The following is a 230,686-nucleotide window of genomic DNA, read 5'->3' as shown; positions in this document are numbered from 1 at the left end:
CGATATGCGGGGTCTGATTATTCGCTTCCGACAGGATGTGTCGCACGGCGCGCAGCCGCTCTTCACTCATGCCGCCGCCATTGTCCGTGACTTCAATCAGCACATCCGTTCCCACCCTGTAACCGTTAACGGCGATATAAAGCGTCTCTTTTTGCTGGTAGCCGTATTTAATCGAATTCTCGATGACCGCCTGTAACATCAGCCGCGGCACGCGGGCATTCATCGCCTCTTTATTGACGTCGATCGCGTAGCCCAGGCGATCGCGGAAACGCATATGTTGCAGCTTTAAGTAGTCCTCAACGTAATTCAGATCGTCTTTCAGGATCACCGTGTCGCTTTCCGTACTGATGCTGTAGCGCAACAGCCTGGACATCAGCAACACCATTTGCTGCGCCAGATCGCGATCGATGACGATGGCATAACGCAGCATTTCCAGTACGTTGAAGATAAAGTGCGGATGAAACTGAGACTGAAGATGTTTCACCTCCGTCATTCGGCGCAGTCTGGACAGCTCCTCGTTGCGCGTCAGCAAGTCATTGAGCCGGGTGAGCATGGCGTTGTACTGGTCGGCCAGCAGTTCAAATTCATCGCCGGTATCGAGATGAACATAAGAGTGCATATTGCCGGCCTGTAATTCGCCGACCGCATAAATCAGTTTATCGATAGCCTGGGTGTGGCGCGCCGCAATCGCCCGCGCCAGAAATTGAATCAGCAACAGCAGCAGCAGGCTGGCGACGATGAAAAATACGATCAGCGACAGGTAGGTGGAGTTCATCAACTGGATGGCATTCAGCGTATAAATATGCCAGTTCGCCGCCGGGACAACCGCCTCGCTGCTGCGATAGCGTCCGTTATCGATGACGATATCGCCGTTTTCCCGCTCCAGCGTCAGCTTGTTGAGCGGCCCGCGCACGATGTTATTGGTGGTGGCGATAATGGTGTTATGCCGATCGGCGACGATTGCGATTTCATTATTGCGGACAAAAATCTGTTTCTGCATATCCGCCTCGTACAACTGGTAGAGCAAATAACCGATGACCTGCCCATTCTCACGGATGTCGTGGGCGAAGGTATATACGGTGTAGCGGTCATGAGAAAAGCGAATATGGTTGGTCTCGGTCAGCGTCGATTGCCCGTTTCTGTCCATGCGTTGCGCAATGGCTTTCAGCGCATTGTCCGCCGATTCAGGGCTGAGATTGGCGGAGGAGGCGAGAATATCGCCCTGGGCGTTCAACAGATGCATGACGCTCCTGATGGTCTGGCGATTGTTGAAATTGTAGAACTGCTCGAATACGCGCGGGCCGTCGCGCCGGGAACGGGTAAATTCGATCACTTCGGGAAGGGCGCTCATCCGCGTCATCTCCCATTCATAGGCCCGGTATGTGTCGTCAAGCGCGGCGCGGATCGAACGGGCGGCTTCCCGTGTCTGCTGGCTTAACGTAAAGCGCGCATTCACAACGGTGAAAGCCAAAAACAGGATAAACAACAGTAAGATAGGAACAAAAGCATACAGTAGAAACATCCGTCGGATCGAATCTTTGAAATTATGCTTGGGGGATATCGCCACTGTTTCGTCTCCTGCATGCCGTTCGTCATTGTACACCATGATACGGAGGCAGTCCGGCCGGCCGGCACGCCGCGCCGGCCGGACTGGCTGCCTACAGCGTGATCTCTTTTTTGCCCGTTAGCCTGAAGAAGATCAGCAGCGATATGACCGTGGTCACCGTCAGCAGCGTCGATAGCGCCGCCGCCACCCCGTAATTGCCTCTAACCACTTCAGTGTAGATCGCCACCGTCATGGTTTTCGTCTGGCCGGTATAGAGAATAATCGAGGTGCTTAACTCGGTAATGATGCTGATCCAGCTTAATATGGCGCCGGCAATCACCCCCGACATCATCATCGGCACCGTAATGCGAAAGAAGGTCTTCATGGGGGAGGCGCCAAGACTGATGGCCGCTTCCTCTATGCTGTCATTGACCTGATGCAGAACGGCCGCGCTGGAGCGGATGGTATACGGCAGGCGCCGAATGACGAATGCCGCGATCATGATGGCGGCCGTGCCGCTGAGCAACAGCGGGGGCTGATTAAACGTCGACAGCAGGGCGATACCCAAAATAGAGCCCGGTACGATGTAGGGCATCATGGTGAAGGTATCCAGCAGGTTCGCCACCATACCTTTGCGTTTTACCGTGGCATAGGCGATCAGCACGGCGATGAACGTAATCAGGATGATGGTCACGATCGCCAGTAAAAACGTATTGGCGATCGCGTCGCCCACCCGGGTGAAGGCAAGGCGGTAGCTGTCCAGCGAATAGCCGTCGACAAAAATCTTGCCTGAGGTTTTCAGAAACGAGGTATAGGCGACATAGAGCTGCGGCATCATCGCCACCGCCGTAAACAAATAAACATAGAGATGCGCGGCGATATTGCCCAATCCGCGTTTATCCTCCGGCACGATGGGGTTCAGCGCGCTCATGCTATACGATTTGCGGTTGGCGATATATTTCTGCAACAGAAATACCGCCATGGTGAACAGCACCACCACGACGCTGATGGCCGCGGCAAAGCCGTCGTCGCCGCCGACTTCGCTGATAAACTCATTAAAGATCAAAACCGGCACGGTGCGGTAACCTTCACCAATCAGCATCGGCGTGCCGAAATCGGCAAACGCGCGCATAAACACCAGCAGACCGCCCGCCAGCAGGGTCGGCGTGATCAGCGGCATCAGGACGATCCACATTTTACGCAGGCCCGTGCAGTTCATGCTTTCCGCCGCTTCCAGCAGAGAATGGTCGACGTTCTTCAGCGCCCCCGCGACATACATGAATATCAACGGCGATAGTTGCAGGGTGAGCACCAGCAAAATGCCGGAAAAGCCGTAAATATCCGGCAGCTCGACGCCCAGATGTTGCTGAAAGAAGCGGGTAACGACGCCGCTTCTGCCCAGCAGCAGGATCCACGCATAGGCGCCGATAAAGGGCGCGGACATGGATGAGATTAAAATCAGAACCTGAATCGCGCCGCGGCCTTTGATGTTAATCGTGGACATGATCCAGGCCAGCGGGCCGGCCACCAGTACAGACAGCAGCGTGACGCAGACCGTCACCTTCAGGCTGTTCCACACGGCGTTCATATAATAGGCTTTGCCGAAGAATTTGCTGAAATAGGCCAGCGAGAATTCACCGCTGCCGCTGTCGAAAAAACTTTTGACCAGAATGGTAAACAGCGGCAGGGCAAGGAAAATAATATAGCCGAGAAAAATAAACAGAGTGATATAGGTCCAGATATCCCGGCGCGGCGTATTCGCATTCATAAGCGTGTTTCCCCGGTGTAATTCACTTCACCGGCGGCGTCGTAGATGTTGATCGCCGCGGTATTCACTTTCAGACGCACCTTTTCTCCCGGCGCCATATCGCCTTTGCCGCCGGACTGTTGAATAATCTCGACCTGTTGGCCGTTTTCCAGCGCGATATTCAGATGGGTATTCAAGCCAAGAAAAATAGCGCTTACCACCGTGCCGCTTAATCCGCTTTCATCCGTAGAGAAGATAAACTCTTCCGGGCGTACGGACAGTTTGACCTCGACGCTGCGGTCCGGCGGTATGTCCAGGCGCAGCGCGGCAATGGGCTCGGCGTAATCGCCGATGCGCAGCAGCGCGCCGCCATTTTCCCCGACGTTCAGTTTCGCCTCGACAATATTGGTGCGGCCGATAAAGGTGGCGACGAACAGGTTCGCCGGACGCCGGTAAATCTCACGCGGCGAACCCACCTGTTGAATCACGCCGGATTTCATGACCGCGATGCGATCGGACACCGCCATCGCCTCTTCCTGATCGTGGGTGACGTAGACCGTGGTGATCCCCACTTCATGCTGGATGGCCTTGATGGCGTTGCGCATATCAACGCGCAGCTGCGCATCCAGATTGGATAAGGGTTCATCCATCAACAGCACGTCCGGGCGAATAACGATGGCGCGCGCCAGCGCCACACGCTGTTGTTGTCCGCCGGATAGGTTTTTCGGCATGCGATCTCTGAAGGATTCGATTTGCACGACCTCCAATATTTCCTGCACCCGCCGCTCTCTTTCCGCTTTATCGACGGGGCGGTTGCGCAAGCCGAACTCCACATTTTGCGCCACATTCAGATGGGGAAATATCGCGTAATTCTGGAATACCATGCCGATATTACGTTTGCCCGGCGCGACCTGATTCATGACGCGTTCATTAAACGCCAACTGACCCTCTTCAATACTGTTAAATCCGGCAATCATACGCAGCAGGGTGGTTTTGCCGCAGCCCGACGGCCCTAATAAGGTAAAGAATTCGCCTTCTTGAATGTTGAGAGATAATTTTGGAATGATCGTGGTGTCGCCATATTTTTTGACGATATTACGAAAAGAAATTGCAACGCTCATATAAATACCCGCTTTACAGATTATACGCGTCATATTTCAGGCCGCACGCACCCTGGCCGAATTGCTGCAACCTGAATATATTTATCGTATATTTAAATGTCGGAGAATATTCCCGACTTGCCGGCGCGTTTATTCCCAGCCGGCGAGTCGGGTTATTTCATTAATAATGTCTGACTACCGGGTAATACTGGTGAACAGTTCGGTATATTTTTCGATAATCTCTTTCTTATGTTCGCTGACATAAGAGATATCTTCTTCAATGGTTTTAATTTGCGTCATCGGCGTCATATATTTGCCGGGCTGTACATCGGCGCGCAGCGGTCGGTTGGTTGTCTGCGAGCCAAGCGCTTCCTGGGCTTCTTTGGAGATAATGAAATCGATAAATTTCCTGGCGTTCTCCTCATGCCGGGCGCCTTTGACGATCCCCGCCACGCCATCCAGAAAGACCGCGCCCTCAGTCGGATAAACCACGCGCACCGGCGCGCCGTCCTTCACGTAGCTGACCGCCGGATCTTCATAGGTCAGCGCGACGATATATTCGCCGTCGGCCACGCTTTTATGCGCTTTGCTGGAACTGCCGGCGATTTTACCGTCCAGATTTTTGATCAAGCCGCCCACATAGTTCCAACCGGCATCGGAGGTATAATCGTTTCCTTTGGCTTTCAGCATGTTGGTCAACTGATGGAAAGCGGAACTGGAGTTGGTGGGGTCCGCCATCGCAATTTTACCTTTAAGTTGCGGGTTGAGCAGATCCTGATAACTGTTGATTTTGATATCGCCGGCCAGATTGGTATTCACCAGCATGACGCTGCCGTCAGAGACATAAGCGGTCATAATGCCGCTGGTGTTGCGATGGCCTTCGAACAGATATTGATCGTTGGGCGAGACATATTTTTCGAACAGGTCGGCATTGGCGGTGAACAGTTCAAAAGCGCCGCCGAACATCACATCCGCATAGGCTTTGCCCTTCTCTGAACGGATACGTTTCACCAGTTCGCCGCTGCCGGCTGAAACCAGTTCGACCGTAATACCGGTTTGTTTTTCAAATAACGGCACCAGCGCATTAATCATTGACTCGCTGTTGGGCGTATAGACCACCAGTTTATTCGACCCCGTCGTTGCGTTTTTATCAGAATTTTCGTCTCCGCAGGCAACCAGCATGCCGGCTAATAACGAGACAATGACTGACCATCTTAACCATTTCATCATTTAATTTTCCCCTGCCTATTTGGATGACAATTCGATTCTATCAGCCGGTCATTCTTTTAATATCCTAAAATCCGATAACATCGTCCAAAATACGCAACCGATTTCGCCATTAATCATAGCATCAACTTATATTACTGAGAGATTCGTGTTTTATGCCATTTTCAGGGGGGCGAAAATAGTACTCGGATTTACTTTTACCTGTGTGATTAAATTAATTTAACCTGATTGCAGGGTGATATAATAAATACCTATGGAATTATCCGGTAACGGTGATGTTTTCATTCCCAGGAGATAACGTTATTAAATAGAGCGCCGCCGGTTGTCGGTCATCGATATTTATCGTCGGTATTGCGTGTTCCCTTGTTATGCATTTCTTCGCGTTGATAAATGTCTGACGCCGCCTGCTGATCGCGGCGCATTTTCCTGCTTTTTTACCAATAACACTGAATTAACAAAAGGATAGCGCTAAGCTAACGGGTGTTTGGCTGATTTTTCCGTCTCGGTTATTATTACGCCGGTATGATGCGCGACAGGCAGAAAGGCAGTGTCGCACCGTTCAGGCGTGACGACGCACCTCATCCCGCGCTGATTTGAGCGGATGGCTATCGATGTCGCCGGCGAGGTTCGTCATGGGACGACTGGGTGTGCAGGCGGCGGGTGCGGGTCACGATTTTACGTGTCGACATCTTTCGGACAAAGCGTGTTGCTATGTTGAGCTGAGCGTCCCATAGTGCTTACAGATAGTCCTGTAAGGAGAAAAGAGCATGGTTGAACATTTCACAGGGAAATATGAAGTTGAACTCAAATTTCGTATCCAGGATATCGCAATATTTCGCGATACGCTTTTCGGCCACCATCCCGAGGCCTTTATTTTCGAAAATAAAGAACATGATGTTTATTACGACGATGCGAACGATGGACTGCAAAAACAAAATATCAGTATGGTGTTGCGGCGTATGGAGCCGTCAGGCATTAAGCTTTGGATCGTCAAAGGACCCGGCGCGGAGCGTTGTGAGGCGGTAAACATTGAATCGTTCGAGAAGGCCGACAGCATGCTGCAAACGCTGGGATATAAAGCGATTCATGAAGTCGGTAAAACGCGCAGCGTCTATTTCCTGGATATTTTCCATATTACGCTGGATTATATCGAATCCCTCGGTCACTTTGTTGAAATATCCGTCATGACGGATGATGAAGCGCAATTGAGTCCGCTGAGAGAACAATGCATCGAATGTGCGATTCGCCTCGGGTTGTTAATGGATAATATTGAAACCCATTCCTATCGCCAATTGCTGGGTTTTTAAGCGCGGGATTTTACGCTTTATCTTTCAGATGCAGGTATGTCCGTTTTCCCCATTCCTGCATCTTGCGTCGCCTTTGCCGTGAATATGTCCATCCTGTGTTTTTTATGTTATTTCGTTGTTAAATTCAGATTATCCGCCGCTATTTCAGCGCGTTCGGAACGCGTGTTTATTTCCCTATTCGCCCGGCAGGGTAGCTTGTCGGAGAAATTGTCCGCCGTTTTTCATTCGATGGATAAAATCATGCCGATTTATAATTAAAAAAATTTCTAAATATATGATCGAGTTAAAATTTTTGCATAAAAATCAGAGTAGGATTTAAATCAACCCCGTAGGTGCATGTTAACGGAATGATTAATTTTCTGTCTGCATCAAACCGTGGCTGATAAAGAGTGAATCGTAAATAGAAATCGTCGTTTGGAATTCCTTAGGGATAAGCCTGCTTTTCGTCAACGAAAATCGGTTGCCGCATAGCATAAGGAACCTCTGCGGTATGTTCTGCGGTAAACAGATAATCAGACTTGTTCCGATAGGGAATCCCTTCCTGGAAATAACAAATATAGGTTCATATTATGAAGAAAAAAGTCCTGCTATTGAGCGCGCTGGCGTTGGTCTTATCCTCAGCAGTTCACAGTGAAACGACTGATTTGGTTATTATAGGCGCGGGTGGGGCTGGTATGTCGGCCGCCATTGAAGCGCATAATCAGGGCGCAAAAGTGATATTGCTGGAGAAAATGCCTTTTGCCGGCGGGAATACCGCTCGGGCGGAGGCCGGATTGAATGCCGCCGGCACGGAACTGCAAAAATCCAGAGGTATCAAGGATAGCCCGGAACTCTTCTATGAAGACACCATGAAAGGAGGACGAAATCTTAATAATCCGGAAGTGGTGAAAACGTTGACGGAACATGCCAAAGACTCGGTTATCTTCCTGAAAGAGAACGGCGCCGATCTGGCTGACCTGACGCGAACCGGCGGCGCTAGCGTCGACCGTACCCACCGCCCCGCCGGCGGGGTGCCTGCGGGCAGCTTTATTGCCACCGCATTGCTCAAAAAGGTCAAGGCGCTGGACATCGATTTGCGCACCCATACCTCAGCGACCGATATCGTCCAGAACGACAAGGGTGAAGTCACCGGCGTGAAAGCCAAAGGCAAGGATGGGAAAGAATTCACCATTGACGCCAAGAAAGTGATGATCACGTCAGGCGGCTTTGGGGCTAACTTCGACATGATCAAACAGTACGATCCCAAACTGGTCGGCTTTAAAACCACCAACGCGCCTGGCAGCCAGGGCGACGGCATCAAGATGGCCACCAAGCTGAATGCCAAACTGGTGGATATGGAATATATCCAGATTCACCCTTCAACCGTTCCCGGTAAAGGGATCTTGATTACGGAGGCGGTACGCGGCGACGGCGCCATTATGGTGAATGAAAGCGGCAAACGTTTTGTGAACGAACTGCTGACCCGCGATGTGGTGTCGCAGAGTATCCTCAAACAACCCGGCGCGCATGCCTATCTGATTTTTAATGACGATCTGGTTAAGCAGAATCAGGCGACCCAGTCTTACTTCAAGCAAAAACTGGTTGCCGAAGGCAATACGGTAGAGGAACTGGCCAAAGCCATCAACGTCGACGGCAAGCAATTGGCGCAGACCGTCAGCGCCTATAGCAACTATGCCAAAGCCGCCAAAGATGATGAGTTCGGCCGTGAAAGCATGAAGCTGGCTCTGGATAGCGGCAAGTATTACGCCATTGAAATCACCCCCGGCATTCACCACACCATGGGCGGGATTGCGATTAACAACAAAGCGCAGGTGCTGGATGTGAACGGCAAGGTGATACCGAACCTGTTTGCCGCCGGGGAAGCGGCCGGCGGGGTGCATGGCGCCAACCGTTTAGGCGGCAACTCGCTGGCGGATATCGTCACCTATGGCCGCATCGGCGCCGATGAAGCGGTAAAAGAGATAAAAGCCGGTAAATAATCAGCGGCATTGATCTCAAAAACCATCCTGGCTCATTGTCCAGGATGGTTGAGTGGTTATATTGGTCCTGGTGACAGGTTCACTACTTGTGGTGGATTTTTGATGGGCGTTTTTATGTGTAATTAACTTATGGGAAAGTTATGAAAAAATTCATTCCGGCCGTGTTGGCCACATTGGCTCTTTCGTTCTCTTTTGCCGCTGCCGCCGAGTATAAAGATGGTACTTATACCGGCAAAGCCGCAGGCAAAGAAGGGGAAGTTGAAGTTTCTGTGACGGTTGAAGGAGGGAAAATCACCAACGCCGAAGTCGTCAAACATGAAGATACCGAAGCACTGATGATGGGCGTCATTGATAACGTGGTGCCAGAGTTGATTGAAACTCAGGATCCTGACCAGGTGGATGCGGTAACGGGCGCCACCCTGTCAAGTAACGGGGTGATTAACGCCGTGAAGCAGGCTCTGGAGCAGGCAAAATAATCATCGATCGGCAAGCCATTCTCCTCACCAGTCTGTGATGGGGTACTATCGCAGACTGGTTGTTACATAATTCCTCGTCGCATGTTCATCGTCTGAGTTTTTGTCGTATCAACGGCGCCAAGACTATAGGATTACTGCATATCCGGCCTGCCTGGCTTATGTCCTGTTCTTCCTTTTTATCAGCCAATCATCAGTTTAACGCGATCGTTAAAAAACGTTTATTCGCCGCACGCCTTCTTTTTCACCTTGAATATTGCAGATGCTTGTTGTTTTTTGTGACGTAGTCTTAATTCTATTTAATTAAATTGTGAGTCAGTGCAAGTTTTCTCTGTTTTTATTTCGCAATGGTTTTTGAGTGGTCAATGACGGTGGGCCATTGTGGCCACTATTTAATATTTACAACCAAAGAAATCATTGCCTATATTAGATGTTATGAGCGGGAGGCCAGATGTTACGTTTGGAGAACGCGAATGAAAAATATTCTAACAGAGAGACAATTGAAAATAATGCGCTGCCTGTTTACCCATAATGTTTATGTAAGTTTAGAGAGCATATCAAACCAGATCGCTATCTCAAAAAGAACATTACGGCGCGATATTGAAGATATTAACGACAAGCTTTCTGCTGACGGAATTCGTATTGTCAGTAAGCGTGGCAGCGGCGTAAAAACGAAATTCAGCGATGCCAATGCCGAAATCGCTTCAGGGAAGATATTCATTAACGAAATTGATTCTTTTAACAATAATGTGCGTTTGTTAAAAATAGCGTCTGAGTTGCTGATGAATTCGCCACGTTCGACATCTGTCAGTGAATTAGCGAAAAAATATTTTATCAGCCGGGCATCGATTGTGAATGATTTAAAGAAAATTGAGCTATGGCTAAGTGATTTTTCATTAACGTTAACCAAAGATCTCTCTGGTACGCGTATCGAGGGTAGCGATCAGGATATTCGCGTGGCCATGAAGGCGTTAGTGTTAAAATCGATTTATCGCCAGCAGAATTTGATGGAAAGCCGTATTGATGATTCCATCATACTTGAACTTTCGGAAAGATTTGGCGAGCAGCATGTATTATTTACGGTTGGTTTGATTAGCTATATAGAAAAACAACTAACTTATAGCATTGGCGATCCTTATTATATTAATTTGTTTACGCATGTTTTAGTGCTTATACATAGAATCAATACCAGGGAACAAACTTACCTTGACGCTAATTCGGATTTTAGCGCGATGGAAAGCCGTATCTATCAAATCTCGCGTGCGGCGGTAGAACGGATTGAATATTATTATCAGGTCAAATTGGGAACGGTTGAATTACAATATATTTATCAATATCTGGTGTCCTCAGGTAAAACAGGTATTGATTCACTTGTAAAAATGCAAAGCAATGATTCTCAGCGAGCCTCTGCGTTTACGAAGATGCTTATCGATAAGGTATCCGCCAGGATAAAAGTCGATATCACGATGGACACGCATCTGCTGGAGTCGCTGCTATCGCATGTAAAACCGATGCTTAATCGCCTGGAGTATCGTATCAGGATTAAGAATCCGTTGCTGCATGATATCAAGAATGAACTGGGCAGCATTTTTTTAGCCGTGAAATCTTCTATGGCCGTTATGACGCATGAATATGGTTTTGGCGAAATCAATGATGATGAAATCGGCTACTTGACCGTGCATATTCAGGCGGCGATAGAGAGTAATATCAAAAAAAATCGAGTGCTTCTGGTTTGCTCCAGCGGTCTGGGTACCTCCCAGTTATTATATGGCCGAGTCATTCGGGCATTTCCGGACTGGGAGGTCGTGGATATTGTTCCCGGAAAAGAAATTGCAGAATACATCAAACGCCAGGATGTTGATATTATTATTTCAACGGTGAAGCTTGAACCGGTTGAAAAACCGGTGGTATATGTTTCGGCGCTGTTTTCCGCCAAAGATATTACCCGAGTGACAGAGTGCCTGGTATCTAATTATATGAAATAGTTAAATAGGGAAGAGACGATGGCTATGAATATCTCTATTAATGATGTCCTTCAACAAGAGTGTATTGTTTTAGATTCTCAGGCAAAAACAAAAGAGCAAATTATTGATGAGTTGACCGAGGTGCTTTATGCCAGCGGGGCGCTGGCGAATAAAGAGGTTTTTTTACGCGATGTCTATTTGCGTGAAGAGATGGGGTCGACAGGTTTTGAAAATCATATCGCCATTCCGCACGGGAAATCGACAGCGGTTCTTAAAACCAGAATTGCAATCGGCCGGGTTAAAGACGATATTTCCTGGGAAACTATCGACGGCACAAGGGTAAAATTGGTGATTTTGTTTGCCGTTAAAGATACCGACAGCGACTCCCGGCATATTAAAATTCTGGCTAAAATATCCATTGCCCTGGGGGATGATTCCGTCGTTGATGATTTGCTTAATTTAAAAACACGTAGCGAAATGTATCAATTGTTATTGTCAACATCTGAAAGTCAATAATTATAAAAATGTTGTATTTCCTGTCATTGGAGAATGCATATGAACATTATTGCGATAACCGCTTGTCCTACTGGCGTGGCTCATACTTATCTGGCTGAAGCTAATCTGAAAAAATCGGCGAAAAAACTGGACATTCCTTTATTGGTGGAAACACAGGGCGCCGTTGAAAGTGATTATATTCTTACTGACGAAGATATAAAAAATGCCGATATCGTATTGATCGCGGCAGATAAAAAAATTGAACTCTCACGCTTTATTAATAAGAAGGTGATTGAAGTTTCGGTTACTCGCGCCGCTAAGGATGCAGAAGGTTTGCTTAAGGCTATCGCCAGCGGCGAGCTGGTGCCGCATTTCGTCTCTGCGGATAAGGAAGACCGCACGCTGACGGATGGCGCGTCAAGTGCTGAAAAACGTTCAGCGATCGCCGAGATTTACGTTCATCTGATTACCGGCGTCAACTATATGATCCCCTTTGTTGTGGCGGGGGGAATATTGATTGCGCTGAGTTTCGCTTTTGGCATCCATGCTGCGACGCCCGGCGATCCCAGTTTTAATCCTATCGCCAAGATGCTTGCCGACATCGGCGGCGGCTCGGCTTTCGCCTTGATGCTTCCGGTACTGTCGCTGGGCATCAGCCAATCGATTAGCGGAAAGCTGGGGATTGTGGCGGGCGCTGTCGGCGGCATGATGGCGATTCATACCGGCTCCGGGTTTCTGGGGGCGCTGCTGGCCGGATTCCTGGCAGGCTACGCGACCTTGTTGATCAATAACTACATCAAGCTGCCGAAGTCGGTCTCTAGTCTGAAGCCCATCCTTATTGTTCCGCTGCTGAGCGTGTTCATTACCGGTGCGTTGATGGCGCTGTTGATTGGCGAACCGATCAAAATGTTGCTGGGCTTATTGACCGATTTCCTCAATTCGCTGGGCCATACCAACTCGGCGATACTCGGTTTGCTATTCGGCATGATGGTGGCGTTCGATATGGGCGGTCCGTTGAATAAAACCGTCTGCATGTTTGCCATCGGCTTGATGTCTTCGGGTATCTACGGCCCTATCGCCGCCTGTATGGCCGCGGGGATGGTGCCTCCGTTAGGTATCGCGCTGGCGACGACCCTGTTCAAAAGGAAGTTTACCCATCAGGAAGTTGAGACCGGCAAAGTCACCTATGTCCTCGGTCTGTCGTTCATTACCGAAGGCGCCATTCCTTACGCTGTCGCCGATCCGCTGCGAGTGATCCCGGCCATCGTCTGTGGGTCCGGTCTGGCCGGCGCGTTGTCCATGGTATTGGGCTGCGCCTCACGCGCCCCCCACGGCGGCGTGTTCGTTATGTTCATTCCCAACGTAATCACCAACGTTTTGGCCTATCTGTTCGCTATCGCAGCCGGGACTCTATTAACCGCGCTGATCCTGTTCTTTATCAAAAAAGACGTTCATCAACCTGCCCATGAGGGATAATTCTTATGCTTTACAATATGAAAGACCTGCTCCTCGTCGCCCGGCAACATCAGTTCGGTGTCGGTGCGTTCAATATCGCCAGCGCCGAGTTTGCGCGTGCGGTAATTGAAACAGCGGAAAAACATGCGTCGCCCGTTATTTTGGAAATTCATCCGGATGAAATGAGTTTCACCGGCAGCGATTTTATTATTTACCTGAGAGCGCTGGCGACAAAAGCCGCCGTACCCGTGGTTATCCACCTGGATCACGGACGCAATCTGCAAGAGGTGATGCAGGCGATTTATGCCGGATTTACCTCAGTGATGATTGATGCCTCTGCCCATCCTTTTGAAGAAAATATTCGGCTGACTAAAAAAATCGTTGAATTAGCGCATACGGTGAATATTTCGGTAGAAGCGGAATTAGGAACCATTGGCGTTGCCGAAGGCAGCGCGGAAGGCGGCAGCAGTGAGATCTTGTATACCGATCCGCAACAAGCGAAAACCTTCGTGGAGGAAACCGGCGTCGATACGCTGGCCGTCGCGATCGGAACGTCCCACGGCCTCTATCCCAAGGGAAAACAGCCAAAATTGGATATTGAGCGCTTGCAGCAGATACGGCAGGTGGTGACGATTCCTTTGGTGCTGCATGGCGGATCCGGCAACAAAGACAGTGAAGTGGCGGAAGCGATCCGCTTCGGCGTGGGGAAGGTCAATATCTCCAGTGAGATGAAAAAAGCGTTCTTTGTCGCGCTGGAAGAAGAACTGAAACAGGGGGGGCATGAACCGAACGCGTTGTATCTGGCGCCGATGGAGGCGGCTCGCAAAGTTATCGCCGGTAAGATGGCGCTGTTTAATTCGATTGATAAAGCCGCTTTGTATCTGAATTGATTGCGATGCTGACAACGACGGCTGTAAATCGTTTAAGGCTCGGGAGTCTGGTGCGGGGCGCCCATCACTGAATTCCCCTGATAAGGGTAAAACCGTTTTAAACTCCGATCGCGGCGGTGTAGGGGAATGCGTCATCAAGCCTGAATTCCCATGGCATGACATGCCGCCGCCGCCATTTCCGCACTCAGCCAGCGGCGGAAGGTTTGACACGACCGCCGTTTTTGATGGTGTATGCTGGTGGAAGAAGATACGGCCTTCCATCCGGTTGACAGGGCGTCAATATCGCCAATCGGCTAACCGTCCATTTTTGTTCGGTCATAAATCCATAAATAAGATGATGGCGACGCCCAATCCCGCTTTTGCCCGGATTAACCGGGTAGGGCTGCTGCATTGGCCTGATTGCCGGGGAGGGTGGCGGGGAGTATGATCCCGGCAGTGTTTTTTACGCAGGACGATGAACCTTATGGAAGATTTTCTCATTATCATTCGCCATACCCCTACCTGGGTATGGGTTCTGCTGGCCTATTTAATCTATGCCGGCATAAAAGCCCGTCAGCCGAGACAGCAATCTCTACTGCGTCTGTTGATATTGCCGATCGTTTTTCTCTACTGGGGGGCGTCCTCGATTTTACATACGCTGGCGATACGGGAAGCGGCTATTGCCGGCTTTTTACTGGCTTTGGTCGTCGGGGTGATTCTGGGCTGGATGTTGGGGAAAAACGCCGGCGTTTATCGCGCCGATATCCAGCGTTTTGAGCGCAGCGGTTCGTCTGTGCCGCTGGTATTGATGCTGTTGACCTTTTGCCTGCGCTTCTACTTTTCCGTTCAACTGGCATGGTTTCCCGGCTTGGCCGACAACCTTGTGTTCTGTGCGCTATCCGGCGCCGTTGGCGGCTTTACCGGCGGAATATTCAGCGGCATCACCCTCCGCTTGTTAAATCAGATGCGCGCGCCTCATACCGCTTCCCGTTAAGCACGCCGCGTCACAGGCGTTCGGCGCTTTGCGCTGCTCGCCGCCCGTGGCGTGTCTTCCGGCAACAATATCCTCCCTCAGACACCACCAGTAGATGGCCGCTGACGCGGTTTGTCTGATTGCCTTTTCCTTTATGCCCTGTTTGTTAAATTTTGTCACAAAGCTTTTTCTGCTATGCCGATGCGCTGCGATTGCCGGTAAATTATAATGCGTCGGCCGTTCTCTCTTATTTGACAGGATACTGTTTAAGTATTTGAATAATGAATAAAAAACACAAGATTTCTTTGCTTGGTATGCTGTTGCTGTCAACTGCGATGTTGTCTGCTCCATTGGTCATGGCGAAAACGCCGGTCAAATCAACGACTGCCGCTCATCAGGAAATCGCCTCCGGCAGCGCGATGGTGGTGGATTTACGCGATGATCACATTCTTTATTCCAGTAATCCGGATGTCGTGGTGCCGATTGCCTCCGTGACCAAGCTGATGACGGCGCTGGTGGTGCTGGATGCCAACCTGCCTTTGGATGAAGTTATCTCCGTCGATATCAGTCAGACGCAAGAAATGCAGGGCGTTTATTCGCGGGTGCGGCTGAATAGCGAGATCAGCCGCCGCGATATGCTGTTGCTGGCGCTGATGTCGTCGGAAAACCGCGCCGCGGCCAGCCTTGCCCACCATTATCCCGGCGGTTATCAGGCGTTTATCGCCGCCATGAACGCCAAGGCCCGCGCATTGGGAATGCGGCATACGCGCTACGTCGAGCCTACCGGACTTTCCATTCATAACGTATCGACCGCGCGCGATCTCACCAGGTTGCTCATCGCCAGCAAGCAGTATCCTTTGCTCAGCCAGCTCAGCACCACGCAGGAGAAAACGGTGACGTTTTCCCATCCGGTTTACAGTTTGCCGTTCCGTAACACCAACCATTTGGTCGGCAAATCCGACTGGAATATTCAATTAACCAAAACGGGTTTTACCAATCAGGCCGGCCACTGCCTGGTCATGCGCACAGTGATTAATCAACGTCCGGTCGCGCTGGTGGTGCTGGACGCGTTTGGCAAATACACGCATTTCGCCGATGCCAACCGCCTGAGAAAATGGCTGGAAAGCGGTAAGATCAGCGATGTGCCGGCCGTGGCGTTAAACTATAAAAAACAGAAGGCGCTGGCCTCGCGTCAGCCGCAGACGCTGGCGAGCGCGGATACGGAGTAATCAGGGCTTTCCGCCGGCCTATATGCTTCAGCGTTATCCGCAGTTTTACCATTACCGGCATAACCAGGGGGGCGCAGGGCGGCGATAACGATATCCGCGCCCTGCGCAGGCATGAGGGTTAAGCGCGGACTCTCAGGTCTTCAATGACCGCGCCGGCCTGGAACACATCCTCTTCATGTTCCTGTTCAATCCAGGGTTCCGCCAGCGCCTGTTCCAGCCAGCTTTGCATGGCCGGCAGGGACAGCAGATGCCGGCAATAGGCCGCGGCCGCCGGCGAGACGGGCAACTGATAGGTGCGGATACGGAACACCACCGGCGCAAAGAACGCATCCGCCGCTGAAAACGCGTCGCCGGCCAGAAAAGGGCCGCCGAAACGGGTTAACCCCTCCTGCCACAGTTCGTTGAGACGCGTTAAATCGTGGTTCAATGACGGCGAAATCGCATTCATCTTGACCTTCACGCCGCAGCTCATAGGGCAATCGTTACGCAGCGCGTTAAAGCCGGAATGCATTTCTGCCGCGGCGCAACGCGCCCAGGCGCGAGCCCTGGCATCGGCGGGCCATACCGCCTTGTGTCGTTCGGCAAGGTATTCGGTTATCGCCAGCGAGTCCCAGACGGTGATATCGCCGTCAATCAGGCAGGGAACCTTGGCTGAGGGCGAGAACGTCTTGAACGCCGGATTCGCCCCGGCGGAGACGAACGTCACCTGCTTTTCCTCGAACGGTATAGACAGCGCGTTTAACAATACCCACGGACGCAGCGACCAGGATGAATAGTTTTTGTTGGCGATGTATAGCTGATACATTTTTGATGCTCCATGTGCGAACGGAACAATACCATTAGCATGGAAAGCGCCGTCGATCATCTTTAAACGTCGCGCATGGCTGGGGCGCCTGATGGGGCGGGAGGAATGCTATCAGGCGAGGATCGTCTGCTGACATTGCGCCCGGAGCGATGCCAGATCGGGACTATCGGCAGCGGCGGCATCGGTAATAATGATATCGATCTCCGCCAGGGTGGCGTAAATAATTCGGCTGGTCAGCCCGATCTTGCTGTGATCCGCCAGAATAATGCGGGTATCGGCGTGCTGCGCCATCGAACCGGCCACGGCGGCTTCATGGTGAGCAAAACTGCTGGCGCCTGACTGGCTGGCGATACCCACAGGGGATAAAAGGGCGACATCGGCGCGATAACGCCGGAGCTCGCCGAGGGTGACGTCGCCGCAGGTCGCCTGCGCCGACGGCGTGATACTTCCGCCCAGCAAAATCACTTCATGATGCAGCGTGGCTTCGCTTGCCGTCAGCTTAAACGCGACATGCAGACTATTGGTGATGATGGTCATCCCCGGCATCGACAAAAGTTCGTCGGCCAGCTGCGCGGTGGTGCTGCCCGCATCGATAAACAACGTTTGGCCCGCTTTTAATTGCTGAACCGCCGCGCGGGCGATGGCTTGCTTCTCTTTTTCCCGTACCGTATTACGCACGGATAATGGCGTTTCAGGCGACGGCGCGATCGCCACTATCCCGCCATGGACGCGACGCAAGGCGCCCATCGCTTCCAGCTTCAAAATATCCCGCCGCACCGTTTCCCTTGATACGCCAAGGTGCTGAATAATTTTCTCGGTGCTGACCCGGTTGAGTACGGACAAAAGGGCGCGAATGCGGTGTAAGCGAGTTTCTTCTAGCATGGATCTCGGTTCTCAGGATTAACGGACCAGACGAAGAGGCATCCCGCGTTCCTGTCAGGGTATTAAATTGAAATCATTGCGCCATTATAGCCGCAATCGCCATGATGCAAGTAGAAAAGGCCGTTTGGTTTTGCACGGGCGGCGTAGTGTCCGTTTTCCTGTTTGCATGCGCAGTAGGGCCAAAGCGCGGCGTTATGTTAGGGCCAAGGCGGAAGAATGTTCATTCTGCGCAATGTATCGCATTATTCTTACAGTTTTTATTCAATGAAATGTAAATAAATACACTATGATTACGCGCTGTGTTTCGAGTATGTTGGCGCTGTAGGTGAATGGGTTTCTTCACCATGCCTGGCTGACTTATTTTTTCAAACCTGTCTTGTGCTTCAGTGACCTGTCCTGGCGCCTGGATTGATAGGGTCTGTATAAAAGAATGAAATGGCTTACTTCACTGACGATGGCGATTGGGCTTGCCGTTAATCCGGTCATGGCTCAGGAAATCACATCCATTCCCACTTCCGTTACGGCGTCACATCAACAGCGGGATGCGTTTGTCTCTGATTTAATGAGAAAAATGACGCTGAATGAAAAAATCGGCCAGCTCAGGTTAATCAGCGTCGGGGCGGATAATCCGAAGGAAGCCATTCGCGAAATGATCAGACATGGTCAGGTCGGCGCGATCTTTAACACCGTCACGCGGCCTGATATCCGGGCGATGCAGGATCAGGTCATGCAGCTTAGCCGCCTGAAAATTCCGCTGTTTTTTGCTTACGATGTGGTGCATGGCCAGCGCACCATTTTCCCGATCGCGCTGGGACTGGCATCCAGTTGGGATATGGACGCCATCGCGCTGAGCGGCCGGATTTCCGCCTACGAGGCCACGGAAGACGGTTTAAACATGACCTGGGCGCCGATGGTCGATATCACCCGCGATCCACGCTGGGGCCGGGTATCGGAAGGTTTCGGCGAAGATACCTGGTTGACCAGTAAAATAGCCGGGGTGATGGTAAAGGCGTTCCAGGGAGAGGACGTGACGGCGCGTCATTCATTGATGACCAGCGTGAAGCACTACGCGCTGTATGGCGCGGTGGAAGGCGGCCGGGATTACAATACGGTGGATATGAGCCCTCAGCGTATGTTTCAGGATTATTTGCCGCCGTATAAAGCCGCTGTTGATGCGGGCAGCGGCGGGGTGATGGTGGCGCTGAATTCGATTAACGGTACGCCGGCCACGGCCAACAGTTGGCTACTGAAAGATATCCTGCGCGACCAGTGGAAATTCACCGGTATCACGATTACCGATCACGGCGCGATTAAAGAGCTGATTAAACACGGCGTGGCCGGCGATCCGCGTGATGCCTCGCGTTTGGCGTTAAAATCCGGTATCGGCATGAGCATGAGCGATGAATATTTCATGCGTTATCTGCCCGATTTGGTCAAAAGCGGCGCGGTCAGTGAACGGGAAGTTGATGAAGCCTGCCGTCAGGTGTTGAACGTTAAATATGATATGGGCCTGTTCCAGGATCCCTACCGTCATCTGGGGCCGGCGGATTCCGACCCCGTCGATACCAATGCGGAAAGTCGTTTACACCGTCTGGAAGCGCGCGACGTTGCGCGCAGAAGTCTGGTCTTGCTGAAAAATCGTTTGCAAACGTTGCCGCTGAAGAAGCAGGGGACGATTGCCGTTGTCGGGCCGCTGGCCGACAGCAAACGCGATACCATGGGCAGTTGGTCTGCGGCGGGGGTCGTCAGACAGACGATCACCGTTTATCAGGGCATCAAAAATGCGGCGGGCGACAAGGCCCATATCCTGTATGCCAAAGGCGCGAACGTCAGTAATCATCAGGGGATTATTGATTTCCTGAATCTGTATGAAGAGGCGGTGCAGGTAGATAAACGTTCGCCGCAGGCGATGATTGACGAAGCGGTGCAGGCGGCGAAACAGGCGGACGTCGTCGTGGCGGTGGTGGGCGAAGCGGCGGGGATGGCGCATGAAGCCTCCAGCCGCGCCGACATCGATCTGCCGCAAAGCCAGAAAGACCTGATTGCCGCGTTGAAAGCCACCGGCAAACCGCTGGTGCTGGTCTTGATGAACGGCCGGCCGCTGGCGCTGGTGCGGGAAGATCAACAGGCGGACGCCCTGCTGGAAACCTGGTTCAGCGGAACCGAAGGCGGCAATGCGATCGCCGATGTGCTGTTCGGCGACTATAATCCTTCGGGCAAACTGCCGATGTCCTTCCCGCGTTCCGTCGGTCAAATTCCTATTTATTATAACCACTTGCCATCAGGCCGGCCTTATACGCCGGAAAACCCGGGCAAGTATACCTCGCATTATTATGATGAAGCGAACGGCCCGCTCTATCCGTTCGGCTACGGCCTGAGCTATACCACTTTCAGCGTATCGGATGTGCGCATGTCCAGCCCGACGATGAAGCGCGACGGAACCGTGACGGCCAGCGTCACGGTTAAAAATACCGGCAAGCGGCCGGGCGAAACCGTCGTACAGCTCTATTTGCACGATGTCGTGGCATCCATCAGCCGCCCGGTGAAAGAACTGCGCGGTTTCCACAAAGTGATGCTGCAACCTGGCGAATCGCGTACCGTCAGTTTCCCCATCGATCGGGATGCGCTGAAATTCTATAACGCCCGTATGCAGCAGGTGGCGGAACCCGGTAAATTCGAGGTGTTCATCGGCCTGGATTCGCAGCGTGTGCAAAGTAGCAGTTTCACTTTGTTATAATATCGCCGTCATGCTTTTAGTCGCGGAAGCGTTCGCTTCCCGCAAGGTTCGGCCCTTCGGGGCCGCAGCCTGTACGCTCAGTCTGGTTTGCCGCGGCATTTTATGCTCATCGCCGGCTTAACCTGAGCCAAATTACCCCCATAGCAACAGGAGATGCCATGACGGAAGTGATTCTGGTTGATGAAAACGACAAGCCGACAGGCGTTATGGAAAAGCTGGAAGCGCACGAGAAGGGCGTATTGCATCGCGCCATTACCGTTTATATCTTCAACTCCCGGCAGCAGCTGTTGCTGCAAAAACGGGCCGGCGGCAAATATCACAGCGGGGGCTTATGGAGCAATACCTGTTGCAGCCACCCAACGCCCGGAGAGGAAACGCGCCAGGCCGCGCACCGCCGTTTGGATCAGGAAATGGGGCTGCGCTGTTCGCTCACGCCGATGTTTACGCTGACCTATTGCCTGCCGCTGGATAACGGCCTGACCGAGCATGAATTCGGGCATGTTTATTTCGGCCTTACCGACGATCTTCCCCAGCCGGATCCCGACGAGGCCGAAGCATTTCAGTATCTGTCGCTAGAGCAGATCAGCCGGCAGATGGCCGCGACGCCGGAAGCGTTCACCGCCTGGTTCAGGCTGACGTTTTCGCGCATTCCGGCCTACTGGGCGCAATTTTATGCGCGTCATAATGGCGGCAATGCGCCGCTGGGCAAGGGTTAGCCGCCGTGTACAATGATGATGTAACCCACCAGCATCACGCCGCCGATCCCGCCAAGGGCGCATAGGGCAAACAGCCCGATAATCCCCGCTTTGCTTAAGTTCATCAGGTTATCCTTTTGTTAATCGTCCCGAATTATAAAGCCTTCAGCGGTGAAACAGGAGTATTAAACCAAAGAATATTAAAATGGCCCCGGCCGCGCGTTCGATCGGGTTCAGATAGCGCTGAAGCCGCCGCTGGATGCGCGGCCGCGCGATCAGCATGGCAACCAGCAAATCCCAGATCAGGACGATGGAAAACATCCAGACGCCGCAGACAATTTGCTGACCGACGGTGACATGCTGACCGAGAATGCTGGTCATCAGGCTGATGTAAAACAGGATGTTTTTGGGATTCAGCAGGGCGGAAGCCAGCCCCAGCAGTATTTGCCGGATAAAACCGGGGCGGCCGGCGGCCTGCTGCGCCGGCGTCAGCGCGTGTGATGCGCGGCTTTTTAGCAGTTGATAGCCAATCCACAACAGATAAGCGGCGCCGCTTAGTTCAATAACGGTAAATATGCGCGGCGAATGCTGGATGCCGGCCCAACCGATTATCGCCAGAAAAATATAGATGCCGTTTCCCAGGGCGATGCCCAGACAAATCCCGGCGCTGCCGCGTAAACGGTAGCGGATTGCATAAGCGGCGAGTAAGAAAAAATCCGGGCCGGGACTGAGTAAGGCAACGAAGTGAGCCAGCGCCAGCGCGGGAAAATTATCGGGAAAGAGCGAACTGATAAACATGATGTCGATGACCTCTGAGAATAATCGAGGTCAGTCTAGGCATTTGATATCGCTATTTATTGTCAAATATTGATCGCGCCTGGCGATACTGTCCCCTGCTGGCGCTTTCAATATGAACGTTGCGTCATTAGCCGGTCATCGGCTGTCGACGCTGCTGACTCAGCTTGCGATATAGATGCGGCGGCATTCCGACATATTTATTAAAGGTGCTGTAGAAGCGACTGCTGGAGCGGAAGCCAGCGGTAAAGGCGATATCAGTAATGGTTTTATCGGTGTCGCTCAGTAGTGCGCGTACGTGATTAATGCGCATCGCGGTAATGTACTGTTTCATGGTGAGCTGCATCACGCGCTGGAAGATGCCCATTGCATAGTTGGGATTGAGCTTCACATGTTCCGCTACGTCGTTAATGGTCAGCGCCTGATCGTAGTTGTCGGCAATAAACGCCAGCATCTGACTGACGTAAAACTGAGCGTGACGCGATACGCTGTTCTTGTGAGTACGCGAAGTCTTGTTCCCCAGAATCGGTTGCCATCCCGAAAGACTAAACCGCTTAAGCATCAGGCCGATTTCATCAATGGCGAGTTGACGAATTTGTTCATCCCTGCTGCTCAGCTCTTGCTGCCAGCGTCGGACTTCAAAGACGCTTAACTGCTGGGTCGCCAGCGACTTGATGATCATGCCGTGGGTGACGTGGTTAATCAGTTCGCGGTCAAGCGGCCAGGAGAGAAACAGATGCATCGGCAGGTTGAAAATCGCCATGCGTCGACATGCGCCGGTGCGGGTGAGCTGGTGCGGCGTACAGGCCCAAAATAGTGTGATATGTCCTTGTTTTATCTGTACGACTTCATTGTTGATCAGATACTCCACATCGCCGTCGAACGGCACATTGACCTCAACCTGACCGTGCCAGTGGCTGTTGGTCATGACATACGGCGGCCGCAGTTCAATGTCCATTCGCTGATACTCGGAATAGAGAGACAGCGGGCTGCGTGTCTGTTTTTCGTCGCTACTGCACATGTGCGGATCGGGCGGTAAATGCGATATCGGCAGCATAGTCATCGACACTCCATTTCCTGAATTATCAGCATGATGCCTTCTTGCGCCGGCCAAGACCGTGAATCGGGACACAAAACGCGCGGTGTGTGTAGCCGCACGGTGCCGTTATTGAACCAGATACTCTGCTTTTTTGCGGATTTTGTCCCATAAACTCAGATCTTACGTCGAGCGATGGCAGATCTGAGTTTTCGGGAATGCTTATCGGGCAAGACGGAGGCTTTCGGTGATGCCGCGTGCCAGCATGGTGTTAGCCAACAATGCCATGGAGAATTATGATGTCTACACCCAAAATTACGTTTATCGGCGCCGGCTCCACGATTTTTGTGAAAAATATTCTCGGCGATGTTTTTCACCGCGACGCCTTGAAATCCGCACATATCGCATTAATGGATATCGACGTCAGCCGCCTCGAAGAGTCGCACATTGTCGTACGTAAGCTGATGGATTCGGCAAACGCTTCCGGCCATATCACCTGCCATACCGATCAAAAAGCCGCATTGAAGGATGCGGATTTTGTGGTCGTCGCCTTCCAGATCGGCGGCTATGAACCCTGTACCGTGATCGACTTTGACGTCTGTAAACGCCACGGCCTGGAGCAGACTATCGCGGATACGCTTGGGCCGGGAGGCATTATGCGCGCGCTGCGCACCATCCCGCATTTATGGCGGATTTGCGAAGATATGAGTGAAGTCTGTCCGAACGCCACCATGCTGAACTACGTCAACCCGATGGCGATGAATACCTGGGCGATGTACGCCCGCTATCCGCATATTAAACAGGTCGGTTTGTGCCACTCGGTGCAAGGGACGGCGGAAGAGCTGGCGCGCGATCTGAACGTCAATCCGGCAGATTTGCGCTACCGTTGCGCCGGGATCAACCACATGGCGTTTTATCTGGCGCTGGAACGTAAAACGGCGGAAGGCGCTTATGTCAATCTGTATCCGGAATTGCTGGCGGCGTACGCGTCAGGACAAGCGCCAAAACCTAATATCCACGGCAATGAACGCTGTCAGAATATTGTGCGCTATGAAATGTTCAAAAAACTCGGCTATTTCGTGACCGAATCTTCCGAACACTTTGCTGAATATACCCCATGGTTCATTAAACCTGGTCGCGAGGATCTGATTGCGCGTTACCGCGTCCCGTTGGATGAGTATCCGAAGCGTTGCGTGGAGCAACTGGCTAACTGGCATAAAGAGCTGGAGGAGTACAAAACGGCGGAGCGGATTGAGATCAAACCGTCGCGGGAATATGCCAGCACAATCATGAATGCTATCTGGACCGGCGAACCGAGCGTTATTTACGGCAATGTGCGCAACGACGGCCTGATTGATAATCTTCCGCAGGGATGCTGCGTTGAAGTCGCCTGTCTGGTTGATGCGAACGGCATTCAGCCGACGAAAGTCGGGACGCTGCCGTCACATCTGGCGGCGATGATGCAAACCAACATCAACGTACAAACGCTCCTGACGGAAGCTGTCCTGACGGAAAATCGCGATCGCGTGTATCACGCCGCAATGATGGATCCGCACACCGCGGCTGTGCTGGGAATTGACGAAATATATGCACTGATGGACGACCTGATCGCTGAGCATGGCAATTGGCTGCCGGCCTGGTTACACCGCTAACAACAGGCTACGCCGGGCGGCGGTAGCCCGGCGTCCGACGACTAACGTATCCATATACATTATAGAAGGCGGGCGCTGCCAACAGCGACCCGGTACGCTATGAGCATCTCTCTGACAACAAAACTCAGCTACGGATTCGGGGCGTTTGGTAAAGATTTCGCGATCGGTATTGTTTATATGTATCTCATGTATTACTACACCGATGTGGTCGGTTTATCGATGGGGGTAGTGGGAACATTATTTCTGGTCGCAAAAATATGGAATGCATTCAACGATCCCATCATGGGGTGGATCGTGAACGCCACGCGCTCGCGATGGGGAAAATTTAAACCCTGGATCTTGCTGGGAACGTTATTGAACTCGGTCGTGCTGTTTTTACTTTTCAGCGCCCATCTTTTTGAAGGTACGACGCAAATCGTTTTCGTGTGGGTGACCTACATTTTGTGGGGCATGACGTACACGATTATGGATATTCCATTCTGGTCTCTGGTACCCACCATCACGTTGGATAAACGCGAGCGTGAGCAACTGGTGCCGTTTCCGCGTTTTTTCGCCAGTCTGGCGGGATTTGTGACCGCGGGTGTGACGCTGCCTTTTGTCAATTATGTCGGGGGAGAGGATCGCGGATTTGGTTTCCAGATGTTTACGCTGGTGCTGATTGTTTTTTTCATCGCCTCAATGATTGTCACGTTACGTAATGTGCATCAGGTATTTTCCTCCGACCATGAGGCGAGCGCCGGCAGCGGTCGCCAGACGTTAAAATCGATAATCGAGCTTATCTACAAAAACGATCAACTCTCATGTCTGTTGGGGATGGCGCTGGCTTACAACATCGCCGCCAATATTATTTCTGGTTTTGCCATCTACTACTTTACTTACGTTATCGGTGATGCCGATCTTTTCCCGTACTACATGTCTTATGCCGGGGCGGCTAACCTGTTGACCCTGGTCTTTTTTCCACGTCTGGCCAAGGCGCTTTCCCGCCGGATTTTATGGGCAGGGGCGTCCGTTATGCCGGTTCTCAGCGGCGTTGTATTGCTGGCGATGGCGCTGGTGGGTTATCACAACATCTTCCTCATTTCACTTGCCGGCGTGTTTTTCAACATTGGCACCGCGCTGTTCTGGGTATTGCAGGTGATCATGGTGGCGGACACGGTGGACTATGGCGAATATCGGCTCAATGTGCGCTGCGAGAGCATCGCGTATTCAGTGCAGACCATGGTGGTAAAAGGCGGTTCGGCGTTTTCCGCGTTCTTTATCGCCATGGTGCTAGGTCTGATTGGATACGTTCCCAACGCCGTTCAATCTGCTGAGACGCTCCTGGGAATGCAGTGCATTATGATTGCGTTGCCTACCATTTTTTTCGTGGTGACGCTGATTCTCTATTTCCGTTTCTACAGACTGAATGGCGATTTACTGCGTAAAATTCAGATCCATCTGCTGGATAAATACCGCAAGGTTGCGCAACCCGACGTTCAGGAGATGCCTGCGGCAATATCTGACGAACTAAAGGTGTAATCATGGAATGGGTTTCGGCTATTGGGTATCTGACGCCGGGAAAGTCATCAGTGCCTGCTGCTCCCATCGCCGTCCCCGCTATTTATTGTCAAATATTGATCGCGCCTGGCGATACTGTCCCGGCGTCGCCGCCGTATACTGCACGAAGATTTTATGGAAGTGGCTTTGATCGCAAAAGCCGCTTTGGTAGCTCACATCGACCAGCGGCACGCCCTGTTTCAGCAAGGTTTTGGCGTATTCCACCCGCGCATTGTTGAGAAACGCCATCGGGGTGAGGCCGGTATGGCGACGAAAATGCCGCACGATGGTTTCTCGCCGCAGATTCAACTCTTCGGCCAGCGTCGCCAGCGACGGCGCTTCCTGCAACTGGGTAAGCAAACGCCGGCGAACATGGCGCGTCGTCAATTGGGCCGACGCTGGAAACGCCGTCGTTCGTTCGATCTGCGCAACCGGAACGCAGTATTGCCGGAGTATCGGCGCGATCAGTTCATTCAGCGTTTGCCGGGCGGCGGCGATCTCGCCTTGATGCAACAGGCCGATCAGGCGCCGATAATCGGCAAACAGCGCCGGGCTGCGCAGGGTGACGCAGCGGCAGCGCAGCGAGGCGACGGGCGAACCGGACAGTTCGGCGAGTTTTTTCAAACACCAGTCCGTATCCAGATACAGCATATGATAGCTGCGGGTCTGTCCGGGGAAAGGGTTACAGCTGTGGGGCTGCTGCGGATCGATAAAAATCAGATCGCCGCTCTGTAACCGATGTTTTTCGCCGCGGTAATGGCAGATCGTCGCGCCCTGTTCGATAGCGCCGATGGAGAATTGCGCATGGCTATGCGTTTTGTAGCCCTGGGCGCTGTGCCAGGTCGAGCGAAGCTCCACGTAGGGAAGCTGCGCGGAAAACCAGTAGGATTGTTTGACCGTATGAACGGATGACATATGTCCTTTATCTCTCAGCGTGCGGATGGGATGGCCGCATTAAACGCCCGGCGGCTGGATCACCCTAACCGGCGGTTTCGACTTTGTCGAGTAGGAAAGGCGCGCTGATATCGGCTGACGTTGCCGCCAGTCTGTGGGACAATACCCGCCAGATTGACTGAATACAGAGAATGCATGACGCTGTCCCCCGCAATAAAACAGCAGATTGGCCAATGGTATAAGGCCCTGCAACAACAGATCCCGGATTTTATTCCTCGCACACCTCAACGACAGATGATAGCCGAAGTGGCGAAAACGCTGGCGGGCGATTATCCGCGTCATTTAGCCATCGAAGCGCCGACCGGGGTAGGGAAAACGCTCTCCTATTTAATTCCCGGCATCGCGGTGGGGCGGGCGCAAGAAAAAACGCTGGTGGTCAGCACGGCGAATGTGGCGTTGCAAGATCAGATTTTCAGCAAGGATCTCCCCCTGTTGCAGAAGTTTATTCCCGAATTGAAATTCACCGCGGCATTCGGTCGCGGGCGTTATGTCTGTCCGCGCAATCTGGCGATGCTGGCGACGGATGTCGACGCGCAAGGGGATTTAACCCTGTTTCTGGATGATGAGCGGGTTCCCTCCAGCCGGGAGGAGCAGGGGAAATGCGCGAAGATAGAAAAAGCCTTGCAAAGCTATGCCTGGGACGGCCTGCGCGACCATTATCAGGAGTCGATTGACGATAGCCTGTGGCGCAAACTCAGCACCGATAAAGCGAATTGTCTGGGGCATAATTGTCACTATTTCCGCGCATGTCCGTTTTTTATCGCCCGCCGTGAAATCGAAAATGCCGATGTGGTGGTCACCAATCATGCGCTGGTGATGGCGGCGATGGAAAGCGAGTCGGTGTTGCCGAATCCCAAAGATCTGCTGCTGGTGCTGGACGAAGGCCACCATATACCCGACGTCGCCCGCGACACGCTGGAAATGTCCGGCGATATCACGCCGGATGCCATTACGCTGCAACTGGAACAGGTGGTGCAGCAAATCGGGCTATGCATGGCGCAGTTCGCGCCGAAATCACCGCCGCGGCTGGCGCACGGCGAACGGTTAACCCGTCATTGCGAAGAGATGCGTGAGCTGGCGTTGTCGTTTGCGCAGCTATGCGGATGTTTTTTACCGCCAGACGGCAGCGAAGGCGAATATCGTTTCCCGATGGGGAAATTGTCGGATGAAATGCGCGAAAGCTGTACCCGGTTATTTAAGCTGACCGATAGCCTGCGCGGGTTAACGGAGTTCATGCTCAACGATCTGAGCGAAAAAACCGGTAAGCACGATGTGGTGCGCTTGCACCATGCGCTGTTGAAAATGAGCCGGCTGCTGGGCTATCTGGAGGCGTTGAGCAAACTATGGCGGCTGGCGGCGATGGAGAAATCATCCAATGCGCCGGTATCTAAATGGCTTACCCGCTATGTGCGCGACGGGCAAGCGCATTTGTCGCTGCACTGCGCCGGTATCCGCGTGAGCGATCAGCTTGAAAAGCTGCTGTGGAATAATGTGTCGCACGTGGTGGTGACCTCGGCGACGCTGCGTTCGTTAAACAGTTTCTCTCGTTTACAGGAACTGTCCGGCCTGAATGAACGCGACGGGGATCGCTTTCTGGCGCTGAGTTCGCCGTTTAACCACCGCGAGCAAGGGCGGCTGGTGATCCCGAAAATGCGTTATGAACCGTTGATGGCGAATGAGGCGCAGCATATTGCCGAAATGGCCCGTTTTTTCCGCGCCGAGCTGCAACAGGAGAAACATCGCGGGTTGTTGATGCTGTTCGCCAGCCAGCGGGCGATGCAGCTGTTTCTGACGCAGGTCGCCGATCTGCGGCTGATGCTGCTGGTACAGGGGGATAAACCGCGTTATCGGTTGGTGGAACTGCACCGCCAACGGGTGGAAGAAGGGCGGACCAGCGTACTGATCGGTTTGCAATCCTTTGCCGAAGGGTTGGATTTAAAAGGCGATCTGTTGTCGCAGGTGCATATCCACAAAATCGCCTTCCCGCCGATCGACAGCCCGGTGATCCTGACGGAAAGCGAGTGGTTGAAAAGCCTGAAGCGTCACCCGTTTGTGGTGCAGAGCTTGCCGAGCGCGTCATTCAACCTCATTCAGCAGGTCGGGCGCCTGATCCGCAGCCATGAATGTTTCGGTGAAATCATTATTTACGATCGCCGTCTGCTGACCAAAGGCTATGGCGCCCAGTTGCTCGCCGCCTTGCCGGTGTTTCCGATTGAAGAAAGGGGAATGCCATGATGACTGATGGGATGTCGCGGGGGAAACGGCTTGTCCGGGCCAGCGCCATCGCGGGGGCGACAGCCAACCGATCGATTTTTAGCACGATATCGACAAGATTGGGCGGTTCTTTTTGTGATGCCGACTACACTTTGTTTTCATCAGGATAGTGACGCGGCCAGGAGAATATGACCCAAAACCCCCGGCATTTTTCGTTGAAAGTGCTCACCATCAACACACATAAAGGCTTCGCGGCGTTTAATCGCCGCTTCATTTTGCCGGAGCTGCGTGACGCGATACGTACCGTCCGCGCGGATATCGTCTGTTTGCAGGAAGTGATGGGCGCCCATCAAGTTCATTCCTTGCACATAGAAAACTGGCCGAACACCACGCACTACGAATTCCTTGCCGACACCCTATGGCGCGACTATGCCTACGGGCGCAACGCGGTCTATCCCGAAGGCCACCACGGTAATGCGGTGTTGTCGCGTTTTCCCATTGAGCATGATGAAAATCACGATGTCTCGGTGGGCGAAAGCGAGAAACGCGGGCTGCTGTATTGCCGGATTGCGCCGCCGGCGCTGGCTTTTCCCATTCATGTCGCCTCGGTGCATCTTGGCTTGTGGGAATCGCATCGCCGGGCGCAGCTTATGATGATGGCGAAATGGGTCAATTCACTGCCCGCAGGCGAACCGGTGGTGGTGGCGGGCGATTTCAACGACTGGCGCCAGCGCGCCAACCCTCTTTTGCAGGCCGAGGCCGGACTTGAGGAGATCTTCACCCGCACGCGCGGCAGACCCGCGCGCACTTTCCCGGCGGGCTTTCCCCTGTTGCGCCTCGATCGGATTTATGTGAAAAATGCGCATGCCAGCAGGCCGAGCGCGCTGGCTTTGCGCCACTGGCGTCATCTGTCCGACCATGCCCCTTTAAGTGCGGAAATACACTTATGAAATGTTCATGGCGCGAAGGAAACCGGATCACGCTATTGGAAAATGGCGATCGTTATTACCCGGCGGTGTTTAACGCCATCGGTAATGCGCAGACTAAAGTCATCCTTGAAACCTTTATCTGGTTTGAAGATAACGTGGGCCGTCAACTGCACGAGGTGGTGTTGCGAGCCGCGCGCCGCGGCGTGAAGGTGGAGGTTTTACTCGACGGCTACGGTTCGGCGGACTTGAGCAAAACATTCATCAATGAACTCACCTCGGCCGGCGTGGTATTTCGTTACTACGATCCGCGTCCTCGCCTGTTTGGCATGCGCACCAATGTGTTCCGGCGGCTGCACCGTAAAATTGTGGTGGTGGATGAGACGGTGGCGTTTGTCGGCGGGATTAACTATTCCGACGAGCATATGTCCGATTACGGCCCGCAGGCCAAGCAGGATTACGCCGTACAGGTTGAAGGACCGGTAGTGCGCGATATTTTACTGTTTGAGTTGGAAAATCTGTCCGGCCAGGCCGCCGCGCGCCGCTGGTGGGCGCGTCATCATCGCCCGCAAGAGAACCTGAAGCCCGGCGACGCGCAGGCGTTGTTCGTCTGGCGCGATAATGAAGCGCATCGCGATGATATCGAGCGCCACTATCTGAAGATGCTGGCGAATGCCAGACGCGAGGTGATTGTCGCCAACGCCTATTTCTTCCCCGGCTATCGCTTTTTGCATGCCCTGCGCAAGGCGGCGCGCCGCGGCGTGCAGGTGAAGCTCATCGTGCAGGGCGAGCCGGATATGCCGATCGTCAAAGTCGGCGCGAGCCTGCTTTACCGCTATCTGGTGAACGGCGGCGTGCAGATTTATGAATATCGCCGCCGCCCGCTGCACGGCAAAGTGGCGCTGATGGATACGCACTGGGCGACGGTCGGCTCCAGCAATCTCGATCCTCTCAGTCTGTCGCTCAATCTGGAAGCTAACCTGATCATTCACGATCGCGCCTTTAACCAGACGCTGCGCGACAATCTCCAGCATATTATCGCCAATGACTGCCTGCGCGTGGATGAATCGATGGTGCCGAAACGCACCTGGTGGAACCTGACGAAAAGCGTGGTGGTGTTCCACTTTCTGCGCTATTTCCCGGCATTGCTCGGCTGGCTGCCCGCCCATACGCCGAAGCTGGCGCAGGTGCCGCCCCCGGCGCAGCCGGAAATTGAAACCCAGGATCGCGTTAAAGCGGAAACCCAGGAGTGAAACCCTGATGTCCAAATCCCATCCGCGCCGGCGTCTGGCAAAAAAAATCCTTACCTGGCTTTTCCTGATGGTCGTCGCCGCGCTGCTGGTCTTTTATGCGCAAAAAGTCGATTGGCAAGCGGTGTGGACGGTCATTCGCAATTATAACCGTATGGCGCTTTTGAGCGCCGTCGCGCTGGTGGCGCTGAGCTATTTGATTTACGGCTGCTATGACCTGCTCGGTCGCGACTATTGCGGACATAAGCTGGCGAAGCGCCAGGTGATGCTGGTGTCATTTATTTGTTATGCCTTTAACCTGACGCTCAGCACCTGGATTGGCGGCATCGGCATGCGTTATCGCCTCTATTCCCGTCTGGGGCTGTCCGGCGGCACCATCACACGGATTTTCTCGCTAAGCATTAGCACCAACTGGCTGGGTTATATCCTGCTCGGCGGGGTGATTTTTACCCTGGACATCGTGCGGTTGCCCAATCATTGGTATATCGATCAGAACGCGTTGCGCGTTTCAGGTATCGCGCTGCTGCTGATCATTGCGGCCTACTTGTGGGCCTGCGCCTGCGCCAAACGACGCCATATCACAATAAAAGGACAACGGCTGGTGTTGCCGTCATGGAAATTCGCGCTGGCGCAATTGGCGATTTCCAGCGCCAACTGGATGGTGATGGGCGCGATTATCTGGCTGCTGATGAGCGGAGAGGTCGATTACTTCTTGGTGCTCGGCGTGCTGCTGATAAGCAGTATCGCCGGGGTTATCGCCCATATTCCCGCCGGGTTCGGCGTGCTGGAGGTGGTGTTTATCGCGCTGCTGGCCGGCCAGCCGATTTCTCACGGCGCGATTATCGCCGCGCTGCTGGTTTATCGCGCGCTTTATTTCTTCCTGCCGCTCTTTCTGGCGACGATCGGCTATCTGATACTGGAGAGCCGGGCCGCAACATTGCGGGCGAATAATGATCAAGGCTCCATCCGTGGATAGCCGGCGCCTGTTTTGTCCGGCATGGTCAGGCGCTATCTCTGTATTTACATTATTAATAACAAAGCGAAACATGCTATTTTCGGGAGATAAGCTACCAATGATTTCGCCGTTAACGAGAGGCCAGCATGGATTACACTAAGGTTATTAAAGAGGTCGGACGCGGTAAGAACCATGCCCGTGATTTGGATCAGGCAACCGCCCATGAACTCTACCGCCGTGTGCTGGATGGGGACGTGCCGGAGCTTGAGCTGGGCGGACTGCTGATAGCCTTTCGCATCAAAGGCGAGTCTGAATCCGAGATGCGCGGTTTTTATCAGGCCATGAGCGATCGGGTTCTGCGCCTGCGGCCGCCGGAACAAGGGCCGATGCCGGTGGTGATCCCCAGTTACAATGGCGCGAGGAAACAAGCCAATCTGACGCCGTTGCTGGCGCTTTTGCTGGCGAAACTGGGGTATCCGGTGGTGGTCCACGGCGTGAGCGACGATCCCACCCGCGTGACCAGCGCCGAGATATTGCATAATCTGGGGATCCCCGCGGTGGAAAGCGCCGAACAGGCGCAACGGCTGCTGGATAAGGGCGAGCCGCTGTTTATTCCCATTTCGCTGTTGTGTCCGCCAATCGACCGGCAATTACAGTTGCGCTGGCGCATGGGCGTGCGTAACAGCAGCCATACCCTGGCCAAACTGGTTACGCCCTTCGCCGAGAGCGGCGCGCTGCGGCTGGCCAGCGTATCGCACCCGGAATATATTGCCCGCGTCGGCACTTTTTTCAAGGATATCCATGGGAGGGCGCTGCTGATGCAGGGTACCGAAGGGGAAGTGTACGCCAATCCCCAGCGCTGTCCTGAAATTCATTTTATTCATCAGCAGGATACGCAGATTCTGCAACTGCGCCAGGATATCGCGCCGGCGCCGGATGGGTTGCCGATAGCCAAAGATGCGGCGACGACGGCGCGCTGGACGGCGCAATGTCTGGCGGGGGAGATTGCGTTGCCGCAGGCGATCCGTCTGCAATTGGCGTGCTGTCTGGTTGCGACGGGCGAGGCGGCGACCATGGAGCAGGCCGCGGCGACGATTAGAAAACGATTGGGCTGATAAACCTGCCGGACACAATCCGGCCCCGGTGTGTTGCGACCCCAGACAAGGCCGGTGAAGGCAATCAGTACCGCTGATGAGAGGTAGAGAAGGAATATGATGCAACCGAGTGTGGATTATTTTAATGCGCTGAACCGCGACTATCTGGCCGTTCACCAAAGCAAAGAAGATCTGTTCTGGCAGCTTTATATGGGAACCGGGGACGAGGAGATAGCGGCCCGGTTTTCTCGCGCGGAAAATGCATATAAGCGTTTTATTTCCCAGCCGCAGCGGCTGGTTGAATTGCGGCGGCACATCGCCGCGCTGGAAAAGAGTCCGGTTGATGACGCTCAGCAGGCGTTATTGCACGGCCTGAAGGGCTGGTATCGGTTTTTTGACTGCAATGTGATTGAAGATCCTGAAGCACAGGCGCTGATGGAGGCGATCGTTGCAGCGGAAAGCGCGCTATTCGAGAAGCGTAAAACCTATGAAATGACGCATCTGGATGCAAAAGGCCAACGGGTTAGCGCGTCGTTAGGCGAACTGCTGACCAATCAGGCAACCAATGATACCGAAGCCTATCGACAGAGTTCGCAACAGGCGTTGTGCGATCTGGAACAGTGGCTGCTGCATAACGGTTTTCCCGAGTTGGTGAGCCTGCGCAATCGCTTTGCCCGTCAGATGGGATACCGTAACTATTTTGATTACAAGGTGAATAAAACCGAGCGGATGACTCCCGAGCAGTTGTTCGCCATTCTCGATCCGTTTGAAGCGCAAACGCGGGAAGCCAACGCGCGCAGTCTGCAAGCGCTGGCCGCGGAGAAAGGCGCGCAGGCGCTGGCGCCGTGGAACGTTCGCTACGCCAGCGCCGGCGACGTCACTCGTCAGCTCGATCCCTATTTCCCTTTCGCCGCCTCGCTGGCGCGTTGGGTAAACAGTTTCAAACGTCTGCATATCGGTTTTAACGGCGCGGAAATGCAGCTCGACCTGCTGGTGCGCAAGGGTAAGTACGAGAATGGCTTTATGCACGGCCCGGTGCCGCCATTTTTCCAGCAAGGGGAATGGATCCCGGCACGAATCAACTTCACCAGCCTGGCGAAACCGGATCAGATCGGCAGCGGCGCGACGGGCATTAAAACCTTGTTTCATGAAGGCGGACATGCCGCGCACTTTGCCAATATTCGTCAGAATGCGCCGTGTTTTTCACAGGAATTTCCGCCGACATCCATGGCTTATGCGGAAACGCAATCCATGTTCTGCGATAGCCTGTTGTCGGATGCCGACTGGCTGAAGCGTTATGCGAAAAACGCGCAGGGGGAGGCGATTCCCGATGCGCTGATTCAGGCCAGTATTCGTACGCGTCAGCCGATGCGCGCGTTCAACGAGCGACATATTTTGCTGGTGCCATATTTTGAATGGCAGCTCTATTCCTGGGACGATGCGCAGCGTACGCCGGAGGCGATAACCAGACTGGCGCGCGATACCGAGCAACGTATTCTGGGCATCAGCGGCAGCCCCCGACCGACGATGGCGATCCCGCATTTATTATCCATGGATTCCGCCTGTTCTTATCAGGGCTATTTGCTGGCGCTAATGGCGGTAGAGCAGACCCGGCATTTCTTCCTGCGACGCGACGGTTATCTGACGGATAATGCGGCGATAGGCCCCGATCTGGCGCGGCATTATTGGTTGCCGGGCAATAGCGTCAGCCATGATGATACGCTGCGCAGTCTGACGGGCGAGGGGTTTAATCCCGCTTATCTGGCGCAGGCCTGTAATCTGACGGTGGACGAAGCCTGGCAACAGGCCGAGGCTTCGATTGCTCAGGCGTTACGGCGTCCTCAGCCCGCGGCCGATTTCGATTTGTCCGCGCGTATACGCGTGGTCGACGGCAGCCGGGTGCTGGCCGATAATGAACAAGGCGATGATGTGATGTGTCGGGACTTTGCCGCGTTCATCGAACGGGAATATCCACGCTAAGTGCTAAATGAAAGGGGGCTTTTGCCCCCTTGAGGTATTGCTCAGGAGACGTGTTGCAGGAACTCGCGTAAACGATCGCTCGGCGGGTTGTTTATCAGCGTTTCCGGGTCGCCATCTTCAGCGATGCGGCCTTTATCGATAAAAATCAGCCGCGAAGCCACCTGATGCGCAAAGCCCACTTCGTGCGTCACGATAACCATGGTCATCCCTTCTTCCGCCAAATCTTTCATCACCGTCAGCACTTCGTGACGTAATTCAGGATCCAGCGCCGAGGTCGGTTCATCAAACAACATCAGCTTGGGTTTTACCGCTAACGCGCGCGCAATCGCCACACGCTGCTGCTGACCGCCGGAAAGCTCGGAAGGATAATGATGCGCGCGCTCGGACAATCCGACTTTGCCCAGCAGCGCTTTCGCCAGTTTTTCCGCTTCCGACTTACTGGCGCCGCGAACCCGGATGGGGCCGAACGCCACGTTTTCCAGCGCGGTCAAATGCGGAAACAGGTAAAACTGCTGAAATACCATCCCGGCTTCCTGACGGATCAGACGCTCATCAACCTGCCGATCGTTAACCTTCAGACCATCCACGATCAGCTCGCCGCTGGTGATTTCTTCCAGCTTATTGATACAGCGCAGCAGTGTGGATTTACCGGATCCGGAAGGGCCGATAATCACCACCACTTCACCCTGATTAATTTTCAGATCGATGTCATGTAAAACTTTCGTCTGACCAAAGTGTTTGGAAACATTCTTAAATTCAATCATATAATCTTAAGTCTTCTTTCCAGTCGACGCAGGATGAAGCTGAGAATCAGTGTGATACACAGATAAATCACCGCTACCGCACTCCAGATTTCCAGCGCGCGGAAGTTACCGGCGATGATTTCCTGACCGGAGCGGGTCAGTTCCGCCACCCCAATGACAATAAACAATGACGTGTCTTTGATGCTGATGATCCACTGATTACCCAACGGCGGCAGCATCCGGCGCAGCGCCAGCGGCGCGATGACATAACGCAGCGTATCCCGCCGTGATAATCCCAGCGCCAAACCGGCCTCACGGAAGCCATTATGGATAGACAGCACCGATCCGCGCGTAATCTCCGCGATATAGGCGCCGGAGTTGATCATGATAGTGACCACCGCGGCGGTAAAGGGATCGATGCGTACCGAGGTAAAAATCATCGGTAGGGCGAAATAAATAAACATCACCTGTACGACAATCGGCGTACCACGGATGATTTCAATAAACACCAGTGCGATGCGGCTGGAAAACCAGCCGCCGTAAGCGCGGGCAAAGCCCGCGAGAACACCGATAACCAAACCGCCGAGCAGACCCAATACCGAGATCAGCAAGGTCATTTTCGCCCCTTCTAACAAAAGGGGCAGAGAAGGCCAAATGGCGCTCCAATCAAACTGCATGGAATATCTCCAGATAAAATCGGCAATTACTTAGGTTCTACACCAAACCACTTTTTGTAGATCTCAGCATAGGTGCCGTTTTCTTGCAGTGTTTTCAGCGCGCCATTCACTTTATCGCGCAGGTCGCTGCCTTTCGGGAAAGCGATGCCGTATTGCTGTGCTTTGATTGAATCGCCTACCGCTTTGAACTGACCATTGCCGGCGGTTTTGATGAAGTACAGGATATTCGGCGTATCGTGCAGCACGGCGTCGGCGCGGTTGGTGCCTAACTCCATGTAAGCGTTATCGATGTTGGGGAACTGGCGTAGATCTTTGGTTTTAATATTGGCTTTGGCGTAATCAACGGAACCGGTGCCGCTTTTCACCGCGACCACTTTTCCATTCAAATCCTGCTCGCCCTTGATTTCATTATTGTCGGCTTTCACCATCACCAGCAGACCGCTGTTGTAATAACCGTCAGAGAAATCGATTGCTTTTTTGCGCTCTTCAGTGATGGTGATGCCGGCCAGCGCGACATCCACGTTGCGGGTTTGCAGTGCGGGAATGATGCCGCCGAAATCCATCGGCTTCAGGCTATAGGTCACATTGAGTTGTTTGGCGATGGCATCCCAAAGATCGATGTCAAAACCAACGTACTTATCGCCTTGCTTAAATTCAAAGGGGACAAAGGCGGTGTCAGTCGCAACAAGGAGTTCTTTTTCGGCTGCGTGGCTGGAAATACTCATGGCCAGCGTCAATGCCGCCAAAGAAGCTTTCAATAGTGATTTCATTCAATCCTTCCTAATTTTACCGGTTATGAGAAGCTTTTGATTTTGCGGGCGATGTTAATATCAGTACCAACCCTAAAAGCTTTTAAAACAATATGTTGTTTGCAATTAATTAAACTGTATCTAGCGTTATTATTAACCGCCTTATCATTAACATGGTTGTACTGCCAATGTTATTGAACAAGGCGATAACTATGATTAACGAATTTATGCGGGGGAAACAACCATTGATTCTCGTTATGTACGATTATCGAGTACAACCGCTAATTTTTTGAGCGCTAATTCTGGCAGGATAGGGGGTTTATGCGTTGCAGGGATTTTATTTAGCCTCGCGCGGGACAATAAAAAAGGGCCGCCGAAGCAGCCCTGATAGCGTCATTATTGTTGTTGCCGAGCGCCTTCCCATCCCCGAAAGCGCGTTTTCTCGCTTATCGGGGACGCTCCAATGACGATGCTACAGCCATCAATGATAACGTAGCCTATTATTCGATGTTGGATTCGATGAACCACAGGAATTTATCCAGATCGCGTGACGCGGCGGTCAGGATATCGGCGGTATCTTCATCTTCCACGGTGGAGATGCCTTTACGTGTTTCATTAGCCACGGCGGCATAACGATCCGCCAAGGCTTTCAGGTGATCCTGCACGTTGTGGATATCAACCGGGTAGCTTTTCAGCGAAGTCGCTTCATTGACAATCTGCACTGTACCCAGCGCCACGCCGCCTAACTGAACAATGCGTTCTGCAATGGTGTCCTGATGGTCGTTGATTGCGGTACGAAAGCCATCCAGCATTTCATGTACGGCGATGAAGTTGGCGCCGCGCATGTTCCAGTGCGCCTGTTTAGTGAGCAGCGATAGATCGATGTAATCGGCTACCAGTTGATTTAACTGCTTGATGGTAGAGGTTTTGACTTCTTCCTCTACATTGTTACGGGTATAAATAAGCTCTGAAGACGCGGTTTTTACCAATTTAGCGGTACGCATAATAATGTCCTCTTTATTTAATTTTTCATAGTCGTACTGTTCAACGGGATCAATTATAGCAGTAACCAAACAGAATATCGGAAAGAATTACCTATCGAATACATAGGTATAGAATATTTGAAAGTAACTTATTATATTTTATCGTTTTTCCGGACATTGCTTTTTATCGGTCTAATTCGCCATGCCGCTAAGGTTAACGCGCGGGCGCGCAGCATGGATGATTGAATATCATTTGTAGCTGGATATAAATACCGCGATCGTTGATTTACGTCAATAGTAATGTAAATGATAATTATTCTATATATAAACTGCCCGCGCTAATGGAAAACGACGCCTTTGCGCATCGCTTTCCGACGCGTATGCAATTATGCCGCCGAGTGATGATTATCCTGCTTAATTGATTCTGTTGGTTTTATGGTGATGGTCGCGCCGGTAGAGGCGGTAATAATAAGTATGAGCGCAATCCACTGGATGAAAGATAAATGTTCATTGAGAAATAACATGCCGGAAATAGCCGCGACGGCAGGCTCCAGGCTCATTAATGTGCTGAATGTTTTGGCCGGTAGTCGGGTTAATGCGATCATTTCAAGAGAATAAGGCAGTGCGGTGGAAAAAATGGCGACGGCGATACCAATGGGTAATATTTCGAGTGAAAATAATGTCATATCGGAATAAATCAAACCGATAGGGCAAAATATTACTGCGGCAATAAAGGAACCAATGGCCACGGTCTCGGGGCCGTGATTCGCGCCGGCCTTGCGGCCAAAAAGGATATATAACGCCCAGCAGCACCCGGCGGCAAGAGCGCAAAAGGCGCCGGGCAAATCAATATTACCGATATTGCGGCCAAGCGGTAATAAGAACCACAATCCCAATATCGCCAGAATAACCCATAAAAAATCAATCACTCGCCGTGATGATAACATGGCGACGGCAAGTGGGCCGGTGAACTCCAGCGCGACGGCAATACCGAGCGGAACCGTGCGCAGCGAGAGATAAAATAAAAAATTCATTGCTCCCAGCGTAACGCCATAAACCAGTAACGGCCAGCGGTTGCCGATGAAGCGCGTGCGCCAAGGCTTGAAAATGATGCAAAGGATCAGCGTACCGATGCTCAGGCGCAGAACCGTTACTCCGGCGGCGCCAATCAGCGGGAACAAGGTTTTGGCCAGGGCGGCGCCGCCCTGGATAGAGGCCATTGATATGATAATGAGGATAACGGGAAGTAACACTGACAAACGGGGAGAAGATAAGGTCATGCTTTCGGCCTTAATATAATGTAATAAACACCTGATATCAAAAAACCAGTGCCGCCAGATTGACCAATTGTAAATGATTTGTCCGAGAAACGCTTACGTTTTTTGACTTTTATTTACGTAATATCTAATTGATTTATTTTTTAGAATTAATCAGTGTGAAAATCGAGCAGGAATTTAAGAATTTTCTGTTTTAAATATTTTATTTTAATTAAATTCGATTCTTGGTGTCTTGGGATAAAAATCAATGTAATTAACGTGATAGCACGCTCTGACAATATTAGTTACATCTAAAGCACAATTGAAAAATATTTATCAGGCGGTAAGTCTATCCTTTCTTTGTTATATTTAGATTGTAAGGTGTTCTCTCATTAAGTTGAATTCGAGGCTGTATAATGAAGAAAATTGTGTGTCTTTCAGCATTGGCTTGTTTATTTAGTATTGGCGCAGGCTCAGCATTTGCTGGCCAAAGTACTGTTTCTGCTGGTTATGCTCAGGGCGATGCTCAGGGCGTAGTTAACAAGGCCAAAGGTTTTAACCTGAAATATCGTTACGAGTGGGATAATAACCCGCTGGGCGTTATTGGCTCTTTCAGTTACCTGGAAGATAGCAGCAGCACAAATGCTGGTTACTATAATAAAGGTCAATATATCGGCGTTACCGCAGGTCCTGCTTATCGTTTGAATGATTGGGCCAGCATCTACGGCGTTATCGGTTTGGGTCACGGTAAATATACCCATAATGCAACTAACGGGACTGATAACAACAAAAATGACGACTATGGCTTCAGCTATGGCGCCGGTCTGCAATTTAACCCCATCCAGGATGTCGCGCTCGATGTCGGTTACGAACAAAGTCGTATCCGTAGCGTTGATGTCGGTACCTGGGCTGTTGGCGTAGGTTACCGTTTCTAATCAGAACTGAAGGTATTTTTCCTCAATTCTGGTTATTGACGTGTTGATAAATCCGCTCTTAGGGGCGGATTTTTTACGGCCGTCTATTTCTCAAACCGTTCGCGAGTTTCACCAGCAGAGTATCCAACTGCCGTTGCTCGGCGTCGGACAGCGTCGATAAAAGCTGACGTTCGTTATCGACATGCTGCACAATGAGCGTTTCGATTAACTCCAGACCTGTTTTTGTCAGGGCGACCAGCGTACCGCGGCGATCCGCCGGATTACTTTGACGTTGTACCAGGCCCGCGGCTTCCAGTCGGTCAATACGGTTCGTCATACCGCCAGAGGATGTCATCAAGGCGTCGTAAAGCTGGGTGGGGGTTAATGCGTAGGGCGTTCCCGAGCGCCGCAAGGTAGCCAGTACGTCAAACTCGCCGGGGCGTAATCCGAAACGTGAAAACAAAGGGTTAAGATAATCGCGTTCAACTCTCTGTACGACTTCACCTAAATGACCCATTAATTTCATCGGGAATGGATCGAGATCCGGTCGCTCCTTTTTCCACTCTTCAAAGCACTGTTGCGCGCGGTCAGTCATAAGATTTTATCTTGACGTTAAGATTCTTTGTGTGAAGATATTGTAGTTTATCATTATTCACCGCTCAAGTTATTGAGGTTTGTATGGTTGTGGCATCCACGGTCCGAACCCGTGTGTTTATATTTATAACCGTCATCTTGCTGGGGCTTAACCTACGGCCGGTATTGGCGGCAATCGGACCGCTATTGGCTCAGATCCAGGCGGTTACCGGGTTAAGCGACACGACGGCCGGGTTGTTGACGACCTTGCCGATATTCGCGATGGGCTGGTGCGCGTTATATGGCGGCCAGATACAGTCGCGCCTCGGCGAGTATCGTGGCATCGCGCTGGGGATTGTGATTATAGCCGTCGCGTGCGGCGCACGCTGGTGGATCCATGGCGGTATGGCGCTATTGTTGACCGCGGCGTTAGCGGGGGGGGGGATCGCCTTGATTCAGGCGTTAGTGCCTTCTTTTATCAAACTGCATTTTAATAAGCACAGCAGCTTACTGATGGGGCTTTATACCACGGCAATCATGGGTGGCGCCGCCATAGCCGCTTCTTCCGTATCCCCGCTGGCGCACGTGCTGGGCTGGGAAAGCGCGCTGGCCTTGTGGGGGATGATGGCCCTGGTTGCCGCCATTGCCTGGAAAACCATTCCCCGTGCATATAAGGCGCAGAGTAAAGCCGCTTCGGTAACAACGACGCGGCGAACCTTAACGGACTGGTTGTTAATGGTGTTCTTTGGTATCGGCACCGGCGCTTATACGCTGATGCTGGCATGGTTGCCGCCTTATTACATCCAACTGGGGTGGAGCCCGACGCAAAGCGGCTTTATGATGGGCGGACTGACGCTGACGGAGGTTTTTTCAGGGTTGATGGTATCCGCCTTTATCAATTATTTTCCCGATCGCCGCCGGCTATTGCTGCCCGTGCTGATAATCCTGCTGGTGGGAATGATTGGCTTGATCGTCGCGCCGTTGCTATTGCCATATGCCATTACGCTGATGTTGGGCATCGGTCTCGGAGCCCTGTTCCCTTTGTCATTGATCGTGACATTGGATCAGGCGACGGATTCGCATAAAGCTGGCTCGCTGATGGGGTTTGTGCAGGGCGGGGGATACATTCTTGCCAGTCTGATGCCGCTGCTCGCCGGATTTATTCGTCAACATACCGCCGGGTTGCAGCAGGCCTGGATGATTATGACCGTGGGCGTGGTGATATTGATTATCATGGCGACACGCTTTGCGCCGAAAAAACAGCCGAGTATCCATGTCAGTGAGCGCGTAACGTAAAATCGTCATGGCAAGAGCGGGGAAACCCGCTTTTTTGGCCTGCGGTTTATCGCGCCATAGCCAGCGCCGCTAGCATCTTGCGGTAAAAGCTCACGCCGCGACGACCCCGTCCAGGAGTATGCCCATCGGCACGTCGATCGCGTTAGGCTTACTTTTGTGAAGTCATATTGTTCACCATTTTGATGGTAAACGCTTGTGCGTATGAAAGACGCGCAGAATCTGGAGCATATTGTCTTTCACGCGGTAGGGGATGATGTAGGGATAGTGAGTTAACACCAATTCACGCGTTCCTGGCACTCGGCCAGGTCTTCCGATTGCTGGCTGTTGCGGTAGTAATTCCGTTAACCGTTGGACTTCATTTACGAACTGGCTGGCAGCTTGTGGATCATCTTGCGCGATATAGAGGTACTCGGCTTCCAAATTGGCTGCGGCTTTACGCAGCCATTTAATTTCCATGTCTTGCCGTACCTAACTTTTTAAACAGATTGTTCATCTCATCTGATGAGACAAAATCGCCCGCATCGGCCTCTTTAATGGCTTGCTCGATCTCTGCTATCTGCCAGGCTTCCCGCGCAAGATAGTCTTCAATAGCTTGTCCAGCCAGAAAAGAGCGGGTACGTCCTGTGGCTTTAGCCAACGCATCAAGCTGTGCGGTTGTTTCATCATTTAATCGAACGGACATGACACCCATACGCCACCTCACTACATTGTGTGTTTTGTATACATTGTAGTTATCGCGAGCAAGAGAGGCAAGCGGCTACTAAATGGTATTTGGGATGTTGCTCTCTATACAGGTATGGATTAGCCGCTGGCGTCTGTTAAGAGCGAAGGGTAGACATTTTGCATCTGTTGACGAAGTAATCATCATGAGTTGAATATACCATCCCAGTTACACAATTCTTGAAAGGGGGCCGATGGTGCTTATCTACAACGTTTTTGGACGACATATTGGGGTCAAGCGTGAAGGTGGTCGCTGGCTGGTATTCCGCGCAGACCTGACGGAACGAAAATTCTCCCGGCTTTACGACGTTGCTATTCCGGACAATATGACAGAAGACGAGATACTGGGCTGGCTGGGCGACATTTTCCATGAAGCAGCAACAGAGCGTCATCCTGATGTGAAACGTATCGAATAGGAATCTGTCAGATACACGCTCCTCACTACAATGGGGTTTACCACTAGTCCATCAATGTCCGAATTTGGCACAGGCTGTGTAAAAACTCGTTTTTTTGCAGTATCTGAGTACTATCCCGCGGCCAGGGACGCAACATATCCCTGCTGTTGACTGTATTTGCTGTGATTTGTATGCAGAGACTGCTCGGGCTTTAATGACGTTGCATTGAGTGCTGTTGGTTTGTTATCAGGGGCTAAAGCGGTTTTGCTAGCTGTATTGCTCCCGCAGCTTACTGGCCAGCCCTTCAGTACCCCAGATAGACATCATCCTTTTCAAGTTATAAGCCAGCACATGCAGACTGATTTCTGTGCTGACGTTTTTAAATCGTCGCATCAGGAAGTGGGTCGCCCCCATCCACATCTTAATGGTCCCGAACGGGTGCTCTACCGTTTTGCTTTCGCGTTACAGTTGTTTGTGGCGATGCGTCAAGCCCTGCCCCGATTTACCGTTGAACAAAAAGGGAATTGTCGGTGTGCCGATAACTGAACCGTCCGGCATCAGGTAAGCCCCATGCTGCCAGCCGGTGGCGCTGGCGATTGCCCAGCGGCAACCCGCATGACTACGACACAAGTGATCGGCCAGTATCGCCCGTAACCCGCCTTTGGCCGTGACTCTGCAGTGACAATTCTTTGTCTATTGCTTTAGTGGCTTTGACTTCCGTATTGGTGAGGGGCTTTGCCTGGTTTGCCATGATCGTTACCTTTGGGACTATGTTTTTAAGGGACTATAGCGGCATAGTCCCAAATGTCGTCCCAAGCTTTCCGGCTGTAAACGGGGGATACCGGTGGATAACAGGCAACAAAAAACCCGCAAACTCAGTGCACGAGAGAATCTGAATTTTTATAATAGTTAATTGTTTTTATTTATCTATTTGTTTTGTTATTTTGGTTGGTATGCCTAAAAATATGCCTAAAACGAAAAGTCACTTTGATAGGGGCTGTTTTCCTGATTGATATCCAGACAGGCCATGACTTTATGGGCTGCTTCCGGTATGGCGATACCGCATTCCAGACTCAGCCCCTGATCTGATTAATAAGCGCAGTTCTGTTTTTCATCAGCCGCTGGCGAACCCGGTGCAGACACTGAATATCCTGCTACTCAATTCTTTTTCCCAGTACGTAGCGCATACCTGGACGACTATCAGCCTCAACAATATCGGAAGTGTCATTTTTGTCGTTTTTACTTCCCATTTGGAAAGGCGACACGTACTGCGGGCTGATTTGTCTGACGTCATGGTCGAATGTCTTAAACTGGCGGGACCAGTAATTTGCACTACCACACGCTTCCATCACAATTCTGGATGAGGGTTACCCCTGAACAGGTATCTCTAGCTCAAAGCCTCCCTGAATGATGAAGTCGCGAAGCAATTCAGCCGTCTTGATATTCACCTTAAAAGGGGGAATGGCTTGCCCTTCGAGTGCTTCAAAGTAAGCCTTAGCTTTTTGCTTATCGATCGTTGCTTTCAACTCATCAAAGCGACCATATTCATTCAGGTTTGCTTCGGTGGTTCTTGTGTTCATCAACGCAACCAGTTTGTCAGCATCAATACCCAGGTATTTGACGATGGCCTCGATTTCTGCATTCTTTGCCTGGGCCTGATAGTCAGTCAGGTAATCGCGGAAGCTACGGCTGGGGTCGATCTCTACATCGCCGCGTTGCATATCCCGCAAAAATATCTCGGCGATTTTTTGTTCGTCTTGAGAAAGTGAAGAAAAAGATCGTTGTAACTCGCTGAGCGTTGCTTCCCGTATCTCATGGTCACCGTCCTGCAAGACTTTGAGATATTTTTTAAAGCGTGAGTTCATGTAGTCAGCATCGATCTTGCCAGTATCTATCTCTGAAATATGGCTGTCGATATCGAAAGGAATCGCATCATTGGTATCGCCACCACTACTTCTGCCCAGTTCTTTGTAGCGCTGTAGCAGAGTGAGATATTGTTGGTGAGAAATATCGACGGTGACCGTGTGGCTTGGGTCATCTTCATCCTTATATTCGGTTTGTTCCCAAGTGAAACTTTGTATTCTGGCCGCCTCAAGAATGCCGCTGAATTCTTGAAAATATTTGGCAAAAGTGGCTCGCTCACTTAAATCATCTGGTAATTTTTTGAAATCATCGATCCCTGCGTCGTCAAAAATGGCAGTGATTTCGGCGAAGCTTGCATTCATTCTCTCGATATTACTTGTCAGTCGATTAGCGAAGAGACCAATGGGCTTATCACCAGAATACAGCTTCACTGCGGCATCGATATTTCTCTTCATCGTATGCGGTTTGCGATAGTAGCGGATGGTGCCAAACGGTTTATCTGGCCCAAATAAACGGTTGGTGCGAGAAAATGCCTGAATGATGTTCTCGTATTGCAGCACTTTGTCCAGGTAAAGCGTGTTCACCCATTTAGAGTCGTAGCCAGTCAGCATCTGATCCACGACAATTAGCAGATCAAGTTGCTTATCGGGTTCAGCCGCAAGTCGGGCATAGGGTTTTTTGTGAGCCAACCTGGCGGCGATGTCTTTCTTGAATTTCCCATGACTACCAAGGTCGAAGTTTTGCCCATACGTCAGGTTGTAATCTTCCAGTAGCTCGACGAGGCCGTTGGTTTTAAACGTAACGTCACCGGCGCTGTCATCATCGTTATCGATATTCGGATCAAAAAGAGCGGTGATCTTTAATGCTGGCAGTTGCTTCTTAATCAATCGGTAGTAGGTGATTGCCTCTCGGATATTATGGGTGGCAAATATTGCATGGAATTTCCCATTCTGGCTGAGGGTAACCCAGTTGTTTGCAAGATCCTGAACAACGGCGTTTTGGTGCTCTTCACGGCTGTATTGGCTAGTGGGCAAATAATCTTCGATACCATATTGGTAAACGCCTGAATCATCCCGATGGCCCGCCATCGGTACATCATTCATGTAGCGGTTGAAGACTTTCTTTTTTTTAGGATCAGCAAAAGCCTCTGAAGGCGTGACGGCTTTGGCTTTTTCCAGCGCAACAGCCTGGCGTAAGTCCCGATCGCGGTATGTTTTTACTTGATACGGATCAAAGCCAAGAACGTTTTTATCACGGATGCCATCAGCGATGCTGTAGCGGTGCAACTCGGAGCCAAAAACATCCGTAGTGGTATTGTCCTTACGCGTGTTCTCTTTGTGAATTGGCGTACCGCTAAAGCCAAAGAACACGGCGCCTTTAAAGCTTTCCTTAATATCGATAAGCATATCGCCAAACGTCGAGCGGTGGCATTCGTCGATGATAAAAACGATGCGCTTGGCTCGCATTTTTTCCAGATCGTGCGCCCTAAGCCCATCTTCTTCATCCTTGAGGCGGCTCATCTTCTGGATGGACGTCACGATTAGCGTGTCCGCCGGATCGTTGCTTTTAAGTTTATTGATAAGAACGCCGGAGTCTTCTGTGGCCTGTACCGTATTTCCATCACCCGCGAAGTCTCGGTAAGCCAGCAGCGTCTGGTTGCTGAGCTCGATACGATCGAGGAGGAAGACCACCTTGTCCGCATCCTTAGAGTTTGCAATCAACTGGGCAGACTTGAAGCTGGTCATGGTTTTGCCCGCTCCCGTGGTATGCCAGATAAAGCCGCCAAGGCGATTGGGGTTCTTCCAATCGGTTTTTGCGACTTTGTCGGAAATGGCATGGGCGGCATAGTATTGATAGCTTCGCATTACTTTGAGTACACCATCGGACTCGTCAGCGACGGTATAAAAACCGATCAGTTGGTGTGCCATGGGAATTGAGATCAGTCCAGAGATGAAGGCTTTCCACTCATTAATAGGCTCGTTATTAAAGTCAGCCCAGTGGAAAGCGTAGTCTTTGTTAAACGTGCCGTCTGGCCCCGGGTTGGCAAAAAACAGCGCCTCTTTTGGCTCCATCGCCACAAAAATCTGAACCAGAGAAAAAATGCCCGTGAAAATACCTTCACGGGAATACTTTTGAATCTGGTTATAGGCCTGGCTTGCCGCTACGCCGTTTTTCTTCATCTCCAGATGGATGACAGGCATGCCATTGATCAGTAATAGCAGGTCGCCACGCCGGTCATTAAGAACTGGTGAACCACGAGCAAATCGGGGTTGTTGCACAATCTGGTAGCGGCTCTGGCCTGCGGCGATTTCGTGGCGGTCGTAAATTTTGAGGCTTACTTCCTTGCCGAAGTGCAGCTTATCTTCCGGGTTGTCACGGGTGATAGCAACGGTCTTGCCATTGATAAAGCCATTTAACTTAAGCGGAGTGCGCAGTTCGGTGATCTGCTCGATGATCTGTTGCATCTCTCCTTCTGTGAGAGGGGTGTCGTTAAGCCGATCAATACCACGATTATTTTCAAAGAGAATATTGGCCCAGTTGGCCAGCAAATCCTTCTCACTCGGATTCTTAAGTACAGTTGACTCCCAACCGCGCTGGGTGAGTTCACGGATTACGGCACGCTCAAAGTCGGCTTCTGTGGAAAACGTTGTCATAGCAGCTGTCCTTAGGTTTCTTTTATCGGTCTCGAGTTAAACAAACATTTTCGCCAGACAAGCGGATTTGATCTGTTTGAGTTTTTCAAGCTGGGTGGCGTGTTGGGATATCAGCTCGTCCAGCTTGCGGAAGTAGGAGCCTATTTTTTGTTGCTCGCTGTGTTTGGGAAGACGTATTTCCATCTTTTTGAGTTGCTTGCTTGAAATCTCCAGGAAGGTAGAGCCAGAAGCATGTTTTAGTGCGTAATTTTTCAACATATATCCCATGGAATAAATGAAGTAGGTATCAATATCATCATTTAAAACCAATGATTGAAAACCTTGGTTTGTACATCCCGGTTTTTTCAAAATTGCCATGTCGCCAATTCCCGCACGGCTAGTAAACAATACGGTTTTCCGTGCTGGAAGAATTTTAGCAGAACACTTATCTAAACCTAGTTGAGTTATTTTTTTCACGCTTTCACTAGCATAGACATTTGAGCCAATTTCAGTTGGAGAATACCAGTCAATATTGCCACCCCAATATTCTGGGATTGATGTGCTTGGAGTACCACCTCCAACAATTTCACAAATATCACCCAATTTTTTTTCTTCCCAATCGTCAGGGAAATCTTTGAAACGGATTTCGGGTCTGGTGGCTCCACCTTGAGGGAACATCTTTTGCAGCATCGCCTGTTTTAGCGTGACTAGTTTTTCATGCTTGCGTTGATGAAGCTCAATCAATCGATCTAGTCCTTTGAAATACTGACCTATTTTTATTTGTTCTTTCTTTTCCCCGATGAAGGCTGACAACTCCACTAGTTTATTGACTGCTAAACCTGGTTGGGCTGATTGGCTGGAATATTGCCCCAGATTCATTATGTCCAAAAGGTAATAAAGGAATAAAGTATCGTTCTGGTCATCTGCTTGGACAGCAACAGCATGTTCAGTAAAAAATGCTTTACCCGAAGATAAATTCATATTTCCACAAAGCGCACCTTGCCTTCCGATCAACGCATATAAGCCATCATGGTTATATGACGCTGAGTACCCTCGACGTCCATTTCCACCATATACTGGATAATCTCCGAAGATTTTTATATCGGCCGCTTTAATAAATGTTCCACTATGAAATGTTTTACAAATCGTACCTAATTTTCTATTTTCCCAATGCTCATTAAATCCTCTAAATCGAATCTGCGGATTCTTACTGTCAGTCTGTCTTGTCATTTTAATTGTCCTTCAGCAAGGTTTTCAGTTCAGCAAGGCCTTTAAGATCAAACTCATTACCATCCAGTTCGTCAAGCATGTCAGCCAACTCATTCTCAGTCTGCTGAATATCACGGGCATTATCGGCATAGGTGATTTGATATTTTTCGACTAATGCTTGCAGCTTGCTCGCCAGAATATCGATCTGCTTCGCTGGTAGCTGATGGAGTGCGTCATTAAGTGGCGTAATCCACTTGCGTTCCAGCAGTTCGTTTACCTGTACATCGTTCAGGCTTTCAATTGTCTGTTTGGTCAATTGGTGAAGTTCGGCTGCCTCTTTTTTAATCTCAGCCTTGAGCGAACTCTCTTCTGTTATTAAATCGGCGGCTTGCATGATTTTTGCTTCATAAGAGTCGGTATCGAAACTGCTAGATTTTTTCATATCGGCTTTAAATTGCCTCGCTTCTTTGGTCACGATGGCATTGACAAATTTATCACCCGAATCATGCACAACTTCTCTGTCTTTTTCCTCTTCACTGAAGCTTTCCAGAATTTCATTAATAGAAGCGCTGATTTCGCTCATTCTGGCTTCTTTTCTACGCAACGCAGCCAACTGCTCATCAAGGTAGGTCGTTTGCACCAGCTCAAAGGGCATGATGTGGCCTTTCCAGCCATCCTGTACTTCAACGTCTTTGCCGTTTTTCTTTTTGATGACAAAGTTCGGATCGACCTGGCGGGTAGCCTCAAAACCTTCGGTCTGAATAATTTCAAGGTCGATAGCAATTTGCTGCCACTGGTCTGCCAGTAATTGATAGGCCTGGTATTTATCAATCAGCGTCAGAGGAGCGAGGCGCGTGAAAATGTCCTCACCAATAATGGACTTTTGCTGTGGTACTCGGAGCGTCATCACACTATCGATCAGCTCGCTCTTTAGATAATTGGGGAAATCAGCAAAAGCGGCGACAAACCGGGCTTCAAATTGTTGCACCTGGGTATTGTTGCGGATCGCTTGTGTAAGGTTATCGACCTTTGGGGCTACATAGGGTGTCTCGTTGTCCGTAAATAATTCGGCACGAAGACCGGGAAAAGCCTGCCAATAGTCATCCAGATCATCAAGTTCAGCATGCGGAACACCACCGAACATGGAAGCGTAGAGATCCCAGCTCTCAGTCGGTTCAGAGGAATCAACATAGCGTGGGATATTCAGATCGTAGCCATTTTTACGGATTTTTTCTTTGGTCACTATCTGGCTGAAGCCTGGCACGTTCTGGCGGCCGATAACTGTGTCGCAGATTTTTTTGATGTCGCATGAGCGCAGCTTATTGTTCTTGCCTTCTTTGGCAAAGCCTTTAGAAGCATCAACGATTAGCACATCGCTGTTTTTACGTTTCTGTTTGAGCACCAAGATGATGGTGGGAATACCGGTGCCAAAGAAAATGTTAGATGGGAGGCCAATGACAGTATCAAGATGGTCATTTTCGATAAGGTTCTTACGGATCTCACCTTCTTCTCCACCTCTGAAGAGTACGCCATGGGGCAGTACTATCGCCATGATGCCATCGGGCTTCAGATGATAGAGATCATGCAGCAGAAAGGCGTAGTCAGCCTTGGATTTTGGTGCGAGGCCGAAACGAGAATAGCGCGGATCAGTGTCCTTATGCTCGGGATCCCACTTTTGTGAATAAGGTGGGTTTGAAACTACCGCATCAAGGTAGAGCGGGCTGTAAGAGTTTATTGGGTCTTTGTCATCGAAAAACGGCCAGTCGTCCTCTAGGGTGTCTCCATTTCGGGTGACAATATTAGAGGGGAGAATGCCGCGCATGATGAGGTTCATACGAGTAAGGTTATAGGTGTTTTCTTTCAGCTCTTGAGCGAAGTATTTAATAGTACCTTCAATACCCATGTGCTTGGCGATGGACTTACCGATGTTGAGCAGCAGCGAGCCGGAACCACTGGTTGAGTCATAAATATCGATTTTTTTCTTGCCCTTCACGTGGTCTGCAATGATCTCAGACATAAGTACAGAGACTTCGTGTGGGGTGTAAAACTCGCCCGCTTTTTTTCCGGCGTTAGCGGCGAACATGCTGATGAGATACTCATAGATAAAGCCGAGGACATCATAGTCCTGACGCCCATCCATAGGGATATCTTTGATTAGCTGAATGAGTTCACTGATGGCTTTAGTCTGTTTCTGAGCCGTGTCACCGAGCTTGCTCAATCCAGTTTCAAGGGTCTTAAAAATGCCCTCGAAGAGACGCTTGTGATCCGGGTGAATAAGACGGCTGAAAGCAGACAGCGCCTCTCGTACATCAGAGACCTGAAAGTCGCCACCTAAATCTAGCCAGGTAGAAAATAAGTGATCATGAATGATAAAGTAACCAAGATTGTCCTTGAAAAAGTTTACCGTTTGCTCATCGCGCTCTGAAAGATTCTGGATATCCTCTTTGCTAAATTCTTGGCTGATTGCGAAGTGTTCAAGCTTATCCGAAAGGTACTTATAAAAGATGAAGCCGAGAATGTAGTCTTTGTATTCATTAGCATCGATTTTAGACCGCATCTGGTTGGCGGATTCCCAGATTTTTGCCGCAAGCTGCTGTTTATTCACTATCAGTCCTGTTAAGAGAAATTTTTTCGATAAGGGCTATTTTAGGTTTTCGATTGTACGTGTGATAAGAGCTTCTTGCCAGTTTGGACTGACCCTAACTGATCTGTCCCTGAAATTATTCCCACCTAATTATGCCGCCATTTCATAACCCACTGGCGTTTGATAACCCAGCGTCGAATGTTTGCGACGACGATTGTAAAACACCTCAATATAATCGAATATCGCGTTCATCGCCTGTTCCCTGCTGACAAACGCCTTTCCCCGTATCAACTCCGTTTTCAGCGTGTGATAGAAGCTTTCCATTACCGCATTATCGTAGCAGCAACCCTTTCCGCTCATTGAGCAGCGTAAATCGTTATCTTTCAGTACATCCCGATATCGATGGCTTGCATATTGACTCCCTCTGTCCGAATGCGCTATCACCTGCCTTGTCGGCTTTCGCTGTTTTATCGCCATCTCTAGGGCGTCAATCACTACCTGCGTTTTCAGTCTGTTACTCAGACTCCAGCCGATTATTCGTCTGGAATACAGGTCTATGACTGTCGCCAGATATAGCCAGCCTTCTTCCGTGCGGATATACGTGATATCCGTAGCCCACGCCACATCTGCTTCTGCCGGATTAAATTCCCGGTTCAGCAGGTTGGGCGCTATCGGATAATCGTGCTGACTATTCGTCGTCACTTTATAGCGCGTCTGATTCGCGGCTTTCAGACCGGACTGTTTCATCAGACGGCTGATGCGGCTTTTACCATGAAAACGCTGTTCATCCTGTAAATCACTTTGCAGACGCCGGATACCGTAAGTTCCCCGGCTGTCGTGATGCAACTGAATCAGCCTCTGGCTCAGGATGTCGTCAGCCAACTGTCGCTGGCTGGGTGTTCGGTTCCAGCCAGTGCTTCACCACTGCTATGAATGCCTCATGCAGCAGGATGGACTGCGCACATTCGTTGGGGATGCAGTTCAGCAGGTTGATGGTGCTCTTGTTGTGGAGTTGGATAGTGGCAACTTCGATCAGGCGCTGGATAGGTTCGCGCCAACAGGCCGGAAGTTAGTGTGCTACGGCTGCTTCTCTGAACTTGCGCAGGATCGCTTTGATGTATTCGCTGGCTTCTTTAGATTCCTGCCGCATCGATTCGATCTCGGACGGCATGAGGCGGTCGAAAATTCGAGAGGTATCGGGCTTCGGATTCGGTAAGTGCATCGAAGGCGGTGTCGGCGGATACGGGCCTTGTTACAGGAGTTTAGAACCTGATGGATCCATACAGCATCAAGCGAACAAGAAAACGCATCAAGCTCAGAGGAGACAACATCAACGACGAATCCAGATCGTATTCAGAGATAAAAAATCCGGAGTCAAGGGGCTGACTCCGGATTGTCTCTCACTGGCTGGATCGTTCAAGTACTCTTAAACGATCAGCATTAATAGCCAGGCATGGCGTTTCCAGGGGATAAAAACTCGATAAAACCAGACGGAGCGCGGTTTGCCACGTGATTTTAAGCGTAAATCCATGGAAATATCCATAAACCGACAGACCGAGCCACATCTGGTATGAACACCTCTTCAGGCTGAACGTAAAAACGTACATTTTTCGCGTTTTGGGCACATTTTCACGGTTGACTGTGGAGTGACTGGTCACCAGTCCTTGCGGGGGGCCAGGCAACGCTACCGTCAACTAGCCGAGAAGTGCCAGAATGCACAGAATACGCCATCTTACACACCAGAATACACATCACTGGCGTTCCCACGTCCCGCCGCCTCGTCGGCCCTGTCCACTCAAGCCGATTACTTGATTATCGGAACGCCGGGGCGGCCGCAGGTTGGGGCTGTCGGCAGTTCCGGCATCGACGAGGGGATATCGACACTCTGCTCCACCTGCACCACCCGGTATTGGACCCTGTAGCACATGGCATGCAGTTCCTTTTTTGCAAGTTTGGATTCATTGAGTTTGTATGAATTTGCATAAGATTAGATCAGGCAAAGCTGAAAGTAGCACCAGGACGGATGCTGCCATTGCTACGTTTGTGGATGGCTCGACTGGCCGAAGAACCAGCGCGAAAGTTTATATATCCCCCCGTTGTTAACAGCAGTGGCATCAGGTCGATGATTCGCGATTCAGGTGGCGCTATGTGCGAAACAGAACCCAAACGCCATGTAGACCTGGCGTATCCCACGGATTGCTAAGTTTGGCTAAGATCTCTGAGCAAAACGACAGAACCCTGAATGTATATACGGCTGATATCTAGGCATGGTGACAGATTCACCACCAGCATTGGCGACTGTTCCCCGTTGTGCTTACTATCGCCTATGGCGTGTGCTAGGGATAACGTTGCCGCCAATACTATCGCCTGCCACTAGTTGCCTCCCTTCATTACGTCATCTAGAACAAGAAGACTGTGACTAAGCCGCAATACGCCGAACTACGGGACACCTTGGTGTCGGCTTCCTGTGCAATAGCCGCTTCGGATGTTTATTGATGGCTGAATTTGAATCACTGCGGCACGTGGAACACAAGCACCGTCAAGATCAGCTCGCGGTTCTTGTCACCGTTAATATGCAAGACATACCGGAAGCCGCTTTCATGAGGCCAGTCGATGGCGCGCTTGAAGTGGGTATGCACCTTGGCAGCGCTGTCAATGCCGGTTAGGACTGTTGAAGTCTCGGTGCCCCGGTTGAAGACGAGGATTATACAAACGTGTGCAAACACGAGAGGTTTGTAGTGGCTATTTCCTGGTTTTCTTGTCTGGAGTGTCATCGGGGATTGCCGCTTCTACCAGTGCGACAATCTGAGATGGAACAGTTTTCAGTGGTGATGAAAGTTTGAATATCGTTACTAGGGTTGGTTGACGTTGTCCTAGTTCGAGCATGCTGATGTAGTTGCGTTCCAGCTCGGCCTCAAAACCTAATTGTTCTTGTGTCAGTCCTGCGTCTTTACGCAGCTGGCGCAATACATGTCCGAACGTTGTTGCGATATCCAATGAACTCTCCAACCAACTCTAACTATTGTTGGAAATTTCATCGTTCAGTGCTATCTTTGTCTTCCAACTATAGTATGAATTTTGGAGTGTATGGCAATAGTTCAAATGTCCGCCATGATTACGTTACAGGTAAACCCTTTGCCTTTGTATCCAGCGATGTTGATATCGGTGGTTTGGGCGGTAGCTTGTACCAATGGAATGAATGGGGTTACCAGAAAGAACAGCCCGCAATATGTGCGGTTTATTGAATAATAAGTATTGAGAATCAATAAAATATTTGAAATTTAACTATGTTGGAACCTTAGTCAAAAATTAGTTTTGCGCCATAGCCAGGGTAACTCACCGCTTTATCAGAATCGTTTTAGAGGGGAATATCGTGATTGAGCTTCACCATAACCAACTGGTTATTTCGTTTCCTGAAGTACACCCGGATGCTTTTGGGTCTGTTTCATTTCATCGAACGCTACGCATGCCGGATGATGGCCGAATTTATCCGCTACCGGCGGGGCTGGGGAAATTTCAACTGATCCATATCGATAATCTGGCTAAAAGGCTGCCTGCTGACATGGTTAAAAAAGGTGGTGTCCTGATGCCGATTTATAACGCTGAAGCAATGTGGATTGGCTTTAGTGGTGACTATCCTATAGCAATAAAAATTGCGACAGGAAAAATCAATGCGATAACGGGTAAGTCATGGAAAAACGAATTAAGCCACCACCCTCAGGATTTTATCGATATTTCGCGGCAGCCTTGGCTGGATGGCTTTAACACTGAGAAGGGAATAGTAAGACAATTCACTGCGGTTCCAATGGGGCAGGGTTACACGGTAGAAGAACAAATTACCGGAGAGGCTGAGATCGGAGGGATACAGGTTATCGCATGGCCGATGAAAGCATCAGTATATGTAGCAATGCAGGAAATTCGGCGTAAACGGGAAGAGAGAGAAGCTAAGCGCAGGCGGAGACATGGTGTATCTCAAGAACCTGTTTTTTATGATCTCCCTGCTTTCCTGCGAAAGGAAAGTGGCAGGACTATGGGGGTAGGTGCTGGTGGTCGTATTACTCAAAAAATTGCGGAAGATGTATATGGTGCGGATGCCTGGGATACAAAATATAGTTCACGTTGTTTTATTCACATGATTAATGCTCCCGATTGGCGTTTGCTAACAGGTTTACCGATGCCTCGCCCTCCGATAACCAGTAGGGAGTATAAAAAGATGGGATTGCCCTGGTTTAAATATTACGGAGAGAACACATATGGATTACCAGGGGCATCAATATTAAATAGAATAAAAAGTTTGGGTTTTTTATCCGATCGAAAAGAGAAAAACACTCATTATTTTAATGAGCATGAGGTTATTACTATTTGCCGAAATAATGGAAATGTTCGTGACGGTGATTTTTAATAAGAATATCGTTACGCGAAGAATTATTAATTTTATGACAAATATAAATACAGATAATGCCGTTTATCGAAGAATTGATGTCTTAGATACTTTTACCGCTGAGTTTATGACGGAACTGGCCGCTGTGGATGATCTGTTCCAACATCCGAAGACTAAAGGATTGCGTACCTTACAAGGAATTTTTGACGTGATATGGCCGTGGGCGACAGTTAATTCCATTGAAGGGCGATTAGATGATAACTGTAATCCTGACGGCGTTGAGTTTATCCGCATGACTGCGCCAACGGGGGCTGACATTTATGTTTATCAGACGCCAGAGGAAGTCTGGTTTGATGTTAGCCGATTGCTTGAAGGAGAGTTTGGTTCGGCAATTTATCAGGCGGTAGCCGACTATGCGGTGAATACCCGGCGAATATTTATCGGTGATCCGGCCGGTCTATCTGATATCGCTATTCGCCGTAGAACCGAAGCTATGCTGTCATCCGCCCTGAAGCATGGCTCGACAGAATACCTTGAGCCCCATGCTCGTCAGAGATGTGGTGAGTGTGCTTTGGGGATCCCCCCACTCAAATGGCGTTCAGGGAATGATATTTATAACATCAGTTCTATGATCGAAACCTCACTGACGTCTATCAAGAGCCAGCTACCGGAGATTGAAAATGCCCGATACGATTTCGCAATCCGAGCCTTCCGAACTGGTGAAGGCCAGCCCCTTACTAATGGAATGCTACGCGCTTGGAGTACCCGTCCACGAATTAGAGCGGCAGGCGCAGGGGGCGCAACGCTTAAAAGAGCGATATTCCTCAATACCCTTTTACGCATGGAAAGCAGCGAAAGATCCGGACTTCTGGAACAAGTTCTACGGCAGCGGAATCAATTCGTAAGTTCCGCGCTGGAAGGGCTTTTTTACTGAGATTAACTTGTTGAGTTTGGTCAAGGTATTTAGCGCGGTACAAGTCAAATATTGTTGCTATATGCAAGATTTTTATAAACGTAGTGTCAGTAAGTATGTGATTGAAATGTAGTGCAGTCTGTTGTTTCTACGAATGTTCGCCTCTGTACGGTGTGGTTACTGAGGGGCAAGATGGGCACTAAAAAAATCGCTTTAACGGAGCCCGTCTGATTTTTTTTATACTTTTTTGAAAGGGATATCCGATGAAAGGTTTGTTAGCGTGTATGGCATTTTTGCTGGTTGGGTGCGCAAGTGTCAGTGAAACACGGGCACCTGATGGTTCAGTAATGAAGAATGTTAAATGTAGTAGTAATTCGGCGAAATGCTTTAAGGATGCTTCAGAGAGTTGCGAAAATACTAATGGCTCTTATCGTGTAGTGGCGAGCCACAGTAATGCTGGAGGGCTCTTTGCAGATATTTTTCCCGGGCCAGTGACTTGGTACAACATGACATATATTTGTGGTCCGTCTGATGGCGCAATGCCTACATTCCCGCTAATAGGTTCAGTTCCTGCAATGCCTGTTATTCCGCAGTCATCAAAACCAGAAAGAACTAACTGTTATATGATAGGTAATTCCATAAACTGTACCAGTTATTAAAATGCATAATGTACAGTGAAGAAAACATCAAGGATGACGATACGTCCGATGTCGAGGCAAATCAGACTTCCGCGCTACGACCGGATACGGTTTCGCACGCTTGATTCACCGAAGAATGCTGCTGTGTTTGGGTTTATCGAACCTTCCATTGCCGCATTTCCGCAGGTTCGAATGGTTGGGCTGATGGCAACCCATTCCCCTATGTTGCTGGATGAGGCATCTGGCGCGGTCGCAGAGGGAGAGCTGACGCTGGCTCATCGTCTGATTTCTTCTGCCCCGGATCATACACTGACGCTGTTTGAACGCTGCTATTTCAGTGCTGCTTTTTTCCTTGAGTGGCAGTAGGCCGGACGCAGACACACTGGCTGACACCGGTAAAAAGTAAGCTTCGTCATCAGTGAACGGCATTAATGTCTGGCTATGCTGTTTTTTTGCCGGGAACTGCGGGAACGCCGGGAACCGTCAGGTGTGGCGCGGCTTGGCAGGGTATCCCACCGGGAACTGCGGTTCCCAGTGGGAGTTTTATCGGGAACTATCAGGATAAAAAACGAGCAATAACGGTTCCCGGTAGTTCCCGATGGGTTCCCAGTGAAAGCGGGATGAAAAGAATGAAAGAAAAAACATTATCTACTGATTTATATGATTTTATTCTTTTCGGTTCCCGGCGTTCCCGGCGTTCCCGCAGTTCCCGGCAGTTTTTGCGATTGCGTAGGCGAACATATGCATAATTATTCATCATTAACGAATGATAATGCAATCTGATCAATAACATAGACGCGGTGCTTTTCACCCCCGATGCTTACGCGCTTGGTGTGGCGCGTATCACAGTCCCGCTCAGCTAGCACGCCGGCGGCACCAAGACACGATGCCACGCGCCTCGTGTCGTAGCCGGGGGTCGCCTCATCCAGCGCTTGCCCTGTCAGTAGGTATTGATTTTTACCGTTCGCCACGCGAAACCATCCAGCGCGGTTGGCTATCGTGTTGCATTGGCTCGCAAACGGCTCGAACCGGGCGGAGTGGCGGGTGATGAAGTCCGACACGGCGCGGAGAATCTTTCTGTCTTCGGACTGCCCGCGCCCGCGATAGTCCGCCCATGCCACGAACATGGCCTTGACCGCCTCCAGCGCCGCCCCCTGTTTCCACGGCAGGATACCCGCCGTGATTGCCAACTCGCCCGCCAGCGCGCACAGGGCAAACCGGGCAGCTACGCGGGATTCCTGTCCGGTGCTGACCGGGAACTGTTCACGCAGTTGGCGGAAGCGCTCCATCAGCTGCGCGCTGTCAGCGTCCTGCTGATGGAGCGCTATTAGAAACGCCACAAATGTCGGCCCGGCGTGGCCGTAGTAGGCGTAAGCGTTGGTGCGCAGCGCTTCAACGAATGCGCGCCCGGCTCCCCGGCATTCGGCGGCGTTATCCGGGTTGTGGGGCCGCGCCATGCCGTGCAGGTCGTCAAAGACGCCGTAGCGCCGTTGGGCGGGCACATCTGACAGGCGCATTTCCTGTCCGGCCTTGGCCGGTTGCCCGCCGCTTTCCATGTACTTGCCCACCGTCAGCTCACCGGTGGAAATCAGCATGGTGCGCCAGGTATTGACCGGCCGCGCCATGCCGTTCACCTTGCCGCGCTGGCGGCCGGTACCGTTACCCAACTGGTAAATCAGCCCGCCGATTTCCCGCGCCGGGGCCTCGCCGATTTCATCCAGTATCAGCACGGTGTCGTTGCGCATGGTCGCCAGCCCTTCAAGGCCAGTACTGGTGGCGTTCCAGTTGCGCTTGAAACTGCGCGGCTCACCCCACACGCTGCATGCCACCAGCGCCGCCACGCTCTTGCCGCTGGAACTGTCGCCCATGAAGTGAAACCCGCCGCTATCCACGTCCAGCAGGTGCAGCAGCGGTCCGGCCAGCGCCGCGCATACCGCCATCATGGGAACCGGGTTGCCGGCGCACCGGGCGGCCACGTCGCCTTGCCACTGTGTCAGCGTCCCCGCCGTGGCGTATTCGCGTGAGCTGGCTTCTGTGGACTGAAATACCACGTCGCCATCGCCGATGATGCGCCCCGGCATCACGAACAGCGCCGGTGAATGCCAGCCAGTGGCCGTGGCAGCCAGCACCCGGCGCGGCGGGCGGGAGTCCATGATGTAATCTGTGAGCGCTTGCCGCTGGCGGTGGGGGATGGTCACGCCCATACGCAGCAGCTCCGCGCGCAGGTCGCTGCCGTCGCCGGACAACATCTCCATGGGAGCGGCCCACTCGCGCCACTCGCCGTCCAGCGTCATGAAGCGCAGTAGGCGGCCATAGTTCTCGCCGTGTTCGTCGCGGGTAATCGCCACCACTTCCAGAGGAGAACAGATGAAGGTGTCGGTGCTGGTGGCATCCCGCACGCCATGCCAGTACAGGCCCTCCTTCAGTATCTGACCGCCGTCAATCTGTACCGGGTGCGGGTAGCAGGCATAGCCCGGCCGCACCGGGGTGACTTTCGGGTGTTTGGGGCGCGGTGTCTTGCGCCGCTTGTCAGCCGGCGGGCGGCTGTTATCGGTCTTTTGGGTCATGCTCCCATTTCCCATTGCATCAGGTCATTGAAATCGGACAGGTCAGCGGGCGCACCGGGCGGCCATTCGGGGAAGATGACCATCCCGCCGGCCAGCAACGCAGCCTCGTTGGCGGCCCGCTGGCCGGGGTTGCCCGGCGTGTTACGGTCGTCATCGCCGGCAATCACCAGCGCCAGCCCGTGCCCATAACGTTCGCGCAGCACCCGCGCCACATGTTTGAGGTTGCCGGCATTCATGGCGCAGGCCACGGCATGCACGTCCCAGCACTGAAACAGCGCCGCGCCGGTGGCCCAGCCTTCGCAGATGTACACCTCATGCGGCGGCGCGTCCGGGGCCGTAAAATCTAGCGCGCCAATCAGGTGGAACGCCCCCTGCATCTGCCCGTCGCGCAGAAACAGTTTGCGTCCGTCTGGGTCGATGGTCTGGACATTCACCAATTTGCCGCACACGGTGTGCAGAGGCACCAGCAGATCGTCGCAGTGCTGATACAGGCCGTAGGGGGGCACTTGTTTGGCAGTCAGGTAGGGGTGATACGGGTCCGGCGCGGTGGCGTCATGCAGTAGGTCGAACGCCCGGCAGGCGGCGCGTTGGCGCAACATGGCTCGCTGTTCCTGTTCGGCCGCCTTCCTCAGCGCCAGCTCACGCCGGGCAGCGTCAGCGCGTGCTTGTTGCGCCGCCCGTGTCCCGATGGGTAGTGCGTCCGGCTTGCCCGGCAGGACCAGCCCCAGCCGATCGGCCATCAGCCGCGCGGCGTCGGACTGGCGCACGTTCCACAGATAGGCCGCCAGCGCCACCAAATCCCCGCCGCCATCGCCGGTGGCAAAGTCATGCCAGCGGCCGCTGTTCAGCGATACCGAAAAGCTCCCGGCGTGGCGGTCAGCGCGGGTAGGGTTGCGGCTCACCCATTCGCTACCGCGCCGCCGGCCCTCGGGCAGCCATTCCGGTACCAGAATATCGGCGCTTTGCACGGCGACGGCGGCCACGCTGCGGATAGCGTCAATCAAGGTGGTGTCAGTCATAGGTCGCCACCGTTGCCCGCCGTGCTGGCTGCTGTTTAAGGTAGTTGCCCCACCACTCCATCAAGGCGCGGTGCCGTCCCGTTGGCAGGACGAAGTAGCGGCATTGCGTCGCCGGGTCGGTAGAAGACAGCGTGTAGGCTATGGTGTCTGCGCTGAACCCCTGATACTCGGCCAACACGCTGAACAGCAGTCGGACGCGCAGCGGCAGGTAGGCGGATTGCGGGCCGAATACCTGAGCATGCGCCAAGAGAATAGAGCGAGCGTCCACAGGCTGATTATTGTCATCGAGACCAGCGAACAACCACATGCTGGGCCGTGACTGAGCGGATTGGAGGGTGTGGTTTTCCAGCCCGGTCAGTAGCGCCAACACGGGCGGCGTCAACGTGATAACGTGGCCCGCGCCGCCTCCCCGCCGACGCCCGGAGGGTATCGTCCACGTTCCTGCGTCCCGGTCAATTTCGCCCCAGCGCGCCCCAGCAAGCATAATGTCAGCTCTTTCTTTCATGTAATTTCCTGGTAACGCGGGTGTTTTTCTTTTCCATTACGCCATCTCTCTGATAGCTTTCAGCTTCAGCAATACGTTTTTCCAGCCATGTATTAACAACGTCCTCGAACCAGCCCACCCGGCGCAAGCCGATGCGGAAACCTCTTGGGAACTCACCGCTGTGAATCATGCTTTGAAGGGAGCTATCGGATTTCAGGCGCAGAATGGCCTTTACTTCGTGTTTGGTGAGGATCTTTCGTTTGATTGGTGTCATTGGCTCAACTCCACTTAATGTCGGGCAATACAGGTGATGAGTGAATGGTGGCGTAGTTGGCTGAAAAGGGTAAGACAGAGTAAAAATACTCTACCGGTAGGATATTTTACTCTATCGGAATGTGGTTGTTATTTGACCGTATTGCTTAAGTATTCGCGCAAACGTCTGGTGATCGTCTGTTCGTTGGTGATGGTGAAAACCGGAACATCCGGATCCTTACCATGTGCAAGCAGTGCTTTGGCCCATTCAAGCGGACTGGGATCCTTTTTTTTCCCTCGGCACTCTTGTGGATATTTGTTTAAGATGAACAGCGCTGCCTTAAGTAGATCCTCTCGATTTTTTTCGTACCGTATTTTATTTCCGTGTGCCTTCTTAGGTTCATCGGGTACTTTTTGATTTTCAATCATTCCGCTTTTGGGTATTGATTGACCTAATTTCCCATAATCATAAATTTTCTCTACATCCATCCTTGTAATTATCAATTCATCAATGGAAATGGTTTTAACATCACCAAAAGTAATGATTACGCTTTTTATCTTTTCATTGCTTGCCTGAATGGGTGAGAACACACCGGTATAGAATCCATCGATATCGCATAGGTCATGGTATATGTCTCGCTCATCACAAAGCCCCCATATACCGCTGATGAAACATCCAAAAATTTCATTGTAAAATGTCGCATTGTCTTTTTTTATGACATTTGCTCTTACGTAACCTAACGGCATGTTGACTTTAGATATTCCGAAACAAGATCCTGCGATCAAGCATTTCAGGGTATCTTTGTTCGTGTTCAAGCGTTGTATAGCTTTTTCTTTATCATTGTTTGTAATGGAAATCACTTTTTTGACAGACGTTGTTTTTTCTCCTTTATCATCTGTTGTATTGATGGTTAATTTTTCTGTTCCATCTTCGTCTTTGATATGCTCTATTTCTTCTTCATAGCCAACCTTAATGAAAAATACTTTTTCCCTTCCATCGCTGTCTTTAATGGGAAATACTCTTTCTTTTCCATGATTGTTTTCGGCAATAACTATTCTATCAATTATATGATTGTTGTCAGAAAATAATTTGGTATCGCTGTAAAAAGAAATGACAGCTGGAATTTCTTCGTTCAACTCAACAGCAAGTGTTATCTCTTCATTATCATGCCGACGTAAAAGTTCTTCCTCTTCACAGTCCAACAATTTGGCCGCACTCTTGATGGAATAGTATTCACGCGGAGATCTTTCTTTTTCTTCCCAGATAGTTTTGGTCAATTTTTTGTTTTCCATCTGCTCTCATCGCATAACCCCAATTGGTGAGGCCAGCGTCAGCCTGTAGGGGGCAGGTGCTCGGGAGTGACCCCTAGTTTCTGCCGGTAATGCCTCATTGTAGAGGCAGTTCTATACCGCTATCAGACGCAACTTATGCACGCTATCGGCCGCCAGCACTTTCCCGGTAGCGGCGGTCTCGACGAACTCACCCCACCAGCGCATCAACACCCGGCGCTGTTCAAGATAGGTGGATCGGTTATAGGCGCGGCGCACTTCGTTGGTGTCAACGTGGGCTAGAGCGGCTTCGATCACGTCTGGCGAGAAGCCTTCCTCGTTGGCGGCGGTGCTGAATATGGCGCGTAGGCCGTGGGACACCAGCACACCTTTGTAACCCATACGACGCAATGCGGCGTTAGCGGTCTGGCTGTTCATCGGTTGTTTGGGGTCTTTGGCGGACGGGAAGATGTACTCGCGGTGGCCGCTGATGGGCATCATCGCATCCAGAATAGCTAACGCCTGCGGGGGCAGGGGGATGACGTGATCACGGCGCATCTTCATTCGGCCCGCTGGTATTGTCCACATTCCGGCATTCAGATCTATTTCCGGCCAGCGGGCTGCGGCGGCTTCCGCCGGGCGGGTGACTGTCAGCAACTGCCACTCAATAAGAAACCGGGTCTGTAGCTCGATACTGGCAACAGATAGTGTTTTCATCAGGCCGGGTAATTCTTCTGGCCGGATAGTGGGCATGTGCTTTTTAACCGGAGTCTGGAATGCCTTGCGGATCTTGGCCGCCGGATTGGCGGGTATCAGTCCGGCATTAACGGCGTAGTCCATCACTTCGTTGATGCGTTGTATCACTCTCTTCAACGCTTCCAGCTTACCGCTGGCCTTGATAGGTTCCAGCGCGGCTATGAAGTCGCGGGCGGTCAGGTTGGCGATAGGGTGATTGCCTATCCATGGGAGAACATGCTTTTCCAGTGAGCGCCAAATGTCCTTGATGGTGTTGGTCGCCAACTGTTCGGCCTTTTTCAGTTCGTACCAGTCGGCGGCCACTTTAGCAAAGGTGTTCTGGTTGGCGGCCAGCTCTTGGGCGCGGAGTTGTTGCTGGTGGGCTTGCGGATCCGTCCCGCGTTCCAGCAAGGTGCGGGCGTCCTCCCTCATGCGCCGGGCGTCGGCGAGCGAGATAGCGGGGAATGCTCCGAACGATATCATGGCCCGTTTCTTTGAGATGGGGCGGTAGTATCGGAACCGCCACAGCTTGGCGTTATTGCCAGGCTTAACCAGTAACTCCAATCCCTCTCCGTCATAAAGCGTAACGGGTTTATCGTTTGCCTTTGCGGCTCTCACTTCGCTGTTGGTTAATGGTCTTGTTTGCCTAGCCACGTCTAGCCCTCCGCATGAGTTTAGGCATACACGATTTAGGCATTTGGTGGGTGTATGCCTAAACATATGCCTAAAGATTCCGGGTAAAACCGTAGCAAACCGGTAGATAACAGGCAACAAAAAACCCGCAAACTCAGAGAGAATGCGGGTTTTTGTGGGGTTTCCGTTAATAACTGGTACTAACGGAATATGTATTTGGTCGGCACGAGAGGATTTGAACCTCCGACCCCCGACACCCCATGACGGTGCGCTACCAGGCTGCGCTACGTGCCGATGCTATGGGCGCTTATACTACCTTTTATTGTCATGATTGCAATAGCTAAACCGAACGACTGCTTTAGATTTAGGCAGTTAGTTGGCAATAAAGCGTCTTTCATTGGTCAGAACCTGCAAAAGCAGGGCAAGCTGCGGTTTTTCATCACTTAACCGACGGCCGTCCCGATCGTAGGCGCGATAGCTACCGTTGCTTTCCAGCATAATAATATTCTCAGGAGTGGTGATCATTAAGTCTCCGCTGTTGCCATTCGCCAGCCAGTTATTGCGTCGCTGGGCAGAAAACAGGTCTTCTCCCTGAGAGTAATCCTCGGTCGTATTCTTAACGTGTAGCAAGCGCTGCATCAGCGTGGCCATCACGTCTTTGTTGTCCGTCATTTTAGTAATAACCTGCGCCGGCGTGTCCGGCCAGTGAATGATGAGCGGCGTTTGCCACAGTGAACGACGGAAAACTTGCGCCTGACCGCTGAGGCTGTTGGGCATGGCGCTGATGACCACGACGGTTTTATCCAGTACCTGTTTTTCCCGCAGCGTACTGATAATCCGATTAACCTGCCGATCGACGTTTGGGATGTTCACCTTGGCGTTCGGTGTGGCGTTTGAACCATTCAGCTCAATATAAGAGAACCAGGGCGCGCTGTTATTGTCGTTATCCAGCCATTGCTGCCATTGTGAGGTAATCGCCTCGTCACTCTGCTCCTGCGGCGCCGGGAGTGAGATATCGGACAATAACGCCTGACGATAAAGCGCATTATCAAAACCATTGGTGGAAAACAGACCGAACTGATAACCCTGCTGGCCCAGCGCGCTTATCAATGCCGAAGGTTTGCGCGCGCTGAGAATGCCATCCATGTACGTTGTCGATATTCCGTAGAAAAGATTGAATAACCCGGCATTGGGCTGCGTGCCTGAGTCATAGTGATCGTCAAAGCGAATATTTTGCTCGGCAAATTGCGTCAGGTTCGGCATGTCGTTCCGGACGCTATCGAGCGGGGCATCGTTGATCATAACTACCAGCAGATTATATCCGCTGCCGCTATCACGGAATGTAATGTCGTTGAGCGGATATTCCACCGTCATCGCTTCAGGATTTCCCTGTTGTTCCAGACGGCGCTGATATTCCTGCGCGTCAAGCAGACCGTGTTTTTCCAGAAAACGGCGCGCAGTCATGGGATAAGACAGCGGCAGGTTGGCGCGCTGCATGGTGATCGGACGATAGAAATTCGCATCCGCCCAGATGTACATCAGGTGCGACGCGACAAACGCCGAGATAAAAACACCGGCCAGAGGTTTGCCAAAGCGTTGACGATTCAGGCTGCGCAGCTTTTGCCAGCACCAGGTGCCGAACAGCATTTCCACCATAAAGATCAGCGGAATGCCGATGAACATCAGTTGCCAGTCACGGGCGAGTTCGCTTTGGTCCGGGTTTATGACTAACTCCCAGACGGTGGTGTTGAGGTGAAGGTGGAAACGAGTGAAAACCTCAATGTCGACCAACAGCAGAGTCAGCCCGGCCGTTGCCAGCGCTGCGGAAAGGAAACGCAGCAATCGCTGCGACATGACGATAAATGTCAGCGGGAAAATGATCAGCAGGTAAGCGGCGAATCCGATAAAGCTGAAATGCCCAAGCCAACTGACCAACGCATAAATGCGGCCAAAGAGTGAAGAAGGCCAGTCGACGACAAACAGATAGCGGCTACCCAGCCCCAGACTGAGCAAAATATTAAACAATGCGAACCAGTGTCCCCAACTGATCATCTGGGAAACTTTTTCACGGTAGCGCTGGCTGTTGGTTACCATAAAGTTGGTCAAAAATTAGTGAACTTTATCTGCTTTTTTAATTGAAGCCTGCAATGCTTCGGCAAAAGAACGCGCCAGAACCTGACGTTGAGCCGGCGCGACGCTGGTATTAATCAGGTTGGTCACCATATTACCCAGCACCATTAAAGCAAGGTCGGTTGGGGCATGATGCTTTTCCAGAACACTGACCAGTTCGGATAGCAGTTGTTCAACGTGTTCGTCGCTGTAACGGGATGATTGTGGCATAAAATGGCGTTTCTCAAGCTGTTAAAGTCAGATATCTTACCGTATAGGCCGATCCTTTTCCGCACTTTTATCATTTTATACCGGTTGTGTATTGGCAAACGATGAAGCGCGGCTTTTTGGTTGCAGCTCTATCTGTTCGGTGTTTGAATACGTTCCTTGCTAAAAGGAGAGTTTATCATGAGTCTGGATATCGACCAGATTGCCCTGCATCAGCTAATTAAACGTGACGAACAGACGCTGGAAATGGTGTTGCGTGATTCATTGTTGTCGACCAATGCGACAGTGGAAGAGATGATGGCTGAATTGCATCGTATCTATAGTGCGAAAAGTAAGGCTTACGGCCTGTTTAATGAGCAAAGCGAACTTGCGGATGCGCTCCGGGCCTGTCGTAAAGGTGATGAGGACTTTCTGGCGTTCACGCGCGCGGCCACCGGGCGCCTGCGAGATGAACTGGCCAAATACCCCTTCGCCGAGGGCGGTATCGTTTTGTTTTGCCAGTATCGTTATCTGGCCGTGGAATATTTACTCATCGCGGTGCTCAATAGCTGCAACAGTATGCGGGTTAATGAACAGCTCGATATCAGTAGCACGCACTATCTGGATATCAATCATGCGGATATCGTTGCGCGCATTGACCTGACCGAGTGGGAAACCAATCCCGAGTCAACTCGTTACCTGACCTTTCTGAAAGGCCGGGTGGGGCGTAAAGTCGCTGACTTTTTCATGGATTTCCTGGCTGCTGCGGAAGGATTGGATACCAAGGCACAAAACCGCGGTCTGCTGAAAGCCGTTGATGAATACTGTGATGATGCGCAGTTGGACAAAAATGAGCGTCAGAATTACCGCCAGCAGGTCTACAGCTACTGCAATGAGCAGTTGCAATCAGGCGAGGAAATTGAGCTGTCGGCGCTGTCTGAGGAACTGCCGCCACTTGGCGAGAAAACATTCCAGCAATTTTCAACCGAGCAAGGGTATGACCTGGAAGAAAGTTTTCCCGCCGATCGCGGTACATTGCGACAGTTAACCAAGTTTGCCGGCAGTGGCGGCGGCATTAGTCTGAATTTTGACGCGCTATTGCTGGGCGAGCGGATTTTCTGGGATCCGGCGACCGATACGTTAACCATTAAAGGCACGCCGCCGAATCTGCGCGACCAATTGCAGCGTCGTTTAACGGGCGGTAAAGGGTAAGACTCCTGCTGTGGGCCGCCGTTGGCGGTCCAAAACGGCATTCCTGCCGTTTTGTCGAACCCTGGCGAGGCTTCTTATCAGTCCCATCAATATATAAAAGAAAACGCCCCTGACTTGCGTCGGGATTGACTCGCGCCTTCCGTGGCGCTCGCCCTGCGGGCCGCCGTTGGCGGTCCAAAACGGCGTTCCTGCCGTTTTGTCGAACCCTGACGAGGCTTCTTATCAGTCCCATCAACATATAAAAGAAAACGCCCCTGACTTGCGGCGGGATTGACTCGCGCCTTCCGTGGCGCTCGCCCAGCGGGCCGCCGTTGGCGGTCCAAAACGGCGTTCCTGCCGTTTTGTCGAACCCTGGCGAGGTTTCTTATCAGTCCCATCAACATATAAAAGAAAACGCCCCTGACTTGCGTCAGGGGCGTTTTCTTTTATATGGCGGTGAGGGAGGGATTCGAACCCTCGATACGTTTTCACGTATACACACTTTCCAGGCGTGCTCCTTCAGCCTCTCGGACACCTCACCGGGGGTTGTCGCGTAAGTGACAACGGGGCGCTACTATAGGCAGTCGCCTTACTTCGGTCAAGCAGTATTTAATGCTTTCAGCGCGTCTGGTTAAGCATTGAACGCTAATGACCAAGAACGTCTGGTAAAAGGAGATTCACCTTTGTTCGTCAGGTAAATAGCCTGCCGCTGACATAAAAAAGCCGCAGGTTGCTTCGCGACCTGCGGCATGCGTTGATTTCGTCTTTTTAGGCCAGCAGGCTTTTAATATAACTGCTCAGCGCTTCGTCCTTGCTGTTGGCGAAGAAGTACTCCTGGAATTTAGGGCCGCTGATAGCCCCTTTCAGCAGATCCTGATCGATCTCTTTCAGAATTGTGATCAGATCCTTATAGGCAACCGCTTTGACCGCATCCAGAATCTTCTTGTTGCGCTGCTCTGGAATCACGCGATCGCGCGGGTAACCCTGGCCGCTTTCACCTTCGAACAGCTTTTCGAATATGTATTGCAGATTTAACTCCGCGCCCCAGCCAAAGCCTTTGGCGAATGGCAGAGAAATGGCGTTGCCGTCGTTAATCTGGGCAAACATGTAGCCATCTGAAGGATCAACCACCAGGCCGCAGATGACGCCCGGGAAAGAGTTACAGGCCAACATCGCGCCAGCGCCGGTGCCACATCCGGTGACGACGTAATCAGCGGCGCCGGAATTCAGCAGAATAGCCGCCAAAATGCCATTCTGTACATAAGTCAGCGACGCGCTATCTTCAGCGGAATACTGACCATAGTTGAAAACAGTATGGCCCAGAGGCTCGACTGCTTTGGTCAAAGTCGCAGCAATGAGTTCGTTTTTAGCAGCCTGGCTGTTTTCGTTAATCAAAGCAATTTTCATGATCGTTCCTTTTTTGTGACGAACAATATAATTTTTTAAAACCGCATTTCAATTTATTGGGTTCAGTATACCGTTTCCAGAATAAAGCGCAAATCGTCAGATTAAAGAATGCGGCATAATGTCCGGAACCTGCTGAAAAGTCGCTTGCGGGCTTTTCATTGATATACATAACCTGACAAAAAAACGCCTCCCAGGTCTTACTATGAAGAGGTATCACGCTACCTATAACGCTATTTCCTCGAGGTGAAGAATGAATAACTGGATACAACAGATTCAGGGTCTATTGAACTCTGGCAAACCCAGGCAGGGTAGCCATCAAGGCGGTAGTAACGGCAATTTGGGGGATATGTTGAAACCGGCCGCGCTCGGCGGGCTTGCCGGTGTGCTATTGTCGAATAAATCCGCTAGAAAAATCGTGGGATCGCTGGGTAAGAATGCATTGATTATCGGCGGGAGTGCCGCTGCCGGCGTCGTGCTGTGGAATCAGTATAAGAAACGCGTGCGGGATACTCATCAGGACGATCCTCAGTTTGGCGTGCAATCTTCTTCCGATACTACCCGCGCGCAGCGTCTGATTCAGGCGCTGGTCTTTGCGGCTAAAAGCGATGGTCATATCGATGCTTCAGAGAAGCAGCGGATTGATGAAAATATTCAGCAACTGCAATTGGGTGATGAGGCCCAACGTTGGGTACAGGAAGCTATTGCGCAACCGTTGGATCCGGAACTGCTGGCCAGGGATGTGAAAAACGAGGAGGAGGCGCTGGAAGTTTATTTTCTGAGTTGTGCGGTGATTGACGTTGATCATTTCATGGAGAAAAGCTACCTGGATGCCTTGGCGACATCATTGAAAATTCCGCAGGACGTACGTCAGTCAATAGCGAACGAAATGAATAATCAGAAATAAACCGCGTCGTTGTTCGTCGATCGGCGATGAGTCGTGATTACTGCGGGCGAAAGCGGTCAACGCGTTTCGCCCGCTGATGAAATCAGAAGGCGCTTGTATCTTTGAATAAACCGACTTTCAACTCATCGGCGGTATAGATTAAATGCCCGTCCACCAACACTTCACCATCGGCAATACCCATGACTAAGCGGCGGTTGATAACGCGTTTGAAATGGATGCGGTAGGTGATTTTTTTGGCGGTAGGTAAAACCTGTCCGGTGAACTTAACTTCACCTACGCCCAGCGCGCGGCCTTTGCCTTCACCGCCTAACCAGCCCAGATAGAAGCCGACCAGTTGCCACATGGCATCCAGACCAAGACAGCCAGGCATTACCGGATCGCCGATAAAATGGCAACCAAAGAACCATAGGTCGGGGTTGATATCCAGTTCCGCTTCCACATATCCTTTTCCATGATTACCACCGTCTTCGGTCATTTTCACGACCCGGTCCATCATCAGCATATTAGGAGCTGGTAACTGTGGTCCTTGCGGGCCAAACAGTTCGCCGCGGCTGGAGGCAAGAAGGTCTTCTTTTGTATAGGATTCGCGTTTATCTACCATGTTCTCTGTAAGCCTTGTTTTAGTGAAGCACGCAGGTTAGCGTACAGATGTACGCTGAGCAAGCCCGTTACGTCTGGTTAAACCAGTTTACTTAACGGAAAAACCACGGAAAGCGGCGGCGTTCCTGCGGGATTAATTGTCCGATTCTTTCACGAATCGCAGCCAGCAAATTAGGCTGATGCGCATCGTTGTAAGCCAGGTTTGTCAGCAATGATATTGCTTCCGGGGCGGTTTCCACCGGGAAAAGATGAAATTGTCCTTCGCGAACGGCAGCAATGACCTCTTCATGCAGGCACAGATGGCGGAGGTTCGCCGCCGGCAGAACCACGCCCTGTTGGCCGGTCAGTCCCCGACGTTGGCATACTTCAAAGAAGCCTTCAATCTTCTCATTTACCCCGCCGATGGGTTGAACGTGGCCGAATTGATCGACAGAACCCGTTACGGCAATCTGCTGATTAATGGGTTGTAAGGCGAGGGCGCTGATCAAGGCGCTTAGCTCAGCCAATGACGCACTGTCCCCGTCCACTTCACCGTAAGATTGTTCAAACACGATTGAAGCGGAGAAGGGGAGCTGTTGGTCAAGCTCCAACTCTGAAATCAGGAATGCCTGCATGATCATCATGCCTTTGGCATGCAGATTCCCGCCAAGTTCCGCTTTGCGTTCAACATCGGTAAATTCGCCATCACCGGGATGAACGACACAACTGATGCGCGTAGGTTCCCCAAATGTAATCGGGTAGCCGGGATACTCCAGCACGGAAAGGCCGTTAACCTGTCCAATGACATAGCCATCCGTTTCAATCAGTATTTGACCCAGTTCGATTTCATCCTGCATACGTTCGCGCAGATAGCCTTCCCGCCAACGACGGGCGGCGGATGCGTCAATCAATGTCTGAGCCGTGACTTCCTGGCTTTGCGCATAGAGCGCGGCATATTTAAGCTGCTGGGTCAGCCACAGCGGACACAGCGGCAGGCAGCCTTGATCGCCGCTATAACGTACCGCCTGTTTGAAGAGTTCAGGCCAGGCATCGGCAGCCAGGCGCGGCAGATGATTTTCCTGACATAGCGCATTGATATAGGCGCACCACCGTGACATATCTTCAGTTTCAATCAGCTGTAGCTGCGCTTCAAATTCGCCGTACACGGATCGTTCGCTCAAGTCCGGCTCTATATCATGAATGTCCCCTAAACTTTCCCGATCCCCGAGGATGATTAAGCGGATATCCAGCGGCATTGGCGGAATATCGATCGGTAAGGGTTTGCGTTCATTGGGAGACAGCCAGCGATATACCCCTTCCGTAATGGTTTGCTTTAAACGCAGCCACATGAGTGGTTGAGCCAATAATGTTCTGGCAGTGAGAATCAGTGTTCCGCCATTTACCTTATGAATTAACCCAGGCGTGAGAGTTACTTCACCCTGAAAATGACGGACACTGCCAAACAGTTGCTCCGGTTCAATCCATTCTTGATAACGACAAGTGTCCTGGGATGCAAAATTGTCAGTGGACTGCGTTGCAGGTTGAACCCGAACAACAGCGCCCTCAACCGTATATTTGCTGCCGAACAGTGCGTTTGCTTGAGGTTTTATGGCATTTACGGCACGCTCAATCAGTGCCATGTATTCGCTATCCTCCAATGCCTTCAATAACATAAAACGTGAAGGTGAACGAGGATGGCAAAAAAGAGTCAGGCTATCGGCCAAACGCGGCTGAATAACAGAAAACTCAGCAGGAGAAAGCTGTGCAGCCTGGGCGAAGAGGGTTTGATATGGCGTATGGTTGGGCAGTAAGTGCTGCCACGCAAGTCGGTTACTGGTCAAAGTATCAAATGTAGTCGTCTAAAGGAAAAGCGTGATTATACAAGAATAATGCGGGCTGCACATGCGGCGTGTCCATATGATGTAAATGCGCCGTGCTCAATTCGCTTGTTTTGTGCAAAAAATAGCCTTAAAAATAGTCTTAAAAACAAGCTGAGAACAGTGAAAGTCAGAGAAAAGCTGTTATCCTAAGATCAACGTTACGCGGTCACTGAAGAATTAGTATGAAATATCAACAATTAGAAAATCTTGAGTGCGGATGGAAATGGAAGTATCTGGTGAAAAAACACCGTGAAGGCGAAGCCATTACTCGCTTCCTTGAGCTGAGTGCGGCAGAAGAGGCGGTGAATTCGCTACTGCAAATGGAAAACCAGCCGGTGAAGGTTTTGGAATGGATCGACCAATGCATGAATCCTGCGTTGGAAAATCGCATGAAGCAAACGATCCGTGCGCGGCGCAAACGTCATTTTAATGCAGAGCATCAGCATACCCGGAAAAAATCTATCGACCTTGAGTTTCTGGTCTGGCAGCGTCTGGCCGGGTTAGCGCAGCGACGTGGAAGTACGTTATCGGACACCATTGTGCAACTGATTGAAGATGCGGAGCATAAAGAAAAATATGCCAGTCAGATGTCATTGCTCAAGCAGGATCTTAAAGCGATTTTGAATAAAGGCAGCGGTAATTAAGGCGTTACGAAGTCGGTAAGTAGATGGATAGGAATGAATGAATAAAAAAACCTCGCCGAAGCGAGGTTTTTCTTTGTGGATAAAACTTAAGCCTGAGGCTGAGTTACCACGTCTTTGATGCCTTTAACTTCGATCTCTACGCGACGATCCGGTGCCAGGCAGTTGATCAGCGCAGCACGAGGTTTCACGTTGTCACAGGTAGAACCGGTAACAGGGTTGGATTCGCCTTGGCCGCGAGCAGAAATCTTGTCTGCCGGGATGCCTTTGGAAACCAGGTAATCAACAACGGTCTGAGCACGTTTTTCAGACAGCGCCTGGTTGTACTGCTCGGAACCCAAACGGTCGGTGAAGCCCAGAACAACAACGGAACCATCTTTCGGATCCAGAGAGCTCAACTGAGAATACAGCTGATCCAGCGATTGCTGACCTTCTGATTTCAGCGTGGCCTTGTTGAAGTTGAACAGTACGTCGGACTTCAGAGTGAAACGTTTGGTTTCAACAACTGGAGCCGGAGCCGGAGCCGGAGCGGCCGGCGCAACGTAGTCATCCTGACCGAAACGGTAAGACAAACCAACGCTCATCAGCAGGTTATCAGGACGTGCGCCAACGGTAGCGGCGTCGCCAATGTTGCTAACCCACTGGTAGTCTACGCGGGTAGCCCAGTTTTTGTTGATGGCGTATTCAACGCCCAGAGCCGCCAGCGGGGAGACGCCGGTGTCATCGTTGTCCAGGTTACGAGTGCCGCCGGCATTGCTATCCGCACGCCAGATCAGACCGCCTAAACGTGTATAAACGTCCAGGTCCGGCAGTACCGGGTAGCTGAGTTTGGCAGCAACCTGAACGCCCTGAGCCTTGAAGCTGGCGCTATCGTTTCTGTCTGCTGAAGAGCCAGCGTATTTAATACGGCCCAACCAGTCATAACCCAGTTCAAAACCCAGATAAGGGTTGGCCTGGTAACCCAGGAAAGCACCTGCGCCTAACTTGCTTTTGATTGGGTTGTTGTTGATATTTTCATAACCGTTCCCGTAGAAACCGGTGTCATGAAATTGAGATACACCCAGCTTACCACCGACGTACCAGGTGTCATCTTTAGGTGCGGCTTGGGCTACGGTAGCGAAGCCAGCCAGTGCCACTGCAATTGCGATAGCTGTTTTTTTCATTTTACGCCTCATTATCATCCAAATCGGCAATTAACGCGGAAGGTTAATAGACCTTTGGTTAAAATCCTTTAACGGGAGACTTTGCTCTTATTTATTACTCACTGCCAAGTGTATTGGCGTTATAAAAGAGCAACTCCAGCGAGTCAAAGTCTACAACGTGATTGGAAAGTTACAAGTATGATGTGATTCGTATTCTAGATAAATTAACGATTCATACACACTTACTAACAAATAGTAGATGCTTTTGACAGATATCGCCGGTTTTCTACTGTCGGGAAACACACCAGAAAGCCTTGATAAGGCTTATGCCGCCGGGAAATATTCTGGTTATCCCGTTAATCGGGTGAGATAATTCTGAATTTACTCAATGATACAATGTTGAGTGAATTTTTAGGCTGGGAAACAGTCTATGCGCGCCGATATTCGTATTTTCTGGTCTCATAATAAAACCATAGGTATTTCCTGATTGGGCCGCCCGACGCAATCTTACCTTCTCTTCCTCAGTCAAATCGTCCGATAACCAGCATAGCACCGCGCTATAGTTTCCGGATAGAAGTGCTTTCTCCATGGCGTCTACCGTGAATAGGGGATTGATGTGATTTAACTGAACGCTTTTATCTAACGGCAGACCGGATTGCTGCAACCAGGGACGGCTGAGTTTCTGCTGGGGGGATAACCAAAGCAGCCAGCGTGACTGCGCACCCAGTTGTTGTAAAAGCGGCAGCAGCAAATGCGCAACTATGGGTTGGTCCGCGCTATAAGCAATTTCACTGATAACGCCGCCGCAACCTGTTGCAGGCGTCGTCGATAATGGGCTACCCGAAAAGGCTGTCTGCTGAGCAGTGTAAAAACGGTGTGGTTGAGTGCGCATAATGAGTTCTCCCCATAGTTTTGCTGTATGCATATACAGTATATCTGGCGCGGGTGAAAATCAACCTGATTTTTTCAAAGCGCTTCGCATATTCGGTATGCAACGCTCAACAAGCTCATTTTGTGTTTGAAGAGGTCTTTGCCCTGTGATTAATTACTTGTTCTTGTTACGGGTGTTCCAATCTGACAGGGACAGTTTATTTCAATACTAAGGGTCACAGTAATGAAACATTTATGCGAAAAAAGGATTTTGCAGTCTAAGCATTGTTTTGCCTCTTTAGGGGACATAACGTCACGTTCCCAATTTGGCGGTTACAGTATCGCCGCAAATAAAATTGTTTTTGCCCTGGTTTCCGGAGGCGAACTCTACCTGCGCGCCAGCAAGAAAGATGAACGACACTTCCACGATCGTAATATGCCCCATCTTATTTATACCAAGCGAGGGATGCCGGTTCCGTTAAATTATTATCTTGTCGATGAGTCGCTATGGGAAAACCACGGGCAATTATTGCACTTCGCCGCAATGTCTCTGTCGGGCGCGCAGCAGGATAAGGCGGCCAAGAGCAAAGCAGGGCGCCTGAAGGATTTACCTAACCTCAATCATGATCTGGAGCGCTTATTATGGAAGGTCGGCATAAAGAATGTTGACGAATTACAGCAATATGGCGCCAAAAAAAGCTATCTGAAACTAAGGGCTATTAGCGCGAATCTGAGCGTGAATATATTACTGGCGCTTGCCGGCGCGATATGCGGCATGCATCAGGCGGCCTTGCCCAATGGCATGCGTAATGAGTTGCTGGAATGGTATGAAAGCAATGCCGTGTCTTCGTTTAAAAGACACAAGCATTGATGCGGACTGGTTGACTGGCTGAATAGTTTCAATAAATTAATCAATACTGTTTTTTAATTGCGTCAGTTCGGGCAATAGTTCGATGAGTAGGCCAATCTGTTGAAGAACCAATAGTTCTTTGCTATCCGGTTCCGCCGATAGGGATTGAATGCGGCTGGTTATCGCGTTCAATTCCTGATTTATTTTCAGATCGTCTTTCTCATGAGGATGCAGCGCATCTTCAACGTAGCGAACCGCGTCATCCAGCAATTGCAGGATTTGCGAAGATGAAATTTTTTCGCGATGAGCGCCTAATGTGGAGATGTAACTGAGCAAAGTATGATTGAGACACATCAGGCGAAAGGCATTGTCCATTTTATTCCGGGTAGCATGCGGCTCCGAGGACATATTAGAAACCACTGACGCCAATTCCGCATCGCAGTTATGGGCATCGCGTCGGGCAATACGGTATGTCAGGCTATTGTCTTTCCCCTGATGGTATTGCGCCATAATCGCATTCAGGTAGCGGCAATTCGCACTCAAGGTTTTATCAATAACCGCCGGCAGTTCCCGAAAACGCCAGTCCGGCCAGATAAAACTGACCGCCGCCCAGGCGATGGCGCAGCCGATTAAGGTATCGACTACCCGCGGCATGGCGACTTCAAAGCCCTCACCCAGTAGGTTGAAGCACAATAGCACCAGCAACGTAATGAACATGGTGGCGTGCGCGTACTGCACATGCCGAAAAGCAAAAAACAGCACGCCGCTAATCACGATGAGCGTCAGTTGCCCTTCGATCGACGGCACAAAATACAAAATGGGCAATCCCAGCAAAATCCCCGTCAATGTGCCGATGATGCGCAAAGCCAGGCGACGCCGCGTGGCGTTATAGTTAGGCTGGCAGACGAATAAACTGGTTAGCAGTATCCAATATCCATGCTGCATGCCTGTCAGTTGGATAATGGCATAACCGCTGCAAAGCAATACCGACATCCGGACGGCATGGCGAAACAGGGCGGATTGAGGCGTCAGATGGCGGCTCAATCGCAGACGGATATCGCTCCAGCCGGTGATTTTGTCATCGGCCAGGGTATTTTCCGGATTGTTCTCCTGTTCGATGGTTTGCTCCGATTCAATGGTCGAGAGCTGTGCGTCAATCGCCCGCAGATTGTTCAGCAGGTATTGCAGCGGTTTGATTTGCGAGGCTGCGGCGCTATTGCTTTCAGCAATGCGCGTAATTGCCCGTTCAAGATGGACGAATGCACGATCGATATGGCTATCGTGCTGATATTTTTGATGAAATAAAATTGACTGCGCAAGCTGTTGACAAGCGCGGGCCTGCATGGAGAGCAAGCGCTGAAAACGAAACAGCACATCGCTATAGCGGAGTTTTTCACGCAACTGAGCGTAATTCATATGAGAGGAACTGGCTCGTTCATGGATATCCTGCGCGACAAAGTAGTAATGCAGCGTCCGGCGCGTGCCTCTCTGACCGCGATCGCCCCGCAAGCGCGTCAGTAATGAAGATTTAGCTTGATTCAGCGTGGCCACCAGTTGACTGTTGACCATCGTCACTTCAATCAGCGGTTTGTCTGACTCTTCTTCAAGATCGGGATCGAAGAGATTGGCTTTGGCATCAAGGTAGCGAGCCAACTGCTGATAACACTGCGCCAGATTGTCTTGCAACGGACGAATAGGGAAGAGCAGGTGTCCGAGCAGCGTGAGCAGGTTGTACCATAATGCGCCAATCAGCAGCAGGACGGGCTGCTGGTACCAGGTGTCGTATAGCGAAACCCCCAGCATGGTGTAAACCGCGATTAACAATGCGCCGAAGGCGATGGTGGCATAACGCTGACCCAGCGCGCCGAGCAAGATAAATCCCCAGGTAGATAACGCCAGCCCGATGCCGAATAGCCAGGGATAGGGAAATAGCAGCTCGATTGAAACGGAGGCAATCAGAAAACAGATCAACGTAATGAACAGATTACGCAAACGTCCGGTCAGCCGATCGTCAAGGTCGGTCAACGCCGCGGCAACCACGCCGAGCGTAAGCGGTATGGTTGACGTCGACTGACCCAGCCACAAGGGGACGGCTGCCGCGCCGGCAAGAGCAATAAAGATGCGGGTGTTGTACAGCCAACTGCTGTTATAAAGATACCGACGGATCCCTGGGATGAATGCGGACAACGCGATTTCCTCTGACTCAGTTAACGATAGTGGCGGCGGGCGTTTTCTTCTCTGGCTGCCTGAGCCATCTCAACCGATACGACGCGGCGGCCGACCGGCCACAGTGCGATGGCGGCGATTTTAAAGTTGGCGATGCCGACGGGAATACCAATGATGGTGATACATTGCGCAATACCGGTGAGAATATGTGACAGGCATAACCACCAGCCGAAGAAAACGAACCAGAATATATTCAGTACGGCGCCGCCGGCATTTAAAATGGCATTCTTTCCATCCGGACGCAGTTCATCAACGTGAATCGCTTCGTTGCCATAAGGCAGGAACGATAACTTGGTGATTTCCCAACATGATCGGGTCAGCGGCAGCGTGAATATCAGCAAGGCGCTCACCACCGTGGCGAGCAGCCAGGATAATGTGGTGAAAAAACCACCTAACACGAAATTAAGGATATTCAATACGGTGCGCATAATTTCTCCAGTGTTCTCAGGATGACCAAACTCTATGATGATAAACGAATTATTACATTAACTATCAAGATATCCTAACCTGTTTTTAAGGCTAGGGCCTGTAGGCGGATAACAGGTAAACTACGATGACGGCGATCCAAATCTCACAATATTCATGGCGCAAATATAATGGAGCTTAAATCAACATCTTTAGGTAAGCATTTGGCGCAGCATCCGTATAACCGGGTGAGGCTGCTCAACGCGGGCGTCGAAGTGAGTGGCGATAATCACGAATATATTATCCCGTTCAACCAGCTTTTAAATATTCATTGCAAAAGAGGGCTGGTGTGGGGAGAACTGGAGTTTGAACTCCCGGCTGACAAAGTTGTGCGTTTACATGGCACCGAGTGGCAGGAAACGCAGGCGTTTTACCGTTATTTGCTCAAGTCCTGGCAATCATGGAGCGAGGAAATGAGCCTGGTGAGCGCGGAAGTGCTGCAAAAACAGGCTGACGAAATTCATGCTCTGGAACAGCAGGACGGCTGGTTTGACCGCAAGGCGCTGCTGCAATTACAGGAAAATATCGGCAATACGTTGGCATCGCTGCCGCTGCCTGTGACGCGACTGGACGAATTCGCTATTTGCCGGGATAACTATCAGCTTTGCCGAGAGTGGCTCGATCGCGGCGGCAAACGGCGGGTGGAATGCAACCAGAGCTGGATGGCGCGCACGTTGACGGCGGAACAGAGCTTTTTCCAGTCGGTGGAATCGACGGCGTTGAATGTCGCGCAATGTAAAGCAGTGATGAATGGTGAGGATGCGGTATTGGTGCTGGCCGGGGCCGGCAGCGGTAAAACCTCCGTGCTGGTGGCTCGCGCCGCCTGGTTAATGCACCGCGGGGAGGCTGTCCCGGAACAGATTCTGCTGTTGGCGTTTGGCCGAAAAGCCGCAGAAGAAATGAATGAACGCATTCAGGCTCGATTACACACGAAAGACATTCAGGCGAAAACGTTCCATGCGCTGGCATTGCATATTATTGAACAGGCAAGCCGTAAAGCGCCCATGATAAGCCAGTTGGAAAGCGATGGTAAGAAACGACGCGACTTGCTGATCCGAAATTGGCAACAACAGTGCTCAGAGAAAAAAACGCAGGCCAAAGGCTGGCGTCAATGGTTGACTGACGAACTGGCGTGGTCTCTGCCGGAAGGCGATTTCTGGCACGACAAGGTACTCGCCGAACGTCTGGCGGGGCGACTGGAGCGTTGGGTTGGTCTGATGCGCATGCACGGCGGCAGCCAGAGTGAAATGATTGAGCAGGCGCCAGAGGCGATCAGACCGCTATTCCAGCAGAAAGTCCGTTTGATGGCGCCGTTGTTGAAAGCCTGGAAAAAAGCCCTGAAAGATGAGGGCGCGGTGGATTTTTCCGGTCTGATCCACCAGGCGGTCAATATATTGGATAAAGGGCGTTTTATCAGTCCGTGGAAGCATATTTTAGTCGATGAGTTTCAGGATATTTCGCCCCAGCGTGCGGCGCTGTTGTCCGCATTACGCAGGCAAAACAGCAGAACATGTCTGTTTGCGGTCGGCGATGACTGGCAGGCCATCTATCGCTTCAGTGGAGCGGAACTGTCGCTGACAACGGCGTTTGAGCATAGCTTCGGGGTAAGCGAACAATGCGAGTTGGATACAACCTATCGCTTTAATCAACGCATCGGCGAGATTGCCAATCAATTTATCCAGCAGAATCCGTATCAACTGAAAAAACCGCTTAATAGCCTGAACAAAGGGGATAAGAAAGCAGTAACGATCCTCCCTCAGGAGCAATTAGAGCCTTTGCTGGATAAACTCAGCGGTTTCGTTAAGCCCGATGAGCGGATTCTGGTGCTGTCCCGCTATCATCATTTACGTCCTCAGGTATTACAGAAGGCGGGAACCAGATGGCCGAAATTACATATCGACTTTATGACGGTTCATGCCAGCAAAGGTCAGCAGGCCGAATATGTGATTATCGTCGGTCTGCATGACGGCAAAGATGGTTTCCCCGCGCCGCCGCGCGAATCCATTCTTGAACAGGTGCTTTTACCTGAACCTGAAGATTTCCCCGATGCGGAAGAGCGGCGGTTACTGTATGTCGCATTGACCAGAGCCAGGCACCGCGTGTGGCTATTGCAGGACAGTAAAAATCCGTCCGTCTTTATCGAACAATTGCGCAAGCTGGGCGTGCCGGCGCAACGCAAACCTTGATGGATAAAGGGGAATAAATCGTTTTCAATGCGGTCGAAGGTCGCCGTAAAAAAGCCGACGGCGGCGCGTCGGCTTGTTATTAAAGAGGTGAATTACTTCAGGCGATCTTGAAGATATCGCTGATAATCCGGGATGGCGATTTCGACCGGCTGTCGAAACAGTTCCGAGTTAATCAGAAAATCCGCCGTTGAGCGGTTTGTTGCGACCGGTATATTCCACACCGTGGCCAACCGCAGCAGCGCCTTGACATCGGGGTCATGCGGCACGGCGTTAAGCGGATCCCAAAAGAAAATCATCAAATCTATTTTCCCCTCTGAGATTAACGCACCAACCTGTTGGTCGCCGCCCATTGGCCCGCTCAGCATGCTTTTGACAGGCAGACCGGTGTTCAACTGAATCAGATTACCTGTCGTCCCCGTGGCATAAAGTTGATGTTCAGCAAGCGCCGCTTTATTGGTTCCGACCCAATCCAGTAGGGATTGTTTGCAGTGATCGTGCGCGACCAGGGCGATATGCTTATGCGCGGCGATGGTGCGGGTGGTGTACTCCATGGTTCGTCCTTCATCGGTATGGTAGGGCTATCGGTGTGAGGAAAACAGATTACGGAAACCCTGTTTCACTGCAAAGAGGTAAAAAGAAAAAATGCGGGTATCCCGCCAAAAATCGGTTGTAACTGTGCGTAAAATAGCCGCTCTGGCGGGTTAATGGGTATCTTTTTCGTGTACCCAGCGCAGGAAGCGTTGTTGAGTTTCTTTATCCGCCTTCTGGAACCAATACTGCATGATTGAAAATAACGTGCTGGAGGCGGTTGGCGCGTCAAGCTTGTCTGTTACCGGCCCATCTTCCAACAGATCGTCGTTGGTTGACGTCATGATGGCAGCAAATTGCGCCACCGAGGCACGATGTTTTGCCGAGTTATATTCAGACATCTTCTCTTCTATTTTCTGAGTCAACTCATCATCGGTGACGTTCAGTATATCGACCCGAGTAGGGATGATTTGTTGTCTTTCATCTATCAGCTGGTAATGAGCCTGTTGATCAAAGTTTTTGCGTTCCTGGCTTGTTTCCAGCGAGGGTAATTTAAACGAGACAGACGCCAGATTCTGGGCATTGAACGCCGCAATTAAAGCGGGAGAGGTATACGTCGTCCGGACGTTGTTTATGGTGCGAATGTCTTTTACCACTTTAAAAAGAAGTTGATGTTGCCCGTTGTCTAGCTCGAGGCTATCAGCGCCTTTCAAAATCGTACTGGATACCTTTTGCCCATCCACCACGATAAGATCAATGTTCTGATCCAACTTCAGCGTGATTGCGATGGCTGGCGCGCTTATAACCGAAATGAAAAGGCACGCAGTGATAAGGCCTGCTTTCATTCATATCCCCAAGAGTTCAATTAATCCGAATATTGTTAAGCAATTGTCGGAATGTGTCAAAGATTTCAATTTGCAACATCATGTTATTATTTATGATGTTATTCTGCGGCTATTTCCCGTGTTATGCGCATGCAACCGTCAGGAAAGATTTTTTAGATTATCCGGCAATGCCGCCCTTCATCGAAAAATGTACGATACTCTGTATGACATCTCATAAAAGGTACTCTGAGCATGATGAATGACAGTGATATTGAATCTGTGCTTAAAACAGTAAAAACCATTGCTCTGGTCGGCGCCAGTGATAAAGCGACGCGGCCAAGCTACGGCGTCATGGCCTATCTGCTTGACCAAGGCTATGAGGTCGTCCCCGTGAGTCCGAAATTGGCGGGACAAACGTTGCAAGGGCAGAAGGTTTACGCCAGTTTGGATAAAATCCCACAGCATGTTGATATGGTTGATGTATTCCGCCAACCGGAAGCCGCCTATGAGATTGCTCAAGAGGCGATCGATATCGGCGCTAATGTATTGTGGCTACAGCTTGGCGTTATTAATGAGCAGGCTGCCAGTCTGGCGAGCGCCGCGGGACTGCGCGTTGTTATGGATCGCTGTCCTAAAATTGAAATTCCACGCCTGGGATTGGAAAAATAACATGTCGACCACATTTACCGGTTTTCGCGCCGTAACCGGTAAATGTTAATAGAGTCGCATACCATTGCTATCAATGGCGCAATTGCGGCGCACGGCGTTGGATGACTTTGGCCAATTCCTCTAACGAGGGATGTTCATCCTGGTAAGGTTCTTCTTTTATCAGTTGGGCTTCGGCCAGATAAGTATGAATAGGCTGCCCTTCATCATCTTCCATTACCACATGATACCAGGGCGCAGCCCGCAACGTATCGTTGGCGTTTAACTCTTCCCACTTGGGGACTTCTAATGAATATTCGGGGTCGATATCAATGACGACGCCCGGATACCCCAGTAGTTTATGACGAATCTGCTGCCCGATTCCAAATTTACAGATGATCATATAATCTCCTGAGAAATCTATAACACTTTCTAAATGGGGGAGCCTTGAGCTTTTTCAAGTAGAGCGAACAGTTCGTAAGCTTATTTTTTGCACAGATCTCTTCGGTTGAATACTATGATATTAGTATGATTCATTTTTCGTCGGATATCGCCAGATCGCGGGAAAGTGGTTATCTATTAATAACAATGGGAGGGAGAATCGTGTCGACCTTATCTATCGCGGCTTACGTTTATGGGAGAGTTCAGGGCGTCGGCTTTCGTTACAGCACTCAATACCGGGCCACACAGTTGGGTCTCAATGGTTATGTACGCAACAGCGACGATGGCAGCGTAGAAGTTGTTGCCTGTGGCGAACATCAGGCGATCGAACAATTAGTCCAGTGGTTGAAACAAGGCGGCCCGCGTAGCGCCGGGGTTGAAAAGGTGATTACCGAGCCACATGCTAACGTTGATTACAACGGGTTCAACATTCGCTATTAGCGCTATATACATTTGACCGGCTTGGGTAAACCGGCAATTTTTGTCGCCTGTTTGGCTGGTCCTTTGGGGAATAAGCGATACAGATAGCGACTGTTGCCTTTTTCTTCGCCGTATTTTTGCGCCATCGCTTTAACCAACATGCGAATGGCGGGGGAGGTGTTAAATTCCAGATAGAACGCGCGAACAAACCGGACGACCTCCCAGTGAGCCTCCGTCAGCGCAATATCTTCCTGTTCCGCTAATACCGGCGCCAAATCTTCGCTCCAGTCAGCGCTGTTCATGAGATAACCTTGCGCATCCGTTTCAATGATGCGGCCTTCAAACTCCAACATACTTCCTCTGACGTAATATGACATCGCGGCAGTTTAACAAAAATTTCTTTTCCCCAGAACAAAACAAAAAGCCCCGCACAAAGCAGGGCTTTATTAAACCGTGTCGGCAATCAATCGTTACGCATAATGCCCAGGATGCTCAACAGGCTGACGAACAGGTTGTATATCGAGACATAGAGGCTGACCGTGGCTCGAATGTAATTGGTTTCGCCACCGTGGATGATATTACTGGTTTCCCAGAGAATCGCACCGGCGGAGAACAGAATAAACAGTGCGCTGATCGCCAGGTGCAGCGCAGGAATTTGCAGGAACAGATTAGCGATAACGGCGACCACCAGCACAACAAAGCCCGCCATCAGCATTCCGGACAGGAAGGACATATCCTTCCGGGTAGTCAATACATAGGCGGAGCAGCAGAAGAACACCAGCGCAGTACCACCCAGAGCGAGCATGATAATGTCGCCCGAGCCGGCGGAAATCAGCGTACTTAACAATGGGCCCAGCGTATATCCCATGAATCCCGTCAGCGCAAAGGCCGCCAGAATACCGGCCGGACTATTTGCCAGCTTGTGAGTCAGGAACATCAGACCATAAAAACCAACCAGCATTAATATCAAGCCAGGCGCAGGCAGGTTAAATACCGTACTGGCAGTCGCGGTAACGGCAGAAAAGCCTAATGTCAGCGATAGCAGGAAATAGGTATTACGCAATACCCTATGGGTGCTAAGCAATGAGCTTTCGCGGGTTGATGAAGCAACAATACGATCCATATAACGACTCTCTCTTTCAGGGGGCCATATTCAACCTCAAAGAGTAAATAGTTTCTTAACGTTATTAAAGCCGTTTTACCCTTCTTTACGCTTAAAATTGATATGTTTATGAGCGTTGTGGCGATTTTGCGTTCACTTGAAGCGCAAGAGACTATTTTTCAGGCAATTAAACACAATGATGCTTTACAAGGCTCAGCTCTCTGTTTATAGTGCGCGTCATTGCGGAGGAGTGGCCGAGTGGTTGAAGGCACCGGTCTTGAAAACCGGCGACGCGAAAGCGTTCTAGAGTTCGAATCTCTACTCCTCCGCCAACCAATTCAACGGGCTAGCTTCGGCTGGCCCGTTTTTCTTTTGTGCTGATAGAATATTTTTCCTGATTAGCAAACGCTCACCGCTGGTACGCCTTTGTTGTCCTGTCATAAATCAGCGTCAGGTTTTATGACGACTAAAAGCTGCTTGTCTCTGCTGTTGCTTTCTTCTTTAAGCAGAAAATTAATTTTCTTTATATTAATGAGATTGCTGAACCGGATGCCCCATACCTGTTCACGAGGAGGGGAGAGCAAATGGCGACATACTTACGGAGTAGACTTTCCACCGGCTAAATCAAGGATCCTGAATGATTGAGGGTATAAAACGATTATCTTGAATATATTGATTTTAATATGAGCATTAATTAATATATCATTTTTTATCAATGAAGATATATTTAATTGTGAGGGGAAAATTTTGACTAATCAACCAATGAGTTTTCAACAGCTAAGTGAATACTTGAGTCGTATCCCAGAGGAGATTTCTTTTACGGGTTCTAGTAAAGCTAAGTTTAAATCGCTAACGATTGCATTACTGTCGTTATGTTTTGCTGTTGTCCTATTGTTTAAATACTTAGAAGCTTCATCAGGTAAAGGTGCGCTCATTCTTTTTAGCGTTATTACCGTGTTTTTCTTTATATTAACGTTTAAACAATGGGGCGATGGAAAAATTTCCATTGTAAAATTAACGCATACAGATGTGACAGTTAAAGATCTCAATAAAAAGATCCCTTTAGAGTGCATTGAAAACATTTCATATACATATGATAGTAATGACACGTTGAAAATATTTTTGAAAGAAAAAATTAAAGATCTCGCTTTAACAAGTAAGTTTAATTCTTTACGTGGCGCTTCAGTAAGTATTCAAAATAAAAAAGATAAGCAAGTGATAGTGATTATTGTTCCCTATAGCTTCAATGTTGATGGTAAGCGTCTTTATCCGGAAGAGATACAAAATATTTTTGAGCAATACTTGAGCATTCCTGCAATTAAAAAGGAAATGATAATTTCACCGGCTCAATAATTTCAATATACAAGCTGGAACGCTTGGAAATCGGCGACCAAAGCGTCTGATTAGACGTGCATAGACAGGCGAGCGCTGGCATGAGTTCTTATCTGCCGGCGCTGCTTTGGTCTTAGCTCTTATTTATGCAACAACGCCGACAGCGCCTGAAAGGCGGGCTGACGCGGATTACTTCCGGCGCGCAAGCAGACCGATCAAAAGACCAATCGTTCCGGCTGCCAGGAGGCTCGCAATTGGCGACGCTTTTACTTTACTCGCCACAGTATCCGTCGCATCGCAGAGCGTGTCGCATGCTTGTGCGGCGTATTTGCGGGTTGCGCCCTTTATTTTATGCTTCGGCGAATCGACAGCGTCGCCGAATGCTTCCTGAGCGGCGCCCGCAGCCTCATCGGCCTTGTTTGTGACCTTATCAACGATATTTTCGGCTTCGTTATCAAAATTTTGTGTTGGCATCTTTGCCTCCGTTTTACTCATAAGCGACACTGAAAGGATAGTCCGTAATACGGCGCGATCCACTTGGCACGCAAACTTTTACATATTCGCCAGCCCATTTACCTGTCTGGCTCAGGCAATTTGGTTGCGCTTTTTGTCAAACAGACAGCATGAAAATATGCTCTGGTATCAGCGGACGATAAGACGAAAACCGAGAAGACCCATGACGCATCCACTCATCCGATCCAGCGATGCTTTATAGCTCAGGTAAACTTGACGCGGCCTGCTGGCTGACAGCACATACGCAACAAACCCGTACCATAGAAGATCAATAAGGAATGCGATAGCGGGCAATGCGAGGTACATGAATAGCGTAATTTTATGACTCAGTATCGCCGCAAAAATACTGCCGAAGACTATCGCCGTGTTCGGGTTACTCAACTGAGTGAGTAGTCCGGTGATAAATGCTTGGCGGAAATTCATTTCCGTTGAGTCTGAGGCATCAACGGCTAGCGGCGTCCCCGCCTTGCGGAACATCTTGATTGCCAGCCAAATCAGATAAAGTCCCCCAGCCGTTTTCAATAGGCTGTAAAGCCACGGAACCCATGTGAGAATGGAATGAAAGCCCAGTAAAGCAAGGGCGGCAAAAATCAGGCATCCCACTCCCATGCCGAGCGCCGTTCCCATTGCTGCTTTACGTGACGAGGCCACTGCCGTTCTTGCCACCAAAATGAAACTTTGACCAGGGCTCATCGCGCCCAAAAGAATAGCGCCTGAGAGGGTTAATATTGTCAGCGTTGTGCTTTCCACACCAATTCACCTTGTTTATCCATGTAAAGAATGAGGTTAATGTACAGGATTTACAGGCTTATCATCAAAGTATGGCGTTCGTCGCCCTCTGCATGCCCGTCGGGGATTGCGTAGGGAAGTGGCCGTAATGGGAAGATAAACGCATGGCGCTCAGGTTGTGCCATGTCAGGCATGGATCACGTTTACCCAAGAAAAGTGAAGGCGATCATGGTACTGAACGGCAAGGGCGACTAGGCTTTTTCTAAACGGTTAACCAAGAAAGAGGCGGTCATGTATAAAACCATTTTAGTACCGGTTGATATCGAAGAAGATGAATTAACCAGGAATGCGCTTGCCCATGTGGTAACGCTGGCAAAACTGTCTGATGCGACGGTGCATCTTTTTCATGCATTGCCCGATGCTTCGGCATTTTTATCCGCGTACTCTTTTGGCATCAAAGAGTTCAAGAATGAGGCGGTCGTCAAGGCTGATGAAAAACTGGAATCCCTTATCAAGACTATCGACCTTCCGGCCTCCCGTTTATCGTTCAGCGTGAGTTTCGGGACGCCCAGAGATGAAGTGTTGCAACTGGCCGAGGAGATTGATGCCGACCTGATCGTTGTTGGTTCGCGTCGGCCTGATGTAAAAACCTACCTGCTGGGATCGAACGCCGCCGCGATTGTACGCCATGCCAAAACATCGGTATTGGTCGTGCGCTAGGCGGATTAGCCGGCTTATTCCGGTCGTGCGTGATAAGCCGGTGATTTATCTTAGCTGACTGTCTTTACTGCCGCGACGGTTATAGCCGCTGCTGAGCGTTCTTTTCTTATCGAGTTTTTCCTGACAGTCTATGCAATAGCGCACGCCGGGCAAAGCCTTTCGGCGGGCATCCGGAATTTCATCACCGCACTCATCGCAGTAATGCGCGCTTTCCCCGCTACTTAGCTGACTACGGGCATGTGCAATGGCATCATCTACTGTCGCATCAATTTGATCCTGAACCGCCCCGTCATTCGACCAGCCACTAGCCATAATCACCTCCACAGAATAGTGAACCTTGTTTTAGTATTGGGGAGATTTTGCACGATTCAAGAGTAATAACGGTAATCGTGTCGGTCAAAGTGAACGCCAACGTTGTCAATGAGAGCCTGGCGCGGCGGAATGGTCGGCATCAGGTACGCTGATTTTCATGACGATCGGTATATTCGACGCGAGCAATCAACTGGTCGATATTGCTGTCGGAAAATACCTCTATGCCATGCGCTTTCAGCAGTTCCGCCGTCACGCCATTTCCCGCTATCTGTTGGCCATCAAACCGGCCGCTGTATATCACGTTGCTGCCGCAAGATGGGCTTCCTTCGGTGAGTAATGCAAAGCGACATCCGTGTTGTTCCGCCATTTGCAAGGTTAGCCAGGCGCCTAAGATATAGCGTTCTGTTACATCGGCGCCGGTGGCTTCCATAACGCTGGCCCCTTGTGCGATCACGGCATTTCCATTTTGGGAAGGAATAATTTCTGCCGCGGGGCGAGGGGTGGCGAATCCAGCGGCCAGCTCAGGGCAAAAGGCCACCAGTCGGGATTGTTGTCGCCATTGATCAAGGTATGACGCAACCGATTTCTTATCAGAACCGTTATAACGTACCGGGAAACCAGACAGACAAGCACTAATCAGGATTTTACTCATGGGGCGAATATTGCGTAAAGACAGCTATCATAACCGGGTTGATGTCAGGCGCAAGCGCTCTTCGCAGAAGAGCGTGCCGTCAGAAAATAGAGAAGAGTAAAACGACAGGGAAACTTAACGGCCATGTGACGCCTATAAGCAAAGAGGTGAGAAACCGAATAGTCAGCGAGTTATCTCTGCTCAGCAGAAAAGTGACGACGAGTGAAATAACGAAACCGATAACGTAAATGAGTTTAATTGATTCCCACAAAGTCTGATGTGGCACGTTTGCTTCCTTTTATGCTTGATGCGCCTGCATTCTAAGCTGTTAATATTTTATGATCAATTTTTTAACTCATTGATTCCATGTACAGCTGCTCATACTATGGCGCAGTGACACAAAATTTCTGACGAGCAGGTCAAAGAACGCATTATTCAATAATCAATTTCTGCCTCTCCGGGAAACTCCCTCTATCTTTATCATTTCGCGCGTAACGGCAGCCAGCGCGGTAAAAGGAGCGCCCGGCGCCGGCGCTGCGGATATGCCCCATTTGGGAAAAATATGAGATATCAACGCAAAGTGTTGCAGAATAGCGATCACTTAAAGGCAGTGAATGATGCGGATTACGCGAATAGATAAGTGATTATCTTGTTGGAAAATACGGTAATTTCTCCCTGAGAATAATATCTGAAACGGGGCCGAAAAAATGATGCGCTATAATCAGATGAGGTAGCGTGAATACGTGGCGAATGACAAACCCAATGTGACAATAATATTAAATTTTTGTTTCCATCTGGACATTATCTCAGTACTGTCATAGCTTGTTGTTTTATTCCATCAGAAAGGTAATAAAATGAGTGAGATATCTAGCCTGTCGCTGAAGATCCCAGTTGATCTGAAAGAGAAAATTAAAGCTGCCGCACTGGAAAAAGGTGTTTCAATCAGCGCTGAGGTAAGCGCAAGATTATTACAAAGCTTCGGTGATGATGGAAAAGCTAACTCATCCTCAGCCGAGGCCGTGGATAATCAGGACATAAAAGAGGGAGAGGATGTCCCATTAACACCTAAAGAAATCAAGAAAATCAGAGCATTACTTAAAGATAAAACGAAAAACGCTTCAAAGAAAAAATAATTTCCCCGTCCTCTGGCATGCTATACCACACGCTTATGACGCTATGCGTGATGATATAGCATTGCTTCCTGCTGCTGGCTAACATCCAGATATGTGATACAAATCAGTAAGGTTTCTCTATTTTTTGCCGATAAATGCTATTCACATCATTCGTGGAGGCAATTATGTTAATGGGAACTCTTAAAGAAACACTGATTTTTGTACAAGATGATGGCACGGGACGCCATCGGTACGAGATCTACAAGAGTGACCATCAAGGTGGATATTTCGCTGTTATATATATCCAGAAAACCGTGTTATTAAATGATACGGCTGTTGTCACCTGGGTCATTGATAATCCGTACTGGCGTATGAAATCACATTATATTCCGAATGCCCGTATGGAATGCGAAGCTCACTGGAAAGAAACATACCGCGTTTTGGTCGCTTGATGTAAATATAAATTCGATAAAGGATAATTTATTACATCCTTTATCGCACCCCGGGTTAATAATGTCGCAATTATTTCACTTATATTTTGTGTGGTTATTTTTGTGGTTGAGTTTATTATTTGTTTTATTAGTTGTGGTTTTTAAAATAATTATTATTTTCATTTTTTTAAATTAACGATTTTACTTATCGGTGAAAATAATAAATTATGAAAAACTGATCGATTAAATAGATATATAAAACATTAAATATATCCATGAGGAGATATAAAGATTATCGCCAATACGCCGATACCACTTTGGACATTGGGATGAGTATACAAATTTGGTTGTTTTTACCGCATTGAAGCGCCCTTAATCATTATCTCGGGTGCGTTTTTTTGGACTACAACAGGCCGGCATAGCGACATTCTGTATGGTCTGGAATTGGCTCAATGTCAGTACCCATGCGTATGCAATCTGCTTTGGCGTAGGCCTCTGCGCCCTGGCACGTATCATTTTTCAAGTATAAAAAACAAGATGTAAGGATAATATTTGAGGAACGCCATATTTAACCTGGTCTTTTTCGACGGAGGTGGCGGTTATTTTCTCGGATGAAGATCGAATGGATAAACAAAGGAGATTTCAATGAACTTGTCCAACTGGCGTATAGGAACTCGATTAGGCGCAGGTTTTGCTTTCCTGGTGCTAATGCTTTTGATTGTCGGCAGCGTCGCGGTAACAAAATTGACTGATTTTAATAAAAAAATGGATGACATTGTTTCGCAGGATTACCCATTGACGGTAAAAAGCAATCAGTTAATCGATGAGCTGAACGCCTTTCTCAATAATCAGCAAGTGTTGTTTTTATTAACGACGCAGGCTGAAATCAATCATCAATTGGAGCTTGGTAAGGAAAACTCAGTAAAGATCTCTCAGCTAATGGATTATCTGCAAAAACATGTGGTGGATGAAAGGTCGATGGCGGTTCTGAGTTCAATTGGCGATATCCGCAGAGATTTCCTTGCTTCGGCAAACAAACTGTCAGGTTTTATTGTTGCCGGAGATGTGGAAAGCGCGACCAAAGAGTATTTCAACGTAACGCATGTCGCTCAGCAGAAGTATAAGGATAAAGTCACTGAGCTGATTGATTCTCAAGATGCGAAAATGTCTGAATCGGCGCAGGATGTCGCGGAAAGCTACAGAGAGACGCTAATCGTCATGGCCGGCGTTATTATCGCCAGCATCATCGCGGGGTTGGTTATTGCTTTGTCGATCACGCGTAGCGTGACGCGTCCGATACAGGATGCGCTGGTGGTGGCGGAGAACGTCGCCAAAGGGGACTTAACGTCGGAAATCAAGACTGACCGCAAAGATGAAACCGGGATGTTGCTGGCGGCATTGCAGAATATGAATACCAGCCTGAGGCAAATTGTTACCCAGGTTCGGGATGGCGCAGAAACCATTTCAAGCGCGGCATCTCAGATTGCGGCGGGTAACCAGGACCTGTCTGCCAGAACGGAAGAGCAGGCCAGCTCTCTGGAAGAAACGGCATCGTCAATGGAACAACTGACATCGACGATAAAGAACACGGCTGATAACACCCTCCAGGCGACGGAACTTGCCGCGAATACCTCGGACACCGTGGAAAAAAGCGGCAAGATGATGACCATGGTGACGCAAGAAATGCGCGGTATCAGGGATTCCTCACAGCGTATGGCTGAAATTATCGGCGTGATTGACGGCATTGCCTTCCAGACCAATATCCTGGCGCTGAATGCCGCCGTAGAGGCGGCTCGTGCGGGTGAACAAGGCCGGGGATTCGCTGTTGTCGCCAGTGAAGTTCGCGCTTTGGCGCAAAGAAGCGCTACCGCGGCCAAAGAGATTAAAGAATTGATTGATGATTCATTCAATAAGGTTCAGGACGGTATGGGGCTGGTGGAGGAAACCGGCGTTACGATGAATTCTCTGGTAACGAATGTGCAGGGCGTTAACAGCATTATCAGTGAAATCGCTCAGGCAAGCCGTGAACAGAGTGATGGCATCAACCAAATCAATCTGGCGGTCGGACAAATCGACACCACGACGCAACAAAATGCGGCATTGGTTGAAGAGTCGGCCGCCGCAGCGCTCTCTCTACAGGATCAGGCGCATAACCTTACTCAGACGGTCAGCGTATTTAAACTGGGTTCGGCGCATACCGGCTCAACCGTGAGCAAGAAAGCGAAAGACCCGGTATTGTTGCCGACAAAAAGCGCGGGAACGACGAGCGAGAAGACCTCGGGCGGACTAGCGGACTGGACCACGTTTTAAATCGTTCTGCCGTATCGCTTGACGCTGATGGCCGCCAGTGAAGCATTCAATGGCGGTTTTTTTCTGGATAGGATAACGCTATTCCCGCAACGTTTGGGGAATAGCGGTTCGATGCAAACGCCAGCGCATGACATCGATCAGGATAAACAGCAGTAAGCTTACGCCCATAACGGGCAGACAGACGGCAACCAGAGCGCTAACGGCGATGAATAGCATCCTGGGAACGCGGCCGATCTGTAATAGCGCCCCGGTCAGCGTTTTAACCGGATTTCCCTCGCCGCGATGCCTGGGACGTCGAATCCACCACATGCGATATCCCCAGACGATGGTCGTGCAGAGTCCAAGACCAAAAACGGCTAACACGAGCTGATTGGCTAAGCCAAACAAAACGCCCATATGCGCATCAACGCCCCAGCGGGTTAATTTGGCCGCCAGTGGAAAAGTGCTGAAATCCGTTTTGTCGACGATCTCGAGTGTCTTGGGATTGACCGCAACGGCATCGACCTGAGTCGGCCAGGCGCGATCGATTTCCGCGACGGTCCAGGCCTGATTGGCCTGCCGTGCCGGTTTTATCTCGATCTTCCTGGCATCAATGCCTGCATTTCTGGCGGCGGTTAATACGCGATCGAATGTTTCCGGCGGGGCTTCCACTCCGTGAGCAGGGGAGTGGGTTTCGTGATGCGCCGCGTGTTCATCCGCATGCCTATGTTCATGCTCAGCCGTCGTATCGCGGGTAAGCTGTGTTTTCACCGCAGGGGTTTGCCAGCCCAATAGGTTTCTGACCACTGAAATGTTGTTGCCGGCCCACTGTGACCAGGTCAGACCGGTCGCGGAAAAGAACAGCATTCCCGCCATCAGGCACAATCCCATGGTCGTATGCCGACGGCGCAGACGTCGCGTTTGTGCCGCCGGCGTTCGGGAAGGTTTATTTTTACGTCGCCTGCCGGGAGCGGTAGAACGACGAGTCGCCCCCCAGATGAGCAATCCGCCCAGCGCGGCTACCCACAACCAGGATGCGGCGAGTTCGCTATAATTGCGCCCGAAATCACCGAGCAATAATCCCCGATGCAGATAATCAATCCAGGTGCGAAAAGGGAGAATGCCGCTGGTGCCATAGACGGTTTCATCGCCACGGATCGCCAGCGTGACAGGGTCAATAAAGATGGCTCGATTCTCCGATGGCGCCAATTCGGGCGAGGCAAACATCACTCTTGTCGTTTCACCCTGTCTGGCGGCGGGTCGGATGGCGGCCAATCGAGCGTCATGATGATGCCCGAGCTCGGTTTGCGCGGCGACGATTTGCGCTTCCAGCGAGTGGGGGACGCCGTGACTTTCGGTAAAAAGCTGATGAGCGTAGAGCCGGTTTTCAATTTGCGGCGTCAGCACATACAGCGTCCCGGTAAGCGCGGCGACGAAAATGAAGGGGCCGACAAAAATACCGATATAAAAATGAAGACGAATCAATAAGGCGATCATCGCGGCTCGCGTCGATACGGCGTCTGCTGATATCACGCCTTGAGATAACGATGGCTCGGACGCTAGCGTCTCCTGAGGCGAAGTCGGCGCTGCCCGGTTTTTAAGATGCGGCATAAAACCTTCTGAAATCAGTTGGTAAAAATGACCAGACCAGAAACGATATTCGGCAAGAATATCGCAGTCAGATTTTCTTTATAAATAGCCGAAGGCATTTCGGCGCAGTTTCAGAGAGGCGGCGCGCGCGGAATGGGAGAGGCGAATCTCTCGATCAGAATGACGCTGGATTGGGCGGCGGCGACGCGCAGTGGGGATAGATAGCGCTTCACCGTAATGACGATACCGGCTATATCGGATAATGCGGGCGTGTAGAAGAACAGGACGCAGTAACCGCAGGCTTCGTGATTCGCCATCAGGGCCGACTGGGGAGGCGAACGATCGTGAGCGCCGGCCATGTCGTATCCGGCGTGATGGTGATGCCCGGTTGAAATCGTTGCTGCGTTTAACGCCTGGGGCCGGGCGTTGCCATGATCGCGATGAGCCAGCATTTGCGAGAGCGCTGGCGCAATGAAGATGGTCAACACGGCGAAGATACCGAGCCAGACCGGGAAACTTCGCGGCCGCAGCGAAAGTAAAAGCATAAACGTGGCGCCAAAACCGTATCGGATTCAGTGGCGGACACTGTACCCTATTTATGTTGGTTTTGTTACGTAAATGTTTGCATGCCGGTTTGGGAGGGTGAAATAGCATCCGGTATTCGCGTTATCTTTTGCCATAGCAGGCGATCAGTAAACGGAATATTCCTGAAGCCAGAGCGCGTAGGTATCCGATATAGTGGAGTAGACGTGGCCCAAATAGCCATTTGGGAAAGCAGGTTTTTCCTGGCCGCGCATGAGGAAATGGCGTTTTAATGGCTTCGGGCAGCCAAAAAACGTGTCAAAGTAGGGAGAGGAGGTCGTTTTTTATGTCAATGCAAACCGATTTCGATGTAAGCGAGGTGGCAAAGGGATTGCGTGCGGAAAGTGAAAATGCCCTCTGTTTTCCTTTTTTCATCAGGACTATCATTTATCGGCGTACCGATTGTCTAAACGCTGACCTATTATGATGAATCATCTGGTTATCGAGTTGTCGTAAAGCTAACTTATCCATTAATATGGATTTTAATTGATTGAAGCACACGAACACAGGGGGAGTTGTGCTGGTTAATAAACTTGGGTCTAAACAGCGGGCTGCTGGCCTTTGCTGGCTTTCAGCGGTAGCCGTGCTGTCTTTGAGTACAGCGCCGGCTTGGGCATTTTCTATCGATGACGTTGCTCGACAGGCAGAGGCGTTGGCGGCAAAAGGTTTTGATGCGCAGAAAAGCAATCTTCCAGCACAATTTCGTGATATGAAATTTGCCGATTACCAGCAAATCCAATTCAATCAGGAAAAATCATACTGGAACACGCTACAGACGCCTTTCAAACTTCAGTTCTACCATCAGGGTATGTATTTCGATACGCCGGTGAAAATTAATGAAGTGACTGCCACGACGGTAAGCGAGATTAAATATTCAGCGGATTACTTTAATTTCGGCTCCGTTAATCATGATCCTGAAACGCTGAAGAACCTGGGTTTTGCCGGTTTTAAAATTCTCTATCCAATTAATAAAGCGGATAAGAATGATGAAATCGTCAGTATGTTGGGCGCCAGTTATTTTCGTGTGGTAGGCAAGGGACAGATATATGGGCTGTCTGCCCGCGGTTTGGCTATCGACACCGCGTTGCCTTCCGGCGAGGAGTTTCCGCGTTTTCGTGAATTCTGGATTGAACGTCCTAAACCGGCCGATAAACATCTGGTGATTTATGCCTTGCTGGATTCGCCGCGTGCGGCCGGGGCATACCGCTTCGTGGTTTATCCGGGCAGCGACAGCGTTGTTGACGTTCAGGCTAAAGTATACCTGCGGGATAAAGTCGGTAAGCTGGGCGTCGCACCGTTGACCAGCATGTTCCTGTTTGGACCCAATCAGCCGTCTCCAACGCTGAACTATCGTCCTGCGTTGCATGACTCTAATGGGTTGTCGATTCATGCCGGTAACGGCGAGTGGATTTGGCGTCCGTTGAATAATCCTCGACACCTGTCCGTCAGTACTTATGCGATAGAAAACCCGAAAGGATTTGGTTTGCTGCAGCGCGGCCGCGATTTCTCCGCTTATCAAGATCTTGACGATCGTTATGATCTGCGCCCAAGCGGCTGGGTCGAGCCGAAAGGCGACTGGGGCAAAGGTAAGGTGGAGCTGGTTGAAATTCCCACCGCGGATGAAACCAACGATAACATCGTTGCGTTCTGGACGCCGGATGCTTTACCTGAAACCGGCAAGCCTTTGGAGATAAAGTACCGTCTGCGCTTCACCAACGATGAAGAGCAGTTGCATTCACCCGATATTGCCTATGTTCAGCAGACCCGCCGCTCCACCGGCGATGTCAAACAGTCGAACCTGATTCGTCAGCCTGACGGTTCCGTCGCTTTCCTCGTGGATTTCGTCGGACCATCGTTAAAAGAGATGGACGAAGCAACGCCGGTCACATCTCAGGCCAGTATTGGCGACAATGGCGAGATTGTTGAAAATAGCGTCCGCTATAACCCGGTAACTCATGGTTGGCGTCTGACACTGCGTTTACGCGTCAAAGATAACAAACAGCCGACAGAAATGCGGGCTGCGTTGGTCAATGGTGAAACCACATTGACTGAAACCTGGAGCTATCAGCTACCTGCCAATGAATAAGTCAACTTCTTCTCTCGATTATATCGAGAAATTACCCTTGTCTGCCGAGCAGGCAAGGGCGCTGCGTGAAAAGCTACCGGAATCAGAGTCTATCGATCAGTCTGCATTGCATCAGATATTGTCGGATGGCAGCCAGATCAAGATTCATTCAGAAGACGATGTCGCGTTGAAGTCGGTTAGGTCTCGTCTGGAGATGGCCTGGTCTGATGGCCTGGACAACGATAAGCAATTGGGCGAAGACACCGAAGGCCGGACGGCATTGCAGGCTATGCCCAAGATCACCCGATCTTCCATGTTTCCTGATGTCTGGCGGACGAATCCGCTGGTGCGCTGGTGGGAAAGTCTGTTGGGCCGCACGGCGATGCCTCGTCATCATTATCATGATGCCAGCCCGGAAGAGACCATCGCTGAAAACAGGTGGCGCATGGTGGGTACGATGCGGCGCTACATCCTGCTGGTGCTGACGCTTTTTCAGACAGCGGTCGCCACGTGGTATATGAAAACCATTCTGCCTTATCAAGGTTGGGCGCTGGTCGATCCGTTTGAAATGGCGGATCAGCCTTTGATGCGCTCGTTCCTGCAACTGCTGCCGTATGTATTGCAAAGCGGTATTCTCGTTTTGTTTGCGGTTCTGTTTTGCTGGGTTTCGGCCGGTTTCTGGACGGCGCTGATGGGATTCCTGCAACTCCTGATTGGACGGGATAAGTACAGTATTTCTTCCACGCTGGTGGGGAATGAACCGCTTAATCCGGATCATCGTACCGCGCTGATCATGCCTATCTGTAATGAAGATGTAGAGCGCGTTTTCGCTGGTTTGCGGGCTACGTATGAATCCGTGGCAGCGACCGGAGCGCTCGACCACTTTGACATTTATGTGCTGAGCGACAGTAACGATCCGGATACCTGCGTCGCAGAGCAAAAAGCCTGGATGGAGCTTTGTCGCGATGTGGGCGGGGAAGGGCGAATTTTCTACCGTCGCCGTCGCCGTCGCGTGAAGCGTAAGAGCGGCAACATTGACGACTTCTGCCGTCGCTGGGGCAGTCAATACAGCTACATGGTGATTCTGGACGCGGACAGCGTGATGAGCGGCGAATGTTTAACGTCGCTGGTCCGGCTGATGGATGCGAATCCCAATGCGGGTATTATCCAGTCTTCGCCGAAAGCCTCTGGCATGGATACGCTATATGCGCGCTGCCAGCAGTTCGCCACGCGCGTTTATGGTCCGCTGTTTACCGCCGGTTTACACTTCTGGCAGTTAGGCGAATCCCATTACTGGGGGCATAACGCCATTATCCGCGTGAAACCCTTTATTGAACACTGCGCCCTGGCGCCATTGCCGGGCGAGGGATCGTTTGCCGGGGCCATTTTGTCCCATGACTTCGTCGAAGCGGCATTGATGCGTCGTGCGGGCTGGGGCGTTTGGATCGCCTATGACCTGCCGGGCAGCTATGAGGAGTTGCCGCCCAACCTGCTGGATGAATTGAAACGCGATCGCCGCTGGTGTCATGGCAACCTCATGAATTTCCGCCTGTTCCTGGTTAAAGGGATGCATCCGGTTCACCGTGCCGTATTTCTTACCGGCGTGATGTCTTATCTGTCCGCGCCGCTGTGGTTTATGTTCCTGATGCTATCAACGGCGTTGCAGGTCGTGCATACCTTGATGGAGCCTCAGTACTTCCTGCAACCCCGGCAGCTATTTCCCGTCTGGCCGCAATGGCGCCCGGAGTTGGCGATCGCTTTATTCTCAACGACGCTGGTATTACTGTTCTTGCCAAAATTGTTGAGTGTGATCCTGATTTGCGCCAAAGGCGCGAAGGCATATGGCGGGGCGTTCCGGGTAGTGATTTCATTACTGGTGGAAATGGTGTTTTCCGTCCTGCTGGCGCCGGTCAGAATGCTATTCCATACCGTCTTCGTCGTCAGCGCGTTTCTGGGCTGGTCGGTACAATGGAATTCGCCTCAACGCGACGATGACGCCACGCCTTGGGGAGAGGCCTTTATTCGCCATGGTTCTCAATTAGTGTTGGGGCTGGTTTGGGCGATTGGTATGGCGTGGCTGGATCTGCGTTTCCTGTGGTGGCTGTCGCCGATCGTGTTCTCGTTGATTCTGTCGCCGTTTGTCTCGGTTTATTCCAGCCGCGCCTCACTGGGGCTGGGCTGTAAACGCGCCAAACTGTTATTGATCCCTGAAGAGTACGATCCGCCGCGAGAACTGGTGGCGACCGATAATTACTGGCAGTTGAATCGTCAGCGTAAGCTGGAGAACGGCTTCATCCAGGCGGTATTCGATCCTTCGATTAACGCTCTCGCCAGCGCCATGGCGACGGCCCGCCATCGTTTCAGTCAGGCGATAGAGGATGTTCGTGAGCAGAACGTTAATGATGCCCTGGGTCGCAAACCGGAAGAGGTGAGTGATAATCAGCGCCTGGCGCTGCTCAGCGATCCGGTGACGATATCCCGCCTGCATTACCGGGTCTGGCAACGGCCTGAACAATATGCGTCATGGGCCGATTATTACCGGAAATTATCCTCGCCGTATATTAAGGGATAACATCCCGGTACGCCGAATGGATAGGATAAAAAGCAACGGTTTGCGCCGTTGCTTTTTTTTTAACCGCAATTTACCGCCATGCTTTTGGGCGATAGCGAGAGCTAATCCCCCGGCAGTTCAAGTTTGGAGGTGCGTAGCTGTAAACAGCGCCAGGAGTAGATCACATTCGCCAGGACAACCAATGCGGTTGCAATGAATACGGCGCGGAAGCCGTAAGTCGCCGAAATGGATGCGCCGATTATCGGCCCCGTCACATTACCGATATCGCGAAACGACTGGTTATAACTGAAAATCCGTCCGGCGACCTGATTGGATGAATGGTAAATCAGCAATGTTTGTACGGCGGGCAGTAACGCGCCGTCGGCCGCGCCTAACAGGAAACGAAGCACGCCAAGTTGCCAGGGAGTCTGAACAAATGCCATGGGAATTAACAGTAAAACAGACACTATCAGCATGGCGATCAGAATACGTTCCGGGCCGATTCTGTCTCCCAGTTTGCCAAGCCGCGGTGCGCTGAACAACGCGGAAACGCCGGGAATGGCGGCGATCATTCCACTGATAAAAGCCAAATTCTGCGTGTGTCCGGCCAGGTCCCGCACGAATAAGGTGAGTATTGGGGAGATGGAGCCGGTCGCGACCTGGATAATTAACGTAGTGACAAACAGGCTTAAAACCAGTTTGGGGTTTTTCAACGATATCATCACCTGCCGGCCGCTCAGCATGTCCTTTTTACGAATAGCGGTAAAACGCTCCCGCACATAAAACAGCGTGATCAGAAAACAGAGGAGCAATACGGCGGCAGTAACGAAAAACACCGGACGCAATCCATAGGTATCCGCCAGATAGCCGCCGATTAACGGGCCGATAAGCGCGCCGCTGACTGCGCCGGTAGAGAGGGTTCCCAGCGCCCATCCACTTTTATTGCGTGGCACCTGAGTGGCGATCAAGGCATTGGCATTAGGTACAAAACCGCCTAGCACGCCGAGCGCGGCGCGCAGAAACAGGAATTGCCATATATTCTGCGCCAGCCCCATGAGCACCATGACAATGCACATCCCCAGCGCTGAGCGCAGCAGCATCAATTTCCGGCCTTTACGGTCGGCCAGACGTCCCCAAAAGGGGGAAGCGATAGCGGAAAAAAGAAACGTGATGCTGAAAACCACACCGGACCACAGGTTCAACGCTTGATGACCGGTGACGCCCAATAGCTCGACATATAGCGGAAGAAACGGCATGACCAGGCTGAATGCAGCGCCAGTAAAGAAGCAACCTACCCATGCAACATAAAGATTACGTTTCCAATCAATAGGCTCCACTTCTGGTGTCATAAATTTCCGATAACAGGGTTAGTGTTTTCCACTCTTACGTCGCCATGTCTTGAGCCAAGTCGTGAGGGGAAATCAAATAGATAGCAGGCTATTAGTATGTGCCGCTAAATGGTTATCAGCAAGACGTTCATCGCTAATCTGTAAGCATTAATTGGTTTGGCGGGGGAGAGGTGAAACCCTTATCCACACCTATTTGATGTGAATAAGGTCTTCGGCGTTAATAGAGCGAGGGTTCGCCTTCCGGACGGGTTTTAAATCGACGGTGGAGCCACATATATTGGTCGGGCGCCAGAAGGATATTGTGTTCAATGATTTTATTCATCCATGCAGCCGTCGCTTCCTCGCTTTCCAGGGGGACGTCTAATTCCGCCGGCTGAATCAGCAGCTCGTATCCTTTTCCCTTCGGTAAACGGCGAGGCACGAATGGAACGATAGCGGGCTTGGCGGTTTTTGCCAGGATGTAGCTTCCCACCGTGGTGGCGGCCTTGTTCACCGCAAAAAGAGGGACGAACACGCTGCTGCGGGGGCCGTAATCATGGTCGGGGGCATACCAGATTATTTCACCCTGTTTAAGCGCCCGGATCATACCTTTAAGATCCTTGCGATCGAGCATGGATTTGTTCGAGCGCATTCTTCCCCAGGTTTGCAACCAGTCAATCAGTTTATTATCGTTGGGACGATAGACGCCAATCCCTGCATTGTTTATCCCAAAAATGCGGGCGCCAAGCTCCAGGGTCAGAAAATGCAGTCCAATCAGCAGGACGCCGCGTTTTTGCGCCCGCAGCGGCCGTATGTTTTCCAGCCCTTTGACGGTGAACCAGCGTTCTATACGCCAGTCGGGCCAAAACCACGCCATGCCGGTCTCGATGATGCCCATTCCGACGGCTTCAAAGTTTTTTCTCACCAGCTCATCTCGTTTTGCCGTTGGCATATCGGGAAAGCATAATTCAAGATTTCGGGTGGTGATTTCAACTCGACGAGGAAGCAACCGCACGGAGAGATGACCCAGTCCGGTGCCGATACGATAAAGCCAAGGGTAGGGCAGCAATACAATAAGGTAGAGCGCGCCGATACCCAGCCAGGTTAACCAATAACGCGGGTGCAGTAATGAACGATTAAAAGTGGGGAGTTGTGTCATGGCCTCAGTGTCGAATTCTGGTGCTTGTAGGCACACATACCGTTAAAAAATAAGTGAGATACTCACTCAACAGGATAGATGATAGCGGCACTTTTATTAGCAAAAATTTTGCGGCGCGCTATAGCCTGATTTTTATACAAAAAATGAGTCGTGTTGCTAATGATAGCATTTGGCGCCAGCAGAGTGTAAGCGTTGATGCCATCGTTAAACGTTCGTTTGATTATCTAATGAGTTGAATTTTCGCCGCGCTCTGGCAGGCGCTTATTTTATATTCATGCCCTGACATCAATCCTGCTATCGGGTATGATGCCGGGCGATTCAGCGCCGGCAAAAATCTGGCGCAAAATCGCCATGATTAACCTCAATGAAGACAGGAACGTACACCATGCCAGTGTTACATAACCGGGTTTCCAATGAGGAACTGAAAGCGCGTATGCTTGCTGAAACCGAGCCGCGAACCACAGTTTCTTTCTATAAGTATTTTACGCTTGATGAACCGCAGGCGTTCCGCGATCGTTTGTATATCCAATTTGAGCAACTGAAGGTCTTTGGCCGGGTCTATATTGCGACGGAAGGGATCAATGCGCAAATCAGCGTGCCGAATAATCAGTTTGCAGCGTTTAAAGCAGTATTATTCAGCGCGCATCCCGCTCTCGATCGGGTTCGGCTGAACGTCGCGCTCGATGATGATGGAAAATCTTTCTGGGTGCTGCGGATGAAAGTCCGCGATCGGATAGTGGCCGATGGTATTGATGACCCGACGTTTAATCCGGCGAATGTCGGCCAGTATCTACAGGCCGAACAGGTCAACGCCATGGCTGACGATCCCAATACGCTTTTTGTTGATATGCGTAATCACTATGAATACGAAGTCGGCCACTTTGAAAATGCGTTGGAAGTGCCTTCGGACACGTTCCGCGAGCAACTGCCAATGGCGGTAGAGATGCTCAGGCATGAGCAGGATAAAAATATCGTCATGTATTGCACCGGCGGGATCCGCTGCGAGAAAGCAAGCGCGTATATGCTTCATCACGGATTTAAGCACGTCTATCATGTGGAAGGCGGGATCATTGAATATGCGCGTCAGGCAAAAGCCAAAGGCCTGCCGCTAAAGTTCATCGGGAAAAACTTTGTCTTTGACGAGCGGATGGGCGAGCGGATTACTGATGAAGTGATCGCGCACTGTCATCAGTGCGGCGCGCCGTGCGACAGCCATACCAACTGCCGTAATGAAGGTTGTCACCTGTTGTTCATTCAGTGTCCGGCATGTGCGGAAAAATATCAGGGATGCTGTAGCGAAAGCTGTCAGGAAGAGCGACGCCTGCCATTGGCGGAGCAACGCGCCCGGCGCAGCGGCCGTGAAAACGGCATGAAAATCTTTAATAAATCGAGAGAAGTGTTGCAATCCGCATTGCATATCCCTGCGCCTGCCGCCAGGGATGAAGAGAAATAAGCGATTAAAAAGCCCTTTCATCAACTGAAAGGGCTCATTTACCGCCGAGAGTTTATTTTTGCCGCACGCCTTCAACAGAAATGATCAGTTGAACTTCCTGCGAAGCCGGCCCCAGATCCTGGGTAATATTAAAATCTTTCAGCTTGATGGTGCCTTCGGCTTCAAATCCGGCGCGATAGTTACCCCACGGATCATTACCCTGACCGATCAGTTTTGCCTCTAACGTCACAGGTTTGGTTACGCCGTTTAAGGTCAGATTACCGCTGATATCGTATTCATCGCCGTCTTTTTTCACTTCCGTGGACGTGAATGTCGCCTGAGGATATTTGGATACGTTCAGGAAATCCGCACTGCGGATATGCTTGTCACGTTCCGCATGATTGGTGTCGACACTGTTGGTATTAATGGTGACATTCACTTTATCGCCGGCCGGGTTGGCTGGATCAAAAGTGAAGGCGCCATCAAAATCGTTAAAGCCGCCATAAATCCAGCTATAGCCCAGATGGTTAATGCGAAACTGGATAAACGCGTGCTGGCCTTCCTTATCAAACTTGTAATCGGCGGCCAAAGCCGATCCGGCAGAGGCTAGCAAGGATGCGGCAGTCAGGCCCAGTAGTGTTTTCTTCAGCATCGGTATTTCTCCATTAATTCGTAAGGTTAAGAGATGTTGCGACCCAACATCCGTTTCAACGTCGTATCACCATCTATAAAGTGGTGCTTTAATGCGGCTAAACCGTGCAGAGCTGACAACGCTACCACCACCCAGGCAAGATAGAGATGCACGGTACCGGCAACATCGGCTTGGTCCGTCAAACCGCTTAAGGTGGCTGGAATAGAAAACCAGCCAAAAACTGAAATAGGTTGCCCCTCGGCAGTGGAAATCAGATAGCCGCTGATCAATATTGCAAACAGCACCACGTAAAGCGAGATGTGCGCCAGGGTGGCGCTAATGCGAGTCAGCGTTGAATAACTTTTTAATGGCGGAGGCGGAGGGGAAAGAAAACGCCAGATCACGCGAAAAACCATAATGGCGAAAAGCAATACGCCGATGCTTTTGTGGATCTCGGGCGCGCGGTGATACCACACATCGTAGTATCCCAACGTTACCATCCAGAGTCCCAGGGCAAACATACCGTATACGGTTAACGCGCCTATCCAGTGGAGAAGAATACTGACATGACCATAACGAGATGAGGTATTACGCCAAAGCATAGTTATGACTCCTTATCAGGTAACCTGTACAATTTTGCAAACTTAAACATGTCCAAACACAAAAGCAATATAAAGTCACAACTTTTAACAAATAGGCGAATTTGAACAATTTTTTTGAATTGAAATTCATATTTTGTTCAATCCGATGCAGATGGCGGATAAAAAGAATCAATCCCTGCCGGGCGCTTTCTTTCGCGTACGGTTGATCGTGATGAACAAAAAAAGAAGGTGGTCTGGCGGTTAAAATGACAACACCGTCAGCGAGACGGTGTTGTCATTGGGAGAGTGAATCAAGAATCAATAAATCTGGTAGCAAAATAATAATAAACGTTATCAATGGTTAATGCTTTCTATAATCCAGGGATTGACAATCTGTTGATTCGATTTTTGCAATGCCTGCTTCAAGTATGTATATCAGCTTCCTGGCTACATCTGTCGTTAACCATAACGTACGGTCAACCTGTGCTTCATCTGGAGCCTGATCCGAAGTGGCTAAATAGTGTAAACGGATCATCATGGCATCATAACTGTCAACGGTGCTGATGTCCCAACCTACAAGAGGATGTGTCTGAATAACTTCATTTTCTCTATCCATAAATACCCCTTATTGACTAGTTACTAACATGAGTGACTAACGAGGTTTAAGGTGGCCCCTTATTTAGAAGAGCACTAACAGTATATCGTCGCTTATTTAATTTATGGGAAATATTTTTAAAAAATCTGCAAAAAAAGTTTTTGGACGCTAATTAAACAATCCGGAGCGAAAAAACATTCATCCCGGACTGTTGCGGTGAATGGAATAAATGAAAATGCTATTCGGTATTTAAACCGGCATTTTTCTCCAGGGTGGCGACAAAACGAGCAAGATGTTTTTTCAGCGAAGGATCCCGATTCTCATTTTGAGATTCCAACTTCAGATTGTGGATCAAAAGCTGGTTTGCTTTTTCATCAAGACAGAAAACCAGAGACGAAAATGCAAGCTCTAACGCGTCAATCTTGCGCTGCTGTGCGCCGATTAGCTCCAGCAGTTCACCGAATGTCATTGCTTCTTCCGGTTTTTCTACTGTCATAATAGGTATCCTCGGTTATAACAGGATGGCAAGATGCCCGGTACATGAATCATTACAGCCTATAATTTATCATTGAGCCAAGCCTTTCTACAGCCAAAATTTCTTCGCCCGTCCATGGGCGCGCTTTTCAGAACGCCGTCAGCGGGGTTAAAGACGCCGTCGGTTTTTTATGGCGGCTATTCCTGACCGCTCCTTTTCAAGCCGTCGCAAGCGACGCTAAAAAATTTCCCCGGCATTTTTTATTCGGGTATAAACCAGTCGTCCGCGCTTTCCCAGGTTTCTTGCAGCATTTCGGAGATACGTTCCTTATCCTCTTTATTGCCGCCCAACACGGTCAGATTATTGGCCGCCGCATAGCGGATCTGGATAGGCGTATCCGGATAGTGTTGGTGAATTCGGTTACCCAACTCCTGGGTCAGTGCTTCCAGTGCGCCCGCGGGGAGAGGGGATGACTTTGCTATGGTAATTTCGACACGCATAATTGCCTCCATTGATAACTGTTTATTTATACAGTTATCAATGAAAAAGAACAAGCGCTGAAGAAAAAATCGCAGCCTGAAGCCACGGTGTAAAAACTTCCGTCCGGGGGATCAGCGATGAACGGTTTGCCGCTGAGCGGCGGCCATCACAAAGAGAGGCTATGATGGGCCGATATGTTATCGAACGGACCAGTTAAGACGTTGTCCCGCCAGGAAGGGGATTACTGACTCATCACCCATTGAAATTTGTTGCGGGAACGTCACCGGTGTACGATGCAGTTCAATCAGGCCTTCATTAACCGGCAAGCCATAAAAACGCGGACCGTTTAATGAACAGAATGCTTCAAGTTTATCCAGCGCGTCCAACTCCTCAAATACCGTCGCGTAGGCGCTCAAGGCCGCCTGGGCATTAAATACCCCCGCGCAGCCGCAGTCGGATTCTTTTCTGTGCTTAACGTGCGGTGCTGAGTCGGTACCGAGGAAAAGCCGGTTACAGCCGCTGGCAACCGCCTCGCGCAGCGCCTGCTGATGAATATTCCTTTTGAGGATAGGCAGGCAGTACAAATGCGGACGAATGCCGCCGACCAGCATATGATTGCGATTAAACATTAAATGTTGTGGGGTAATAGTCGCAGCAAGATACTCATTACCTGATACAATATAGTCCGCCGCCTCTTTGGTGGTGATGTGCTCGAATACCACTTTCAGTTCGGGGAACCGTTGACGCAAGGGTTCCATAACCGACTCAATGAACCGGGCTTCCCGATCGAAAATATCGATTTCTGGGCTGGTCACTTCGCCATGCACTAACAGCGGCATCCCAATTTCCTGCATTTTTTCCAGTACCGGATAGATGTTGGCGATGTCTGTGACGCCATGGCTGGAGTTGGTCGTCGCATTCGCCGGGTATAACTTGGCGGCCGTGAAGACGCCTTGCTCAAAGCCGCTGACAATCTCCGCGGCGTCCAGCGTGTCGGTCAGATAGCAGGTCATCAACGGTTGAAAATCATCCCCTGCGGGGATCGCGGCCAGAATGCGCTGACGATAAGCCTTCGCGCTTGTCACGCTGGTGATCGGCGGCGTCAGATTCGGCATGATGATCGCCCGACCAAAAAAACGGCTGGTGTACGGCAGGACGGTTTCAAGCATCTGATCGTCACGTAAATGGATGTGCCAATCGTCAGGGCGGCGGATAGTTAGAATGTCTGGCAATGCGGTCATTGAATGTGCTCCAGCGGTCAGTAGAAAAACATCATCTGTCTGTTGGTTGGGACTAATACGGCGGGGAATAAGAATAAGTGCAAAGCCTTGTGAATGCATCCGTTAGTTGATGAATGCGTCAAATTAACTAGTATAGCTACTACGATTATTGGCATCCCATGCCTTATCTTTTGATCTTTAACTGTAAATTATAGAAGGACTAAAATGGAAATTCGTATCGTTGCCAGCTTACAGGCAAAAGCTGAATTTATTGACGACGTGACTGCTGCGGTGAAGGCTGCGGTGGCGCCAAGCCGTCAGGAAGCGGGAAATTTGCAGTACGATCTGCACCAAGAAATCGATAAGCCCGGCGCTTTTGTTTTTTTCGAGCGTTGGAAAAATCAGGCTGCCGTGACGGAACATGAGCAGTCAGCGCACTTCAAGCGTTTGATCTCCAGCCTTGAAGGCAAGACCGACGCGTCGACGATCAAATTGCTGAATTATCTGGACTGATAAAAAATCGCCGGGAGCGATTTTCAACGTCGCTAGCGACGGCTTGGAAAGGGGCGGGCATGGATAGCCCGCCATAAAAAATCGCCGGGAGCGATTTTCAACGTCGCTAGCGACGGCTTGAAAAGGGGCGGGCATGGATAGCCCGCCATAAAAAATCGCCGGGAGCGATTTTCAACGTCGCTAGCGACGGCTTGAAAAGGGGCGGGCATGGATAGCCCGCCATAAAAAAACACCCGCCAACTGGCGGGTGTTTTTGTTGCAGACGGCGCTGAGATTATTCGCTGATCTGCGTCGGTCTGGTGGCCGGCGCCGTCGCCTGATTAACGGCTGCGTGGCCGCCGGCGGATCCTTTGCCGTCGAACTGATAGGCAGGACGCTTCCAGTCGCTTTGACGTACCGGCTCTGGTTGGTAATCCGGCGCTGGCGCTTTCGTCATCGGCGCTGTGGCGTGGAACTTATAGCGCGTCGGTGCCGCCGCTTCCGTTGCTGTCGGTTGAACCGGCGTTGCCGGTTTTTGCACTGGCGCGCTCGGCGAGGCGTTTACCGGTTGAGGGGCGATTTCTTCAACTGCCTTCTCGCTTTCCTCGACAACCGCCTCGTTTTCTTCAACAGGTTCGCTTTCTGCAACGGCCCTGTTTTCTTCAACGGGTTGGCTTTCTGCAACCGCCTCGTTTTCTTCAACGGGTTGGCTTTCTGCAACGACCTCGTTTTCTTCAACGGGTTGGCTTGCTGCAACGACCTCGTTTTCTTTAACAGGTTCGTGTTCTTCAATGACCGGGTTTTCATTAGCAGGCTCATTTGCTTCAACGAACTGCTTTTCTTCAACTACGTCATTGTTTTCTTCGGCAACCTCATCATCCTCGCCATAGGCTCTTTCCTCTACGAGGATCGGCGGAATGGCGTCAGCATCGGTTTTCGTCTCGATAATCTCGTCAGACGCCGCCGGGGTAACTTCCTCTGCAACAATGGTCGCATTGGCCGCTGGTGCCTGCTGTACGGGTTCGGCAACGCTGGTCGCTGCATTATCCTGAGCTGCGGCTGCGATAACCGGCGCGGCTTCCACTACGGCTGGCAGACTCGGTGTTGCCATCGCCGCGTTGTTTTCCGCCTGCTGCTGCTCTTCAAGCTGCTCCAGCGATTGGTATTGAGCGACAGGGTAGTTTATCCAAACTTTACCTGACGCCATTTCCGGCGCGGCAGCGGCATATTCCACCGGCATTGGCGACTGAGACGGATAACGTTCGTCACGATAGCGGCGACGGCGCTGACCGCTAACGCGCAGATGGCGAGGTGAACGACGGGAACGACGCGGCATACCGGCATTTTCGCCATTCGCCCCCTTGTTTGCATCGGCAGCTTGCGCATTTTCCGTTTCGCTATTGTCAACCGGCGCAAGGGCAACCTCGTCCACCGGTTTAACCCGCGCAGGCGTCGTTTCCGTTACCGCTGCCTGTGCGTCAACGGCGTCCTGCTGGGCGCTTTCAGACTGTACGCGAACTTTCTGCGTCAGTTGGCGACGCTGACGACGCTGGGTTACCGGAGTCGGTTTCTCCTGTTCGGCAACGTTGTCTTCCGCTTCGGCCACCACGGTGTTTTGTGCTTTCGGCTCTTGCGCAGGCTGGCGTTTATCGTCCTGACGACGACGCTGACGCTCTGCGCGCGGTTCGCGACGCGGTTGGTCGTCGACAGCGGTTTTTTCGCTATCCTCGACTACGCGGATTTCAGGCGCGACTTCCGTATTCTGACGTTTGTTGCGACGCTGATCTTCACGCGCTTCCCGATTGTCGCGTGAATTACGATCGCGGCGGTTGTTATTCTGGCGACGAGTATTACGGCGCTCTTGACGCTGCGCTTCACCTTCACTGGCATTGTCAGGCTCGGCTTGCTTTTCCGCTATCGTTTCTGCCGTCGCGGTAGACGGCTCAGAAGCGAAAATACCTTTCAGCGCGCCCAGGAAACGGCTGACGAGGCCTGGCTGCGCCGCTATCGCCGCGGCGACCGGCGCCGCTTTTTCCGCTGCCGGCGCTTTGTCTTCCGTCGGCATGGTCGGCATGCTGAACGTGGCTAACGCGGGCTGTTCCGGCTGCTTACGTTCGGCAACCTGCTCTTCCTGCAATTGCTGCGCTTCGGTTTCCAGCATCTGCGGCAACAGATAGCTGAGCGTCGGTTTTTCTTCGCCCTTGCGCACGCGCACGACGGAGTAGTGCGGCGTCTGCATTCCGTCGTGAGGGACGATGATGGCGCGAACGCCGCCCTGACGCGTCTCGATGGCATTGACCGAGTCGCGTTTTTCGTTCAGCAAATAAGAGGCGATCTGAACAGGAACGATGGCATGAACTTCTTTGGTGTTCTCTTTCAGCGCTTCTTCTTCGATGAGGCGCAGAATAGACAGCGAAAGCGATTCATTGTCGCGTACGGTGCCGGTGCCGCCGCAGCGAGGGCAAACATGGTGGCTTGACTCGCCCAGCGACGGGCTCAGGCGCTGGCGGGACATTTCCAGCAGGCCGAAACGAGAAATCCGACCAATCTGAATGCGGGCGCGATCCTGACGAACGGAATCACGCAGTCGGTTTTCCACCTCGCGCTGGTGGCGCACCGGCGTCATGTCGATAAAATCGATTACGATCAGGCCGCCCAGATCGCGCAGCCGCAGCTGGCGGGCTATTTCGTCGGCCGCTTCCAGGTTGGTATTGAACGCGGTTTCTTCAATATCGCCGCCGCGGGTCGCGCGCGCCGAGTTGATATCAATCGCCGTCAGGGCTTCCGTGGTATCAATCACGATAGAACCGCCGGAAGGCAGGCGCACTTCGCGTTGGAAGGCGGATTCAATCTGCGATTCAATCTGATAATGACTGAACAGGGGAATTTCGCCGCTGTAAAGTTTGATTTTGCTGTTGAAATCCGGGCGGCCGAGCGCGGAGATGTGCTCTTTCGCCAGATCGAGGATCTTGGGGTTGTCGATCAGGATTTCACCGATATCCGGCCGTAAATAATCACGGAAAGCGCGAACAATGACGTTGCTTTCCTGATGGATCAGGAAAGGCGCCGGGCGACCTTCAGCCGCTTTCTTGATGGCTTCCCAGTGTTTCAGGCGAAAAGCCAAATCCCACTGCAATGCTTCGGCGGATTTGCCGACGCCCGCAGTGCGGACAATAAGGCCCATGCCGTCGGGCAACTGTAAAGAGGCTAACGCTTCTTTCAGTTCGGTTCGATCATCACCTTCGATACGGCGTGAAATACCGCCGGCGCGGGGATTGTTCGGCATGAGAACCAGATAACTGCCGGCCAGACTGATAAACGTTGTCAGCGCTGCGCCTTTATTGCCACGTTCTTCCTTATCAACCTGAACAATGACTTCCTGGCCTTCGCGCAACACATCTTTGATGTTGGGACGGCCATGGGAGGAATAGTTGCTGGGGAAGTATTCGCGAGCGATTTCTTTGAGAGGGAGAAAACCATGTCTTTCAGCGCCATAATCAACAAAAGCGGCTTCCAGACTGGGTTCAATGCGAGTGATTTTACCTTTGTAGATATTTGCTTTCTTCTGCTCATGGCCCGGACTTTCGATATCCAGATCATACAGCCGTTGACCATCGACCAAGGCAACACGCAACTCTTCCTGTTGAGTCGCGTTAATCAACATTCTCTTCATCTTTAACTTACTCGTTATTTTTACTTACATTATTGATAGAGCTGCGGACAAAAGAACCGCATGACCGGAGTGAACCGATGGCCTCGTGGCTTATCGCAGGGACGTCAACCTCCCGGTTGTCGCCTGCATAGAGACGCATGTTTCGGTAGCCTGTGTTTCCTGATGGAAAACAGCGCATTTACTGAGGGAACAGCTTCTGAATAATGTTGCCAGATCTGATTCCATTTGCCGGCCAAGCTGCAATCCGCAGCCCGCTAACTGCTTGATATCACATTACGTCTTACGCCATTGCTGCGTTTGTGTGTCATCAGGCAAACTTAATAATTCCGCAATTTCCCTTGTTTTAACGGAAATCAGCGCGGAAAACACGAAAAGCATTATTCCATTGCTGACACTGTTATAGCAAGGTTACTTTGCCTGTCATCTAAAGATAGTTGTGCTGCCGTTCACCAAACTGTCGGTGATTGAGGCTAAACTCAACCAAACCTGTTGGTGTAACCCTATCTTCATAAGTCAGACTCACAGTTAAGCACAGAAAAAGAAGTGGCGCTATCCAACCTCTCTATTTAGAATCGCGCATCATGAAAACAGACAATCCTTCAGTACAATTTGTAACAATCTCCGCCGATGAGGCCGGACAACGCATTGATAATTTTTTGCATGCCCGATTGAAGGGCGTGCCTAAAAGCCTGGTTTATCGCATCTTGCGCAAGGGCGAGGTAAGGGTAAATAAAAAGCGGGTAAAGCCGGAATATAAGCTGCTCGACAATGATGAAGTGCGTATCCCGCCGGTTCGACAGGCCGAGCGCGATGCGCCGCCGGTTTCCGCCAGCCTGGGCAAAGTCGCCGCGCTTGCGGAATGCATTATCTATGAAGACGATTATATTCTGGTGCTGAACAAACCTTCGGGTACGGCGGTTCACGGCGGCAGCGGACTGAGTTTCGGCGTTATCGAAGGGCTGCGCGCGCTGCGGCCTGAAGCGCGTTTTCTGGAACTGGTGCATCGCCTCGATCGTGATACGTCCGGCGTGCTGCTGGTGGCCAAGAAACGTTCGGCGCTGCGTTCTCTGCATGAGCAATTACGTCTCAAAGGCATGCAGAAAGATTACCTGGCGCTGGTGCGGGGAAACTGGCCGTCGCATTGCAAATCGGTGCAAGCGCCGTTGCTGAAAAATATTTTGCAGAGCGGCGAGCGCATCGTTCGGGTAAATAGCGAAGGCAAGCCTTCAGAAACGCGCTTTAAAGTAGAAGAACGTTTTGAGGCGGCGACGCTGGTTCGCGCCAGCCCGGTAACCGGTCGAACGCATCAGATCCGTGTTCATACGCTACATGCCGGCCATCCGATCGCGTTTGACGACCGCTACGGCGATCGCGACTTCGATCGCCAACTGGCGCAAACCGGACTGAATCGTCTGTTTTTGCACGCGCAGGCACTGCGGTTCGCCCACCCCAATACCGGGGAAACGCTGCGGGTGGAAGCCCCCCTGGACGACCAACTGCGGCATTGTCTGAAAATACTGCGCAACGCGAAAGGGTAAATCGATTGCCGATGGCGGGATCCGGTATCCCGCTTTTCATTATATAGTCGTCAGCGGATTGATTTGTTCCGCTCGCAGCATTTGCGCCAGCGCAATTAAAGGCAGACCGACCAGCGTATTGGGATCCCGCCCGGACAATCGGTCAAATAGCGTAATTCCCAATCCCTCGCTTTTAAAACTGCCGGCGCAGTTCCAGGGTTGCTCCTTGGCCAGATATCCCTCAATTTCCGCTTGCGTCAGTTGGCGAAAATGGACGTCGAATGGCTCGACGAGACATTGCAGCCGCTGGCTGGCGCTATTAAACAGCGCCAAACCGGTAAAAAAAGTGACGCATTGTCCACTCGCCTGCCGCAATTGCCGCACCGCATTTGCCTTATCATGCGGTTTCCCGGTAATGACGCCGTTCAATACGCAGACTTGGTCGCCGCCGATAATCAAGTGTCGGGGATAGCTCGCCGCCAGCGCGCGTGCTTTGCTTTCAGCCAGCCTTGCCACTAATGCCGTCGCCTCTTCGCCTGGCAGGGGCGTCTCATCCACGTCAGGGGCGGCGCAGGTAAAGGGCAGGTTAAGTTTTTCCAGCAGCGATTTGCGATAGGGCGACGTTGAAGCGAGAACGATCTGATGCATAATTTTTTTATAAACCGTAGCGTAATAATAAAAGGCATTTTAAACTGTGTGCCGCTCTGGAAGCGAATATTGGTGAAAGGTTGTGCTTCACAGCCTTTTTCTTTGACTCTATGTCGTTACGACGTTAATATGCGCGCCCTATGCAAAAGGTAAAATTACCCTTAACCCTTGATGCGGTTCGTACTGCTCAAAAGCGTTTAGATTACATTGGTATTTATGCGCCTGAGCAGGTAACGCGAGTTGCCGAATCAGTGGTGAGTGTGGACGGTGATGTTCAGGCTTCTTTGTCTTTCAATATCGATAACCAGCGCCTGGCGGTGATTAACGGTAGTGCGGATGTGTCGGTCACATTAATGTGCCAGCGCTGCGGAAAGCCATTTGAACATCAGGTTCATGCGACGTTTTGTTTTAGCCCGGTCATCAATGATGAACAGGCCGAAGCTTTACCGGAGGCGTACGAGCCGATCGAAGTTGATGAGTTTGGCGAGGTCGATCTGCTGGCAATGGTTGAAGATGAAATTATTCTGACTCTGCCTATCGCGCCGGTACATGATTCTGAACACTGTGAAGTGTCCGAAGCGGACATGGTGTTCGGCAAACTGCCTACCGAGGCGGAAAAACCGAACCCGTTTGCCGTATTAGCCAGTTTAAAGCGTAAGTAATTAAGGAGTAAGGTCCATGGCCGTACAACAGAACAAACCCACTCGTTCCAAACGTGGTATGCGTCGCGCTCACGATGCGCTGACCACGTCTTCCGTATCCGTAGATAAAGTTTCCGGCGAAACTCACCTGCGTCACCACATCACTGCGGACGGTTACTACCGCGGTCGCAAGGTTATTGCCAAGTAATTCTCGCGAATTATTAGCAAGGCAATACTTTGACACGCCTAACTCTGGCGTTAGATGCGATGGGCGGGGACTTCGGTCCCTGCGTAACAGTGCCTGCTGCATTGCAGGCACTGGCTTCTAATTCAAGTCTCAACCTGATATTAGTTGGCGATCCTGCTGCGATTACTCCATTACTAGCCAAAGTCGATTCTGATTTACTGTCCCGGTTGGAAGTTGTTCCGGCTGAATCGGTTATTGCCAGTGATGCAAGACCGTCGCAGGCTATCCGCGCGAGTCGCGGAACCTCAATGCGAATTGCGCTAGAGCTGATTAAAGATGGAAGAGCCCAGGCTTGCGTCAGCGCGGGCAACACCGGTGCGCTGATGGGACTGGCGAAGCTCCTGATAAAACCGCTTGATGGCATCGAGCGTCCTGCATTGGTCTCCGTGTTGCCTCATCAGCAGCATGGGAAAACCGTGGTGCTGGATCTGGGCGCCAACGTCGAATGCGATAGCACGATGCTGGTTCAGTTCGCGGTCATGGGGTCGGTGATGGCGGAAGAAGTTCTTGGGTTGAAAAATCCGCGAGTGGCGCTGCTGAATATCGGTGAGGAAGAGAGCAAAGGCTTGGACAACATCCGCGATGCGGCGGCCAAATTAAGAAATACGCCTTCGATTAACTATATTGGTTATCTTGAAGGTAACGAATTGTTGACCGGGAAGACGGATGTGATGGTCTGTGACGGGTTTGTGGGTAATGTCACGTTGAAGACAATGGAAGGCGTGGTAAGGATGTTCCTTTCGTTGCTGAAATCTTCATCTTCCGGTACGGAACGCAGGCAAAAACAGTCATGGTGGTTACGATGGCTGGGACGTTTGTTACAAAAACGTTTGGCCAAACGTTTCGGGCATTTGAATCCTGACCAATATAATGGCGCGTGTCTGTTGGGACTACGGGGATCCGTAATCAAAAGTCACGGCGCAGCGAACCAGCGAGCGTTTGCGGTCGCTATCGAGCAGGCAACGCAGGCGGTGCAACGGCAACTTCCAGAGCGGATTGCCGCCCGTCTAGAAGCTGTATTACCCAAGAGTGATTAAGCGTACATGTATACAAAAATAATCGGAACGGGCAGTTTTCTGCCTGAGAAAATCAGGACGAACGCGGATTTAGAGAAGATGGTGGATACGTCTGACGAATGGATCGTCACGCGTACCGGAATTCGTGAACGTCGCATCGCCGCGCCAGATGAAAATGTTGCCACGATGGGCTATCATGCCGCGCAAAAAGCGCTGGAAATGGCGGGCATTGATAAATCGCAGGTGGGTTTATTGATTGTTGCGACGACCTCCTCAAGCCATGCTTTTCCCAGCGCCGCCTGCCAGATTCAGCACTTGTTGGAGATTAAAGATACCATCGCCTTTGATCTGGCTGCGGCCTGTGCGGGATTTACCTATGCGCTTAGCGTCGCCGATCAGTACATTAAAAATGGCGCGGTGGATTATGCCCTGGTTATCGGTTCTGATACCTTGTCGCGCACCCTGGATCCGGAAGATCGCGGTACGCTGATTCTGTTCGGCGACGGCGCCGGCGCCGTTTTACTGTCAGCGTCAGAACAACCCGGCATCCTGTCCACGCATCTGCATGCCGATGGGCGCTACGGCGAGCTGTTGACGTTGCCGCATCCGGAACGCGACCATCCTGAAAAACCGGCCTACCTGACCATGGCCGGCAATGAAGTGTTTAAAGTCGCCGTGACCGAACTGGCGCACATTGTCGAAGAAACGCTGCGCGCGTCGCAACTGGATAAAAGCGAGTTGGATTGGCTGGTACCCCACCAGGCCAATTTGCGTATTATCAGCGCGACGGCAAAAAAATTAGGTATGGGAATGGACAAAGTTGTGGTGACGCTGGATCGTCACGGCAACACATCCGCGGCCTCCGTACCCTCGGCTTTGGATGAAGCCGTGCGCGACGGACGGATAAAACCAGGTCAGCTGGTACTGCTTGAAGCTTTCGGCGGCGGCTTTACCTGGGGTTCTGCGCTGGTTCGTTTTTGATTAAACAGGATTTTTACTATGACGCAATTTGCAATGGTATTCCCCGGTCAGGGATCGCAATCCGTTGGTATGCTGGCGGAACTGGCGGCGGAATATCCGATTGTTACTGAAACATTTGCTCAGGCTTCCGCCGTTTTAGGTTATGACTTGTGGCAGCTTGCCCAGCAAGGACCGGCTGAAGAACTGAATAAAACCTGGCAAACCCAGCCGGCTCTGTTGACGGCGTCTGTTGCTATCTGGCGCGTCTGGCAACAGCAGGGCGGGAAAACGCCAGCGCTGATGGCCGGTCATAGCCTAGGCGAATACTCTGCGCTGGTTTGCGCCGGCGTCATTGATTTCCAGCAGGCGGTGCGTCTGGTTGAATTGCGCGGCAAGCTTATGCAGGAAGCCGTGCCGGAAGGCGCTGGCGCCATGTATGCCATCATTGGCCTTGATAATGACGCCATCGCTAAAGCATGCGAAGAATCCGCGCAAGGGCAGGTGGTCTCGCCGGTGAACTTTAACTCGCCGGGACAGGTCGTGATTGCCGGGAACAAGGAAGCGGTGGAACGCGCTGGCGCGGCCTGTAAAGCGGCGGGCGCCAAACGTGCGCTGCCGCTGCCCGTTAGTGTGCCTTCGCACTGCGCATTGATGGAGCCGGCGGCGAAAAAACTGGCGGTCGCGCTTGAGTCCGTTGATTTTAATGAGCCGAAAATCCCCGTGGTCAATAACGTCGACGCGCGGATTGAAACCTCGCCGGAAGCCATCCGCAGCGCGCTGGTGCGTCAGCTTTACCGTCCGGTGCGCTGGACGGAATGTGTGGAATTCATTGCCTCGCAAGGGGTTGAATCACTGTTGGAAGTCGGGCCGGGCAAAGTCCTGACTGGCTTAACCAAACGAATCGTTGCTACCCTGACAGCTGCCGCGGTGAACGATCCTGCTTCTCTGTCAGTGGCGCTTGAAAAATAAAACGGAGAAGACAATGAGCTTTGAAGGAAAAATTGCGTTGGTAACCGGCGCAAGCCGCGGAATAGGCCGGGCGATCGCTGAAAAACTGGTTGCCCGCGGTGCAAAAGTCATTGGTACTGCAACCAGTGAAAAGGGCGCTGAAGCGATTAGCGCCTGGCTGGGCGAAAACGGTAAAGGTTATGTGCTGAACGTCGCTGATGAGGCTTCAGTAGAAAAAACGTTGGCGGACATTCGCGCCGAGTTTGGCGAGATTGATATTTTGATCAATAACGCCGGCATTACGCGCGATAATCTGCTGATGAGAATGAAAGAAGATGAATGGCAGGATATTCTGGATACCAACCTAACATCGGTATTCCGTCTGTCCAAAGCCGTTCTGCGCGCTATGATGAAAAAACGTTTTGGCCGTATCATTACCATTGGCTCCGTGGTTGGAACCATGGGTAATGCCGGGCAGGCGAACTACGCGGCGGCAAAGGCGGGTCTGATTGGTTTCAGCAAATCTCTTGCGCGCGAAGTGGCTTCCCGTGGTATTACGGTTAACGTTGTCGCGCCGGGTTTTATTGAAACAGATATGACTCAGGCATTGACAGAAGAACAGCGAGCAGGCATTTTGAGCCAGGTTCCCGCTAACCGGCTTGGTGATGCGAAAGAAATCGCCAGTGCTGTTGCATTTTTAGCCTCTGATGAGGCGGGCTACATTACCGGTGAAACATTGCATGTCAACGGCGGCATGTATATGATCTAAAAAGTACGAAAACTATTTGCGTTATTTGCGGCGATAACCGCAAAATAGCACAAAATCGTGGTTCGACCAGCCGGGATTTTGTTGCATCTTTTTCAACATTTTATACACTACGAAAACCATCGCGAAAGCGAGTTTTGATAGGAAATTTAAGAGTATGAGCACTATCGAAGAACGCGTTAAGAAAATCATCGTTGAACAGCTTGGTGTTAAGCAGGAAGAAGTCGTAAACAATGCTTCTTTCGTTGACGACCTCGGCGCTGATTCTCTTGACACTGTTGAGCTGGTAATGGCTCTGGAAGAAGAATTTGATACTGAGATTCCAGACGAAGAAGCCGAAAAAATCACGACTGTTCAGGCAGCCATTGATTTCATTCAGGCTAATCAGCAGTAAGCGAACATATCTAGGCGGTCATTCGACCGCCTAAGTTTTTTTGTCCCGCAGTGTCATATTTTTCCCTCCCTGGAGGACAAGCGTGTCTAAGCGTCGAGTAGTTGTTACCGGACTGGGCATGTTATCTCCTGTCGGCAATACAGTTGAGTCTACCTGGAGTGCTCTTCTTGCCGGTCAGAGTGGTATCAGCCTGATCGACCATTTCGATACTAGTGCCTATGCAACGCGTTTTGCTGGCTTAGTAAAGGATTTTAATTGTGAGGAATTCATTTCGCGCAAAGAAGCCCGCAAAATGGATGCCTTTATTCAATACGGGATCGTCGCCGGCATTCAAGCCATGCAGGATTCCGGTCTTGAAGTAACGGAAGAAAATGCACCGCGTATTGGTGCGGCGATCGGTTCCGGCATCGGCGGTCTGGGTCTCATCGAAGAGAACCACAGTTCGCTGGTGAAGGGCGGTCCGCGTAAAATCAGTCCGTTCTTCGTGCCTTCAACCATTGTTAATATGGTTGCCGGGCATCTCACCATCATGTACGGATTGCGCGGCCCAAGTATTTCCATCGCCACCGCCTGTACGTCCGGCGTGCATAACATCGGTCACGCCGCGCGCATCATCGCTTACAATGATGCCGACGTCATGGTTGCCGGCGGTGCGGAAAAAGCCAGTACGCCGCTGGGCGTCGGCGGTTTCGGCGCGGCGCGCGCATTATCAACCCGTAACGATAACCCTCAGGCGGCAAGTCGTCCGTGGGATAAGGATCGTGACGGTTTCGTACTGGGTGACGGCGCCGGTATCATGGTGCTGGAAGAGTACGAACACGCCAAAAAACGCGGCGCGAAAATTTATGCGGAAATCGTCGGTTTTGGTATGAGCAGCGATGCCTACCATATGACGTCGCCGCCGGCAAATGGCGCCGGGGCCGCGTTGGCGATGGAAAATACGCTGCGCGATGCGGGTATTTCCGCATCCCAAATCGGTTATATCAATGCGCACGGCACGTCCACCGCCGCAGGCGACCGGGCTGAAACGCAGGCGGTGAAGTCGGTGTTTGGCGCGGATGCCGGTCGTGTATTAGTCAGTTCGACGAAATCGATGACCGGACACTTATTGGGCGCGGCCGGGGCGATCGAGTCGATTTTCAGTATCCTTGCGCTGCGCGACCAGGTCGTTCCGCCGACAATCAATCTGGATAATCCGGATGATGAATGCGATCTGGACTTCGTGCCTCACGAAGCGCGCCAGGTCAGCAACCTTGAGTATACGTTGTGTAACTCTTTCGGTTTCGGCGGCACCAACGGTTCGTTGTTATTCCGTAAGGTGTGATCGTCAAATGACCCCCTCCCGGCCTCCCCCTTGGCAGGGGGAGGAGCTAGTCTGCTCCCTCCGCTGTGAGGGGCGGGGCGGGGGCTTGGCCACGAGGTTTGTCTGCAACCTCAAAAAACCCGGTTTCCGGGTTTTTTTTTGTGACGGGCCATCCGTGGCCGTCACCCTTGCGGGCCGTCGCTGTCGCGACGTCAAAAACTTTTCCTGAAAGTTTTTTGTGACGGGCCATCCGTGGCCGTCACCCTTGCGGGCCGGCGCAAATCGGATTGTGCGACTTGTATGAACCTGCGGTTTGCTGGCAAGCTGGCGAAACGTGGTTGAAAGGAAGATACGGATGCTCTGGATAAATGGTCAGTTGCAGAAACAACTCGCGGTATCGGATCGCGGCACCCAGTTTGGCGATGGATGTTTTACCACGGCCAGAGTGCGAGATGCCGAGATCGTCTGGCTTGACCGGCATCTGGCTCGGTTGCAGCAGGCGGCGGAGCGTTTGATGCTGCCCGCCATTGACTGGTCGTCATTACGCCAGGAGATGAATCTGGCGGCGCGAGGTCGCAGCGAAGGCATCGTTAAAGTTATTCTTACCCGGGGTTCGGGCGGACGAGGATATGGCATTCAGGGCTGCGATAGCCCGACGCGGATTGTGATGCAGGCGGACTATCCCGCTCATTATGCCCGTTGGCGCGAGCAGGGCGTCAGCCTGCGTCTCAGTTCGGTCGCATTAGCCCGAAGTCGGCTGCTGGCGGGTATAAAGCATCTGAATCGCCTGGAACAGATCCTGATTCGTATCGATCTTGAACGGCGCGCGGCCGATGAGGTCTTGGTGCTTGATACCGCCGGGTCGCTAGTGGAATGCTGCGCGGCTAATTTGTTCTGGCGTAAGGGGAAGCGCGTCTATACGCCGGATTTGTCCTATGCCGGCGTGGATGGCGTAGCCAGACAACACATCATTTCACTGCTGGCGGGGTCTGAGTTTGATCTGCATATTGTTACCGAACCGGTAGAGACGCTGGCCGATGCGGATGAGGTGTTCATTAGCAACGCATTAATGCCGATTATTCCCGTAAACCAGGCGCAGTCCTGGTGTTATCGCTCAAGAGAACTCTATCGGTTCCTGAGCCCTAACTGTTAGTCGTTGGTTGATTTATGAAGAGAAAAAAAATTGCTGTGCTGATCGTCGCACTGCTGCTGGCATTGTTCTTTTTGTGGCAGAAAGTCCGGAATTTCGCCAGCTCGCCGCTCGCTATCAAGCAGGAAACCATCTTTACTCTCCCGGCCGGCACGGGTCGTGATGGATTGGAAACATTATTACTGGATCAGAAAGTCATTTCCGACGGTACCTTTTTGCCATGGTTGCTGAAGGCTGAGCCGGAATTAGCGAAATTTAAGGCCGGTACATACCGTTTTACCGCTGGAATGACGGTTCGGCAAATGTTGGCCTTATTGTCCAGCGGTAAAGAGGCGCAGTTCTCCATTCGGTTTGTGGAAGGCTCGCGCCTGAAGGAATGGCTCGAAACGTTGCATCAGTCATCCTATATTAAACATACGCTGACGGATAAGAGCGTGCGGGAGATTGCCGAGCAGCTCGGGATGAAAGATAAACCCAATCCGGAAGGATGGTTTTATCCCGACACCTATCTGTACACGGCCAATACGACCGACCTCGCGTTGCTGCAACGCGCTCACCTGCGCATGAAAAAAACCGTTGATGAAGTATGGCAGGGACGTGAGGAAGGATTACCGTATAAAACGGCGGATGAGCTGTTAACCATGGCTTCGATCGTTGAGAAAGAGACGGCGATCGCGCAAGAGCGTACTCAGGTGGCGTCTGTTTTCATCAACCGCCTGCGCGTCGGCATGCGTTTGCAAACCGATCCAACCGTTATTTATGGCATGGGTGACGCGTATACGGGGGTGATTACCCGCAAGGCGCTGGATACGCCGACGCCGTACAATACCTACGTTATTTCCGGTTTACCGCCAACGCCGATCGCGATGCCGGGAAAAGCGTCTCTGGATGCGGCCGCGCACCCGGCTAAAACGTCATATCTCTACTTTGTGGCGGATGGTAAGGGCGGTCATAGTTTTACCACTAACCTTGCAGACCATAATCGCGCTGTAAGGCTATACCGCTCAGCGGTAAAGGATCGGAATGAGCAACAGTAAATTTATCGTGTTGGAAGGTCTGGAAGGCGCGGGGAAAACCAGCGCCAGGAATGTCGTGGTTGACACGTTGCGCGCATACGGCGTCCATGACGTGGTATTCACGCGTGAGCCGGGCGGCACGCCGTTGGCCGAAAAACTGCGTGAATTGATCAAGCAGGGCATTGCGGATGAAAAAGTAACGGATAAAGCGGAAATTCTGATGCTGTACGCGGCGCGCGTCCAACTGGTCGAAAACGTGATTAAGCCGGCGTTGGCGCGCGGGAGCTGGGTGATCGGCGACCGACACGACCTCTCATCCCAGGCATACCAGGGCGGCGGGCGCGGGATCGATCGGCTGTTGTTGCAGTCGTTGCGTGATACCGTATTGGGCGATTTTCGCCCCGATCTGACGCTTTATCTTGATTTACCGCCCGCCGTCGGTTTGCAACGCGCTCGTCAGCGCGGCGAGCTGGATCGCATTGAGCAGGAGTCATTCGCCTTTTTTGAACGTACCCGCGCGCGTTATCAGGCGCTGGCCGCACAGGACGACAGCATTGTGACGATTGACGCATCACAGACGATAGAAAAAGTCGGCGTCGCTATACAGGCCGAGTTGCGGCGCTGGTTGCAGCGGCAGGGATTGACTTTGCAGACGTTGACGCAGGGTCAGGACTGATGGATTGGTATCCGTGGCTTAATACCTCTTATCGCCAACTGATCGGGCAATATCAGGCGGGAAGGGGGCATCATGCCATCTTGCTGCATGCCTTGCCGGGCATGGGGGATGATTCGCTGGTTTATGCGCTGAGCCGCTGGCTGATGTGTCAGCACCCCGAGGGCATGAAAAGCTGCGGTAAGTGCCATGCCTGCAATTTAATGATGGCGGGAACCCATCCAGACTGGTACGTGCTGAATCCTGAGAAGGGTAAGCACAGCCTGGGGGTCGACCCATTGCGCGACGTGCTGGATAAGCTGTATCAGCATGCCCGGCAGGGCGGCGCCAAAGTGGTCTGGCTGCCGTCGGCCGAGCAACTCACGGAGGCGGCCGCCAATGCGTTGCTGAAAACGCTGGAAGAGCCGCCGCAGGGTACCTACTTTCTGTTTGGTTGTCGGGAACCCGCCCGCTTGTTGGCGACGCTGCGTAGCCGTTGTCTGTATCACTATCTGGATGTGCCGGGCGAAACGCAGAGCGTGCTATGGCTGAATTCCCGCCATAAGAACGACGCGCAGGCGTTGCGAACCGCATTAAGGTTGCAGGCGGGCGCGCCGCTGGCCGCGGAAAAGCTTTTGCAGCCAGAGCGTTGGAAGCAGCGAATCGTATTGTGTCAGACGTTCTCCGCCGCGCTGACTTCGCGCGACCTGCTTTCTTTACTGCCGCAGCTCCACCATGATGATGCCGCCGAGCGTATTCACTGGCTGACGTCGTTGCTGCTGGATGCGATGAAATGGCAGCAAGGGGCGGGCGAGTATCTGGTCAATCAGGATCAAACCGAACTGGTGGCGCATTTGGCCACTGGCGTTGAGAATTCTCAGTTACAGTATGAGCTGCATCAGTGGCTGGCCTGCCGACAACAACTGCTGACGGTCACGGGCGTGAACCGGGAGTTACTGTTGACGGAACGCTTGCTTGATGGCGAGCGCAGCCTGTCCGCGCCTGGCCAACGCGACTTCCATCCATTTTCCGCTTAATTGATTTCGAGTAAATATCATGTTGTTAGTTGATTCTCACTGTCATCTTGACGGACTGGATTACCAGTCCCTACATAAAGATGTGTCTGATGTAGTGGATAAAGCCAGACGTCGCGACGTCGGCTTCATTTTGGCGGTGGCGACGACGTTGCCGGGTTTCCGCGCCATGACCGATCTGATCGGCGAGCGGGACAATGTCGCTTTTTCGTGCGGCGTTCATCCGTTAAATCAGGATGAGCCCTATGATTACGCCGAGTTACGTCAGCTTGCGGCGTCCAGCCAGGTTGTGGCGCTGGGAGAGACGGGGCTGGATTATCACTATCAGGCAGAGACGAAAGCGCAACAGCAGGCGTCTTTTCGTGAACATATCCGCATCGGCAACCAGTTGAACAAACCGGTGATTGTCCATACCCGGTCTGCGCGCGCCGACACGCTGGCTATTTTAAAGGAAGAGCAGGTAGAGCGGTGCGGCGGCGTCCTGCATTGTTTTACCGAAGATTTAGCCACCGCCAGAACCCTGTTGGATATGGGATTCTATATTTCATTTTCCGGTATCGTCACCTTCCGTAATGCGGAGGAATTGCGTGATGTCGCGCGCTACGTGCCGTTGGATCGCATGCTGGTTGAAACCGACTCACCCTGGCTGGCGCCCGTGCCTTTCCGCGGGCAGGAAAATCAGCCCGCCAACGTACGTGACGTGGCGGAGTATTTAGCCATATTGAAAGGCGTTGAGTTGGAAAAACTGGCGCAAGCCACTACCGCGAATTTCTGCCAGCTGTTTCACATTGATCCCGCAAGGTTGACCACTGCGCGATAGTGGTTGAGAATAGCCGAGTTTTTTTGGACCGTGTAATTAATCGAGACGAATGCACAATCTGACTGGCTTTTACGTCGCCAGGATTGTGCGTTTTTTAGTAAAGCGTTATGTATGCGCTTAAATTGTGACCTGTTTTCACTTGTTGGATTGTTGAAACGTGATAGCTGTCAAACATTGATCACGCTATTTATTTTACTCTGCGTAAAAATTAAAAGGGGGCTATGACACCCCTCACTTGTAAAGGGTATCCTCCCCACCTTTATGTACATATAAGCATCAGAAGTAAAAGCACCATTACTCAGGAGCACACTCAATTATGTTCAAGAATGCATTCGCAAACCTGCAAAAAGTAGGTAAGTCGCTAATGCTGCCGGTATCCGTATTGCCTATCGCAGGTATTCTGCTGGGCGTCGGGTCGGCAAATTTTAGTTGGCTGCCAGCCATTGTTTCTCATGTTATGGCGGAGGCCGGCGGGTCTGTTTTCGCCAACATGCCGTTGATTTTTGCTATCGGCGTGGCGTTGGGCTTCACCAACAATGATGGCGTGTCTGCTCTGGCTGCCGTTGTGGCGTACGGCATTATGGTGAAAACCATGGCGGTGGTCGCGCCGCTGGTTCTGCATTTACCTGCGCAAGAGATTCAGGCTCAGCACCTTGCTGATACCGGGGTGTTAGGCGGCATTATCGCGGGCTCGGTCGCAGCGTACATGTTTAATCGTTTCTACCGTATTAAACTGCCTGAATATCTTGGCTTCTTTGCCGGCAAGCGTTTCGTTCCGATCATTTCCGGTCTGGCGGCGATTTTCCTGGGCGTTGTCCTGTCATTCGTCTGGCCGCCGATTGGTCGCGCTATCCAGACGTTCTCTCAATGGGGCGCGTATCAGAACCCGGTGGTGGCGTTTGGTCTGTATGGCCTGGTTGAACGTTCCCTGGTGCCGTTCGGTCTGCACCATATCTGGAACGTGCCTTTCCAGATGCAAATCGGCGAATATACCAACGCGGCCGGTCAGGTGTTCCACGGCGATATCCCGCGTTACATGGCGGGCGACCCGACCGCGGGTAAATTGTCCGGCGGCTTCCTGTTCAAAATGTATGGCTTGCCTGCCGCGGCTATTGCTATCTGGCACTCAGCCAAACCGGAAAATCGCGCCAAAGTGGGCGGGATCATGATCTCCGCGGCGCTGACGGCATTCCTGACCGGTATCACCGAACCTATCGAATTCTCGTTCCTGTTCGTTGCGCCGATTCTGTATGTGATCCATGCGATTCTGGCCGGTCTGGCGTTCCCGATCTGTATCCTGCTGGATATGCGCGACGGCACCAGCTTCTCTCACGGTCTGATTGACTTTATCGTGTTGAGCGGCAACGGTCATAATCTGTGGTATTTCCCGATCGTCGGTCTGGGTTATGCACTTGTCTACTATGCGATTTTCCGTTTGTTGATCGTCAAACTGAACCTGAAAACCCCCGGTCGCGAAGATACCTCCGCCGAGCAGGTAGTGACAGGCGGTTCTGAAATGGCTGGCGCGCTGGTTAACGCCTTCGGCGGTAAAGATAACATCACCAATCTGGATGCCTGTATTACCCGTTTGCGTGTGAGCGTAGCCGATGTGTCAAAAGTCGATCAGGCTGGTTTGAAACAGTTGGGTGCTGCCGGCGTCGTTGTTGCGGGTTCAGGCGTTCAGGCCATTTTCGGCACCAAGTCCGACAACCTGAAGACCGATATGGACGATTTCATCCGTAATAGCTAATTAGTTAGTTGGGGAGATTCAACACGGCTAATGCCGGTCACTTAAGGTGTCCGGCATTTTTTTTAATGGATATGCCGAACACCCACCTTGATTTCTCTGCGATCATTCCCTGCCCGCCGCCGCGTGAATACCCGGCAGCAACGCTCACCGTTCCAGACGCGCCATTTTCCGCCTTAACCGAAGAAAAGCCTGATTGATTTATTAGGTTATTTAATGTTATTCGATGGCGGCCGGCAGAAAAAATTCCCTCTCAGGCGCTCGATGAACTGTCTGTATCGTCGCTATAGCGCGATAGTTGAACGAAAATGCGGCTCGTTCCAGGATCATTCCCTTTCATGATGCTATATGCATTCAGCTATTCATATCAATAATACTTAAGTTTTCGCCTGGGTTGATCCAGATCAATTCGGGGAGAGCTTCCATTTGATTCAACCGGATTCAAATATCTATAGTTTTTTTAAAAATTTTTTACAAAAAAGGGAATTATTTATGTCTAGTCATCGCTCAATATCTTCACCGAAAAAATTCATCATCGCAAAAGATCTGCTGTTGGACCCCAGCGCATATATTAAAGACTTTGGTCATCAGGCCCTTATTATTTGCGACGTTTTTTTTCTGGAGACGGTCAATTCAACCACTAAATTTAACCTGCAAAAAAATGATGTCGCCGGCGTTATAGAGAAATTCGCGGGCGAATGCACGCAAAAAGAAGTCGATCGCCTGTGTGCAATAAGAGAAAAAAACGGTTGCGACGTCATCGTCGGCATCGGCGGCGGGAAAACATTGGATGCGGCGAAAGCCGTTGCCTACCAACATAAAAAACCTGTCGTCATTGTTCCAACCATTGCGTCCACCGACGCTCCCTGTACCGCCCTGTCTGTTCTCTACAAAGAAAACGGCGAATTTGATAAGTACCTGTTCCTGCCGGAAAATCCGGATACCGTCTTAGCCGATCCAAACGTTTTGGTGAAAGCGCCGGCGCGTTTTTTCTCCGCGGGCATCGGCGATGCGTTAGCCACCTATTTTGAAGCCCGCGCCTGCTACGCCGCTGACGGTCTGAATCTGATTTTAAGAAAACCTTCGATAACCGGTATGGCCATCGCCAAACTGTGCTTCGAGCAACTGAAAGCCAACGTCGAGCAGGCGATGATTTGCGTGGAAAATAAAGTCAGCTCGCCCGCTTTTGAAGCCTGCCTGGAGGCCACTATTTACAACAGCGGCGTGGGCGCGGAGTCCGGCGGTTTGGCGGCGGCTCATGCGGTGAACAACGGCATGTCCGTGGTGCCGGAACTGCATAGGGCGCAGCACGGCGAAAAAGTGGTTTTCGGTCTTTTAACGCAGTTGGTGCTGGAAAATGCGCCGCAAGCGGAGCTGGAAGAAGTCATCCAGATTATCAAACTCGCCAAACTGCCGCTGTGCCTGGAAGATTTTGGTCTGACGCAGTGGAAAGAAAAAGATTGGCGCGCCGTTGCTGAAGTCGCCTGCGCAGAAGGCGATACGATGACCAACATGGTAAAAAAAGTCACGGCGAACGATGTCTATGACGCCATGAAGATTGCAGACTCGCTGGGTAAATATTATCGCGATAAATAAGCGGCCAATACCGATCGTCTAAGGGCGATGAGTCGGCGAAGTGTGTATGTAAAAAGGTTCATGACTTTCATGAGCCTTTTTTATGGCGTCGCTGGCGAAATATCCATTTGCCACAGAAATCGTCGAAGAAGGTTGAAAGAAACGGAATATCTCACTCATACTGCCTGTACAATCTCATCCGAGTCTGTTTTAAAAGGAAATCAATCATGGCTGAAGAGACTATTTTTAGTAAAATTATCCGCCGGGAAATTCCTGCCGACATCCTGTATCAGGATGAACTGGTCACCGCTTTTCGTGATATCGCGCCGCGTACGCCGACGCATGTTCTGATCGTACCCAATGTCTTGATCCCTACGGTTAACGATACGACGGCCGAGCATGAAGCCGCATTGGGACGGATGATTACGGTGGCCGGGAAAATCGCGCGGCAGGAAGGGATTGCGGACGACGGTTATCGTCTGATCATCAACTGCAACCGACACGGCGGGCAAGAGGTTTACCATATTCACATGCATTTGCTCGGCGGTCAGGTATTAGGGCCATTACTTTCAGATCGCGTCTAATTCGGCAGGCCAATATTCGTCGACCATGTTGAACATGGGCGTGCCGACGGATGCCGGGAGCCAGGGGGTAAAGAAGAAACATGAAAAAGTATCTATGGGTGATATTGGCTGCGCTGGTGCTGACGGGGTGTCCTAGCCGACCGCCGGAACCCACGGAGCCGCCAGCGACGATTGAACCGGTCGAGCCGCCACCGCCGTCGACGCCGCCGCCGAGCGAACAGGTTCCGACGCCGCCTAAAATTCAGACGTTGAATTGGGGCGCCAGTATCGAGCCGCTGGTCGCCCGGATGCTGAAAGCCGACGGCGTGACGCAGGGCAGTATTCTGCTGCTGGACAGCGTGAAAAATAACACCAACGGCGCGTTGCAGACGGCGAAAGCCACCAATGCGCTGTACAATGCGCTGTCGTCCAGTCAGACCTTTACGCTGGTGCCGCGGGAGCAGGTCGCCACCGCGAAACAAACCTTAGGGCTATCGGTTGACGACAGTCTGGGATCACGCAGTAAGGCGATTGGGCTGGCTCGCTATGTTAGCGCGCAGTATGTGCTGTACAGCGACGTGAGCGGCGATGTGAAATCACCGGTGCTGGATATGCAACTGATGCTGGTGCAGACCGGGGAAATTGTTTGGTCGGGCAGCGGTGCGGTACAGCAGTAAACAGCAGATTGCCGATGTTCTTGGCAGACGTTTTCCGGCGGCAGAGTCCGCCGGTTTTCGTTTTGAACCCATTAGCGGACTAAGCAGTGAAAGCTGGCGAGTAAGCGCGCCGGGATTCGATGGACTGGCGCGACCGCAGTCGGCGTCCGGTCGTCTGTCCGGCGTCGATCGTCAGCGGGAGTTTCACCTGTTGCGGCAGATGGCGGCGGCGGGATTAGCGCCTCGTCCGCTACTGTGGGAGAAGGGCTGGTTAATTGTCGAGTGGGTGCCGGGGCGCGTCGCCACGGCGGCGGAGTTTTCCGCATTGCTGAATAACGGCGAGCTGGCGCGTTATCTTGCCGTTATTCATCAACGGCCGCGCTGCGGTTATCCGTTAACGTTGCCGCCCCTGTTCGCCCTTTATTGGCAAAGGATGGACGCTGGCCGGCGTTCACCGGCGCTGTTGCGGCTTCACCAACATTTCCAGCGGCAGGCGCCGCCGAAACCGCTGGCCGTTGCGCCGTTGCACCTGGATGTTCACGCGGAAAATCTGTTGCTGACGGGTGAAAAAATCATGCTCATCGACTGGGAGTATGCGGCGGACGGCGATATTGCGCTGGAATTGGCGTTTATTGCGCGCGCCAATCAACTGGACGCCGCAACGCAACGGCGTTTTTTACAACGCTACCGCCAACAGCGTCCAGGTTTTTCCCTCGCGGACCTTCAACGACAGACTGAACGCTGGTTGCCGTGGGTCGATTATCTGGTGTTGATGTGGCACGAAATACGCTGGCGGCAAACCAGACAGGACAAATTTCTGCGAGCGCTGGCGCCGCTGCGTCGACAGCTGGGGCTAAATGAGTAGCCGCGCTCGTACAAGTATCAACGACGTAAACAATGAATGAGGTTTTCGTGGGCCCGGTAATGTTAGATGTCGCCAGCTATGAGCTGGATGCGGAAGATAGAGAAATATTAGCCCATCCGCTGGTGGGCGGTTTGATTCTGTTTACCCGCAATTTTCATGATGCGGAACAGCTGCGCGAACTGGTGCGCCAGATTCGTTCGGCATCGCGCGAGCGCTTGGTGGTGGCGGTCGATCAGGAAGGCGGCCGGGTGCAGCGCTTCCGCGAAGGGTTTACCCGGTTGCCGGCCGCGCAGGCGTTTGCCGCGTTGAACGCCGAAGGCGAAGCCTGCCGGCTGGCGCAGGAGGCCGGCTGGTTGATGGCGGCGGAAATGATCTCGATGGATATTGATATCAGTTTTGCGCCGGTGCTGGACATCGGCCACAACAGCGCCGCCATCGGCGAACGTTCGTTTCATGAACGGCCGGAAACCGCGTTGGCGGTGGCGAACAGTTTTATCAGCGGCATGCACAGCGCCGGTATGAAAGCGACGGGTAAACATTTTCCTGGTCATGGCGCGGTCAGCGCGGATTCCCATAAAGAGACGCCGGTGGATCCCCGCCCGCTGGAGGAAATCCGGTCGCATGATATGCTGATTTTCAAGACGTTGATTCAACAGCGGCAGTTGGATGCGATTATGCCGGCCCATGTGATCTATACCGCCGCCGATCCGCGTCCCGCCAGCGGATCGCCGTTTTGGTTAAAGCAGATATTGCGTCAGGAATTGGGCTTTAACGGCATCATCTTTTCCGATGACCTGTCGATGGAGGGCGCGGCGGTGATGGGGAGCTATCCTGAGCGGGCGCAGGCCTCGCTGGACGCCGGATGCGACATGATTTTGGCTTGCAACAACCGGCAAGGCGCGGTAAGTGTTTTGGATAATCTGTCCCCGGTCAAAGCGGAGCAACTGACCAGCCTATATCATCGGGGTTCGTTCTCCCGTCGACAACTGTTGGATTCGTCGCGCTGGAAGCAGGCCAATCAGACGCTTACGGCGCTAAGCGAGCGTTGGCAGGCATACAAGGACGAGAGGAAATAAGATCTTCCGCTACACCGCCCGCGGCGCGGTGTAGCCAAAATAGTGGTGAGGATTCAGATGATTATCTACTTGCATGGTTTTGATTCGACCAGTCCCGGCAACCATGAAAAAGTGTTGCAGCTTGAGTTCATTGATGATGACGTGCGGCTGTTAAGCTACAGCACGCTGCATCCGCGTCATGATATGCAACACCTGTTGAAACAGGTCGATAAAATGATTCAGCAGGCCGATGACGACTCTCCGCTGATATGCGGCGTCGGGCTGGGCGGTTTTTGGGCCGAACGGGTTGGTTTCCTGTGTGCTATCCGGCAGGTGATTTTCAATCCCAACCTTTTCCCGCATGAGAATATGCACGGTAAGATCGATCGGCCCGAAGAGTATCTGGACATCGCGACGAAATGCGTCGCCGATTTCCGCGAGAAGAATCGCGATCGCTGCCTGGTGATGCTGTCGCGTGAGGATGAAATGCTGGATAGCCAGCGCAGCGCGCAGCTGCTGGGGAATTATTATCCGATTGTTTGGGATGATGAACAAACGCATAAATTCAAAAGCATCTCGACGCATTTACAGCGTATAAAGGCATTTAAATCGCCTGACTGACCGTCAAACCGTCATCTTCCGTTAGTCGTCGCGACAAGATTATCGCCGGTGACGGCGTCACTTTTTGTCGGCAAGTAAATCCTCATAATCCTCTGAAATAAAAAGAAAAATTCTAACGCTTTCAGCATGAGTATGAAAATAAATTGATATATATCAATTTTGGTATGACCAAATGACCTGGCATGATATTCTTGCCGCAGATATTGAGTTTAACTTACGCGAACCCTATGTAATATAAGGATATTATAGTTAACCCTATATTAACTAACGGTTCACAATTCAGGGGGGTCATTTTGACATCACCAATTAAAAAAATTGTTATTGTCGGTGGGGGAGCCGGTGGACTTGAACTGGCAACCAGTCTGGGTCACAAACTGGGTCGTAAGAAAAAGGCGGAAATCACGCTGGTGGATCGAAATCACAGCCATCTGTGGAAGCCGCTGCTGCATGAAGTGGCAACCGGATCGCTGGATGACGATATGGATGCGCTGAGCTATCTGGCTCATGCTCGTAACCATCACTTTCAGTTCCAGTTGGGTATGCTGACGGATATCAACCGTGAGGAGCAGACTATTCAACTGGCCGAAATCCGTGATGAGGCAGGCGAACTGCTGGTCGCGGCCCGCAAAGTCGCTTATGACATCCTGGTCGTCGCGCTTGGCAGCACCTCCAATGATTTCGGTACGCCAGGGGTCAAAGACCACTGTATATTCCTGGACAACCCGAAACAGGCGCGACGTTTCCATAACGAAATGCTGAACCTGTTCCTGAAATTCACCGCCAATACGGAAGAAAAAGAGCGGGTAAATATCGCCATCGTCGGCGGCGGCGCCACCGGAGTCGAATTGTCGGCGGAACTGCATAATGCGGTGAAACAGCTGCACAGCTACGGTTTTGACGGTCTGGACAACGAGACGTTGAACGTCACGCTGGTTGAAGCCGGCGAGCGTATTCTGCCGGCGCTGCCGCCGCGCATTTCTGCCGCGGCGCATCAGGAACTGACGAATATCGGCGTGAGAGTCCTGACCAAAACAATGGTCACCAGCGCGGAAGCCGGCGGCTTGAACACCAAAGACGGCGAGTTCATTGAAGCCGATCTGATGGTGTGGGCGGCCGGGATTAAGGCGCCGGATGCCATGAAGGATATTGCCGGTCTGGAAACCAATCGCATTAACCAACTGGTCGTCGAGCCGACGTTGCAGACCACTCGCGATGCCAATATTTTCGCGATTGGCGATTGCGCTTCCTGCCCGCAGGAAGGCGGCGGTTTTGTTCCTCCGCGCGCGCAGGCCGCACACCAGATGGCGTCACGCTGCTACGCCAACATTCTGGCGTTATTGAACGGACAGACTTTGAAGCCGTATGTGTATAAAGATCACGGCTCGCTGGTTTCATTATCCAAATTCAGTACGGTCGGCAGCTTGATGGGCAACCTGATGCGCGGCTCGGTGATGGTGGAAGGGCGCATTGCGCGTTTTGTTTATATTTCGCTGTATCGTATGCACCAGATTGCGCTGCACGGCTATATAAAAACCGGTCTGATGATGTTGGTCGGCGGTATCAACCGGGTTATTCGTCCCCGCCTTAAACTACATTAATGCCGCGCCGGGATACCGGCCTCTCCCCGGGGTAAGGCGGCCTGAAGCCGAACCTTGCCCCGTCTTCCGTTATCCGATTTCATGGCGCGACGATGTGATTCCGTACGGCCGTTTCTGCATCATTCAGAATAAAATATCGTTTCATTAGAGCTTCTCGTTAAGAAAAATCCCAATTTGTGTTTTTACATTATGAAAATAACATATTTGGTTAATTAGTCTTATTGCGGGAATCACGATCATTGTGCAGACTTCCCACTGTTTATTGGCGACGTAGGACGTCGCCTATTCTGAAGTGACACATTCAGATAAACCTGCGGAATCATCGCGGCAGACGCGATGCGTAGCAATATATTCGGGAGGTATCCTGTGAACAAATCAATGTTAGCGGGTGTTGGTATCGGCGTGGCTGCGGCATTGGGCGTGGCCACGGTGGCGAGTATGGATGTTTTTTCATCTAAACCGCAGTTTGCGCAGGTGCTGACGGCAACACCCATCAAAGAGACGATCAAGACGCCTCGTCAGGAGTGCCGTAGCGTTAATGTCACCCAGCGTCGTCCGGTTCAGGACGAGCATAAAATCGCGGGTTCGGTACTGGGCGCGGTGGCAGGCGGCGTATTAGGCCATCAGATCGGCGGCGGTCGCGGTCAGGATGTGGCGACGGTGGCGGGCGCGCTGGCGGGCGGCTATGCCGGGAATAAAGTGCAGGGCAGTATGCAGGAGAACGACACTTACACCACGACGCAGCAACGCTGCCAGACGGTATATGACAAATCACAAAAAGTGCTGGGCTATGACGTCACCTATAAAATCGGCGACCAGCAGGGGAAAATTCGTATGGACCGCGATCCCGGAACACAGATCCCGGTCGATAAAAACGGCCAGCTGATCCTTAACCAACAGAGCTGATACGCTTCAGCCTGAACGCTCTCCATTACGTTGCCCGGTACGCCGGGCAACGTCCTCTAAGCGCTTCCTGTCTTGTAAGCCGGTTACAGAATACGATCGTTCGGCGCTTTAAACAGCGCCTGCATATCGTCGGAAATGGCAAAATTCATGTTGATGTTCTTGGGCGGAATCGGTTGGGTGAACCAGCGCTGATACCATTTTTCCGCTTCGCCGCTGGTCTGCGCCTGGGCGATGATATTATCCATCAGTCGCTTAAACTCGGGATCGTGCTTACGCAGCATGCAGCCATAGGCTTCGTGAGATTGCGGGGTGCCGACGATATCCCACTGATCCGGTTTCTTCGCCTTGGCGCGCTCGCCGGCCAGTAGCGGATCGTCCATGTAGAATGCGACCGCGCGCCCGCTTTCCAATGTGCGGAAGGCATCGCTGTGATCTTTGGCGGAGATGATGCGCATCTTCATATTATTTTTATCATTCAACTGGTTAAGCAGAATTTCGTTGGTGGTGCCGGCGGTGGTGACGACCGGTTTCCCCGCCAGATCCGCGAAGTCTTTAATGCCGCCGCCTTTCTTGACCAATAATCGTCCCCCGACGATAAAAATAGAGTTGGAAAAGGCCACCTGTTGCTGGCGCTCCGCATTATTGGTGGTGGAGCCGCATTCAAAATCAATGGTTCCGTTTTGCAATAATGGAATTCGCGCCTGTGAGGTAATCGGCAGCAATTTTACCGTCAGGTTGGGCATTCCCAACTGCTTTTTCACTGCCTCGACGATCGCATTTGAGTATTCCTGCGAATAGCCGACCACCTTCTGGTTATTGTCATAATAGGAAAAGGGTACGGAGGATTCGCGGTGTCCGACGACGATAATGCCGGTTTGCTGTATTTTTTTAAGCGTCTCGGCCGGCGCGGCGCCGGTATCCTCGGCATTGGCCGCATTGCAGGCCACGCCAATCAACAGTATTGAGACAAGTGTTTGTTTTTTCATTCAGGGGTTCCGTTGTGTTCTGTGAGCTGTCGCGACAGCGAGTGACGCCAGCGCCGACTCGTTGTCAGTATAGATGCTGCGGAAAAACAGCATTAGGAATTAGGGTATTCCGCTTGTCGCCTTCCGATACCAAGCAATATCGATGCCATCAGTGAATCTTGCGGTCGGCAAGCCGATACCGGCGTCGGAGGGGAGGGCGCGGCGGCGGTCTCTTTGCAATGGAACACGACAGGCGGCGGGAGGCACTATTTTAGTGCGTCAGCGGCCCGCCGGGATCGGATGTGAATCATCCCGGCGGAACCGGGCGGAGGGCGTTGGCGCGAATCAGTCGCGGAATAAAACATCCGCCCAGCGGGCCAGACCGGCGGTAACGGAGCCGAAGTCATTGCCGCCGGCGATAGGAATGTCCGGCAACAGTCGCTCAATGGCCTGACGCAACAGCGGAGAGCGGGCGCTGCCGCCGGTCAGATAGATGACGTCGGGCAGGGTTTGGCTGGTTTTCAGCGCCAGCTCGATTTGTTGCTGAATACGCAGCAGCGGCTGTTCTATCGCGGCATTCAGTTCGCTATGGCTGACGGCGGTCGTCAAACCGGGCTCGACAAAGTGCAGATCCGCCGCGGCGAGCGCTTCATCGGACAGCGTGATTTTGCATGCCTCCGCCAGTTGCACCAGACGATAGCCCAACCGTTGGCGCCAGACGGTAAGCAGGCGTTTTACCGCTTCGGGCTGTTGGGCGTCGCGTATCATTTCATTGATTAGCGTTCGGCACGCCGTGCTGTAGAACGCTTTCTGCGCCGGGATATCGTTAATCGCCACCGCATTCCACCATGGCTGACTGGGCAGCGTGATGCCTTTCTCCGTCATGCCGTTCATACCCAGCACCGGCATTAACTGTTTGAAAGCCAGAATGATATCCAGATCGTTGCCGCCGACCCGGCAGCCGCTGTGTCCCAACAGGCTTTGCTGGCGTTCGCGCTGATGATGCCAGTCCGGCCCCATCAGCAGCATCGAGCAGTCGGTGGTGCCGCCGCCGATATCCACCACCAGTACGCGGGTTTCTTTAACCAGCGTCGCTTCAAAGTCCAGACCGGCGGCGACCGGCTCGAACTGAAACGCGACGCGTTGGAAACCGGCGCGCGCCGCGGCTCGCGCCAGAATGCCCTGTGCCTGCTGGTTGGCTTCCTCGCCGCCGATACTCTGGAAATTAATCGGCCGACCGATAACGGCCTGGGTGATGGGCTGAGCAAGCTGTCGCTCGGCCTGCTTGCGAATATGCAGCATCATGGCGCAGACCAGATCCTCAAACAGCGCGATCTGCTGAGGCTGGAGACCGACGGCGCCAAGGAAGGACTTGGGCGATTTCACGAACCAGGTTTCTTCCGGATCGGCGATATATTGCTGCAACGCCGACTGCCCGAACTTCACGCTGTCTGCCAGAACGCGGATATCCTCATCGTGGTTATAGTTGATGGAACGACGAAGCAACAGCGCGTTTTCACCGCCGGCTTCCACCTGATGGTGACGCCACAGCCATTCGCTGACGGCTTCGCGCACCGGCGCGCACAGCAGGGAGGATAAATACGGCGAGTCGTTTTCCAGCGGCACGAGCTGCGGCGTACCGGCATTCATCACCGCGACGGAACAGTTGGCCGTGCCATAGTCAAAACCGATAAACATCCTGCATACTCCACGCCGTGAAAAAAGGGTGGGGACTTTACTGCGTTACTCTCCGGGTTGTAAAGGGGAAATATGCGCAATCGCCCATCGGCGGTCAGATTTAAAGAAAGGAAACAATCGTTATAGAAGCAAAAATTTTAATACCATCGATTATATTTTATGTAAAAAAAAGAAACAATTATAATCCAGATGATGATAAGTGGGGCTGAATAGGTCGGAATGAAATTAATAAAAAAATAAGCGCCAAGGACTATAAATGCAACAGGAACTAGAGATATAAAAGATTGCAATACCCATAATATGACACGTTTCATTTTTTCAAAATCTCATATAGAGCGTCCATGATTTTTTCTTCATTATTATCGCCGAATTTTATTTGATAAATAATTTTAGATATATAATGTTCGATTAGAAAATAGATCATTTCAATGTTTTCTTTGTAGAGAGTCTGGTAATAATCAGCATCCTGATACTGACGTTTTCTTGCTGCAGCTGCCGCTACCTGAGCGTTAGCGTAAATATTTGTCCCTGTAACAAACCATGAGGAAAATCGCACGGTTCCTTGTATCATTCGACTAAAACAGCGATCGATTATAGCGACCTCAAAGGATAAGCTCAAACATGTTCAGAGTAAAAATTGCCCTTATATACATTCTTATCGCAATTGTTTACTTTCTAATAATTCCTGATGCCATTATTCGTTCAATATCTTCTGAGCGTTTGGCGCAGCTTAGTGAAGCGTTAAGCATAGGGGGATTGTTCAGTCCGCTTCTTTCACTTCTCATTTTCCTGGGGGCGTTATCAATTTTACTGGCCTTTTTATCAGTATTCTTTGTTAGGCGGACTATTGTTGCGTTCCTAAAGAAATAAGGTATCGAAATTAGATCGTATACGCTTTCGCATTTCAGTACCTTCCATATGTTCTTCGCGCATGCGCGATTCCTCTGGCGGAGGTCCGGCTATGGTAATTACGCATGGTAAAACAGGTGATGTATAAAATAGGTAAGGCAGTGATATTTATCGCCATCTTTTTTCTTGCGGCATGGACACTGCCCTATCCAGATTTATCGACAACTGAACAACAGCAAGTATTTATAGCATTCTCAAGAAAAATAGGTGCGCATGATTATGCAATGGTTTATATGGTTGCACATACATGCATCAATTTGATAGTTACTGTAATTACCTATGCGGTAGTGATTAATATTTCAAGCTATATAAATCCCGTCAATCATAAACACATCAAGGATTACAACGACAACGTCGTAATCCTTTTTATTCCACAGCTCTGAACAGGGTTACTGCGCGGCAGCCCGTTCCTCGCGCCGGCAGGTCGGCACGGCGTCGCAGTAGCGCGCCATCAGCTTCAGCGTGACGCCGTTGGTCCAGCCGAAGCCGTCTTGCAGCGCATATTCGCCGCCGCCTCCGCCGCTGCCGAATCCCGCGCCTTCCACCACATATTTCTCCACCAGCTTATGCTCGGCGTCATACAGTTTTTGCACATTGGCCAGGAAGCGGGTGCCGATAGCCTGCGCCAGCGCGTCCTGACCGTAACGGTTAAAGCCCTCTACCGCGACCCATTGCAGCGGCGCCCAACCGTTCGGCGCATCCCACTGCTGGCCGGTGTTGATGGTGGTGGTGGTCAGCCCGCCTTCTTTCAGCAACTGTCTGCGCACCGCGTCGCCGGTGGCCGTCGCCCGATCGCGCGGCGCGATGCCGACATACAGCGGGAATACCGCGGCCGCGGTGATCGGCTGCGTTATCGCCTGCCGACGCCAGTCATAGTCGCTATAGTAACCGTCCTGTTGATTCCACAGATAGCGGTTGACGGCCTGTTTGCGTTCATCGGCGACGCGTTGGAAGTGCGCCGCTTCCGTTTGATTGCCGGCGGCTTCGGCGCCGCGCGCCAGCGTCAGTTCGAGATGAAACAGCAACGAATTCAGGTCCACCGGAATAATGTCGGTGGTGCGGATGCTGGAAAGATCGCGGGGATCGCGCAGCCAGCGCGAACTGAAATCCCAGCCTGAGGCGGCGCCGGCGCGCAGATCGCGATACACCTCGGCGGCAGCTCGACCGTTGGCCTGAGCGGCGGTGGTCCTATCTTCCAGATAGGATTCGGTGCGCGGCGTATTGCGTTCGTCCCAGTAACGGTTCAGCACGCTGCCGTCGTCAAGGCGCACCACGCGATCGCCGGCCTGCCCGTTCGGCAGTCCCACGCTGCCGCGCATCCAGTAGTGGTACTCTTTTTTCAACTGCGGCAGATAATGCGCATAGATCTTCTCTCCCTGATGTTGCGCCAGCAGTTCCACCATAAACGAGAAGAAGGGCGGCTGCGAACGACTGAGGTAGTAGGTGCGGTTGCCGTTGGGAATATGACCGTAGCGGTCGATTTCGTGGGCGAAGTTATCCGTCATATTGCGCACCAGCGTCCAGTTGCCGCTTTCCGCCAGACCCAGCATGGTGAAATAGCTGTCCCAGTAGTAAATTTCGCGAAAACGGCCGCCCGGCACCACGTAGCTATGGGGCAGCGGCAGCAGCGAGTCGTACGGCGACACCTGGGCGGTGGCGCGCGTCAGCACCGGCCACAGGCCGTCAATATGCTGGCGCAACGTCTGTCCGGCGGGAGGGACGTAAGCCTCGCCTTCTTGCGGCAGGGTGAAATAGCGCTCGACGAAGCGCAGCAAATCGAAGCCGGGCGACGGTTTTTGCCGCATATAGCGATCCAGGATAGCGGCCGGATCTTCTTTCGGCACGGCGTCGGCGAAGGTTTTCTGGTCGGGGAACAGCCTGGCCGTTTGCACGTCGGTGAACAGCGGCCCCAGCAATACATCGGGCGGCTGAGGCGCCGCGACCGCCGTGTCGGGCGGGGGGATTGCCGTCGCGGGTTCCGTCGCGGCGGCGGCCAGCGAGGAAAAGGCAATGCCGAGGCTGAACGCCAGCGCAAGGGGCGCCAGCGAGGTTTTTATTCCATGCAGGGAAGCGGAAAACATGCGCAAATCTCCTTATGTAAGACCGGTAAAGCCCGAACGTTGCCGATAAGGCGGAACAATGCATGCGGCGAGCCGGACTGACCGCGCAATGGAAATGGCTGAGTGAATAAGCGTAGTCCGTCAGCGAGGGCGTTTGCCGTTGACGGCGGTAAAAGTGAGGCGCAGTTCAAATTTTTCCTGCAGAGCAGGACTATCTGATTGTCGGCATTGGGCGTCGCCGCCCAATGCCGCAGAAGGGAAGATAGAGGGCTATGCCGCCAGCGTATGCTGCGCCATATTGGTTAACAGCGTCTGGATAAACTCGATGCGCTGCGGCCGTGACGTGAGATCCTTGATGAATTTCAGCCGCGTCGGGCCGTCCAGACGGTAAACGCCGGGGTTATGCTGAAGCAGCCCGATCAAATGCGTCGGATCGACGCGGTTTTGTTCGCTGAATTCGATAAACCCGCCTTTTTCATGGCCTTCGATGCGTTTGATCCCCAGCAATTGCGCCTGCTGGCGCAGCGCCGCCACCTGCAACAGATGCCGCGTGGCATCCGGCAACAGGCCGAAACGATCGATAAGCTCGACTTTGAGCTCATCCAGCTCCTGCGGCTGCTTAGCGCTGGCGATGCGTTTGTAGAAAGAGAGGCGGGTATTGACGTCGGGAATAAAATCTTCCGGCAGCAGCGCGGGCAGGCGCAACTCCACCTCGGTCTGGCTGCTGATCAGATCTTCCAGCGACGGCTCGCGACCGGCCTTCAGCGCGTCCACCGCGCTTTCCAGCAGTTCCATATACAGCGAAAAACCCACGCTGGTCATCTGTCCGCTCTGGTCTTCGCCCAGCAGTTCGCCCGCCCCGCGAATTTCCAGATCGTGCGTGGCCAGCGCAAAGCCCGCGCCTAAATCCTCCAGCGAGGCGATCGCCTCCAGCCGTTTGTGCGCATCGCCGCTCATCGCTTTGGGATGCGGCGTCAGCAGGTAGGCGTAGGCCTGATGGTGTGAGCGCCCGACGCGGCCGCGCAGCTGATGCAACTGCGCCAGTCCGAAATGATCGGCCCGTTCAATGATGATGGTATTGGCGCTGGGAATATCGATGCCGGTTTCGATAATGGTGGTGCAGACCAGCACATTGAAACGCTGGTGATGGAAATCATTCATCACCCGTTCCAGATCGCGCTCGCGCATCTGGCCGTGGCCGATGGTAAAGCGCGCCTCCGGCACCAGCTCGGCCAGTCGCTGGGTGGCTTTTTCGATGTTTTCCACATCGTTGTAGAGATAGTACACCTGACCGCCGCGCAGGATTTCACGCAGGATGGCCTCGCGCACCACCAGATCGTCATATTCGCGCACAAAGGTTTTCACCGCCAGACGGCGGGCCGGCGGCGTGGCGATAATCGACAGGTCGCGCATGCCGCTCATCGCCATGTTCAGGGTGCGCGGGATCGGCGTAGCGGTCAGGGTAAGGATATCCACGTCGGCGCGCATGGCTTTGATCCGCTCTTTATGGCGTACGCCGAAGCGATGCTCTTCATCGACAATCAGCAGGCCCAGATCGCGCCAGCGCACATCGCTCTGCAACAGTTTGTGCGTACCGATAAGAATATCGATCTTGCCTTCCTGGGTTTCCGTCATGATCTGCGTTTGTTCGCGCGCGCTGCGAAAGCGGGAGATCATTTCGATTTTGATCGGCCAGTTGGCGAAGCGATCGCGGAAGTTGTCGTAATGCTGCTGCGCCAGCAGGGTGGTCGGCACCAGCACCGCCACCTGCTTATGGTTTTCCACCGCGAGGAACGCGGCGCGCATCGCGACTTCGGTTTTACCAAAGCCCACGTCGCCGCACACCAGGCGATCCATCGCCAGCGGTTGACACATGTCGCTCAGCACGGCGTTGATCGCCTGCGCCTGGTCGGGCGTGGTTTCAAACGGGAAACTCTCGCAGAAAAGCTGGTACTGCGCTTTGTCGTGCTTGAAGGCGAAGCCGCTTTTGGCGGCGCGCTGCGCATAAACATCCAGCAGTTCGGCCGCCACATCGCGCACTTTCTCGGCGGCTTTCTGCCGCGCGCGCGACCAGGCGTCGCCGCCTAATTTGTGCAGCGGGGCGCTTTCGTCCGCGCCGCCGGCATAACGGCTGATCAGATGCAGCGAGGAGACCGGCACATAAAGTTTATCTTCCCCGGCATAGGTCAGAATCAGGTACTCGGCTTTGATGCCGCCCGCTTCCAGCGTGGTCATGCCGGCGTAGCGCCCGACGCCGTGTTCCAGATGCACCACCGGCTGGCCCGGCCGCAGCTCCGCCAGGTTACGAATCAAGGTGTCGGTGTTAATCGCCCGCCGGTTATCCTGCCGCCGCCGGCTTACGCGTTCGCCTAATAAATCGCTTTCGCAAATCAGCGCCCGCTGGCGCAGCGTATCGATAAAGCCGTGCTCGCTGGCGCCGATCATCAGGCAAGCGGCGCCTTGTGGCGCCTGATCCAGACGGTTAATCGTCGCCGGCTTCAATTTGATGCGCGCCAGCAACTCTTGCAGCGTTTCGCGTCGGCCTTCGCTTTCGACGGAAAAAATCACCTGACCGTCAAACTGTTCGAGAAAACGGCGCAGGGGATCCAACGGCGACTTCAACTGGGGCTGGACGGCCAGATCGGGCAACGGCTGGTAGCCCAGATTTTTGTTGGCGGCTTTTGCCGGCAGGGTATCGGTGCGCAGTTGGACGCGCGGCCACGCCTTCAGTTCGGAGAACAGGCTGTCGACCCGCAGCCATAACGAGTCCGGCGGCAACAGCGGACGCATGGGATCGACCCGGCGGCTCTCGAAGCGTTGCTGAATATCCTGCCAGAAACGTTCGGCGCTCTGTTCGATATCGCCGGTATTCACCACCAGCGTATGGTCGGGAAAATAGCTGAACAGCGAGGGCAGCGGTTGATCAAAAAACAGCGGCTGCCAGTATTCAATACCCGCGGGCCAGGCGCTTTTGCTGACCTGCTGATACAGGTGTTCGGCATCCCGTCGGACTTCAAAGCGTTCGCGCCACTGACTGCGGAACAGCTCGATGGCGTTTTTATCGGTTGGAAACTCGTGGGCGGGCAGCAAATTGATCAGCGGCACTTCATTTAACGTGCGCTGGGTATCCACGTCAAACAGCCGCAGGCTGTCAATTTCATCGTCAAAGAAGTCGATCCGGTAAGGCTCTTCGCTTCCCATGGGGAACAGGTCCAGCAGCGCGCCGCGCGTGGCGTATTCCCCGTGCTCCATGACCTGATCGACGCTGCGATAACCGGCCTGCTCCAGTTGGGTACGCAATTTGTCGCGCGATAAACGCTGACCTTTTTTCAGCATCAGGGCGTGGCCGTGCAAAAAATTATGCGGACAGACGCGCTGCATCAGCGTGTTGATCGGCAGAATCAACACGCCGCGTTCCATCAGCGGCAACTGATACAGGGTCGCGAGCCGGTTGGAAATGATTTCCTGATGCGGCGAGAAACTGTCGTAAGGCAGCGTTTCCCAGTCCGACAATGTGGTGACGGGTTGTTCGGTAAATTGCTGAATTTCATCGCGAAGGCGCAAGGCGTTCTGCATATCCGGGGCGATAAGAATAACCAGTCCGGCATGGCGGTCGATAATCTCCGCACATTCCACGGCGCAGGCCGCGCCGGTCAATTCTCCCAGCAGGCGTTGCTCGCCCGATTTAAGCGGCAACGAATAACGATATTTTTCAGGCATAATCTGATTATCAGGTCTCGACCCCGGTATCCGCTAAGAAAAAGCCGGAGAGTGAGGGTGTTAGGGTTCCATAAAGCGGTACTACCCTTTATTATCCTTGAACACTTTGCTTTGGCAACCTCATCCAGACGGATTTCATGTATCAACCTGTCGCATTATTCATCGGCTTGCGTTATATGCGCGGCCGGGCATCAGACCGCTTCGGGCGGTTTGTCTCTTGGTTATCGGCTATTGGCATCACGCTGGGCGTGATGGCGCTGGTTACCGTACTGTCGGTTATGAACGGTTTTGAGCGTGAACTGGAGAACAATATCCTGGGGCTGATGCCGCAGGCGTTGATCGCCACCACGCAGGGATCGCTCGATCCGCAAACTTATCCCGTCTCGTCGCTGGAGGCGCTACAGGGCGTTAACCGCCTGGCGCCGCTGACCACCGGCGAGGTGGTGCTGCAAAGCGCCCGCAGCGTCGCGGTCGGCGTGATGCTGGGGGTCAATCCGGACCAGCCGGACCCGCTGGCGCGCTATCTGGTGAATGTGCGCCAGCAGCAGCTTCAGCCGGGACAATATCAGGTCATCCTCGGCGAGCAACTGGCTTCGCAACTGGGGGTAAAGCGCGGCGATCCGCTGCGTCTGATGGTACCCAGCGCCAGTCAGCTCACGCCGATGGGCCGCATTCCCAGCCAGCGCATCTTCACCGTCGCCGGGACATTCGCCGCCAACAGCGAGGTTGACGGCTACCAGCTGTTGGTCAATCAGCAGGATGCTTCACGGCTGATGCGTTATCCGCTCGGCAATATCACCGGCTGGCGCCTGTGGCTCGATCAACCGCTGACGGTCGATGAACTGAGCGGCCAGACGCTGCCGGAAGGGCTGGTGTGGAAAGACTGGCGCGAGCGCAAGGGCGAGTTATTCCAGGCGGTGCGGATGGAAAAAAATATGATGGGGCTGTTGTTGAGCCTGATCGTTGCGGTTGCGGCCTTCAATATTATTACGTCGCTGGGGCTGCTGGTGATGGAGAAACAGGGCGAGGTCGCCATTCTGCAAACGCAGGGACTGACCCAACGTCAGATTATGGCGGTGTTTATGGTGCAGGGCGGCAGCGCCGGGATTATCGGCGCCTTATTGGGCGCGCTATTGGGAACGCTGTTGGCCAGTCAGTTGAATACGCTGATGCCGGCGTTGGGATTATTGCTTGACGGCGCCGCGCTGCCGGTGGCGATAGCGCCGTTGCAGGTGATCGTCATCGCCGTCGCGGCGATGGCGATTGCCCTGTTATCCACGCTGTATCCGTCATGGCGCGCCGCCGCCGTTCAACCAGCCGAGGCTTTACGTTATGAGTGATTTACTGTTATTGCAGTGCAATAACCTGTGCAAGCGTTATCAGGAAGGCAAATTGTCGACGGATGTCCTGCGCAACGTCTCTTTTGAGATGCGCTGCGGGGAAATGATGGCGATTGTCGGCAGTTCGGGGTCGGGTAAAAGTACCTTATTGCATTTATTAGGCGGTCTGGACTCGCCGACCTCCGGTGAGGTGATCTTTAAAGGTCAACAGATGAGCCGGCTCTCCGCGGCGGATAAATCCGCGTTGCGCAACCGCGAACTGGGCTTTATTTATCAGTTCCACCATCTGCTGCCGGATTTTACCGCGCTGGAAAATGTCGCTATGCCGCTGTTGATCGGCCATGTGCCGGCGGCGCAGGCGCAGGAAAAGGCGCGGGAAATGCTGGCGGCGGTCGGGCTGGAAACGCGCAGCCATCACCGGTCGGCGGAGCTTTCCGGCGGGGAGCGCCAGCGCGTCGCCATTGCCCGCGCGTTGGTGAACAGTCCTTCTCTGGTGCTGGCGGATGAACCGACCGGGAATCTGGACCAGCGCACGGCGGATACGATTTTTGAACTGCTGGGCGAGTTGAATGTTCGGCAGGGTACGGCGTTTCTGGTGGTTACCCATGATTTGCAACTGGCCGGTCGCCTGAGCCGTCAGTTGGAAATGCGCGATGGTCAGTTACAGCAGGAACTGACGTTAACGGGAGTGCCGCAATGAGATTTCCTCCGCTCTCCCTGCTGATTGGTCTGCGCTTTAGTCGCGGCCGTCGGCGCGGCGGCATGGTTTCACTGATCTCGGTTATCTCGACGGCGGGTATCGCGCTGGGCGTCGCGGTGCTGATCGTCGGCTTAAGCGCGATGAATGGTTTTGAACGCGAGTTGAATAATCGCATCCTGGCGGTGGTTCCCCACGGGGAAATCGAGCCGGTGGACCAGCCGTTTGACGGTTGGCGCAATATTCTGCCTAAAATTGAGCAGGTGCCGGGCGTCGCGGCCGCCGCGCCCTATATCAATTTCACCGGGCTGCTGGAGAACGGCGCCAATCTGCGGGCCATTCAAATGAAAGGCGTCGATCCGCAGCAAGAGAGTGAGCTCAGCGCGTTGCCGCGTTTTGTGCTGAATGACGGCTGGAAAAATTTTCATGCCGGCGAACAGCAGGTGATTATCGGTCAGGGCGTGGCAAAAGCGCTGAACGTGAATGAAGGCGATTGGGTCACGGTGATGATCCCCAATAACGATCCGCAGATGAAACTGATGCAGCCGAAGCGCATCCGTCTTCACGTCAGCGGTATTTTGCAGCTCAGCGGTCAGCTCGACCACAGTCTGGCGCTGGTGCCGCTGGCGGACGCGCAGCAATATCTGGATATGGGCGATAGCGTGTCGGGAATTGCGATTAAGGCTGCCGACGTCTTCAGCGCCAATAAACTGGTGCGCAGCGCCGGCGAGGTGACCAACGCCTATGTATACATTCGCAGTTGGATCGGCACCTACGGCTATATGTATCGGGATATCCAGATGGTGCGCACTATTATGTATCTGGCGATGATACTGGTGATCGGCGTGGCCTGTTTTAATATTGTTTCTACGCTGGTGATGGCGGTTAAAGATAAAAGCGGCGACATTGCGGTGTTGCGTACGCTGGGCGCCACGGATGGACTGATCCGCGCGATATTCGTCTGGTACGGTTTGCTGGCCGGCTTGCTGGGCAGCGTGATCGGCGTCATCGTCGGGGTGATAGCCACCCTGCAACTGACCAATATTATTCGCGGCATTGAATCGATAACCGGTCATCGTTTTTTATCGGGCGATATTTATTTCATTGATTTTCTGCCATCGGAGTTACATGCGATCGATGTCATCAGCGTACTGGCGACGGCGCTGGTGCTGAGTCTGATAGCCAGTTGGTATCCGGCGCGCCGCGCCAGCCGGATTGACCCTGCGCGCGTATTAAGCGGGCAGTGACCTTTTCACCCTCCGCTTATCTTTAATGATGGGCGGATTATTTATCGAGGGGCGGTCATGTATTACGGTTTTGATATGGGCGGCACGAAAATCGAGCTGGGCGTATTCGACGCCGAACTGAATAAAGTCTGGCAGAAGCGGGTTCCCACGCCGCGCAATAGCTATGAGGCGCTGCTGAACACGCTGGTCGATCTGACCCGGGAAGCCGATGCGCAGACGGGGATGGCCGGAAAAATCGGCATCGGCGTGCCGGGTGTCCAGACGGGGGAGAATGGCGCGTTGTTTACCGCGAATTTACCCGCGACCATGGGGCGGCCGCTGGCTCAGGATCTGGGGCAGTTGCTGCATCGCGAAATCCGTATCAACAACGACGCTAACTGTTTTGTTCTGTCGGAAGCCTGGAATGCGGAGTTCCGCCGTTACCCGGTGGTGCTGGGCATGATCCTCGGCACCGGCGTGGGCGGCGGGCTGGTGATTAACGGCCGCCCGGTGGATGGCCGCAACGGCATGGCGGGCGAGATAGGCCACCTGCGTTTACCGTCCGACGCGCTGGCTGTGCTGGGGGACGATATTCCCCGTGTAAAATGCGGCTGCGGACAAAGCGGCTGTATTGAAAATTACATTTCAGGGCGCGGATTTGAGTGGCTGTATGCGCATTTTTATCAACAGACGTTGCCGGCCGTCACCATCATCAGACACTATCGCGCAGGCGATGCCAATGCGCTGGCGTTCGTCGACCGCTTTATGGATTTGCTGGCGGCCTGCCTGGGCAATCTGTTAACCCTTATCGATCCCCACCTGCTGGTGCTGGGCGGCGGATTGTCGAATTTTGATGAAATTTATCAAATATTACCCACCCGTTTACCCCCGCGTTTATTGCCGATTGCCAAACTGCCGCGTATCGCCAAGGCGCGGTATGGCGATGCCGGCGGCATTCGCGGCGCGGCTTTGCTACACTTAATGGACAAATAGCAGGAGCAGTTATGCATTCGCATCAACGGTTAGGACGTTTTCACAAAGGGAAACGAATGCGTCAGCAGCGTCTGCGGGCACGTATTTTCCACAGAGATTATCTGGCGGTAACTGAAGTGAAGAAACCACGAGTTGTTGTTTTAACCGGCGCGGGCGTTTCCGCGGAGTCAGGCATTCGAACCTTTCGTGCCGCCGATGGCCTGTGGGAAGAGCACCGGGTCGAAGATGTGGCGACCCCGGAGGGTTTCCAGCGCGACCCGCAACTGGTGCAGGCGTTTTATAATGCCCGCCGTCGCCAGTTGCAGCAGCCTGAAATCAAGCCCAACGCGGCGCATCTGGCGCTGGCCGAACTGGAGGCGTCGCTGGGCGACAATTTTTTACTTATCACGCAGAATATCGATAACCTGCACGAGCGGGCCGGCAGCCAACGCGTTGTGCATATGCACGGCGAATTACTGAAGGTACGCTGTTGCCGCAGCGGTCAGGTATTCGACTGGACAGGCGATCTGTCGGTTGAAGATCGCTGCCACTGCTGCCAGTTTCCCGCGCCGTTACGTCCGCATATCGTATGGTTCGGCGAAATGCCGCTGGAAATAGATAGAATTTATCAGGCGCTGTCACAGGCCGATTATTTTATCGCCATCGGCACCTCCGGCCATGTTTATCCCGCCGCCGGCTTCGTGCAGGAAGCGCATGTGCATGGCGCCTATACCATCGAACTGAATCTTGAACCCAGTCAGGTGGAAAGTCAGTTTGACGAAAAAATCTATGGCCCGGCCGGCGCGGTAGTACCCGAATTCGTCGGCGCCTGGCTGACGCGGCGAAAAAATATCGCATTTTGATCAGGCCGTTAACAAAGACAGTTCGCCAGTAGCGCGCAGCGAGGGGCTGTCGCGCTTCGTTTTGGTATAGCACGCCTACCGGCGAGTTTGTCGGCAACGTCATGTCGATGATTTTTCTACCGTTACTCCGCTTTTTATTCGATTAGCGAATAACTAATAAACTTTATATTCTTTCCTTATATTGACTGGCTCGGTAGGATCCTCCCGAGCCAGGTCATTAACACATTCTTTTGCGGCCGGATAGGATTATGTGACGATATCGGCGCATCGAGTTTATTGTAATGCGTGATTTAACTCCTTAATAATTAAGGAATAAAAGATAATAATGGGATGTGCTTCATAATGATTACTCTCTCGAATGTCTCGAAAGTATTCGATAGTTCCTCTGGCTCTATTCGCGCGGTTGAAGACGTTAGCCTGAGTGTCGAAACCGGGCAGATTTACGGCATCATCGGTTACAGCGGCGCCGGGAAAAGTACCCTGATCCGCCTGTTGAACGGCCTTGAAACCCCTACCAGCGGTTCGATTGTGGTTGACGGGCAGGATATCGCCAAAGCCAACGGCGCACAGCTGCGCGCGGCGCGTTTGCGCATTAGCATGGTTTTCCAGCACTTCAATTTGCTGTGGTCGCGAACGGTGAGTGAAAATATAGCCTTTTCGATGCAGATCGCCGGGGTCAAAAAAGCGCACATCAAGACCAGAGTGGCGGAACTGATCGCGCTGGTGGGGTTGCAGGGACGGGAAAACGCCTATCCTTCCCAGCTAAGCGGCGGACAAAAGCAGCGGGTGGGGATCGCCCGCGCATTGGCGAACAATCCGGTGGTGTTGCTGTGCGACGAAGCGACGTCCGCGCTCGATCCGCAAACCACCGACGCTATTCTTGATTTGCTGCTGGATATCAACCGCAAGCTGAATCTGACCATCGTGCTGATCACCCATGAGATGCACGTGGTGCGCAAAATTTGTCAGCGCGTGGCGGTGATGGAAAACGGCCGCATCGTCGAGGAGGGCGCGGTGCTGGATGTCTTTACCCATCCTCAGCAGGCGATTACCCAGCAGTTTGTCAGGCAGGTGACGCAGTATGAAGAGACGCAGGAGAGCTTCAATCCGCTGCTGGTCGAGTCGCTGTCCGGCGCGGTGGTCAAACTGACCTTTGTCGGCGTACAAACCCAGCAGCCGGTGATTTCGGAATTAATCCAGCGTTACGGTCTGACCATCAATATTTTGCACGGCAAAATAACCCAGACGTTAAATGGCGCATTTGGCGAGATCTATGTTCACGTAGAGGGAAATGAACGGCAGTTGGCAGACATGCTGGCATTGGTACAGGAAAAGAACATTACGGCCGAGGTGATTAAACATGCTTGAGACACTGTTCCCTCACCTACAGGTCGACCGTCTGCTTGATGCGACCTATGAAACGATTTACATGACGGCCATCGCCGGGCTGGCGACTTTTGTGCTGGGGGTGATACTGGGCGTGCTGTTATTTCTCACCTCCCGCGGGCAGCTATTGCAAAACCGGCTGGTGTATACGCTGGTTTCGGTAGTGGTCAACGTCTTCCGCTCCATTCCGTTTATTATTTTGATCGTGCTGCTGATCCCGTTTACCCGGGTCATCGTCGGCACCATCTTAGGCGCCAATGCGGCCTTGCCGGCATTGATTATCGGCGCGGCGCCGTTTTACGCCCGGCTGGTGGAAATCGGCCTGCGCGAAGTGGATAAAGGGGTGATTGAGGCGGCCCGCTCGATGGGGGCCAGAATCAGTACCATCATTTTCAGGGTGCTATTGCCCGAGTCTTCACCGGCGCTGGTTTCCGGGATTACGGTCACGCTAATCGCGCTGGTGAGTTATACCGCTATGGCGGGCGTCATTGGGGCCGGAGGGCTGGGCAATCTGGCCTATCTGGAAGGTTTTCAACGCAATCACGGCGATGTGACGCTGGTGGCGACGATAATGATCCTGCTACTGGTTTTCATTATCCAGTTTATTGGCGATACCGTTACGGCAATTCTTGATAAACGTTAATATGATAAAGGAATGATGATGATGAAGACGCGTAAAATTTTAATGCTGGCTTATGCCTCTCTGACCGCACTGAGTCTGACCGCGTTTTCTGCGGTCGCGGACAGCAAACTGGTGGTGGGGGCGTCGAACGTTCCGCACGCCGAAATTCTTGAGCAGGCGAAACCGATTCTGGCGAAAGAGGGCGTTGACCTCCAGATCCAGCGCTTTCAGGACTATATTCTGCCCAATACGGCGTTAGCCAGCCGTGATATCGACGCCAACTATTTCCAGCATGTTCCCTATCTGGAAAGCGTGCTGAAAGATCACGCCGGCGATAAGAGTTATGATTTCGTCAATGCAGGGGCGATCCATATCGAACCGATCGGCATTTACTCCAAAAAGCACAAGAGCCTGCAAGATTTGCCGGAAAACGGCAAGATCATTCTCGGCGACGCGGTGGCTGAAGAGGGGCGTATCCTGTCCATTTTCGAAAAGGCCGGCGTCATTAAACTGAAACCGGAGGTCAAGCGCGTTGACGCCCGTATCAGCGATATCGTCGAAAACCCGAAAAAGCTGCAATTCCTGCCGAGCGTAGAGCGCGGCCTGTTGCCGCAGGTTTATGCCAATAACGAAGGGGATGCGGTGGTGATCAACGCCAACTACGCCATCGATGCCGGTCTGAATCCGACTAAAGATCCGATTGCGGTAGAGAGCGGCGAAGATAATCCGTATGCCAACATCATCACCGTTCGTCGCGGCGATGAAAACAAACCGGAGATTAAAGCGCTGGTTGAGGTTCTGCACTCCAAGGCGATCCAGGACTTTATCAACCAGAAATATGCCGGCGCGGTCATCCCGGTAAATTAATAATCCCGTCTTTGCGCCTTCCCCTGAGAAGGGGAGGGTTGCGCCGCTGTACCATCCGCACATTCATTGATCTGATCAACGGCGAACATCGCCGCGTGATTAAAGAGGCAGAGCTTACATTCATCGCAGCGGGCGCGGAAGCGACGGCCAAAATCGGTTACCATAGCGCCAGCGCCTGTCGGGACAGGCGCCTTTCCTTTTTTCGCGGATTGGATTATGCAGCCTTTGAATTCGGGATATACCCAGTTAAAACAGCGGCGGCGCGTGCGGGATCGTCAGCGGTTGGCTCTGCTGTTTCTTCTGACCCTGACGGCGCTGACAATAGGGCTGTGCGCGGGCGACCGCTGGATTTGGCCGCTACATTGGCTGGACGACGCGCAGCGCATCTTTGTCTGGCAGTTGCGTTTCCCCAGAACCCTGGCGGTGCTGCTGGTGGGCGCCAGCCTGGCGATGTGCGGCGCGGTGATGCAGTCGATATTTGATAACCCGCTGGCCGAACCGGGACTGCTGGGCGTCGCCAACGGCGCGGGCGTCGCGCTGGTGCTCACGGTGTTAATCGGGCAGGGCGCGCTGCCCGTCTGGGTTTTAAGCCTGAGCGCCATCGCCGGCGCGCTGTTGATCACCTTTCTGCTGCTGCGCTTTGCCCGCAAACAGGTTTCCAACGCGCGTCTGCTGCTGATCGGCGTATCGCTGGGGATTATCTGTAGCGCGGTCATGACCTGGGCGGTCTATTTCAGCACCAGTCTGGATTTGCGCCAGTTGATGTACTGGATGATGGGCGGATTCAGCGGAATCGACTGGCGCTATGGCTGGCTGATGCTGGCGCTGGCGCCGTTTATTCTGTGGCTGAGCGCGCAGGGGCATGTGTTGAACCGGCTGGCGCTGGGGGAGATTCAGGCCCGCCAACTGGGCGTATCGGTTTACGTCTGGCGCAATGTGCTGGTGCTGGTGGTCGGCGTGTTGGTCGGGGTAAGCGTGGCGCTGGCGGGCGTGATCGGTTTTGTCGGCTTGATTATTCCGCATATGCTGCGGCTGGGCGGCCTAACCGATCATCGTTATTTATTAACCGGTTGCGCGTTGGCCGGCGGCTCGATTCTGATGCTGGCCGATACGCTGGCCCGGGTGGCGTTAGCGTCGTCCGAGTTGCCGATTGGCGTCGTTACCGCTACGCTGGGCGCACCCTGGTTTATCTGGTTGTTGTTACGTAACAGGATTTAGCTCACCGCGTAGCCAGCAATGGCTGACGGCCATCATCCCCACAGGATAAAAAGGATCAAGACGATGAGTAATGAAATCTATAGCATTCCCCTGAAAACCATCGACGGACAAGACACCACGCTCGAACCCTATCAGGGTAAGGTGGCGTTAATCGTCAATGTGGCGTCGAAATGCGGCCTGACCAAGCAGTATGATGCATTGGAAAAAATCTACGAAACCTATCGCGATAAGGGTTTTGTGGTGCTTGGATTTCCATCGAATGAGTTTGCCGGACAGGAGCCGGGCAGCGAGGCGGAGATCCAGGAATTTTGCCGCACCACGTTTGGCGTTCAGTTTCCGCTGTTCAGCAAGATCGAAGTCAACGGCGCGAACCGTCACCCGTTGTACCAGCTATTGATCCGCGAGCAGCCTAAAGCAACCGGTTCTTTGCTGAGCGGGTTTTACGCCCGGCTGGTCAACAAAGGACGTAAGCCCGCTCACCCGGAAGATATCTTGTGGAATTTTGAGAAGTTCCTGATTTCCCGCGAGGGTCAGGTGATTCAGCGTTTCGCCCCCGATTTTACCCCCGACGATCCGGCGGTGGTCGACGCCGTCAAAGCGGCGCTGGCGAAGTAATTGGCGCGGCAATCCTCTCCCTTGTTGCAACTGAGGCAGGCCGGCGTTTCGCCCCGCTTGTCTCCGGTCAACGTCGCGTGCGGGAGCGGTCGGCTGTTGCATGTCATCGGCCCGAATGGCGCGGGGAAAAGCACCCTGCTGGCCAGAATCGCTGGCATGCTGGACGGCGAGGGCGATGTCTGTCTGTCCGGCCGACGGCTGGCGGACTGGCCCGCGCGGGAGTTGGCGTGGCATCGGGCGTATCTGGCGCAGCAACAGCCCCCGACGGCGATGATGCCGGTGTTTCAGTATTTGCGTTTGCATCAGCCGCCGGCGGCCAGCGAGGCGATAAACGACGATGTCGTCGGTTTTCTGGCGCAAAAGCTGATGCTGGCCGACAAGCTATCGCGCGCGTTAACCCGATTGTCCGGCGGGGAGTGGCAACGGGTCAGGCTTGCCGCCGCGCTGTTGCAGATTTGGCCGGCGGCCAATCCCTATGGTCGTTTACTGCTGCTGGATGAACCGGCCAACAGTCTGGATGTCGCGCAACAGGTGGCGCTGGATGAATTGCTTCATACGCTATGTCGGTCCGGCGTAACGGTTATCGTCTGCGCTCATGATCTGAACCACAGCCTGCAACACGCCGACGGCGTCTGGCTGATGTCCGGCGGACGACTGGCGGCGCATGGCGATACCGCCGACGTGATGCAGCCTGAAATCTTATCACCGGTTTTCGGCGTCGATTTCCAGCGTTGTCGCGTCGACGGCCGCGACTGGCTGATAACCCGCCGCGGCGACGAAAATTAGGAAGAATCGGCTTTACTTGCCAGCCATACCCTTTCAACGCTAGATTAAGCAGATATATCATTCTGATAGCGATTAACCGGCGGATTCGGGTAAAAAAACATGATGCGTTTAAAACATGTGTTGGTGTTGGCAAGCCTGATCTTGGCGGGGTGCAGCAGTCACCGCAATCCACCGCCGGATGCGCGCCTGAGCGATTCGATAATGGTGGTGGCGCAATTAAACGATCAACTGCATCAATGGCATCGTACGCCATACCGCTATGGCGGTCTGGATCGCAACGGTATTGATTGTTCCGGCTTTGTCTATCTGACCTTTCGCGACCGTTTCGGCATTCGTTTACCGCGCAGCACCGATGCGCAAACGGAATTGGGCGAACGCGTGGATCGCGACAGCCTGATGCCGGGCGATCTGGTGTTTTTCAAAACCGGCAGCGGCGGCAACGGGCTGCACGTGGGAATCTACGATAAAGACGACAAGTTTATCCACGCCTCCACCAGTCAGGGCGTGATTCGCTCATCGCTGGATAACGTCTATTGGAAGCGGGCTTACTGGCAGGCCCGCCGTATCTGATGCGCCTTTGCGCGTCTATGGAGCCTTATGTCTTCGCTGCGTCTGTTACTCTCCGACTCTTTCGACCCCTGGTTCAACCTGGCCGTTGAGGAGTGCATATTTCGGCAAATGCCGACCACGCAACGGGTATTGTTTTTGTGGCGCAACGCCGAAACGGTGGTTATCGGTCGGGCGCAGAATCCGTGGAAAGAGTGTAATACGCGTCGGATGGAAGAAGACGGCATCAAACTGGCTCGACGCAGCAGCGGCGGCGGCGCGGTGTTTCACGATCTCGGTAATACCTGCTTTACCTTTATGGCGGGAAAGCCTGAATACGATAAAAGCGTTTCAACCCAAATTATCCTCGACGCGCTGGCGCAGCTCGGGATTAACGCCAGCGCTTCCGGCCGTAACGATCTGGTGATTGATACGCCTGACGGCAGCCGAAAAATATCGGGTTCCGCATACCGGGAAACCAAAGATCGCGGTTTCCATCACGGCACGTTGCTATTAAACGCCGATCTGAGCCGCTTAGCGGATTATCTCAACCCCGATGTGAAAAAATTGCAGGCCAAGGGTATTACGTCGGTACGCTCCCGGGTCGCGAATCTGGTTGAGTTATTGCCCGCTATCGGTCATCAGCAAATCTGTCAGTCGGCGACGCAGGCCTTTTTTGAATATTACGGCGAACGCTGCGAGCCGGAAATCATTTCCCCCGCCGCCTTTCCGGATTTGCCGGGCTTCAGCGAGCAGTTTGCCCGCCAGAGCAGCTGGGAGTGGAATTTCGGCCAGGCGCCGGCTTTTACTCATCTTTTGGATAACCGCTTTGCCTGGGGAGGCGTTGAGTTGCATTTTGACGTTGAGCATGGCGTCATTACCCGCACACAGGTCTTTACCGATAGCCTGAATCCCGCGCCGCTGGAGGCGCTGGCCCTCGCCCTGAGTAATACGCCCTATCGGCCGGAAAGCATGGCCGTCGTCTGTGGGCAACTGATAGCGACATTCCCGCAACAGCAAAATGAACTACAGCAAATGGCCGCCTGGCTGGCGCAAAGCATCCGCTGATTAATCGCCTGCGGCCTGATCCGGTCTTCCCCTATTATTTCATCACGTTATCGCGTATCGGCACGCAATAAAGCCGATGCGTGAAGTTGCTCACAAATAGCATTCGCGCAGCAGATTTCTACCCTTTGACAGCAGGACATTCCTGATCGAGATATAAATTTGGCGTTAAGTTAGTTGCCTCATGGAAATGCATGAATATCAACTTTCAGCGGGGCAAGGTATATGTCTCATACAGAAAAAAACTACTTAATGTGCTGTCTGTTCTTTCTCTTCTTCTTTATCGGCTGGGGATGTTGTTATCCCTATCTTTCATTATGGCTGACGGAAACCATCGGCATTGATTATGCGGACGTCGGCCTGGTTTATTCTTTTACCGCTATTTTTTCCGTTTGCGTACAGCCTCTATTTGGCTTTATTTCCGATAAGTTGATTTTCAGAAAACACCTTATGTGGATGCTGGCCATTATTATTACGCTCTTTGCGCCGTACTGGATCTATGTATTCGCGCCGCTATTGCGATTCAATGTTATTCTGGGGGCGCTGGCTGGCGGATTTTATATCGGCATGGCATTTGGCGCGGGCTGCGGCGTGTGTGAAGCCTATATCGATAAAGTCAGCCGCCTGTCGGGATTTGAATTCGGCCGGGCGCGCATGTTCGGGGGGATTGGGGCGGCGATCGGCACTTTCGTCGCCGGCAAACTTTACGGCATCAATCAGGATTATATTTTCTGGCTGGCCAGTCTGGCGGGGATCGCCTTGTTGTTTATCGTGTGGAAAACGCATCCCGGCTCCGCGACGGCGTCAAAGGAACGTTTGCCTAAAACGGCACCTATCTCCTTGGCCGATGTGCGAAGCCTGATAAAATTGAAGAAGTTCTGGTTCTTTGCCATGTATATGGTGGGCGTGGGGGCGATCTATGAAACTTATGATCAGCAATTCGCCATTTATTATAGCCATTTCTTTGCCAGTAAAGCGCGCGGCGCGGAAGTATTTGGTTATCTGACGACGGCGCAAATATTTCTGGATGCGGCGGTCATGTTTATGGCGCCCTGGTTTGTCAATAAAATCGGACCGAAGAATGCCCTGTTGTATTGCGGGTTAATCATGAGCTTCCGTATTATTGGTTCGGCCTGGGCCGTCGGACCGATTTCAATCAGCGCCATCAAGATGCTTCATGGTTTTGAAAGTTCAATTCTCTTAGTCGCCGGCTTAAAATATATCGCTGCTAATTTTAATCCGTGGCTGTCGGCAACGGTTTATTTAATTGGATTCCAGTTCTCAAAAAGTTTTAGCACCATTTTCCTGTCCGGCGGAATTGGCTATATGTACCAACATATGGGATTTGTTGAAAGTTATCTGGTGCTGGGAAGTATTGCATTATTCTTTACCGTTATTTCATTTATTACACTTGACTCATCTCGTGTATTACTCAATCGCACCGTGTTGGAAAAATAAATCTGGGAGATACAATGACTGATTTATATTATGGCGTCGCTTATTATGATGAATATATGCCGGCGGACAGGCTGGGAGAAGATATTGAATTGATGTTGTCCGCGGGCATTAATGTGGTTCGTATCGCTGAATCGACCTGGAGTACGCTGGAGCCGCAGGAGGGCGAGTATAATTTCACCCATTTGGACCGCGTGCTGGATGCCATGCATGCCGCCGGGATAGCCGTCATTATCGGTACGCCGACCTACGCCATTCCCGGCTGGCTGGCGAGAAAACACCCGGAGGTGATGGTGACGACGGCGCAGGGGCGGGAAAAATACGGCCGCCGTCAGATCATGGATATTGTAAATCCGACGTTTCTGCATTATGCCGAAAATATCATTCGCGTACTGATGACGCATGTATCCCGTCACCCGGCCGTCATTGGCTATCAACTGGATAACGAAACCAAGCATTACGATAACGTCGGGCCGGATATGCAGCGGCGTTTTGTTGATGCGCTGAAGTCCCGTTACCCGGATATCAGGCGGATGAACCGTGATTTCGGACTGGATTACTGGAGCAACCGGATTGACGACTGGGACGATTTTCCCCCGGTGGAGAGCACCATTAATGCCAGCCTGGGCAGCGCGTTCGCCAAATTTCAGCGCCAGATGGTGACTGAATATCTGATGTGGCAGGCCGGTCTCGTCGCTGAATATGTCCGGGACGATCAGTTTATTACCCATAATTTCGATTTTGAGTGGCGCGGTCACTCTTACGGCGTACAGCCGCGCGTGAACCATTTCGCCGCCGCGCAAGCGCTGACGGTCGCCGGCGTAGATATTTATCACCCCTCACAGGATCATCTCACCGGGCGGGAGATCGCGTTTGGCGGCGATATCGCCCGCAATCTGAAACAGGGCGCTAACTATTTTGTGCTGGAAACGCAGGCGCAGGGGTTTGCGCAGTGGACGCCTTATCCGGGACAGTTGCGTCTTCAGGCTTTCAGCCATGTCGCCCACGGCGCTAAAATGGTGTCGTACTGGCACTGGCACTCGATCCATAACGCGTTTGAAACCTATTGGAAAGGCTTGTTGAGTCACGATTTCCTGCCTAACGCGACTTATCGTGAAGCGCAGACTATCGGCGCTGATTTTGCCCGCCTTTCCGATGCGCTGGCCGATCTGGCTTTTCAGCATGACGTCGCGCTGCTGGTGAACAATGAAGCGATGGAAGCGCTGAACTGGTTTAAGCCCGGAGAAACGCAAGGCAATGTCTATAACGATATTGTGCGGCGCTTTTATGACGCGTTGTACGACCACAACATTGCGCTGGATATCATCAATGACGTCGATGATGGCTGTCACCAATATCAGGCCATCATCATCCCGGCGTTGTATGCGGCCGACGATGCGCTGCTGGCCCGCATCAACCGCTATATCGAAAACGGCGGTCGCGCGCTGATCGGTTTTAAATCAGGTTTTTGCGACGAAAATGTGAAAGTGCGCAGCGCAAAACAACCCGGCATCTTGAGTCAGAGTTGCGGGGTCTCCTATAGCCAATTTGTCTTACCGGAGTCGGTCGCCATCGAGTCGCTGGTTGAGGACGTCGCCGCTCTGGCGGATGAACCCGCTGAATTATGGATGGAACTGTTAACGCCGGATGGCGAGGGAACGCGCGTCGTCGCTAAATATCAACATCCGGTCTGGCAAAAATATGCCGCCGTAACTGAAACGGATTACGGCGACGGGCGGGCGATGTATGTGGGGTTTCTGCCGCAGAAATCTTTTATCAGCAAATTATTCAATTATTTATGCCGGGATTGTCAGTTGGCGTCGCGCACGGCGGATAGCGTTTTTCCGCTGATCGTGCGCCGCGGAAAAAATCGGGCGGGGAACACCATTCGCTTTATGTTTAACTACTCGGCAACGGCGCATCCCATCCGAATCCCGGTTCCGTCTCATTGCCTGATAAACGACCAGGCGTTGCCTGCGGCGTCGGAAGTGACGCTGGAACCCTGGGGATTACGCATATTGCAGGATGATTGATTTATCCTTCCGGCACCGGAGAGAGAGGACAATGGCGTTTAATTCCGATGAGATGGTGAACTTTTCGCCGCTGATAAAAAGTTTCACCTTCAATGCCTATCTGGTCGCCGGCTTCACCCCGATTTCGCGAGGCAGTAAACTGGATTATTACATCAACCGTCCACAAGGAATGAAAGGCTACATCATCAACCTGACGCTGCGAGGGGAAGGGCGGGTGAAGGCCGGGGAGCACGATATTCATTGTCAGGAAAACGAACTGGTGCTTTTTCCGCCGGGCGTGCCGCATCACTATGGGCGCGCGGAGAGCAGTGAATTCTGGGATCATTTGTGGATTTATTTTATCCCCAGGCCCTACTGGGTGGATTGGCTGCGCTGGGACGTCACCGACAAGGAAATCGGCAAAATGCGGCTTGACGCGCCCGCTGCCATCGAGAATATGCAATCCCTGTTCTCTGAAGTGATTCATCACCATGCCGCCACCGAACCGCTGGCGGAGGCGATGGCCATGAACGCGCTCGAAAGGGTGATTTTAACCTGTTTCCAGGCTCAACCAATCAGCAACCGCCACGCCTTGGATCCGCGCATTAATGCGCTATGCAAGTACATTGATCAGCATATCGCCGAGGATATCAATATAGAGACGCTGGCCAGACAGATCTTCCTTTCCCCTTCGCGCGTGGCCCATCTATTTAAGCGAGAGATGAATCAGACGGTTTTCGCCTGGCGCGAGAAACAGCGTATCAGCCGGGCAAGAAGCCTGCTGCAAAGCACCTCTTTGCCCATCGCGCAGATCGCGCAGGCGGTCGGTTATCCGGACTCGCGCTATTTTTCTCGGCTATTCCGCCATCATTACGGCATCAGCCCTCGTGAGTATAAAAAGTGCTACGAGAGAAAGAATACGATTTGATAATGTTTTCTTGTTCCGACGCCGTTTTTTATCTGAAAGCGCCCGCCAATATCCGAATCGGCCTATTCTTATTGTGTTCATATGAAAAATGCAGTGTTCTGCTCTATAAATAAAGCTAGTAGCGTGCTTTTTTATGGGCTGCAATCCGATCGCTTTATACAGCCTGCCATTAGTGATTAATCTGACCCTCTGACCAGGATAGCGGATGGCGTTTGGAAAACAGCGCTGGATACGGATTGTTTTTTACGTATTTAGTATAAAACACAAGCAAATGGTGATTAATTATCACCTGAAGTAGATGATATAACATGCTTATTCGGTTAGATGTGGACTATGTGAGTGATTCTGTTTTCTGGCCAGTTTATAGCATGGAAGGGAAGTTATTGGCTGCTGAAATGATAATCCGCTTTAATAGTTTGTTTGGCAATGCGAGTATTTTACCGGATATCATTTTCAGTATGTTAACAAAAACTCAACAGCATGATTTAATTAGGGAGCAGGTCGATTTCATTAAGCGAAATGCCCCCTGGTTTACCCAAAACGATGTGCGTCTGCTGCTGAAAGTCGATCATGAAATAGCGGATTTTTTACTGGAATCGACATCATTATATAATGAAATTAAAAGTCTGCTTTTCATTGAATTGGAGATTAATGAACTCTTTCCAAACTTATCCCAGGGCAGAGGAAACGAACGTATTCTTAAACTGAGCGAGTCGTTTAACTTATGGCTGGATAATTTTGGTTCGGGAAAAGTGAATCTGAAGCCGTTGAATGACGGATGCATCAGCGCGGTGAAGATGGATCAGAATCTGGTCTGGTATCTTTTATCCCGACCGACGCAAAGCTCGATTATGGATCCGCTGTTGCGTGTTATCAGGAATAATTATCAAGGCGTCAGGATTATCGCAAAAGGCATCGATACCCTTGAACATCTGGAAAAAGCCAGAAAGCTAAATATCGATGCGTTGCAAGGCGGGCTTTGTCCGGCGGTTCATTTTGATGAACTGGAAATACAAACCGATTTTTTATGGGATATAAGATAACGATTCTTTCCCTTTCCTTCCCGTTTGCCGGTCTACGGCGTAATACCCCCATACTCGCTCCGTGTTAGTTTTATGGCAGCCGTTCTACACTTTCCCTTACAGGGGAGACAACATGCCGCAGAAACTATCGTTCATCAATCACTACCATCAACAGTTGCCGGGTTTTTATACCGAGCTGAAACCGACGCCGCTTCAGGGCGCGCGCCTGCTTTATCACAGTCAGGGGCTGGCGGATGAGCTCGGTCTGTCGCCCGCGTGGTTTACGCGCCCGCATGACGCGGTTTGGCGCGGCGAAGCGCTGCTGCCCGGCATGGCGCCGTTGGCGCAGGTCTACAGCGGCCATCAGTTCGGCTCGTGGGCCGGACAACTGGGCGATGGCCGCGGCATTCTGCTGGGCGAGCAGCAGTTGGCGGACGGCCGCAGAATGGATTGGCATCTTAAAGGCGCGGGCCTGACGCCATATTCCCGCATGGGCGACGGGCGGGCGGTGCTGCGCTCGGCGATCCGCGAGTTTCTGGCTTCCGAGGCGATGCATCATCTGGGCATCCCGACGACGCGGGCGTTGACGGTGGTCACCAGCGAGCAACTGATCCGGCGCGAACGGGAAGAACCCGGCGCAATGTTGCTGCGCGTGGCGGAAAGCCATGTGCGGTTCGGCCACTTTGAACATTTTTATTATCGCCGAGAGCCGGAAAAGGTGCGTCAATTGGCGGATTTCGTCATCGCCCGTCACTGGCCTCAGTGGCAGGATGAGGAGCGGCGCTACACGCTGTGGTTCGGCGATGTGGTTGAACGAACCGCGCGGCTGATCGCCCGCTGGCAGGCCGTCGGTTTTTCGCACGGCGTGATGAATACCGACAATATGTCGATTCTCGGGTTAACCATTGATTACGGGCCGTTCGGTTTTATGGATGATTATCAGCCGGACTACATCTGTAATCATTCCGATCATCAGGGGCGTTACGCCTTTGATAACCAACCCGCGGTCGGGCTGTGGAATTTACATCGTCTGGCGCAGTCGCTGTCGGGACTGATGACCACGGATGAGCTGGAGAGCGCGTTGGCCCGCTATGAGCCGGCGCTGATGCGGCAATTCGGCGAGCTGATGCGCGCCAGGCTGGGGCTGTTCACCGCCGACGCCGCCGATAACGATATTCTGGTCGGTCTGTTAGACCTGATGCGGCGGGAGCGCCGCGACTATACCCGAACGTTTCGCCTGTTGTCCGCGGTCGAGAAAAACGACCCCGTTAGCCCGCTGCGCGATGAGTTTATCGATCGACCGGCATTCGACCGCTGGTTTAACGCCTATCGTCGACGTCTGTTGCAGGAACCGCAGGACGATGCCGAACGTCGGCGGTACATGAACGCGGTCAATCCGAAATATGTGCTGCGCAACTATCTGGCGCAGCAGGTCATCGAGCAGGCGGAAAAGGATGATATCGGGGCATTGAGCCGGCTGCATCAGACGCTTTGCCAGCCTTACGCCGACCAGCCGGAGAGGGAGGATCTGGCGGCGCTGCCGCCGGAATGGGGCAAGCATCTGACCGTATCCTGCTCCAGTTGAAGCGTTTCAGCGACGCAGATAGACCTGCGGAATCGGGTATTCGGGATGCGGGCCGACGCTCAGGTCGGCCTGATACCAGCGGGTAAGTAGATCCGCCTGCAACACCTGTTCCGGCGTGCCTTGCGCCACCAGTTTTCCGGCGTGCAACAGCAAAATCCGGTCGGCATACAGGGCGGCCAGATTGAGATCGTGCAGGACGCAACACACGGCCAGCGGCTGCTGGCGGGTCAGTTGTTTCAGCAGCCGCAACAAATGCTGCTGATGATAGAGATCCAGCGCCGAGGTGGGTTCGTCGAGAAACAGCCATCCCGGCGTCGGCTGCGGATGCCAGAGCTGGGCCAGCACGCGGGCTAACTGCACGCGCTGCTGTTCGCCGCCGGAGAGGTGCCGATAATCGCGCTGCGCCAGATCTGAACAGCCGGTTTGCGCCATCACCTGCCGGACGATGTCGTCGTTTTGCCGGTCGCGTCCATAAGGGGCGCGGCCCATCGCCACAACCTCCTGCACGCTGAAAGCGAAAGCCAGTCCGCTGTGCTGACGCATCACCGCCCGCGTTTTCGCCAGCGCGGTCGGCGCCCATTGGGCGAATGGCTTACCGGCCAACCGGCATTCTCCCTGATTCGGCGTCAGGTAGCCGGTCAGCAGGCGCAACAGCGTGGATTTTCCCGCGCCGTTGGGGCCGATAATCGCCACGATCTCGCCGCAATGCACCTCCAGCGAGACATCCTGCGTCAGGTCGCGTCCGCCGGTGTAGAAACGCAGGTTGCGGGCCACCAGCGCGTTATTCGCAACGGCGTTACTCATTTCCACGTCCTTTATGCTGCACGATCAGCCATAAGAAATAGGGACCGCCGATCAAGCTGGTCAACAGCCCGACGGGCATCTCGGCCGGCGATAACAGCGTGCGCGCCAGCGTATCGGCGACCAACAGCAGACAGGCGCCGCCCAGCGCCGCGCCGGGAATAAGCAAGCGGTGGTCGGCTCCCAGATGCATACGGATCAAATGGGGGATCACCAGTCCGATAAAACCGATTACGCCGCTGACGGCGACGGCGACGCCCACCAGCAGCGCGCTGAGCAGCAAAAGGGTGTGTTTGGTGCGCTTGACGTTGACCCCCAGATAGTGGGCCTCTTCGTCGCCCAGTTGCAGCAGATTCAAACGACGGGCCTGATACAAGGTCACGATAATCGCCGGCAGCGCCAGCGTGGCGGCGCCGATCAGCATCGGCCACTGCGCCTGACCTAAGCTTCCCATACCCCAGAGGGAAAACTGACGCAGTTGCTGGTCGGTGCTGACGTAGGTCAGCACGCCGACAGCGGCCATGCACAGGGCGTTAAGCGCAATGCCCGCCAATAGCAGCCGGGTCAATCCCCCTTGTTCGGCGCGACTCAGCATAAAAATCACCGCGGTAATCGCCAGACTGCCGACAAAAGCCGCCAGCATCGGGCTATAGAGCGATAGCAGCGGGGGCAGGCCGAGCGGCAGCACAATCGTCAGCGCCACGCAAAGCGCGCCGCCGCTGCTGATCCCCAACAGGCCGGGATCGGCCAACGGGTTGCGGAATAATCCCTGCATGATGGCGCCGGAACAGGCCAGCGCGCTGCCGACCAGTACGGCCAGCAGTACGCGGGGCAGGCGGATATTCAACCAGATATGCCACAGCGGATCGGTAAACGGCGTCTGCCACAGCGTTTTGAACGACAGGGCGAGCGCGCCGAGATTGGCCGCGCATAATATCAGCGCCAATAGCAACAACAGCAGGGCGATCAGTACATAGCGTGGATGAAACCGTCGCGTCATTTTATTTGTTCTGCGGCCTGACGGATGGCGGCCATCAGGGCCGGCGTCTCCAGCGTAAAGCCGAGCATCGCCATATCATCAACCACCAGCAGGCGCTGGTTTTTCCCCGCCGGGGTCAACGCCAGGCCCGGCAATTGCCAGATTTGCGCTTCGCCGCCCAGGCTCTTTAGTCCCTGAGTGGAGATCAGCACCAGATCCGGCGCGCTGGCGACCACCCCTTCCTGCGACAAGGGCTGATAGCGCTCAATATCCTGCATGGCGTTAGTCAGGCCGACCCGGCGGAGGATGGTATCTGCCGGGGTATGCTTGCCGGCGGCCATTGCGGTCATACCGCCGTGGCTGAGTACGAACAGCGCCTTCACCGGCAACGGCGAGCCGGCGACGCCGGCTAACTGTTGCTGGTAGGTTTCCGTCAGTTTCTTGCCTTCCGCTTCTTTATGCAGCGCCTGAGAAATCACGCCGATCTTTTGCGCGACGGTTTCCGGCGTCGGTTTGGCCGGCACGTTGATAACTTTGGTGCCGCTGTCCGCGACCTGTTGCAATACCAGCGACGGTTGCGACAGGTCGCTGGCGATCACCAGCGAAGGTTTCATCGCCAGGATGCCTTCGGCATTGAGCTGGCGCATGTAACCCACGTCGGGCAGTTTGGTCGCGGCGTCGGGATGAAGACTGGTGCTGTCTCTGGCCACCAGATCTTTCTCCGCGCCCAATGCATAGATGATTTCCGTGACGTCACCGCCGATGGAGACAATGCGCTCCGCGGCCGAAACGCCCAACGGCAGAACCAACACTAATGGAATGAGCCAGTTTTTCATGCGGCAAGATCCTTAAGCGGTTTCAGCGCGCCGATCTGGTCGCGCCACTGCTGTTGTTCAGGCGTGCCTTCGGTGCGTTGGCCGAATAGCTGCGCAATTTGCGTACCGTCCGCGGCGTACAGTTCCAGACTGGTGACGATGCCGTCGGCCGTCGGTTTGCGCGTGACCCAGCTTTCGGCGATGGCGTTTTCAATCAGATGCAGCGTAAAGTCCGGATTAAAAATATTGATCCATTCGGCATGCTGCGCTATGCGTTCCACGCGTTCGATCTGACCGGTAAAAATCTGCACGCAGCCGCGGTTGCCGACGAATACCATGATTTCGTTTTGCGTGTCTTTGGCGGCGAACAGAATCTGTGACAGCGCCGCGTTATCGACCTGATAGGCCAGATCGTCGCTGACGGCGCGGAATGCCTGCTGACGGGTGAGGTTGTGACGCTTTAGCAGAATGAAAAACTGATGAACATCGGTCATGGCGCGCCATTCCGCTTCCAGCGCGGGGTTATGTTCCGCCTCTGCGGTTTCGGCGAGCGCGGCGGCTTGCGGGCGCAGGGACAACGCCGGATTTTCGCTGTCGGCGAATTGGGCGACGACCTGTTGCCAGGCCGGCATATCGGTGGCGTCGGTCGCATACACCTTCAGAATGGCATCGCCCTGATGGTCGAAAAACTGAATGCTCTGGCGTTCGCCGCGCGGCGTGCTTTCCACCAGCGAGAAGGCGGACGCCCATTGATGCAGGAACAGGCGCAGATCCAGCTCGCGCGGATTGAGAATCAAACCGGCATGGCCATCCAGGTGCTGGTTGCGGTAGTAACCGACGTGCTCGTGAACGGCATAGTGATTGCGGGTGATGGACTTGGTATTGCCCACCTGTTCCAGGGCGGTCAGCCAGCTTTTGGCATCGCCCTGAAGGCGGCGGGCATCGTGGCCAACGCGCGCGTGCGTCAATTCGGCCTCGCTAATGCCGAGCAGGTCGGCCAGATCGCGGGCATATTTACGCGGGTGCGCGATTTTCGCCTGAAGGTATTGTTGATATATTGCAGTCTGCATTGTCGCTTCCTTATTCTTTGTCATCGTCACAGCCTAGCCAGAATCTAATGAGAATCATTTTCATGTAACAAAAAAGTTACATCAAGTGAAATTTTCTTAATCCATTGGCCAGGCGCCACGGGCGCGGCGGGGAAGCGATACTGTCTTCGGGTCGCCATCAATCATGGCGGCCCGAAGACAAGGCAGAGGAGGGATGCGGCGATTATTTCAATTCAGGCCAGTAGTCGCGGTTCGCCTCGATCAAATCATCAAGAATGGCTTTCGCCACGCTGGCGCTGGGCACGGTTTTCGACAGGCTGATGGCTTGCCACAGTTTCTGGTAGGAGCCCTCCACCCAGGCCTCAACCACCAGTTTTTCCACCGCCACCTGCTGACTCATCAAGCCTTTCTGGAAGGTCGGAATATTGCCGACCTGCAACGGTTCCGGCCCATGACTGCCCACCAGACAGGGAATTTCCACCATCGCATCGTCATCAAAGTTATTGATTGCGCCGTTGTTTTCTACGATCAGCAACATCCTTTCCTGCGTATTAAAGGCGATGGCCCGCGCCAGGTCGACGATATAGGACGCATGTTCATCGATTTCCAGATCGCCGGCCGCGCCGGATTTGGCGTTGATAATGGCGTGACAGGAACCGAATACGTGTTTCTCGCGACCGGCCATCACCTCATTGGCGCGGGTATATTCCGGGTTGGAATGCGCCACCACATAGTCCGGGAAGAAATAGTATTTCAGGTAAGTATTCGGCAGCGTTTGCGGGTCGAGCGCGCACACGTCTTTGGCCTTGGCGAAGGTATCATTCCAGCTCGGTTCGACGTTGGTCTCGTTCGTTTGCGGAATATAGCCGTATTTCGCCACGTGTTCACGAATGGTCGGCAGCAGTTCGTTGCCGTCTTTGTCCTGAATCGAGGTCCACCAGCCAAAGTGGTTCAGCCCGTAGTAGCGGACTTTCATCTCTTTGCGTGATTTCAGGCCGATGATTTCCGCCATCCGTCCTTCGATACCGATAGGCATATCGCAGATATTGAGAATTTTTGCCTGCGGGCGCAATTTACGCGTGGCTTCCGCGACAATCGCCGCCGGGTTGGAATAGTTCAGCATCCAGGCCTGCGGCGAATATCGCTCCATAAAATCCACCAGTTCCAGCACCCCGCCGATAGAGCGCATGCCGTAAGCGATGCCGCCGGGGCCGCAGGTTTCCTGCCCCACCACGCCGTGGCGCAACGGAATTTTTTCATCCAGTTCGCGCATCGGATATTTCCCGACGCGGATATGCGCCATGACAAAGTCCACGTCGGTGAACGCCTCTTCCGGGTCGGTGGTATAGCTGAACGCGATTTCCGGCGCCTGCTCCTTCAGCAGGATTTTACAAGCCTCGGCGATGGTTTCCTGCCTTGCGCTGTCGTTGTCATAAAACTTCAGCGTGCCGATCGGGAAACGATCGCGGTTTTGTAACAGCATCAGAACGATTCCCGGGGTGAAGGTGCTGCCGCCGCCGGCAATGACGATTGAGAATTTTTTCATGGGTGAATCTCCGTGTAGCGTGAGTGTTGCATCAAATTTTCCAGACGATCGCGAACCTGCGGAACCGACAGGCCGACGATGATTTGAATCGCGTTGTCGTTATGCACCACGCCGTGAGCGCCGAGCTGACGGAATATGTCGTCCGGCTGCATCAGCGCCGGATCGGCGAGCGTGATACGTAAACGTGTGGCGCAGTTAGTCAGGTTGACTATATTCGCCGTGCCGCCCAGCGCATCCAGATAGGCCTGAGCCTGTTCCAACTGGCCTGTCGGCTGCTCGGCTGGCTTGCCGCGCAGGTCTGTTTTGGTGTACAGCCTGATCTCGCTGTTTTCCCGGCCCGGCGTTTTGACGTCGAAGCGTAAAATCAGGGCGCGGAAAACAAAGAAGTAGATGAATGAAAACGCGGTGCCGACGCCGATCTGGATCACCATGTTCATCGCGTGGTGGTGAAACATCGGCATCCAGTTTTGCGTGGCGATTTCAATCAGCCCGCCGCCCATGTTGCCGACCACGCCCAGCGCGTACATCACCGTCGCCATGGTGGCGGACAGCAGGGCGTGAACGGCGAACAGGAATGGCGCGATGAACAGGAAGGTAAACTCCAGCGGTTCGGTTATTCCCACCAGCACCGCGGTCATCACGGCCGGGATGAGCAGGCCGGCCACCTTGCGTTTATTTTCCGTGTTGGCGGTGGCGTACATGGCGGCGGCAATACCGATGGAGCCGAACATTTTGGTATTGCCGAACAGCGCGAAACCGCCCTGGGGAAACAGCTCTTTTAACGGCAGGGTTGACTGGCTGAAGGCCTGAATATTCTCAATCCAGTTCACCTGAATCCCGCCTTCCACCGCAACCGGGCCGAAGATGAACGGTCCGTAAATAAAATGGTGCAAACCCGTTGGGATCAGAATGCGTTCCAAAAAGGTATAGATCCATACGCCTAATGCGCCGGATGCCAACATTAAATCTTGCAGCGAAGAAATGCCCATTTGAATTTTCGGCCAAATAAGCAGCGTTAACCAGGCGGCGGGCAGCATAATGAAAAAGCTGATGATAACGACATAGGCCGTTCCCTGAAATATACCAATATAAACCGGCAAGGTTTTATCGTAAAAACGGTTATGAATCGCGGTAACCAAACCGGCAATCGCAATGGCGCCAATAATACTGGTATCCAGCGTTTTTATTCCGGCAATTATGGCTAATCCGCTTACGCCCCCGGCATCGGCGGTGAAATCAACATTAAAATATCCGCCCCATTGCGTCGCCATAGCCTGAATAAGGTAATTGAACGTCAGGTAAGACACCAGTGAGGCCAGGCAGGCCCGAGCCGGCGCCTGATGCGCCAGGCCTATCGGCAGGCTGACGGCGAAGACTAACGGCATATTGCGAAATAGGGTCCAGCCGCCTTCTTCAATAATATTAATAATCTGAAAAAATAAACTATCCGGATTCGCTAATTCGCCGACAAACATGGGATTGGTCAGCATAATTGCGATGCCGACGATAATTCCTGAGAATGGGAATAACAGTACGGGAGTAAACATCGCTCCACCAAATCGTTGGATTTGACTTAGCATCGTGTTTTCCTTCATTTTAAATTTTGTAGGGAGAGGCTTTTTTTTTGTACGTCTAATATTTTCTTGTGCAGCGAGAATATAAAAATTGAATAAGGCAGGTCGTCATTTAACCTGAGATGTGTGAAGTGAATCATGATTTAGCGATCGCTAAAGAGGTATACCTTTTGGGCTTTTCACAGACATCCTGGCGCAGGCGGTCGCCGCCGTCGGGCAGGAATCACGGTAATATGATGATAAATAATGAAATTCAAACGACGCGGGGGTGGAAATGAGACGGATTTACGCCGTGCGGGAGGTCTGAAAGTGATCTACAAATCTATCGCGGAACAGATCCGTTCGCGTATCAATTCGGCCGAATTTCGCATTGGCGAAGCCCTGCCGGCAGAAAAAAGTCTGGTGGCGGAATTTTCCGTTTCGCGCATGACCATCCGCCGCGCCATAGAGCAGTTGATTAAGGAGGGATTGCTGCAACGCCGCCACGGCAGCGGAACCTATATCTTGCAGAAGGATGTTCAGCACGAGGGGCATGCGTTGAACAGTTTCGCCGAGCATATGCGTCTGATTGGCCGCACGTCCAACAATGAGGTGATTGATTTTCGAACCATTCCCGCGCCGCCGGCGATTGCCCGCCAACTGCGGCTGCGCGCCGACGAAAGAATTTACTTCGCCCGCCGTATACGCTACGTGGATGGCAAAGCCTGCATGCTGGAAGACAGTTATCTGCCCATCGCGCCTTTTCCCGATCTCTCCATTCAGCATTTGCAGGGCTCGAAGTTCGCCTACATCGAAGATGAAAAGCACGTCGAGATTGCCGGCTGTTATGAGATCTTTTCCCCGATACTGGCGGATAGCGTCGTTGCCGGCTTATTGAAGGTGAATGAAGGCACGCCGCTGTTGCAGATGACATCGCTGGCGAAGACGTCCGGGGGGGAATATATTGATTTTTCCATCATGATCAATGCCCATGACTATCAGGTGAGCTTTTATATGCAGCGCAATAAACTCACGTTATAGACGATCGCGGCTTACGCGGATGGCGGGATGGCAGATGCTCAATGTCGCGCGGGCTGCGGCAAACATGAGATAGCCGTTTTGCCGCTATCTCATGTTTAACCTGCGAAGGCTGGCCGCTCAGAAGCGGCTATCGACCGCGTCGACCAGGCGGGCGAGCAGGTTTTCCGTGTCCTGCCAGCCCAGGCAGGGATCGGTGATTGACTGCCCATAGGTCAGCGTTTGCGGGTTGCGCGCCGGCTGATTGCCTTCCAGCAGAAAACTTTCCACCATCACGCCGGCAATGGCCGATGACCCCGCGCGTATTTGCCGGCAGATATCATCAGCGACGTCCAGTTGGCGGCGGTGCTGTTTCTGACAGTTACCATGGCTGAAATCGACCACCAGCCGTTCAGGCAAGTGGTGTTCGCGCAACTGCGCGCAGGCCGCGGCAATATCGTCGGCATAATAGTTCGGCTGCTTGCCGCCGCGCATAATAATATGGCCGAACGGGTTGCCGTGCGTTTGATAAACCGTCATGCGTCCCTGTTTATCGGGGGAGAGAAACATGTGCTGCGCGCGGGCGGCGCGAATGGCGTCGATGGCGATGTGCGTGTTGCCGTCCGTCCCGTTTTTAAAACCGACCGGGCAGGAGAGCGCCGACGCCATTTCACGATGGATCTGGCTTTCGGTGGTGCGCGCGCCGATGGCTCCCCAGCTAATCAGGTCGGCGATGTACTGACCGACCACCATATCCAGAAATTCCGTGGCGGTGGGTAAGCCAGTGCTATTGATGTCCAGCAGTAAACGACGCGCCAGCGCCAGTCCCTCATTTACCCGGTACGAGCCATCCAGTCGCGGATCCGAAATCAACCCCTTCCAGCCCACGACGGTGCGCGGCTTTTCAAAATAGGCGCGCATAACGATTTCCAACCGTTCCCGATACTGAGTGCGCAATGCCGCCAAACGATCGGCATACTCGATCGCAGCGGCTGTGTCGTGGAGGGAGCAGGGGCCGATAACCACCAACAGACGGCGGTTTTGGCCGCTAAGAATCTGTTCGCAATTTTTTCGTGACGCCGTCACCGTCGCGGCAACGGCGGGTGAAACCGGTAATTCGTCCATCAGCGTTTGGGGGGCGGCCAGGCTGTCGATGCGCGTACTTCGCAGTTCATCTGTTTGATGCATAATGTGTCTCTGAGTGCTGTCGGCTAAGAACGCCTCTCTATCTCTGTCGGAGAATGTTCCTCAGCCAAAGGATTTTCTTCGCAACGGCGAATTGCCGGGAAGTGATGGCGATTACCATAAACCAAACCCGGCGTATTTCAATCGTCCGGCGTTAAAAAATCTATCATGTACTAGTACATGCGTCGACTCATGCCGAGAATGTCAATGATCTTGGCGGAGATCTCCTCCACCGAGTAGTTGGTGGTGTTGATGTATTTGATCTGGTGTTTACGGAACAGCGCTTCAACCTCGTTCAGTTCCATACGGCATTGGCGCAGAGACGCATAGCGGCTATTCCCCCTGCGCTCTTCGCGGATGGCGGCCAGCCGTTCCGCATCAATGGTCAGCCCGAATAACTTGTGCTGGAAAGGTTTTAACGCGTCAGGCAAACGCAGGTTATCCATATCGTCCGCGATGAAGGGGTAGTTGGCGGCGCGAATCCCGAATTGCATCGCCAGATAGAGGCTGGTCGGGGTTTTGCCGCAGCGCGAAACGCCAAGCAGGATGACCTGAGCCTGATCGAGATTACGCAGCGAAATGCCGTCGTCGTGCGCCAGCGTATAGTCGATGGCGGCAATACGCGCGTCATATTTACCCAGATTGTTGGCGGTCAGCCCGTGCGTGCGATTGGCGATCGGCGCGGGGGAAATGTTGAGCTCCTGCTGTAACGGCGCCACCAGCGCCTGCACGATATCCTGACAAAATCCCTCGCTGCTGATGATGATATCGCGCACGGTTGGCGTCACGATGGAATAAAAAACCAGCGGTCGCAGTCCGCTGTGCCGGTAGGCGGTATTGATTTGCTCGCAGACGGCTTTGGCGCGCGCTTCATTTTCGACGAAGGGCAGGGTATAGCTCACCGTGCTGACAGGAAATTGCGACAGCACCGCGTGGCCCAGCACTTCAGCCGTGATTGCCGTCCCATCCGAGACATAAAATACGCTTCTTTCCACATCCGCCCCTTATCGTTTTTTTCAGCAAAAATGCATTAACTTCATCAAAAAATGGATTTAATGAATACTTTTATTAAAACGCGATTTCATTATCAATATGATAACGATAATAATCTTCCGCAATATTTTATTTTTACCGCATTTATCGATTTTGCCCGGTGAAATGAGTTTTTTTTCATAGGTTGATCGATTCACCTTTCCATACTTTATAAAACGCTATGCTACGCTGATTATGTTGAGATGAATTCTCAACCGGCTATTTCCATACCCTACTTGTATCTTGTATGCAGAAAGGATTTTTTTCGATGTCCAATAACGGCTCTGATTTGCGTAATGTCCTCTGGTATAACCAGCTTGGTATGCACGACGTTGAACGGGTGGGAGGCAAAAACGCCTCTCTGGGCGAGATGATCACCAACCTGTCGGAACTGGGCGTAGCGGTACCGAATGGTTTTGCGACAACGGCACAGGCGTTTAATGATTTTCTTAATCAAAGCGGTATCAACCAGCGTATCTATGATTTGTTGGATCGCACCGATATTGATGATGTGAACCAACTGGCGCAAGCCGGGGCGCAAATCCGCCAGTGGATTATCGATACCCCCTTCCAGCCCGCGCTGGAACAGGCGATCCGCGAAGCGTATCAACAACTGGCCGACGGCGAGAAAGATGCCTCCTTCGCCGTGCGCTCTTCCGCTACCGCCGAAGATATGCCGGATGCGTCGTTTGCCGGGCAACAGGAAACTTTCCTGAATGTTCAGGGCATCGAGGCGGTGATGGTGGCGGTGAAACACGTGTTTGCCTCCCTATTCAACGATCGCGCCATTTCCTATCGCGTCCATCAGGGATACGACCACCGCGGCGTCGCGTTGTCGGCCGGGGTGCAGCGCATGGTGCGTTCCGATCTGGCGGCGGCCGGCGTGATGTTTACCATCGATACGGAATCCGGTTTTGATCAGGTGGTGTTCATTACCTCGGCGTACGGGTTGGGCGAGATGGTGGTGCAGGGCGCGGTAAACCCCGACGAGTTTTATGTACACAAACCCACCTTGCTCGCCGATAAGCCGGCGATCGTGCGTCGCAATATGGGATCCAAAAAAATCCGCATGGTGTACGCGGCCAGCCAGGAGCACGGTAAGCAGGTTCAGATTGAGGATGTGCCGGAAGAGCAGCGCGCGCGTTTCAGCCTGAGCGATGATGAAGTGCAGGCGCTGGCTCGTCAGGCGCTGCTGATTGAAAAACACTACGGCCGGCCGATGGATATCGAATGGGCGAAAGACGGCCACAACGGCAAACTGTACATCGTGCAGGCGCGTCCGGAAACCGTTCGCTCCAACGGTCAGGTTATGGAGCGCTATCATCTGCCGTCGCGCGGAGAAGTGCTGGTTGAAGGCCGATCCATCGGTCATCGTATCGGCGCGGGCGAAGTGAAAGTGATTCAGGATATCAGCGAAATGCACCTGATTAACGCGGGCGACGTGCTGGTGACCGACATGACTGACCCTGACTGGGAGCCGATCATGAAAAAAGCGGCCGCCATCGTGACGAATCGCGGCGGCCGCACCTGTCACGCGGCGATTATCGCCCGCGAGTTGGGCATCCCCGCCGTGGTCGGCTGCGGCGATGCCACGGAACGTCTGCATAACGGACAGAAGGTGACGGTATCCTGCGCCGAAGGCGACACCGGCTACGTCTATCATGACCTGCTGGATTTCACGGTAAAAAGCTCGCAGATTGACGCCATGCCGGGGTTGCCGCTGAAGATCATGATGAATGTCGGCAATCCCGATCGCGCTTTCGATTTCGCCTGCCTGCCGAACGATGGCGTCGGACTGGCCCGGTTGGAGTTTATCATCAACCGCATGATCGGCGTTCATCCGCGCGCGTTGCTGGAGTTTGAGCAGCAAACGCCGGCGCTACAGCGCGAAATCAAGGCGTTGATGCAAGGGTATGACGATCCGGTCGAGTTCTATATCGGCAGATTGACGGAAGGCATCGCCACGCTGGGGGCGGCTTTCTCACCCAAGCGGGTCATTGTCCGCTTATCCGATTTTAAATCCAATGAGTACGCCAATCTGGTGGGCGGCGAGCGTTACGAACCGGATGAAGAAAATCCGATGCTGGGCTTCCGCGGCGCGGGGCGTTACGTCTCCCCGGACTTTAAAGCGTGTTTCGCTTTGGAGTGCGAGGCGATTAAACGTGTTCGTAACGACATGGGACTGAAGAATGTCGAGATTATGATCCCGTTCGTTCGTACCGTCGCGCAGGCGAAGGCGGTGATTGATGAGCTGGCTCGTCAGGGGCTGCGGCGCGGCGAAGACGGCCTGAAAATCATCATGATGTGCGAGATCCCTTCGAATGCCCTGCTGGCGGAGGAGTTTTTGGCGTACTTCGACGGTTTCTCCATCGGCTCGAATGATATGACGCAGTTGGCGTTGGGGCTGGATCGGGATTCCGGCGTGGTTTCCGAACTGTTCGATGAGCGCAATGATGCCGTGAAAGCATTACTCTCTATGGCGATCAAGGCCGCCAAAAAACAGGGGAAATACGTCGGCATCTGCGGTCAGGGGCCGTCGGACCATGAGGATTTCGCGCTCTGGCTGATGGAGCAGGGGATTGATAGTTTGTCGCTCAATCCGGATACCGTGGTGCAAACCTGGTTGAATCTGGCTGAACATCAGTAGCCTCACATTTCCATCGTTATCCCCGCAGCCGACACCGTCATCCCCGCAGCTTACACTGTCATCCCCGCGTCAGTAGGCGGGGATCGCTGGCTGAAACCGCACATAGTCATCGGCCATTCCCGCCAACGCGGGAATGGCCGATTTGGGTTTGATATTACGAAGGCGACGTTATTGATGCTCTGACGCCCGACGGTATGCTTCACTGCGCAATCAGGAAGGCGCTAAACTGCGGCGTCATCTCCGCCTGAAAGCCATTCTCGGTCTTGCTAATCAGGTAAACGGCCAACCCCTGCTGTTGCGCCAGTTCTAAGGCTTTTTCACGTCCCAGCACCATTAACCCGGTGTCCCAGCCGTCGGCCTCAAGCGCGGTAGGCGCGATAACAGTGGCCGAAACCAACTGGTGCGTGATGGGTTTTCCGGTCGCGGGGTCGATCACATGGGAATAGCGTTGACCGTTTTGTTCAAAGTAGTTGCGGTAGCTGCCGGAGGTGCTGATGGCGTATCCCTGCAAATTGACCGCCGTCTGCATGGCGTTTTCCCGATCGGTCGGCTTCTGGATCGCCACGCGCCACGGTATCCCTTGCGCATTTACCCCCCGACTGGATATCGCGCCGCCGACCGAAACCAGATAGTTGGTGATGCCCTTGCGCGCCATCAGTTGCGCCAGCAGGTCGGCGCCATAACCTTCGCCGAGGGTCGACAGGTCGACATACAGGTCGGGCAAGTCTTTCTGAATCCATTCGCCCCGATCGTCGCTCAGCAATTTCAGATGGCTGAGCCCGATTTTTTGCCGCACGGCGTCAATTTGCTGCTGGCTGGGGATTTGCGTCGGCTGTTTCTGCGGACCGAATCCCCACAGATTGACCAGCGGCCCCACGGTGATGTCCATCGCGCCGCCGGTGGCCCGCCCGATACGCTGCGCCGCCAGTATGATATCCGCCATGCCATTGCCGATGGGTTGCGGTTCATTGCCGCGGTATTGGTTGAACCTCGATAGCGTTGAGTCTTGACGATAGGTTGAAATCTCGTTGTTCGCCTGCTCCAGCAGAGCATCAATCTCCTGCTGAAGCCGTTCTTTGCTTTCTTGCTGTTCACCGCTGATTTTTACGCTGTAAAACGTCCCCATCGTTTTTCCCTCGATGGCCATCAGCGGACGAAGGTCGGTGTGGGGAGCGTTATCACAACCTGTAAGCAGGCTGAACAATAAACCAACTATTAATCCCCTGGCGAGATTAGCCATGAAAAACTCCTGAGAATGAAGCCAATATAATCAATAGATTTCAACGGGCGGGGCATTCGACCGGCTGAAATCTGAAAGAAGAAAGATATAAAGCAAAGCAGAAGAAATACAAACAGGAGATTAACAAAAACATGGCCGACCGCAATTTATGGCGGGGAAACTAAAAAAAAGCCCATCTCAGGGGATGGGCAAAGACTACACACAGCAATTCGTTACTAACTCTGACGAGGAGGAAACCTTGTTGACTAACAGAAGGTTAAAACTAGCTCCGTGACACATGCTAAAGAGAACGCCGCGGACAGTCATTAGGAATCATCCTAATAGTTAATTGTTTTTAAAGAGTTTATTGGCGAAAGCAATCGGGGTTTCAATGAAATTAACCAAATAAACTTAAATAAGCAGATTTTTTAGGAATAATCCCTCAAAAATGAAACCAAACATTAGCATTGTTTATCATTTGATTGCCGCGAGACGTTTCTCCCGCGGCGATGATTGCGCTTGACGGCGATCAGTCTTTGCCCGCCTGCGGGTTTAAAGGGTCTTCCGTAATGGCCTGCGGCTCAGGAATTTCTTCCATCCAGGCAAAAAGCAGGCGATAGGATACCGCCAGCACGACCGGTCCGATAAACAGGCCGATCATGCCGAAAGCCAACAATCCGCCGATAACGCCGCATAGGATGAGCAGCAGCGGCAGATCGGCGCCTAAACGGATCAGGACGGGACGGATGAAGTTATCCAGCGTTCCCGCTACGCAGCTGAACACCACCAGCACCGTTCCCCAGGTGGTGTCGCCAGTCCAGTAAAGCCAGATAATGGCGGGGATCAACACAGGAAGCGGCCCCAATTGCACCAGGCAGCACAAAAACATCAGCACCGTCAATAAAGTGGTGTAGGGGATGCCGGAAATGAACAGGCCGATGCCGCCCAGCAGCGACTGAACGATGGCGGTCACCACCACGCCCAGCGCCACCGCCCGAATGGATTGCGCCGCCAGAATGACGGCGGTATCGCCGCGTTCACGGCCGAGGCGGATAGCGAAGTGACGCACCGCTTTGGCGACCGATTCGCCCTTGTAGTAGAGCAGCGCGCTGAATACCAGCATCAAGGCGCAATGCATCAGGAAGCGCCCAACGTGCGCCGCCTGCGCCACCAGCCAGGTCGCGGTTTTCCCCACGTAGGGTTGAACTTTGGCGAACAGACCGCTGCCGCCGCTTTGCAGCAGGGTTTGCCAACTGTTGAATAATTTGTCTCCGACGACCGGAATAGACGTTAACCATTCCAGTCTGGGCGGAGAGAAATTCTCCTGACTGGCTCCCCAACTCATTAACGCCGAGCTGTTATCAATAGCGCTGCTGACCAGTATGGCGATCGGCATGACGAATAGCAGGATCAGCAGCAGCGTCATGGCGAGCACGGCCAGTGAACGGCGTCCCCACAACAAATGCTGAATTTTGATCAACAAAGGCCAGGTCGCGATCACAACCATGCTGGCCCAGGCGAATCCCAGAATAAAAGGCTGAACTACCCAAAAACAGGCGATGATCATTATGATGATGAACAGCAGGCTGAATAATGTTCTGGCCGGGTCAAAATGCTGTTGTTGGATTTTTTTTATCAACGAAGATTACCTCTATATCAGTAGACACCTTGTCGGAAAGCTGCGCCGTTTTAGCAAGGCGATGAAACGGCGATGATTTATCATGAGATATTTCTGTGGTTTTTGACAGCCTGTTAAACATTTTGTTGGCGTAAACCGCGTAAAGCCCATACTCAATGCGTTTTTTCCCGATTCGGCGGCACGGTCGCGGAAAATGTGATAAAACGTGATGAGTCTGATGGTTGGATAAACGGAAAATTGATGAATTATTCGCCATATATTTCAAGGTATAGGGCATAAATCCCTTCACTCACAGACACCTGACGTCATATTGATATTGGCAAACACATCTTGTACACACAGGGTCAAAACATAATGATCCCACAGATCTCTCAGTCACCCGGCCTCGTTCAGCCGGTGCTTAATTTTTTGGAAGCATTAAAACAACATGGTTTTACGGGCGATACGGCGACAAACTACGCCGATCGTCTGACGATGGCGACAGATAACAGCATTTATCAGCTATTGCCGGATGCCGTCGTTTTCCCCCGTTCCACCGCGGATGTGGCGATTTTGACTCGCCTGGCCGCGAACGAACAGTTTAACAGCCTGACATTCACGCCTCGAGGCGGCGGCACCGGTACTAACGGTCAGGCGCTGAATCGGGGCATTGTGGTTGATATGTCCCGCTATATGAACCGTATTCTGGAAATCAATCCGGAACAGGGCTGGGTTAGGGTCGAGGCCGGCGTGATCAAAGATCAGCTGAACCAGTACCTTAAGCCCTTCGGCTATTTTTTCGCGCCTGAATTGTCCACCAGCAATCGCGCGACGCTGGGCGGCATGATCAACACCGACGCCTCAGGGCAGGGCTCGCTGGTATACGGCAAAACCTCCGATCACGTACTGGGCCTGCGCGCGCTGCTGATCGGCGGCGAGATGCTGGATACTCAGGCTATGCCCGTGGCGTTGGCGGAGCGGATGGCGCAGGAAGAATCCACGGTCGGGCGAATTTACCAGACGGTGCTAAACCGTTGTCGCGAGCAGCGACAGTTGATCATTGACCATTTCCCGAAACTTAACCGTTTTCTGACCGGTTATGATTTGCGTCATGTATTCAGCGACGATCTGCAAACTTTCGACCTGACGCGTATTCTGACCGGCGCCGAAGGGACGCTGGCGTTTATTACCGAAGCCAAACTCGACATCACGCCGCTGCCGAAAGTGCGGCGTTTGGTGAACGTTAAGTACGACTCGTTCAATTCCGCCTTGCGCAATGCGCCGTTTATGGTGGAAGCGCAGGCGCTGTCGGTCGAAACCGTCGACTCACGGGTATTGAATCTGGCGCGCGAGGATATTGTCTGGCATTCGGTCAGCGAGCTGATTACCGATGTACCCGATCAGGATATGCTGGGGCTGAACATTGTCGAGTTCGCCGGCAATGACGAGGCCTTGATCAACGAGCAGGTGAGTACGCTGTGTGAACGGCTGGATGTATTGATGGCCGAGGGGCAAACGGGCGTTATCGGTTATCAGACCTGTAACGATCTGGACGGAATTGAACGCATTTACGGCATGCGCAAAAAAGCGGTCGGCCTGCTGGGAAACAGTAAAGGTCAGGCCAAGCCGATCCCGTTCGCCGAGGATACCTGCGTACCGCCGCAGCATCTGGCGGATTACATCGCCGAATTCCGCGCGTTGCTCGATAGCCACAATCTTGCCTACGGCATGTTCGGTCATGTGGACGCCGGCGTCCTGCATGTGCGTCCGGCGCTGGATATGTGCGATCCTCAGCAGGAAATATTGATGAAGCGGCTTTCCGATAGCATCGTCGCGTTAACCGCCAAATACGGCGGTCTGCTGTGGGGGGAGCATGGCAAAGGGTTCCGCGCCGAATACAGCCCTGAGTTTTTCGGCCCCGAACTGTATGCCGAACTGCGGCGCATCAAGGCCGCGTTCGATCCGGATAATCGTCTTAATCCGGGGAAAATCTGCGCGCCGCTGGACGTGGACGCGCCGATGATGAAAGTGGACGCCGCCAAGCGCGGCACCTACGATCGCGCCATCCCGCTGGCGGTGCGTACCTCTTTTCGCGGCGCGTTGGATTGCAACGGCAACGGCTTATGTTTCAATTTCGATGCGCGCAGCCCGATGTGTCCGTCGATGAAAATTACCGGCAACCGTATTCACTCGCCGAAAGGTCGGGCGACGCTGGTGCGGGAATGGTTGCGTTTGCTGGCGGAACAGGGCGTCGATCCGCTGGCGCTGGAGAAAGCATTGCCGCAGCAGAAGCTCAGCCTGCGGGCGTTCATCCAGAAAGTCAGCAATACCTGGCATGCGCATCAGGGGGAATATGATTTTTCCCACGAGGTTAAAGCGTCGATGTCGGGCTGTCTGGCCTGCAAGGCCTGTTCGACGCAATGCCCGATTAAAATCGATGTACCCGGTTTTCGCTCGCGTTTCCTGCAACTGTACCACACCCGCTATTTACGTCCGGCGAGGGATTACCTGGTGGCCGGGGTGGAAAGCTATGCGCCTCTGATGGCGCGCAGCCCCAAAACCTTTAACTTCTTTTTGAAAATGCCCTGGGTGAATGCGCTGAGCCGTCGGCAGATTGGCATGGTCGATCTGCCGCTGCTTTCCTCTCCGTCGCTGCGTCAGCAGTTTGCCGGCCACAGCGCCTGCCGAACCACGCTGGAACAACTGGAGAAATTGTCCGAACAGCAACGTCGGCAGTATGTTCTGATCGTGCAGGATCCCTTTACCAGCTATTACGATGCCCAGGTGGTGGCCGATTTTGTTCATCTGGTCGAAAAATTGCAGTTGAAACCGGTGCTGCTGCCGTTTTCGCCCAATGGCAAGGCGCAGCATATTAAAGGATTTTTAAACAGTTTCGCCAAAACGGCGGCCAAAACCGCGGACTTCCTTAATCGCGTGGCGACATTGGGCATGCCGATGGTGGGGGTCGACCCGGCCTTGGTCTTGTGTTATCGCGACGAATATCGCGAAATTCTGGGGGATAAACGGGGCGACTTTAAGGTACAGTTGGTGCATGAATGGTTGACGACGCTGCCGGCGAAAGACGCGCCGCAGGCCGCCGCCGGCGAATCCTGGTATCTGCTGGGGCATTGCACGGAAAGCACCGCGTTGCCGGCCAGTAGCCGGCAGTGGGCCGATATTTTTTCCCGTTTCGGCGCCAGACTGGAAAACGTCAACGTCGGATGCTGCGGCATGGCGGGAACCTACGGCCATGAAATCAATAATCTGGCCAATTCTCAGGGCATCTACGCGCTGTCGTGGCAACAGGCGTTGCAGAAATTACCGCAAACGCGCTGCCTGACAACCGGCTATTCCTGCCGCAGCCAGGTTAAACGGATGGAAGGCCGGGCGCTGCGCCATCCGCTACAGGCGTTACTGGAGATTATCTGATGCAGTGGAAACGGCGGCTTACGCTGGAACAACTCAATCAGCAGGCTCAGGGCGGCTTGATGGCGCATCTGGGCATTCGCTTTACGAAACTGACGGACGAGAGTCTGGAAGGGGTGATGCCGGTGGATGCCCGCACGCGCCAGCCTTATGGCGTATTGCACGGCGGCGCTTCCGTTGTTCTGGCTGAGTCGCTTGGCTCAATGGCGGGGTATCTGTGTACCGAAGGAGAACAGCACGTGGTCGGGATGGAGGTTAATGCCAACCACCTGCGCGCCGTTGCCGGGGGGGAAGTTCGCGGCGTGTGCCGCGCGCTGCACGTCGGGCGGCGTCATCAGGTCTGGCAGATCGATATTTTCGATGCCGACGATCGGCAGTGTTGCTCATCCCGACTGACGACCGCGGTTATTAGCCCTTAGTCCGCCGCCGCGCAACCGACCGGGCTGATGCCGATCGGCCCGGTCGGTTTTGTCGTCTGCTATACTTGATAACAGCGGTTCAGACGAAGCGCCCGCATCCGATGTGATATCCGCCGGCGCTACGGCGGGGTCATTGCTCAAGGCAGGAAAGGGACGCGTTTGACGAAATCAGTCTGGAATGCGGTGGCTTTGGCCCACGAGCCCTGCATGCTGAGCTGGTGACAAATGCACTTTAACGTATTACGCGCAAAGTAGTAGCTCTGTACCCGGAACAGATGGCAGCGCTCCTCATTATTTATTTCTTTAATCAATCGGTTATGCAGCTTTATCAGCGCATGCAAATAACTGTCGTCGTCGCCGTTTCTCAGACATAAATCGACCATCTCCATACATGCGTTATGATAGCGTCTCAGATGATCAATATGGCTTTCCGGGCGATTCAGGCGGGCTTCCGCCATATAGAAATCGACCGTGGCGTCCCTGATTTGAAATTTATATTCGTCAATCTGATGTTGCAGCCAGGCATTTACGGAAAGCATGCTATCGCCCTTGAATATTAATGATAATCATTATCATATTTATAAAAATAGTCGGGATCAATGGGCAAAATGGCCTTTAGCGATAAAAAAGCGCCTGGAGAAGTTTTAACGCGTCATCGGCGACGGCCCGCCACAAAATGCGCGGTTGATGAAATTAAATCTTCATTTAGTTTCCCTGTTTTATAAATAGATGCTGCCTATATATGTTAAAGTAATGATAATGATTTGATAATTTTTGTGCGGAAATTAGCTTGGGTAATTGTACTTTTATAAATATTTATCAAGTGGTTATATTTAAATTTTCGTTGTGTTTCGCGTCTGAAAACAGCGACTGAACGGGATAATCGCCGTCGCTTATCATCAAATGTTAACAATAGCCCTGCGAAGCAAGTGGTTGAAGCCAGACGCATTATCACTAACATTAGGGGAAACCAGCCTGAAACTGGTACACACGTAATGAGGTATGCCGTATGCAGACGGAAAATGTAGGGACATTTTCACTAGAAGAAAATGTCTGGCAAGGTTTAACGCTAACGGATAGCGCAGCAAAACAAATAAAAAATTTAATGCAGCAGGATGCCGCAGTAAAAGGTTTACAACTCAGCGTTAAACAATCCGGCTGCGCCGGATTTGCTTACGTACTGGATCTGGTGCGCGACGGCGCGCCGGATGACCTGCTGTTCGAACGCGACGGGGCAAAACTTTACGTACCGTTAAAGGCGATGCCTTTTATCGATGGCACCGAGCTCGATTTTGTCCGTGAAGGGCTGAATCAGGTGTTCAAGTTCAATAATCCCAAAGCCCAGCATGCCTGCGGATGTGGCGAGAGCTTTGGCATTTAAGTGATGAAAAATTATGACACGTAGCACTGTAGAAGTACCCGATGATGTTCAGTTCTGGATGGGGGATGGGCGCTACAAAGAAGGCTTCTTCACCGAACTGGCGACGGACGAACTGGCGCACGGGATCAACGAAGACGTTGTCCGGGCGATTTCAGCCAAACGTAATGAACCTGAGTGGATGCTGGAGTTCCGGCTTAATGCCTATCGCGCATGGCTGGAAATGGAAGAGCCGCACTGGTTGAAAGCCAAGTATGCGTCGCTCGACTATCAGGAATATAGTTACTATTCCGCGCCCTCCTGCGGTCATTGCGACGACAGTTGCGGCTCCCAGCCGGGCGCGACCCAGCAGTCGGGCGTGGCGGAGGTCAATAACTATCTGACCAGTGAAGTTGAAAACGCGTTTAATCAACTCGGCGTGCCGGTTCGCGAAGGCAAATCGGTGGCGGTGGACGCGATTTTCGACTCCGTATCCGTGGCGACCACTTACCGTCATGAACTGGCGGAGCAGGGCATCATTTTTTGTTCGTTCAGCGAAGCTATTCAGGAACATCCTGATTTGGTTCGACAATATCTGGGTTCCGTGGTGCCGTCGAATGACAACTTCTTTGCGGCGCTGAATGCCGCGGTAGCCTCCGACGGCACCTTTGTCTACGTGCCGAAAGGCGTGCGCTGCCCGATGGAGTTGTCGACCTATTTCCGTATCAATGCGGCGAAAACCGGGCAGTTTGAACGTACGATCCTGATAGCGGATGACGACAGTTACGTCAGCTACATCGAAGGGTGTTCCGCGCCGGTGCGCGACAGCTACCAGCTCCATGCCGCCGTGGTTGAAGTGATCATCAATAAAAACGCCGAAGTGAAATATTCCACCGTGCAAAACTGGTTTGCCGGTCAGGAAGCGGAAGGCGGGATCCTGAACTTCGTGACCAAACGGGCGCTGTGCGCCGGCGAAAATTCGAAAATGTCATGGACGCAGTCGGAAACCGGTTCGGCCATCACCTGGAAATACCCCAGCGTGATCCTGCGCGGCGATAACTCGGTGGGCGAGTTTTTCTCCGTGGCGCTGACCAATGGTCATCAACAGGCGGATACCGGCACCAAGATGATCCATATCGGTAAGAACACCCGTTCGACCATTATTTCCAAAGGGATTTCCGCCGGACACAGTGAAAATACCTATCGCGGGCTGGTGAAAATTATGCCGAGCGCGACTAACGCCCGTAATTTCACCCAGTGCGATTCGATGCTGATCGGCAGCGACTGCGGCGCGCATACCTTCCCGTATGTGGAAGTGCGCAATAACACCGCCCAGTTGGAGCATGAGGCGACCACCTCGAAGATTGGCGAAGATCAGCTTTTTTACTGTTTACAGCGCGGCATTAGCGAAGATGACGCGATCTCGATGATCGTCAACGGCTTCTGTAAGGATGTGTTCTCTGAGCTGCCGCTGGAATTCGCGGTAGAGGCGCAAAAGTTACTGGCGATTAGCCTGGAACACAGTGTGGGTTAATGAGTCGGTCGCCGATATTTCTTATCGGTCGCGAACAAAATGATGAGCGTCACAAGGTGCAAGACGCCTGAAGGATAGAGCATGTTAAGTATCGAAAATTTGAAAGTCAGCGTGGAAGGCAAAGAGATCATCAAGGGACTCAACCTTACGGTTAAGCCGGGTGAAGTTCATGCCATTATGGGGCCGAACGGCTCAGGGAAAAGTACGCTCTCCGCGACGCTGGCGGGACGTGAAGAATATGAAGTCACCGACGGTTCGGTGAGTTTCAAAGGCAAGGATTTGCTGGAGCTGGCGCCTGAAGACCGCGCCGGCGAAGGCATCTTTATGGCGTTTCAATATCCGGTGGAAATTCCCGGCGTCAGTAACCAGTTTTTCCTGCAAACCGCGGTCAATGCGGTGCGTAAATATCGGCAACTGGAGCCGCTGGATCGCTTTGATTTCGCCGATTTTATCGAAGATAAGATCAAACTGCTGAATATGCCGGCCGACCTGCTGACGCGATCCGTCAATGTCGGCTTTTCCGGCGGCGAAAAGAAGCGGAACGATATTCTGCAAATGGCGGCGCTTGAGCCGGATTTGTGCATTCTTGATGAAACCGACTCCGGTCTGGATATCGACGCGCTGAAAATCGTGTCCAATGGCGTTAACTCGCTGCGCGACCAGCAACGCTCATTTATCATCGTGACGCACTACCAGCGTATTCTGGACTACATCAAGCCCGATTATGTCCACGTTCTCTACCAGGGGCGCATCGTTAAATCCGGTGATTTCTCGCTGGTGAAACAGTTGGAGGAGCAAGGCTATGGCTGGCTTACCGACCAACAATAACGCTGCCGCCAATAAAACCAGCGCGGAGCGGAAACAGGAAAAAGCCTTGCAGCAATGGCACAACCTGTTTGAAACCTACAGCGCCAGACGTTCGGCGGATGCGCATCGGCACTGGCAGGAAGTGCTGCGTCTGGGGTTGCCTCATCGTAAACATGAGCATTGGAAATACACGCCGCTGGACGGGCTGTTGTCGCATGAGTTCGTTTCTGCCCGCGCGCAGGTGGATAAGGCGACGCTGGACGCGTTGGCGCTGCCGATTGACGGCTGGCGTCTGGTGTTCGTCGACGGCGAGTTCAGCGCGGCGCTGAGCGATGCCGAGCGGGGGCCTTATCAGGTTGATGTCGATGCGGCGGATCAGCAGGGTGAATTTCCGGCGGCAATTCAGCCGGAAGTGTTTTTACACCTGACCGAAAGTCTGGCCGTCGAACGCACGCTGATTCGTCTGGCCGCCGGCGTACAGGCGGAAAAACCGCTGTATCTGTTGCACGTCAGCAGCGGTCAGGCTTCGTCGTTGAATACCGTTCATCACCGCCATCATCTGAATGTCGGGCGCGGCGCCGACGCGCGCATTATCGAACACTATGTCAGTCTGAACGAGCAGGCGCACTTTACCGGCGCGCGATTGACGATCAACGCCGGTGAGAATAGCCGGGTCGATCACCTGAAGCTGGCGTTTGAAGCGGCTGCCGGTTATCACTTCTCCCATAACGATCTGACGCTGGCGCGCGATGCGCGGGTTCGCAGCCAGAGCTTTTTGCTGGGCGCGGGCCTGACCCGGCATCACACCAGCGCGCAGATCAACGGCGAAGGCGTCAATCTGGTGATGAACAGCCTTATCATGCCGATCGGCAGCGAGGTGTGCGACACGCGCACCTATCTGGAACATAACCAGGGCTATGGCGAAAGCCGGCAACTGCATAAAACCATCGTCAACGATCGGGCGAAAGCCGTGTTCAACGGCATGATCAAAGTCGCGCCGCATGCCTTGAAAACCGATGGTCAGATGACGAACAATAACCTGTTGCTGGGCCGGCTGGCGGAAGTCGATACCAAGCCGCAGTTGGAAATCTACGCCGACGATGTCAAGTGCAGTCACGGCGCCACCATCGGCCGCATTGATGAAGAGCAACTATTCTATCTGCGCTCGCGCGGCATTACCGGGCAGGATGCGCAGCAGATGATCATTTTTGCTTTTGCCGCCGAGTTGACGGAGGCCATCGCCGATGAGTCATTAAGAGACGTGATATTGAAACGCATTGCGCAACGCTTGCCGAATGCACAGGCGGATTTATTAAAGGCAGAGCTATGAGTTATCCAATCGAACGAGTTCGCGCTGATTTCCCTTTGCTGGCGACGGAAGTGAACGGTCAGCCGTTGGCTTATCTGGACAGCGCCGCCAGCGCGCAAAAACCGCAGGCGGTGATCGATCGCGAGCTGGCTTTTTACCAGCATGAATATGCGGCGGTACATCGCGGTATTCATACGCTGAGCGCGCAAGCCACCAGCGCGATGGAAGCGGTGCGCCAACAGGTCGCGTCTTTCATTAACGCCGCGTCGGCGGAAGAGATCGTTTTTGTGCGCGGTTCGACGGAAGCGATCAACCTGGTGGCGAACAGCTACGGGCGGACTTTCCTTGAGCCTGGCGATAATCTGGTGATTACCGAGATGGAGCATCATGCCAATATCGTTCCCTGGCAGATGCTGGCGCAGGAGCGGGGCATCGAACTGCGCGTATTGCCGATGGCGGCGGACGGCGCGCTGGATTTGAGCAAACTGCCGGCATTGCTGGATGAACGTACCCGGCTGCTGGCGGTGACCCACATTTCCAACGTGCTGGGCGCGCTGAACCCGGTTAAAACGATTATCGCGCAGGCAAAAGCCGTCGGCGCCGTCGTCCTGGTGGATGGCGCGCAGTCGATTATGCATCAGCCGGTCGATGTGCAGGCGCTGGACTGCGATTTTTATGTCTTTTCCGGCCACAAGATTTACGGGCCGTCGGGCATCGGCGTCCTGTATGGCAAAAGCGCGCTGTTGCAGGCGATGCCGCCCTGGGAAGGCGGCGGGGCGATGATCCGTGAAGTGAGTCTGAGCAACGGCACCACCTACGCCGATGCGCCGTGGCGCTTTGAAGCCGGTTCGCCCAATACCGCCGGGATCATGGGGCTGGGCGCCGCGCTGAGCTATGTGACGGAATTGGGGCGTGAAGCGATTCAGCGCTATGAAAGTTCGCTGATGAGCTATGCGCTGGAGGCGTTGGCGCAGGTGCCGGACTTAATTCTGTATGGGCCGGCGGAACGGCACGGCGTGATTGCGTTTAACCTCGGCCGCCATCATGCCTATGATGTCGGCAGTTTCCTCGATCAGTATGGTATCGCCATTCGCACCGGCCATCACTGCGCGATGCCGCTGATGGCGCATTATGGCGTCTCCAGTATGTGCCGCGCCTCGCTGGCCGTTTATACTACACGCGAAGAAGTTGACCGGCTGGTCGCCGGGTTGCAACGCGTCCATCGATTACTGGGCAACTAAACCGTCCGTTTTGTTGCCTGGGGAGGAAAAAATGGCAAGTCTGCCGGAACCGCAGAAATTGGTGCGTAATTTTTCGCGCTGTCATAACTGGGAAGAAAAATACCTTTATATCATTGAACTGGGCGCGCGGCTGGCGCCTTTGCCGGATAAGTGGCGCCAGGCGGAAAACCTGATTGCCGGCTGCCAGAGTCAGGTATGGATTGTGATGCAGCGTGACGAACAAGGCGTGGTCACGCTGCATGGAGACAGCGACGCGGCGATTGTGAAAGGATTGATTGCCGTGGTGTTCAGTCTCTATCAGGGGCTGAACGCGCAGGAGATCGTCGCGCTCGACGTTCGTCCTTTCTTTCAGGAACTGGCGCTGAGTCAGCATTTGACGCCATCACGATCGCAGGGGCTGGAAGCGATGCTGAGAGCGATTCGCGCCAAGGCGATACAGTTCTAATCTCGTCGTTCCAATCGTCCGGCGCTGTTTTATGACGGGCTTGCCGCCCGTCGCGCCGGGCGATTTTTCATCGCGGGCGCTCGGTGTCCGTCATCCGCAATTTTTATTCGCTTAATCCCTTTAAATCATGCGGTATTCATTTTTCTTAACGGCATGTCGCGTAATGCGTTTTTAAGATTTCATTCTTTTTATCCCCTAAACCATAACAATTATGGGTATATATAAATTAACATTCTGATATTTCGGAATTAGTCCCGTATATTTATTTCCCGCCAAATTTTATTCTGACCCTGCGTTTTGTAAAGAAATGCATATCAATGGTTTGATTTTTAAATGAAATAATCTTTTGTTACCACAATGCTAATATAGCAAGAGCATGATACTGGTTGAAAAAAAGAGCGCCAGGCATCGTTTTAAACCGACATATACCCGTCATCTTTCTGGTTGCAGGCGTGTCGGCGGCGCTGACCAAGCCCGGTTGCCGCCTGCCTGCTTCTTGAGGTCTATTGGGTATCATCAGTAAGTAGGGAACCTAGTATGAAACGTGCGTTAACGTTACTTGGTATGGTATTCGCGACGTATCTGGCGGCGAGTAGCGCGGCCAGCGCCACGGAATACCCGCTGCCGCCGCCAAACAGTCGTCTTATCGGCGAAAACATCGCTTATACCGTCCCCGATGATGGTCGTCCATTAGAAGCTATTGCCGCTGAATTTAAAATTGGTCTGTTAGGGATGCTGGAAGCCAATCCCGGCACCGATCCCTACCTGCCGAAAGCCGGCTCAACGTTAACCATCCCGACGCAGATGCTGCTGCCGGATACCCCGCGCGAAGGCATTGTGGTGAATCTGGCGGAGTTGCGGCTTTACTACTATCCGAAAGGGACGAATACCGTCATCGTGTATCCCATCGGTATTGGTCAACTGGGGCGTAAAACGCCGCTGATGGTGACCTCCGTCGCCGAGAAACGCGCGAATCCGACCTGGACGCCGACCGCGAATATCCGTAAGCACTATCTGGAAGAGCAAGGAATAGTGCTGCCCGCGGTGGTGCCAGCCGGGCCTGATAATCCGATGGGGCTGTTTGCTCTGCGGTTGGCGGCGCATGGCGGCGTGTATCTGATCCACGGCACCAATGCGAATTTCGGCATCGGCATGCGCGTCAGTTCCGGCTGTATCCGATTGCGCCCTGAAGATATCGAAGCGTTGTTCAATACCGTTCCCGTCGGTACGCGGGTACAAATCATCAATGACGCGATCAAAACGTCGGTTGAGCCTGATGGCAAACGCTATGTCGAGGTTCACCAGCCGCTGTCTAAATCGGATCAGGACGACCCGCAAACCATGCCGATCGCCATCGGTAAAAAGACGAAAGCATTTATCGATCATGCGCAGACGGATGCCAACGCCGTCGCAGACGCCGTCACGCGCCGCTCAGGCATGCCGGTACTGGTAAATGTGGGTCAGGACATCAATAGCTATCAAGAAGCGCTACAGGCGGTTTCAGAGGCGTCTGAGACGCAACAGGCGGCGCCTATCACCACGATCGGCGCAGCCGAATAGGGTGAATCAGCAAATCCGGCCGCGAGGGAGAACGTCGCCGGGTTTGTTCTCACGGGCGAGAGAGCGGAAAAACGGGGGATGATCTGGCGAGCGACTTGAACAGCGGATTGAAAAAGAGGATAAAAAAATGGCGCATATTCTGCGCCATTTGTATTACTTAACCAGTTCGATTACTTTTTGTAAGTGCGAACTTGGTTGTCCAGACGCTGGTTAGCACGAGCTGCTTCGTCTTTAGCAGTCTGTACGTCAGTGCGGATTGCATTCACATCGTTGCTCAGTTGATCAACTTTAGCGTTCAGAGTCTGAACGTCAGAAGACAGTTGATCGATTTTAGCATTGCTAGAACAACCGGCCAGCAGAGTAGAACCCAGGATTACCGCGCCCAGCACCAGTTTAGTACGATTCATTATTAATACCCTCTAGATTGAGTTAATCTCCATGTAGCGTGACAAGTATTACACAAACTTTTTTCTAATGAGAATAAATTTTTGATGAGAACATGCTTAATTTTGATCGTTAGCTCAAAGAAGCAGCGGCTTTTACAAAATAGTGAAAAAAGCAAAGAAAACAGCGCCATTTCCATCAGAAAAGTCTTAGCTTTTTGTTATTAAAACCGCAAGTTAAATATGCTTATTTATTGCGTGATGATAACGGCAGAATATAAAAAAGCGCCTTGAAAGGCGCTTTTTAAATATATGAAAAAGTAACGGGTTTTTACAGGCGGTGTACGGATGCGGTATTGGTGGTGCCGCTTGGCACCAGCGCGCCGGAAACCATCACCACCACGTCGCCGGCTTGCGCGTGGCCGCTGTTGAGCGCCGCTTCTTTACCGATACGATAGAAATCGTCGGTAGAGGCGATTTCTTTTACCAGCAGCGTATCAACGCCTTTCGTCAGCAGCAGCTGGCGGGCGGTCAATTCATTGGTGGTCAGCGCCAGAATGCGTGCGTTAGGGAAGTATTTACGGATGGATTTCGCCGACTTGCCGCCGCTGGTCGCGACCACGATCAAAGGCGCGTCCAGTTTTTCCGCCGTTTCCACCGCGCCGCGGCACACGGCTTCAGTGATGCGCAGTTTGCCCAGGGTTTTGATGATATCCAGACGGGATTTCATCACGGTGTCGGTACGTTGGCAGATTGTCGCCATAATCTTCACCGCTTCCAGCGGGTATTTCCCTTTGGCGCTTTCGCCGGACAGCATGACCGCATCGGTGCCATCGATGATGGCGTTGGCGACGTCGCCGGCTTCCGCACGGGTAGGGCGCGGGTTTTTGATCATGGAATCGAGCATTTGCGTCGCCGTGATAACGACTTTACGCGCCAGATTACATTTTTCGATCATCATTTTCTGGGCGAAAATAACTTCTTCAACCGGAATTTCAACGCCCAGGTCGCCACGAGCGACCATGATGCCGTCAGAGGCTTCCAGAATTTCGTCGAAGTTGTTCAGACCTTCCTGGTTTTCGATTTTGGAAATGATCTGGATATTTTCGCCGCCGTGCTGTTTCAGGTGTTCGCGAATTTCTTCAACGTCGGAACGCTTACGGATGAAGGAGGCGGCAACAAAGTCGACGCCCTGTTCGCAACCAAAAATCAGATCGCGTTTGTCTTTTTCCGCCAGCGCCGGCAGTTGGATGGAAACGCCCGGCAGGTTAACGCCTTTGTTTTCGCCCAGGTCGCCGTTATTCAACACTTTGCAGACCACTTCGTTGCCGTTGATGGCCGTTACTTCCATGCCGATTAATCCATCATCAACCAGCACGGTATTACCCACGCTCAGATCTTCTGTGAAGCCCGCGTAGGTAACGGCAACGCGATCTTTGTTGCCGATGACGCTTTGGTCGGTGGTGAAGGTGAACGTTTGACCGGCGGTCAGAGAAACGTCAGCGCCGTTTTCCAGTTTGATGGTACGGATTTCCGGTCCTTTGGTATCAAGCAGAATGGCTGCTTTCTTACCGGTTTTTGCCAGCACGGCCCGCAGATTTTTGATGCGTTGACCATGTTCGGCGTAATCCCCATGCGAGAAGTTCAGGCGCATAACATTCATGCCGGCATCCAGCATGTTGCTCAGCATTTCTTCTGATTCTGTTTTAGGCCCGATAGTACAAACAATTTTTGTCTTTTTCATACGATAGCTTCTACAAGTTGTGATGGATAAAAAACGAGTGAACCGAAGGTTGCGAGAGATGAACCCCCGGGAAGAATTCATTTGGATACAGTCTGAAAGAGATAAGTATAGATGATGAACTACCTAACCGATTATCGCGCTTGTTCAACGAGATAAGGGTAAGCGATGCCTTGGATGACGATTTTAATGATAGTGGCACGTTAATTAGCTGAAACCATTCAATTGAAACAACGTTCCGTATTATAGTTATTAGCCGGTGAGAAACAAGGTGGCTAGAGGCATCAAGGCGTCTATTTTAGCCTGTTTACGCAAAAAAAGTCACGATTTGTCGTTTTTGCCGGGGTTTGTTGCGCAACTTGCTCAGAAAAGTAGCATGTTGAAGGCGGGCGCAGGGCGAGAAAGTGATAAGAATAATGTGATCTCCATCACTTTTTTCGACGAAAAAGAAAAGAAAATGTAAACAAAATGTTTTATCTCGATCCCTGTCACGTTTCTTTCCAGGAGATGTTGAGAAGATGTTCTTAAGTGGTAGTTTATCCACAATTAAGGATTGTTACTGCGCAAGCAGGCAAAACCAGATATCCGTTGTTTAGCGGATATCTGGTTTTTTGCATTTTCAAGGTATGCATAATGAAAATTGCCAAGATACTCAATAATAATGTCGTGACGGTGATCGACGAGAATAATAATGAGTCGGTTGTGATGGGACGCGGGCTGGGTTTCAAAAAGCATACCGGCGATTCCCTGGACGAATCGCTGATTGAAAAAGTGTTTGCGTTGAAAAGCGGGGAACTGACCTCGCGCCTGAGAGAGTTGCTGTCGGAGATCCCGCTGGAGGTGATCACCACGGCGGACAAGATCATTTCGCTGGCAAAAACGCGTTTGCCGGGAAAGTTGCAAAACAGCGTTTACATTTCGCTGACCGACCACTGTCACTTCGCGATCGAGCGGCACAAGCAGGGGGTCGATATCCGCAATGTGCTTTTATGGGAAATCAAGCGTCTCTATCAAAAGGAGTTTCTGATTGGCCTGGAGGCGCTGGATATCATTGAGCAGCGTCTGTCCGTGCGATTAGCGGAAGATGAAGCCGGCTTTATTGCATTGCATCTGGTTAACGCGCAACTTGATAGTGAAATGCCGGAAGTGATCCATATCACCAAGATCATGCAGGAAATCCTGAATATTGTGAAGTATCAGTTAAACCTGGATTATGATGAACAGGCATTAAGCTATCACCGTTTCGTTACTCATCTTAAGTTTTTTGCGCAACGACTGATTGGAAAAAATACGGTATTTAGCGATGATGAATCATTGCATGATGTCGTGAAGGAAAAATATCGGCTGGCTTATCAGTGTGCGGAAAAGATACAGCAGCATATCGAACAACAGTATCAATATCGTTTGACGAAAGAAGAATTGATGTTTCTGACCATTCATATTGAGCGGGTAAGAACCGAATTATTGGAAAAAAACAAGGATTGAAGAGGTAGGAGTTTGCTGTTCATCACATAATAGTGATAAAAGAAAATAAGCTGCTTGCACGAATGAGAGATTGAATAATAGAATTTCCGCATTAGGCAAGTTCACAAAATCAGGATTGTAACTGTACGGCTGAATATCAGTTTTACAGGCAAAACCTAAACGGCTTCTGTTCCACCCTGTGCGGTGGAGAAGAAAAGCAGTTTGGGTTTTTTTTTCGTCTAAAAACAGCGTTGGATGTGTGTAACGTCCTGATTTAACTGTGTGGTTACTGGGTGTTAAGGATAGTCGATGAAATACAAAACATTAGCCAGTGAGATACTTGAAGGTGTTGGCGACCGCGATAATATAAATAGCGTAATACATTGCGCGACACGGCTGCGCTTTAAATTAAAGGACAGCAAAAAAGCCAATGTCGCGGCGCTTAAAAATAACCCGGGAATTATCATGGTGCTGGAAAGCGGCGGCCAGTTTCAGGTCGTGGTGGGTAATCATGTCGGTGAAGTTTATCAGGACTTGCTTGAGGTTTCCGGTATAAGCGAGTCCGCCAGTTCGGATAATAAAAGTCAGGATAATAATAAGGAAAATATATTCTCCCGCTTTATCGATATTATTGCCGGCATCTTTACGCCTTTAATGGGGGTGATGGCCGCGTCCGGGATATTAAAAGGATTCCTGGCGTTAAGTCTGGCCTGCGGTTGGTTGGTGGAAAGCAGCGGAACATACAAGCTATTCTTTGCCGCCAGCGATGCATTATTCTATTTTTTCCCGATTATCCTCGGTTATACCGCCGGTAAAAAATTTGGCGGCAATACCTTTGTCACCATGGCGATCGGCGGCGCGTTGGTGCATCCGACCATGATTGCAGAATTTAACGCCATGTCGGCGGCGGGCTACCAGCCGCTGCATTTCCTCGGCGTTCCGATTACCTTTATCAACTACGCCTCGTCGGTGATTCCGATTATTTTCGCCGCATGGGTTTCCTGCAAACTGGAAAAACCGCTGAATGGCTTTCTGCATGCCAATATCCGTAACTTCCTGACGCCGGCCCTGTGTTTGCTGATTACCGTGCCGCTGACGTTTTTAGCCATCGGTCCGGTGACGACCTGGTTAAGCTACCAGTTGGCGCATGGCTATCAGTTGGTCTACAGCGCCAACCAAACCCTAGCCGGCGGTTTTATGGGCGGCCTGTGGCAGATGTTCGTAATGTTCGGTCTGCATTGGGGATTCGTCCCGCTGATGATCAACAATTTCAGCGCCCTGGGGCATGACACTCTGATCGCGGTATTGACGCCGGCGGTGCTGGCGCAGGCGGGTTCGGCGCTGGGCGTATCCTTGCGCACCCGGGATCCGAAGATGAAAGGCATCGCCGGTTCGGCGTTCCCGGCGGGGATTTTCGGCATCACCGAACCCGCAATCTATGGCGTCAATCTGCCCTTGCGCCGTCCGTTTATATTCGGCTGCATCGGCGGCGCGCTTGGCGGCGCCATCGCCGGCTATTTCGGCACGACGCAATACTCTTTCGGTTTACCCAGCATCTTCGCCTTTACGCAAATCATCCCGTCAACCGGCATGGATATCTCCGTCTGGGGGGGGATCATCGGTACCGCCGTCGCCTTTGCGTTCTCCGCGCTGGCCAGTTATCTGTTCGGGATAAAACAGGAACCGGAGGCCGATGTTCCTGCCGTTGCGGACGCGCAGCAAAAACGCGCCGCTACCACGGACGCCTCGGCACGTCAGCAATCCGTCGGCAGCCCGATCGCAGGCGAAACCCTGCCATTGGATCAGGTCGGCGATCAGACCTTCGCCAGCGGTCTGATGGGAAAAGGGATCGCCATCAAGCCGCAGTCCGGGCGAGTGGTTGCGCCGGTCGACGGAACGGTCGCATCATTGTTCAAAACCCACCATGCGATTGGTCTGGCGTCTGACGAGGGTGCGGAAATATTGATTCACGTCGGGATTGATACCGTAAAACTGAACGGGCAGTACTTCACCGCCCACGTGAAAAGCGGGGATGTGGTGAAGCGGGGCGATCTGCTGGTGGCGTTTGATTATCAGGCCATTGAAGCGGCGGGGTATGACACCACCACCCCGGTCATTATTACCAATAGCGACGACTACATTGACGTGCTGCCTGTCGCGGAAGGATTCGTCTCCGAACAGGCGCCGCTCTTAACGTTAATTCGCTGATTTAACACATTTAACACCCGAATTGGGAAGGAGATTAAAGATGAGCCATCGTTTTCCTGACGGTTTTTTATGGGGCGGCGCGATTGCGGCCAATCAGGTGGAAGGCGCTTACTTGACGGACGGTAAAGGGTTATCCACCTCCGATTTGCAGCCGCAGGGCGTGTTTGGCGCGATCGTGGAAAGAACGGCGGGCGATAGCGGGATCAAGGATGTGGCGATCGATTTTTATCATCGCTATCCGGAAGATATCGCGCTGTTCGCCGAAATGGGCTTCAAGACTTTGCGTACTTCGATCGCCTGGACGCGCATTTTCCCGCAGGGCGATGAGAAAACGCCCAATGAAGCCGGACTGGCGTTTTACGATCGGTTATTTGATGAAATGGCCAGGCATAACATTCAGCCATTAGTCACCTTATCGCATTATGAAATGCCGTACGGCCTGGTGAAAAACTATGGCGGCTGGGGCAATCGTCAGACAATCGCCTGCTTTGAACGCTATGCGCGGACGGTATTTCAGCGTTTCCAGCATAAGGTTAAATACTGGTTGACGTTTAACGAAATCAATATGTCGCTGCATGCGCCGTTTACCGGCGTCGGTTTGCCGGAAGGCAGCGACAAGGCGGCCATTTATCAGGCGATCCATCACCAGTTGGTCGCCAGCGCGAAAGCGGTAAAGGCCTGTCATGAAATCATCCCCGATGCGAAAATCGGCAACATGTTGTTAGGCGGGTTGCTGTACCCACTGACCTGCAAGCCGGCCGACGTGCTGGAAACCTTGCAGCAGAATCGGGAGTGGATGTTCTTTGGCGATGTACAGGCGCGCGGCGCTTATCCTGCCTATATGACGCGTTTCTTTAAACAGCGCGCCATCGAATTACACATCACCGACGACGATCGGGAGTCGCTCAAAGAAACCGTCGACTTCATTTCCTTTAGCTACTACATGAGCGGCTGCGTGACGACGGATGACGAGCATAACCAAAAAGCGCGCGCGAATATCCTGAATATGGTGCCGAATCCGCATTTGGCGAGCTCGGAATGGGGCTGGCAAATCGATCCCGAAGGGCTGCGCATCCTGTTGAATGTGCTGTATGACCGCTATCAGAAACCGTTGTTCATCGTGGAGAACGGGCTGGGCGCCAAAGACCGGATTGAAAGCGACGGCAGCATTAATGACGACTACCGCATTCAGTATCTCAACGATCACCTGATTCAGGTGGCGGAAGCGCTGGAGGACGGCGTCGAAGTGCTGGGATATACCAGTTGGGGGCCGATCGATTTGGTCAGCGCGTCGACGGCGGAGATGTCGAAGCGTTATGGCTTCATCTATGTTGATCGCGACGATCAGGGCAATGGCTCGCTGACGCGCAAGCGGAAGAAAAGTTTCTACTGGTATCGCGACGTGATTAACAGTCATGGCGCCGCGCTGAAATAGCGGCGACATTTTCGGTTTTGCCGGCGCGCCCCGCACGCGTCGGCCAGCGATTTATTTCTATTGAAGGGATATTGGCATGAATAGACGAACATTATTATAAAAGCCGCCGTGTTTGCTTCGTGTATTAAAACAGGGCCGATTCAGGGGGCGAATATCTGTTGAGACACCTCTGATTGAGAGAGTCCGCTGGCTTCGTCAGATGGCGATGAATAAATTAATCGTTATTGTCACGCGTGGATCTTTTTGCCAGGTTATTTTATTCGTCCTGACTTTAGGAAATAAAAAACAGATATTAAACAGGCGCGGTATTTTTATTATAAATCATCCATGGATGCTGTTAATGGCATCTTGAGTTTTTTTGTTTTAACTGTGTATGTTATCTGGAAAACATTATGCGTAAAAAACACTATCCTCTTAAACTTATAGTATTATTAATTTCTTCAGCGATTTTATCTAATAGTGCGATAGCGGTGCCATTAACGATAGAAGAAAGATTAGCCCTATTAGAAAAAGAATTGGCGGAGAATAAGCAAGAATTACAATCGACAAAAAAAGAGTTACGGGAATATAAAGCGATAGCCGAACGCCGCCAGACGGCGGTCGCCGCCGGCAGTATTGAAAAACCGACGGGACAGGAGCGGATTGTCACTGAAGTGGTTCAGACGCAGCCGGCGGGAACGGCGCAGTCGGCGACCGCGACGGAACAAAAATCGCTGACGCTGCATGAACTCAGCAAATTCATCAAGGATGATATTGGCTTCAACTATCGGGGATATTTCCGTTCCGGATGGGCGACCGGCTCGCGCGGCGCGCCGAAATCTTATGCGATCGGTTCGGTGGGGCGTTTCGGTAACGAAAACGGCGCCTGGTTCGATCTGGAATTGTCGCAGAAAGTCTATGATCAGGATGGAAAAACGGCCAAAGCCGTGGTTATGCTGGATGGCAATGTCGGGTTGCAATACAGCGGCGGATGGTTTGACAAGGATTCGGAAAATGTACTGGCATTTTCAGATATCTATTTGACCACCAAGGGCTTTCTGCCATTCGCGCCGGAAGCGGACTTCTGGGTGGGCAAACACAACATGCCGGTCTATGAAATCCAGATGCTGGACTGGAAGAGCCACCGCACCAACGCGGGGGCCGGCGTCGGTATTGAAAATTGGCAGCTTGGGCCGGGTAAGCTGAACGTCGCGCTGACGCGTCAGGATCTGAACGCCCACGCGGTGGATTACGCGACGTCAGGCAATTCGCAGCAGGTCAATACCAACTCTGTGGAATTGCGCTATAAAGAGCTTCCGCTGTGGGATAACGCCACGCTGGAAGTATTCGGCCGATATGCGATGGCGAACCATAACGACACCACGCGTAGCAATGAAAATGACGACAGCTATTACAGCGTGAAAGATGCCTGGCATGCCGGCGTGATTTTAAGGCAGAACTTCACTGACGGAGGCTTTAATGAATTGACTCTGCAAGGAGCGGATAACTCCATCGCCAGCGGCTATGCGCTGATTTCCGACGCCAACCCGTCCTATGGTTATAACGACGACTATTATGGCGAGCACAGCTATGGAAAAGCGTTTCGCTTAATTTCTCAGGGTGAAAATTATTTACATCCTAAAGTGATCATGGCTAACGCTTTAGTCTATTCCCGCGGCAGTGATATCTATAGTTATGATACCGGCGCGCATACCGATTTTGAAAGTTTTCGCGCGGTTATTCGTCCTGCCTATATATGGGAAAACAACAACCAAACCGGTATTGAATTGGGATGGTTTGATCAGAAAAATAAACAGGGCGGGGTGGAATATCATGAATCGGGTTATAAAACCACGCTGTTCCATACCATCAAAGTGGACACCAGCATGCTGACTTCCCGCCCTGAAATCCGTTTCTATGGCACTTATTTGAAGGCGTTAGATAATGAAATCAGTCAATTCCAGTTTGCGGATAGTAAGAGCGATCAATTTACCGTAGGCGTACAGGCGGAAGTCTGGTGGTAAATAAGCGATGGTTTAAATCATCGCCAGCGGTGGGGGCGGCGACTCCTCAGCCTATTTGAGAACATCCGGACGTTGAATAAAAAGAGGGGCTGGATGTGAATATAGAGAAGGGTTTACTAATGAATAAATACAGCTTAATGAAAGCGAGGCTATACGGCGTTGTTAGTCTATTGTTGCTCATGCTTGCGGCAGCGCCTGCGTTTGCTGGCGCGCAGCCTTTGTTTGATGTCGTCGCGCGTAAACAGGTTCGGGTAATAATCAGCAGCGACGCCAAGAATGAAGCGGATGATGATTTCGCGGTGGCGCATGCGCTGCTGACGCCGACCTTTCAGGTTAAGGGCGTTATTGCCGCCCACTATGCCCGTACCGCGGCGTTGATGAAATCCGATCCCGGCGCCAGTATGGAAAAGAGTTATCAGGAGTTGAAACATCTGCTGACGCTGATGCAAAAAACCGATGTGCCGGTGTATCGCGGCGCCGCGGATGCGCTTAAAAAAGGAGAAAAGTCGCCGACGTTGAGCGAGGGATCCAGGGCGCTGATCGATGAAGCCATGAAACAGGAGAGTTCCCCGCTGTTTGTGTTGGTCATGGGGTCGTTGACGGATGTCGCCGCCGCTTTGCTGGCCGAACCCGCGATTGCGCAAAAAATGACGGTGGTGTGGATTGGCGGTATGCCTTATCCCAAAGGGGGTTGGGAATACAACATGTTTAATGATCCCGAAGGCGCCAATGTTGTATTTAAGTCGCAGGTGCCGTTATGGCAGGTACCGCACAATGTCTATATGTCCGTTCGGGTATCGCTGAGCGAACTGGCGCTGAAAGTGAAGCCGCAGGGTCAGGTCGGGGAATATCTCTGGCAGCAGCTTATTGAATTCAATCAGAGGATTTCCGAGGTGGTAAAAGATGTTCCCTGGCCGAAAAGCGAAGTGTGGGTGCTGGGTGATAATCCCTCGGTATCATTGTTGCTGGATGATCATGAGTACAATTACACGTTGCGCGCCGCGCCGCTGCTGAATGACGATCTCACCTATGCGCCGCAGCCGAACGCCCGCCAAATTCGGGTCTATAACGCGGTGGATGCCCGATTCACGCTGGAGGATTTCTATGCCAAGCTGGCGCTGGCCTATGGCGTGAAGCATTAGTCTGGCTGATTTTCAATTTCGGCGCGCGGAGGGGAAACGGCGTAAGCGCCGGCTACGCCCGTGATGCGAATTTCGCGCATGACCTCTCGCAGATGCCGAATCAGGCAATAAACGCAGCGGGCCGACATTCACGTCGGCCCGCTGCCGTTACCCCGCGCCGGCGTCCGGCGTTAACCGATTCCGGCCGCTCTGACCGCGCTTTCTCCCCGCGATACGCTTATGTATACCGTCTTCTTGCCGCTAATCAACCGCGTTGGAATATGCCGTTGGCGCTTTAAGTCCAGGGAAAACGTCAAGTCGGCCAAACAGTGCAATAGTATTTAACGATCAAAACAAAGTAATCTATTTGTTTAATCTATTAAAGACAGCTGTTTGATCGTTTTTATCGATAACGTATATAAACTTCTTTTCCCAACAGCCGATAAATGACAGCGTCGTTGGGAACATTTCCCGTCATATCGTTGCAACCGGACACCCCATGCGCAGATAGCGGGTTAAAACATTTTTAACCCGGCGTCAGGCCTTGTTCCATAAAACGGCAAGCATTTTTTCAGCGCTAGCTTTGCGACCGTTTCCCTTGGCATGTCGGGAGGTAGTCATCACTGCTATCAAAAACGTATGAAATCCATATTGAGATGCGAGTCATCAACGTAAAAGGCGGGCAATTGGCCAGCCTTATATCTTTGGAGGTAGCGGGATAGTGAAGAATTTCAGAATAGGTATTCGGTTGGCGGTGGGATTTGGCGTACTCATCATTTTTTCTCTGGTTATGCTGGTCAGCGGCGTTTATCAGCTCCGGCAGATTGACCAAAGCACGCAGCGGATGATGCAGGAGCCGCTGCGTAAAGAGCGGCTGGTGGCGGACTGGTTCAGCGTCATCAGCGCCAGCGTACAACGCTCTACCGCGGTGGCGCGCAGTAGCGATGGTTCATTGGCTGAATTGTTCGCCGCGGACAATGCCGCCGCCTCAAAAGGTTCCGCCGAACGGCAGGAGCAGTTCGCCAAACTGGTCAGCAGCCCGGAGGAAAAGGCGCTGTTCGAAAAACTGGGCGAAGTTCGCCAGATTTATATCAGGGCGCGCGACGCTATCTCCGCCGCCAATGCGAACGGCCAGCGCGAACAGGCGCTACAGCTTTTTGACCGGGACTTCCAACCCGCCGCGCGTAATTATCTGGATACGCTGCAAGCCCTGCGTGACCAGCAGCGCGCCACGATCAACCAACTGGGCGCGGATATTTCCCGCAATGCCGGCAACGGCTATCTCTTTCTGGGGATCATCGGTCTTTTGATCACCATCGCCGGCTCGTTGATCGCCTGGATGCTCACCCGCAGTATTGTGCGGCCGCTGGAGCATGCCGTGCAGATTACCAATGCCGTGGCCGGCGGCGACCTCACGCAGAACGTGCGCGCCGAAGGCCGGGATGAAACCGCACAGTTGCTCCATGCCTTGCAGGAGATGACGACCCAGTTGCGCACCATCGTGGGCGAGGTTCGTCAGGGATCGGAATCGATTGCCGGGGCGTCTTCGCAAATCGCGGCGGGCAACCTCGATCTGTCCAGCCGCACTGAAGAGCAGTCCAGCGCGCTGCAAGAAACCGCCGCGGCCATTGAACAACTGGCTTCCACCGTGCGCCAGAACGCCGATAACGCCAAGCAGGCCAATCAACTGGCGCAATCCACCGCCGGTCAGGCGCAGTCTGGCGGGCAGTTGATGAACGATGTGGTGCAGACCATGGGCGCCATCGATACCTCGTCGAGAAAGATTGTGGATATTATCAGCGTGATTGACGGCATCGCTTTCCAGACCAATATCCTGGCGTTGAACGCCGCGGTGGAGGCCGCCCGCGCCGGCGAGCAGGGGCGCGGTTTCGCCGTGGTGGCCGGGGAAGTTCGCAGCCTGGCCCAGCGTAGCGCCTCGGCGGCCAAAGAGATCAAAGAGCTGATCGACCATTCGGTACAGACCGTGGAAACGGGCAATCGCCTGGTGGAGCAGGCGGGGGCGTCAATACTGGACATCGTGAGCGGCGTGCGCAAGGTCAGCGATCTGGTGGGCGAAATCAGCAGCGCCAGTCAGGAGCAGTCCCTGGGTATCGATCAGGTCAACGTCGCGGTCACACAGATGGAGCAGACGACGTTGCAGAATGCGGCGTTGGTGAACGAAGCCTCGGCTGCCACCCAGTCTCTGCAACAGCAGGCCGAACAGATGGAGCAGGTGGTCAGCGTATTCCAACTGACGGAAGGGCAATCGCGTTCAAGTGCCGCGCCGGTCGGCAAATCGGCCTCCGCCGCTTCAGCGCCGCACGCGGCCCTGGAGCTTAAACCTGCGGCAGCCGGCGCCAAATCGGCGTCCACCGAAGGGGGCTGGAGCTCTTTTTAAGCATCAATCGGCAAGTGCGATAATAACGGCCGCCGGCCTGCCAACAGGTTGGGTTGATCGGATTGTCGCGGCGCCTCATCCCTACGGGAAGTGCCGGTGCGAAGTCATCGGCAACTTCCCGTCGTCGTTCTATCTGTTTATGCGCGAGTGTTTAGCGGCGTTTTGTCTTTCCCCCATTTCCGCGAGGCTATTCCCGCAGCGCGTCCGTCGATTCAGTCCGAGCCAGGGGAGAAGATAAATAACCTGTCGCCTAATAGAGATATCCGCGTGGCTGACAGGCATTCTGTCAAGGATATAAAATAAACAGTATGCTTTATAAAATACGCGCGCTGTAACGGCGATGTGTATTTTTATATTTCTGTTTTTTCGCTGTTGAATAGGTCTTTTATGGCTGTTTTAATAAAATCACACTTGCTGTGGTTAATGGTGATTTTATTTTAAGATTTTGAATTAATAGGTTCTTTTGAATTATTTGTTTTCTTGCGGATAGCGGGTTTGGTGTGGGAATAAATTAATCTAACCGAATTAAAGGATAATTTTCCTTTCAATGTTTCGTTAGATCAATAATTGATATCCTTATCAATAACTGATGTTTCATACTGCCGGTTGATAAAGGCTAGGATGCTTATTATTGTTTCTATTTTATGGCGCAATTATGATTCGGTCGCATATCAGGCAGGCAGAGTGAGCGCGACCGGAGTAATCTATCATCTATTACGCTTTGACGGAGTTTTATAAGGGAGCAAGTACGATGAATATCGTGATTAAACAGACGCTGACGCGACTCATCCCCTGGCTGATCCCGGCGCTGCTGATTATCGCCTGGCAGGGCGCGGTAACGTCCGGTTGGTTGTCTACCCGTATACTGCCGGCGCCGGGCGCAGTGCTTAAGGCCGGCTGGACGCTGGCCTACAGCGGCGAATTATGGCAACACCTGGCGATCAGCAGTTGGCGGGCGGCGGTTGGCTTCGGCATCGGCGGCAGCATTGGTTTATTGCTGGGATTGATTACCGGGCTATCGCGCTTTGGCGCGCTGCTGATCGACAGTACGGTGCAGATGGTGCGCAACGTGCCGCATCTGGCGCTGATCCCGCTGGTGATCCTCTGGTTCGGGATTGATGAGTCGGCCAAGATTTTTCTGGTGGCGCTGGGTACCTTTTTCCCTATCTATCTGAACACCTACCACGGGGTGCGCCATGTCGATGCCGGACTGGTGGAAATGGCGCGCAATTACGGACTCTCCGGCTTTGCGCTGTTTCGTCAGGTGATTCTTCCCGGCGCGTTGCCCTCCATTCTGGTCGGCGTGCGTTTTGCGCTGGGCCTGATGTGGCTGACGCTGATTGTGGCGGAAACCATCTCCGCCAGTTCCGGGATCGGCTATCTGGCGATGAATGCCCGCGAATTCCTACAAACCGACGTGGTGGTGATGGCTATTATCTTGTACGCCGTGCTCGGCAAGCTGGCCGATGTCGCCGCCCGTCTGCTGGAGCGCAACTGGTTGCGCTGGCATCCTTCCTATCAGTCAACCGGAGGTGAGGCATGAGCGCCCGTATTTACACCGTTAATCAGGGCATTCCGCTGGTTACGCAACGGCTCGATAAACAGTTTAATCAGCGATCCGTATTGCATAACCTGGATTTGCAGATCCCTGCCGGACAGTTTATCGCGGTGGTCGGGCGCAGCGGCTGCGGCAAGAGTACGCTGCTGCGGCTGCTGGCCGGGTTGGAGAAACCGAGTTCGGGACGGCTGCTGTCGGGCAATCAGCCGCTACATCAATTGCAGCAGGATATCCGTCTGATGTTTCAGGATGCCAGACTCCTGCCCTGGAAAACGGTGATTGAAAATATCGGCCTCGGCCTGAAAGGCGACTGGAAGCCCAAGGCGCGGGAAGCGCTGAAGGCGGTGGGGTTGTCCGGTCGGGAAAACGACTGGCCGGCAGCGCTCTCCGGCGGGCAAAAACAGCGCGTTGCGCTGGCCAGAGCGCTGATTCATCGCCCGCGCCTGCTGCTGCTGGATGAGCCGCTCGGCGCATTGGATGCCCTGACCCGTATTGAAATGCAGCAGCTGATAGAAAGCCTGTGGCTGGAACAGGGGTTCACCGTGTTGCTGGTGACCCACGACGTCAGTGAGGCGGTCAGTATTGCCGACCGGGTGATCCTGATAGAGGAGGGCGCCATCGGCCTGGATTTGACTATCGATCTGCCCCGGCCGCGACAGCGAGGTTTGCCCCGTCTGGCGGCGCTGGAGCAGGAAATTTTGGAACATATCTTTAATCGCCAAGAGGAGAAACGCGCCGGGGACGATGAGAATAGCGGCCTCAAGTACCACGAGGGGCGTTAATCAGTCAGTAAAACGCCGCTATTAAGCCCGCAGGAGGCGCGTTTTTTACACTTTCAGTGTACGCCTCCGGGAACGGCGCGACCGGTTCGCGCCACCGAAGGGCAATTGCTGATTCTGCGCTGAGCGAAGGCGATGTATCACATCGTGCAGAATATCACCGTGTATATCGACGACGATCCGTTGACCGTTGGCCGCGCGGCTAAACCCGGCGCTGCGGCATTCTCTATCCCGAGATGGACGGGGATGTTCCCGACGCCGGCATCAGTCAGCTTCCCGCGCGGCGGGAGCCGTCGTTTATCATTGATTAGCGGGACAGCGCGCTGATCCGCGAGGAACCCACTCCCCACAGGCAGGGCAAAACCAACCACGAGCATTTATCCCTGGCGCTGCCGGAAGAGACGCTGCGCGGCCTTTAAAGATCGCGCGCTGAGGCGGCCAGCAGTTTTCTGGCGGTATCTTCATCGGTGACCAGGCCGGTTATCCAGCCGCCGCGCAGCACCGCCTGAATGGCGCGGAACTTCTCCTCCCCGCCGGCAAAGGCAATAACCGGTTTTTCGGGATATTGCCTGATGGTGACGCTGGTCAGGCGGTCGTCCATCGCGCTCGGCACCTGCTGGCCGTCGGCACCGATAAAGTGTCCCACGATCTCCGCCGCCACCCCCGCCGCGGTCAGGCTTTCCACTTCTTCGGTGGTGATAAAACCGTCGTAATGCAGCGGACAGTGATAGTTCATCTGGCCGATGCCGATAAAGGTGACGTCCGCCTGCGCCGCTTTCTCGGTGACCATGCGATAGATACGGTGATTACACCACAGCTCTTTATCCGTCAGATTGTCTGCGAATAACGGCGCCGGCAAAATAAAGTACTTGCCCTGGGTTTTCTCCGCCATCCACAGCGGGACGTCGTAACGGGTACAGGAACCGTCCGCGGCGATGGCGCCGATAAGCGATACGCAGCTATGCTGGGGACGATCGATTTGCGGCAGCTCGTTGATGGTGGAGCGCAGCGCCCGTCCCGAACCCACCGCGATGACCTGCGGGGATTCCCGGTGGATAAACTGCGCCATCAGCTCGGCGCCGGCCACGGCGATCATCCGGTTAAGGCTGGCGCTGTCCATACCGGCGGAGGGCACCACCAGGCTGGTCGACAGGCGAAACTGGCGGGCCAACTGCTGGGATAATGCCGTGCAGTCGGCGACCGGATGGGTGATATTGACCCTGACCAGGCCGTGCTCGGAGGCCAGCGCCACCAGCCGCTGGGCCGCCTGACGGGAAACCCCCAATAGCTCGGCGATCTCATGCTGGGTTTTGCCCGCCACGTAATACATCCAGGCGGCGCGCGCGGCGTGATCCAATTTCCTATCGGTTTTACTCATTGATGGTACTCATTTTTAGCAGTGTCAAAACTATAACCCGCCGGCGACAGGCGGGTAAATCGCTCATTTGCGATATGTGAGCTAAAGCTCATTCATTGGGCTATTATTCAACTATGCTCTTTTTCCAGACAATTACTCATTTTGTGAGCTTATGCTCATCATCCTGTTGCGAGGTAATAGATATTATGACCACCTTAGAGCACTTTACCTGGATGCATATCGGCGCCGGTTCATTTCACCGCGCGCATCAGGCCTGGTACCTGCACCGCCTGTTGCTGCAGGGCGACCTACGCTGGTCGATAGCGCTGGGCAATATTCGTGACGATGCCAATCCGCTGCTGGAGACTCTGGCGCAACAAAATGGAGAATACGTCCTGGAAACCGTAACGCCGGCCGGGGAGCGCAGCTATGAAAAAATCACCTCTCTGCGCACCATTATCCCCTGGGACCCGCAGCTGTCGGCGCTGGTTGAGCAGGGCGCCGACGCCGCGACGCGCGTCATCTCCTTTACCGTGACCGAGGGCGGCTATTACCTCGACACCCATTTCAGGCTGGATCAATCCAACGCCGATATCCAGGCCGATCTGCAGGGCGGCGTGCGCACCATTTACGGCGCCGTCGCGCATATTCTCCGTACCCGCCGGGCGCGGAACAGCGGCGGGGTCACGCTGCTGAGCTGCGACAATGTGCGCCACAACGGCGAACGTTTCCACGACGGGCTGAGCGAATTTCTGACCCTGCAGGGCGAGGGCGATTTACTGGCCTGGGTGAACGGCCATACCACCACGCCGAACACCATGGTCGACCGCATTACGCCGCGTCCGGCCGCCGATATCGCCGCCCGCGTCAAAGAAAAGCTGGGGGTGGACGACCGGGCGCCGGTGATGGGGGAATCCTTTATCCAGTGGGTGGTGGAGGATAACTTTATCGCCGGGCGTCCGGCGCTGGAAAACGTCGCCGTCGAGATGGTGGATTCGGTGGCGCCCTATGAAGAGGCGAAAATCCGCATCCTCAACGCCAGCCACAGCTGCATCGCCTGGGCCGGCACGCTGATCGGCCAGTCCTATATCCATGAAAGCACCGGCACCGACGCTATCCGCCGGATGGCCTATGACTACGTGACCGAGGATGTGATCCCGTCGCTGACCCCCAGTCCGCTGGATCTCGGCCAATACCGCGACGTGGTGCTGGAAAGATTCGGCAACCCCTATATCCGCGACACCAATCAGCGGGTGGCGGCCGACGGGTTTTCCAAAATTCCGGGATTTATCACCCCGACGCTCATCGAGTGCTACGCCCGCGGCCAGCAGCCGAGGGCCACCGCGGCGCTGCCGGCGCTGTTTTTTATTTTTATGCGCCGCTGGCATGAGGGAACGCTGCCGTACGACTATCAGGACGGCATTCTGGATGAGGCGGCCACCCACGCCATGTTCGCTTCGGCCGACCCCCTCGCCGGCTACGCCCGCGATGAGAAGCTGTTCGGGCCGCTGGCCGCCAAAGAGGAGTTCGAACAGTTGCTGCGCGAGACCGTTGCCCGGCTTGATGCCTGGGCGCGGGCCAATGCGCCGCTGGCCGTCAGCCATTAATTTCACCCTACCTTAAACCCAGAGGGAGCGATTATGTATCTCGGTCTTGATTTAGGCACCTCGGAGATAAAAATCGTCATTATCGACGACGCGGGGACGCTGGTCGCCGGCGAAGGCGAAGCGCTGACCGTACAGCGGCCGCACCCGCAGTGGTCGGAACAGGACCCGGCCCAGTGGTGGGCGGCCGCCAACCGGGCCATCGGCCGGTTACGCGCCCGCCACGGGGATATCTGGCCGGGCATTCGCAGCATCGGCCTCTCCGGGCAGATGCACGGCGCGGTGCTGCTTGACGCCGCCGATCGGGTTCTCCGGCCGGCCATTCTGTGGAATGACACCCGCTGCGCCCCGGAGTGCGACGAACTGACCGCGCGGGCGCCGGAACTGCATCGCATCGCCGGTAATCTGGCGATGCCCGGTTTTACCGCCCCCAAGCTGCTGTGGGTGGCTAAACACGAACCGCAACTATTCGCCCGCATCAACACCGTGCTGTTGCCGAAGGATTATCTGCGTCTGATGATGAGCGGCGAGAAAGTCTCCGACATGTCCGATGCGGCGGGAACCCTGTGGCTGGACGTCGCCAAACGGGACTGGTCGGACGCGCTGCTGCAAGCCTGCGGTCTGACGCGTGACCATATGCCCGCGCTGGTGGAGGGCTCCGCGCCTTCCGCCCGCCTGAAGGCGGATGTGGCCCGCGAATGGGGGCTGGCGGAAACGGTCATCGTCGCCGGCGGCGGCGGGGATAACGCCGCCAGCGCCGTGGGGATCGGGGCGGTGAACAGCGGCGATGCGTTTATCTCCCTGGGCACCTCCGGGGTGATTTTTGTGGTCAACGAAAGTTTTCGCCCCAATCCGCAGTCGGCGGTGCATGCGTTCTGTCACGCCCTGCCGCAGCGCTGGCACCAGATGAGCGTCATGCTTACCGCCGCCAGCGCCCTGCGCTGGCTGTGCCGGATTTTACGTACCGATGAACCCACCCTGCTGGCGGAAGTGGCCGAGCTGAGCAGGGACGAGCAGCTGCGGGCGCCGATCTTCCTGCCCTATCTTTCCGGCGAGCGCACGCCCCATAACGACCCTATCGCCAGCGGATCCTTCCACGGCATGACGCACTCCACCGAGCGCGCCGCGCTGGGTTATGCGGTGCTGGAGGGCGTCGCCTTCGGCCTGGTCGACGGTCTGGAAGTGATGAAGCAGGCCGGCAGCCGCATCGAACAGTTTTCGCTGATCGGCGGCGGCGCGCGCAGCCCCTGGTGGGCGCAGCTGATTGCCGACGTGATGGATATCCCGGTGGTGACGCACCGGGACGGCGCGGCCGGCGGCGCATTGGGCGCCGCGCGCCTCGGCTGGCTGGCGGCGGGCGGCGATGAGGCGCAGGTGTGCGCCAAACCGGCGATCGATAGCCGTTTTACCGCCGGCGGCGAGCGGGCCGAACAGCTGCGCGGCCGTTTAGCCCGTTACCGGCTGTTTTACCGTCAGCAGGTGGAGGCCAGAACAAGGGTTCAATAATCCCTGAGCTTCCCGGCGCGGATCGCCTGTCGCGGGCCGGAAAGCACGGTCGACTGGCCGGCAGCAAATACCATAAGAAGTAGACGGCTTAGCCCTATCTGACGTCTACCCCATCGCAAAAAGAGAAGGAAAGAGACAGATGAAAAAAGTATTAGCAGGTCTTCTTCTGGCCGCAGCAACAGTAACGGTTTCCGCCCATGCTGAAGATAAAATCAAAGTGGGTTTTGCCAACCGCACGCTTAACGGCGCCTTTTTCAACGGGCTGACCGAATATATGAAGATCCATGCCAAAGAGCGCGGCTACGATCTGATTACCACCGATGCGCGCGGGGATCTGACCAAGCAGATTTCGGACGTTGAAGATATGATCTCCCAGGGGATTAATTATCTGGTGCTGAATCCGCAGGATCCCGAAGCAGGCTTGCGCATTACCCAAAGCGCCAAACGCGCGGGCATTCCCACCATTATTCTCGATAGCGATATTTCCCTGGATGCGCCGGTGATTACCCGCGTGCAGGCCAACAACGCCAGAAACAATATCGCCATCGGCGAATATGCCGTGGAGCAATTCGGCAACAAGCCGATGAACTGCGTGCTGATCAGCGGCAACCAGGGGAATCTGGTGGGCGAAGCCCGGCGCTCCAACTTTATCCGCGGGGTGATGGAAGCCCAGTTGCGCAAATATAACCAGACCAACCTGACCGTCGTCAGCCAGGGCTGGGGCAACTGGGATCAGCAGGGCGGCCTGAAAGCCATGGAGGATATCGTCGTCGCCCACGGCAGCAAGATTAACTGCGTCTACAGCGAAATGGATGATATGGCGCTGGGGGCGATACTGTCGTTAAAAGGCGCCAATAAATTGCAGGAGGTAAAAGTCTACGCCCACGACGGTTATAAAAGAGGGCTGGAAGCCGTGGAGCGCGGCGACCTGCAGGCGACGGCCGCCAATAACCCCAATGTTCTGACGGCCACCGTGCTGGATATCATCGCTAAATACCAGGCGGGCAATAAGGATTTCCCGGATTACGTCTATACCCCCACCGTACTGATCACCAAAGATAACGTGAAGAAAGTCTACGATCCTGAATCGCTTTTCTAAGTCGTTTCCCCCCTGGTAACCAGGGGGGCTGAAAATGAGGTATTTTCATGGACCAGTATGCGGTGGTTATCGAGCAGGTTAAAAAAAGTTTTGGCGGCGTCCATGCGCTGAAAAACATTGATTTGAAAGTGAAGAGGGGCAGTATCCACGCTATTGTGGGAGAAAATGGCGCCGGTAAATCCACCCTGATGAAGATTCTGTCCGGCATCTATATCAAGGACGGCGGAACCATCTACATCAATGACAAAGAGGTCCACTTCACGTCGCCGAAGCAGAGCCGGGAAAATCATATCGGCATTATCTATCAGGAGCTGGCGCTGGCCCCGGACCTCACCGTGGCGGAGAATATTTTCTTGGGCGATCTCGGCTTCGGCGGCCGGCTGGTCAACTGGAAAAAAATGAACCAGAAGGCCGCCCGGGTACTATCCAACCTGGGCTTTCATATTCCCCCCACGGCGCGGCTCGGCTCCCTGAGCGTCGCCTATCAGCAAATGGTGGAAATCGCCAAGTCGCTGGCCAGGGACGTAAAAATTTTGATTCTGGACGAACCCTCTGCGGTTCTGTCGCGCCGTGAGATCGATATCCTGTTCGGCCAGTTGAAGCTGTTGCAAGGCCAGGGGGTGACCATTCTGTATATCTCCCACCGTCTGGAGGAAATATTCGCCATCGCCGACGCGATTACGGTGATCAAGGACGGCGAAACGGTGACCGACCTAGACCCGGCGACCTGCACCGAAGATGACATTATCTCCAGCATGGTGGGGCGTAAATTTGAAAACCTTTATCCGCCGAAAAACGTTCCCCAGCAAGAAACCGTGCTTGAGGTCTACGGCATGTCCACCAAGTCGCTGCTGAAAGATATCAATCTCAGCGCCAGAAAAGGCGAAATCGTCGGCCTGGCGGGGCTGGTGGGCTCCGGGCGCACGGAAATTTCCCGCTGTCTGTTCGGCCTGGACCGTATGACCGCCGGGCGGATTGTGAAAAACGGCAGGGAGATCGCCGTGCGCCATCCCGCCGACGCCATGCGCCAGGGCATCGGTCTGGTGCCGGAGAGCCGCAAAGAGCAGGGCGCCATTCTATCCCGGCCCATCCGGGAGAATATAACGTTATCGAATTTAAAACGCGTTTGTTACCGCTTCGGCATTTTAAATTACCGCCGCGAGCGGGAGGTAAGCGAACAGTCGCGTCAGCGGCTGTCGATTAAATTGGATTCGGTGGAAGATCCTATTTCCAGCCTCAGCGGCGGAAATCAGCAAAAGGTGGTGATCGCCAAATGGCTGGCCACCGAATGCGATCTGCTGATCCTTGACGAACCTACCCGCGGCGTGGATGTCGGCGCCAAGGTGGAAATTTATAACGTGATTCATGAATTAGCCGAAAAGGGCTACGCCATTATTGTGATTTCTTCTGAAATGATCGAGGTCATTTCCCTGGCTCATCGGGTGTATGTGATGAGTGAAGGAACCATCACCGCCGAACTACAGGGCGACCGGATCACCGAAGAGAACATTATGCGCTTCGCCATACCTAAACGTGCTTTAGCGTAGCTGAGGAAAGATTATGGAAACGGTAAAAGACTCGACAAAAAATTCGGGTTTCGCATTGCGGAGCAAGACGTTGCATTTTTTTGCCAACAACTCGACGCTGTTGGTGTTTTTCGTCATGTTGATCGTAGCCAATTTTTTATCCGACCGTTTTTACACGCCGGAAAATATTACCAATGTCTTAAGGCAGAGCGTGCCGCTCGGGTTGGCGGCCATCGGCATGCTGTTCGTGATCCTGACCGGCGGCATCGACCTTTCCGTTGGGTCGATTATGGCGCTGGTCTCGGTGGCGGTGGCGCTGCTAATCCCGGAAATCGGGTTGATGCCGGCGATTATCGCCGGGGCCGGTATCGCCACGCTGGTGGGCGCTGCCGCCGGGAGTCTGGTGACCTTTTTCAATATCGCCCCGTTTATCGCCACGCTGGCCATGATGACCATCGCCCGCGGCGTGGCGTTGATCGCCGCCAAAGGGCAGCCGGTTTTTATTGACGATGTGGCCTATGTCAATTTCGGCACCGGCTACCTGTTGGGATTGCCGTTGCCGGTTTATGTATTTATCGCTTTTGCGCTGCTGGCGCATTTTGTGTATCGCTACACGGTGTTTGGCCGTCTGGTGGTGTCTATCGGCTCCAATGAAACCGCCACCCGCTTTGCCGGCGTCAGGGTGGATTGGTATAAATTCGCCGTCTATGCCCTGAGCGGCCTGGCGTGCGGTCTGGCCGGCGTGCTGGCCTCCACCCGCACGGGCGTGGGGTCGCCGGTGATGTCCATCGGCTTCGAACTGGATGTGATCGCCGCGGTGGTGGTGGGCGGCGCCAGCCTGGCGGGAGGACGCGGCACGGTGGTTAATACCATTATCGGCGTGCTGATCCTGAGTATTATCTCCAACCTGATGAATTTAATGAATATTTCCGGCTATAACCAGCAGGTGGTAAAAGGGGTGATCATTATCGTCGCCGTGATGCTGGAAAGCGTTAAGTCCAGGGCGCGGGCATAAACAGAGCGGAGGCTATCCGGTGCGGTGCGTGAAGGTAGAGCACGCGCCGGTATCTCCGGCCATATCACTACTGACGATGCAGTTGCCGCCATTTGTATGGGTTTAGCCCGGTCAGGTTTTTAAGCGCCGTGGTGAAGTGGCTTTGACTTGAGAAACTACAGGTTTCAGCACGCACGCCGCATGCTTAGAGTGGCATCATCAATCTGGCAGTATGCTGCGCGCCTGATCGAGAAAGTGCCGACCCGCTGCCGTCAGTTCCACCAGACAGTCGTTACGCTAAATCAGCGTTCCTCCCAGATAGTCTTACTTTTTCCAGCGCCATTTCCTGTACCTGAAGGTCCGTCAGCCAGCTCATTATTCATCATCCTTTAGGAAATAATGCGGCTATTCCATAACCTCATTGACAGATTACTGTCTGGACAGTAATTTTGGCAATAGCGCCGAAGTAAAGCGCCAAATAAAAAATAAACTTTTAAAATCAATATAATAAGGTTAGCGCATGGGGCGAGACAAGAATGAACAGGACTTACCTCTCACATTGATTCATTTGCTCCATTTGGCGAGCCTCTATAAAGACAAGGTGCTGAATGAGCAGGGCAAAGATTTTAATGTCACGGCCGCTCAACTCAAGGTTCTGGCATCCCTTTACAAAGGTGTGTGCGATACGCCGATAGGGCTGGCGGAAACGCTCGACATGGATACGGGCGGCGTAGCCAGAATGCTCGCGAGGCTGGTCGCTAAAGGATTGGTTGCACGTAAGGTTGATTCCAGCGACCGACGCAGAGCGAAATTATGGTTGACGCCTGAAGGAATAACGGTTTGTCAGCAAATAATTGATAACAAACAGACGCCAGGTATTAACGAGCGGCTAACGCAACAACTGACGCCAAACGAAGTCAGCCAATTGAAATCGTTGCTTACCAGGTTGCTTCCTGCTGACTATCTGGCTTCCCGAATGAAAAATCGCAAGGGGAATAGTTAGGATGAAGAGCGAAGATGGCGAAGACGCCCAAGAGAGCGATATCGGCAAAGATATCGCGCAGAAAAAGAAAAGGAAAACAGGTTTATTGCTGCTGGTTGCCCTCATTATTCTTTCCGGCATCGCCTATTATTTTTATTATCAGTTGTATGCCAAATATTACGAAACGACGGATAACGCTTATGTGAATGGCAATCTTGTTATCCTGTCGCCGCAAGTGGCGGGTACGGTCTCTGAAATTTATGCCGACGACGGCGATTTCGTCAAAAAAGGCGAGACGATCGTCAGACTCGACGGCAGTGAAACCCTGATTCAACGCGAAAGCGCCGAAGCCAACCTTGCCAGTGTCGTGCGGCAGGTAAGGGGATTATACAGTACCAGCGATAATTACAAAGCTCAGGCGGAGGCTAAGGAAGTTGCCTATAAACAAGCGTTGAATGATTATAACCGACGGAAAAACCTGCTGAATTCCGGCGCCATATCGAGAGAGGATCTGGCCCACTATCAGGAAACGCTGGAAACCCGCCGCAAAGAATTGGATTCCGCTCGCGAAGCGCTTAAAACGAATCTTGCGATGACGGATGGCACCATCATGGCGCAGCATCCGGAAATAAAGAGCGCCATCGCCAATTTCAAACAAAAGTATCTGGATCATGCCCGCACTGTCCTTGTCGCGCCGGTCAGCGGCTATATCGCCAAACGAGGAGTACAACTGGGCAGCCGGGTCGACGCCGGCGGCAATCTGCTTTCCATTGTGCCGTTAAATGCCGTCTGGGTTGACGCCAATTTCAAGGAGAACCAGATGTCGCATATGAAAATCGGCCAGAAAGTGACTCTGACGTCGGATCTTTACGGCGACGATGTGAAATACCGCGGCACGATTGAGAGCCTTGGCATCGGCACCGGTTCCGCATTCGCATTATTACCGGCGCAAAACGCCAGCGGAAACTGGATAAAAATAGTGCAGCGCTTGCCTGTTAAAATAAAGCTCGAACCGCAATATCTGGATTCTCATCCTTTAAGAGTGGGATTATCCATGGAGGCCACGGTTGATCTGCATGAGGAAAGCGGATCTTTATTACCGACGGCCGTCAATGAAGCGCCGCGCTACACGACCGACGTTTATGATAACGCGCTGAAAGAAGCGGACCAAATAGTCGATGGCATTTTACATGCCAACGGGATTTCCCTGCCGAATAGTCAACAATGATTAAAGGCCGGCATAAGGATTAATTATGCCGGATAAGCGCTTTTGATTAAAAACGGCGACTTCCACAGCAAGAAATAAAATCGGGAAAGCTGAATCGCTTTATGCGTTTATACCCTGAGCCATTCGCTAGCGAGTTCATATTCATTATCGGACAGATAAGAGAGAAGGTTTGATATGGCCGATTCGACTTATACGCCCCCCAGTCTTTTTCTTGCCACCCTGGCCTTATCGCTGGCGACATTTATGCAGGTGCTTGATTCCACGATCGCGAATGTCGCCTTGCCGACCATCGCCGGGAATCTGGGCGTCAGCTCTGAACAGGGAACATGGGTCATCACGTCCTTTGCCGTATGTAATGCTATCGCGCTTCCGATCACCGGCTGGCTTACCCGGATATTCGGCGAGCTCCGGCTTTTTATTATATCCGTGGCCTTGTTTACCTTAACGTCTTTTCTTTGTGGTTTCGCGCATTCCATGACGGAATTAGTGATTTTCCGGGCATTACAGGGATTCTTTGCCGGACCGTTATTTCCCATGTGTCAGACATTGCTGCTGGTCATTTTTCCGCGGGCCAAGCGCAGTATGGCATTATCCATTCTCGCCATGGTAACGGTCGTTGCGCCGATAGTCGGCCCTATTACCGGGGGATGGTTGACCGACAGTTATTCATGGCCGTGGATATTTTACATTAATGTCCCTATCGGTATATTCGCCACTATTGTTGTCTGGCGCCAGCTAAAAGGACGCGTCGAAAAAACGAGTAAGGTGCCTGTTGATTATATCGGCATTGCGTTTCTGGTGATTGGCGTCGGCTGCTTGCAAATCGTTCTGGATAAGGGGAACGATGCGGACTGGTTCGAGTCACCGTTTATCGTGACCTTTTCAATTATTTCCGCCATCGCCATCGTCGCCTTTTTGATCTGGGAATGGACGGACAATAATCCGATCGTTAATTTAAGGTTATTCGCCGACCGTAATTTTACCTTTGGAACCGTCTCTCTGGTGCTGAGTTTTTCTGGGTTCTTCGCGATAAATTTACTTTTACCGCAATGGCTTCAAACCCAGATGGGGTATACCGCCATTTGGGCCGGTCTCGCCGCCGCGCCGATGGGAATACTCCCCCTCGTTCTTTCTCCGCTTATTGGAAAGTATGCCAACAAGGTCGATCTGCGTTGGTTGTCTACGATCTCATTTTTAGTGATTGGCGCGTCATGTTTTATGCGCGCCAGGTTCAATACGGATGTGGATTATAGCCATATTGCGCAGGTGCAACTCTTTATGGGAATAGGCGTTGCGTTCCTGTTTATGCCGCTTACCACTATTCTACTGTCCAATTTAAAGGGCGCAGATATTGCCGAAGGATCCGGGCTGGCAACCTTTTTGCGAGTGCTGGGCGGCAGTTTCGCCTCATCGCTGACGACGTGGATCTGGAAACGGAATGAATCAATGCATCATGCCAATTTGTCGGAACATGTCACGCCCTATTCGCCAAACGCCATTGATTATTTTAATAAACTCGGCGGAGCGAGCCAGGAAAGCCTTGCCCGCATCGATTCCATCGTGGAAAAACAGGCCTATATGTTGTCTACCATCGACTATTTCACCTTTTTGGGCGCGGCCTTTTTTCTGTTGGTCATCATTATCTGGCTGGCAAAGCCGCCGTTTATGTCTGAAGATCCGCACGCCTCAGTCCGGCAGGGCTAAATCGCCGGTTAAGACATTGGGAAGGGCGGCCAGCACGGAAGAGGGGACCAGCAGCTTCACCTCGCGGGTTCCGCCGCCCATGATGAGCACGGGTTGACGTAACACCTGATTATCAATCAGCAGCGGCCAGTCGGCGGGCAGGCCGAAAACCGTAATCCCGCCGGGAACCATGCCGGTCAGCTCGGTGGATCTCTCCGTGCGGGCAAAGGAAATACGTTGCGCCGCCAGCAATTGTTTTATCGCGCCGTTGATGTCCAGACGTTGTGCGCCCGTGGAGACCGCGGCGGCGTAGGCCTCCAGGCCGTTCTTTTTAAATTTCAGTATCAGCGTGTTGGCGCAGGATGCCGGCGGATACCCGTAGCGCTCGCAGAAAACGCGCGTATCGGAGGCCTCGCTGTCGACGATAAAAGCCTGAAGCGATAAAGGCGTGATCTGTTGCAGCACATGGGCGGGGATCCTATCTTGCAACCGTTGGGGATCGATGATTGCTTCCTGATGAGCCGGCGTGAATGGACTTATCGCCGGGCGGTTGTTTTGCGTCATTAATTGCACCTTTCTGCGTCGGTTAATCGTGTTCTGCTTGTCGCGCGCGGTCCGGCGGGGACGAGGCGGTCATGTTTTTGCCATATAAAAATTGCGAAATGTGTTTTTCCAGCGTCGGCGTTTCGGTCAGAAACCCGTCATGTCCGTAGAGCGAGTCAATTTCAGCAAACTGCGCACCCTTTATATGTTGCGCCAGGTATCGTTGTTCTCGGATGGGGAAGAGAATGTCCGACCCGATCCCGATAATCAGGGTTTTTGCCGCGATGTTTCTCAGCACGCGCTGCGGATTACTTCGCTTTCTGCCGATATTGTGGGTGTCCAGGGCATAAAGCAGGCACCAGTAACAATAGGCGTCGAATCGCCGGATAAATTTTTCGCCCTGATGACGTTGGTAGCTCGCGGCCGGAAAACTATCCAGCTTATGCCGATCGTGGCTTCGCTGGGTATGAAGGTAGGTGTCGAAACAGCGATAGGATAACAGGGCGATACTTCTGGCGGCCTGCAAGCCGGCCATCCCGCCGTTAGGATCGATGCCGTCAAAGGTTTTATCGGCCAGCAGGGCCAGCCGCTGGCTTTCATTGAAGGCGATCGCCCAGGGCGAGCTGACGGCATTGGCGGATAACAGCGCCATTTGCCGTATCCGCCGGGGCTCGCTGATGGCCCATTCCAGCGCCTGCTGCCCGCCCATGGAGCCGCCGATAAGTAAAAAAATGCAGTCTATGCCCAGATAATCGGCGAGCAGACTGTGGGCGAAGACCATATCCCGGATGGTTATGGGCGGAAAATCATGCAGATAAGGTCTGCTGGTCGACGGGTTAAGACTTTGCGGGCTGGTTGAACCATAGGGCGAGCCGGGAACATTGGCGCAGATGATGAACCAGCGTTCGGGATCAAAGCATTTGCCGGGGCCGACCAGTCCGGGCCACCAGGCGGTCACATCCGAACTTCCCGTCAGCGCATGACAAACCCATATCACATTGGAGCGGTCCGCATTCAGCGTCCCGCTGGTGTGAAAAACGATATCAATCCCCTGAAGAAACGAACCGTTCTCCAGCGGAAAGGGGGAAGCCGAATGAAAGTGATGGCGCGTCATCATAGGCTTGTCAGATTATTTACTGGCGTTGAACGCCTGTTCGATATCCGACTTCAGATCGTCAATATGCTCAATCCCGACCGAAAACCGCAGTCCGGCGGGCGTCACCCCGGCGGCGATTTGCTGCTCATCGCTCAACTGCTGATGCGTGGTGGCCGAGGGCTGGATAATCAAGGTCTTCGCGTCGCCGACATTCGCCAGATGGGTAATCAGCCGCAGGCCGTCGATAAAACGACTGGCGCGCGCCTTACCGCCTTTGACTTCCACGGACAGTATGCTGCCGAATCCATTTTTCAGGTATTTATGGGCAATATCGTATGCCGGGCTGGCGGGCAACCCCGGATAGTTCACGCTTTCCACTTCCGGATGTTGTTCCAGCCAGCGGGCCAGTTCCAACGCGTTACTCACATGGCGTTCGACGCGCAGCGAGAGCGTTTCCAGCCCTTGCAACAGCAGGAAGGCGTTAAAAGGCGACAGCGACGGGCCGAAATCACGCAGCCCTTCGACTCTGGCGCGGATAATAAACTGAATGTTGCCCAACTCGCTGCCGGGGCCGAAAGCCTCGTTATACACCAGACCGTGATAGGCTTCCGACGGCGTCGAGAATTGCGGGAATTTGCCGTTGCCCCACGGATAGTTGCCGCCATCCACGATCACGCCGCCGATGCTGTTGCCATGCCCGCCGATCCATTTGGTGGCGGACTCCACCACCACATGCGCGCCATGCTCAAGGGGACGAAACAGGTAGCCGCCGGCGGCAAAGGTATTGTCCACCACCAGCGGCAGGTTATATTTTTGCGTCAGCTCGGCGAACTGGTCGAAATCAGGGAAACTCAAGCGCGGATTGCCGATGGTTTCAAGATAGATCGCTTTAGTGTTTTCATCGATCAGGCTTTCAAAGCTTTTCGCATTGTCATCCGCGGCGATACGCGCTTCCACGCCCAGGCGCTTAAACGAGAGATTGAACTGCGTCCAGGTGCCGCCGTACAAAGAAGGGGAGGAGATGAAATTGTCGCCGGCCTGCAAGATATTGTTCAGCGCGATAAATTGCGCGGCCTGACCGGATGCCACCGCCAATGCGGCGACGCCGCCTTCCAGCGCGGCGATACGCTTTTCGAACACATCGGTGGTGGGATTTTGGATTCGGGTATAGATATTGCCGAATTCACGCAATGCAAACCGATCGGCGCCCTGCTGGGCATTCTCGAAAGCGTAAGAGGTGGTCTGATAAATAGGCACCGCCCGCGCGCCGGTCGTGGGATCCGGCTCCTGGCCGGCATGAAGTTGCAAGGTCTCGAATTTCAGGGATGCCATAAAATTTTCTCAATAGAAGTGAGAGAATGAGAGCATCAGGTAAACATAGCCGGGATTATTTGTTAACTGACTAAAAGGGATATTGATTGTTACTTTCGTTCTATGCTTTTTTAACGCGCGCACGTCATTATTATTCCTCTCTATTTCTATTTCCGCTCAGGCGTGCTAATAGCGATATTACGCAGGGCAAGATTACGAACATAAATTAACCATTCGGTTATCAATACTTTGATATTGCGTTCAAATACGATCTGATACCCGCTTTTAGGGCGCATTCCCGCCATCTCCCCGTCATCTCCGCCAATAACCCTGTCGTCTCCGCCAATAACCTCGTCATCCCCGCGGCAGTAGGCGGGGATCGCTTACTGAAACCGTAGACCGTCATTGACTGATTCCCGCCGGGAATGACAAAAAATCAACACTCGTGCGGTCGCCCTGCGATATTACGCCGGCTTGACCAAATCTTGATGGTTTCTTCATTATTCCTTGTTAAATTCAGTTTTTAATAAGCGCTAAAGACGTTGGCTATTATTATGCATGATTGGATGCGCCGAATAATATGATTCGAATATGAATTTAATAGCCAGTTTTTTTGATTGATTGGCTTTATCTCATTATCTACGCATCATATTTAATATCACAAGGTTTTTATCGTGTCTCAAATAGTGGCTCCTCTGCAAAAAAATAGCATCGCTAACGGTCGGCAATTAATGATGTCATTAATTAATGGCGAATTCATACCGGGAAAACCATGGAAAAAAAGTCTTTTCCGCCTGAAATTTCTATGCCGTTCGTTATTTTGTTGGCGTATCACCACCGGTCTTGCAGATACGTTGGCCTCCAATTTTCTGATGGAACAGATCCTCCAGGCGCAACCCAACTTGCCCTGTAAGTTACATCGTCCCTACCTGACGGCGAAAATGAGCAAACTTGAAGGCTTATTTGCGTTACGCGATCACTACGCCCTGATAGCGCAACGCATGCCTTTGAATTTGCTGGTGGCATGTTTAAATGAAGATCCTGTGGTGGTTGCAAAAGCGTTAGATAAACAGGGTAATGAGGTGATGCTGAAAATATCCTCCATCGATCACCTGAATAAAGAGGGGGAAGTCACTTTATCAGCCTGTGACGCCAACGGCGTCGTTTTAGCGAAAATTACCTTTACCCTGATGAATTATTGCCAACAGCCCACGATATTCATCGGCGGTTTGCAGGGCGCGGATAAACATGTTCCTCATGCTGAAATTCATCAGGCGACCAAAGCATGCTATGGACTCTTTCCCAAACGACTGGCGCTCGAGGGAATTTGTTCATTAGGACATTATCTTGGCATTAACCAAATTATCGCTGTGGATAATGCCGGCCATATTTATCAGAACTGGCGTTATCACCATAAGAAGAAAGACGAGCTTCACGCCGACTATGATCAATTCTGGTTATCTATCGGCGGTCGACAAATGACTTGCGGCTATTTTCAACTGCCGCTGCGCATTGCGCGTAAGCCGATTGAAAGCATCGCCAGCAAGAAGCGCGCTGAGTACCGTCGGCGTTATCAGTTGCTTGATGAACTGGATTGCGCGATGTCCGAATGTTTCTCCGGCGAGGAACGTCAATCTTCACACTCGCCTGACGACGCAGGGGATTGGCCGTAGGGCGACTGATTTGTCGCATCGCGCGGGCTGTTAATGTTGTTGTGTTATTTCCATTTTGTTAATTGTTATTTCAGTTATGTGATATAAAAAGACGTAATTTGTATAAACATTGATTGAAAAGCCATTGAACAGGGCTGATTCCGCCACCTACAATCGTCGCCTGATGAAATTGATTAGCAGGGAAATTATTAGGTGGAGATCTCACGTAGGTCATTTGTATTGAGCGCGGGGGCGGCCACGCTCTGCTCGGCGCTGGGCGGCTGGTCGACAAGCGTTTTCGCCCAGACGGCGACGCCGGTAAAAGGCGGCACCATCCGCGTGTTCCTCAACCAGCCCACCGTGCTGGTCAGCGCGGTCAGTTCGGCCGGGCAGACCGCGCTGATTTCACCCAAAATCTTCGACGGTCTGGTGGAATACGACCAGAATATGGCGCCGCATCCGCGTATGGCGACATCGGTCGCCATGTCGGAGGATGCCAAAACCCTGACCATCGTGCTGCGCGAGGGATTAAAGTGGCATGACGGACAGCCCATCACCTCGGCCGACGTGGCGTTTTCCGCGCTGGAGGTGTGGAAGAAATTCCATTCGCGCGGACGTTCCACCTATGCGGCCCTTGAACGCGTCGATACGCCGGACGCGCTTACCAGCGTATTCCATTTCTCCCGACCCTCGGCTTTCGTGATGAATGCGCTCTTCGCCGCCGAGGCGCAGGTGGTACCCAGCCATATCTATCAAGGCACCGATATTCTGAAGAATCCGGCCAATACGGCGCCGGTCGGCTCCGGCCCGTATCGTTTCGTCGAATGGAAACAGGGCGAATATATCCTGCTGGAAAAGAACCCCGACTATTGGGCCAAGGATGAACCCTATGCCGATCAGATCGTCGCGTTGCTGGTGCAGGACAGCTCGGCCCGCGCCGTCGCTTTTGAAGCGCAGGAAGTCGATGCCGCCGGCGGCATTCCGGTCTCGATGGCCGATGCGCGCCGGCTGGCGGCGCTGCCCTATATCGAGATACCGGAAACCGGTTATGAAGCCTTCGGCAACAATAATTTCGTCGAGGTAAATCTGCGCCGCCCCTATCTTCAGGACGTGCGGGTGCGTCGGGCGCTGCTCCATGCGCTCGATCGGGATTTCATGCTGAAGAACGTCTATTTCGGCTTCGGCACGGCGGCGACCGGGCCGGTGCCGGCGACGATGAAAACCTTCTACACCGCGGACGTGCCGACCTACGGTTTCGATCCGCAGCAGGCCAAAGCGCTGCTGGACGAGGCCGGATTCAAGCCCGACTCGCGGGGCAAACGCCTCAGTCTGACCATCGATCCCCTGCCGAGCGGCGATCTTTATTCTGCGGCGGCGGCCTATATGAAGCAGGCTTTCGCCGTGATCGGGGTGGAGCTGAACATCCGTTCGGGCGATATCGCCACCTATTACCGCCGCATTTATAGCGATTACGACTTCGACCTGACGTTTGCCGGCGCTTCGGCGCTGACGGACCCGACTATCGGCGTGCAGCGCTTTTTCTGGTCGAAAAACATCATCCCCGGCGTGCCGTTCTCGAATGGTTCCGGCTATGCCAATGCGGAAATGGACGCCATCCTGGAAGCGGCGGCGGCGGAGCCGAATCCGCAGAAGCGAGTGGCGCTGTTCCATCGCTTTCAGGCGCTGGCGGCGACCGATTTGCCGATCCTGCCGATTGCCGACGTTCCTTATTTCGCGGTCAAGAACAAGCGGCTGAAGAATACCGAGAACAGTCCGTTCGGCTTCGGCGGCAGCTTCTCGACCGCCTATATCGATGGTTGAGCAGGCGGGTATTCAACCGATGCAGGTGCGCTATGCCTGAATATCTCATTTTCCTCGTGCGGCGGGTATGCCAGGCGATACTGATCGTGGTCGGCATCGTGGTGGTCAATTTCGTGGTGCTGAATCTGGCGCCCGGCGATATGGCCGACGTGATGGCCGGGCTCGACGGCGGCGGCGACGCCGGGTTCGCCGATCAACTGCGCAGGCAATATGGTCTCGACCAGCCGCTGTTGATGCAGTTCGTCAGCTATGTGCGAAATCTGCTGACGTTCGATCTCGGTTACTCCTTCACCCGGCATATGCCGGTGCTGGATGCCGTCATGGAACGCCTGCCGGCGACCCTGCTGCTGATGGGCGTGGCGATCGGCATCGCCTTCGTGGTCGGCGCGCTGTTGGGCATGATCGCCGGCAGCCATGCCGGAAAACCGCTTGATACGGTGATCTCGCTGCTGGCGCTGCTGGGCTATGCGACGCCGCTGTTCTGGCTCGGATTGTTGCTGATCCTGCTGTTTACCATCCATCTGGGCTGGCTGCCTTCCGGCGGCATGAAAACCATCGGGATGCGCGGCGATATTTATGCGCAATGGCTGGATGTGGCGAAGCATCTGGTTTTGCCGGCGCTAACGCTGGCGGTGTTCTACCTGGCGATTTTCGCCCGGCTGATGCGTTCCTCGGTGATTGAAGCGATGGGGCAGGACTATGTGCGCACCGCGCGCTCAAAGGGCATGAGCGAAATCGGCGTCTTTCTCAATCATGTCGGCGCGAATGCCATATTGCCGGTGCTGACCATGCTCGGTCTCCAGATCGGCGGCATGCTGGGGGGATCGGTGGTGGTCGAAACGATTTTCAGTTGGCCGGGGCTTGGGCGTCTGACCTATGATGCGATTTTTTCCCGCGACCTGACGCTGTTGCTCGGCATTCTGTTCCTCTCGTCGGTCTGCGTGGTCATGACCAATCTTCTCGTCGATCTGCTGTATAACTGGATCGACCCGCGTATAGGGCTGAAATAATGACGACGGCAAGCGAAATCGCCCCAACCGGATGGCGCTCGCGTCTGTCGCGCTGGCGTTTCGTCACGCTATCGGGCGCGGCGATCCTGCTGCTGATCACGCTGGCGGCGCTGAGCGCCGGGCTGATCTGGCCCGCAGGGCCATGGGTGCAGGTGGCGGAGCCGCTGATTCCGCCTTTCGTGCGCGCGGACTTGCCGCTCGGCACCGACGGACTTGGCCGCAACGTGGCGGCGATGCTGGTGTATGGCGCGCGCGTATCGCTGCTGATCGGCACCGCGTCGACGGCGGCGGCAACGCTGCTGGGCATTTTGATCGGCGCCGTGGCCGGTTACGTGCGCGGCGTGGTCGATGACCTGTTAATGCGCTTTACCGAGATTTTTCAGACCATCCCGAGCTTCATGTTTGTCATCGTGCTGATGGTGATTTTCACCCCCACCGTCTACACCATCACCCTGGCCATCGCCATCGTGTCATGGCCTCCGGCGGCACGGCTGGTGCGCGGCGAATTCATGACCCTCTCTAAGCGCGAATTCGTGCAATCCTGCCGCCTGATCGGTATGCATCCGGCGCGCATCATCTTTACGGAAATTCTGCCTAACTGCCTCTCTTCCGTGGTGGTGATCGCCTCGGTCATGGTGGCTTCCGCCGTGCTGATCGAGGCCGGTTTGTCGTTTCTCGGCCTGGGCGATCCGAATATTGTCTCCTGGGGCGGCATGGTGGCGCAGGGCAAGCCGATGATCCGTTCCGCGGCCTATCTCTCCATTGTCCCCGGCCTCGCGATTTTTGTGCTGGTGCTGTGCATCAACATTGTGGGCGAGGGACTGAACGACAGATTAAATCCCAGGCTGCGCCGCCGTTGAACGGCGCGCCGACCTGTTACATGAAAGGACTTTGCATGATGAACACCGCCTTACAAGATCTGGAGCAGCGCCTGGCATGGGAGCGCGAAACCCTCTCTTATCCGGATCGGGTTTGGCCGCGCGCGCGTACGGATGAAAGCGGCGAGCCGGTTCTCGATGTTTTGCTGATCGGCGCGGGTCTGGCCGGGATCGCCATCGCCATCCGGCTGCTGCGGATGGGCGTCGCCAATTTCCGCCTTTATGATGAAAACTCCGCCGGACAGGAAGGCCCCTGGGTGACCTATGCGCGCATGGTGTCGCTGCGTACCGATAAACGCCTGCATGGCCCTGACGGCGGATTTCCTTCGGCCACCTTCCGCGCCTGGTATGAAGCGCAGTTCGGCGCCGAAGAGTACGCGCGGCTCACTCTGATCCCGAAGGAACAGTGGATGGATTATCTCGTCTGGCTGCGCAACGTTTTTGCTCTGCCGATCGTCAACGACACCAGAATACTCAGCCTGACGCCGCACCCGCACGGCTTCCGGGTTGAGCTTGACGGCCCGCAGGGGCGGCGCGGCGTCGTGGCGCGCAAGGTGGTCGCGGCGACCGGTCTGGCGGGCGCGGGCGGCGGACGCGTGCCTTTCGATATGTCGGGCATTGACCCCGCGCTTTGGAAGCACAGCCGCGATGTGTTCGACTTTGCGCCGCTGCGCGGCAAGCGCGTGGCGGTGATCGGCGGCTCCGCTTCCGCGCTCGACAATGCGGCGGCGGCGCTGGACGCGGGCGCCGCGCAGGTCGACCAGTTTATCCGCCGCCGGCAGCATCCCGAACGCAACGTGCTGCGCTATCTGGAGTTCGCCGGTATGTTCCGCAGTTTTATCCTGATGCCGGACGACCTGCGGCTGGAGATCGCCCGCGCCTCAATGGAAAATGCGGTGCCGCCGCCGCTCTGGTCGATCGAACGCTGTCAGGCCTATGAAAACTTCGCGTTGCATATGGGACAGGGGTGGCGCGCCCTGTGGCAGGAAGGCGACGAAATCGTGATCGCCCTGACGGATGGGCGGGAACGGCGGGTGGACTTTATTATTTTCGGCACCGGATTCGAGGTTGATCTGAGCAAGGTCGATTACCTTCAGGAACTCGCCGCCGATATTCTGCGCTGGCGCGATGCGGCGAAATTGGGCGATGACGCCATCGACCAGAGCATCGGCCGTCATCCCTATATCGGTCCTTATTTCGAATGTCGAGGCCGTTCGCCGGCGTCAGACAAGATCTTGTCGAATCTGATCATCGCCAATCCGGCGGCGGTGGTCAGCGCCGGGCCGAGCGCCGTCGGGATAAACGGCTGCCCGTTCTCCAGCGCCCGCATTGTCGAGGGCATCGTCCAATCGCTCTATCTGGAGGATGCTGCCTGGTTCGTTGAGGGGCTGGCGGATTTCGAGCATTCGGAGTTTACCGGTCTCTCTAATCAGGGGGAGATCGCTGCAAAATGAGCCGTCTCGACGCGTTATCCGATCCGACTTCCGCGCCGCTGCTGAAGATTTCCGATCTCACCATTACGTTGCCCGCCAGCGGCGATCGGGTATTGGCGTTGCACAATGTCTCCCTTAGCGTGGCGCGCAACGAGATTGTCTGCGTGGTCGGCGAAAGCGGTTCAGGAAAATCCATCACCGCAAGCGCCATCGTGGGGCTGTTGCCGCCCGGCGTCCGTGTCGAGTCCGGGCGCATCGAGCTGGAAGGCGTCGATCTGCTGGGCCTGCGCCGCAATGAAATGCGCAAGATCCGCGGTCCGCGCATCGGCATGATCTTTCAGGAACCGATGACCGCGCTCAATCCGCTCAAACGCATCGGGGCGCAGATCGGCGAAATGTTCCGCCTGCATCGCCGGATGTCGCGCGCCGCCAGACGCGAGGCGGTCATCAGTCTGTTGCAGGACGTCCATATCGCCGAGCCGGAGCAGGCCTATATGGCTTATCCGCACCAGCTTTCCGGTGGGCAGCGACAGCGCGCGATGATCGCGATGGCGATGGCGCTCGAACCGGATCTGCTGATTGCCGACGAACCCACCACGGCGCTGGATGTGACCACTCAGGCGCAGATCCTCAGGTTGATTCGCGAATTGCAGCAGCGCACCGGCACCGGGGTGCTGTTTATCACCCATGATTTCGGCGTGGTGTCCGATATCGCCGACCGGGTGGTGGTGCTGAAACAGGGGCATATTGTCGAGCAGGGGAGCGCGGATCGCGTGCTGGGCGCGCCGGAACATCCCTATACCCGTGCGCTGATGGACGCGGTGCCGGATATGGCGCCGCCGCCTCGCCGCGCCGTCGTCAAGGCGCAACCGCTGATTGAGGTGCGGGATCTCAGGAAGACCTTCGGCAGCGCGGGGCTGTTCGGCCGCGGGCGGGTGGTGCAGGCGCTGCGGGGCATCAGCTTTTCGCTGGCCGCCGGACGTTCGCTGGGCATCGTCGGCGAAAGCGGGTCCGGCAAATCGACGCTGGCGCGCACGCTGGTGCGTTTGCTCGACCCCGATAGCGGTCAGGTGCGGCTGGGCGAACTCGATTATACCGCCTTGTCGCACGCCGAGCTGCGGCGGCATGCCGGCGAGATTCAAATGGTTTTTCAGGATCCTTACGCCTCGCTCAATCCGCGTCGCACCGTCGGCGATCTTATCGCGCAACCGCTGACCGTGCGCGGTACGCCGCGCGCCGAGGCGCTGGCGAGGGTGGCCGATCTGCTGCAACGGGTCGGCCTTGACGCGAAGGCGACCGACCGTTTCCCGCACGAGTTTTCCGGCGGACAGCGCCAGCGCATCGGCATTGCGCGCGCGTTGGCGCTGCATCCGAAAATTCTGGTGGCGGATGAGGCGGTGTCGGCGCTCGACGTGTCGATACAGGCGCAGGTTTTGCAATTGCTGATCAGCTTGCGCGACGAGCTGGGACTGGCGATGGTGTTCATTACCCACGATCTGCGGGTGACGGCGCAGGTTTGCGATGAGATCGCGGTCATGCAGAACGGCGAGATTGTCGAGTATGGGCCGACCGCTGAGATATTCGCTAATCCGCAACACGCCTATACCCGGCTGCTGCTGTCGTCCGCGCCGGGAGGCGGACGGCTTTATCGGGCGGCGGCCGGTTCTCTCTTTCCCCCCTTAACCGAGGAACAGTGATATGAGTGGAAAACAGCAGGGCCGGGTGGCTATCGTCACCGGCGGCAACCGGGGGATCGGCGAAGCGATTGCGCGCCGGCTGTCTGCGGAAGGGGCGATCGTGGCGATCACCCATCATCGCGACGAAAGCGCGCAACAGGCGGCAGCGCTGGCGCAGGAACTGGGCGCGGCCGAGGGGCGGGCGCTGGCGTTACAGCTTGACGCTTTCGATCCCCATGCGGTGGTCGCCGTTATCGACCAGGTGGCGGCAACCTTCGGCCGCCTCGATATCCTGATCAGCAATGCCGCGCTCGGTAATAATGCGCTGGCGGCGGACGTGACGCTGGATGAACTGGAGCAAGCCATCGCCGTCAATATTCGCGCCCCCTTTGTCGGCGCGCAGGCGGCCGCGCGTCACATGAAAGAGGGCGGCCGCATCATTTCCATCGGCACAACCAATGCGGTGCGCGTGCCGCGTCAAA

Annotated in this window: 202 protein-coding genes, 3 tRNA genes, 1 other RNA gene and 5 pseudogenes (2 of these 211 only partly in view); 122 read left to right on the top strand and 89 right to left on the bottom strand. The window is 53.0% G+C overall.

Annotated features, from left to right (window positions below):
• From ABRZ26_RS05505 to ABRZ26_RS05490, 4 genes are all read right to left on the bottom strand, one after another.
• A protein-coding gene (locus ABRZ26_RS05505; protein ID WP_319603247.1) for a cache domain-containing sensor histidine kinase crosses the window boundary here: on the bottom strand, positions 1 to 1,567 show its 5' portion. The gene continues 134 nt to the left of window position 1, outside the view; 1,567 of the gene's 1,701 nt are visible here — the first part of the coding sequence; it begins with the start codon at positions 1,565 to 1,567; its stop codon lies beyond the left edge, outside the window.
• 91 nt (positions 1,568 to 1,658) lie between these two features.
• Complete coding sequence (locus tag ABRZ26_RS05500; RefSeq protein WP_319603246.1) at positions 1,659 to 3,314, bottom strand: ABC transporter permease; 1,656 nt, start codon at positions 3,312 to 3,314, stop codon at positions 1,659 to 1,661.
• Complete coding sequence (locus ABRZ26_RS05495) at positions 3,311 to 4,414, bottom strand: ABC transporter ATP-binding protein (RefSeq protein WP_319603245.1); 1,104 nt, start codon at positions 4,412 to 4,414, stop codon at positions 3,311 to 3,313. Before ABRZ26_RS05495 ends, ABRZ26_RS05500 begins: the two co-directional genes overlap by 4 nt.
• Positions 4,415 to 4,588: 174 nt before the next feature.
• Positions 4,589 to 5,623: an ABC transporter substrate-binding protein gene (locus ABRZ26_RS05490; RefSeq protein ID WP_319603244.1), complete on the bottom strand. Its 1,035-nt coding sequence runs from the start codon at positions 5,621 to 5,623 to the stop codon at positions 4,589 to 4,591.
• A gap of 764 nt (positions 5,624 to 6,387) precedes the next feature.
• On the opposite strand from ABRZ26_RS05490, the gene cyaB reads away from it, so the two are divergent.
• From cyaB to pbpG, 9 genes are all read left to right on the top strand, one after another.
• The gene (gene cyaB, locus ABRZ26_RS05485; RefSeq protein WP_319603243.1) at positions 6,388 to 6,927 is read left to right on the top strand and encodes a class IV adenylate cyclase; all 540 of its coding nucleotides are present in this window, start codon (positions 6,388 to 6,390) and stop codon (positions 6,925 to 6,927) included.
• Between the two features lie 569 nt (positions 6,928 to 7,496).
• Positions 7,497 to 8,906, top strand: coding sequence for a flavocytochrome c (locus ABRZ26_RS05480; RefSeq protein ID WP_319603242.1), 1,410 nt, complete (start codon positions 7,497 to 7,499; stop codon positions 8,904 to 8,906).
• 140 nt (positions 8,907 to 9,046) lie between these two features.
• On the top strand, positions 9,047 to 9,382 hold the full coding sequence (locus tag ABRZ26_RS05475) for an FMN-binding protein (RefSeq protein ID WP_319603241.1): 336 nt from the start codon (positions 9,047 to 9,049) through the stop codon (positions 9,380 to 9,382).
• 470 nt (positions 9,383 to 9,852) lie between these two features.
• Positions 9,853 to 11,364 carry a BglG family transcription antiterminator gene (locus ABRZ26_RS05470; protein ID WP_319603240.1) on the top strand — a complete coding sequence of 504 codons (1,512 nt, stop codon included), beginning with the start codon at positions 9,853 to 9,855 and terminating at the stop codon, positions 11,362 to 11,364.
• Positions 11,365 to 11,382: 18 nt separating this feature from the next.
• On the top strand, positions 11,383 to 11,859 hold the full coding sequence (locus ABRZ26_RS05465) for a PTS sugar transporter subunit IIA (protein WP_319603239.1): 477 nt from the start codon (positions 11,383 to 11,385) through the stop codon (positions 11,857 to 11,859).
• Between the two features lie 39 nt (positions 11,860 to 11,898).
• A complete protein-coding gene (locus ABRZ26_RS05460; RefSeq protein ID WP_319603238.1) occupies positions 11,899 to 13,314 on the top strand; it encodes a PTS fructose transporter subunit IIC in 1,416 nt (471 codons plus the stop codon).
• Positions 13,315 to 13,319: 5 nt separating this feature from the next.
• Positions 13,320 to 14,183 (top strand): ketose-bisphosphate aldolase, encoded by an 864-nt coding sequence (locus ABRZ26_RS05455; RefSeq protein WP_319603237.1) that lies wholly within the window; start codon positions 13,320 to 13,322, stop codon positions 14,181 to 14,183.
• Between the two features lie 463 nt (positions 14,184 to 14,646).
• The gene (locus tag ABRZ26_RS05450; RefSeq protein ID WP_319603236.1) at positions 14,647 to 15,156 is read left to right on the top strand and encodes a DUF6622 family protein; all 510 of its coding nucleotides are present in this window, start codon (positions 14,647 to 14,649) and stop codon (positions 15,154 to 15,156) included.
• A gap of 260 nt (positions 15,157 to 15,416) precedes the next feature.
• Positions 15,417 to 16,364 (top strand): D-alanyl-D-alanine endopeptidase, encoded by a 948-nt coding sequence (gene pbpG, locus ABRZ26_RS05445; RefSeq protein ID WP_319603235.1) that lies wholly within the window; start codon positions 15,417 to 15,419, stop codon positions 16,362 to 16,364.
• A gap of 118 nt (positions 16,365 to 16,482) precedes the next feature.
• Here pbpG and ABRZ26_RS05440 read toward each other — a convergent pair whose 3' ends face one another.
• Both ABRZ26_RS05440 and ABRZ26_RS05435 read right to left on the bottom strand, forming a co-directional pair.
• On the bottom strand, positions 16,483 to 17,169 hold the full coding sequence (locus tag ABRZ26_RS05440; protein WP_319603234.1) for a glutathione S-transferase: 687 nt from the start codon (positions 17,167 to 17,169) through the stop codon (positions 16,483 to 16,485).
• Between the two features lie 111 nt (positions 17,170 to 17,280).
• The gene (locus tag ABRZ26_RS05435; protein ID WP_319603233.1) at positions 17,281 to 18,051 is read right to left on the bottom strand and encodes a DeoR/GlpR family DNA-binding transcription regulator; all 771 of its coding nucleotides are present in this window, start codon (positions 18,049 to 18,051) and stop codon (positions 17,281 to 17,283) included.
• A gap of 430 nt (positions 18,052 to 18,481) precedes the next feature.
• Between ABRZ26_RS05435 and bglX the strand changes: the two genes are divergently transcribed.
• Complete coding sequence (bglX, locus tag ABRZ26_RS05430; RefSeq protein ID WP_319603232.1) at positions 18,482 to 20,788, top strand: beta-glucosidase BglX; 2,307 nt, start codon at positions 18,482 to 18,484, stop codon at positions 20,786 to 20,788.
• A gap of 158 nt (positions 20,789 to 20,946) precedes the next feature.
• Entirely contained in the window at positions 20,947 to 21,504 is a 558-nt protein-coding gene (gene idi / locus ABRZ26_RS05425; RefSeq protein WP_319603231.1) for an isopentenyl-diphosphate Delta-isomerase, read from the top strand.
• Here idi and ABRZ26_RS05420 read toward each other — a convergent pair.
• From ABRZ26_RS05420 to melR, 3 genes are all read right to left on the bottom strand, one after another.
• Positions 21,501 to 21,608, bottom strand: a complete 108-nt coding sequence (locus ABRZ26_RS05420; RefSeq protein ID WP_246494498.1) for a YohO family small membrane protein — start codon at positions 21,606 to 21,608, stop codon at positions 21,501 to 21,503. The two genes, idi and ABRZ26_RS05420, sit on opposite strands and share 4 nt — an antisense overlap.
• Positions 21,609 to 21,648: 40 nt before the next feature.
• Positions 21,649 to 22,281, bottom strand: a complete 633-nt coding sequence (locus tag ABRZ26_RS05415; RefSeq protein ID WP_319603230.1) for a LysE family translocator — start codon at positions 22,279 to 22,281, stop codon at positions 21,649 to 21,651.
• A 127-nt stretch (positions 22,282 to 22,408) separates the two neighbouring features.
• Positions 22,409 to 23,341 (bottom strand): transcriptional regulator MelR, encoded by a 933-nt coding sequence (gene melR, locus ABRZ26_RS05410; RefSeq protein ID WP_319603384.1) that lies wholly within the window; start codon positions 23,339 to 23,341, stop codon positions 22,409 to 22,411.
• Positions 23,342 to 23,610: 269 nt separating this feature from the next.
• On the opposite strand from melR, the gene ABRZ26_RS05405 reads away from it, so the two are divergent.
• Positions 23,611 to 24,966, top strand: coding sequence for an alpha-glucosidase/alpha-galactosidase (locus tag ABRZ26_RS05405; protein WP_319603229.1), 1,356 nt, complete (start codon positions 23,611 to 23,613; stop codon positions 24,964 to 24,966).
• Between the two features lie 99 nt (positions 24,967 to 25,065).
• Entirely contained in the window at positions 25,066 to 26,484 is a 1,419-nt protein-coding gene (melB, locus tag ABRZ26_RS05400; protein WP_319603228.1) for a melibiose:sodium transporter MelB, read from the top strand.
• 78 nt (positions 26,485 to 26,562) lie between these two features.
• Here melB and ABRZ26_RS05395 read toward each other — a convergent pair whose 3' ends face one another.
• Positions 26,563 to 27,417, bottom strand: coding sequence for an AraC family transcriptional regulator (locus tag ABRZ26_RS05395; RefSeq protein ID WP_319603227.1), 855 nt, complete (start codon positions 27,415 to 27,417; stop codon positions 26,563 to 26,565).
• A 174-nt stretch (positions 27,418 to 27,591) separates the two neighbouring features.
• Here ABRZ26_RS05395 and dinG point away from each other — a divergent pair, with 174 nt between their 5' ends.
• The 6 genes and pseudogenes from dinG (at position 27,592) to ABRZ26_RS05365 (ending at position 35,875) form a co-directional block, all read left to right on the top strand.
• On the top strand, positions 27,592 to 29,691 hold the full coding sequence (gene dinG, locus ABRZ26_RS05390; RefSeq protein WP_319603226.1) for an ATP-dependent DNA helicase DinG: 2,100 nt from the start codon (positions 27,592 to 27,594) through the stop codon (positions 29,689 to 29,691).
• A 167-nt stretch (positions 29,692 to 29,858) separates the two neighbouring features.
• Entirely contained in the window at positions 29,859 to 30,620 is a 762-nt protein-coding gene (locus tag ABRZ26_RS05385; protein ID WP_319603225.1) for an endonuclease/exonuclease/phosphatase family protein, read from the top strand.
• Positions 30,617 to 31,857 (top strand): annotated as a pseudogene (gene clsB, locus ABRZ26_RS05380) (cardiolipin synthase ClsB). Before ABRZ26_RS05385 ends, clsB begins: the two are co-directional and overlap by 4 nt.
• Positions 31,857 to 32,822, top strand: coding sequence for a lysylphosphatidylglycerol synthase transmembrane domain-containing protein (locus tag ABRZ26_RS05375; RefSeq protein ID WP_319603223.1), 966 nt, complete (start codon positions 31,857 to 31,859; stop codon positions 32,820 to 32,822). The pseudogene clsB and the gene ABRZ26_RS05375 overlap by 1 nt, the downstream one beginning before the upstream one ends.
• 125 nt (positions 32,823 to 32,947) lie before the next feature.
• A complete protein-coding gene (gene ybiB / locus ABRZ26_RS05370) occupies positions 32,948 to 33,916 on the top strand; it encodes a DNA-binding protein YbiB (protein ID WP_319603222.1) in 969 nt (322 codons plus the stop codon).
• A gap of 99 nt (positions 33,917 to 34,015) precedes the next feature.
• Positions 34,016 to 35,875 carry a M3 family metallopeptidase gene (locus ABRZ26_RS05365; protein WP_319603383.1) on the top strand — a complete coding sequence of 620 codons (1,860 nt, stop codon included), beginning with the start codon at positions 34,016 to 34,018 and terminating at the stop codon, positions 35,873 to 35,875.
• 41 nt (positions 35,876 to 35,916) lie between these two features.
• Here the strand turns inward: ABRZ26_RS05365 and glnQ are convergent, their stop codons facing one another.
• The 5 genes from glnQ to rhtA all read right to left on the bottom strand — a co-directional run bounded on the left by glnQ (position 35,917) and on the right by rhtA (position 40,307).
• Positions 35,917 to 36,639: a glutamine ABC transporter ATP-binding protein GlnQ gene (gene glnQ, locus ABRZ26_RS05360; RefSeq protein WP_319603221.1), complete on the bottom strand. Its 723-nt coding sequence runs from the start codon at positions 36,637 to 36,639 to the stop codon at positions 35,917 to 35,919.
• Entirely contained in the window at positions 36,636 to 37,295 is a 660-nt protein-coding gene (glnP, locus tag ABRZ26_RS05355) for a glutamine ABC transporter permease GlnP (protein ID WP_319603220.1), read from the bottom strand. Before glnP ends, glnQ begins: the two co-directional genes overlap by 4 nt.
• Positions 37,296 to 37,321: 26 nt before the next feature.
• Positions 37,322 to 38,065 carry a glutamine ABC transporter substrate-binding protein GlnH gene (gene glnH, locus ABRZ26_RS05350; RefSeq protein ID WP_319603219.1) on the bottom strand — a complete coding sequence of 248 codons (744 nt, stop codon included), beginning with the start codon at positions 38,063 to 38,065 and terminating at the stop codon, positions 37,322 to 37,324.
• 479 nt (positions 38,066 to 38,544) lie between these two features.
• The gene (dps, locus tag ABRZ26_RS05345; protein ID WP_319603218.1) at positions 38,545 to 39,048 is read right to left on the bottom strand and encodes a DNA starvation/stationary phase protection protein Dps; all 504 of its coding nucleotides are present in this window, start codon (positions 39,046 to 39,048) and stop codon (positions 38,545 to 38,547) included.
• A 365-nt stretch (positions 39,049 to 39,413) separates the two neighbouring features.
• The gene (gene rhtA / locus ABRZ26_RS05340; RefSeq protein WP_319603217.1) at positions 39,414 to 40,307 is read right to left on the bottom strand and encodes a threonine/homoserine exporter RhtA; all 894 of its coding nucleotides are present in this window, start codon (positions 40,305 to 40,307) and stop codon (positions 39,414 to 39,416) included.
• Between the two features lie 392 nt (positions 40,308 to 40,699).
• Between rhtA and ompX the strand changes: the two genes are divergently transcribed.
• Positions 40,700 to 41,218, top strand: a complete 519-nt coding sequence (gene ompX, locus ABRZ26_RS05335; RefSeq protein ID WP_319603216.1) for an outer membrane protein OmpX — start codon at positions 40,700 to 40,702, stop codon at positions 41,216 to 41,218.
• A 73-nt stretch (positions 41,219 to 41,291) separates the two neighbouring features.
• On the opposite strand, the gene ABRZ26_RS05330 is transcribed toward ompX, so the two are convergent.
• Complete coding sequence (locus ABRZ26_RS05330; protein WP_319603215.1) at positions 41,292 to 41,792, bottom strand: MarR family winged helix-turn-helix transcriptional regulator; 501 nt, start codon at positions 41,790 to 41,792, stop codon at positions 41,292 to 41,294.
• A gap of 83 nt (positions 41,793 to 41,875) precedes the next feature.
• On the opposite strand from ABRZ26_RS05330, the gene ABRZ26_RS05325 reads away from it, so the two are divergent.
• The gene (locus tag ABRZ26_RS05325) at positions 41,876 to 43,066 is read left to right on the top strand and encodes an MFS transporter (RefSeq protein WP_319603214.1); all 1,191 of its coding nucleotides are present in this window, start codon (positions 41,876 to 41,878) and stop codon (positions 43,064 to 43,066) included.
• A gap of 171 nt (positions 43,067 to 43,237) precedes the next feature.
• Here the strand turns inward: ABRZ26_RS05325 and ABRZ26_RS05320 are convergent, their stop codons facing one another.
• Together ABRZ26_RS05320 and relB are read right to left on the bottom strand one after the other, a co-directional pair.
• Entirely contained in the window at positions 43,238 to 43,522 is a 285-nt protein-coding gene (locus tag ABRZ26_RS05320) for a type II toxin-antitoxin system RelE/ParE family toxin (RefSeq protein WP_319603213.1), read from the bottom strand.
• Positions 43,512 to 43,757, bottom strand: coding sequence for a type II toxin-antitoxin system RelB family antitoxin (relB, locus tag ABRZ26_RS05315; RefSeq protein ID WP_010286544.1), 246 nt, complete (start codon positions 43,755 to 43,757; stop codon positions 43,512 to 43,514). Before relB ends, ABRZ26_RS05320 begins: the two co-directional genes overlap by 11 nt.
• A 226-nt stretch (positions 43,758 to 43,983) precedes the next feature.
• Here relB and ABRZ26_RS05310 point away from each other — a divergent pair, with 226 nt between their 5' ends.
• A complete protein-coding gene (locus tag ABRZ26_RS05310; protein WP_319603382.1) occupies positions 43,984 to 44,202 on the top strand; it encodes a DUF7661 family protein in 219 nt (72 codons plus the stop codon).
• 246 nt (positions 44,203 to 44,448) lie between these two features.
• On the opposite strand, the pseudogene ABRZ26_RS05305 reads toward ABRZ26_RS05310, so the two are convergent.
• The 6 genes and pseudogenes from ABRZ26_RS05305 to ABRZ26_RS05280 all read right to left on the bottom strand — a co-directional run.
• A pseudogene (locus tag ABRZ26_RS05305) lies at positions 44,449 to 44,634 on the bottom strand (transposase); the annotation flags it as partial.
• A gap of 623 nt (positions 44,635 to 45,257) precedes the next feature.
• Positions 45,258 to 45,545, bottom strand: a pseudogene (locus tag ABRZ26_RS05300) (IS110 family transposase); the annotation flags it as partial.
• A gap of 3 nt (positions 45,546 to 45,548) precedes the next feature.
• Entirely contained in the window at positions 45,549 to 48,698 is a 3,150-nt protein-coding gene (locus ABRZ26_RS05295; RefSeq protein ID WP_319603212.1) for a type I restriction endonuclease subunit R, read from the bottom strand.
• Positions 48,699 to 48,734: 36 nt separating this feature from the next.
• Positions 48,735 to 49,907 (bottom strand): restriction endonuclease subunit S, encoded by a 1,173-nt coding sequence (locus ABRZ26_RS05290; protein ID WP_319603211.1) that lies wholly within the window; start codon positions 49,905 to 49,907, stop codon positions 48,735 to 48,737.
• 1 nt (position 49,908) lies between these two features.
• Complete coding sequence (locus tag ABRZ26_RS05285) at positions 49,909 to 52,491, bottom strand: type I restriction-modification system subunit M (RefSeq protein ID WP_319603210.1); 2,583 nt, start codon at positions 52,489 to 52,491, stop codon at positions 49,909 to 49,911.
• A 129-nt stretch (positions 52,492 to 52,620) separates the two neighbouring features.
• Positions 52,621 to 53,364 (bottom strand): annotated as a pseudogene (locus tag ABRZ26_RS05280) (IS3 family transposase); the annotation flags it as partial.
• A gap of 46 nt (positions 53,365 to 53,410) precedes the next feature.
• On the opposite strand from ABRZ26_RS05280, the gene ABRZ26_RS05275 reads away from it, so the two are divergent.
• Positions 53,411 to 53,686 (top strand): hypothetical protein, encoded by a 276-nt coding sequence (locus ABRZ26_RS05275; protein ID WP_319603209.1) that lies wholly within the window; start codon positions 53,411 to 53,413, stop codon positions 53,684 to 53,686.
• 588 nt (positions 53,687 to 54,274) lie between these two features.
• On the opposite strand, the gene ABRZ26_RS05270 is transcribed toward ABRZ26_RS05275, so the two are convergent.
• Complete coding sequence (locus ABRZ26_RS05270) at positions 54,275 to 54,397, bottom strand: hypothetical protein (protein ID WP_319603208.1); 123 nt, start codon at positions 54,395 to 54,397, stop codon at positions 54,275 to 54,277.
• A gap of 568 nt (positions 54,398 to 54,965) precedes the next feature.
• Between ABRZ26_RS05270 and ABRZ26_RS05265 the strand changes: the two genes are divergently transcribed.
• Positions 54,966 to 55,136, top strand: a complete 171-nt coding sequence (locus tag ABRZ26_RS05265; RefSeq protein WP_319603207.1) for a hypothetical protein — start codon at positions 54,966 to 54,968, stop codon at positions 55,134 to 55,136.
• A 76-nt stretch (positions 55,137 to 55,212) separates the two neighbouring features.
• On the opposite strand, the gene ABRZ26_RS05260 is transcribed toward ABRZ26_RS05265, so the two are convergent.
• Entirely contained in the window at positions 55,213 to 55,467 is a 255-nt protein-coding gene (locus tag ABRZ26_RS05260) for a helix-turn-helix domain-containing protein (protein WP_319603206.1), read from the bottom strand.
• Positions 55,468 to 55,843: 376 nt separating this feature from the next.
• On the opposite strand from ABRZ26_RS05260, the gene ABRZ26_RS05255 reads away from it, so the two are divergent.
• The 3 genes from ABRZ26_RS05255 to ABRZ26_RS05245 all read left to right on the top strand — a co-directional run bounded on the left by ABRZ26_RS05255 (position 55,844) and on the right by ABRZ26_RS05245 (position 58,768).
• On the top strand, positions 55,844 to 56,872 hold the full coding sequence (locus ABRZ26_RS05255; protein ID WP_319603205.1) for a hypothetical protein: 1,029 nt from the start codon (positions 55,844 to 55,846) through the stop codon (positions 56,870 to 56,872).
• Positions 56,856 to 57,785 carry a hypothetical protein gene (locus tag ABRZ26_RS05250; RefSeq protein ID WP_319603204.1) on the top strand — a complete coding sequence of 310 codons (930 nt, stop codon included), beginning with the start codon at positions 56,856 to 56,858 and terminating at the stop codon, positions 57,783 to 57,785. Before ABRZ26_RS05255 ends, ABRZ26_RS05250 begins: the two co-directional genes overlap by 17 nt.
• Positions 57,786 to 58,456: 671 nt before the next feature.
• The gene (locus ABRZ26_RS05245) at positions 58,457 to 58,768 is read left to right on the top strand and encodes a hypothetical protein (protein WP_319603203.1); all 312 of its coding nucleotides are present in this window, start codon (positions 58,457 to 58,459) and stop codon (positions 58,766 to 58,768) included.
• 383 nt (positions 58,769 to 59,151) lie between these two features.
• Here ABRZ26_RS05245 and ABRZ26_RS05240 read toward each other — a convergent pair whose 3' ends face one another.
• The 9 genes and pseudogenes from ABRZ26_RS05240 to ABRZ26_RS05200 form a co-directional block, all read right to left on the bottom strand.
• Positions 59,152 to 60,969 (bottom strand): DUF927 domain-containing protein, encoded by a 1,818-nt coding sequence (locus tag ABRZ26_RS05240; RefSeq protein WP_319603202.1) that lies wholly within the window; start codon positions 60,967 to 60,969, stop codon positions 59,152 to 59,154.
• Positions 60,966 to 61,988 (bottom strand): toprim domain-containing protein, encoded by a 1,023-nt coding sequence (locus ABRZ26_RS05235; RefSeq protein WP_319603201.1) that lies wholly within the window; start codon positions 61,986 to 61,988, stop codon positions 60,966 to 60,968. The genes ABRZ26_RS05240 and ABRZ26_RS05235 overlap by 4 nt, the downstream gene beginning before the upstream one ends.
• A complete protein-coding gene (locus ABRZ26_RS05230; protein WP_319603200.1) occupies positions 61,981 to 62,493 on the bottom strand; it encodes a hypothetical protein in 513 nt (170 codons plus the stop codon). The genes ABRZ26_RS05235 and ABRZ26_RS05230 overlap by 8 nt, the downstream gene beginning before the upstream one ends.
• Positions 62,494 to 62,554: 61 nt before the next feature.
• Positions 62,555 to 62,746: pseudogene (locus tag ABRZ26_RS05225) on the bottom strand (helix-turn-helix transcriptional regulator); the annotation flags it as partial.
• Positions 62,747 to 62,874: 128 nt separating this feature from the next.
• On the bottom strand, positions 62,875 to 64,017 hold the full coding sequence (locus ABRZ26_RS05220) for a hypothetical protein (protein WP_319603199.1): 1,143 nt from the start codon (positions 64,015 to 64,017) through the stop codon (positions 62,875 to 62,877).
• Between the two features lie 111 nt (positions 64,018 to 64,128).
• Positions 64,129 to 65,448 carry an integrase domain-containing protein gene (locus tag ABRZ26_RS05215; RefSeq protein ID WP_319603198.1) on the bottom strand — a complete coding sequence of 440 codons (1,320 nt, stop codon included), beginning with the start codon at positions 65,446 to 65,448 and terminating at the stop codon, positions 64,129 to 64,131.
• A 130-nt stretch (positions 65,449 to 65,578) separates the two neighbouring features.
• Positions 65,579 to 65,655, bottom strand: a tRNA-Pro gene (locus ABRZ26_RS05210).
• A gap of 78 nt (positions 65,656 to 65,733) precedes the next feature.
• A complete protein-coding gene (gene yejM, locus ABRZ26_RS05205) occupies positions 65,734 to 67,455 on the bottom strand; it encodes an LPS biosynthesis-modulating metalloenzyme YejM (protein ID WP_319603197.1) in 1,722 nt (573 codons plus the stop codon).
• A gap of 15 nt (positions 67,456 to 67,470) precedes the next feature.
• Positions 67,471 to 67,701 (bottom strand): YejL family protein, encoded by a 231-nt coding sequence (locus ABRZ26_RS05200; RefSeq protein WP_319603196.1) that lies wholly within the window; start codon positions 67,699 to 67,701, stop codon positions 67,471 to 67,473.
• 177 nt (positions 67,702 to 67,878) lie between these two features.
• Here ABRZ26_RS05200 and yejK point away from each other — a divergent pair, with 177 nt between their 5' ends.
• Positions 67,879 to 68,889, top strand: a complete 1,011-nt coding sequence (yejK, locus tag ABRZ26_RS05195) for a nucleoid-associated protein YejK (protein ID WP_319603195.1) — start codon at positions 67,879 to 67,881, stop codon at positions 68,887 to 68,889.
• 430 nt (positions 68,890 to 69,319) lie between these two features.
• On the opposite strand, the gene ABRZ26_RS05190 is transcribed toward yejK, so the two are convergent.
• Both ABRZ26_RS05190 and ABRZ26_RS05185 read right to left on the bottom strand, forming a co-directional pair.
• A tRNA-Ser gene (locus ABRZ26_RS05190) sits at positions 69,320 to 69,409 on the bottom strand.
• Positions 69,410 to 69,636: 227 nt separating this feature from the next.
• Positions 69,637 to 70,275, bottom strand: coding sequence for an RpiB/LacA/LacB family sugar-phosphate isomerase (locus tag ABRZ26_RS05185; protein WP_319603194.1), 639 nt, complete (start codon positions 70,273 to 70,275; stop codon positions 69,637 to 69,639).
• Positions 70,276 to 70,525: 250 nt separating this feature from the next.
• Between ABRZ26_RS05185 and ABRZ26_RS05180 the strand changes: the two genes are divergently transcribed.
• A complete protein-coding gene (locus ABRZ26_RS05180) occupies positions 70,526 to 71,179 on the top strand; it encodes a tellurite resistance TerB family protein (protein WP_319603193.1) in 654 nt (217 codons plus the stop codon).
• Between the two features lie 82 nt (positions 71,180 to 71,261).
• On the opposite strand, the gene fabA is transcribed toward ABRZ26_RS05180, so the two are convergent.
• A complete protein-coding gene (gene fabA, locus ABRZ26_RS05175; protein WP_319603192.1) occupies positions 71,262 to 71,780 on the bottom strand; it encodes a bifunctional 3-hydroxydecanoyl-ACP dehydratase/trans-2-decenoyl-ACP isomerase in 519 nt (172 codons plus the stop codon).
• Between the two features lie 91 nt (positions 71,781 to 71,871).
• On the bottom strand, positions 71,872 to 73,599 hold the full coding sequence (locus ABRZ26_RS05170) for an AAA family ATPase (RefSeq protein ID WP_319603191.1): 1,728 nt from the start codon (positions 73,597 to 73,599) through the stop codon (positions 71,872 to 71,874).
• A 221-nt stretch (positions 73,600 to 73,820) separates the two neighbouring features.
• Here ABRZ26_RS05170 and matP point away from each other — a divergent pair, with 221 nt between their 5' ends.
• On the top strand, positions 73,821 to 74,282 hold the full coding sequence (gene matP, locus ABRZ26_RS05165) for a macrodomain Ter protein MatP (protein ID WP_319603190.1): 462 nt from the start codon (positions 73,821 to 73,823) through the stop codon (positions 74,280 to 74,282).
• Positions 74,283 to 74,368: 86 nt separating this feature from the next.
• Here matP and ompA read toward each other — a convergent pair whose 3' ends face one another.
• Together ompA and sulA are read right to left on the bottom strand one after the other, a co-directional pair.
• Positions 74,369 to 75,442 (bottom strand): porin OmpA, encoded by a 1,074-nt coding sequence (gene ompA, locus ABRZ26_RS05160; protein ID WP_319603189.1) that lies wholly within the window; start codon positions 75,440 to 75,442, stop codon positions 74,369 to 74,371.
• 364 nt (positions 75,443 to 75,806) lie between these two features.
• On the bottom strand, positions 75,807 to 76,313 hold the full coding sequence (sulA, locus tag ABRZ26_RS05155) for an SOS-induced cell division inhibitor SulA (RefSeq protein WP_319603188.1): 507 nt from the start codon (positions 76,311 to 76,313) through the stop codon (positions 75,807 to 75,809).
• Between the two features lie 222 nt (positions 76,314 to 76,535).
• Here sulA and ABRZ26_RS05150 point away from each other — a divergent pair, with 222 nt between their 5' ends.
• Entirely contained in the window at positions 76,536 to 77,162 is a 627-nt protein-coding gene (locus ABRZ26_RS05150) for a TfoX/Sxy family DNA transformation protein (RefSeq protein ID WP_319603187.1), read from the top strand.
• Positions 77,163 to 77,198: 36 nt separating this feature from the next.
• On the opposite strand, the gene yccS is transcribed toward ABRZ26_RS05150, so the two are convergent.
• Together yccS and ABRZ26_RS05140 are read right to left on the bottom strand one after the other, a co-directional pair.
• Positions 77,199 to 79,328, bottom strand: coding sequence for a YccS family putative transporter (gene yccS, locus ABRZ26_RS05145; RefSeq protein ID WP_319603186.1), 2,130 nt, complete (start codon positions 79,326 to 79,328; stop codon positions 77,199 to 77,201).
• A 20-nt stretch (positions 79,329 to 79,348) separates the two neighbouring features.
• A complete protein-coding gene (locus ABRZ26_RS05140; RefSeq protein WP_319603185.1) occupies positions 79,349 to 79,795 on the bottom strand; it encodes a YccF domain-containing protein in 447 nt (148 codons plus the stop codon).
• A 168-nt stretch (positions 79,796 to 79,963) separates the two neighbouring features.
• Between ABRZ26_RS05140 and helD the strand changes: the two genes are divergently transcribed.
• Positions 79,964 to 82,018, top strand: a complete 2,055-nt coding sequence (gene helD, locus ABRZ26_RS05135) for a DNA helicase IV (protein WP_319603184.1) — start codon at positions 79,964 to 79,966, stop codon at positions 82,016 to 82,018.
• 92 nt (positions 82,019 to 82,110) lie between these two features.
• Here helD and ABRZ26_RS05130 read toward each other — a convergent pair whose 3' ends face one another.
• Both ABRZ26_RS05130 and ABRZ26_RS05125 read right to left on the bottom strand, forming a co-directional pair.
• Positions 82,111 to 82,569 carry a methylglyoxal synthase gene (locus ABRZ26_RS05130; RefSeq protein ID WP_319603183.1) on the bottom strand — a complete coding sequence of 153 codons (459 nt, stop codon included), beginning with the start codon at positions 82,567 to 82,569 and terminating at the stop codon, positions 82,111 to 82,113.
• A gap of 150 nt (positions 82,570 to 82,719) precedes the next feature.
• Positions 82,720 to 83,391, bottom strand: coding sequence for a DUF2057 family protein (locus tag ABRZ26_RS05125; RefSeq protein WP_319603182.1), 672 nt, complete (start codon positions 83,389 to 83,391; stop codon positions 82,720 to 82,722).
• A gap of 234 nt (positions 83,392 to 83,625) precedes the next feature.
• On the opposite strand from ABRZ26_RS05125, the gene ABRZ26_RS05120 reads away from it, so the two are divergent.
• Positions 83,626 to 84,039, top strand: coding sequence for a CoA-binding protein (locus tag ABRZ26_RS05120; protein WP_319603381.1), 414 nt, complete (start codon positions 83,626 to 83,628; stop codon positions 84,037 to 84,039).
• Positions 84,040 to 84,109: 70 nt separating this feature from the next.
• On the opposite strand, the gene hspQ is transcribed toward ABRZ26_RS05120, so the two are convergent.
• Positions 84,110 to 84,418, bottom strand: a complete 309-nt coding sequence (hspQ, locus tag ABRZ26_RS05115) for a heat shock protein HspQ (protein WP_319603181.1) — start codon at positions 84,416 to 84,418, stop codon at positions 84,110 to 84,112.
• A 200-nt stretch (positions 84,419 to 84,618) separates the two neighbouring features.
• Between hspQ and yccX the strand changes: the two genes are divergently transcribed.
• Entirely contained in the window at positions 84,619 to 84,897 is a 279-nt protein-coding gene (yccX, locus tag ABRZ26_RS05110) for an acylphosphatase (protein WP_319603180.1), read from the top strand.
• 2 nt (positions 84,898 to 84,899) lie between these two features.
• Here the strand turns inward: yccX and tusE are convergent, their stop codons facing one another.
• Both tusE and yccA read right to left on the bottom strand, forming a co-directional pair.
• Positions 84,900 to 85,229 carry a sulfurtransferase TusE gene (gene tusE / locus ABRZ26_RS05105; RefSeq protein WP_319603179.1) on the bottom strand — a complete coding sequence of 110 codons (330 nt, stop codon included), beginning with the start codon at positions 85,227 to 85,229 and terminating at the stop codon, positions 84,900 to 84,902.
• Between the two features lie 110 nt (positions 85,230 to 85,339).
• Positions 85,340 to 85,999, bottom strand: coding sequence for an FtsH protease modulator YccA (gene yccA, locus ABRZ26_RS05100; protein WP_319603178.1), 660 nt, complete (start codon positions 85,997 to 85,999; stop codon positions 85,340 to 85,342).
• 223 nt (positions 86,000 to 86,222) lie between these two features.
• On the opposite strand from yccA, the gene ABRZ26_RS05095 reads away from it, so the two are divergent.
• Positions 86,223 to 86,310 (top strand) — tRNA-Ser (locus ABRZ26_RS05095).
• A 415-nt stretch (positions 86,311 to 86,725) separates the two neighbouring features.
• A complete protein-coding gene (locus ABRZ26_RS05090) occupies positions 86,726 to 87,331 on the top strand; it encodes a hypothetical protein (protein WP_319603177.1) in 606 nt (201 codons plus the stop codon).
• Between the two features lie 168 nt (positions 87,332 to 87,499).
• On the opposite strand, the gene ABRZ26_RS05085 is transcribed toward ABRZ26_RS05090, so the two are convergent.
• Both ABRZ26_RS05085 and ABRZ26_RS05080 read right to left on the bottom strand, forming a co-directional pair.
• On the bottom strand, positions 87,500 to 87,784 hold the full coding sequence (locus ABRZ26_RS05085; protein WP_319603176.1) for a CsbD family protein: 285 nt from the start codon (positions 87,782 to 87,784) through the stop codon (positions 87,500 to 87,502).
• Positions 87,785 to 87,952: 168 nt separating this feature from the next.
• A complete protein-coding gene (locus ABRZ26_RS05080; protein ID WP_319603175.1) occupies positions 87,953 to 88,573 on the bottom strand; it encodes a LysE family translocator in 621 nt (206 codons plus the stop codon).
• Between the two features lie 270 nt (positions 88,574 to 88,843).
• Between ABRZ26_RS05080 and ABRZ26_RS05075 the strand changes: the two genes are divergently transcribed.
• Positions 88,844 to 89,272, top strand: coding sequence for a universal stress protein (locus ABRZ26_RS05075; protein WP_319603174.1), 429 nt, complete (start codon positions 88,844 to 88,846; stop codon positions 89,270 to 89,272).
• Positions 89,273 to 89,317: 45 nt separating this feature from the next.
• Here ABRZ26_RS05075 and ABRZ26_RS05070 read toward each other — a convergent pair whose 3' ends face one another.
• The 3 genes from ABRZ26_RS05070 to ABRZ26_RS05060 form a co-directional block, all read right to left on the bottom strand.
• A complete protein-coding gene (locus ABRZ26_RS05070; protein ID WP_319603173.1) occupies positions 89,318 to 89,584 on the bottom strand; it encodes a DksA/TraR family C4-type zinc finger protein in 267 nt (88 codons plus the stop codon).
• 139 nt (positions 89,585 to 89,723) lie between these two features.
• On the bottom strand, positions 89,724 to 90,236 hold the full coding sequence (locus tag ABRZ26_RS05065; protein ID WP_319603172.1) for a 2-thiouracil desulfurase family protein: 513 nt from the start codon (positions 90,234 to 90,236) through the stop codon (positions 89,724 to 89,726).
• 79 nt (positions 90,237 to 90,315) lie between these two features.
• Positions 90,316 to 90,501, bottom strand: coding sequence for a GhoT/OrtT family toxin (locus ABRZ26_RS05060; RefSeq protein WP_319603171.1), 186 nt, complete (start codon positions 90,499 to 90,501; stop codon positions 90,316 to 90,318).
• A gap of 568 nt (positions 90,502 to 91,069) precedes the next feature.
• Here ABRZ26_RS05060 and ABRZ26_RS05055 point away from each other — a divergent pair.
• The 3 genes from ABRZ26_RS05055 (at position 91,070) to ABRZ26_RS05045 (ending at position 94,068) form a co-directional block, all read left to right on the top strand.
• Positions 91,070 to 91,348 carry a hypothetical protein gene (locus tag ABRZ26_RS05055; protein ID WP_319603170.1) on the top strand — a complete coding sequence of 93 codons (279 nt, stop codon included), beginning with the start codon at positions 91,070 to 91,072 and terminating at the stop codon, positions 91,346 to 91,348.
• Between the two features lie 164 nt (positions 91,349 to 91,512).
• Positions 91,513 to 91,779 (top strand): hypothetical protein, encoded by a 267-nt coding sequence (locus ABRZ26_RS05050; RefSeq protein ID WP_319603169.1) that lies wholly within the window; start codon positions 91,513 to 91,515, stop codon positions 91,777 to 91,779.
• A 624-nt stretch (positions 91,780 to 92,403) separates the two neighbouring features.
• The gene (locus ABRZ26_RS05045; RefSeq protein ID WP_319603168.1) at positions 92,404 to 94,068 is read left to right on the top strand and encodes a methyl-accepting chemotaxis protein; all 1,665 of its coding nucleotides are present in this window, start codon (positions 92,404 to 92,406) and stop codon (positions 94,066 to 94,068) included.
• Positions 94,069 to 94,146: 78 nt separating this feature from the next.
• Here ABRZ26_RS05045 and ABRZ26_RS05040 read toward each other — a convergent pair whose 3' ends face one another.
• Positions 94,147 to 95,658, bottom strand: a complete 1,512-nt coding sequence (locus ABRZ26_RS05040; protein ID WP_319603167.1) for a PepSY-associated TM helix domain-containing protein — start codon at positions 95,656 to 95,658, stop codon at positions 94,147 to 94,149.
• Positions 95,659 to 95,768: 110 nt separating this feature from the next.
• Positions 95,769 to 96,182: a DUF2946 domain-containing protein gene (locus ABRZ26_RS05035; RefSeq protein WP_319603166.1), complete on the bottom strand. Its 414-nt coding sequence runs from the start codon at positions 96,180 to 96,182 to the stop codon at positions 95,769 to 95,771.
• A gap of 554 nt (positions 96,183 to 96,736) precedes the next feature.
• On the opposite strand from ABRZ26_RS05035, the gene ABRZ26_RS05030 reads away from it, so the two are divergent.
• Together ABRZ26_RS05030 and mdoH are read left to right on the top strand one after the other, a co-directional pair.
• On the top strand, positions 96,737 to 98,305 hold the full coding sequence (locus ABRZ26_RS05030; RefSeq protein WP_319603165.1) for a glucan biosynthesis protein G: 1,569 nt from the start codon (positions 96,737 to 96,739) through the stop codon (positions 98,303 to 98,305).
• A complete protein-coding gene (mdoH, locus tag ABRZ26_RS05025) occupies positions 98,298 to 100,856 on the top strand; it encodes a glucans biosynthesis glucosyltransferase MdoH (protein WP_319603164.1) in 2,559 nt (852 codons plus the stop codon). Before ABRZ26_RS05030 ends, mdoH begins: the two co-directional genes overlap by 8 nt.
• Positions 100,857 to 100,957: 101 nt before the next feature.
• Here the strand turns inward: mdoH and mdtG are convergent, their stop codons facing one another.
• Entirely contained in the window at positions 100,958 to 102,184 is a 1,227-nt protein-coding gene (gene mdtG, locus ABRZ26_RS05020) for a multidrug efflux MFS transporter MdtG (protein ID WP_319603163.1), read from the bottom strand.
• 217 nt (positions 102,185 to 102,401) lie between these two features.
• Positions 102,402 to 103,322 carry a Kdo(2)-lipid IV(A) acyltransferase gene (locus tag ABRZ26_RS05015; protein ID WP_319603162.1) on the bottom strand — a complete coding sequence of 307 codons (921 nt, stop codon included), beginning with the start codon at positions 103,320 to 103,322 and terminating at the stop codon, positions 102,402 to 102,404.
• Positions 103,323 to 103,707: 385 nt separating this feature from the next.
• On the opposite strand from ABRZ26_RS05015, the gene trhO reads away from it, so the two are divergent.
• Entirely contained in the window at positions 103,708 to 104,775 is a 1,068-nt protein-coding gene (trhO, locus tag ABRZ26_RS05010; protein WP_319603161.1) for an oxygen-dependent tRNA uridine(34) hydroxylase TrhO, read from the top strand.
• A gap of 52 nt (positions 104,776 to 104,827) precedes the next feature.
• Here the strand turns inward: trhO and ABRZ26_RS05005 are convergent, their stop codons facing one another.
• The 6 genes from ABRZ26_RS05005 to pyrC form a co-directional block, all read right to left on the bottom strand.
• Complete coding sequence (locus ABRZ26_RS05005) at positions 104,828 to 105,403, bottom strand: YceI family protein (protein ID WP_319603380.1); 576 nt, start codon at positions 105,401 to 105,403, stop codon at positions 104,828 to 104,830.
• A 29-nt stretch (positions 105,404 to 105,432) separates the two neighbouring features.
• A complete protein-coding gene (locus ABRZ26_RS05000) occupies positions 105,433 to 105,987 on the bottom strand; it encodes a cytochrome b (RefSeq protein ID WP_319603160.1) in 555 nt (184 codons plus the stop codon).
• 340 nt (positions 105,988 to 106,327) lie between these two features.
• Entirely contained in the window at positions 106,328 to 106,582 is a 255-nt protein-coding gene (gene bssS, locus ABRZ26_RS04995) for a biofilm formation regulator BssS (protein WP_319603159.1), read from the bottom strand.
• Positions 106,583 to 106,799: 217 nt separating this feature from the next.
• Entirely contained in the window at positions 106,800 to 107,057 is a 258-nt protein-coding gene (locus tag ABRZ26_RS04990) for a hypothetical protein (protein WP_319603158.1), read from the bottom strand.
• A 239-nt stretch (positions 107,058 to 107,296) separates the two neighbouring features.
• On the bottom strand, positions 107,297 to 107,536 hold the full coding sequence (dinI, locus tag ABRZ26_RS04985) for a DNA damage-inducible protein I (protein WP_319603157.1): 240 nt from the start codon (positions 107,534 to 107,536) through the stop codon (positions 107,297 to 107,299).
• Between the two features lie 177 nt (positions 107,537 to 107,713).
• Positions 107,714 to 108,757: a dihydroorotase gene (gene pyrC, locus ABRZ26_RS04980; RefSeq protein ID WP_319603156.1), complete on the bottom strand. Its 1,044-nt coding sequence runs from the start codon at positions 108,755 to 108,757 to the stop codon at positions 107,714 to 107,716.
• 204 nt (positions 108,758 to 108,961) lie between these two features.
• Here pyrC and ABRZ26_RS04975 point away from each other — a divergent pair, with 204 nt between their 5' ends.
• Positions 108,962 to 109,249 (top strand): putative quinol monooxygenase, encoded by a 288-nt coding sequence (locus ABRZ26_RS04975; protein WP_319603155.1) that lies wholly within the window; start codon positions 108,962 to 108,964, stop codon positions 109,247 to 109,249.
• A 274-nt stretch (positions 109,250 to 109,523) separates the two neighbouring features.
• Here the strand turns inward: ABRZ26_RS04975 and rne are convergent, their stop codons facing one another.
• Positions 109,524 to 112,901, bottom strand: coding sequence for a ribonuclease E (gene rne / locus ABRZ26_RS04970; protein WP_319603154.1), 3,378 nt, complete (start codon positions 112,899 to 112,901; stop codon positions 109,524 to 109,526).
• 581 nt (positions 112,902 to 113,482) lie between these two features.
• Here rne and rluC point away from each other — a divergent pair.
• Positions 113,483 to 114,439, top strand: coding sequence for a 23S rRNA pseudouridine(955/2504/2580) synthase RluC (gene rluC, locus ABRZ26_RS04965; protein WP_319603153.1), 957 nt, complete (start codon positions 113,483 to 113,485; stop codon positions 114,437 to 114,439).
• Between the two features lie 39 nt (positions 114,440 to 114,478).
• Here rluC and ABRZ26_RS04960 read toward each other — a convergent pair whose 3' ends face one another.
• On the bottom strand, positions 114,479 to 115,066 hold the full coding sequence (locus ABRZ26_RS04960; protein WP_319603152.1) for a Maf family protein: 588 nt from the start codon (positions 115,064 to 115,066) through the stop codon (positions 114,479 to 114,481).
• 140 nt (positions 115,067 to 115,206) lie between these two features.
• Between ABRZ26_RS04960 and yceD the strand changes: the two genes are divergently transcribed.
• From yceD to ABRZ26_RS04850, 22 genes are all read left to right on the top strand, one after another.
• Positions 115,207 to 115,728, top strand: a complete 522-nt coding sequence (gene yceD / locus ABRZ26_RS04955; RefSeq protein WP_319603151.1) for a 23S rRNA accumulation protein YceD — start codon at positions 115,207 to 115,209, stop codon at positions 115,726 to 115,728.
• A 16-nt stretch (positions 115,729 to 115,744) separates the two neighbouring features.
• Positions 115,745 to 115,915 carry a 50S ribosomal protein L32 gene (gene rpmF, locus ABRZ26_RS04950; RefSeq protein ID WP_239784843.1) on the top strand — a complete coding sequence of 57 codons (171 nt, stop codon included), beginning with the start codon at positions 115,745 to 115,747 and terminating at the stop codon, positions 115,913 to 115,915.
• A gap of 29 nt (positions 115,916 to 115,944) precedes the next feature.
• Positions 115,945 to 116,991, top strand: a complete 1,047-nt coding sequence (gene plsX, locus ABRZ26_RS04945; protein ID WP_319603150.1) for a phosphate acyltransferase PlsX — start codon at positions 115,945 to 115,947, stop codon at positions 116,989 to 116,991.
• A 6-nt stretch (positions 116,992 to 116,997) separates the two neighbouring features.
• Entirely contained in the window at positions 116,998 to 117,951 is a 954-nt protein-coding gene (locus ABRZ26_RS04940; RefSeq protein ID WP_319603149.1) for a beta-ketoacyl-ACP synthase III, read from the top strand.
• A gap of 18 nt (positions 117,952 to 117,969) precedes the next feature.
• Positions 117,970 to 118,899, top strand: a complete 930-nt coding sequence (fabD, locus tag ABRZ26_RS04935; RefSeq protein ID WP_319603148.1) for an ACP S-malonyltransferase — start codon at positions 117,970 to 117,972, stop codon at positions 118,897 to 118,899.
• A gap of 13 nt (positions 118,900 to 118,912) precedes the next feature.
• On the top strand, positions 118,913 to 119,647 hold the full coding sequence (fabG, locus tag ABRZ26_RS04930) for a 3-oxoacyl-ACP reductase FabG (RefSeq protein ID WP_319603379.1): 735 nt from the start codon (positions 118,913 to 118,915) through the stop codon (positions 119,645 to 119,647).
• A 154-nt stretch (positions 119,648 to 119,801) separates the two neighbouring features.
• On the top strand, positions 119,802 to 120,038 hold the full coding sequence (gene acpP / locus ABRZ26_RS04925; RefSeq protein ID WP_005970506.1) for an acyl carrier protein: 237 nt from the start codon (positions 119,802 to 119,804) through the stop codon (positions 120,036 to 120,038).
• Between the two features lie 82 nt (positions 120,039 to 120,120).
• A complete protein-coding gene (gene fabF, locus ABRZ26_RS04920) occupies positions 120,121 to 121,362 on the top strand; it encodes a beta-ketoacyl-ACP synthase II (RefSeq protein WP_319603147.1) in 1,242 nt (413 codons plus the stop codon).
• 334 nt (positions 121,363 to 121,696) lie between these two features.
• Positions 121,697 to 122,494, top strand: a complete 798-nt coding sequence (gene pabC / locus ABRZ26_RS04915) for an aminodeoxychorismate lyase (RefSeq protein ID WP_319603146.1) — start codon at positions 121,697 to 121,699, stop codon at positions 122,492 to 122,494.
• A 14-nt stretch (positions 122,495 to 122,508) separates the two neighbouring features.
• Positions 122,509 to 123,528, top strand: a complete 1,020-nt coding sequence (mltG, locus tag ABRZ26_RS04910; protein WP_319603145.1) for an endolytic transglycosylase MltG — start codon at positions 122,509 to 122,511, stop codon at positions 123,526 to 123,528.
• Entirely contained in the window at positions 123,515 to 124,183 is a 669-nt protein-coding gene (gene tmk / locus ABRZ26_RS04905; RefSeq protein ID WP_319603144.1) for a dTMP kinase, read from the top strand. The genes mltG and tmk overlap by 14 nt, the downstream gene beginning before the upstream one ends.
• The gene (gene holB / locus ABRZ26_RS04900; protein WP_319603143.1) at positions 124,183 to 125,196 is read left to right on the top strand and encodes a DNA polymerase III subunit delta'; all 1,014 of its coding nucleotides are present in this window, start codon (positions 124,183 to 124,185) and stop codon (positions 125,194 to 125,196) included. The genes tmk and holB overlap by 1 nt, the downstream gene beginning before the upstream one ends.
• A gap of 19 nt (positions 125,197 to 125,215) precedes the next feature.
• Positions 125,216 to 126,013 carry a metal-dependent hydrolase gene (locus ABRZ26_RS04895; protein ID WP_319603142.1) on the top strand — a complete coding sequence of 266 codons (798 nt, stop codon included), beginning with the start codon at positions 125,216 to 125,218 and terminating at the stop codon, positions 126,011 to 126,013.
• A 316-nt stretch (positions 126,014 to 126,329) separates the two neighbouring features.
• Positions 126,330 to 127,763, top strand: coding sequence for a PTS glucose transporter subunit IIBC (gene ptsG, locus ABRZ26_RS04890; RefSeq protein ID WP_319603141.1), 1,434 nt, complete (start codon positions 126,330 to 126,332; stop codon positions 127,761 to 127,763).
• Positions 127,764 to 128,252: 489 nt separating this feature from the next.
• Positions 128,253 to 129,356: a glycerol dehydrogenase gene (locus tag ABRZ26_RS04885; protein WP_319603140.1), complete on the top strand. Its 1,104-nt coding sequence runs from the start codon at positions 128,253 to 128,255 to the stop codon at positions 129,354 to 129,356.
• Between the two features lie 206 nt (positions 129,357 to 129,562).
• Positions 129,563 to 129,919 carry a purine nucleoside phosphoramidase gene (gene hinT, locus ABRZ26_RS04880; RefSeq protein ID WP_319603139.1) on the top strand — a complete coding sequence of 119 codons (357 nt, stop codon included), beginning with the start codon at positions 129,563 to 129,565 and terminating at the stop codon, positions 129,917 to 129,919.
• A gap of 80 nt (positions 129,920 to 129,999) precedes the next feature.
• Complete coding sequence (lpoB, locus tag ABRZ26_RS04875) at positions 130,000 to 130,575, top strand: penicillin-binding protein activator LpoB (protein ID WP_319603138.1); 576 nt, start codon at positions 130,000 to 130,002, stop codon at positions 130,573 to 130,575.
• A complete protein-coding gene (gene thiK / locus ABRZ26_RS04870; RefSeq protein WP_319603137.1) occupies positions 130,559 to 131,419 on the top strand; it encodes a thiamine kinase in 861 nt (286 codons plus the stop codon). Before lpoB ends, thiK begins: the two co-directional genes overlap by 17 nt.
• A 47-nt stretch (positions 131,420 to 131,466) precedes the next feature.
• Complete coding sequence (gene nagZ / locus ABRZ26_RS04865) at positions 131,467 to 132,495, top strand: beta-N-acetylhexosaminidase (RefSeq protein WP_319603136.1); 1,029 nt, start codon at positions 131,467 to 131,469, stop codon at positions 132,493 to 132,495.
• Positions 132,496 to 132,552: 57 nt separating this feature from the next.
• Positions 132,553 to 133,095, top strand: coding sequence for an alpha/beta hydrolase YcfP (gene ycfP, locus ABRZ26_RS04860; RefSeq protein ID WP_319603135.1), 543 nt, complete (start codon positions 132,553 to 132,555; stop codon positions 133,093 to 133,095).
• Positions 133,096 to 133,388: 293 nt separating this feature from the next.
• Positions 133,389 to 134,693, top strand: a complete 1,305-nt coding sequence (locus tag ABRZ26_RS04855) for an NAD(P)/FAD-dependent oxidoreductase (RefSeq protein ID WP_319603134.1) — start codon at positions 133,389 to 133,391, stop codon at positions 134,691 to 134,693.
• 366 nt (positions 134,694 to 135,059) lie between these two features.
• Complete coding sequence (locus tag ABRZ26_RS04850) at positions 135,060 to 135,599, top strand: glycine zipper 2TM domain-containing protein (RefSeq protein WP_319603133.1); 540 nt, start codon at positions 135,060 to 135,062, stop codon at positions 135,597 to 135,599.
• Between the two features lie 83 nt (positions 135,600 to 135,682).
• Here ABRZ26_RS04850 and ABRZ26_RS04845 read toward each other — a convergent pair whose 3' ends face one another.
• The 3 genes from ABRZ26_RS04845 to ABRZ26_RS04835 all read right to left on the bottom strand — a co-directional run bounded on the left by ABRZ26_RS04845 (position 135,683) and on the right by ABRZ26_RS04835 (position 138,833).
• Positions 135,683 to 136,585 carry a glutamate/aspartate ABC transporter substrate-binding protein gene (locus ABRZ26_RS04845; protein ID WP_319603132.1) on the bottom strand — a complete coding sequence of 301 codons (903 nt, stop codon included), beginning with the start codon at positions 136,583 to 136,585 and terminating at the stop codon, positions 135,683 to 135,685.
• A gap of 324 nt (positions 136,586 to 136,909) precedes the next feature.
• Positions 136,910 to 138,262 carry a molecular chaperone gene (yegD, locus tag ABRZ26_RS04840; RefSeq protein ID WP_319603131.1) on the bottom strand — a complete coding sequence of 451 codons (1,353 nt, stop codon included), beginning with the start codon at positions 138,260 to 138,262 and terminating at the stop codon, positions 136,910 to 136,912.
• 310 nt (positions 138,263 to 138,572) lie between these two features.
• On the bottom strand, positions 138,573 to 138,833 hold the full coding sequence (locus tag ABRZ26_RS04835; protein ID WP_319603130.1) for a hypothetical protein: 261 nt from the start codon (positions 138,831 to 138,833) through the stop codon (positions 138,573 to 138,575).
• 50 nt (positions 138,834 to 138,883) lie between these two features.
• Between ABRZ26_RS04835 and ABRZ26_RS04830 the strand changes: the two genes are divergently transcribed.
• Together ABRZ26_RS04830 and ABRZ26_RS04825 are read left to right on the top strand one after the other, a co-directional pair.
• Positions 138,884 to 139,132 carry a hypothetical protein gene (locus ABRZ26_RS04830; RefSeq protein ID WP_319603129.1) on the top strand — a complete coding sequence of 83 codons (249 nt, stop codon included), beginning with the start codon at positions 138,884 to 138,886 and terminating at the stop codon, positions 139,130 to 139,132.
• Positions 139,133 to 139,236: 104 nt separating this feature from the next.
• The gene (locus ABRZ26_RS04825; protein ID WP_319603128.1) at positions 139,237 to 139,554 is read left to right on the top strand and encodes a hypothetical protein; all 318 of its coding nucleotides are present in this window, start codon (positions 139,237 to 139,239) and stop codon (positions 139,552 to 139,554) included.
• A 6-nt stretch (positions 139,555 to 139,560) separates the two neighbouring features.
• On the opposite strand, the gene treA is transcribed toward ABRZ26_RS04825, so the two are convergent.
• The gene (treA, locus tag ABRZ26_RS04820) at positions 139,561 to 141,252 is read right to left on the bottom strand and encodes an alpha,alpha-trehalase TreA (protein WP_319603127.1); all 1,692 of its coding nucleotides are present in this window, start codon (positions 141,250 to 141,252) and stop codon (positions 139,561 to 139,563) included.
• A gap of 249 nt (positions 141,253 to 141,501) precedes the next feature.
• Positions 141,502 to 144,951: a transcription-repair coupling factor gene (gene mfd, locus ABRZ26_RS04815; protein ID WP_319603126.1), complete on the bottom strand. Its 3,450-nt coding sequence runs from the start codon at positions 144,949 to 144,951 to the stop codon at positions 141,502 to 141,504.
• A 137-nt stretch (positions 144,952 to 145,088) separates the two neighbouring features.
• Between mfd and lolC the strand changes: the two genes are divergently transcribed.
• The 18 genes from lolC (at position 145,089) to ABRZ26_RS04725 (ending at position 164,156) form a co-directional block, all read left to right on the top strand.
• Positions 145,089 to 146,291, top strand: coding sequence for a lipoprotein-releasing ABC transporter permease subunit LolC (gene lolC / locus ABRZ26_RS04810; protein ID WP_319603125.1), 1,203 nt, complete (start codon positions 145,089 to 145,091; stop codon positions 146,289 to 146,291).
• On the top strand, positions 146,284 to 146,991 hold the full coding sequence (lolD, locus tag ABRZ26_RS04805; RefSeq protein ID WP_319603124.1) for a lipoprotein-releasing ABC transporter ATP-binding protein LolD: 708 nt from the start codon (positions 146,284 to 146,286) through the stop codon (positions 146,989 to 146,991). Before lolC ends, lolD begins: the two co-directional genes overlap by 8 nt.
• Complete coding sequence (gene lolE, locus ABRZ26_RS04800) at positions 146,988 to 148,235, top strand: lipoprotein-releasing ABC transporter permease subunit LolE (protein WP_319603123.1); 1,248 nt, start codon at positions 146,988 to 146,990, stop codon at positions 148,233 to 148,235. The genes lolD and lolE overlap by 4 nt, the downstream gene beginning before the upstream one ends.
• Positions 148,236 to 148,292: 57 nt before the next feature.
• Entirely contained in the window at positions 148,293 to 149,207 is a 915-nt protein-coding gene (gene nagK, locus ABRZ26_RS04795; RefSeq protein WP_319603122.1) for an N-acetylglucosamine kinase, read from the top strand.
• An 11-nt stretch (positions 149,208 to 149,218) separates the two neighbouring features.
• Positions 149,219 to 150,049 carry a Sir2 family NAD+-dependent deacetylase gene (gene cobB, locus ABRZ26_RS04790; protein ID WP_319603121.1) on the top strand — a complete coding sequence of 277 codons (831 nt, stop codon included), beginning with the start codon at positions 149,219 to 149,221 and terminating at the stop codon, positions 150,047 to 150,049.
• Positions 150,050 to 150,391: 342 nt separating this feature from the next.
• Positions 150,392 to 151,417, top strand: coding sequence for a methionine ABC transporter ATP-binding protein (locus tag ABRZ26_RS04785; protein WP_319603120.1), 1,026 nt, complete (start codon positions 150,392 to 150,394; stop codon positions 151,415 to 151,417).
• Complete coding sequence (locus tag ABRZ26_RS04780) at positions 151,410 to 152,078, top strand: methionine ABC transporter permease (RefSeq protein WP_009112368.1); 669 nt, start codon at positions 151,410 to 151,412, stop codon at positions 152,076 to 152,078. Before ABRZ26_RS04785 ends, ABRZ26_RS04780 begins: the two co-directional genes overlap by 8 nt.
• Before the next feature lie 42 nt (positions 152,079 to 152,120).
• The gene (locus ABRZ26_RS04775) at positions 152,121 to 152,924 is read left to right on the top strand and encodes a MetQ/NlpA family ABC transporter substrate-binding protein (RefSeq protein ID WP_413556119.1); all 804 of its coding nucleotides are present in this window, start codon (positions 152,121 to 152,123) and stop codon (positions 152,922 to 152,924) included.
• A gap of 216 nt (positions 152,925 to 153,140) precedes the next feature.
• Positions 153,141 to 154,142, top strand: a complete 1,002-nt coding sequence (btuC, locus tag ABRZ26_RS04770) for a vitamin B12 ABC transporter permease BtuC (RefSeq protein ID WP_319603118.1) — start codon at positions 153,141 to 153,143, stop codon at positions 154,140 to 154,142.
• Between the two features lie 63 nt (positions 154,143 to 154,205).
• On the top strand, positions 154,206 to 154,757 hold the full coding sequence (locus ABRZ26_RS04765; RefSeq protein ID WP_319603117.1) for a glutathione peroxidase: 552 nt from the start codon (positions 154,206 to 154,208) through the stop codon (positions 154,755 to 154,757).
• Positions 154,758 to 155,543 carry a vitamin B12 ABC transporter ATP-binding protein BtuD gene (gene btuD, locus ABRZ26_RS04760; protein WP_319603116.1) on the top strand — a complete coding sequence of 262 codons (786 nt, stop codon included), beginning with the start codon at positions 154,758 to 154,760 and terminating at the stop codon, positions 155,541 to 155,543. It begins immediately after the preceding gene.
• Between the two features lie 99 nt (positions 155,544 to 155,642).
• The gene (locus ABRZ26_RS04755; protein ID WP_413556097.1) at positions 155,643 to 156,113 is read left to right on the top strand and encodes a C40 family peptidase; all 471 of its coding nucleotides are present in this window, start codon (positions 155,643 to 155,645) and stop codon (positions 156,111 to 156,113) included.
• Positions 156,114 to 156,140: 27 nt separating this feature from the next.
• Positions 156,141 to 157,157: a lipoate--protein ligase gene (gene lplA / locus ABRZ26_RS04750; protein ID WP_319603115.1), complete on the top strand. Its 1,017-nt coding sequence runs from the start codon at positions 156,141 to 156,143 to the stop codon at positions 157,155 to 157,157.
• A 222-nt stretch (positions 157,158 to 157,379) separates the two neighbouring features.
• Complete coding sequence (locus ABRZ26_RS04745; RefSeq protein ID WP_319603114.1) at positions 157,380 to 158,612, top strand: oligosaccharide MFS transporter; 1,233 nt, start codon at positions 157,380 to 157,382, stop codon at positions 158,610 to 158,612.
• A 14-nt stretch (positions 158,613 to 158,626) separates the two neighbouring features.
• Positions 158,627 to 160,642: a beta-galactosidase gene (locus ABRZ26_RS04740; RefSeq protein ID WP_319603113.1), complete on the top strand. Its 2,016-nt coding sequence runs from the start codon at positions 158,627 to 158,629 to the stop codon at positions 160,640 to 160,642.
• A 31-nt stretch (positions 160,643 to 160,673) separates the two neighbouring features.
• The gene (gene araC / locus ABRZ26_RS04735; RefSeq protein ID WP_319603112.1) at positions 160,674 to 161,549 is read left to right on the top strand and encodes an arabinose operon transcriptional regulator AraC; all 876 of its coding nucleotides are present in this window, start codon (positions 160,674 to 160,676) and stop codon (positions 161,547 to 161,549) included.
• A 308-nt stretch (positions 161,550 to 161,857) separates the two neighbouring features.
• The gene (locus tag ABRZ26_RS04730; protein WP_319603111.1) at positions 161,858 to 162,592 is read left to right on the top strand and encodes an EAL domain-containing protein; all 735 of its coding nucleotides are present in this window, start codon (positions 161,858 to 161,860) and stop codon (positions 162,590 to 162,592) included.
• A 112-nt stretch (positions 162,593 to 162,704) separates the two neighbouring features.
• Positions 162,705 to 164,156: a protein adenylyltransferase SelO gene (locus tag ABRZ26_RS04725; protein WP_319603110.1), complete on the top strand. Its 1,452-nt coding sequence runs from the start codon at positions 162,705 to 162,707 to the stop codon at positions 164,154 to 164,156.
• A 6-nt stretch (positions 164,157 to 164,162) separates the two neighbouring features.
• Here ABRZ26_RS04725 and ABRZ26_RS04720 read toward each other — a convergent pair whose 3' ends face one another.
• The 6 genes from ABRZ26_RS04720 to ABRZ26_RS04695 all read right to left on the bottom strand — a co-directional run bounded on the left by ABRZ26_RS04720 (position 164,163) and on the right by ABRZ26_RS04695 (position 170,926).
• Positions 164,163 to 164,960, bottom strand: coding sequence for a heme ABC transporter ATP-binding protein (locus tag ABRZ26_RS04720; protein WP_319603109.1), 798 nt, complete (start codon positions 164,958 to 164,960; stop codon positions 164,163 to 164,165).
• Complete coding sequence (locus ABRZ26_RS04715; RefSeq protein WP_319603108.1) at positions 164,953 to 165,957, bottom strand: FecCD family ABC transporter permease; 1,005 nt, start codon at positions 165,955 to 165,957, stop codon at positions 164,953 to 164,955. The genes ABRZ26_RS04720 and ABRZ26_RS04715 overlap by 8 nt, the downstream gene beginning before the upstream one ends.
• On the bottom strand, positions 165,954 to 166,772 hold the full coding sequence (locus ABRZ26_RS04710; protein WP_319603107.1) for a heme/hemin ABC transporter substrate-binding protein: 819 nt from the start codon (positions 166,770 to 166,772) through the stop codon (positions 165,954 to 165,956). Before ABRZ26_RS04710 ends, ABRZ26_RS04715 begins: the two co-directional genes overlap by 4 nt.
• Positions 166,769 to 167,821, bottom strand: coding sequence for a hemin-degrading factor (locus tag ABRZ26_RS04705; protein ID WP_319603106.1), 1,053 nt, complete (start codon positions 167,819 to 167,821; stop codon positions 166,769 to 166,771). The genes ABRZ26_RS04710 and ABRZ26_RS04705 overlap by 4 nt, the downstream gene beginning before the upstream one ends.
• A 202-nt stretch (positions 167,822 to 168,023) precedes the next feature.
• On the bottom strand, positions 168,024 to 169,346 hold the full coding sequence (locus tag ABRZ26_RS04700) for a 6-phospho-alpha-glucosidase (RefSeq protein ID WP_319603105.1): 1,323 nt from the start codon (positions 169,344 to 169,346) through the stop codon (positions 168,024 to 168,026).
• A complete protein-coding gene (locus ABRZ26_RS04695) occupies positions 169,343 to 170,926 on the bottom strand; it encodes an alpha-glucoside-specific PTS transporter subunit IIBC (protein ID WP_319603104.1) in 1,584 nt (527 codons plus the stop codon). The genes ABRZ26_RS04700 and ABRZ26_RS04695 overlap by 4 nt, the downstream gene beginning before the upstream one ends.
• 303 nt (positions 170,927 to 171,229) lie before the next feature.
• Between ABRZ26_RS04695 and ABRZ26_RS04690 the strand changes: the two genes are divergently transcribed.
• Positions 171,230 to 171,940 (top strand): GntR family transcriptional regulator, encoded by a 711-nt coding sequence (locus ABRZ26_RS04690; protein WP_319603103.1) that lies wholly within the window; start codon positions 171,230 to 171,232, stop codon positions 171,938 to 171,940.
• Between the two features lie 117 nt (positions 171,941 to 172,057).
• On the opposite strand, the gene ABRZ26_RS04685 is transcribed toward ABRZ26_RS04690, so the two are convergent.
• Positions 172,058 to 173,104 (bottom strand): 3-deoxy-7-phosphoheptulonate synthase, encoded by a 1,047-nt coding sequence (locus ABRZ26_RS04685; RefSeq protein WP_319603102.1) that lies wholly within the window; start codon positions 173,102 to 173,104, stop codon positions 172,058 to 172,060.
• Between the two features lie 170 nt (positions 173,105 to 173,274).
• Positions 173,275 to 174,096, bottom strand: a complete 822-nt coding sequence (gene ppsR / locus ABRZ26_RS04680) for a posphoenolpyruvate synthetase regulatory kinase/phosphorylase PpsR (protein ID WP_319603101.1) — start codon at positions 174,094 to 174,096, stop codon at positions 173,275 to 173,277.
• 305 nt (positions 174,097 to 174,401) lie between these two features.
• Here ppsR and ppsA point away from each other — a divergent pair, with 305 nt between their 5' ends.
• Complete coding sequence (gene ppsA, locus ABRZ26_RS04675; RefSeq protein WP_319603100.1) at positions 174,402 to 176,780, top strand: phosphoenolpyruvate synthase; 2,379 nt, start codon at positions 174,402 to 174,404, stop codon at positions 176,778 to 176,780.
• 199 nt (positions 176,781 to 176,979) lie between these two features.
• Here ppsA and apbE read toward each other — a convergent pair whose 3' ends face one another.
• The 4 genes from apbE to ABRZ26_RS04655 all read right to left on the bottom strand — a co-directional run bounded on the left by apbE (position 176,980) and on the right by ABRZ26_RS04655 (position 179,927).
• On the bottom strand, positions 176,980 to 178,020 hold the full coding sequence (gene apbE / locus ABRZ26_RS04670) for an FAD:protein FMN transferase ApbE (protein ID WP_319603099.1): 1,041 nt from the start codon (positions 178,018 to 178,020) through the stop codon (positions 176,980 to 176,982).
• Between the two features lie 160 nt (positions 178,021 to 178,180).
• Positions 178,181 to 178,292: antisense sRNA RprA (gene rprA / locus ABRZ26_RS04665), an RNA gene on the bottom strand.
• 236 nt (positions 178,293 to 178,528) lie between these two features.
• The gene (gene ydiK, locus ABRZ26_RS04660; protein ID WP_319603098.1) at positions 178,529 to 179,638 is read right to left on the bottom strand and encodes an AI-2E family transporter YdiK; all 1,110 of its coding nucleotides are present in this window, start codon (positions 179,636 to 179,638) and stop codon (positions 178,529 to 178,531) included.
• On the bottom strand, positions 179,607 to 179,927 hold the full coding sequence (locus tag ABRZ26_RS04655) for a hypothetical protein (RefSeq protein ID WP_319603097.1): 321 nt from the start codon (positions 179,925 to 179,927) through the stop codon (positions 179,607 to 179,609). The genes ydiK and ABRZ26_RS04655 overlap by 32 nt, the downstream gene beginning before the upstream one ends.
• A 65-nt stretch (positions 179,928 to 179,992) precedes the next feature.
• On the opposite strand from ABRZ26_RS04655, the gene ydiJ reads away from it, so the two are divergent.
• Together ydiJ and ABRZ26_RS04645 are read left to right on the top strand one after the other, a co-directional pair.
• Entirely contained in the window at positions 179,993 to 183,046 is a 3,054-nt protein-coding gene (gene ydiJ / locus ABRZ26_RS04650; protein WP_319603096.1) for a D-2-hydroxyglutarate dehydrogenase YdiJ, read from the top strand.
• Positions 183,046 to 183,462 (top strand): hotdog fold thioesterase, encoded by a 417-nt coding sequence (locus ABRZ26_RS04645; protein ID WP_319603095.1) that lies wholly within the window; start codon positions 183,046 to 183,048, stop codon positions 183,460 to 183,462. The genes ydiJ and ABRZ26_RS04645 overlap by 1 nt, the downstream gene beginning before the upstream one ends.
• A 137-nt stretch (positions 183,463 to 183,599) precedes the next feature.
• On the opposite strand, the gene ABRZ26_RS04640 is transcribed toward ABRZ26_RS04645, so the two are convergent.
• Entirely contained in the window at positions 183,600 to 184,001 is a 402-nt protein-coding gene (locus tag ABRZ26_RS04640) for a hypothetical protein (protein ID WP_319603094.1), read from the bottom strand.
• A 470-nt stretch (positions 184,002 to 184,471) separates the two neighbouring features.
• On the opposite strand from ABRZ26_RS04640, the gene sufA reads away from it, so the two are divergent.
• The 7 genes from sufA to ABRZ26_RS04605 all read left to right on the top strand — a co-directional run bounded on the left by sufA (position 184,472) and on the right by ABRZ26_RS04605 (position 191,715).
• Positions 184,472 to 184,843, top strand: coding sequence for a Fe-S cluster assembly scaffold SufA (gene sufA / locus ABRZ26_RS04635; protein WP_319603093.1), 372 nt, complete (start codon positions 184,472 to 184,474; stop codon positions 184,841 to 184,843).
• 13 nt (positions 184,844 to 184,856) lie between these two features.
• Positions 184,857 to 186,353, top strand: coding sequence for a Fe-S cluster assembly protein SufB (gene sufB, locus ABRZ26_RS04630; protein ID WP_319603092.1), 1,497 nt, complete (start codon positions 184,857 to 184,859; stop codon positions 186,351 to 186,353).
• An 81-nt stretch (positions 186,354 to 186,434) separates the two neighbouring features.
• Positions 186,435 to 187,181, top strand: coding sequence for a Fe-S cluster assembly ATPase SufC (gene sufC / locus ABRZ26_RS04625; RefSeq protein WP_319603091.1), 747 nt, complete (start codon positions 186,435 to 186,437; stop codon positions 187,179 to 187,181).
• Positions 187,156 to 188,490, top strand: coding sequence for a Fe-S cluster assembly protein SufD (sufD, locus tag ABRZ26_RS04620; protein WP_319603090.1), 1,335 nt, complete (start codon positions 187,156 to 187,158; stop codon positions 188,488 to 188,490). The genes sufC and sufD overlap by 26 nt, the downstream gene beginning before the upstream one ends.
• Positions 188,487 to 189,710, top strand: coding sequence for a cysteine desulfurase SufS (gene sufS / locus ABRZ26_RS04615; RefSeq protein WP_319603089.1), 1,224 nt, complete (start codon positions 188,487 to 188,489; stop codon positions 189,708 to 189,710). The genes sufD and sufS overlap by 4 nt, the downstream gene beginning before the upstream one ends.
• A gap of 31 nt (positions 189,711 to 189,741) precedes the next feature.
• Entirely contained in the window at positions 189,742 to 190,155 is a 414-nt protein-coding gene (sufE, locus tag ABRZ26_RS04610; protein ID WP_319603088.1) for a cysteine desulfuration protein SufE, read from the top strand.
• A 537-nt stretch (positions 190,156 to 190,692) separates the two neighbouring features.
• Positions 190,693 to 191,715 (top strand): L,D-transpeptidase family protein, encoded by a 1,023-nt coding sequence (locus tag ABRZ26_RS04605; protein WP_319603087.1) that lies wholly within the window; start codon positions 190,693 to 190,695, stop codon positions 191,713 to 191,715.
• A 170-nt stretch (positions 191,716 to 191,885) separates the two neighbouring features.
• Here ABRZ26_RS04605 and ABRZ26_RS04600 read toward each other — a convergent pair whose 3' ends face one another.
• On the bottom strand, positions 191,886 to 192,122 hold the full coding sequence (locus ABRZ26_RS04600) for a major outer membrane lipoprotein (protein WP_319603086.1): 237 nt from the start codon (positions 192,120 to 192,122) through the stop codon (positions 191,886 to 191,888).
• A gap of 307 nt (positions 192,123 to 192,429) precedes the next feature.
• Entirely contained in the window at positions 192,430 to 193,842 is a 1,413-nt protein-coding gene (gene pykF / locus ABRZ26_RS04595; RefSeq protein ID WP_319603085.1) for a pyruvate kinase PykF, read from the bottom strand.
• 268 nt (positions 193,843 to 194,110) lie between these two features.
• Here pykF and ABRZ26_RS04590 point away from each other — a divergent pair, with 268 nt between their 5' ends.
• The 9 genes from ABRZ26_RS04590 (at position 194,111) to ssuB (ending at position 206,808) form a co-directional block, all read left to right on the top strand.
• On the top strand, positions 194,111 to 194,302 hold the full coding sequence (locus tag ABRZ26_RS04590; RefSeq protein ID WP_319603084.1) for a hypothetical protein: 192 nt from the start codon (positions 194,111 to 194,113) through the stop codon (positions 194,300 to 194,302).
• Positions 194,303 to 194,472: 170 nt separating this feature from the next.
• On the top strand, positions 194,473 to 195,324 hold the full coding sequence (gene licT, locus ABRZ26_RS04585) for a BglG family transcription antiterminator LicT (protein WP_319603083.1): 852 nt from the start codon (positions 194,473 to 194,475) through the stop codon (positions 195,322 to 195,324).
• 288 nt (positions 195,325 to 195,612) lie between these two features.
• On the top strand, positions 195,613 to 197,511 hold the full coding sequence (gene bglF / locus ABRZ26_RS04580) for a PTS beta-glucoside transporter subunit IIABC (protein WP_319603082.1): 1,899 nt from the start codon (positions 195,613 to 195,615) through the stop codon (positions 197,509 to 197,511).
• Between the two features lie 40 nt (positions 197,512 to 197,551).
• Positions 197,552 to 198,946 carry a glycoside hydrolase family 1 protein gene (locus ABRZ26_RS04575; RefSeq protein WP_319603081.1) on the top strand — a complete coding sequence of 465 codons (1,395 nt, stop codon included), beginning with the start codon at positions 197,552 to 197,554 and terminating at the stop codon, positions 198,944 to 198,946.
• Positions 198,947 to 199,338: 392 nt separating this feature from the next.
• Entirely contained in the window at positions 199,339 to 200,949 is a 1,611-nt protein-coding gene (locus tag ABRZ26_RS04570) for a carbohydrate porin (protein ID WP_319603080.1), read from the top strand.
• A gap of 119 nt (positions 200,950 to 201,068) precedes the next feature.
• The gene (locus ABRZ26_RS04565) at positions 201,069 to 202,091 is read left to right on the top strand and encodes a nucleoside hydrolase (protein ID WP_319603079.1); all 1,023 of its coding nucleotides are present in this window, start codon (positions 201,069 to 201,071) and stop codon (positions 202,089 to 202,091) included.
• 700 nt (positions 202,092 to 202,791) lie between these two features.
• The gene (locus ABRZ26_RS04560; protein WP_319603078.1) at positions 202,792 to 204,468 is read left to right on the top strand and encodes a methyl-accepting chemotaxis protein; all 1,677 of its coding nucleotides are present in this window, start codon (positions 202,792 to 202,794) and stop codon (positions 204,466 to 204,468) included.
• Positions 204,469 to 205,219: 751 nt separating this feature from the next.
• Positions 205,220 to 206,011, top strand: coding sequence for an aliphatic sulfonate ABC transporter permease SsuC (ssuC, locus tag ABRZ26_RS04555; RefSeq protein ID WP_319603077.1), 792 nt, complete (start codon positions 205,220 to 205,222; stop codon positions 206,009 to 206,011).
• Positions 206,008 to 206,808, top strand: a complete 801-nt coding sequence (gene ssuB, locus ABRZ26_RS04550) for an aliphatic sulfonates ABC transporter ATP-binding protein (protein ID WP_319603076.1) — start codon at positions 206,008 to 206,010, stop codon at positions 206,806 to 206,808. Before ssuC ends, ssuB begins: the two co-directional genes overlap by 4 nt.
• 412 nt (positions 206,809 to 207,220) lie before the next feature.
• Here the strand turns inward: ssuB and ABRZ26_RS04545 are convergent, their stop codons facing one another.
• The gene (locus ABRZ26_RS04545; RefSeq protein WP_319603075.1) at positions 207,221 to 208,183 is read right to left on the bottom strand and encodes a sugar-binding transcriptional regulator; all 963 of its coding nucleotides are present in this window, start codon (positions 208,181 to 208,183) and stop codon (positions 207,221 to 207,223) included.
• A gap of 185 nt (positions 208,184 to 208,368) precedes the next feature.
• Between ABRZ26_RS04545 and dalD the strand changes: the two genes are divergently transcribed.
• From dalD to ABRZ26_RS04505, 8 genes are all read left to right on the top strand, one after another.
• The gene (gene dalD, locus ABRZ26_RS04540) at positions 208,369 to 209,769 is read left to right on the top strand and encodes a D-arabinitol 4-dehydrogenase (RefSeq protein WP_319603074.1); all 1,401 of its coding nucleotides are present in this window, start codon (positions 208,369 to 208,371) and stop codon (positions 209,767 to 209,769) included.
• A gap of 33 nt (positions 209,770 to 209,802) precedes the next feature.
• Positions 209,803 to 211,272, top strand: coding sequence for a xylulokinase (xylB, locus tag ABRZ26_RS04535; RefSeq protein ID WP_319603073.1), 1,470 nt, complete (start codon positions 209,803 to 209,805; stop codon positions 211,270 to 211,272).
• A 139-nt stretch (positions 211,273 to 211,411) separates the two neighbouring features.
• A complete protein-coding gene (locus ABRZ26_RS04530; RefSeq protein ID WP_319603072.1) occupies positions 211,412 to 212,371 on the top strand; it encodes a substrate-binding domain-containing protein in 960 nt (319 codons plus the stop codon).
• Positions 212,372 to 212,418: 47 nt separating this feature from the next.
• Positions 212,419 to 213,918 carry a sugar ABC transporter ATP-binding protein gene (locus ABRZ26_RS04525; protein WP_319603071.1) on the top strand — a complete coding sequence of 500 codons (1,500 nt, stop codon included), beginning with the start codon at positions 212,419 to 212,421 and terminating at the stop codon, positions 213,916 to 213,918.
• A 13-nt stretch (positions 213,919 to 213,931) separates the two neighbouring features.
• Complete coding sequence (locus ABRZ26_RS04520; RefSeq protein ID WP_413556101.1) at positions 213,932 to 214,912, top strand: ABC transporter permease; 981 nt, start codon at positions 213,932 to 213,934, stop codon at positions 214,910 to 214,912.
• 499 nt (positions 214,913 to 215,411) lie between these two features.
• Positions 215,412 to 215,894 (top strand): MarR family transcriptional regulator, encoded by a 483-nt coding sequence (locus tag ABRZ26_RS04515; protein WP_319603070.1) that lies wholly within the window; start codon positions 215,412 to 215,414, stop codon positions 215,892 to 215,894.
• Position 215,895: 1 nt separating this feature from the next.
• Positions 215,896 to 217,101 (top strand): HlyD family secretion protein, encoded by a 1,206-nt coding sequence (locus ABRZ26_RS04510; protein WP_319603069.1) that lies wholly within the window; start codon positions 215,896 to 215,898, stop codon positions 217,099 to 217,101.
• A gap of 174 nt (positions 217,102 to 217,275) precedes the next feature.
• Entirely contained in the window at positions 217,276 to 218,805 is a 1,530-nt protein-coding gene (locus tag ABRZ26_RS04505; RefSeq protein WP_319603068.1) for a DHA2 family efflux MFS transporter permease subunit, read from the top strand.
• On the opposite strand, the gene ABRZ26_RS04500 is transcribed toward ABRZ26_RS04505, so the two are convergent.
• The 3 genes from ABRZ26_RS04500 to ABRZ26_RS04490 are packed head-to-tail and all read right to left on the bottom strand — an operon-like array spanning position 218,788 to position 221,746.
• Positions 218,788 to 219,348, bottom strand: coding sequence for a YbaK/EbsC family protein (locus ABRZ26_RS04500; RefSeq protein ID WP_319603067.1), 561 nt, complete (start codon positions 219,346 to 219,348; stop codon positions 218,788 to 218,790). The genes ABRZ26_RS04505 and ABRZ26_RS04500 overlap by 18 nt on opposite strands.
• Before the next feature lie 22 nt (positions 219,349 to 219,370).
• Positions 219,371 to 220,444, bottom strand: coding sequence for a homoserine O-acetyltransferase family protein (locus ABRZ26_RS04495; protein ID WP_319603066.1), 1,074 nt, complete (start codon positions 220,442 to 220,444; stop codon positions 219,371 to 219,373).
• 12 nt (positions 220,445 to 220,456) lie between these two features.
• The gene (locus ABRZ26_RS04490) at positions 220,457 to 221,746 is read right to left on the bottom strand and encodes an O-acetylhomoserine aminocarboxypropyltransferase/cysteine synthase family protein (RefSeq protein ID WP_319603376.1); all 1,290 of its coding nucleotides are present in this window, start codon (positions 221,744 to 221,746) and stop codon (positions 220,457 to 220,459) included.
• A gap of 662 nt (positions 221,747 to 222,408) precedes the next feature.
• On the opposite strand from ABRZ26_RS04490, the gene ABRZ26_RS04485 reads away from it, so the two are divergent.
• The 7 genes from ABRZ26_RS04485 to ABRZ26_RS04455 form a co-directional block, all read left to right on the top strand.
• Positions 222,409 to 223,407 carry a VirK/YbjX family protein gene (locus ABRZ26_RS04485; protein ID WP_413556103.1) on the top strand — a complete coding sequence of 333 codons (999 nt, stop codon included), beginning with the start codon at positions 222,409 to 222,411 and terminating at the stop codon, positions 223,405 to 223,407.
• A gap of 192 nt (positions 223,408 to 223,599) precedes the next feature.
• The gene (locus tag ABRZ26_RS04480) at positions 223,600 to 225,207 is read left to right on the top strand and encodes an ABC transporter substrate-binding protein (protein WP_319603065.1); all 1,608 of its coding nucleotides are present in this window, start codon (positions 223,600 to 223,602) and stop codon (positions 225,205 to 225,207) included.
• A 32-nt stretch (positions 225,208 to 225,239) separates the two neighbouring features.
• Entirely contained in the window at positions 225,240 to 226,217 is a 978-nt protein-coding gene (locus ABRZ26_RS04475) for an ABC transporter permease (RefSeq protein ID WP_319603064.1), read from the top strand.
• Entirely contained in the window at positions 226,217 to 227,077 is an 861-nt protein-coding gene (locus ABRZ26_RS04470; RefSeq protein ID WP_319603063.1) for an ABC transporter permease, read from the top strand. Before ABRZ26_RS04475 ends, ABRZ26_RS04470 begins: the two co-directional genes overlap by 1 nt.
• A 35-nt stretch (positions 227,078 to 227,112) precedes the next feature.
• Positions 227,113 to 228,549: an NAD(P)-binding domain-containing protein gene (locus ABRZ26_RS04465; RefSeq protein WP_319603062.1), complete on the top strand. Its 1,437-nt coding sequence runs from the start codon at positions 227,113 to 227,115 to the stop codon at positions 228,547 to 228,549.
• Positions 228,546 to 230,225, top strand: a complete 1,680-nt coding sequence (locus tag ABRZ26_RS04460) for an ABC transporter ATP-binding protein (RefSeq protein WP_319603061.1) — start codon at positions 228,546 to 228,548, stop codon at positions 230,223 to 230,225. The genes ABRZ26_RS04465 and ABRZ26_RS04460 overlap by 4 nt, the downstream gene beginning before the upstream one ends.
• 1 nt (position 230,226) lies before the next feature.
• Positions 230,227 to 230,686: the 5' portion of an SDR family NAD(P)-dependent oxidoreductase gene (locus ABRZ26_RS04455; RefSeq protein WP_319603060.1), read on the top strand. The gene runs 293 nt beyond the window's last position; only the first 460 of its 753 coding nucleotides appear in the window; it begins with the start codon at positions 230,227 to 230,229; the stop codon falls past the right edge of the window.

Source organism: Brenneria sp. L4-2C, assembly GCF_040240335.1.
GTDB lineage: Bacteria > Pseudomonadota > Gammaproteobacteria > Enterobacterales > Enterobacteriaceae > Brenneria.
This window is presented reverse-complemented; position numbering and strand designations above follow the sequence as displayed.

Excerpts from the sequence above, each read along its gene's own strand:
- pabC (WP_319603146.1), top strand. The coding sequence starts at position 121,697 with ATGCTCTGGATAAATGGTCAGTTGCAGAAACAACTCGCGGTATCGGAT.
- ABRZ26_RS05405 (WP_319603229.1), top strand. The coding sequence starts at position 23,611 with ATGATGTCTACACCCAAAATTACGTTTATCGGCGCCGGCTCCACGATT.
- ABRZ26_RS04515 (WP_319603070.1), top strand. The coding sequence starts at position 215,412 with ATGGGGCGAGACAAGAATGAACAGGACTTACCTCTCACATTGATTCAT.
- ABRZ26_RS05490 (WP_319603244.1), bottom strand. The coding sequence starts at position 5,623 with ATGATGAAATGGTTAAGATGGTCAGTCATTGTCTCGTTATTAGCCGGC.
- ABRZ26_RS04520 (WP_413556101.1), top strand. The coding sequence starts at position 213,932 with ATGGAAACGGTAAAAGACTCGACAAAAAATTCGGGTTTCGCATTGCGG.
- rpmF (WP_239784843.1), top strand. The coding sequence starts at position 115,745 with ATGGCCGTACAACAGAACAAACCCACTCGTTCCAAACGTGGTATGCGT.
- lpoB (WP_319603138.1), top strand. The coding sequence starts at position 130,000 with ATGAAAAAGTATCTATGGGTGATATTGGCTGCGCTGGTGCTGACGGGG.
- bglF (WP_319603082.1), top strand. The coding sequence starts at position 195,613 with ATGAAATACAAAACATTAGCCAGTGAGATACTTGAAGGTGTTGGCGAC.
- mdtG (WP_319603163.1), bottom strand. The coding sequence starts at position 102,184 with ATGACACCAGAAGTGGAGCCTATTGATTGGAAACGTAATCTTTATGTT.
- ABRZ26_RS04475 (WP_319603064.1), top strand. The coding sequence starts at position 225,240 with ATGCCTGAATATCTCATTTTCCTCGTGCGGCGGGTATGCCAGGCGATA.
- ABRZ26_RS04775 (WP_413556119.1), top strand. The coding sequence starts at position 152,121 with ATGCTGGCTTATGCCTCTCTGACCGCACTGAGTCTGACCGCGTTTTCT.
- ABRZ26_RS04510 (WP_319603069.1), top strand. The coding sequence starts at position 215,896 with ATGAAGAGCGAAGATGGCGAAGACGCCCAAGAGAGCGATATCGGCAAA.
- ompX (WP_319603216.1), top strand. The coding sequence starts at position 40,700 with ATGAAGAAAATTGTGTGTCTTTCAGCATTGGCTTGTTTATTTAGTATT.
- ABRZ26_RS04460 (WP_319603061.1), top strand. The coding sequence starts at position 228,546 with ATGAGCCGTCTCGACGCGTTATCCGATCCGACTTCCGCGCCGCTGCTG.
- sufC (WP_319603091.1), top strand. The coding sequence starts at position 186,435 with ATGTTAAGTATCGAAAATTTGAAAGTCAGCGTGGAAGGCAAAGAGATC.
- ABRZ26_RS04645 (WP_319603095.1), top strand. The coding sequence starts at position 183,046 with ATGCAGTGGAAACGGCGGCTTACGCTGGAACAACTCAATCAGCAGGCT.
- ompA (WP_319603189.1), bottom strand. The coding sequence starts at position 75,442 with ATGAAAAAAACAGCTATCGCAATTGCAGTGGCACTGGCTGGCTTCGCT.
- apbE (WP_319603099.1), bottom strand. The coding sequence starts at position 178,020 with ATGGCTAATCTCGCCAGGGGATTAATAGTTGGTTTATTGTTCAGCCTG.
- ABRZ26_RS05085 (WP_319603176.1), bottom strand. The coding sequence starts at position 87,784 with ATGCCAACACAAAATTTTGATAACGAAGCCGAAAATATCGTTGATAAG.
- ABRZ26_RS05015 (WP_319603162.1), bottom strand. The coding sequence starts at position 103,322 with ATGACACAACTCCCCACTTTTAATCGTTCATTACTGCACCCGCGTTAT.
- ABRZ26_RS05395 (WP_319603227.1), bottom strand. The coding sequence starts at position 27,417 with ATGTCATCCGTTCATACGGTCAAACAATCCTACTGGTTTTCCGCGCAG.
- ABRZ26_RS04505 (WP_319603068.1), top strand. The coding sequence starts at position 217,276 with ATGGCCGATTCGACTTATACGCCCCCCAGTCTTTTTCTTGCCACCCTG.
- ABRZ26_RS05215 (WP_319603198.1), bottom strand. The coding sequence starts at position 65,448 with ATGTTTAGGCATACACCCACCAAATGCCTAAATCGTGTATGCCTAAAC.
- ABRZ26_RS05460 (WP_319603238.1), top strand. The coding sequence starts at position 11,899 with ATGAACATTATTGCGATAACCGCTTGTCCTACTGGCGTGGCTCATACT.
- ABRZ26_RS05000 (WP_319603160.1), bottom strand. The coding sequence starts at position 105,987 with ATGCTTTGGCGTAATACCTCATCTCGTTATGGTCATGTCAGTATTCTT.
- mdoH (WP_319603164.1), top strand. The coding sequence starts at position 98,298 with ATGAATAAGTCAACTTCTTCTCTCGATTATATCGAGAAATTACCCTTG.
- ABRZ26_RS05265 (WP_319603207.1), top strand. The coding sequence starts at position 54,966 with ATGGCTGAATTTGAATCACTGCGGCACGTGGAACACAAGCACCGTCAA.
- ABRZ26_RS04785 (WP_319603120.1), top strand. The coding sequence starts at position 150,392 with ATGATTACTCTCTCGAATGTCTCGAAAGTATTCGATAGTTCCTCTGGC.
- hspQ (WP_319603181.1), bottom strand. The coding sequence starts at position 84,418 with ATGATCATCTGTAAATTTGGAATCGGGCAGCAGATTCGTCATAAACTA.
- ABRZ26_RS05415 (WP_319603230.1), bottom strand. The coding sequence starts at position 22,281 with ATGTTTATCAGTTCGCTCTTTCCCGATAATTTTCCCGCGCTGGCGCTG.
- ABRZ26_RS05230 (WP_319603200.1), bottom strand. The coding sequence starts at position 62,493 with ATGAAAGAAAGAGCTGACATTATGCTTGCTGGGGCGCGCTGGGGCGAA.
- ABRZ26_RS05235 (WP_319603201.1), bottom strand. The coding sequence starts at position 61,988 with ATGACTGACACCACCTTGATTGACGCTATCCGCAGCGTGGCCGCCGTC.
- ABRZ26_RS05365 (WP_319603383.1), top strand. The coding sequence starts at position 34,016 with ATGCAACCGAGTGTGGATTATTTTAATGCGCTGAACCGCGACTATCTG.
- ABRZ26_RS04960 (WP_319603152.1), bottom strand. The coding sequence starts at position 115,066 with ATGCATCAGATCGTTCTCGCTTCAACGTCGCCCTATCGCAAATCGCTG.
- ABRZ26_RS04715 (WP_319603108.1), bottom strand. The coding sequence starts at position 165,957 with ATGACGCGACGGTTTCATCCACGCTATGTACTGATCGCCCTGCTGTTG.
- ABRZ26_RS05480 (WP_319603242.1), top strand. The coding sequence starts at position 7,497 with ATGAAGAAAAAAGTCCTGCTATTGAGCGCGCTGGCGTTGGTCTTATCC.
- ABRZ26_RS04470 (WP_319603063.1), top strand. The coding sequence starts at position 226,217 with ATGACGACGGCAAGCGAAATCGCCCCAACCGGATGGCGCTCGCGTCTG.
- melR (WP_319603384.1), bottom strand. The coding sequence starts at position 23,341 with ATGACTATGCTGCCGATATCGCATTTACCGCCCGATCCGCACATGTGC.
- nagK (WP_319603122.1), top strand. The coding sequence starts at position 148,293 with ATGTATTACGGTTTTGATATGGGCGGCACGAAAATCGAGCTGGGCGTA.
- sufD (WP_319603090.1), top strand. The coding sequence starts at position 187,156 with ATGGCTGGCTTACCGACCAACAATAACGCTGCCGCCAATAAAACCAGC.
- ABRZ26_RS05330 (WP_319603215.1), bottom strand. The coding sequence starts at position 41,792 with ATGACTGACCGCGCGCAACAGTGCTTTGAAGAGTGGAAAAAGGAGCGA.
- sufB (WP_319603092.1), top strand. The coding sequence starts at position 184,857 with ATGACACGTAGCACTGTAGAAGTACCCGATGATGTTCAGTTCTGGATG.
- ABRZ26_RS04570 (WP_319603080.1), top strand. The coding sequence starts at position 199,339 with ATGCGTAAAAAACACTATCCTCTTAAACTTATAGTATTATTAATTTCT.
- ABRZ26_RS04640 (WP_319603094.1), bottom strand. The coding sequence starts at position 184,001 with ATGCTTTCCGTAAATGCCTGGCTGCAACATCAGATTGACGAATATAAA.
- ABRZ26_RS04600 (WP_319603086.1), bottom strand. The coding sequence starts at position 192,122 with ATGAATCGTACTAAACTGGTGCTGGGCGCGGTAATCCTGGGTTCTACT.
- ABRZ26_RS05150 (WP_319603187.1), top strand. The coding sequence starts at position 76,536 with ATGAAACATTTATGCGAAAAAAGGATTTTGCAGTCTAAGCATTGTTTT.
- ydiJ (WP_319603096.1), top strand. The coding sequence starts at position 179,993 with ATGATCCCACAGATCTCTCAGTCACCCGGCCTCGTTCAGCCGGTGCTT.
- matP (WP_319603190.1), top strand. The coding sequence starts at position 73,821 with ATGAAATATCAACAATTAGAAAATCTTGAGTGCGGATGGAAATGGAAG.
- yejM (WP_319603197.1), bottom strand. The coding sequence starts at position 67,455 with ATGGTAACCAACAGCCAGCGCTACCGTGAAAAAGTTTCCCAGATGATC.
- ABRZ26_RS05440 (WP_319603234.1), bottom strand. The coding sequence starts at position 17,169 with ATGTATCAGCTATACATCGCCAACAAAAACTATTCATCCTGGTCGCTG.
- ABRZ26_RS04700 (WP_319603105.1), bottom strand. The coding sequence starts at position 169,346 with ATGAAAAAATTCTCAATCGTCATTGCCGGCGGCGGCAGCACCTTCACC.
- yccA (WP_319603178.1), bottom strand. The coding sequence starts at position 85,999 with ATGGATCGTATTGTTGCTTCATCAACCCGCGAAAGCTCATTGCTTAGC.
- relB (WP_010286544.1), bottom strand. The coding sequence starts at position 43,757 with ATGGGTGTCATGTCCGTTCGATTAAATGATGAAACAACCGCACAGCTT.
- ABRZ26_RS05045 (WP_319603168.1), top strand. The coding sequence starts at position 92,404 with ATGAACTTGTCCAACTGGCGTATAGGAACTCGATTAGGCGCAGGTTTT.
- glnQ (WP_319603221.1), bottom strand. The coding sequence starts at position 36,639 with ATGATTGAATTTAAGAATGTTTCCAAACACTTTGGTCAGACGAAAGTT.
- ABRZ26_RS05065 (WP_319603172.1), bottom strand. The coding sequence starts at position 90,236 with ATGAGTAAAATCCTGATTAGTGCTTGTCTGTCTGGTTTCCCGGTACGT.
- ABRZ26_RS04745 (WP_319603114.1), top strand. The coding sequence starts at position 157,380 with ATGTCTCATACAGAAAAAAACTACTTAATGTGCTGTCTGTTCTTTCTC.
- dps (WP_319603218.1), bottom strand. The coding sequence starts at position 39,048 with ATGCGTACCGCTAAATTGGTAAAAACCGCGTCTTCAGAGCTTATTTAT.
- ABRZ26_RS04765 (WP_319603117.1), top strand. The coding sequence starts at position 154,206 with ATGAGTAATGAAATCTATAGCATTCCCCTGAAAACCATCGACGGACAA.
- ABRZ26_RS04605 (WP_319603087.1), top strand. The coding sequence starts at position 190,693 with ATGAAACGTGCGTTAACGTTACTTGGTATGGTATTCGCGACGTATCTG.
- mfd (WP_319603126.1), bottom strand. The coding sequence starts at position 144,951 with ATGCCTGAAAAATATCGTTATTCGTTGCCGCTTAAATCGGGCGAGCAA.
- ABRZ26_RS04695 (WP_319603104.1), bottom strand. The coding sequence starts at position 170,926 with ATGCTAAGTCAAATCCAACGATTTGGTGGAGCGATGTTTACTCCCGTA.
- ABRZ26_RS04565 (WP_319603079.1), top strand. The coding sequence starts at position 201,069 with ATGAATAAATACAGCTTAATGAAAGCGAGGCTATACGGCGTTGTTAGT.
- melB (WP_319603228.1), top strand. The coding sequence starts at position 25,066 with ATGAGCATCTCTCTGACAACAAAACTCAGCTACGGATTCGGGGCGTTT.
- ABRZ26_RS05270 (WP_319603208.1), bottom strand. The coding sequence starts at position 54,397 with ATGTGCTACAGGGTCCAATACCGGGTGGTGCAGGTGGAGCAGAGTGTC.
- treA (WP_319603127.1), bottom strand. The coding sequence starts at position 141,252 with ATGTTTTCCGCTTCCCTGCATGGAATAAAAACCTCGCTGGCGCCCCTT.
- fabA (WP_319603192.1), bottom strand. The coding sequence starts at position 71,780 with ATGGTAGATAAACGCGAATCCTATACAAAAGAAGACCTTCTTGCCTCC.
- ABRZ26_RS04780 (WP_009112368.1), top strand. The coding sequence starts at position 151,410 with ATGCTTGAGACACTGTTCCCTCACCTACAGGTCGACCGTCTGCTTGAT.
- ABRZ26_RS04830 (WP_319603129.1), top strand. The coding sequence starts at position 138,884 with ATGTTCAGAGTAAAAATTGCCCTTATATACATTCTTATCGCAATTGTT.
- ABRZ26_RS05465 (WP_319603239.1), top strand. The coding sequence starts at position 11,383 with ATGGCTATGAATATCTCTATTAATGATGTCCTTCAACAAGAGTGTATT.
- fabD (WP_319603148.1), top strand. The coding sequence starts at position 117,970 with ATGACGCAATTTGCAATGGTATTCCCCGGTCAGGGATCGCAATCCGTT.
- tusE (WP_319603179.1), bottom strand. The coding sequence starts at position 85,229 with ATGTTGGAGTTTGAAGGCCGCATCATTGAAACGGATGCGCAAGGTTAT.
- trhO (WP_319603161.1), top strand. The coding sequence starts at position 103,708 with ATGCCAGTGTTACATAACCGGGTTTCCAATGAGGAACTGAAAGCGCGT.
- ABRZ26_RS05470 (WP_319603240.1), top strand. The coding sequence starts at position 9,853 with ATGAAAAATATTCTAACAGAGAGACAATTGAAAATAATGCGCTGCCTG.
- glnH (WP_319603219.1), bottom strand. The coding sequence starts at position 38,065 with ATGAAATCACTATTGAAAGCTTCTTTGGCGGCATTGACGCTGGCCATG.
- yejK (WP_319603195.1), top strand. The coding sequence starts at position 67,879 with ATGAGTCTGGATATCGACCAGATTGCCCTGCATCAGCTAATTAAACGT.
- dinI (WP_319603157.1), bottom strand. The coding sequence starts at position 107,536 with ATGCGTGTCGAAATTACCATAGCAAAGTCATCCCCTCTCCCCGCGGGC.
- ABRZ26_RS04730 (WP_319603111.1), top strand. The coding sequence starts at position 161,858 with ATGCTTATTCGGTTAGATGTGGACTATGTGAGTGATTCTGTTTTCTGG.
- ABRZ26_RS05290 (WP_319603211.1), bottom strand. The coding sequence starts at position 49,907 with ATGACAAGACAGACTGACAGTAAGAATCCGCAGATTCGATTTAGAGGA.
- ptsG (WP_319603141.1), top strand. The coding sequence starts at position 126,330 with ATGTTCAAGAATGCATTCGCAAACCTGCAAAAAGTAGGTAAGTCGCTA.
- glnP (WP_319603220.1), bottom strand. The coding sequence starts at position 37,295 with ATGCAGTTTGATTGGAGCGCCATTTGGCCTTCTCTGCCCCTTTTGTTA.
- ybiB (WP_319603222.1), top strand. The coding sequence starts at position 32,948 with ATGGATTACACTAAGGTTATTAAAGAGGTCGGACGCGGTAAGAACCAT.
- sufS (WP_319603089.1), top strand. The coding sequence starts at position 188,487 with ATGAGTTATCCAATCGAACGAGTTCGCGCTGATTTCCCTTTGCTGGCG.
- ABRZ26_RS04895 (WP_319603142.1), top strand. The coding sequence starts at position 125,216 with ATGTTGTTAGTTGATTCTCACTGTCATCTTGACGGACTGGATTACCAG.
- ppsA (WP_319603100.1), top strand. The coding sequence starts at position 174,402 with ATGTCCAATAACGGCTCTGATTTGCGTAATGTCCTCTGGTATAACCAG.
- holB (WP_319603143.1), top strand. The coding sequence starts at position 124,183 with ATGGATTGGTATCCGTGGCTTAATACCTCTTATCGCCAACTGATCGGG.
- sufA (WP_319603093.1), top strand. The coding sequence starts at position 184,472 with ATGCAGACGGAAAATGTAGGGACATTTTCACTAGAAGAAAATGTCTGG.
- ABRZ26_RS04720 (WP_319603109.1), bottom strand. The coding sequence starts at position 164,960 with ATGAGTAACGCCGTTGCGAATAACGCGCTGGTGGCCCGCAACCTGCGT.
- acpP (WP_005970506.1), top strand. The coding sequence starts at position 119,802 with ATGAGCACTATCGAAGAACGCGTTAAGAAAATCATCGTTGAACAGCTT.
- cyaB (WP_319603243.1), top strand. The coding sequence starts at position 6,388 with ATGGTTGAACATTTCACAGGGAAATATGAAGTTGAACTCAAATTTCGT.
- ABRZ26_RS04835 (WP_319603130.1), bottom strand. The coding sequence starts at position 138,833 with ATGATACAAGGAACCGTGCGATTTTCCTCATGGTTTGTTACAGGGACA.
- ABRZ26_RS04710 (WP_319603107.1), bottom strand. The coding sequence starts at position 166,772 with ATGAAAAACTGGCTCATTCCATTAGTGTTGGTTCTGCCGTTGGGCGTT.
- lolE (WP_319603123.1), top strand. The coding sequence starts at position 146,988 with ATGAGATTTCCTCCGCTCTCCCTGCTGATTGGTCTGCGCTTTAGTCGC.
- rne (WP_319603154.1), bottom strand. The coding sequence starts at position 112,901 with ATGAAGAGAATGTTGATTAACGCGACTCAACAGGAAGAGTTGCGTGTT.
- ABRZ26_RS04990 (WP_319603158.1), bottom strand. The coding sequence starts at position 107,057 with ATGACAGTAGAAAAACCGGAAGAAGCAATGACATTCGGTGAACTGCTG.
- ABRZ26_RS05325 (WP_319603214.1), top strand. The coding sequence starts at position 41,876 with ATGGTTGTGGCATCCACGGTCCGAACCCGTGTGTTTATATTTATAACC.
- ABRZ26_RS05075 (WP_319603174.1), top strand. The coding sequence starts at position 88,844 with ATGTATAAAACCATTTTAGTACCGGTTGATATCGAAGAAGATGAATTA.
- lolC (WP_319603125.1), top strand. The coding sequence starts at position 145,089 with ATGTATCAACCTGTCGCATTATTCATCGGCTTGCGTTATATGCGCGGC.
- ABRZ26_RS04755 (WP_413556097.1), top strand. The coding sequence starts at position 155,643 with ATGATGCGTTTAAAACATGTGTTGGTGTTGGCAAGCCTGATCTTGGCG.
- ABRZ26_RS05375 (WP_319603223.1), top strand. The coding sequence starts at position 31,857 with ATGTCCAAATCCCATCCGCGCCGGCGTCTGGCAAAAAAAATCCTTACC.
- mltG (WP_319603145.1), top strand. The coding sequence starts at position 122,509 with ATGAAGAGAAAAAAAATTGCTGTGCTGATCGTCGCACTGCTGCTGGCA.
- ABRZ26_RS04940 (WP_319603149.1), top strand. The coding sequence starts at position 116,998 with ATGTATACAAAAATAATCGGAACGGGCAGTTTTCTGCCTGAGAAAATC.
- idi (WP_319603231.1), top strand. The coding sequence starts at position 20,947 with ATGACGGAAGTGATTCTGGTTGATGAAAACGACAAGCCGACAGGCGTT.
- bssS (WP_319603159.1), bottom strand. The coding sequence starts at position 106,582 with ATGGATAGAGAAAATGAAGTTATTCAGACACATCCTCTTGTAGGTTGG.
- sufE (WP_319603088.1), top strand. The coding sequence starts at position 189,742 with ATGGCAAGTCTGCCGGAACCGCAGAAATTGGTGCGTAATTTTTCGCGC.
- ABRZ26_RS05450 (WP_319603236.1), top strand. The coding sequence starts at position 14,647 with ATGGAAGATTTTCTCATTATCATTCGCCATACCCCTACCTGGGTATGG.
- ABRZ26_RS04530 (WP_319603072.1), top strand. The coding sequence starts at position 211,412 with ATGAAAAAAGTATTAGCAGGTCTTCTTCTGGCCGCAGCAACAGTAACG.
- ABRZ26_RS05055 (WP_319603170.1), top strand. The coding sequence starts at position 91,070 with ATGAGTGAGATATCTAGCCTGTCGCTGAAGATCCCAGTTGATCTGAAA.
- sulA (WP_319603188.1), bottom strand. The coding sequence starts at position 76,313 with ATGCGCACTCAACCACACCGTTTTTACACTGCTCAGCAGACAGCCTTT.
- ABRZ26_RS04525 (WP_319603071.1), top strand. The coding sequence starts at position 212,419 with ATGGACCAGTATGCGGTGGTTATCGAGCAGGTTAAAAAAAGTTTTGGC.
- ABRZ26_RS05130 (WP_319603183.1), bottom strand. The coding sequence starts at position 82,569 with ATGGAGTACACCACCCGCACCATCGCCGCGCATAAGCATATCGCCCTG.
- ssuB (WP_319603076.1), top strand. The coding sequence starts at position 206,008 with ATGAGCGCCCGTATTTACACCGTTAATCAGGGCATTCCGCTGGTTACG.
- ABRZ26_RS05125 (WP_319603182.1), bottom strand. The coding sequence starts at position 83,391 with ATGAAAGCAGGCCTTATCACTGCGTGCCTTTTCATTTCGGTTATAAGC.
- bglX (WP_319603232.1), top strand. The coding sequence starts at position 18,482 with ATGAAATGGCTTACTTCACTGACGATGGCGATTGGGCTTGCCGTTAAT.
- ABRZ26_RS05240 (WP_319603202.1), bottom strand. The coding sequence starts at position 60,969 with ATGACCCAAAAGACCGATAACAGCCGCCCGCCGGCTGACAAGCGGCGC.
- licT (WP_319603083.1), top strand. The coding sequence starts at position 194,473 with ATGAAAATTGCCAAGATACTCAATAATAATGTCGTGACGGTGATCGAC.
- yceD (WP_319603151.1), top strand. The coding sequence starts at position 115,207 with ATGCAAAAGGTAAAATTACCCTTAACCCTTGATGCGGTTCGTACTGCT.
- ABRZ26_RS04885 (WP_319603140.1), top strand. The coding sequence starts at position 128,253 with ATGTCTAGTCATCGCTCAATATCTTCACCGAAAAAATTCATCATCGCA.
- ABRZ26_RS04495 (WP_319603066.1), bottom strand. The coding sequence starts at position 220,444 with ATGATGACGCGCCATCACTTTCATTCGGCTTCCCCCTTTCCGCTGGAG.
- ABRZ26_RS04685 (WP_319603102.1), bottom strand. The coding sequence starts at position 173,104 with ATGCATCAAACAGATGAACTGCGAAGTACGCGCATCGACAGCCTGGCC.
- tmk (WP_319603144.1), top strand. The coding sequence starts at position 123,515 with ATGAGCAACAGTAAATTTATCGTGTTGGAAGGTCTGGAAGGCGCGGGG.
- dalD (WP_319603074.1), top strand. The coding sequence starts at position 208,369 with ATGACCACCTTAGAGCACTTTACCTGGATGCATATCGGCGCCGGTTCA.
- ssuC (WP_319603077.1), top strand. The coding sequence starts at position 205,220 with ATGAATATCGTGATTAAACAGACGCTGACGCGACTCATCCCCTGGCTG.
- ABRZ26_RS05200 (WP_319603196.1), bottom strand. The coding sequence starts at position 67,701 with ATGCCACAATCATCCCGTTACAGCGACGAACACGTTGAACAACTGCTA.
- hinT (WP_319603139.1), top strand. The coding sequence starts at position 129,563 with ATGGCTGAAGAGACTATTTTTAGTAAAATTATCCGCCGGGAAATTCCT.
- pykF (WP_319603085.1), bottom strand. The coding sequence starts at position 193,842 with ATGAAAAAGACAAAAATTGTTTGTACTATCGGGCCTAAAACAGAATCA.
- ABRZ26_RS05180 (WP_319603193.1), top strand. The coding sequence starts at position 70,526 with ATGAATAACTGGATACAACAGATTCAGGGTCTATTGAACTCTGGCAAA.
- ABRZ26_RS04575 (WP_319603081.1), top strand. The coding sequence starts at position 197,552 with ATGAGCCATCGTTTTCCTGACGGTTTTTTATGGGGCGGCGCGATTGCG.
- ABRZ26_RS04740 (WP_319603113.1), top strand. The coding sequence starts at position 158,627 with ATGACTGATTTATATTATGGCGTCGCTTATTATGATGAATATATGCCG.
- ABRZ26_RS04825 (WP_319603128.1), top strand. The coding sequence starts at position 139,237 with ATGGTAAAACAGGTGATGTATAAAATAGGTAAGGCAGTGATATTTATC.
- yegD (WP_319603131.1), bottom strand. The coding sequence starts at position 138,262 with ATGTTTATCGGTTTTGACTATGGCACGGCCAACTGTTCCGTCGCGGTG.
- rluC (WP_319603153.1), top strand. The coding sequence starts at position 113,483 with ATGAAAACAGACAATCCTTCAGTACAATTTGTAACAATCTCCGCCGAT.
- xylB (WP_319603073.1), top strand. The coding sequence starts at position 209,803 with ATGTATCTCGGTCTTGATTTAGGCACCTCGGAGATAAAAATCGTCATT.
- ABRZ26_RS05455 (WP_319603237.1), top strand. The coding sequence starts at position 13,320 with ATGCTTTACAATATGAAAGACCTGCTCCTCGTCGCCCGGCAACATCAG.
- araC (WP_319603112.1), top strand. The coding sequence starts at position 160,674 with ATGGCGTTTAATTCCGATGAGATGGTGAACTTTTCGCCGCTGATAAAA.
- ABRZ26_RS05185 (WP_319603194.1), bottom strand. The coding sequence starts at position 70,275 with ATGAAAATTGCTTTGATTAACGAAAACAGCCAGGCTGCTAAAAACGAA.
- ABRZ26_RS05245 (WP_319603203.1), top strand. The coding sequence starts at position 58,457 with ATGACGATACGTCCGATGTCGAGGCAAATCAGACTTCCGCGCTACGAC.
- ABRZ26_RS04845 (WP_319603132.1), bottom strand. The coding sequence starts at position 136,585 with ATGAAAAAACAAACACTTGTCTCAATACTGTTGATTGGCGTGGCCTGC.
- ABRZ26_RS04725 (WP_319603110.1), top strand. The coding sequence starts at position 162,705 with ATGCCGCAGAAACTATCGTTCATCAATCACTACCATCAACAGTTGCCG.
- ABRZ26_RS05320 (WP_319603213.1), bottom strand. The coding sequence starts at position 43,522 with ATGGAAATTAAATGGCTGCGTAAAGCCGCAGCCAATTTGGAAGCCGAG.
- lplA (WP_319603115.1), top strand. The coding sequence starts at position 156,141 with ATGTCTTCGCTGCGTCTGTTACTCTCCGACTCTTTCGACCCCTGGTTC.
- ABRZ26_RS05275 (WP_319603209.1), top strand. The coding sequence starts at position 53,411 with ATGCAGCAGGATGGACTGCGCACATTCGTTGGGGATGCAGTTCAGCAG.
- btuC (WP_319603118.1), top strand. The coding sequence starts at position 153,141 with ATGCAGCCTTTGAATTCGGGATATACCCAGTTAAAACAGCGGCGGCGC.
- ABRZ26_RS05500 (WP_319603246.1), bottom strand. The coding sequence starts at position 3,314 with ATGAATGCGAATACGCCGCGCCGGGATATCTGGACCTATATCACTCTG.
- ABRZ26_RS05070 (WP_319603173.1), bottom strand. The coding sequence starts at position 89,584 with ATGGCTAGTGGCTGGTCGAATGACGGGGCGGTTCAGGATCAAATTGAT.
- ABRZ26_RS04705 (WP_319603106.1), bottom strand. The coding sequence starts at position 167,821 with ATGCAGACTGCAATATATCAACAATACCTTCAGGCGAAAATCGCGCAC.
- ABRZ26_RS05435 (WP_319603233.1), bottom strand. The coding sequence starts at position 18,051 with ATGCTAGAAGAAACTCGCTTACACCGCATTCGCGCCCTTTTGTCCGTA.
- helD (WP_319603184.1), top strand. The coding sequence starts at position 79,964 with ATGGAGCTTAAATCAACATCTTTAGGTAAGCATTTGGCGCAGCATCCG.
- ABRZ26_RS04465 (WP_319603062.1), top strand. The coding sequence starts at position 227,113 with ATGATGAACACCGCCTTACAAGATCTGGAGCAGCGCCTGGCATGGGAG.
- ABRZ26_RS05040 (WP_319603167.1), bottom strand. The coding sequence starts at position 95,658 with ATGCCGCATCTTAAAAACCGGGCAGCGCCGACTTCGCCTCAGGAGACG.
- ABRZ26_RS05120 (WP_319603381.1), top strand. The coding sequence starts at position 83,626 with ATGAATGACAGTGATATTGAATCTGTGCTTAAAACAGTAAAAACCATT.
- pyrC (WP_319603156.1), bottom strand. The coding sequence starts at position 108,757 with ATGACCGCATTGCCAGACATTCTAACTATCCGCCGCCCTGACGATTGG.
- ABRZ26_RS05385 (WP_319603225.1), top strand. The coding sequence starts at position 29,859 with ATGACCCAAAACCCCCGGCATTTTTCGTTGAAAGTGCTCACCATCAAC.
- ABRZ26_RS05220 (WP_319603199.1), bottom strand. The coding sequence starts at position 64,017 with ATGGAAAACAAAAAATTGACCAAAACTATCTGGGAAGAAAAAGAAAGA.
- ABRZ26_RS05050 (WP_319603169.1), top strand. The coding sequence starts at position 91,513 with ATGTTAATGGGAACTCTTAAAGAAACACTGATTTTTGTACAAGATGAT.
- ABRZ26_RS04545 (WP_319603075.1), bottom strand. The coding sequence starts at position 208,183 with ATGAGTAAAACCGATAGGAAATTGGATCACGCCGCGCGCGCCGCCTGG.
- fabG (WP_319603379.1), top strand. The coding sequence starts at position 118,913 with ATGAGCTTTGAAGGAAAAATTGCGTTGGTAACCGGCGCAAGCCGCGGA.
- dinG (WP_319603226.1), top strand. The coding sequence starts at position 27,592 with ATGACGCTGTCCCCCGCAATAAAACAGCAGATTGGCCAATGGTATAAG.
- pbpG (WP_319603235.1), top strand. The coding sequence starts at position 15,417 with ATGAATAAAAAACACAAGATTTCTTTGCTTGGTATGCTGTTGCTGTCA.
- ycfP (WP_319603135.1), top strand. The coding sequence starts at position 132,553 with ATGATTATCTACTTGCATGGTTTTGATTCGACCAGTCCCGGCAACCAT.
- lolD (WP_319603124.1), top strand. The coding sequence starts at position 146,284 with ATGAGTGATTTACTGTTATTGCAGTGCAATAACCTGTGCAAGCGTTAT.
- cobB (WP_319603121.1), top strand. The coding sequence starts at position 149,219 with ATGCATTCGCATCAACGGTTAGGACGTTTTCACAAAGGGAAACGAATG.
- ABRZ26_RS05475 (WP_319603241.1), top strand. The coding sequence starts at position 9,047 with ATGAAAAAATTCATTCCGGCCGTGTTGGCCACATTGGCTCTTTCGTTC.
- ABRZ26_RS04500 (WP_319603067.1), bottom strand. The coding sequence starts at position 219,348 with ATGACGCAAAACAACCGCCCGGCGATAAGTCCATTCACGCCGGCTCAT.
- rhtA (WP_319603217.1), bottom strand. The coding sequence starts at position 40,307 with ATGACCTTATCTTCTCCCCGTTTGTCAGTGTTACTTCCCGTTATCCTC.
- ABRZ26_RS05035 (WP_319603166.1), bottom strand. The coding sequence starts at position 96,182 with ATGCTTTTACTTTCGCTGCGGCCGCGAAGTTTCCCGGTCTGGCTCGGT.
- ABRZ26_RS04975 (WP_319603155.1), top strand. The coding sequence starts at position 108,962 with ATGGAAATTCGTATCGTTGCCAGCTTACAGGCAAAAGCTGAATTTATT.
- ABRZ26_RS05420 (WP_246494498.1), bottom strand. The coding sequence starts at position 21,608 with ATGAACTTAAGCAAAGCGGGGATTATCGGGCTGTTTGCCCTATGCGCC.
- ABRZ26_RS05495 (WP_319603245.1), bottom strand. The coding sequence starts at position 4,414 with ATGAGCGTTGCAATTTCTTTTCGTAATATCGTCAAAAAATATGGCGAC.
- ABRZ26_RS05140 (WP_319603185.1), bottom strand. The coding sequence starts at position 79,795 with ATGCGCACCGTATTGAATATCCTTAATTTCGTGTTAGGTGGTTTTTTC.
- ABRZ26_RS05295 (WP_319603212.1), bottom strand. The coding sequence starts at position 48,698 with ATGACAACGTTTTCCACAGAAGCCGACTTTGAGCGTGCCGTAATCCGT.